We start from the raw sequence: 227,924 nt of genomic DNA, 5'->3' as shown, positions 1-227,924 counted from the left end.
TGACCGGCGCCGAGCTGGCGGCGGAGCTGGAGGTGTCGGAGCGTACGGTCACCCGGGACGCACAGGCGCTCTCCGAGGCCGGCGTCCCGGTGTGGGCGGAGCGCGGCCGGGCGGGCGGCTACCGGCTCGTCGGCGGCTACCGCACCCGGCTGACCGGCCTGGACCGGGGCGAGGCGGAGGCGCTGTTCCTCTCCGGGCTGCCCTCCGCGCTGCGCGAGATGGGGCTGGAGGACGCGGCGTCGGCGGCCCGCCTCAAGGTGTCGGCCGCGCTGCTGCCCTCCCTGCGTGACGCCTCGGCCTCGGCCGCCCGGCGCTTCCACCTGGACGCCCCTTCCTGGTACCACGAGCCGGAGCCCCCCGGGCTGCTGCCCGTCGTCGCCGACGCCGTCTGGGACGACCGCCTGCTGCGGGTCCGCTACCGCAAGGGCGGGGGCCGCGAGCACCGGCGTACGGAGGTGGCGCGGGAGCTCGCTCCGTACGGCCTCGTCCTCAAGGCCGGGGTCTGGTACCTGTGCGCCGAGGTCACGGACGACTTCCGGGTCTACCGGATCGACCGGTTCACCTCGGTGGAGCCGGCCGACGAGCGCTTCGAGCGGGACGAGACCTTCGACCTGCCCGCGTTCTGGGAGGCACGGGCCGCCGAGTTCGCCCGGTCACTCCTGCGTACCGAGGTGACCGTACGGGTGTCCGAGAGCGGTGCCCGGCAGCTCTCGTACACCGGGGACCGGGCGGCCGCCGCGGAGGCCCTCGCGAAGGCCCCTCCCGCCGGTCCGGACGGGTGGCGCACGGTCACCCTTCCCGTGGAGTCACTGGACGTCGCCTACGGCCAGCTCCTTTCGCTGGGTCCCGAGTTGGAGGTCGTGGCACCGGAGGAGCTGCGGAGCCGGTTCGCCGGGGCGGTCGAACGCCTGAGTGATCTGTATCGCTGAAAGGCTTCTTTTCGCCGTCTGGGCGTGCGGGGGGTCCCGGCAGGCTGGATGCTGGACCCGTGATGGACGAGACGGAATTCTGGGAGATCATCGACAGCACCCGCGAGGCCGCCGATGGCGACCCCGAGGAGCAGGCCGATCTGCTCGTGGAACGGCTGGTGCAGCTCGACCCCGATTCCGTGCTGGACTTCGCCCGGCACTTCGAGGCCCGCTACAACCGCGCCTACCGCTGGGACCTGTGGGGCGCGGCCGCCGTGCTGCTCGGCGGGGCGAGCGACGACGCCTTCGACTACTTCCGGTGCTGGCTGATCGGCCAGGGCCGGGAGGTCTTCGAGGGCGCGCTGCACGACCCGGACGGTCTGGCCGAGCTGCTGGACGACTTCGACGAGGAGATCGACGGGGACGGCGAGGAGCTGGGCTACGCGGCCGACGAGGCGTACGAGCAGCTCACGGGTGTGGTCGCGCCCGATCTGGGACTGCCGCCGCAGCCCACCGAGCCGCTGGGGACCCCGGTCGACTTCGAGGACGAGGGCGCACTGGCCGCCCGCTACCCGGACCTCTCGGACCGCTTCGCACCGCGCTGAGCCCCAGGCGGTCAGGGGCCACCCGCGGTCAGGGGCCACCGGCGGTCAGGAAGCCGACGGCAGTCAGGGGGCCAGCGAGCGCCCCATCAGCACGTCGTCGACATAGCGCCCGTGCAGGAAGAACTCCCCGCTCAGCACCCCTTCCACGGCGAACCCCTCGGAGGCGTAGAGCGCCCGGGCGGGGGTGTTGTGCCCGAGCACCCGCAGCGTGATCCGGTTGGCGCCCTGGCGCCTCGCCTCGGCGCACGCGGCCCGCAGCAGGGTCCGTCCGACACCGGCCCCGCGCGCCCAGGCCGCCACGGCGAGGCCCTGTATCTGGCGCACATGGGCGTTGCAGGCGAGCGGGGTGGGCGGGACCAGGCGTATGTACCCGGCGATACGCGTCCCGCCGGAACCGTCCGGGGCCCCGGCCTCCGTCACGGCTTCCGTCGCGGCCTCGGCCACCAGGAAGTCCTCGGGCCGGTGCCGCTCGTCGAAGAAGGGGTCGTACGGAGGCCGGGGCCGGGGCATCACCGCGTGGAGCGTCGACCAGGTGGCCCGGTCGAGCTCACCGAGCGCTTCCTCGTCGGCGGACAGGGCCGGGCGGACGGAGACGGAGTGGAGGGTGGTGGTTGCGGACATGCCGTCACTGTCCCATGCCGGGTTCTTCGCACTCCATGGTGTTTTCCCCCGTATCCACTGCCGTGTTTCCCCCAATCCTTGGGGCAGGATGGCACCATGCCGACCTCCCGTATCGCCGTCACTGGATCGTCCGGACTCATCGGAGCGGCGCTCGTGCGCTCGCTGCGCGCCGACGGGCACGAAGTGGCCCGCCTGGTGCGGCGGCCCGCCAGGTCCGGGGACGAGGTGGAATGGGACCCCAAGCGGGGTCATGTGGACGTGGCCGGTCTGGTGGGCTGCGACGCGGTCGTCCACCTCGCCGGGGCCGGGGTCGGCGACCACCGCTGGACCGACGACTACAAGCGGGAGATCCGCGAGAGCCGGGTGCTGGGCACCGCCGCGATCGCCGAGGCCGTCGCCTCCCTCGACACCCCGCCGAAGGTGCTGCTCTCCGGGTCGGCCATCGGCTTCTACGGCGATACGGGAGACCGCGCCGTGGACGAGACCGCGCCGCCCGGTGACGGCTTCCTGCCCTCCGTGTGCGAGGAGTGGGAGGCCGCGACGGCCGCCGCCGAGGAGCGGGGCATCCGTACGGTGCACGCCCGCACCGGACTGGTGGTGGCCCGCGAGGGTGGGGCGTGGGGGCGGATGTTCCCCCTGTTCAAGGCGGGGCTGGGCGGGCGGCTGGGCAACGGCCGCCAGTACTGGAGCTTCATCGCGCTGCACGACCATGTCTCGGCCCTGCGCCACATCCTGGACACCGAGTCGCTGACCGGCCCGGTGAACCTGACCGGGCCCGACCCGGTCACCAACGCCGAGGTGACGGCCGCGATGGGCCGCGTGCTGCGCCGCCCGACCCTGTTCACCGCTCCCGCGCCCGCCCTGCGGGTCGCGCTCGGGGAGTTCGCCGGCGATGTGCTGGGCAGCCAGCGGGTGATCCCCGGGCAACTGCTGGACTCCGGCTTCTCGTTCGCCTTCCCCGGCGTCGACGCGGCGATCCGCGCGGCGCTGCGCTGAGCCGCACCCGCACGCGGCGGCCACACGGCTGCCACGCGGCTGTGACGTGTGCGACCCCGTGCCCCGGTGCCCCCGGGCACGCGCGTCTGATGCAGTATCAGCCATCCTCCTAGCCTCGATGCGAACTCCGGCATTCCGGGGACCTGTTGGGGGCAAGAAGCCCCCACCAGTCGCACCGACTCGGGGAGGGGCTTGTGCGCAGCACGGCACACCACGCGGACGTGATCATCATCGGGGCCGGGATCGCCGGCCTCTCAGCGGCCCATCTGCTGACCGGCGCCGGAGTCGGCGTCAGTGTCCTGGAGGCGGCCTCCACCGTGGGCGGCCGGCTCACCACCCATGAGGTGGACGGCTTCCGTCTCGACCAGCTCGGCCCCCTGCTCTGCACCTCCTGGCCTGAGCTGACCACCACCCCGGGGCTCGGCACCCCGGAGCTGCGGGAGTTCGCGCCCGGGGTGCTGGTGCACAGTGACGGCCGCCGCCATCGCACCGGCGACATACGGAGCGCGAGGGGCGCACTCAGGGCCGTACGCACCCGGTCGAGCGCCCCCCAGCTCGCGCCGGGCGGGTACGGGGACCAACTGCGGACCGTGTCGCGGGCCGGCCTCGGCGCCAGGAACGCAGGACTCAAAGGCGCAAGCCTCAAGGGAGCGGGACTCAAAGGCACCGGGCTCATAGGCACAGGGCTCAGGACCACCGGCCTCAGGAGCAGCGGCACGGTCTCCGATGCGATCGACCGGGCCCGGCTCGGCGCCGCGCTCTCCCGGCTGGCCGCCACCCCGACGGCCCGGCTCCTGGCCCGCCCCGAGCGGACGGCGCTCGCGGCCCTGACGGCGGGCCAGATGCCCGCCCGTACGGTCGACGCCGTCCTGCGCCCACTGCTCTCCGCGCTGCTCGGAGACCCCGGCCTCACCACGTCGAGCCGGTGCGCGGATCTGGCGCTGCGGGACTACGCGCGGGGCGGGCTCTGCGTCCCGGCGGGGGGTTCGGGGACGCTGCCGGATCTGCTGGCGGCCTCGCTGCCGCCCGGCACGGTACGGACCGGGGTGCATGTCACGGCCGCCGACATCACCACCGTACGCACGAAGGAACATGGCGAACTGGGGTGCCGTTCGCTGCTCCTGGCGACCGGCGCCGGGGCTGCGGCCGAGCTGCTGCCGGGGCTGCGGGTGCCGGCCTTCCGCCCGGTGACGGTCCTTCACCACACGGCGCCCGCGCCGCCGCCGACCGGCAGGTCGCTGGTGCTGGACGGCGACCGGGCGGGTCCGGTGGCGTACACGGCGGTGATGAGCGAGGTGGATCCCTCGCGCGCGCCGGAGGGCCGGACGCTGATCACCTCGACGGTGCTCGGCACCCCGCCGCCGGACCTGGACCGTTCCGTACGCACGCATCTGGCGGCGCTGTACGGGACCCCGACGGACGACTGGGAGCTGCTGGCCGCCCACCACGACCCGGAGGCGGTGCCCGCGATGGAGGCCCCGCACGACCCGCGCCGGCCGGTGCGGGTGCTGGCCGGGCTGTACGTCTGCGGCGACCACCGGGACACCAGCAGCGTCCAGGGCGCGCTGCACTCGGGGCGCCGGGCGGCCGAGGCGATCCTGACGGACCTGGGAGTGGCACCGGCGCATCTGGGGGGCGTGGGGCTGCCGGAGGCGGCGTAGGGCGTGCGCGGGCTCCACGGTCTGTCGGCTATGGAGCCCGCGCGACAGTCAGCCGAGCGCGGCGACCCGTTCGCGGTAGCCGCGGACGGGGGCGGCGTCCCGGTACGGCTCCAGGCTGCGCTCGAAGGCGCGTACGTACTCGACGGCCCGGACCGAGCGCATCTCCGATGCCTGCTGGGCCGCCTCGGCCCCCAGTCGGCAGGCCTGTTCCAGCTCGCCGAGGCCCAGCCGGGCGGAGGCGAGCACCACCCGGCAGAACAGCCGGCTGCGGGCGTACGCCGGAGCGCGCAGCTGGAGCGAGCGCTCCGCGTGCTGGGCGGCGGCCCGGTACTGCTGGAGGTCGCGGTGGCAGTGGCCGAGCTCGTGCGCGAGCTCGGCCTCGTCGAAGGGGCGGGCCCACGCCGGCGCCTCGTCCCCGGGGCGCGCGATCTCCAGGGCGTGCTCGGCCCGGGTCAGCGCGGCGGTGCAGGCCCGCGCCTCGCCGAGGATCCCGTGGCCGCGCGCCTCGACCGAGTGCAGCAGGGCCTGGACGAGGGGCGGGGCGGCGGAGCCGATGCCCTGCTGGGCGACGCGGGCGAGCTGGACGGCCTCCCTGCCGTGCCCGAGGTAGACGGCCTGGCGGCTCATGGTGATCAGGACGTACGCCCCGTAGCCGCGGTCCCCGGCGGCCTGGGCGAGCCGCAGCGCCTGGACGAAGTACCGCTGGGCCAGGCCGTGGGCGGCGATGTCGAACGAGGTCCAGCCGGCCAGCCGGGTCAGGTCGGCGGCCGCGGCGAAGAGGCGGCGCCCGGTGGCTTCGCCGTAACTCCCGCGGAGCATCGGCTCGGCCTCGTGCTCCAGATACCGCACGAGGGCCTGGCGGGCGTGGCCGCCGCCGTAGGCGTGGTCGAGGGTGCGGAAGAGCTCGCCGACCGAGCGCAGCGCCGCGACATCCCCGCTGCCGACGCGCTGGCCGGGCCCGCGCTCGGTCTGCCGCTGGCGCGGGACCACGGGGAGCGCTTCCGTACCGGCTGAGGCTCCGGCGCCGGGCAGGGGCCCCGTCCCGGGGCGGACCGCGCCCACCGGGTCCGTCGCGGACGGCTGGGCGGCGGCCGGGACGGGGTGGCCGGCCGGCTGGGCGGGCCGTCCCGGCGGGCGCAGGGCTCCGCCGGGGCGGGGCATACCGCGGAGGTCGGTGCGCAGGGCCCCGTCCGTACGGCCGGATGTCTCCGGACCCCGGCCGGGTGTCTCCGTACGGCCGGGCATCTCCGCACGGCCGGGTGTATCCGTACGGCCAGGTGTATCCGTACGGCCGGGTGCCGGGGCCCCACCGGCGGCCCCGGCACCTCCCCTGCGGTGCGGGGCGGGCGGCTGGGCCGCCCCGCCGTCGCGGGCCACCCACTCGTCGGCGCGGCCGATCAGCCAGTCCCGGCTGGGGACGACGAGGCCTGCGGGCGTGAAGGCGATCTTGCGCAGCTCCGTGTGGGTGCCCGAGTCCTTCCGCCAGAGGCCGCTGACGATGTCGACGGCCTCGGTGGGGGTGGCCGCGAACTCCAGCCCCGCGTAGACCGGCGCGCAGGCGTCGAGCCCCAGGTCCTGGGCGGAGAGCCGCCGCCCGAGGCGCCGGGTGAAGACCTCGGCGATCAGGGCTGGGGTGGTGCCGCGCGGCTGCTGTCCCCGCAGCCAGCGGGTGACCGAGGTCTTGTCGTACCGCAGGTCCAGTCCGTGTTCGAGGCCGAGCTGATCGACCCTGCGGGCGAGACCCGCATGGGAGAACCCGGCTTCCGCGATGAGTGAGGCGAGGCGGCGGTTGGGCGTGCGCTGCGGGGGTCGTTCCGACATCAGCTGTACGGTCTCCTGCCTTCGGGGGCCCGGGCAGCCCCTGGGGAACGGCGCGAACTTAGCGTCCGCCGGGGCGGTCGGAGACACCCTTTGCTCCACGTTCATCCGATCGTGTGAGGATTGCGAACCGAGCTGACGGCGGCGACCGGGATACCCATGCGCTCTCGACCTGCCGGTGGGCCGGCCGGGTGGCGGTCGTACAGTGGTTGCGGGCGCGATCAGTGCAGGGTGCCGTCATCCCCGGGGACACCCCTTGGGGCACACGGCACCCGACATAGGGAGGCATCTGTCGTGAGCGAGCTGCGGTTCGTCCGTCTGGGCTTCGGCGCGGAGGCGGTCGAGTACCAGGAGGCCTGGCAGAAGCAGCGTGAGGTGCACGCGGCCCGGTTCGAGGACCTGGTGCCGGACACCTGCCTGCTGCTGGAGCACCCGCCCGTCTACACCGCGGGCCGCCGTACCGCCGACAGCGAACGCCCGCTGGACGGCACCCCGGTCATCGATGTGGACCGGGGCGGCAAGATCACCTGGCACGGCCCCGGGCAGCTCGTCGGCTACCCGATCCAGAAGCTGCCGCGTCCGGTCGACGTCGTCGCGCACGTGCGCCGCCTGGAGGACGCACTGATCCGTACGGCCGCCGACTTCGGGGTGGAGACCTCGCGGGTCGAGGGCCGCAGCGGGGTCTGGGTGCTCGGCGACCCGGTCGAGGAGCGCCGCGCGCTCGGCGGGCTCTCGCTGGACTTCGACCCCAGGCTCCAGGACGAGGAGTTCGACCCGCGGCTGAACGGCCCGGAGTACGCCCCGTCCAACGCCGGCCAGCGCCGCGAGGACCGCAAGCTGGCCGCGATCGGGATCCGGGTCGCCAAGGGCGTGACGATGCACGGCTTCGCACTCAACGTGAACCCGGACAACACCTGGTTCGACAAGATCGTGCCGTGCGGCATCCGCGACGCAGGGGTCACCTCGCTCTCCAACGAGCTGGGCCGGGAGATCACCATCGAGGAGGTGCTGCCGGTCGCCGAGAAGCACCTGCGGGACATCCTGGAGAACGCGGAACTCGCCCCGCGGGTGGTCGAGCAGCCGAAGGCCGCGGCCCCGGCGTAGTACCGGTCAGTAGCCTCCGGCCGCCACCACCGGCCGGGGAATAGGCCCTGTCGGCCGCAGGTTGGCCAGACGTAAGGGCGTTTGATTTACGGGCGTACCCTGGTGTTCGCCGAAGAATCCCATGCGAATCCCACGCAGCAGAAAGCAAAGGGGAGTGCCGGAGTGTCCGCTGTCGCACCCGACGGGCGCAAGATGCTGCGCCTGGAGGTCCGGAACAGCCAGACCCCCATCGAGCGCAAGCCCGAGTGGATCAAAACGCGGGCGAAGATGGGCCCCGAGTACAAGCAGCTGCAGCAGCTGGTGAAGGGGGAAGGGCTGCACACGGTCTGCCAGGAGGCGGGCTGCCCCAACATCTTCGAATGCTGGGAGGACCGCGAGGCCACCTTCCTCATCGGCGGTGACCAGTGCACGCGGCGCTGCGACTTCTGCCAGATCGACACGGGCAAGCCGCAGGCGCTGGACCGTGACGAGCCCCGCCGGGTCGGCGAGTCCGTCGTCAAGATGGACCTGAACTACGCCACCATCACCGGCGTCGCCCGCGACGACCTGGAGGACGGCGGTTCCTGGCTGTACGCGGAGACCGTCCGCCAGATCCACACGCTGACGGCGGAGCGGGAGGCGGGCGCGACCAAGGTCGAGCTGCTGATCCCCGACTTCAACGCCGAGCCCGAGCAGCTCGCCGAGGTCTTCTCCTCGCGCCCCGAGGTGCTCGCGCACAACGTGGAGACGGTGCCGCGCATCTTCAAGCGCATCCGCCCCGGTTTCCGCTACGAGCGGTCCCTGGAAGTCATCACGCGGGCCCGCGAGGCCGGTCTGGTGACCAAGTCGAACCTGATCCTCGGCATGGGCGAGACCCGCGAGGAAGTCAGCGAGGCGCTCCAGGACCTGTACGACGCGGGTTGCGAGCTCATCACGATTACGCAGTACCTGCGCCCGTCCCTGCGGCACCACCCGGTCGAGCGCTGGGTGAAGCCGATGGAGTTCGTCGAGCTGAAGGACGAGGCCGACGCGATCGGCTACTCCGGCGTGATGTCGGGGCCGCTGGTGCGTTCCTCGTACCGCGCGGGCCGTCTTTTCCAGCAGGCGATGGAGGCGCGCGGCGCGGCCGCCACCGCCGTGCCGACCGCCCAGGCCGTGTGAGTCCGCTCACCCGGTCCACCGAGCAGTAACCGCACGTCCGAGGCGGCCCGTACGCTCCCCGCAGGTGAGGGACGCGTATGGGCCGCCTCGGCGTGCGGGGCTCCGGAATGAAGGGTTCATTGGTGTTTGACCGACCGGTCACGCGCTGGTAACACCGAGCAGTGACCCTAGGTACACGTGCAGCGGCAGCTCTCGCCGCCGCCGTCACTGCTTCCCGTACTCAGTCCGCGCCCCGGGGGGCGCATCCACTCCGAGGGGGAACACCATGCAGGCCGCACCGGTCCGCGCCCACGCCATTCCGTCCGTCACCACGGCCCTGCGCGCCGTCGAGTCGCTCCTGCTGAGCAGCGGCCAGCGCACCGCCCGCCGCAACGCCTGGACGGCCGTCCTGGAGGACCGCCGCCGGGCCAAGGACCGGGTGGAGTACCCCTACGCGCTCGAAGCCGTGTCCGACCACCGTTCCTAGGTCGCTTCCACGCCACGTAAACTTCTGTACATGGCGAGGAAGGCAAAAACTGAAGGCGCGGACAGCGCCGAGAACGCAGGGCGGCTCAAGCAGATCGCCCTGACCTACAAGATGACCAGGCGGTCCGACAGCAAGATCGGGCTCATCGTCGCGGGCGTGGGAATCGCCACGTTCGGTGTCCTCCTCGGCATCGGCTTCGTGATCGGTCACCCGGTCTACCTGGGCATCCTGGGCTTCGTCCTGGCCATCCTCGCGATGGCGATCGTCTTCGGACGACGGGCCGAGCGAGCGGCCTTCGGGCAGATGGAGGGCCAGCCCGGCGCGGCGGCCGCCGTCCTGGACCGGATCGGACGCGGCTGGACCACGACCCCCGCTGTGGCGATGAACCGCAGCCAGGACGTCGTGCACCGGTCGGTCGGCAAGGCCGGCATCGTCCTGGTCGCCGAGGGCAACCCGAACCGGGTGAAGGGCCTGCTGGCGTCCGAGAAGAAGAAGATGGCCCGCATCGTGGTGGACGTCCCGGTCCACGACATCATCGTCGGCGACGGCGAGGGCCAGGTGCCCCTGAAGAAGGTCCGCACCAAGATGCTGAAGCTCCCCCGCGTCCTCACCGGCCAGCAGGTGACCACCACCAACGACCGGCTGCGCGCGATGGGCGACCTGATGAGCAACATGCCCTTGCCGAAGGGACCCATGCCCAAGGGCATGCGGATGCCGCGCGGCGGAAAGATGCGCTGACCGCGGAGGCGTGCACGTACGCGACGCAGACGGACGGCCCCGGACCGAGGAACGGTCCGGGGCCGCCGCGTTCTCCGGGCCTTGCGGCCCACCTCAGGCTCCGTGGCTACATCTCAGGCGGCTCTGTGGCTACATCTCAGGCTCTGTGGCTACATCCGGACCTGTACGGCACGGCCGAGGCGGTCGTGGAGGCCGCGCCCGTCGCGGTCCCAGACGAGGGCGGGGATGACGAGCAGGAGCAGGACGGTCCGTACGAGGACGCGCCCGAAGCCGAGGCGGCCGCCGTCCTCGGAGACCACACGGAGCCCCAGGAGACGCTTGCCGGGGGTGCAGCCGATGGTGCCGACGGTGAGGGCACTCATCAGGAGGAAGACGCCGAGCGCCCAGTTCCCCGCCGCCTGCTGGTCACCGCGAGCGAGCAGCCCGTATGCGATCACCATGCAGATCGACCAGTCGATGAAGATGGCCCCGAAACGACGGCCGAGCGGGGCGATCGCCCCCGGCCCCTCCTCGGGCAGCCCGAGCCTCTTGCCGCGGTAGCCGAAGTCGGCGCCCATCTCTTCGGCGGCCGCGCGGGGCCCCGAGAGCCACGATCCGATTGCTTGCCTGTTGTCCACCCGTCCACGGTACTGCGCCCAGGTTTGGGCCCGGCCGGGCGGGGCACGGAAACAGCTGCTGAGATGCCACCCACCCCCGCCCCGGTTAACTTGGGCGAAACAAATGGGTCATGCTTGAGAAATCCCGTCTGCCTATGGTCGGGTCCAGCGTGTGCCACCGCACTGGCCGCACCACGAGCTACAACCCCGTCCCTCCCGGGCCGGGAGTAGGAGGAGTTGGATGTTCCAGAACGCCGACGAAGTGCAGAAGTACGTAGCGGACAACGACGTCAAGTTCATCGATGTCCGGTTCTGCGACCTGCCCGGGGTGATGCAGCACTTCACGATCCCGGCAGCGACCTTCGACCCGGCCGAGGAACTCGCCTTCGACGGCTCGTCGATCCGCGGTTTCCAGGCGATCCACGAGTCCGACATGGCGCTGCGCGCCGACCTGTCGACGGCTCGGGTGGACCCCTTCCGCCGCGACAAGACCGTCAACATCAACTTCTTCATCCACGACCCGATCACGGGCGAGCAGTACAGCCGTGACCCGCGGAACATCGCCAAGAAGGCCGAGGCCTACCTGGCCTCGACCGGCTTCGCGGACACCGCGTACTTCGGCCCGGAGGCCGAGTTCTACGTCTTCGACAACGTCCGCTTCCAGACGTCGGCGAACGAGAGCTTCTACCACATCGACTCCGAGGCCGGCGCCTGGAACACCGGGTCGGAGGAGAACAACCGCGGCTACAAGGTCCGCTACAAGGGCGGCTACTTCCCGGTCCCGCCGGTGGACCACTTCGCCGACCTGCGTGCCGAGATCTCCCTGGAGCTGGACAAGAACGGCCTCCAGGTCGAGCGCCAGCACCACGAGGTCGGCACCGCCGGCCAGGCCGAGATCAACTACAAGTTCAACACGCTGCTCGCCGCGGCCGACGACCTGATGCTCTTCAAGTACATCGTGAAGAACGTCGCCTGGCGCAACGGCAAGACCGCGACCTTCATGCCGAAGCCGATCTTCGGCGACAACGGCTCGGGCATGCACGTCCACCAGTCGCTGTGGCAGGGCGGCACGCCGCTCTTCTACGACGAGCAGGGTTACGCGGGCCTGTCGGACATGGCGCGCTACTACATCGGCGGCATCCTGAAGCACGCCCCGTCGCTGCTGGCGTTCACCAACCCGACGGTGAACTCCTACCACCGCCTGGTCCCCGGCTTCGAGGCCCCGGTCAACATGGTGTACTCGCAGCGCAACCGCTCCGCCGCGATGCGCATCCCGATCACCGGCTCGAACCCGAAGGCCAAGCGCGTCGAGTTCCGCGCCCCGGACCCGTCCTCCAACCCGTACCTCGCCTTCTCCGCCCTGCTGATGGCGGGCCTGGACGGCGTGAAGAACAAGATCGAGCCGGCCGAGCCGATCGACAAGGACCTCTACGAGCTGGCTCCCGAGGAGCACGCCAACGTCCAGCAGGTCCCGACGTCCCTCCCTGCCGTGCTCGAAGCCCTGGAGGCGGACAACGAGTACCTCCAGGCGGGCGGCGTCTTCACGTCGGACCTGATCGAGACCTGGATCGACTACAAGCGCACGCACGAGATCGCCCCGATCCAGCTGCGTCCGCACCCGCACGAGTTTGAGCTTTACTTCGACATCTAGGCCGCGGGTCGTACTCACCTGCGCCTGATTCCTGAGGCACCGAGGGCCGCCACCTCCTTCCGGGGGTGGCGGCCCTCGCTCGTGCTGTCAGCCGCGTCGAGCCCCGCCCCAGAAGGACCGGGCCTTCTGAAGGATTTCCTCGGCTGCTTCGCCGTACAACGCCGCGTCGCTCAGCCGGCTGAAAGCCTTCCGGTAGAGGTCGAGTTCGGCGGGCTCGGTCACGTTCAGGCCGGAGGAGACCAGCTCTACGTGGACCTCGTCTCCGTGCAGATTGAAGGCATGGACAGGAAGCATGTCCACGGGCGCCGTGGCAGGGATGATGCCAAGGGTGATTGAGGGCAGGTCGATGTCACGGAGGATCCGGTCCATCTGCTCCCGCATGACCTCGGGCCCGCCGATGTTCGTGTAGAGCGCCTGCTCCCCGAGGACGACGTCGTAGTGGTGCTCGCCGTCGTACAGCACCTGCTGCCGCTGCATCCGCTTGGCCACGCCTGCGGGCACATCGTCCGGAACCCCGAGGAAGTCGACGACCTGCCCCAGGATCACGGTGGCGTACGCCTCCGTCTGGAACGTCCCCCAGATCATGGTCGGTACGTACGCCTGGCCCTCGGGCGTCTCCTGATACCAGCGGATCACTTCGTCCTGGACTGCTTCGGTGCCTGTGGACAGGCGCTCCTGCCAGGGCACAGAACTGGTCACTTGAATCTCCTCGTTTTATCCGGGTCGAACCTGTTCGTTCCCGGAGAGCACCCAAACGCATCAGCCTCTGCCCAGGGCGAAACCGGAGGTCACGAGCGTTCGTAGGCCCATGCCTGCCCGGTCTGCCGGTACTGCTCCACGGGAATGGGGGTGACTCCCACGTTCATACGCGCGGTGTAGAGCAGCCCGCCGAGGTGATCGATCTCGTGATGGATGAGGCGGGCGAGGCCGCGTTCATACACAGTGGTCACGGTCTCGCCGGACTGGGCCGTGGTCTCGACATTGATTGTCAGGGGGCGGGGCACCAGGCCCCTGACATCGAAGAAGCTCAGGCAGCCCTCGTAGTGCTCGTCCGTCTCCTTGCAGCTCTCAGTGATCCGGGGGTTGAGGAGGACGATGGAGGGCGCGTCGCCGGGCGGCTGGACGACGGCGGCGGCGCGGCTGATGCCGATTTGTGGGGCCGCTAGGCCCATGCCCTTGGCGAAGGGGTGCACTTGGCCGATGCGGTCCATGGCGGCGAACAACTCGTCTACGACCCTTTCTGCTTCGTCCCGTTCGGCAGGCAGGTCGAACGCGCGGGCCTGTTCGGTGAGGATGGCGGCACCCTGTTGGACAACTCCGAGGTCTCGCATCCGCTGGCTTGGCCGCATGTCCGTCACCTGAACTCTCCTTGGTCCGAATCGGGTTCGGGCTGTGCCCGGAACCGCCATTCCAGACGGTACCGAGCATGCAGCGCGGGTGTGGTCGTGATCCACGTGAACGTCCGCTGTTCACCGGCGTCACCGCGGATGGGCGGGGTACGCAACGGCGAGGCTTCGGCGGTCATGGATGTCTCGGTGCCCCAGACGACGGGGTCGAGAGCAGCCGGGAAGACCAGTTGGACTTCGAGTTGCTCGGTGGGCAGACGCACGGCCCGCTGGAACCAGTTGCCCCACTTCTCATGGCCCACGGTGTAGGCGTACTCGATCCAGACGGATTCGCCCGGGTAGAGAGGAAAGCGACCGTGTTCGTTGTCGAAGAGCAGCCAGACTTCCTTGAAGGCGTCGCGATCGTGCTTCGCCTGCCACCGCATCTCCTCGCCTCGGCAGGTGGCGGTGAGATCGAGTTCATCCCAGGTCAGAGGGTGCGCTCGGTAGTGGGCGTTGGATTGCTCGGGGTCGCCGGGGTCATCGGGGTATCGATCGACAGAGATGCGGATCAGGTAGCGGGCGACCGGCTCGGTGCCGGTGTTCCGCAGTAATCGGCGCATGGTGAGTCGGTAGGAGCGACCGTCGTAGTGGAGTGAGGCCGCGTCGTGTTCGACGACGAGGGCGGATTCGGTTGCGTATGGCTGTTCGGGTCGGCGGGGAGCTGGCGGGGTTGAAGACGTGGGGTCGGCATGTGCCCGTGCCTTCTCGTATCCACGCCATCGTCGCCAGATGGCCTTGCCCGCGTTCAGTGCTTCGTCGGCCAGCCGGGCAAAGTCCTCGCTGGACTTGTGGCGGCCCGACTCCACATGGCTGACATAGGACGGGTCGAACCCCATCGCCCTGGCCAAAGCCCGTTTGGACATGCTGCGCACCTCGCGCCAGCGGGCAACTTCTGCCGCGAAGTCCTCGGCCGCTTGGCCGACAGTGATCTCTTCGCCTTGCGAATCCATCGAACGACCCGTCCCCGCGTGATGTTCAGTGAGCATGAGCGAACCGTGAGTGACCAACGTGCCGTCCACGATGAGCACGGTGTCCTTGGCGAACCGCTTGCGGGGCTGGAGAGCGAGCAGGGGGCCCAAGTGGTTGATGACTCGGCCGGCCGTCGACTTCGAAACGCCGAACAGCGGAGCGAGTTGCCGCAACGTCAGATTGGTGCGCCAGTAAGCCGTGACCAGAAACACCCGGTCCTCCAACGACAGACTCCACGGCCGCCCTCTGTGGACCCCATCTGCTCCATCGCGCCGCAGCGTGGTCAGCAGTTTGCCGAATGCGGGCTCAGCCCCGCGAACGGGGATATCCAGACACCTCAGGGTCCCAACTCGTCAAGCTGCGGGCCTCAGGCCGTTGTGTAGCCTGTCGAACTGTTCGAACGGGGTGAGGGGCCGAGGGTGCACGTCGAACGACCGCATGCTGCGATCCAGCTCCCTGAAGGGTCCTGGTGGGACTGGGACGTCGTCGCCTGGGATGGCGGGCAACTCAGGCTTGCCGCCGGCCACGACCTGTCCTACTACCACAGCCTGGAGCTGGTCTTCGGCGATCCGTTCTTCGCCAGCTGCCCGTCCGCCTTTCACGATCCGGTCTTCCGCACACCGACGCTGGACGAGCTCCTGAAAGTCACTCGTCAGCTCGGCGAGGAGCCGGCCGTCGTGGTCGCCTTCGAGGCCGACGCTGGTGGGCAGGAGCCGGTCTCGTGCCTCATCGCCGCAGAGCGGCTCGACCTCGTCCAGGAAACCGTCCTGCGGTACTGGCGCGAGGATGCAGGCCCCGATCAGCGCTTCGCTCCCTGGGTGCGGTCCCCCGGCCAGTAGACGGTCTCGGGCCACGCCCTCGAACAACGGTGAGCTCGTGGATAGCCTTGCCGGATGACTGACTCGGCCCCCGCCCATCGCCCTTTGCCCACTTGGGACCAAGTGGTCGCGTTGCGGGACTTCATCCACGGACGGACATACGCTGCCGCGGTCCCCACCATCCGACTCAATGGAGAACCGCCTCACGCCCCGGGATCCGCTCTGGCGCGAGTGGCGGAGGTCAACGGGGCCCTCTACGAAGTCACCTCCCACCTGTGCAGTCGGCTGTATGCCGAGCTTGCGGCAGTTCGCCCTGGATCCGGAGCCGAAGCCTCGTGGGAAGCCCTCATCACGATCACTGCGTCCTGGCGCGAAGACCCTGAGCTGCCTGCCTGGGTGCACGAGGTGTTGCCAGTCAAGCCGCGCTGACCGCGACGTCAGGCGGTGCGGGGAACGCGGACTCCTCATCGAAGAGTTCTCGATTCTGGAGGCAGTGGTAGAGCTGCCCGATCATGCGGTTGAAGAGGTTGCGCTGGGCGGCGGCGTGCCAGTCTGCATGGTTGTCGCGTCGTCGCCGGTAGTGAGCCTTGGCGCCCGGCGAGGCGGTGATCGCGGAGAACGCCCAGAGGTAGCCGGCGGCATTGAGGCGGTCGTTCTTCACCCAGCGTCGGGTGATGCTGGACTTCTTGCCGGAGGCCCGCGTGATGGGCGAGGCACCGGCGTATGCCTTCAGGCCGCGGGCGTCGGCGAACCGTTTCCGGTCGTCGCCGAGCTCGGCGAGCACCCGGGCGCCGAGCTGTGTGCCGAGGCCGGGGAAGCTGAGGATGATCTCAGCGTCCGGGTGCTGAGGGAACGCCTCTTCGACCGCCTCAGCAAGGTTGTCGGCGGCCGTGCAGGCGGCCTCCAGCTGAATCAGGAGGGCGAGCATTTGCTTGCCGAGCGCGTCTTCGACCAGCTGCGGCTGGTGGGCCCACTCGGTTCGCAGGACCTCACGCAGCCGCTCGGCATCGGCGGCGATGCCCCGCTGACGACCGGCCCGCTTGAGCGCGGCCTGTAGCTGCGTGCGCGTGAGGCGAGCGGCCTTGGCCGGTGTCGGGGCCAGCTTGAGGAGCTGGTGGGCCTCAGGGCGGCAGAGCCCGTTCTTCCAGGATTCGACGGCCGCGAGAGCGGCTGGGTAGTACTCGCGCAGCAGGGAACGGAGCTGGTTGGCGATTTGCTGGCGGTTCCAGGTGGCGTCCTGCTGAGCGCGGGCGAGGACGGCGACGGCGCGGGCCAGGTCGCTGTCCTGGGGAAGCGGCCGGTGGGCGTGCATGTCGGTGCGGAGCACGTTAGCGAGGACGAGGGCGTCGCCGGGGTCGGACTTCTTGCGGGAGACGGAGTGCCGGTCGCGGTAGCGGGCGGCGGCCATCGGGTTGATCGCGAACACCTGCCGTTTGCCGCTCCGCAGCACCGCCACCAGCAGGCCCCGGGATGTCTCGATCGCGACCGGGATTGGGTGTTCCTCCGTGTCGCCGTACTCGGCGAGCAGATCCAGCAGGATCTTGTAGCCAGCGGCGTCATCGGTGATGTGCCGCTTGGCCAGTAACTGGCCGCTGTCGTCGACCAGGGCGACGTCGTGTGTCTTCTCCGCCCAGTCGATGCCGCAGTAGATCAAGATCTTTCCCCTTCCCGTGCTCGGGTGTTTGTACGGGTCACGAGCTCATGCGGAACCACGCAGCGACCTAATCCAAGGACTCGACACGAGGCCGGTCCGCCACCTCAGCAGCTGTTCGTGGCACCAGCTCACCGCACGGGCCCCGGTCTGCGTTGGAGCTGAAGCGGCTCGGGCATCACGAGGGGTCACCATGCAGCGGGCTCGCACCACAGACACCAACGAGTGATCAAGCGGGCAGTGTTGACGATGGTGGCGGTCACGAGAGCGTCGGGCATCACCGCTCTCGATATAGGGATCAAGTCCCCGGACGACTCAAGGCGTCAGCCCGACACTCACGTGACCGCCATCGCGGCCAACCTCTGCCGCTCGAACAGCCCGGGCGTACGTCTCTTGGGCTGTCGCTACTACCGGATTAGGACGGCTCCGATGCCGTGATCACACTCGCCACATCATGATCATCAGTCAGGCCGACCCGTGCCGAGGCAATCCCACAGATACGCTGATCGGGGCAGTCCACAGTGCGCAAGACCCGGGGGAAACCGTGAACCGACCACTGCTGTTCCTTGACGTGGACGGGCCGCTCAACCCTTACGCGGCCAAGGCAGAGAGGCGTCCCGACGGCTACACGACACTCAGAGTCCCCCAGGACGACGCGCATCAGGACGACAGAGGGCTCTCGTCCCGACGGCCCCTGCGGGTCTGGCTCAACCCGGAGCATGGACGATTCCTGCTCCAGCTCGGCTTCGAGCTGTGCTGGGCGACCACATGGATGGACGACGCCAACCGGTGGATCGCACCTGTCCTGGGCCTTCCAGAACTTCCCTTTGTGGACTTCGGCGACGCCCTACTCCGAGAGCGCCCTGATGGGGTCCACTGGAAGACCGGGCCGCTGGTGGATTACGCAGGCGGCCGTCCTTTCGCATGGGTGGACGACGAGCAGAGTGAGCTGGATCAGACCTTCGTGACCGCTCACCACCAAGGCGCGGGGCTCCTGCACCACGTCAACCCGCGGATCGGCCTACGGGAGAACGACTTCCACTCGCTCGCCGACTTCGCCCGGTTCCTGGACACCTCTCGAACCACCAGTTGAGCACCTCGCCAACTCTTCCGGCGACACCGTGCTCGGAGCCAAGATCTTTGCGGGACAACCCTTAAGACGAAAAGTGCAAGGTTGGGTTCACATACGCACTTCACTCGGTATGCTCGCTCCCCGGTTACGTCTGGCGCCATGGACGCCGAAGCTCAGGGGAGGAACTCAATGTCGAGCTACCCATACACTTCCAGCCCAGGCGCAATCGTTCAGGTGTTCGAGCAGTTGCGCAAGTCGGTCCCCTCGAATATCGACGCGGACTACCTACGTCGGTTTAATATCGCACCCGCCAATGAATCGTACGTCATAGCGGTGCTTCGATTCCTCGGCATCATCGACGAGGACGGCAACCGAATTGACGAGCAGAGTGATTATCTCTATACCAACGCGGACGGCTTCCAGTCCGGCCTAGAGAGAGCCATACGCACGGCCTACTCGCGACTCTTCGATGACATGAATGACGCACTGCAGGTCGAGCGGGAGAATTTGATTCACTGGTTCCGAGCCGCCGACAAAACCTCGGAGCTGGTAGGTAAACGTCAGGCGTCAACATTCCGGACCCTCGCCGTACTAGCTGGCAACGGCAGTCTTCCTGCCCGCGCTAACGCGATCAAGAAACCCACCGCCGCCTCAGACAACGCACGCAAGAAGACATCTAAGAGGTCGACACCGAAACGGAACGATACACCTCCGTTCCCTGCTCCTAATGAGGCAGGTGACACTGGCAGCCCAGAAAAGGCCCAAGGTGGGCATGAAGTGGGATTGACAGTGCGTATCGAGGTCAATTTGCCATCCGGTGGCGATGGGGCAACTTACGACGCTATCTTCGCGAGCATCAAGAAGCACTTGATGTCATGAGCGTGCCACTGGACCGGTTCGAACGCCTCGCACGGTCAAGCAACGCGGAGCTGGAACCTCATAGGCCCATTCCCCACAACCTTGCCGAGAACCTGAACCAGGAAGAACCACATCCATTCGAGACCCGGAACATTCACCCAGACCTACCGAGGAAAGTGCGCGCCCTCTTCGACGATGGGTATGGGGAGCAATCTGTATTCGAGGCGTTCAAGTTTATCGAGAAGGAGGTTAAGCGAATCTCCAGGCTACAGAACAAGACTGGCTACGCGTTGATGATGGAGGCCTTCAACGAAAATAATGCCAAAATTAAGCTTACAGACCTCGCGACCGAGTCCGAAATCGACGAACAGCGGGGATACAAATCTATCTTCGCAGGAGCGGCGACAGGAATCCGCAACCCACGCGGCCACGAAATAGACATCGGCGATACTCCGGATGAGGCGCTGGACTATCTGGCCCTGGCTTCGCTGTTGTTGCGTCGCCTCGATGCAGCTGGCGTGCGATAACTATGAGGGCTCTTAGAAGGTGTGTCACGTGGCAAGTTGTGCGAGCTTCTTGTAGCAGGTCAGGGCAGCGGCCATGGCCAGACCTCGCCTCTGCCAATCGTTGCGGACCGCGTACGGGATCTTGAGACCACGAGCAGCCTATGGCAGGCTCATTTCGGCTGACTCCGGCCCCCGGCGACTGGAAGCCGGCTCGACCTCACCGCAGCGAAGGCCGCGCCCTCCCCGCCCAGTACTCGTCCGCCGTGATGCCCAGCAGGACCACGTCGTGGTAGGCGCCCGCGAAGAACTCGTGCTGGCGCAGGCGGCCCTCCTCCACGAAGCCGAGGCTGCGGTAGAGGGCCAGGGAGGCGTCGTTGAAGGCGTAGACCTCCACCTCGCACTTGTGGCTGCGCTGTTCGGCGAACATGTAGGTGAGGACCAGTTCGGTGGCCTCGGCTGCGTAGCCCTGGCGGCGGTGTTCCCGGGTGACCTCGATGCCCGTGCGGAAGCGGCCCGCCCTGGGGTCCGTCTCGCCGACCGATACCGCGCCGACGAAGGCGTGCTCGAAGCGGGTCTCGATGACCAGGTGGTATGCGGCGGGGTTCGGGGAGCGGCCGGCGCGTTCGGTGGCCCAGGCGCGGAAGCTCGCGTCCGAGCGCGGGGGCTCGACCACGTCGGCGTTGCGGGCGTCCACGGTGTGCAGGGCCAGGGCCCGGAAGCCCTCCCAGTCCGCCGGTTCGATGCCCCGCAGGCGTACCCTCTCGCCGGTCCACAGGTCGCTCATCGTGCTCCCCCGGCATGGCGGCGCTGGGCAGGTCCGGGTCCGTTCTTCGGCGTGATCGCCTCGGTCGTCATCCGGTCACATTAGAGGCAACAGGCACCAACGCTCGGCGCCTTTTCCGACGCCTTCTTCCTCCGGCCCGCCAGGTGGCAGTCCCGGTGGCCTAGCCGGGCGGGGCGGTCCCGGACCCTCCAGGGCCGTTCGCTCTCGGGGCGGGGCGGGACCGCTCGGCTAGCCCCGCCCGCCAGGCGGGGCAGCCAGATCAGCAGTGCGGCGCCGAGGGATATGCCGTTGCCGTGTCCGCCCAGGCCGCGACGGTGTGGCCCATGTCGACTTGGTTCAGCCGCGCCACCGAGATCATGCGCACCTCACCGGACGAGGTACCCGGTGGCGGTGGCAGTCGTACGGAATACAGCCGAGTAGCCAGCGTTTGGCGGGCGGTCACCAGTCGACGTGCGCGGTGATCCATTCGGTCAACGCGTCCCCGTCGACTGCGGGAGGCAGTTCCGGCGCGCAGCCGAGGGGCGTGCAGGACAGCTGGAGGTGTGTGAGGTAGCCGTAGGGGCCGTTGTCAGCCGCCGGGCCGAGGATCAGGGCGTGGGTGGGGGTGCGCCAGATGCGGTGCGTCATCGCGGGGCCGGCGACCACCGCCGCGTCCGACAGCACGGTCCGCTCGGGTGGGGTGCCCAGGTGCTGGGTGACGGCTCGCGCGGCCCGGGTGAGGAGGGCTTCGCAGTCCTGGTCGGAGCACGCCTCGTAGCGCTCCCAGCCCGGAGTCCGGGTCCAGAGGTCCATGTTCTCGAGCAGCCAGGGCTCGCCGGTCATGTGCTCGTCACGCTCTTGGGCGGGGTACACCTCGCCGAACACGAGGAAGCTCCGGCCCTGGGGGTGTCCGAACGGGTTTCTGCCGTCGGAGCACAGCACGTGCCCGTAGCCGGTGATGAAGGAGCCGCTGACCCGTTCCTCCTCCCAGACCCATCCGCGTCGCGCCAGTTCCACGTCGACGGCCTCGAAGTCGTCCCCGACGGGCGGGCCGGTTGGGAGGGCGACGAACTCCGCGACCGCACCACGCGTCAACGGCCGGCAGGCGAGGATGTGTACGGAGGACGGCATGCCGATCACTCTACGGACGGGCCGGACGCTTCCATGCCTGTGCCCCGGGCCGTGTTCGGACCGGGGCACAGGGCTGTCAGCGGGTGGGCGGTCGAGTCAGCGGCCGTAGCGGATCAGGGCGCGGACCATGCGGCACGTGGTGTCGGACGGCGGGTGCATGCCCAGGCGCTCGGCGGTCGTCCGTATCTTGTGGTTTCCGGCGCTGGCCGGCTGGTAGACCCCGCTGTCGAGCAGGGCGATCGCCAGGCGCATGGCCTTGAGGCGGCGGTTGTGCGAGACGTACCACTCGCGGGGGCGGCCCGCGGGCAGTCGCTTCTTCGCCGGAGGGGCGGGAAGCGGCGGGTGGAAGGGCATCGGGAGCTGTCGGTCGAGCGGCTCGGTCGTGGCTGCGGCAACGGCCATCGGCATCCTCCTGGCAGGGTGGTGGAACCCTTACGAACTCCCTCTATTTTACTGCCCCCCACTGACAATCGCCCCTGGCCAGAGGCGTTTTCGGCAGTCCCTCGCGTAACCTTGGCCCCATGGAGATCTGGATCAATCCGGCCTGTTCCAAGTGCCGCAGCGCGGTGAGTCTGCTCGACGCCGAAGGGGCCGACTACACCGTGCGGCGCTACCTGGAGGACGTGCCCTCGCCCGAGGAGATCCGGGCCGTCCTGGACCGGCTGGGCCTTGAGCCGTGGGACATCACGCGGACGCAAGAAGCGGTGGCCAAGGAGCTCGGGCTCAAGGAGTGGCCGCGGGAAGCCTCTTCGCGGGAGCGGTGGATCGTCGCCCTGTCCCAGCATCCCAAGCTGATCCAGCGGCCCATCATCACCGCCGAGGACGGCACGGCCGTTGTGGCGCGGAGTGAGGAAGCCGTGCGGGACGCGTTGGGGCGCCGGTAGCCGGTGGGGGCCGGGGGCGTCAGCGTTCGTCCGTGCCCGCGCGCTTAGCCGTCGCGAGGGCGATGCGGTTCCAGGTGTTGATGGTGAGGATCAGGGCGAGGAGTTGGGCCAGCTCCTCGTCGTCGAAGTGGGCGGCCGCCTGGTTGTAGACCGCGTCAGGGACGCCCGCGTCCGCGATCCGGGTGACCGCGTCGGTCAGGGCCAGGGCGGCCTGTTCCTTCTCCGTGAAGAAGTGGGCCGCCTCCTGCCACACCGCGACCATGTGCAGCCGCTCCTCGCTCTCCCCGGCCTTCCGCGCGTCCGTCGTGTGCATGTGGAGGCAGTACGCGCAGTGGTTCAGGTGCGAGGAGCGGATCTGGACCAGCTCGACCAGCGTCGGGTCCAGCCCCTCGCGGGCCGCCGCGTCCAGGCCGATCACGGCCCGGAAGACCTTCGGGGCCGCCTTCGCGAAATTGAGCCGGGCGGTGGGGGCGGGGGTGGCGGTGCGGTTCTGCGGCTTGATCTCTGTCGTCTTCATGGGTACGAATCTATGGCGACGGGCGACCGGTAGTGGGGTGCATTTCGGTGATGGATTCATGGGTCAATTCAGCGGAGGTCCTCGGCAGTGATCTGCCGCTGGAGCTCGCCGGCACCGGCAACCGCCGGGCCGTCCTGATGGGTGCCCTCCGCGAGGCCGTCCGCAGCGGGCGGCTCGCCCCCGGGACCCGGCTGCCGCCCTACCGTTCCCTCGCCGCCGACCTCGGCCTCGCCCGCAACACCGTCGCCGACGCCTACGCGGAGCTGGTCGCGGAGGGGTGGCTCGCCGCCCGCCAGGGCTCGGGCACCCGGGTCGCCGAGCGGGCCGCGCCCGTGACGCCCGCCCACCGACCGCGCACCCCGGAGCGCCCCTCCCGCCCGGTCCACGACCTGGTCCAGGGGCAGCCGGACCCCTCGGCCTTCCCCCGGACCGCCTGGCTGGCCTCCGCACGGCGGGCACTCGCCGCGGCCCCCAACGACGCGTTCGGGCCCGGCGATCCGCACGGGCGGCCCGAGCTGCGGCGGGCGATGGCCGGCTATCTGGCCCGGGTCCGCGGGGTGCGGGCCTCGCCGGAGCGCATCGTGCTCTGCTCGGGCGCCGCGCACGGGCTGCGGCTGCTGGCGGAGGTGGTGGGCGGACCGTGGGCGGCGGAGGCGTACGGGCTGCCGTTCCACCGCGGGCTGCTCGCCTCGCACGGGGTCGGTACCCGGCCGGTGGGCGTGGACGGGGACGGTGCCCGGGTCGGTGAACTGACCCGCCGCGACCGGGCCGTACTCCTCACGCCCGCCCACCAGTTCCCGACCGGCGGGCCGCTGCATCCCGCACGGCGGGCGGCGGCGGCCGACTGGGCGCGGTCCACGGGCGGGCTCGTCGTGGAGGACGACTACGACGGGGAGTTCCGCTACGACCGGCAGCCCGTGGGAGCCGTCCAGGGGCTCGATCCCGAGCATGTGGTGCTGCTGGGGTCTGTGAGCAAGAGCCTCTCCCCCGCCCTGCGGCTCGGCTGGATGGTGCTGCCCGAGCGGCTGGTAACGCCGGTCGTCGCGGCGAAGGGCGAGCGTGAGCAGTTCTCCAGCGCCACCGATCAGCTGACGCTCGCGGACTTCGTCGACTCGGGCGCGTACGACCGTCATGTACGCCGGATGCGCCAGCGCCACCGGCGGCGCCGGGACCAGTTGGTGGCGGCCCTGGAGCGGCGGGCCCCGCACGTCCGGGTCACCGGGATCGCGGCGGGGCTGCACGCGGTGGTGGAGCTGCCGCCCGGCACCGAGCGTTCGGTGGTGCGGGCGGCGGCCTGGCAGGGGCTCGCGGTGGAGGGGCTCGCCGACTACCGGCACCCGGGGGCTGAGCGGGCGGCGGACGGGCGGGACGGGCTCGTCGTGGGGTACGCGACCCCCGCCGAACACGCCTACCCGGAGGCGCTGGAGGCCCTGTGCCGGGCCCTCCCGCCAGGGTGACCCCTACGTCCGGTCCGCCTGCGCCTCCGCCCGCGCCAGCAGCTCCGTGAGGTGGAGGCCGAAGCGGGCGTCGCAGGCGTGCGGCACGCCCGTACGTACCGCTTCGGACAGCGCGTCCACCGCTCCCCGGAACGCGGCCTCCGCGCCGTCCCACCCCGGGATCGTGGCCGTCCCGTGCTCGCCCCGCAGCTCGATGTCCATGCCCGCAGCGGCCGGTGGGGCGCTCAGGCCGAGGGTGACCGTGCTGGAGGCCCCGGAGGTGTGGCGCAGGATCAGGTGGGTGGTGTCGGCGGGGCCGCGGGCGGCGGTCAGCTCCGTGACCTCGCCGAGGACGGGGATGAGCACCGAGAGCGCGTGCGGGCCGACGTCCCACAGGCCGCCCTTCTCGCGCCGCCACGGGGAGTCCGCGTACTCGCTGTCCGAACCCTCGGCGTAGAGCGATCCGAGCCACAGGGCACGGGCGGTGAACCAGCCGCCCACCGAGGCCTGTTCGGCGATCCACGCGGCCGTCTCGGGTGCGAAGCGGAGCGTGCAGAACACGACCGAGGCGACCTCCGCCTTCGCGACGGCATCGGCGACCGCCCGGGCCCCCTCGACCGTCGTGGCGACCGGCTTGTCCATCAGGATGTGGCAGCCCGCCTCCGCCGCCCGGACCGCGAGCGGGGCCTGGATGTCGGGCGGCAGCGCGAAGGCCACCGCGTCGCTCGTCTCCAGGAGGGCATCGATCCCCGCCTCCCCGGTGTACGCCCGGGTTCCGTGAGCGGTCGCAAGGGTCTCCGCCGCCTCCGCCCGGCGGCCCCACACCCCGCTCAGCTCGACGCCGGGGTGGGCGGCGAGCGCGGGTGCCTGGGTGTTGCGCGCCCAGGGGCCGGTGCCGAGGAGGCCGATGCGCAGGGGGGCGGTGGGGGTGGAAGCGGTGGTGGAGGTGTCGGCGGGTGTCGTCATGGGAGCCAGTGTGCCCGGTGCCGGTCGCCGTTACGGCAGGTGGTGTGCCCGGCGCCGGACGTCATCACGGCAAGTGGTGTGCCCGGCGCCGGTCGCCGTCACGGCAAGTGGTGTGCCCGGTGCCGGACGTCATGGGCCGGGTGCCCGTGCGGAATGCGGTGGCGGCGGGTGGCCCTGGCCCGTTACGTTTCCCGGGCCGGCCGCGGGACTTCGGCTGCGACTACCGGGACTTGCCTGTGAAGCGATGATTTCGTTGTTCGCGCCTCCATTCCCCGGCCGGCGTCCGCAGTCTCTCCGGGGGAAGTTCATGAACACGTCCGAGACTCCTGCCGATCTCGTCGCCGCCGAAGACGTCCTGCTCTTCGTGAACGCCGCGATCACTGCCACCGGACAGCGCGAGTTCCGTTCGGACGCCGTCGGCCAGCAGCTTTCCCTGGACTTTCTCCACGCGTATGTACGGGTCAATTACCGTCGTGTGTACGCCTCTTCGCTGGCCCTGGACATCAACGACCACAACGCCCTCCGCATCGTGCTCGGTCTGCTGGAGACCTCGGGCGAGGCGAGCGCCGAGGAGCGGCGCACCGAGGGCCGGCTGATCGCCGCCCGGCTGGCGCTGCTGCCGCCGCAGCGGGTCTACCGGCTCTTCGGGGAGGTGCGCCGGGCCGGGATCAACAACCGGCGCACCCGGGCGATCATGCGGGACTGGCTGGCGGCCCGGCCGGATCTGGGGCACGACGCGGTGAAGTACCGCGGCGGGGTGAAGGCGGCCGCCCGGCACATCCATCTGCGCTGCCCCGAGGGGGCCGAGCCGCTGGCCGAGGTCGGGGCGTTCCTGTTCCGGCCCGGGCGGCTGCCGCGCTACGAGCACCGGCTGCTGGACGCCTGGCGGCGCGCCCACTACGAGCAGGGAGCCATGGCCGAGCTGCCGTTCACCGTCGCGGAGGGGTTCGCGGCCCGGCACGGGATGAAGCGCGAGGTGTTCCTGAAGCGGGCGGCGCCCCGGATGACGCGGCTGGAGCGGCTGCGCACCCACTCCGTGACTCAGCGGCCGGAGATCGATCTGACCGTGATGCCCCTGACCCGGCTGGCGCTGTACGTGCTCTCGCTCCCCTTCGAACAGCGCGCCGCCCGCCGCACCGAGCTGACCGGTGCCCTGCGCACGGCCGCACGCCGGGCCGCGGGCGGGCACGCCGGGAGCTGGGGGCGGGTGCACGCGGTGCTGGACGACAGCTTCTCCTCCTCCGGGTCGGGGCAGAAGCGGCGGCGGCCGCTTGCCGTGGCCCTGGCCTGCCATCACCTGCTGGAGGCGCTCGCCGCCCCGGGCGCGTACCGGGGGCTGTGGACCTCGGGCCGGGGCGATGCCCTTCTCGTACGTCCGTGGGGGCCGACCCCGCTGGGGATGCGGGTCCTGGACGCGCTGGAGCCCGGGCCGGGTGGCGCGGCCCCGGACCGGCTGGTGATCGTGTCGGACGGCTGGGACAACGCCCCGGCGGGTCTTGCGGGTGAGGTGCTGCGGGTGTGGCGGAAGCGGCTGGACCCGGGGCGGCGGACGGCTGTGGTGCATGTGAACCCCGTATACGACGCGGACGGTTTCGACGTGCGGCGGCTCGCGGCGGGGGTTCCGACGGCCGGGATCCGGGACGCGGAGGATCTGCCCGCGCTGGTGGAGATCGCCCGGTTCGCGGAGGGCCGGACCGGGGCGGCGGAGCTGCACGCGTATCTGGACCGGCGGGTGGCGCTGTTCCTGGGAGAGAAGGAGACCGTGTCGTGAACCGGCTGGACCTCACCGGGCTCACCACCCGGCCCGCGCAGGTGTGGGGCGGCGTCCGGCTGGTACCGCTGGTGCGTGAGGCACCGGTGGAGGGCCTCCGGCTGCACCGGGAGGTGTACGAGGGTCTCGGAGCGGGGCTCGTGGAGCTCGGGCCCCGTAACCACTACGTCTCGTACATCCCCCATGGGCTGGTCGCCGACTGGTCGTCGGGCGAGGAGAGCGGAGTGCCGGGCTCCGGCAGGCAGTCCGCCGCGTACGGGACGCATCTCGGCGGCGGGCAGGACGCGCCGCGTACCGTCCGGCTGCCCCGGCCCGCGCACCACCGGATGGCCAAGCGGCGCCCCGGCGACCGACTGCGGTTCCTGCCGCTGCACCTGGCCCTTGAGGGTTACCTCGCGCTGCACTTCGGCGGCCCTTCGACCGCCTGGGAGGAGTGGTCGCGCCGGGCGCTGCGCGACGGGCTCTCGCCGCGGGCGGAGGACGCGTACCTGGGGTGGTCGGTGCGCGGGCTCGGGGACGCGCTGCGGATCTTCGAGATCCACCCGGACCAGTGCGGGGTGATGGTGTACGTCTCCGACGCGCTCGCCGCCGCGTTCGTGGTGCCGCACCCGGAGGACTACCGGCTGCTGCACGCCTCGCTGGTGGAGGACCTGTACGGGGAGCTGGTGCACCAGTACGCGCTGTACGGGGCCCCGGTGGCGGAGTTCGGGGCGCACCTCGGGGACGGTTCGCACATCCGTACGCTCGCTGATCTGCGGGCGGCGGCGCGGGGGCAGGAGCGGGCGTGGGAGGAGGCGCACGAGGCCCTGTTCGCGCGGGAGCTGCTGGATTCCTCGTACGGCTTCGACCGGGTGTACCGGATGGGGTCGTTCACGCTGTGGCGGTTCCTGCCGCCGTTCGTCCGGGACGGGAGCGGGCAGCACATCGGGGAGACGATCACCGACCACAAGGGGCGGGTCGCCTACCTCAAGACGTTCCGGCTCTCCGACGCCCAGATCCGGCGCGGCTATCTGCTGCACGTCCTCGCGGGCGCCGACTGGGAGCTGTCCCGGGCGGCCGGGGTGCTGGGGTCGAGCCGGGAGGAGCTGGTGCGGCGGATCCGCGCCGCCGGGTTCTCGGAGCTCCTCAAGGGCAACGTATGAGGGCTCGCGTCGGCATATGAGGGCTCGCGCCGACGTATGAGCGGGTGAAACGCAAGTATGACGAGCCCCTACAAGGCGCCCTTTTAACGCAGGGAACCTCGGTAACACGGGGTTCACACTCGGGCAACGGACGGGAAATGGCGTCTTGCCAAGCTGCGCGGCATAGACCGCTGCACCCGCAAAGGATGGCGTCCGTGACGTTCAAGGCTGAGTACATCTGGATAGACGGCACCGAGCCGACCGCGAAGCTTCGTTCCAAGACGAAGATCATGGACGGCACGCCGTCGCAGGACGTCGCGGACCTGCCCATCTGGGGATTCGACGGCTCCAGCACCAACCAGGCCGAGGGCCACGCCTCCGACCGGGTGCTGAAGCCCGTCTTCACCTGCCCGGACCCAATCCGCGGCGGTGACGACATCCTCGTTCTGTGCGAGGTCTTCAACATCGACATGACGCCGCACGAGTCGAACACCCGGGCCACGCTCCGTCCGGTCGCCGAGCAGTTCGAGGGCCAGGCCCCGATCTTCGGCATCGAGCAGGAGTACACCTTCTTCGACGGCCACCGGCCGCTCGGCTTCCCCGAGGGCGGCTTCCCGGCCGCCCAGGGCGGCTACTACTGCGGTGTCGGCGCGGACGAGATCTTCGGCCGCGAGATCGTGGAGAAGCACCTCGACAACTGCCTGGCCGCCGGGCTCGGGATCTCCGGCATCAACGCCGAGGTCATGCCGGGCCAGTGGGAGTTCCAGGTGGGCCCGCTCTCCCCGCTGGAGGTCTCCGACCAGCTGTGGGTGGCCCGTTGGCTGCTCTACCGCACCGCCGAGGACTTCAACGTCTCCGCGACGCTGGACCCGAAGCCCGTCAAGGGCGACTGGAACGGCGCGGGCGCGCACACCAACTTCTCCACCAGGGCGATGCGCGAGGGCTACGAGGCGATCATCACCGCGTGCGAGTCGCTGGGTGAGGGTTCCAAGCCGCTGGACCACGTGAAGAACTACGGCGCGGGCATCGACGACCGGCTCACCGGTCTGCACGAGACCGCCCCGTGGAACGAGTACAGCTACGGCGTCTCCGACCGCGGCGCCTCGGTCCGTATCCCCTGGCAGGTCGAGCAGGACCAGAAGGGGTACATCGAGGACCGCCGTCCCAACGCCAACGTCGACCCGTACGTCGTCACGCGGCTCATCGTCGACACCTGCTGCACCGCGCTGGAGAAGGCCGACCAGGTCTGATCCCGACGCCGCACGCACGTAAGGGGCCCGCCGGCGAACCGGCGGGCCCCTTACGTGTGTTTTTCCCCGCTCGTTCGGGAGGCGGGGAATGAAAAGTGAGCGCGATAAAGCGCAGCGTGAGGAAGGTAACGCCAAGAGGCCGTATCGACGGGTGAGAGGAGTCTGATGCACAGCCGCAATGTCTGCTTCAATGGAGCCATGGCCAGCTTCCAGTACATCGCGTCGGGTCGCAGCGACCTTGAGCCGTTCTGGCCTTCCCGTCAGCACCATGATTTCGACCGGGTGTGTTGCCGCGCGTGGAACGCGCAGGCCCTCTAAAGCCGCTCACCCGGCCTTCGGTCCGCGCGCACGACGTAAGTCCGTCCTCGACGACTCCTCGCGCGAAAGAGCTGACCCTCCATGGCGAACACCCGTACTTTCTCCGCCGCTTCCGCTGCCACCGCAGCCTCCCCGGCGCCCGCTGCGGCCAACCCCACCGCCCGCTCCCTCTCCCCCAACCGGCACCGTCTGCGCGCCGTCGACCGTGACGAGGTCGCCCGGCTCTCCGATGTGGCCGACTTCCTGCCGCCGGGCGCGACCTGGCTGCCCGCGCCCCAGCACACGCTTCCCGCCCTGCCCGGCCAGCCGCCGATGATCGGTTACCTGGTGCTCGTGCCGGCCGACCAGCAGCCGGCGCTCGCCGGTGCGGTCGCCGCCTCCCAGCACCGGCAGCAGCCGGACCGGCAGGGCCGCACCCCCTTCAGCCAGCACCTGGTGGAGGAGCCGGTCGAGGCGGCGCCGTCGCCCGGCCCGGTCCGGATCGACTCGACCCGGCGTACGGCCTCCGTCGACGGGGTCGCCCTGGACCTCACGTACCTGGAGTTCGAGCTGCTGGCCCACCTGGTGGCGCACCCGCACCGGGTGCACACCCGCGACCAGCTGGTGACGACGGTGTGGGGGTACGGGCACGTGGGCGACGGGCGCACCGTCGACGTCCATGTCGCCCGGCTGCGCCGCAAGCTCGGTGCGGAGCACCGCCGTTCGATCCAGACGGTCCGCCGGGTGGGGTACAAGTACACGCCCTGATCCCTGCTCCTGCGCACGTCCGGCGGCCCCGGGCCACGGTCTCGTACCGTGGCCCGGGGCCGTCGCCGTGTGTCAGACCGTCTGCGTCACGGGGGTGGCGTCCGCCCTCAGGTCCGGCTCGTCGCCCTCCAGGCTCGGCAGCCGCGAAAGGCCCCTCGGTGTACGCCAGTTGCGCTCGCCCAGGAGCAGCATCACGGAGGGCAGGAGCACCATCCGTACGACGGTGGCGTCCAGCAGTACCGCCACGGCGAGGCCGACGCCCATCTGCTGCATGTCCTGCATGGAGAGCGTGCCGAACACGGCGAAGACCGCCACCATGATCGCGGCCGCCCCGGTGACCGCCCCGGCCGTGCGGCGGATGCCGGTCTCGATGGCTCCCCGGTTGTCCAGGCCGGCGCCGCGGGCCTCGCGGATCCGGGAGACGACGAACACGTGGTAGTCCATGGAGAGGCCGAACAGGACCACCAGGACGAAGAGCGGCATCCACGCCTCGATCGCGCCGACCCCCTCCGAACCGATCAGGGAGGCGCCCCAGCCGTGCTGGAAGACGGCGGTCATGACGCCGTAGGAGGCGGCCACGGAGAGCAGGTTGAGGGCGATGGACGTGACGGCGATGACGTAGGACCGGAAGCAGAACAGCATCAGCAGGAAGGTCACCGCGGTGATGAACGCGAAGACCGGGACGATGCCGCGCCGCAGCTGGTCGTTGAAGTCGACGGACCCGGCGGTCTCCCCCGTGACGTACGCCTCGGCTCCCGTCCCTTCGAAGGCGGCGGGGAGCCGCTTCTCGCGGAGTTCGGTGAGGCCGGCGGTGCCGTCGGGGAGGGGGACCTCGATCTCGGCGATGTTCCGGTCGCGGTGGACGGTGACGTTCTCGAAGCCCGCGAGGGCCCTGCCGATGTCCGGGGCGGTGATGTCCGCCGCCCTGACGACGACCAGGGCGGGGGCGGGGCCGCCGGGGAAGCTCCCGGTGATCGTGCGGTGGGCGACGGAGAGCTGCGAGTCGGAGCCGAACTGCTTCTCCAGGCCGAGGGTTTCGGTCTTCATGCCGAGCGCGGGCGCGGCCAGGCCGAGGAGCAGGACGGTGGCGGCGACGGCGAAGAGGCGGGGGCGGGCGAGCACGGGGCCGAGCACCCGGCCCACGATGCGGCCGCTGCCCTGGCCGGTGCGGCGCGCGCGCCGGTTCAGCAGAGGGACGCGCCCGGCGTCCACCCGGTCGCCGAGCCAGGAGAGCAGGGCGGGCAGGACGGTCACCGAGCCGAGCATGGCGATGAACACGACGATGATCGTGGCGAGGGCGAACCCCTTGAACAGCAGGAGCCCGGAGAGGAACATGCCGCCCATCGCGACCATCACGGTGAGGCCGGAGACGAGCACCGCCCGGCCGCTGGTGGCGGCGGCGATCCGCAGGGCGGTCTCGGCGTCCCGGCCCGCCGCCCGCTCGTCGCGTTCGCGACGCAGGTAGAAGAGGCAGTAGTCGACGCCGACGGCGAAGCCCATCAGGAACATCACCGAGTACGTCGTCTGGAACAGGTGCAGTTGGTGGCTGGCGAGGGAGAGCAGGCCGAAGGCGGCCAGGCACGCGGTGAGGGCGAGGCCGACCGGGAGCAGGGCGGCGACCGCGGCGCCGAAGGCGACGAGCAGGATGCCGAGGGCGAGCGGTACGGCGGTGAACTCGGCCCGCCGGAAGTCGTCGGCCAGCAGATCACCGAGCCATTTGCCCGCACTGGCCTCGCCGAACTGGTGGATCTCGACGTCCCTGTGGTCCTTCGCCACGGCGGCGACGGCGTCCAGCACCGGCTGGACCCGGTCCGGGGCGGTCCGTGCGTCGCCCCGCATCGCGAAGGTGATCAGGGCGTCCCTGCCGTCCTCGGAGGGGACGGGAGCGGCCAGGTCCCGTACTTCGCCGGTGTCGCGTACGGCGTCGGCCAGGGCTCCGGCGGCCGCCTTCCAGTCACCGGGGGCGGTGGCGGAGACCATGACCAGCTCGCCTGCGGGCTTGGCGAGGCCGGCGTCCTGGAGGATCTGTTCGGCGCGGGCGGAGTCGCCGGCGCCGTTCTCCGCGTCGGACATCTCGACCATGCCGGTCGCCCCGCCGATGCCCGCGGCGAGCACGACGAAGACCAACCAGCCGAGAACGGCCGTCTTGCGATGGTGTGTGCTCCACACACCGATGCGTGCCGCGAGGTTGTGCCTCGCGCGGCCTCGCCTCGTATTGTCGCGCTTCACGCGGATTCGCCCCCAGGGATGGATGAGTTGAGCGTCGGAAGGCTTCGAATCTAGGAACCGGGGCCGGTCCGCCCCAGCCGTCGGAACCCCCGTTCACCAGGGGCTGGGACCAGGTCCGGGGGTGGTGCTGGCTACACCCCCGGGTGGGTGGTGTACCGGCTGCCGCGACAGGGCCGGCGGGGGCGAGACTTGATCCGTGGCGGGGCCGGTCCGGGTCCTGCCAGGGAAGAGGGACGACGATGAACGCACTCGCTCCACGGATACGGCCGCCGATGCTGGCGGCGGGACGAGGACTCGTCCTGTCGGTCTACGGGCTGGCCGTCTCCATCGTCCTGTTCGTCCTCGCGGTGGTCTCGATCGCCTTCGTCCTGCTGGGCATCGGGGTGTTCACCACCCCGGTGGTGCTCCAGGCGGTGCGCCGCCATGCCAATCAGCGGCGGTTCTGGGCGGCCGACTGGTCCGGTGTGCGGATATCGGCCCCGTACCGCCCGTTCCCGCCGGACCTGCGCGGGGGTGTCACCGGGCAGGTGGAGCGGACCACGCTGCTGCTGAAGGATCCGGCGACCTGGCGGGACCTGCAGTGGCTGCTGGTGGACATGACGGTCGGGCCGGTCGTGGCGATGCTGGCCGCCGCCCTGCTGATCTACCCGGTGGAGGGGCTCGTCCTGGCGGCGGGGCTGTGGCACGTGTTCCGGAACGACCCCTACTGGTACGGGTTCGTGCCCGTGGACAGCCAGGGGACGGCCCTGGCCGCGCTGGCGCTGGGGGTCGTGATCCTCGCGATCGGGCTGAAGGCCGCGGAGCCGCTGCTGCGGCTGCATTTCCTGATCGCCCGCCCGCTGCTGGCGCCGACCCCGGAGCAGACGCTGGCGCAGCGCGTCGACCGGCTCACCGAGACGCGGCACGAGGCGGTGGACACCGCCGCATCCGAGCTGCGGCGCATCGAGCGGGATCTGCACGACGGGGCGCAGGCGCGGCTGGTCGCGATGGGGATGAACCTGGGCACGATCGAGGCGCTCATCGAGAAGGACCCCGCGCAGGCGAAGAAGATGCTGGCCATGGCCCGGGAGTCGTCGGCGGAGGCGCTCACCGAGCTGCGCGACCTGGTCCGGGGCATCCACCCGCCGGTCCTCGCCGAGCGGGGTCTCGGCGACGCGGTGAAGGCGCTGGCGCTGCGGCTGCCGGTCGCCACGGAGGTGACGGTGGAGCTGCCGGGGCGGGCGGAGGCGTCGGTGGAATCGGCGGCGTACTTCGCGGTGAGCGAGGCCCTGACCAATGCGGTGAAGCACGCCGGCGGCGACCGGATCTGGGTGGACCTGCACCACGGCGAGGGGATGCTCCGGATCTCCGTGACGGACAACGGCGGGGGCGGCGCGCGGATCGGATCGGGCTCCGGGCTGAGCGGAATCGAACGGCGGCTCGGTACATTCGACGGCGTCCTGGCCGTCAGCAGCCCTGCGGGCGGCCCCACCATGGTCACCATGGAGCTGCCTTGCGCGTTGTCCTAGCCGAAGACCTCTTCCTGCTGCGTGACGGGCTGGTGCGCATGCTGGAGGCGTACGGGTTCGAGATCGCCGCGGCGGTGGAGACCGGGCCCGAACTGAGCAAGGCCCTGGCCGAGCTGGAGCCGGATGTCGCGGTCGTCGACGTACGGCTCCCGCCGTCCCACACGGACGAGGGGCTGCAGTGCGCCCTGGCCGCCCGGCGGGCGCGGCCGGGGCTGCCGGTGCTGGTGCTCTCCCAGCATGTGGAGCAGCTGTACGCACGGGAGCTGCTGGCCGACGGCGACGGGGGCATCGGCTATCTGCTCAAGGACCGGGTCTTCGACGCCGACCAGTTCATCGACGCCGTACGGCGGGTGGCGGCGGGCGGCACGGCGATGGACCCGCAGGTGATCTCCCAGCTCCTGTCGCGGCGTTCGCAGGACAAGCCGATGGGGGGCCTCACCCCGCGCGAGCGGGAGGTGATGGAGCTGGTGGCCCAGGGCCGTTCCAACACCGCCATCGCCGCGCAGCTGGTGATCACGGAACGGGCGGTGGCCAAGCACACCTCGAACATCTTCGGGAAGCTCGGCCTGCCGCCCTCGGACGACGACAACCGCCGCGTCCTCGCGGTGCTCGCGTACCTGGACCACGGCTGATCACCCATTGATGCCGTATTGGTCTTGTTCGTACGGCAGTTGAGCATTCGGGCCACTTTCCTGCTGGAGCTTCCCACGAATCGGCCGGGGAGCTGAACGGGCTGCCGGGTCCACGCGTATGGGACGTCACGCTTCTCCCTCGAAGCAGAGGAGTCCCATGCGACACACAGCACGTACACCCCGTACGTCCCGCAAGAAACGCTCCAGCCTGGCCAATCGGGCCATAGCCGCCTCCGCCGCCCTGATCCTGGGCGGGGGCGGGCTGGTGGCGGTCAATGTCTACGCCTCCGCGGGGGAAGGGCCGTCCGGTTCGCCACCCACCCGCACCCAGAGCGTGGGTCGCCAGATGTCCACCATCGACTGTCCCGATGCCGGTAACGAACTGCCCGACGTGCCCGAACAGGCACGCCCCGAGGTCGACCGCGAACTCGCCGCGATGGATACCCAGATCACCGATGCCTACCAGCAGTTCGCCGACCGGAAGGAGCAGATATCCCAGGACCCCGGGCTCGCCGAGAACGCCGTGCTCGGCCCGTTGCGGAACAAGCGGACGGCGAGTCTCGACCGCATCGGCACCGCGATCGAGCGCGTCGGGCAGCGTCCGACGGGGATCGAAGGCCTCGCCGGGTGCAGTCTGCGCGCCGACGACAGCGCCCCCGGCAACGGCGGCGACACGGGTGACGGCGGCAACGGCGGTGGCAACGGCGGCCAGGACGACGGCCAGGGTCAGGACCAGGGCCAGAATCAGGGCCAGGGCGATGACCAGGGCCAGGGCGACAACCAAGGCCAAGGAGACGACCAAGGCCAGGGTGATGACCAGGGCAATGGTCAGGACCCGGGCGACGGCCAGGACCAGGGCCAGGGCGGCAACGGCCCCGAGGCGTCCGACTTTGTCGACATCCAGTCCGTCCAGCCCAACGTCGACCGCCCCCGTCAGCGGCGCGGCTCCTCGCGGGGCACCTTCACCACCGACTGCGGCCGTAACGAGAACGGGAAGTTCAACCCGGACAACGTCATCGTCGCGCCCGGCGTGAGCAACGGCGCGCACCACATGCACGACTACATCGGCAACCAGGCCAACGACGCCTTCGCCAGCGACGACGATCTGGCCAACGGCGCCACCACCTGCCGAAACCAGGGCGACCGGTCGACCTACTACTGGCCCGTGCTGCGCCTGCAGAACGGACAGGACGAGGACGACGTCAACGCCGACGGCGGCGGCAAGGACCAGAACACCGGCGAGATCCAGACCCCGTCCCAGGTGACCCTGAAGTTCGTCGGCTCCCCCGTCGGCAAGGTCACCGCGATGCCGCGCTTCCTGCGGATCATCACCGGGGACGCGAAGGCGTTCACCAACGGCGACGCCAACGCCAACGCCTCCTGGAGCTGCACCGGCTTCGAGAACCGGCAGCTGAAGGACAAGTACCCGATCTGCCCGGAGGGCAGCCAGGTGGTCCGTACGTTCGCCTTCCAGAACTGCTGGGACGGGCAGAACACCGACAGCGCCAACCACCGCACCCATGTGGCGTTCGCGCAGTCCGACGGCCGTTGCCCGAACGGGTTCCGGGCGGTTCCGCAGCTGGTCCAGCGGATCGTGTACGACGTGCCGCCGGGGCCCGGCTTCGCCGTCGACTCCTTCCCCGAGCAGCTGCACAAGCCGATCACCGACCACGGTGACTTCATCAACGTCTTCGACAAGCAGCTGATGAAGAAGGTGGTGCGGTGCATCAACGACGGGCGCCGGTGCCGCTGATCCGGCACTGGGACCGGACCATATGACGCCGAGGGGGCCGGTGCCGGTGATTCGGCACCGGCACCGGCCCCCGTAACGCCCGTCCCCCTCGACCTGCGCGGTCAGCTCCCGTGGTGACCGGAGTGCCCTTCCTCGCTCCCCCCATCACCGCTCTCCCCCGAGTGGTGCGGCGAGGCGGTCTCCACCGTCCCCCCGAGCCGGCCGCGCAGCGCCGCGACCACCTTCGCGTCACCGACGGCGACCCAGCGCCGGCCCACGAGGTACGAGCCGCCGTAATCGTTGGCCTCGTTGATCCACTCGCGCTGGCCGCGGTCGGTGGCGAAGGTGGTCAGCACGTAACGCCCGGTCGATGTCCTGCAGTTGGCCTGCCGGAGCTCCTGGGCATCGGTCTGTACGTTGGGGTCGCAGCCGGCCTTCTCGGCCAGCTGCTCCAGGGTTCCCGTCGCGGTCGGCGGCGCCGAGGGACGGTCGTTCCCGGCGCCGTCGGCCGTGTTCTGTTTGCCGTCCGCGCTGCACCCGGTCAGAAGCAGCAGCGCTGCCAGGAGGGTGCCCGCGGCCCGGGGGCCGGCTCCGAATCGCCATTCCGGTTCTGTCGCCATCGGCCCATCCTGCACCCAAAACCGGTCTCAGGTACGGGCGACGGCCAGGCTCGTGACATAGGCCTCGCGGACCGTGCCGCCGGGGAAGGCGTGGGCGAGCAGGGCCCGTTCCCGCTCCAGGACGTCCTCGGCCACCGCCCGGTCCGCGACCAGGAAGACGGAGTGGCTGGCGAGGTTGGCGAGGTGGACGTCGAGGGGCACCTCCCGGCTCCACTCGACCTGCCGGGTACGGAAGTCGACCCCGGCGGGGAGCTCGGCCCGGAGCCGGGCGTCGGCGTCGTAGGCCGCCACGTGGTGGTCCTCCTGGCCCTCGCCGAAGGTGTCCAGCACCCGGCGCCGCTGGTCGCCGATCCACTCCACGCGCGGGTCGGAGTCGTTCCACCACAGGGCGAGCGCCCCGCCGGGCCGCAGGACGCGGCGCGCCTCGGGGACCGAGCGGGCGGGGTCGGTCCAGTGCCATGACTGGGCGTACGTGATCAGGTCCAGCGAGCCGGTCCGCAGCGGCAGCCGGTTGCCGTCGCCCCGGACCACCGGCACGTGCGGCAGGCCCCGGCGGAGCTGCGCGGCCATCCCGTCGCCCGGCTCCACCGCCGCGACCCGGGCGCCCCGGCCGTCCAGCAGGGCGGTGGCGATGCCGGTGCCGGCGCCGACGTCCGCGACCCGCGCTCCGGCCAGGGGGCGGCCGGACAGCTCCTCGATCGCGTCGAGCAGGGCGGGCGGATAGGAGGGGCGGTTGGCGGCGTAGGAGGCGGCCACCGCGTCGAACGAGCGGGCCCGGTCGGAGTTCGTCGTCATCCCTCCATGATGGCCCGGCCCCCCTCCCGTACCGCCGGCGGGAAATCCGTGCACGCCTCTGGTCCCCCCGGGTACCCGTCAGTACATTGACACCATGTCTAACACGCAGCCAGCGGCGGTCGCGTCGGAGCGGACGCCGCTCAAGGCCCGCAAGGTCTCCTTCGCCTGGGAGAAGACCCCCCTGCACTGGGTGCCGGGCGACCCGTTCACCACGCACACCATCAACGTGCTCCATCTGCTGCTCCCGGCCGGGGAGCGCTGGTTCATCCATGTGTACCGGCAGGTCCTCCCGTACATCCACGACGAGCAGCTCCGCGAGGACGTCATCGGGTTCATCGGCCAGGAGGCCGTGCACTCGCAGGCCCATGACGATGTGCTGCCGCACCTGCGGGAGTTGGGCCTGGACCCGACCCCGTACACCGCGCAGGTCGACTGGTTCTTCGAGAAGCTGCTCGGTGACCGGACGCTGCCGCCGGGGCGGGCGTCGAAGTGGTGGCTGATGGAGCGGGTGGCGACGATCGCGGCGATCGAGCACTACACCGCCTTCCTCGGGGACTGGATCCTCAACGCCGAGGCGCTGGACCGCAAGGGCGCGGATCCGACCATGCTGGACCTGCTGCGCTGGCACGGCGCGGAGGAGGTGGAGCACCGGTCGGTGGCGTTCGAGGTGTTCATGCATGTCGACGGCGGCTACCGCAGGCGGGTGCGGACCTGGGCGGCGGCCTTCTCGGCGCTGGTCTTCCTCTGGCAGCGCGGGACCCGGTTCTTCATGGAGAACGATCCGAGCCTGCTGGACGGCAAGGCCTCGTTCAAGGCGTTCCACGCCAGCGGCAAGCAGGGGACGCTGCCGACCACGGGCGCGATCCTGCGGTCCATCCCCAGCTATCTCAGCCGGTCGTACCACCCCTCGCAGGAGGGCAGCACGGCCCAGGCCGTCGACTACCTCGCCCACTCGCCCGCGGCGCTCGCCGCCGAGGCCCGTACGACGGGAACGTCCTGACCCATGGCCCTGCCCCGTCTGCGTACCGTCGTGCTGGTCTCCGGTGCCGCCCTGCTCACCCGGCGGGCCCTTAAACGCCGTATCGCCCGGTCCCCGCTGTGGCCGATGCCCGCCCTGGCGGAGCCGGTGTCCGGGCACTCCCGGCGGCGGCCGACCACCATCCGGCGGCTGCTGATCACCGAGCGGGTTCCGATCGCCGACGGGGTCGTACAACTCCGCCTTGAGGGTGCGCAGTTGCCGCGCTGGCAGCCCGGGGCGCATCTGGATCTGGTGCTGCCGTCCGGCCTGGTGCGGCAGTACTCGCTCTGCGGCGATCCGGACGACCCCGGTACGTACACGGTCGCGACCCGGCTGGTGGAGGGCGGCCGGGGCGGCTCGCGGGAGGTGCACGAGCAGCTCCAGGAGGGCGAGGAGATCGAGGTGCGCGGGCCGCGCAACCGGTTCCCACTGGTGGAGGCGGAGGCGTACGTCTTCGTCGCGGGCGGGATCGGCATCACCCCGGTCCTGCCGATGCTCCGCTCGCTGGCCGCCCGGGGAGCGGACTGGCGGCTGCTGTACGGGGGCCGGTCCCGGAGGTCGATGCCGTTCCTGGACGAGATCGAGAAGCTCGGCGCCGAGGACGGCCGGGTCACCGTGGTCGCGCAGGACGAGGCGGGTCACCCGGACACCGCCGCCGTGCTGGCGGACATCGCCCCCGGCACGGCCGTCTACTGCTGCGGGCCCGAGCCCCTGATGGACGCCGTCACCGCCGCACTCCCCGAGGGCTGCACCCTGCACCTGGAGCGGTTCTCCGCCGCGAGCACCGATGTGGCGGACTCCGGGGCCTTCGAGGTGGAGCTGCACCGCAGCGGCCGGACCGTGCAGGTCGCTGCCGGGCAGTCGGTGCTGGCCGCCGTCCGCGCGGAGCTGCCCCATGTCGCGTACTCCTGCGAGCAGGGGTTCTGCGGGACCTGCCAACAGCGGGTCCTGGAGGGCGAGATCGACCACCGGGACGAGCTGCTGACCGACGACGAGCGCGGCGACTCCATGCTGATCTGCGTCTCGCGCTGCCGGGGCGGGCGTCTCGTGCTGGACCTTTAGGCGATGCCGACGCGTGCCCCGGTTAAGCTGTCCGGATGACGACCGGGGTACGGCGCAGGATGGGCGTCGACGAGCGCAGGCAGCAACTGATCGGCGTCGCGCTGGACTTGTTCAGCCGGCGCTCCCCCGAGGATGTGTCGATCGACGAGATCGCCGCCGCCGCGGGCATCTCACGGCCGCTGGTCTACCACTACTTCCCGGGGAAGCAGAGCCTGTACGAGGCCGCGCTGCGGCGAGCCGCCGACGAGCTGGCCGCCCGCTTCCTGGAACCACTCGAAGGGCCCCTGGGGGCACGGCTGTTGCGGGTCATGGGGCGGTTCTTCGACTTCGTCGACGAGCACGGCCCCGGCTTCTCGGCGCTGATGCGCGGCGGACCGGCCGTCGGCTCCTCGACGGCCAACGCCATGATCGACGGGGTGCGGCAGGCCGCGTACGAGCAGATCATCACGCATCTCGGGGTGGAAGTCCCGCCCGCGCGCCTTGAGTTGGTGGTCCGCTCCTGGGTCTCGCTCGCCGAGTCGACCGCGCTGATCTGGCTGGACGGGCGGCGCATCCCGCGCGCGGAGCTGGAGATGCAGCTGGTGCACGACTTCGCCGCGCTGGCCGCCGTCAGTGCCGCGTACGACCAGGAGATGGCGGGCATCGTGCTGCGGGCGCTCTCCCAGGAGCCGGCGGAGGGCCCGTTCGGGGACCTGCTGGCCCGGCTCGCCGCGCTGGCACCCGCCGCACCGGCCGTACCCGCGCAGCGGCTGCCGAGCGGCAACACCCCTTAGGCGGGAAGCCCGTTGCGGTGGGAGACGCGGCGGGCGGCGGCCAGGAGGGCGTGGATCTGCGGGCCCGCCTGGTCGATCTCGGTCACGGGCTTCGGGAACGGCAGCCGTACGTCGCGGTGGGTGCGCGGGTATTCGAGGCGCAGGGTCACCCCGTAGCGGTCCATGGCCAGGGGCACGGCCCGCACCATGCCCCGGTCCGGGTGGGGGCGGACGAGGCGCAGCAGCAGGGGCACGAGCTCGCTGTGGTCGTCGATCAGGTGCGTCAGCATGCCCGCCTCGCACGCGGCGACCGGGTCGGTCTCCGTCTGCTCCAGCTCTTCGAGCGTGATGAACGTGCGGCCCTCGGCGTCCTCCAGGACCGCCTGGCCGAACTCCATGCAGGTGGAGCTCTCGGTGTCCGTGCTGTACGGGGCCGCCAGCAGCCCGGTCACCGTGACCCGGGCGCGCAGCCGCTCCCGTACGGGGGTGGGGGCGATGTCCGTGAACTCCAGGCGGGCCGGGACCCGGTCGCCGGCCGGGGCGTGGCCGCCCTCGGTGGGGGCGTGCAGGTGGATGTGGCCCATCGCCCCCGTGCCGTCCAGGCGGCGGACTTCGGTCTGCACCCCGTCGCTCACCACCGTCATCGAGTGGGCGACGACGAGGATCGACCGGACGCGCTCGGCGCGGGTCGGCTGCGTGGCACGGGCGCTGAAAGGACGCATCCGAGTTCTCCAGAGGCGGTCAGGGAACCCAAGCGGATACTTAGGTATGCCTAACCTAACCCACGATCCGGTGGGAGGGGTAGTCCGCTGCGCGGATCGTTCCTGTCCGCCGCTCCCCCACGCCCCTCAGAGCTGGAGCCCGCTGTGGAGCGCCGCGGCGAGTCCGACCTCCGCGTTGTCCGCCTGGCCGCGTTCGAAGGCGCGCTGGTAGGCGGCGTCCCCCACGGCGGCCCGCGCCTGGAGCTCGCAGGTCTCGCGGACCGCGCCCAGCTCCGGGGTGCCGCGCTGGGGGTGGCCGACCATCCGCCAGTACGCGTGCCCGGTGCCGTAGACCCTGGCGGCCTGGGCGCCCGCGCCCTGGGCGGCGATGGCGGCGGCCAGGATGTCCAGGCCCAGCGCGATGCCGAAGCTGTCGCGGAGCCGGTGCTTGCCCGCGAGCATCGCCCGCGCGTGCGTGGCGGAGTCCTCCGGACGGCCCTGGAGCAGGGCGATCAGGGCGAGCTGGTAGTCGGCGTAGGAGCGGGTCCAGTACTCACCGCCCAGCTCGCAGGAGCGGCGCAGGGTGGCGGCGGCCCGGCCGGACTCGGTGAGCCGGCCGAGGGCGGTGAGCGCGAAGACGGTGATGAGGCGGCAGCGCAGCCGGTGGGCGGACTCCACGGGCGCCGGGTCGGAGTCGAAGTCGGCGTCGGACCCACCGGCCGCCTCGGAGGTGTCGGCGGCGGTGGTGCGCGGCTCCGGGGACGCCCCGTCGGAAGGGGCCGTCTCGGTCATCCGCAGCACCCGTTCGGCCGCCTCCAGGGCCGCGGCGGGCTCGCCGTTCATCAGCTGGGTGAGGCCGGAGAGGTAGGTGGCGCCGAGCATGCCCTCGTCGTCGTGGTCGTACAGCGCGATGGCCGTGCAGAGCGCCCCGTACTTCTCGGCGGTCGCGAAGTCGCCCTGGAGCAGGGCGGCGACGCCGAGCACCCACTGCAGCCTGGTCCGGTGCGGGCCCTCCACCGGGCCCGCGTCCAGGGCACGCTGGGCATAGCCGCGCGCCTCGGACAGATGGCCGCAGCAGGCCCAGAAGAAGCCGACCCGGCCCGCCATCTCCTGGGCGCCCGCCACATCGTGGGCGAGCAGGTGGTCCAGGGCGGCGCAGAGGTCCAGGTGGGTGTCGGCGATCGTGTGGTACCAGGAGACCTGGTCGGGGCCGGTCCAGCCGTCGTGGGCGCGGCGGGCGAGGCCGAGGAAGCTTCTCGCGTGCCGGTCGGCGGCCGCGCGCTCCTCGCCGAGCTCCCTGAGCCACATGCGGCCGTACTCACGCAGGGTGTCGAGCATCCGGTAGCGGGTGCCGTCACGCTGGACGACGGACTGGGCGACGAGCCCCTGCAGTGCCCGGTCCACCTCCTGGGGGGTGAGCGGCCCGCCGGTGCAGACCTCGCGGGCGACCTCCTCGTCGAAGTCCGTACGGAGCAGGGTGAGGCGGGCCCAGAGGAGGCGTTCCAGCGGGGTGCAGAGCTCGTGGCTCCACCCGATCGTGGTGCGCAGGGTGCGGTGGCGGCGGGGCCAGAGGGAGTCGTCGGCGAGGAGGTCGAGCCGGGAGGCGGTGAGGTCCTCGGCGTCGACCGGGGCGTCGAAGCGGGTCCCGATGCGGGTGGCGAGCTGGGCCACGGTGTGGCGGCCGATGCCCGCGGCGGCCAGTTCGATGGCGAGCGGGATGCCTTCGAGGCGGCGGCAGATGTCGGCGGCGGCCGCCCGGTCGCCGGGCGCGTCCAGGCCTGCCCGGGGGTCGCCGGCGCGGAGCCGGTCCTCGAAGAGCTGGAGCGCGTCGGGGGCGCCGTCGACCGGCAGCGGCTGGATCCGCACGACGTGCTCGCCCCGGGTGCCCAGCGGCTGCCTGCTGGTGACCAGGACGGTCAGACCGGGCGAGGTGGTGATGAGCTCGGCCAGCAGATGGGAGCAGGGGCCCCGCAGGTGTTCGGCGGAGTCGAGGACGAGCAGGAGGTTCTTGTCGCTGAGCCATTCGCAGAGCGCCTCGACGGGCATCCGCAGGGTGTGGTCGGCGAGCCCGACAGCGTCGGAGACGGTGGGGAGCAGCAGCGCGTCGTCGTAGAGCGGGGAGAGGTCGGCCCACCAGGCGCCGTCCGGGTAGCGGTCGGCGGCGGCGCGGGCGGCCCGGACGGCGAGCCGGGTCTTGCCGACACCGCCGGGCCCGATCAGTGTGGTCATCCGCCGCGTGGTCAACGCGGTGTCCAGCCGGGCCAGTTCGGCCCGCCTCCCGACGAAGCTGCTCGTCTCCTCGGGAAGGAATCCCACCTTGGTCATCATCACCGTCCGGCACGCTGGGGCTAAGGGCGCCGGTGAGCCGACCGCCCCGGGCGGAACTCCTGCCGCACGAACCGGGCCGGTCCCGCTCCCCCTCGCCGAGGAATCCTCGACGGGGGAAGCGGGACCGGCCGGGTGGACCAGGACGGCTTTCGCGGCTCCTTCGCCGACGTCTGCCGTCACCGTAGTGCCGCTCGGAGTCAGCGCAGGACGAAGACCGCCACCGTGCGTCCCGGTACGGTGAAACTGGCTGATTTCGCGTCGTACCTGGCTCGTTTGACCGTAAGATCCGCACCCTTGGCCTGGACCGGGTGCAGGGCGTACGTCTTCCCCGCCGGGGCGGTGAGCCGCTGGGTGGCGGTGTCGGGGCCGGCGTTGAGGACGACGGCGAGCTTGCCCAGGCGCATGGTGATCACGCCGGGGGTCTCGGCCGGTCCGGAGAGCGGGAAGGACAGGGCCGACTGGACCTGCCCGGCGGTGGAGAGGGAGAACTCCTTCTCGGTCGTACGGATGGTGAGCAGGTCGCGGTAGGCGGCCGAGGCCCCGTCGATCTGGGCGCACTGGGGGGCGATCGTGGCGGAGGCCGTCAGCAGCGGCTTCGCGTACGACCACTTGTCCTGGTTGTCGGCGGCGGGCGGCAGGCCCCGGCCGAAGCCGTTGCCGTCGCGGCAGTCCCAGTGCAGGGCGTTGAACCAGTCGCCGCTGTCGTAGGAGTTGCGGTCCAGGGACTTGGAGCGCAGCAGGTCGGTGCCCGCCTGGGAGAGCGAGGGCCCCTGGGAGAGGACGGAGGCGCCCATCGCGACCACCTGGGCCCTGGCCCGCTCGGCGGCACTCGTCCCCGCCGGGAGCTTGAAGGCGAGGGCGTCGAAGAGCGTCTCGTTGTCGTGGGCGTCGGAGTAGGCCAGCGCGTCGCCGGGGGCCGCCGCGTATCCGGCGGGCGCCCCGTTGTAGTCGACGTCCGAGCCCTTGACCGTACGCCCGGAGGTGTCGGTGAAGGTGTAGCCGGCGAGGTTGCCGGTGAGACCGACCTTGATCAGGTCCTGGTAGTGCAGCAGCCGGGCCTTCTGCTCGGCGCGGGTGCCGTTGGCCGGGGAGGAGTTGGGGTCGGTGTAGAGGCCGGTGGCGAAGCCCTGGACACCGGGGTCCTCGTCGAAGGGGCCGCCGCCGCGGACGGCGTCACGGGCCCGGTCGGAGAAGGTCGCGATGCCGGTGCCGGCCATGTTCTTCTGGGTGGCCTGGACGAAACGGGCGTCGTCGGCGATCTCGCCGAAGTTCCAGCCCTCGCCGTACAGGATGATCTTCTTCCCGTCGACGCCGTCCTTGGCGAGCGTGAGCCCGTCGAGCGCCTTGCGGACCGCGAGGACGTTCTCCTTGGGGTGGTGGCCCATCAGGTCGAAGCGGAAGCCGTCGACCTTGTACTCCTTCGCCCAGGTGACGATCGAGTCGACGACGAGCTTGCCCATCATGGTGTTCTCGGGCGCGGTGTTGGCGCAGCAGGTGGAGGTGGCGACGGTGCCGTCCTCCAGGAGCCGCTGGTAGTAGCCGGGCACGATCTTGTCGAGCACCGACTTGTCGTCCTGGCCGGAGGCGACGGTGTGGTTGTAGACGACGTCCATGACGGTCCTCAGCCCGGCCTGGTTGAGGCCCTGGACCATCTGCCGGAACTCGACCGTGCGCTTCGTGCCGTCCGGGTCGGAGGCGTACGAGCCCTCGGGGACGGTGTAGTGCAGCGGGTCGTAGCCCCAGTTGAAGCCGTCCTTGGCGGCGGCCTCGGAGACGCAGGCCTGCTGCTCCTCGGAGTCGGGGGCGTAGACGGAGAGGTCGCAGGCGGGCTTCTGCTGGTCCTTCTTCTTCTCCGGGATGGTCCCGATGTCGAAGACGGGCAGCAGGTGGACGTAGCTGGTGCCGGAGTCCGCGAGCTTCTTCAGGTGCCGCATGCCCTTGGACCGGGTGTCGGTGAAGGCCAGGTACTCACCCGGGTGGGCCGACGTGCGGTCCGTGATGGAGAAGTCCCGGACGTGCAGCTCCTGGATCTGGGCGTCCCGCAGCGGGGTCGCGGCGGGCTTCTTCAGGCCGGACCAGCCGCGCGGTGCCAGCTTCGGGTCGGTGAGGTCGACGACGAGGCTGCGGGCGGAGTCGGCGGTCAGGGCGGTGGAGTAGGGGTCGGTGACCTTGTTGGTGACCAGCTTCTGGACGGTGGGCGCCCAGACGGTGACGGCGTACCGGTAGGGCTTGCCCCGCCAGTCCTTCTTGCCGGTGACGGACCAGACGCCGGTGCGGTCGTCACGCTTCATCGGGTGCGTACGGCCGTCGAGTTCGAGGGCGACGGACGTGGCGGTCGGCGCCCACACGGAGAGCGTGGGGGTGCCGCCCCGGAAGACCGGGCCGAGGGACGCCGAGGCAGCCTTCTTCCCGTACAGGTCGTCCAGGATGCCCGCCGTCTGCACGCCGGTGGCGGCGAGCAGGGCGCCGTTGGCGGCGCGCTGGGTGGCGATGAGCTGGCCGCGCAGGGACTCCCGGACCCTGTCCCGGTCGCGGGTGTCGACGGTGAAGGCCGGATAGTCCTTCAGGTGCGGGTACTCGGCCTTCTGCGCCTCACTGAGCGCGGCCTGCGTGAGCCGCAGCCACTGGCCCTCCTCCGAGAGCGCCCCGCCGACGACGGAGATGCCGCCCTTCTTCGCGTACACGAGCTGCTGGCTGGTGGCGTCGGTCGTCTTCACCTTCCAGACGACGGTGTTCGCGTCGATCCACTGCGCCTCGGCCTTCGACAGGTCGGGGGCCGCGCCGCCGCCGGTCTGCGGGAGGAGATAGCCGGGCTTGCCCCCGAGCATCCAGACCTCGTGGCCGTACGTGGCGATGTCGAGGGACTGGTCGCTGGGGAGGTCCTTCTCGTCGCCCTTGTGCAGGATGTAGCTGAGCGAGGTGGCCCCGTCGACCAGCGGGACCTCGAAGGTGACCCCGTAGGCGTCCTTCTTCACCGGCATCAGCGGCTTGGCCCAGTCGGTGGGCTCCTTGGCGCCGGTCCAGGTGTGCAGCCCCCAGCCGTCGTAATTGCCGTCGGGGCGGTGGTAGTTGAGCACGGCCTTGCCCGTGTCCTGCGGCGGGGCCTCGGGGGCCTGGGTGGCCTGCTCGTCCTTGCCCTGCTCGATCCAGACCTGACCGGTCACCCCGAGATCGATGGTCCGCTGCGGCCCGTCCGCCGTGCCGTTCTTCTCGACGGTGTACGGGACCGAGCCCGTGCCCTCCTCCAGGTCGATCCAGGCGAACGCGCCGAACGCGTCCCGGCCGATGAACTCGGCCGTCTTCTCACCGGACTTGAGCTGCCAGCCGTCGTAGTCGCCGTCGGCACGCTTGTAGTGGACGACGGCCCGGTCGCGCTCGACGGCGACGGGCTTCTCGGACGGCGGGGCCTGGCCGGCGGTGGTCGCGGCGAGGGCACTGGAGGTGCGGCCCGCCCGGTCGACCACAACGGCCTTGTAGCGCAGGGGTGTTCCGGCCTTGACGGTCTCGTCAAGATACTGCGTGACCTTGTACGGGGCGTGGTCGGCCGAACCGAGCGTCTGCCACTTCCCGTTGCCCACCTGGGCGGCGAAGACGACCCGGTTGAGCTGACCACCGTCCACATCGGCGGTGATCTCGACGGTGCCGGTGGCTCCGGCGGCCGGGGCCTTCAGGGCGATCGTGGGCTTGGCGGCGGGCGCGCCGAGGGGCTTGTCCGCGCGCAGCACGATGCTGGAGAGGGCGGGCACGGTGACGGTGACCTTCTTGTCCGCACCGCTGCGGACCGCGCCGGAACCGCCGTAGACCGTACGGAAGTCGACCCCGGCCGACTCGGTGGTCAGCTCGACCTTCTTCGGGGTGGTGGCGTTGTTGGAGGCGACGAGGTACTCGTACGGCCGCCCGGCGTCGATGCGCGAGGTGGCGTACACCGATCCGGCCGCATCTTCGACGGCCAGCTCACTCTGGACCCCGTCCCGCAGCGCCGGGTGCTCCTTGGTGAGCTTGGCGAGGCCGGCGATGGAGCGGTAGATCGGGTGGGCGGTGTCGTACGCGTCCGAGGCGTGGGTGCGGTCGGTGCCGAGCTGGTCGTCGTCCAGGTAGTCGGCGGTCTTCGAGGCGAAGAGGGTCTGGCGGGAGTCCTTGTCGCCGCCCGCGCCGGTGAAGCCCTGCTCGTCGCCGTAGTAGATCACCGGGTTGCCCCGGCCCAGGAACATCAGCTCGTTGGCGAGCCGGGCCCGCTTCAGCAGCTCCGCGTCATCGGCCTGCGGGTTGTCCTGCTTGAGGAAGGTACCGATGCGGCCCATGTCGTGGTTGCCGAGGAAGGTGACCTGCTCGTAGGCGTTGGCCTTGTCCGTGGTGTAGCGGTAGTCGTTCCCGTACACGGAGGCGAGCCGGTCGGCCGGGGCGCCCTGGGAGGCGAACTGGCGGGCGGCCTCCTGGAAGGGGAAGTCGAGCGTCGAGTCCAGGCGGCCCCGGGTCACGTACGGCGAGGTGATCGCCGGGTCGGCGGAGTAGACCTCACCGAACATGAAGAAGTCGTCCCGGCCGCGCTTGGCGGCGTACGCGTCGAGCGCGGTGGCCCACTGGGTCCAGAAGTCCAGGTCGACGTGTTTGACGGTGTCGATGCGGAACCCGTCGATGTCGAAGTCGCGGACCCACTTCTCGTAGATCTTCTCCATGCCCTCCACGACCTCGGGACGCTCGGTCCACAGGTCGTCGAGGCCGGAGAAGTCGCCGTACTCGTTGGACTCGCCGGCCCACGTCGAGTCGCCCCGGTTGTGGTACATCGTCGGGTCGTTGAGCCAGGACGGGACCTTCTTGCCGGTGTTCGGCGTCTTCACCGGGGTGTACGGGAAGGAGTCCTCGTCCACCTTCTTGATGCCGTCCCGGTCGTCGAAGGGACGGCCGTCCTTGTCGAGGTAGGGGAAGGCGCCCTTGGGCTTGTAGCCGTAGGCCTTCTCCGCGTAGTCGACGGTGTCGGCGGTGTGGTTGGTGATGACGTCGAAGAAGACCTTCATGCCCTTGGCGTGGGCCTTGTCGATCAGCTTCTCCAGGTCGGCGTTGGTGCCGAAGTGCGGGTCGACCTGGGTGAAGTCGGTGATCCAGTAGCCGTGGTAGCCGGCCGAGGCGTCCTTGCCGGTGCCCTGGACGGGCCGGTTCTTGAAGATCGGGGCGAGCCAGATCGAGGTGGTGCCGAGGCCCTTGATGTAGTCGAGCTTCTGGGTCAGGCCCTTGAGGTCGCCGCCCTGGTAGAACCCCTTGTCGGTGGGGTCGAAGCCGGTCTCCAGGCGTGAACCGGTCAGCCCGCCGCGGTCGTTGGCGGTGGTGCCGTTGGCGAACCGGTCCGGCAGCACGAAGTAGAACTGCTCACGCGTGAGATCGTGCCGGGCCGCCTCCTTGACCAGCTTCGCGTCGGAGGGCGGGGCGGGCGGTCTGGGCGATGCGGCGGCGGTGGCCGCCGGGACGACGGGCAGCAGCGCCGCGCAGAGTGCGGCGACCACCCCTCGCCTGAGCGTGGTTCGGGACACGAGAGGGTTGCTCCTCGGCTGGTGTGGCAGGAGGGTTGGCTGTGGGCCGGAGGCAGCGCGCCTCCGGCCCACAGGGACATACGGGTCAGCTGCGCCAGACGTCGGCGGTCAGCGTGACCTTTCCGGAGGACGGGACGGTGGCGGTGCGGTTGGCGCCGCTCTCCCAGGTGACGTTGCCTTGTCCGTCCTTGCGGACGTACTTGTACGCGAACGAGGTCCCGGCGGGCAGGTTCACGTCCAGCTTCCAGACGGGGTACGTGGCCGGGTCGAGCTTCGGCGCGTTGGCCGGGTTCCAGTTGCCGAGCGCGGCCTGGTCACCGGTGACGTAGATGTTCTGGCCGGGCTGGGTGGTGGCGTTGACGCCGAAGGAGGCGCCGGACTGGCCGTTGCCCGGACCCGGGTCGGGGTTCGGGCCGCCGCCTCCGGAGCACGTACGGGCGTTCGCGTGCAGGGCCACCGCCGTACCTCCGCCGAGCGTGGCGGTGAACTGGCCGGAGCCGTTCACCGTGACGCCCCGCCCGCTCTGCACGTCGCAGTAGTCACCGGCGGGCAGCGAGGTCTGGAAGGTCCGGGTCAGCGAGGAGCCCTCGTGGTTGATGGCCACGTACGCCTTGTTTCCCCGGCCGAAGGCGATCTGGTCGCCGCCGTTGTCCCACCAGTTGGTGACGGACTGGCCGCGTGCCGCGTTGCGGAAGCCGACCATGGAGGAGACCTCGCGCCAGTCGTGCTGGCACTTCCAGCCGTCGGCGTAGCAGGCGTTCACCTGGCCGCCGCCCGGCGGTCCGGCGTCGTGGTTGCTGAACTCGTAGCCGGAGTGGACGTCCGGGGAGCCGTAGGGCCAGGCCAGCATGAAGACGTTGGCGAGGGTGTAGGCGGAGCCGTTCTTGTAGTTGAGGGTGTCGCCGCCGCGCTCGGTGTCGTGGTTGTCGACGAAGACGGCGGACTTCCCGGACTCCATGAAGCCCCAGCCCTCGCCGAAGTTCTTCAGGTTGGCGAGGTTCTCGTTGAGGAAGACCTGCTTGAGGCTGCGCCCGTACCGGAACTCCTGGACGTCACCGGAGCCGAGGTACTCGGAGGGCGAGACCGCCTCGCCCGCCCCGTAGATCGCCTCGTGCTTCCAGTAGACGTTCGGGTTGGTCAGCCGGGACTTGATGTTGGCGAGGTCGGCGGCCGGCATGTGCTTGGCCGCGTCGATCCGGAAGCCGTCGACCCCGAGGGAGAGCAGGTCGTTGAGGTAGCCGGCGATCTTGCCGCGTACGTACTCCTCGCCGGTGTCCAGGTCGGCGAGGCCGACCAGTTCACAGTTCTGGACGTTGCCGCGGTCGTTGTAGTTGGTGATCTGCGCCTGGCAGTCGTTCATGTCGTTCACGGAGTAGAGGCCCGGATAGTCGTACTTCGTGTACGACGAGCCGCCGGTGCCCGTGCCGTTGCCTGCCGACATGTGGTTGATGACGGAGTCGGCGACGACCTTGACCCCGGCCGAGTGACACGTGTTCACCATGGCGGAGAACGCGGCCCGGTCACCGAGGCGACCGGCGATCTTGTAGCTGACGGGCTGGTACGACGTCCACCACTGGCCGCCCTGGATGTGCTCCTGGGGCGGCGAGACCTGGACGTAGCCGTAGCCTGCCGGACCCAGGGTGTCCGTGCAGGCCTTGGCTATGGAGGCGAACTTCCACTCGAACAGCACGGCGGTGACGTCCTTGTCGCCCGGAGCGGCGGCCTGCGCGGGGGACGCGGTGCCGAATCCGGTGGGGATGACAAGGGCGGCAGCGGCGCCGGCCACGATGGCGAGCGCGGCAGACAGGGGTCTGCGTGCCATGTCTTTCCTCCTGCGGGTGGGGGAAACGCGGGTGACGGTGCAGCCTCAGCCGGCAACGCGCCATGCCCTCAAGGCTCCTGAAGGTTCTTGCTGCAAGAATGCAAACCTTGCTGCGGACCAGACCGTACGAGGCCGCCAGGGACTGGTCAACCCTTTGGACATCTCCCGCTCACATCGGTGAAACAGCGCCGTTTTCTTCACGATTTCTTGCTGCAAGGCCTTTCGCAAGATATTGCGGGCCTGTTACGTTTCATCCGACTCCGGTCCGGTCGGCCGAGGGTTCCGGTAGCCGCCTCGCGGTGCCCCGGACCCCACGCGCCCGGCCGGCCGGGCCGGTCACGACAAGAGAGGCACCCGGAGTCGCAGAACTCCCCGCCGGCCCTTCCTGGGCCGACTCCTGGTGCCTCTCTGTACGTGTCGCCCGGTTTCCCCCGGCCCCCCCGTTCCCGGTGTTCCCGGTCAGCCCTCCGTGCGTACCGCCGCCGTCGAGCCCCGTACCACCAGCTCCGGCTGGAAGACGTACTCGGTGCGCTGCACCGGACTCCCGCCGATCTCCTCCAGCAGCGCGCCCACCGCGGCCGCCGCCATCGCCTGCACGGGCTGGCGCACGGTGGTCAGCGGCGGGTCGGTGAACGCGATGAGCTGCGAGTCGTCGAACCCGACGACCGAGACGTCACGCGGTACGTCGAGCCCCCTCCCCCGGGCGGCGCGTACGACGCCCAGGGCCATCATGTCGCTGCCGCAGACGATGCCGGTGCACCCCGCGTCCAGCAGGGCGCCCGCCGCCACCTGGCCGCCCTCGACGCTGAACAGCGTGGAGCAGACGAGCCCTTCGGCCTCGGAGCGGTCCATGGAGAGCAGCGAGACCGCCGCCTCCACGAACCCGTCCCGCTTGCGCCGGGACGGCACGTACCGCTGGGGGCCGATGGCGAGGCCGATCCGGCGGTGGCCGAGGTCGGCGAGGTGCCCCACAGCCATCCGTACGGCAGCGTTGTCATCGGGCGAGACGAAGGCGGCGCTGATCCGCTCGTTGTAGCCGTTGATCAGGACGAACGGCACACCGCGCTCGGCGAGCGCGGCGTACCGTGCCGGGTCGGCCGAGGTGTCGGCGTGCAGCCCGGACAGGAAGACGATGCCGCCGACGCCCCGCTCCACGAGCTGTTCGACCAGCTCGTCCTCGGTGGCGCCGCCGGGGAGTTGGGTGCAGAGCACGGGGGTGTAGCCGTGCCCGGCCAGCACCTGTTCGACGGACTGCGCGAACGCCGGGAAGATCGGGTTGGTGAGTTCGGGCGTCACCAGGCCGATCAGTCCGGCGCTGCGCTGCGCTGCCGCAGCCGTACGGGCCGCTCGTAGCCCAGGATGTCGAGCGCCGCGAGCACCCGCTGACGCGTGGTGTCCGCGACGCCCTGCTTCCCGTTCAGGACCCGGCTGACCGTCGCCTCGCTGACCGCCGCCTGGCCGGCGATGTCGGAGAGCCGGGGCGCTGCCGTGGTCCTGGGTGCGGGCAGTGTCACACCGTCCACCACACCGTGGTGTCGGCGGGCAGCACGGCCTCGGCGCCGTCCACGGTGACCGGGGCGCTGGCGAGCAGCACCCGGCCGCGGGCGGCGATCCGGACCGGGGCGCCGGTGGTGTTGACCGTGCAGACGAAGCCGGGGCGGCCGAGGACGAGGACGCCTTCGGGGCCGTCCAGCCACTCGACGTCCGCGCCCGCACCGAGGCCCGGGTGCTCCCGGCGGGCGGCGATCGCGGCCCGGTACAGCTCCAGCGTGGAGCCCTCCACACCGGTCTGCGCCTCCACGGAGAGCTCGCCCCAGCCGGCGGGCTGCGGGAGCCAGCTGCCGCCCGCGCCGAAGCCGTACGACGTGCCCTCGCGGTTCCACGGGATCGGGACGCGGCAGCCGTCGCGGAAGCCGTCCTGGCCCTCGGCGCGGAAGAACGAGGGGTCCTGGCGGGCCTCGTCGGGCAGGTCGGTGACGTCGGGCAGGCCGAGCTCCTCGCCCTGGTAGACGTAGGCGGAGCCGGGCAGGGCGAGCATCAGGAGGGTGGCGGCGCGGGCCCGGCGCAGGCCGAGTTCGCGGTCGCCGGGGGTACGGATCTGGGTGCCCAGGCCCGCCGGGTTGGCGAACCGGGTGGCGTGCCGGGTGACGTCGTGGTTGGAGAGCACCCAGGTGGTGGGGGCGCCGACCGGGCGCATCGCGTCGAGCGAGATGTCGATGACCTTGCGGAGCTCGGCGGCGTCCCAGGCGGTCCCCAGGTACTGGAAGTTGAACGCCTGGTGCATCTCGTCGGGGCGCACGTAGTTGGCGGTCCGCTCGACGGTCGGGGTCCACGCCTCGGCGACGGCGATCCGCTCGCCCGGGTACTCGTCGAGGATGGTGCGCCAGCTGCGGTAGATCTCGTGCACGCCGTCCTGGTCGAAGAAGGGCATCACGTCGTTGCCGAGCAGCTTGAGCTGGTCGTGGGCGCCGAGGTCGGGCAGGCCCTCCGCCTTGACGAGGCCGTGGGCGACGTCGACCCGGAAGCCGTCGACGCCCATGTCGAGCCAGAAGCGCAGGATGGAGCGGAACTCGTCGGCGACGGCCGGGTGCTCCCAGTTGAAGTCGGGCTGCTCGGGGGCGAAGAGGTGGAGGTACCAGTCGCCGGGGGTGCCGTCCGGGTTCACCGTACGGGTCCAGGCGGGGCCGCCGAAGATGGACTCCCAGTCGTTGGGCGGGAGTTCGCCGTCGGTGCCCTTGCCGGGGCGGAAGTGGTAGCGCTCGCGCAGGGCGGAGCCGGGGCCCTCTGCCAGGGCGCGCTTGAACCACTCGTGCTGGTCGGAGGAGTGGTTGGGCACCAGGTCGACGATGATGCGCAGGCCCAGGCCGTGCGCCTCGCGGATCAGCGCGTCGGCGTCCAGCAGGGTGCCGAACATGGGGTCGATGGCCCGGTAGTCGGCGACGTCGTACCCGGCGTCGGCCTGCGGGGAGGCGTAGAAGGGGGAGAGCCACACCGCGTCGACACCGAGGTCCCGCAGGTAGGGCAGGCGGGCGGTGACGCCGGCGAGGTCGCCCATGCCGTCGCCGTTGCCGTCGGCGAAGCTCCGCGGATAGACCTGGTAGATCACCGCGTCCTGCCACCAGCCGGTGCGGTGGCCCGGGGCATCGTCGGACGTGCCGGTGGAGGGGGCAGCGAGGTGCTGGGTCATGTCGTCCCTGGGGTGTCTGGGTGGGGAGCGGCGCCGGTGACCGGGTCGGGGTTTCCGGCGCCGCCGTGACGGGTGCGGTGGTGCGTGCGGGTGCTGGGGTCCTGGCGGTGTCAGCCCTTGACGGCTCCGGCGGACATGCCGGTGACCAGGTGCTTCTGCGCGAACAGGAACACCAGGGCCGCCGGGATGGCGATGAGCACGGAGGCCGCCGTCATGGGGCCCCACTGGGCGCCGTACTGGTTGACGAACTTCTGCAGTCCGCCGGCCAGCGTCAGGTTCTCGTCACCGACCAGGAAGGCGGAGGCGTACGCCACTTCGCCCCAGGCGGTGATGAAGGAGTAGAACGCGGTGACTGCCAGGCCCGGCTTGGCCAGCGGCAGGATCAGGCGGAAGAAGGTGCCGAACGGGGTGAGGCCGTCGACCTCGCCCGACTCGTCGATCTCGCGCGGGATGGTGTCGAAGAAGCCCTTCATCATCCAGGCGCAGAACGGCACCGAGATGGTGAGGTAGGTGATGACGAGGCCGGCGGGCTGGTTGAGCAGCCCCAGGTTGGCCATGATGTTGTAGATCGGCACGATGAGGACGGCGACCGGGAACATCTGGGTGATCAGCAGCGTCCACATCAGCCCGCGCTTGCCGGGGAAGCGGAAGCGGCTGACGGCGTAGCCGGTGGTGGCGGCGACGAAGACACCGATGAGGGTGGAGAGCCCGGCGATGATCGCGGAGTTGGCGAACCAGTTGAGGAACTCGGTGTCGCGGATCAGGTTCGTGTAGTTGACGAACGTGGTCTCGCGGAAGAAGTCCGTCGTGGTCGCGAACTTGGCGGGCTTGAGCGAGGTCAGCAGGACCCACAGCACCGGGAAGACCGCGATCACCGAGGCGATGATCAGGGTGAGGTGCAGCCCGATCGAGGCCAGGGGCGAACGCTCGCCGCGGAGCCGGACCTTGGGCCCGGCGTGGCGTGCGGGTGCGGGTGCGTCGGTAACGGTGCTCACCAGTTGTCTCCCTGGGTGCGCAGGACTCGCCGGTAGATCACGGCGAAGAGCATCAGGAGTACGAGGATCAGCACGCCCCAGGTGGAGGACTGCGCGAAGTCGCGCGGGCTGATCTCGAAGGAGAACTTGTACGCCTGGGTGACGAGGATCTGGGTGGCCTCACCGGGTCCGCCGCGGGTGAGCAGGAAGATCACCGGGAACATGTTGAAGGTCCAGATGGTGGAGAGCAGGATCACCGTGGTGGAGACCGGGCGCAGTCCGGGCAGCGTGATGTGGCGGAACCGCTGCCAGGCGGTGGCCCCGTCCATCTCGGCGGCCTCGTACTGCTCCGAGGGGATGGACTGCAATCCGCCGAGCAGGGCGACCATCATGAAGGGGATGCCGAGCCAGACGTTGACGGCGATGACGGCGAACTTGGCCCAGGTCGGGTCGTTCAGCCACGGAATGCCGTCGATGCCGGCGCCGCCGAGGATCTTGTTGAGCAGGCCGCGCTCCTCGTTGTAGAGGAAGCGCCAGGCGAAGACCGAGACGAAGCCGGGGATGGCCCAGGGCAGGATGAGGGCCATGCGGTAGGCGGAGCGTCCGGCGATACGGCGGTTGAGGATGTTGGCGAGGCCCATGCCGAGCACGAAGGTGATGCTCACGCAGGAGACCGTCCACACCAGTGTCCAGCCGAGCGTGCCGAGGAACTGCGAGCCGGTCAGCGCGTCGATGTAGTTGTCCGCACCGACGAACTTGTAGGTGGCGGGCAGTTCGTTGACGCCGATGGAACGGGCGACGTTGCGCTCGTCGGCGTCGGTCATCGACAGGTAGATACCGCGCAGCAGCGGGTAGCCGATGATCACGCCGATCACGAGGACGACCGGGGCGACCATGGTCCAGGCGTACCAGTGGGTCGACAGACCGCGCCGGAACCGGCCGGGGGCCGGTGGTGGGGTGCCAGTACCGCGGCTCCGGCCGCGGGCGTCGTTCTCGCCCGCGGCCTTCACCACCGACTGGCTGGTGTGGACAGCCATCAGTCGGCCAACCTTCCTGTTACTTCCAGCCCTCGAGGAGCTTGCGGTAGGAGTCGCCGGTCGACTTGGCGGCCTTCTCCGGTGTGGTCTGGCCGGTGAGGACCTTGGTGTACTCGACGCCGAGCGGGGCGAAGAGGCTGCCGCCCTCGGGGATCCAGGGGCGCTCGACGGCGGTCTCGACGACCGGCTTGAAGAAGCCGACGATCTCGCTGTTGACGGCTTCCTTCTTGGCGTACGCGGAGGTGCGCGTCGGCAGCAGGTTCAGCTCACCGGCGGTGGTGGCCTGGGACTCCACGGACGTCATGTACTCGACGAAGGCGTAGGAGGCTTCCAGGTTCTTCGAACCGGCGTAGACGGCGAGGTTGTGACCGCCCTGCGGGGCACCGTGGGCGGTGGAGCCGGCCGGGACCGTGGCGATGCCCAGGTTGTCCTTGTCCGTGAACTCCTTGCCGGTCAGCGTGTCGGCGACGGCCCAGGGGCCGTTGATCATCATCGCGACGTCGCCGTTCTTGAACGACTGCATCATGTTCTCCCAGCCGTCCGAGGCATCCGTCTTCGCGGTGCCGTCGTCGACCAGGGCCTTGACCGCCTTGAACGCCTTGACGCCCTCGGGCTTGTCCACGGTGACGGTCTTGGACTCGGCGTCGACCAGGTCGCCGCCCTCGCCGTACAGGAAGGAGAGGAAGTAGTACGGGTCGTCGCCGCGCAGGTAGAGGCCGGTCTTGCCGGTCTTGTCCTTGATCTGCTTGGCGGCGGTCTTCAGCTCGACCAGGTTGGTGGGGGCCTCGACGCCCGCCTTCTCCAGCAGCTTCTTGTTGTAGAAGATGCCCATGGAGTCGATGACCTGCGGGACGGCGTAGGTCTTGTCCTCGAACTTGGTGGACGCGACGGCCTGCGGCAGGAAGTCGTCCTGGTTCTTCAGGGCGGCGGTGCCGTCCAGCGGGGCCAGGTAGCCGAGCGAGGCGAAGTCCGGCGTCCAGGCGACCTCGGAGCGGATCACGTCGGGGGCGGAGCTGCCGGCCTGGGCCGCGTTCTTGAACTTGTTCTGCGCGTCACCGAAGGGGACGCTGACGTACTTGACGTCGACCTTCGGGTGCTTCTTCTCGAAGCCTTCGGCCAGCTTCTTGAAGACCTTGTCCTCGCTGCCGACGTTCGAGGTGTCCCACCAGGTCACGGTGCCGGAGAGCTCGCCCGAGCTCGAACCGCCGCCGGACTTGTCGTCGCTGCCGCAGGCGGTCGCCGCGAGCGCCAGGGCCGCTACCAGGGCGGTGGCCGTTATGCCACGTCGCATCTGAACTCCTTCAACTGCCGTACCGCTCCGTCGCGGCGCCGGGTCGACGTGAACGTAACAAGGATGAAAGACCACCGAAAGACCTTGCGGAAGATTTCTGCAAGCCCTGTTGATCGTTACATTCGCGTGTCCTCAAGGTTGCCGTCAAGCCCCTTGACGAGAGCGGTGGAACCCTGGCAGGGGCAGGCCACACACGGCATATCCGCAGTGCGACGATCCGACCGCACCCCGCAAGGGAAGGCCGCAAGAGCTTGCAAGACCTTGCCGGGGCGCGGGGCTCAACCCCTGCCGGTACGGGGGCACGGGCGCCCGGGCGCCGCACAGTGGGCAATCCGACACCGGCCCGGTACAGTCCACTGACATGACCGCACGGCTTGCCGATATCGCAACTCAGGCGGGGGTCAGCGAAGCGACGGTCAGCCGAGTTCTGAACGGCAAGCCCGGGGTCGCGGCGACCACCCGCGAGTCCGTCCTCGCGGCGCTCGACGTCCTGGGCTACGAACGCCCCGTACGGCTGCGCCGGCGCAGCGCGGGCCTGGTCGGACTGATCACCCCCGAGCTGGAGAACCCGATCTTCCCGGCACTGGCCCAGGTCATCGGCCAGGCGCTGACCCGGCAGGGGTACACCCCGGTCCTGGCCACCCAGACCCCCGGCGGCTCCACCGAGGACGAACTCACCGAGATGCTGGTGGACCGGGGCGTCTCGGGCATCATCTTCGTCTCCGGGCTGCACGCCGACACCTCGGCCGACATGCAGCGCTACGAGCAACTGCGCGGCCAGGGCGTCCCCTTCGTCCTGGTGAACGGCTTCTCCGCCAAGGTGCAGGCCCCCTTCATCTCCCCCGACGACCGGGCGGCGATGCGGCTGGCGGTGACGCATCTGGTGGCGCTCGGCCACACCCGTATCGGCCTGGCGGTCGGCCCCAAGCGCTTCGTGCCGGTGCTCCGCAAGATCGAGGGCTTCCACGCCACGATGCAGGAGCAGCTGGGCCTGGGCCCGGACGAGGTCGAGGAGTTGATCCAGCACTCCCTGTACACGCTGGAGGGCGGCCAGGCCGCCGCCTCCGCCCTGATGGAGCGCGGCTGCACGGCGGTCGTGTGCGCGAGCGACATGATGGCGCTCGGGGCGATCCGGGCGGCCCGCAGGCTCTCCAGGGAGGTCCCCCGGGACCTCTCCGTGGTCGGCTACGACGACTCGCCCCTCATAGCGTTCACCGATCCCCCGCTGACCACCATCCGGCAGCCGGTGACGGCGATGGGCCAGGCCGCGGTGCGCACGCTGCTGGAGGAGATCGGCGGAACCCCGGCTCCGCACAGCGAGTTCGTCTTCATGCCTGAGCTGGTGGTTCGCGGGACGACGGCCTCCGGCCCCGGAACGGGATCCGGGGCGGGACCCGTAGGCGGATCAGGGTCCCACCCTCGTCCTTGAGGTGCAGGATGTGCGACCGGAACCCGACCGGAGGATGATCGGGGGCAGGGGAATCTCTATGGAAGACTCTCTGCCTATGGGTGAAACGGATGTGACAGCGCAGGAAGACGGGAAGACCCGCTGGTCTGACCGCTTCCGTTCCTTGCGATCGCCCGGTCGCCCCCGGCTCTGGTTCGAGATCCTGCTCATCGGGGTCAGTTACTGGCTGTACTCGCTCGTGCGCAACGCCGTACCGGAGCAGAAGGCCCAGGCCCTGAGCAACGCGGACTGGATCTGGTCGGCGGAGAAATCCCTCGGCCTCGCCTTCGAGGAAACGGTCAATCACGCGGTCAATTCCGTGACATGGCTGGTCGTGTCGATGAACTACTACTACGCGACGCTGCATTTCGTCGTGACCATCGGCGTCCTCGTCTGGCTCTTCCGCCGCCACCCCGGCCGCTACGCGGCGACCCGGCTCGTCCTCTTCGCGACGACGGCCGTGGCGCTGCTCGGCTACTACCTCTATCCGCTGGCGCCACCCCGTCTGATGAACGGCGCGAACTTCATCGACACCGTGCTCGTGCACGAGACCTGGGGCTCGATGGCCTCGGGCAACTTCAAGAACATGTCGAACCAGTACGCGGCGATGCCGTCGATGCACATCGGCTGGTCGCTGTGGTGCGGTCTGACGATCTTCGCCCTGGCCTCGGCGCCCTGGGCCCGGATCCTGGGCCTGCTCTACCCGACGCTCACCCTGGTCGTCATCGTGGCCACCGCCAACCACTTCTGGCTGGACGCGGTGGGCGGCATGGCCTGCCTCGCGTTCGGCTACGCGGTCTCCCGCGTCTGGTACGGCTCGCTGCCGCACCACCTGCCGAAGTGGGTCCCCTCGAAACGGGGCGGCCGGCTGAAGGGTGTGCGGGCGGCGGCACGGTTGCCACGGCCGGCTGCGGAGCCCGCTGCGGAGCCGGAGGCGGCCGGCGCACGCAGGTCATAGGTCACAGGTCGTGGGGAAGCGGGCGGACGCGATGTCCGCCCGCTTCCGCGTCTCTCAGCCGCGGTGCACGACCCGTCCCCCGGTGACCGTGAGGCGGACCGGCGCCTCCCCCAGTTCGTCCGCCGGGGCCTGAACCGGGTCCACCCCGAAGGCGGTCAGATCGGCCCGGAAACCCGGCGCGATCCGCCCCGCCACTCCCTGCTCCCCCGCCGCGACGGCCGCGTGCGAGGTGCAGCCCTCCAGGGCCATCAGCCCGGTCAGCGCCTGTTCCGGGGCGACGGGCTCGGTGTCGTACGCCCCGGGCAGCCGCCGCAGCCGTGCGGTGGCCAGCACCTGGCGTACGTCGTAGTGGGCGATCGGCCAGTCCGAGCCGAGCGCCAGGTAGGCCCCCGCGTCGCGCAGGTCGCGGCAGCGCCAGGCGCGGGCCGCGCGCTCGTCGCCGAGCCGCCGGGACCAGGCGTCGGTGTGGTCGGCGCGGGTGTACGCGGTGTGGGTGGGCTGCATGGAGGCGATCACCCCGAGCCGGACGAACCGCTCGGCCACCTCGTGCGGGACCGACTCGATGTGCTCGACGCGGTGGCGGAGCCGGCCGCTCCCGCCGAGCCCCTCCACGGTGTCCAGGACGTGCCGCACGGCCGCGTCCCCGATGGCGTGGGTGGCGGTGCGGACGCCGGCGCGGTGCAGGTGGGTGACGGCTTCGGTGTACGCGGCCGGGTCCGGCCAGAACGCCTCGGTGCCCTGGCCGTGGCAGTCGGCCTCCTCCAGCCAGGCGGTGCCGCCCTCGACGGTCCCGTCCATGAAGAACTTGACCCCGCCGACCCGCCAGAGCCGCCCGGCCTCGCTCTGGAGCCGTACCAGCTCCTCCAGCGCCTCCTTGTCCGCGCCCGGCATGCACCAGGGTGCGAGCCGGAGCCGTACGGGAAGGTCGGTGTCCTCCTCCACGGCGGCGAGGAACCCGGGTACGGAACCGTCCCCCAGGTCCATCACATGCGCCCCGGTCAGCCCGGTGGCCGCCATCGCGGAGAGCAGCTCCACCAGCCCGGCCCGCCGCTCGGCGAGCGAGGGCCGGGGCAGCAGCGGAGTGAGGAGGTCCATCGCGGCATGCTCGACCAGGTGCCCGGTGGGCCGCCCGTCCCGGTCGCAGACGACTTCGGACCGCTGGGCGAAGGTGCGGGGCCCGGTGATCCCGGCCCGCTCCAGGGCGGTGGCCGAGGCGAGGGCGGAGTGCCCGTCGTAGAGCCGGAGGAAGGCGGGCGCCCCGCCGAGGGCCTCCTCGATGTGCGTGTGGCTGACGGGCAGGTCCCCGAAGGCGTTGTGGTCCAGTCCCCACCCGATCACCCACCCCTCGGCGCGGGACGCGGCGGCGAGGGCGGCGCGGAGCTGTTCGAGGTCGCGGACGGCGGTGAGGTCGGTGCCGGTGGCCATCTCCAGCCCCCAGACGGGGTGGCTGTGGGCGTCGGTCAGGCCGGGGGTGAGGGTGGCGGACCCGCCGAGGTCGAGCTGCTCGGTCCCGGGTCCGCGCAGCTCACGCAGGTCGTCGGCGTCCCCGACACCGATGATCGTCCCGCCTCCGACGGCGACGGCGGTGGCTTCGGGCCGGTCCGGATCGAGGGTACGGACACGGGCTCCGGTGATCAGGAGGTCGGCTGCGGGCACGGTGGTGGCTCCTTGGGTGGTCGTCAGAGGGTTACGGAGGTGGAGACGGGTTTCGAGGACGGACCCGGGGAGTCCTCCGGCGGCTCGGCGGCGAAGTCGGCGTACACCTCGGGCCGGTGGCGCCGGAGGCGGCGGGCGAGGAGGAGCCCGAGCAGGAAGACGCCGGGCACGAGCGAGACGAGGAGGACGTTCACGCCGGTCGAGGCGCCGGTGAACAGGTCCACGTTGTACGAGACGAGCCCGATGGCCCCGGTCAGCAGCACGGCCGCGACCAGCGGGGCGACGACGGTCCGCAGGGCGCCCTCCTGGTGCGGGACGCGCCGGAAGAAGAGGAACACGGCCAGTGCGGCGAGCAGCTGGAGGACCATGAGCCCGATCATGCCCGGGGTGTTGACCCAGAGCAGGAGCTGCGCGTAGGGGTCGGCCCCGGCGGCGGCGAACCCGATGACGACGACCGCCCCGAGCACGGTCTGCGCGGCCCCGGCGACGTACGGGGAGCGGTGGCGCGGGTGGACGCGGCCGAGGACCGGGGGCAGGACGCCCTCCTCGGCGAGGGCGAGGCCGTACCGGTTGATGGCGTTGTGGAAGGCGAGCAGCGAGGCGAGCACGCTCGTGACGATGAGGATGTGCATCAGGTCGGCGGCCCAGGGCCCGACGTAGGTGGTGATGGCGGAGAAGAAGAGCCCGCCGGGATCGTCGGCGGCGGCCTGAACGACCTTGTCGTCTCCGAACGCCTGGATGACGGACCAGACGACGAAGGCGTAGAAGAGGCCGAGGAAGGCGACGGCGATGTAGGTGGCGCGGGGGACGGTCCGCTCCGGGTTCCGGGCCTCGCGCCGGTAGATCACGGTGGACTCGAACCCGGTGAAGGCGGCGAAGGCGCAGGCGAGGACGGCGGCCATCCCCGGGACGAAGACGTTGCCGGGCGAGAAGGAGGCGAACGAGATCCCGCCGTCCCCGCCCCCGTCCAGCAGCACACCGCCCGCGAGGAGCACCAGGATCCCCGTCTCGGCGAGGAGCAGGACGCCCAGGAGCTTGGCGCCGAAGTCGATGGAGCGGAATCCGCCGTACCAGATGAGCAGCAGCCCGAGAAGCGAGACGGGCAGCCAGGGCACGTCGACGCCCCACAGGGCGTGGGCGGTGTCGGCGGTCGCGGAGCCGAGGAGCCCGTAGACGCCGATCTCCATGCCGTTGTAGCCGAGCATGGCGATGAGCGCGGCGGCGATGCCGACGGGCTTGCCGAGCCCGCGCGTGATGTACGCGTAGAAGGCCCCGGCGCTGCGGACGTGGCGGCTCATCGTGGTGAACCCGACGGCGAAGATCGCGAGCGTGATCCCGGCGACCAGGTACCCGACCGGGGCGCCGATGCCGCCGAGCAGGAGGGCGATGGGGGCGACGCCTGCCATGACGGTCAGCGGGGCGGCGGCGGAGATGACGAAGAAGGCGATGTCGGCGGTGCCGAGTGTGCCTTTCCTGAGGGTGGGCGCAGACATGTCGAGGAGGAGCCCTTCTGCGGCAGGCGGGCGGGCGGCGGAGCCGGGGCGACCCGGACGGCACCGCTAAACCTAAAGGCTTTCGGTTTCGGGGAATGTAGCCTCACCACAGGTCATCGGGGAAGACCTTTCGCCGACGCAGATCAGGAGACGCACACATGGGACGGCCGCGCACGCCGCTGCTCGACCGGGAGCGCATCGGCGCCACGGCGCTCGAACTCATCGACGAGCAGGGCGAGTTCAGCGTCCCGCAGGTGGCCCGCAGGCTGGGGGTGCAGACGGGTTCGGTGTACCACCATGTGGACGGCCGGGCGGGGGTCGTGGAGCTGGTACGCGAACGTGTCAGCGCTTCGATCGACACGGACACACTGGGCCTGCGCCCCTGGGACACGGCCCTGACCGCATGGGCCCGCTCCTACCGCGCCGCCTTCGCCGCCCACCCGCACGCGATCCCGCTGCTCATGACGTCACCGGTACGGGCTCCGAAGGTGCTGCGGCAGTACGAGCAGGCGGTGCGCCTGCTCCTGGACACCGGCTTCCCGATGGCGGAGGTGATGACGGTGATCACGGCGCTGGAGAACCTGGTGCTGGGCTCGGCACTGGACCTGGCGGCCCCGGAGACGATGTGGGAGCTCCCACCGGACTCCCCGGGGACGGAGAAACTGGCCCAGGCGCTGGCGGCGACCGGCACGGGGAGGGCGGACGCGGCGTTCGAACTGGCACTGACCGCGTTCGTGAACCACTGCCGCGTCCGCTTGGGCCCGCCCGCACCACACTCCGGCCCGCCCGCACCACCGTCCAGGCCGTCCGCCAGATCCAGCCCGTCCGGCGATTGAGGACATCTTTCGCCCGCGCACCTGGCACGGGCATCGGCGGAGGCCCACACCCAGCCCCTCCGGCGCTTGAGGAGCGGGGCCCGGGGCGGAGCCCCGTGAGACGCGCCTAGGTCGCCGCCCCGTAGAACCGCTCCTCCACCACCGCCCGAGCCCTCCGAGTGATCCGCCGGTAGTCGTCCAACATGTCCCCGACATGCCCCGGCCCGTACCCCAGGTACCGCCCCACCGCGGTCATCTCCCGGGGGTCCGACGGGAACGTGTCCCCCGGCCGCCCCCGCACCAGCATCACCGCGTTCCGCACCCGCGTGGCCAGCACCCACGCCTCGTCCAGCATCTCCGCGTCCTCACCCGGAATCAGCCCCGCCGCACACGCCGCCGCCAGCGCCTCACGCGTACGCGTCGTCCGCAGCCCCGGCTCCGTCCTCCCGTGCTGCATCTGCATCAGCTGCACGGTCCACTCGACGTCGCTCAGCCCGCCCCGCCCCAGCTTCGCGTGGAGCGTGGGGTCCGCGCCGCGCGGCATCCGCTCGGACTCCATCCGTGCCTTGAGCCGGCGGATCTCGCGTACGGCGTCCTCACCGAGCCCTTCCGCCGGATACCGCAACGGGTCCACCAGCTCGATGAAGTCCCGCCCCAACTCCTCGTCGCCCGCCATGTGTTCGGCCCGGAGCAGCGCCTGGCTCTCCCAGACCAGCGACCAGCGCCGGTAGTACGCCTCGTACGACCTCAGCGTCCGCACCATCGGCCCGGTCTTGCCCTCGGGCCGCAGATCGGCATCGATCAGCAACGGCGGGTCGGCGGTGGGCAGTTGCAGAAGCCTCCGCATCTCCCCCACGACCGCGTTCGCCGCCCGGGCCGCCTCCTCGTCGCTCACGCCCTCGCGCGGCCGGTGCACGAAGAGGACGTCGGCGTCGGAGCCGTAACTCAGCTCGTGCCCGCCGAATCGGCCCATGCCGATGACGGCGAACCGGGTCGGCAGGGTGTCGCCCCACTGCTCGCGTACGGCGGCCCGCAGCGCGCCCGCGATGGTGGCGGCGTTGAGGTCGGTGACGGCGGAGCCGACCCGGTCGACGAGGGCCCCGTGGTCCTGCTCGGCCGGGCTGTCCTCGGTGCCGTACGAGCCGATGATGTCGGCGGCCGTCGTACGGAACAGCTCCCGCCGCCGCACCCCGCGCACCACCGCGACCGCCGGCTCCGCACCCGCCGCCCGCCCCACCGCGGCCAGCACCTCCTGCTCCAGGTGGGCCCGGGTGCGCGGCGTGAGCCCCTCCGGGTCGCCGAGGATCGCCACCGCCTCCGGGGCCCGCATGAGCAGGTCCGGGGCGAGGCGGCCCGCGGAGAGGACCCGGGCGAGGTTCTCCGCCGCCGCCCCCTCGTCGCGCAGGAGCCGCAGGTACCACGGGGTCTTGCCGAGCGCGTCGGACACCTTGCGGAAGCCGAGGAGCCCCGCGTCCGGGTCGGCGGAGTCCGCGAACCAGCCGAGCAGCACCGGCAGCAGCGTGCGCTGGATCGCCGCCTTGCGGGAGACCCCGGAGGAGAGGGCCTCCAGGTGGCGCAGGGCCGCGCCGGGATCGGCGTACCCGAGGGCCTCCAGCCGGATCGCGGCGGCCTTCGCGCTGAGCCGGGACTCGGCGGGGGCCAGCTGGGCGACGGCGTCCAGCAGCGGCCGGTAGAAGATCTTCTCGTGCAGCCGCCGTACGACGGAGGCGTGCCGCCGCCACGCCTTGTTGAGCTCGGCGACCGGGTCGGTCCGCATCCCGAGCGACCGCCCGAGCCGCCGCAGGTCCGCCTCGTCCTCGGGGACCAGGTGGGTGCGGCGCAGCCGGTAGAGCTGGATGCGGTGCTCCATGGAGCGCAGAAAGCGGTACGCCTCGTCCAGCTGGGCGGCGTCGGCGCGCCCCACGTACCCGCCCTCGGCGAGCGCCCGCAGGGCCTCCAGCGTGGTTCCGCTGTGGAGCGAGGCATCGCTGCGCCCGTGCACCAACTGCAGGAGCTGGACGGCGAACTCGACGTCCCGCAGCCCGCCGGGACCGAGCTTCAGCTCGCGCTCGATCCGGTCGGCGGGGATGTTGTCGACGACACGGCGGCGCATCTTCTGCACGTCGGGGACGAAGTTCTCCCGGTCGGCGGCCTGCCAGACGAGCGGCGAGACGGCGTCGACGTACTCCTGGCCGAGCTCCGGGTCGCCCGCGACCGCGCGCGCCTTCAGCAGCGCCTGGAACTCCCAGGTCTTCGCCCACCGCTGGTAGTAGGCGAGGTGCGAGGTGAGGGTGCGCACCAGGGGCCCGTTGCGGCCCTCGGGGCGGAGGTTGGCGTCGACCTCCCAGATGGTGCCCTCGGCGGTGTTCTCGGAGCAGATCCGCATCATGTGGGCGGCGAGCCGGGTGGCGGCCTGCATGGCCTTGTTCTCGTCGACCCCGTCCCGCGCCTCCCCCACGAAGATCACGTCGACGTCGGAGACGTAGTTCAGCTCGTGCCCGCCGCACTTGCCCATCGCGACGACGGCGAGCCGGCACTGCGCCGCGTCCTCGGGCGCCGCCGTACGGGCGATGGCGAGGGCGGCGCGCAGGGTGGCGGTGGCGAGGTCGGCCAGTTCGGCGGCGGCCTGCGCGAGGTCGGTGGTCCCGCAGACGTCCCGGGCGGCCAGGGTGAGCAGGCAGCGGCGGTAGGCGACGCGGAGCGAGTCCGGGTCGACGGCCTCGGCGAGCCCGCGCTCGAACTCGGCGACCCCCGGGTGCAGATCGGCCGCCTCGTACGTGACGAGCGCCTGCCAGTCCCGCGGGTGCCGGGCCAGGTGGTCCCCGAGCGCCTCGGACGCCCCGAGGACCCCGAGGAGCCGGTCGCGCAGGGGCTTGGCGGTGACGAGGGTGTCGAGCAGCACCTGCCTCTCGCCCACCGCCTCGGCCTCCACGAGCCGGACGAGGCCGCGCAGCGCCAGATCGGGGTCGGCGGTGGCGCCGAGCGCCTCCAGGAGGACGGGATCGGACCGTACGGAGGCGAGGTCGTCCAGGTCCAGGAGCCGTTCGGCGGCGGACGGGTCGGTGAATCCGTGCCGCAGCAGCCTGGTGAACGTACTGCTCCTGCGTCCCGGCACCGTCGTCATTGCACGCTCTCCTGCCGCCCGACCCGATCTGCGTCACCGCCGGCGCGCTGCCCCTTCGCCGCGCCCAGCCCTTCGAGCCTAGTCCTGTGCCGATGAATTCGGTGCGGGGGCGGAGTCCACCCACGGGGAAAGAAGCTGCCACACCCCTGACGCGACCTCGGAGGAACCATGTCCACGACCGACCGATCCGGACCGGGCCGCACCCCGGTGACCGAGCTGGACGCCCGCTACAGCAGTGAGGGCGCGACGGCCCGCCCGTGGCCGGAGACGGCCGCCCTGCTGGGCGCGGCCCCGCTGTACTGGCTCTCCACGGTCCGCCCCGACGGCCGACCCCATGTCACGCCGCTCATCGGCGTCTGGTCGGAGGGCGCCCTCCACTTCTGTACGGGCCCGGCGGAGCGCAAGGCCCGCAATCTGGCGGCCAACCCCGAGGTGGTCCTGACGACGGGGACCAACGACCTCGATTCCGGCGTCGACGTGGTGGTCGAGGGCCGGGCGGACCGCGTGACGGACCACGACAGGCTGACCGCGCTGGCCCGGGAGTGGGAGGCGAAGTACGGCAGCGACTGGCACTTCGACGTCGAGGACGGCAGCTTCACCCACGGGGAGGCGGCGCAGGCCCACGTGTTCGCGGTCCACCCCCGTACGGTGTTCGGCTTCGGCAAGGGCGACCCGTTCAGCCAGACGTGCTACCGCTTCGCGTGACCTGCTCGGCGGTCCCGGCGACGAAGCTTGACGTGTCCAGCCCGACCGCCCCGACGACAAGGCTTCACACGACCCGCCCGGCGGTCCCGATCACGACGGTGGCGTACAGCTCCTCGCAGACCACCACGCGCGGGGTCAGCCCGGCGCGGCCGAGGACCTCCACCGCCGCGTCCCGCTGCCGCTCGCTCGCCTCGACCAGCAGGCTGCCGCCGGGGGCCAGCCAGCCGGGGGCCTCGGCGGCGACCCGGCGCATGACGTCGAGGCCGTCGCCGCCCCCGTCGAGGGCGACGCGCGGTTCGTGGACGCGGGCCTCGGCGGGGAGCAGCTCGACATCGGCGGTCGGGACGTACGGAACGTTGGCCAGGAGCACGTCGACGCAGCCGCGCAGGGCGGCGGGGAGGGGGTCGAAGAGGTCGCCCTCGTAGACCTGCCCGAGGTCGCCGACGTTGCGCCGGGCGCAGCGTACGGCGGCGGGTTCGACGTCACAGGCGTGCAGTTCGACCCGGTCCAGGGCGGTGGCGAGGGCGACACCGAGCGCGCCCGAACCGCAGCAGAGGTCGACGACGACGGCCCGGCGGGGTGCGAGGGCGGCGGCCTGCGCCACGAGGAACTCCGTACGGCGGCGGGGGACGAAGACCCCGCTGTCCACGGTGAGGCGGCGGCCGCAGAACTCGGCCCAGCCCAGGACGTGTTCGAGCGGCAGCCCGGCGACGCGGTGCTCGACGAGGAGGGACAGCTCGTCCGGGGACGCGGCGGCCTCATGGAGGAGGGACGCCTCGTCCTCGGCGAAGACGCACCCGGCGCGGCGCAGGGTGGCGACGGTGGCGGAAAAAGAACTCACGGGGTGAACCGGCATGCGGGCGAAGCCTTTCGGGAAATCCGATGGGCGCTCCGCGATCGCCGGCCGCTGCTGTTCGTACCAGCCGCTATGAGAGTCGTGCGACGCGATCGTGCGAGGTGAGCACCCAGCCTGATCCAGCGGTAATGGGTCTCACCTCCTCGGTCCGTCCCCGTGCCGGTGCACAGGGGGTGGTAACACTACAACAGCCCGCGCCGCACGGGCGCGGGCTGTTGACCGGCCGTCTACAGATCCACGCTGTCCCGCAGCTTCGTCGGGGTCAGGAACAGCGAGGCGATGACACCGACCACCGCGATGCAGGCCGAGATGAGGAAGATGTGCCCGGTGGCGTCCCCGTAGGCGGCCCGGACGACTTCCTGGACCTGCGGCGGCATGGCGGCGACGTTCAGGGTGGACCCGCCGGAACCGGAGGCGGCCGGGTCGATGCCCAGCTCCGCCAGCCCGTGGGCGATCTTGTTCGCGACCTGGTGGGCGAGGACGGCGCCGAGGACGGAGACGCCCATGGTGCCGCCGAGGGAGCGGAAGAAGGTGATGGCCCCGCTGGCCGCGCCGATCTCGCTGAGGGGCACGGTGTTCTGGAGGACGAGCACCAGGTTCTGCATCGACATGCCGACCCCCACGCCGACTCCCAGCATCCCCAACGACACGGCGACGAGCGGCGTTTCGTGATCGATGAAGGAGAGCCCGAGGAAGCCGAGGGCGAGGACGACGACACCGGTGACGATGTACGGCTTGACCTTGCCGGTCTTGGAGACGAGGCGTCCGGCGACGGTGGAGGAGACGAGCACGCCCGCCATGAGCGGGATGGTGAGGAGCCCGGCCTCGGTCGGTGAGTAGCCGCGGCCGATCTGGAAGTACTGGCCGAGGAAGACCGCGCCGCCGAACATGGCCATGCCGACCGCGAGGCTGGCGACGATGGCGAGGGCGGGGTCCCGGCGCCGCACGACGTGGAGGGGAACGACGGGCTCCTTGACCCGGGCCTCGACAAGAACGGCCGCACCGAGAATCAGCACACTCCCGCCGACCATGACAGCGCTCTGCCAGGAGACCCAGTCGAAGTCGTCGCCGACGAAGGTGACCCAGAGGAGCAGGAGGCTGACCCCGGCGGCGATGAGCGAGGCGCCGAGGTAGTCGACCTTGGTGTCGGGGCGGCGGACCTCGGCGAGGTGCAGGGTGCGGGAGAGCATCACGGAGGCGAGCAGCGTGAAGGGCACGGCGATGAAGAAGCACCAGCGCCAGCCGAGCCAGGAGGCGTCGGTGATGAACCCGCCGAGCAGCGGCCCGCCGACGGTGGCGACGGCCATGACACCGCCGAGGTAACCGTTGTACCGGCCGCGCTCCTTGGGGCTGATCATCGCGGCGATGATCACCTGGACGAGGACCTGGAGCGCCCCCATGCCGAGTCCTTGGACGGCGCGGAAGGCGATGAGCTGCTCGGTGGACTGAGCAAACCCGCAGGCGATCGACGAAACGACGAAAAGCCCGATGGCTATCTGGAGCAGCAGCTTCTTGCTGAAGAGGTCGGCGAGCTTGCCCCAGATGGGAGTGGAGGCGGTGGAGGCCAGCAGGGTGGCGGTGACGACCCAGGTGTACTGCGACTGCGTGCCGTCGAGGGACCCGATGATCTGCGGGAGCGCGACCGAGACCACGGTGGTGCTGATCATGGCGACGAAGAGCACGATGAGCAGCCCGCTGAGGGCCCGCAGGACGTGCCGGTGGTCCATCGGTGCGGGAGCGGGGGCCCCGGCCGGGGCGGCGGTGGTGTGTGCTGCGCTCACGCGCAACCTCCGGGAGGTTCGTACGAGGGGGAGAAGGCTTCACCATACATGCACACTGAGCAATTTTGCCCACTGAGCAACAATTCCGCGCCCGGGGGATAATGCCCCCATGGACAGCAGCACCGCGGGACCAGGACTCCGGGAACGCAAAAAGGAAGCCACCCGGCAGGCCGTGCACGAGGCGACCCTGCGCCTGACCGTGGAGCACGGCTTCGACCACGTGACGGTCGAGGCGGTGGCGGACGCGGCCGGGATCTCCCGCCGGACGTTCTCGAACTACTTCACCAACAAGGAGGACGCCCTCCTCTACGGCGAGGAGCAGCAGATCAGGGCCCTGGTCCGCACGGTCCAGGGCCGCCCCGCCGACGAACCGGCCTGGCCCGCGCTGAGGGCGGCGGTGGCCCAGTTCGCGGAACGGGTCGCACCCCCGGAGCGCGACTGGGCGGTACGCACCCGCCTGGCGATGCGTCACCCCTCGCTCCTGGCCCGCCAGTTGGCCAACCACGCGGCCCTGGAACGCGACCTGGCCGAAGCGGTGGCCACCCGCCCTGGCCCGACCTCCGCCCCGGTACGCCCGATCGTGCTGGCGGCGGGGTTCCTCTCCTCGCTCCGGATCGCGATGCGGATGTGGATCGAGGAGGACCTGGCCCGGGAGCCGGCGGCGGTGATCGATGAGATTCTGGACGAGATGGGGCGGGGGTTCGGGTGAGGGGGAGGCCTTGAGCTCTTGAGGCTATGGCCTCAGCGGCTCGTCAAGGCATCGCGCAAGGTGCTCCCCGGACGCCCGGGAAGGGACCGGCACAACGACTCGACCCGTGAGCGGACCAGGCCATCGCGGTACGCGGCAGGGAGCTGGAGCCAGGCGCTGACGGCGAGGTCGGCAGCCGTGGCCGGGTCGCCGTCCGCCCGGACACAGACCGCACGGTCGACGGCGATCAACGCCCTGGTCATGACGGACGGAGACTTGGTCAGCGCGAGAGCGGACTCCTGCTCGACGTACGCCTCGCGGGTCCGCCCCATGAGGGTGAACGCTTGCGAGAGGTGAACGTGGTGCTTCTGCGGCGCATACCCGAACCAGGTATCGGCCCCTTGTACGGAGTCGAGGCGCGCAGCAGCAGCACGGGCATCGGCCACCGCGCGCAGCGCCCCTTCCCTGTCTCCGACGGAGGCGAGCGACCGCGCGGTGACGGCTGCGGCCAAGGCACCGGCCGCGCTCGGGGACCGGCCGGCTTCGGCCCGCGCGCGGACGGCCATCGCTGCGGCGGCGTGCGGAGCACCGTAGTTGAGCGGCACCATCGCATGTCGGCTCAGCACCCAGGCGAGCATGTGCCGGTCACCGGATTCGCGCGCCGCCTGCTCGGCCGTGGCGAACCAGCCGACCGCGTCCCGTTGGTCGCCTCGATCATGCTGAATGATGGCCACCAACCCGGTGATGCCTGCGGCCGTACGCGCCAAGTCCTTTCGCACAGCGGCAGGATGAGGCCGACCGAGCAGCTCCCGGAGCAGGTCGAGATCAGCCTTCATCTGCCCCAGCGCCTCGCTCGGCGGACGCCCTCGATATCCGCCGCGATGACGTTCGAACGCCCCGTCCAGGTACGCGAGATCACCGCCGTCCGATGTGGACAGGCCGGCATTGATACCGTGCCGCGCCTCCGCAATGTCGGGCAGCCCAGCCATTCCGGTGGCCGCCGCTGCCACACCGAGGAACTTACGTCGGTCCACTGCCGAGCCCTCCTCCCGCGCTTCCTCACCGATCAGCCGGTGAAGCCTTCGCCGGCGTCTGCTGACCACAATCGCGCGGACGATCTCCTCCGCCGGCCTTCCGTAGCACTCAGCAAGAAGCGCGTGCCACATCGGCGTGGGCAGGCGCTTCTCGGTCTCCCACCGCTTCAGGTTCTCCGGGTCGAACCACTTGCCGCCCTGAGCGGCCTGTAAGAGCGCAGCCTGCTCTTCGCGCGTCAGTCCAGCGGCTTCCCGGATTCCCCTGAGCAGCGCGCCGATGCCTTCCGATGCCATCATGCCCGTCCCCCAGACTTCTGAAAGTTCCCTGCCGGATTCTGGCCCCCCAAAGCGGCCCCTGCGGAAATGTGCACCACTGGATGGCCCAGGACCTCTTGTTGGTAACGGAGTTGACTAAAGCCAGCAGACGGGACGGCAGCGTGAAAGAAACCTTTCCCGTTGGCAAGTCGCTCATTCGTCCGCAGGTCATCTCGACTTCCGCCGAAGGGTTCACCCATGACGCACGTGAACAGCCAAAGCTTCTTCTTGGTACGCGCTCCCACCTCGGTTGCGATCAGCCGTCGGCGGCTGCGCGAGCTGATCAGCACGTGGCATGTGCGGCAGGACGACGACAGCGACATGGCTATGACCACCGTGGTCTCCGAGCTGGTGACCAACGCTGTCTCGCACGGGGCCGGCGACATGCTCAAGGTGGTCGTGAGAGCTGACATCGGACGGGGCAGGCTGACGATCGAAGTCCACGACGACTCCCCCGCCCTCCCCCAACGACGCACCCCATGCCCCGACGCCGAAAGTGGTCGAGGCATGGTGCTCGTCGAGCACTTGGCGATCGCCTACGGGGCCGAGAACACCGCACGGGGCAAGCGGGTCTGGGCTGAGCTGGCCCTGCCACCACGACGGACGACCGGTCGGCGCTCGCTCGATCCGCTTCGTAGCGCGGCGGCAGCGATCGCCCGCCGACTCCCGGCCTTCGCGTGGCTCCGGAGGCGGCTTACCGCGCTGTCACGCAGGAGCCGCCCCCTCGGACCCGGCTCTCACCGAGAACCGCCCACCGCTCAGAACCGGGAGTCGTCGACGTCGATCTCGTACGCGATCTCCCAGCGGATGTCCGGGACGATGATGTCGGCGGTCTCCACCGGACGGCCCTCGGCGTCGAAGTAGATGCGCTCCAGCTGGGTGACCAGGTCACCCACGGAGATGTTGAGGAAGTTGGCCTGCTCGCGCGTGGCGCGGGCCGGTCGTGGCATTTCGAGAGCGGTGGAGATGTTCACGTTGATGGAGCGCATACGGGCGACCACGCCGATCTTGCCCCGCGGCCCCATCTCCGGGAGCAGGACCTCCGTACCGCCGGTGATGGCCATCGGCTCCCAGCTCGTGGCGAGTTGCGCCGGCTGACCGTCCGCGAGGAACTCGTAGTGGGTCATGACGCAGAGGTCGCCGGGCTCGATCGCGAGCCGGGCGGCGATGTCCTCCGTGGCGGGAACCCGCGCCCGGCTGTTGCACTCCCAGGTGCCATCGCCGCCCTGGTCCTTCAGGCCGGCGCGGAACGGGGAGCCGCTCCGCTCCTGACGGAGGCGTGAGCGGACCATCCTGAGGCGCTGGCGGGCTTTGCGGACGTACGTACCGGAACCGGCGCGGCCTTCGAGGATGCCCTCGATGATCAGGCGTTCCATGGCCCGTTGGGCGACGGAGTGGCCGACTCCGTACTCCTCGGCGAACCGGGCGCGGGACGGCAGCTTGTCACCGACGGCCCATTCACCCGACAGCACCCGGGTACGGATCTTGTCGGCCACCTGCAAGTACGGGGTATCGCGAGGCATTTCGGCGGCTCCGTGAGGGTGCGGCGTTCAGGGCTCGATATTGACAAAGCTAACCCATCAGGTTGAAGCTGAGTATTCAGCATTACATGGAGTGACATCGACTTCACAGGGGAGAAGTGTGCGCTCAGCACAAGCGCGGGCAGCGGCACTGACAGGCATGCTCACCGCCGCCATCGGCGCAGAGCCGCGCGTGGCCGACACCGAGGCCGGCATCCGCGTCGAAGCGGACCTCCCCACCGAACTCACCGAGGCCGAGCACACGGCGGTCCTCGCCGCCCTGGCCACGGCCGACCACTTCGGGCACACCCTCACCCGCACCGCCGAATTCGTCTGGGCCGAGATCAGCAGAGAGGCGACCGTGACCACGACCGATTCCCCCGACGCGGCCTACCGCGACCTGCTGGCCCACACGACGACATGCGGGTCCTGCCGCACGGGCGCGATCTGCCCGACCGCGGCCAAGCTCGTCCGCACCTGGCGCGAGACCCGCGCCTAGGGGCCCGCCTGCTGAGCGGCACAGCTCGCCCACTCCCTCAGAGACGGAGGCACCTCATGCGTACGCCCACCCCTCACGCCTTACTGCCGGCCCGGCCCGGGAGGCTCCGATGATCGCCCTGTCCGCGACGGACGTCCGCACCTGCGAGGCCTGCTGGAACGCCCCGGTCACCGCTGCCCGGCACACGGAGACCGGCCGTGACCTGCTCTGTGAGGAGTGCGCGGAGGCGGACTACCCGCGCCGAGTCGACCTCTTCCCCCCGTTCGGCATCTACGGCCTGCCGGCCCGCAGGGTCCGGCCGGACAGCAAGCACCGAGGCAACCCCCCTCAGCCCCCACCCAACCCGGGCCCGCCCCTGCCCAAGCCACCACCGGCACCCTCCCCGCCGGGAACGCCGCCGGTGTAGAGGAAACCCTCCGGGCCCGCGCCCTCCGCAGCAGGAGGGGCGGGCCCGGAGCCCATCGACAGGGGAACTATCCCCGCGACACGGCCGACCCGACTCGGTAGTGTTGCGATCTTCGGCAGGCGGAAGCCTCCTGGAGTCACCCAAGGCTGTGCCGATCACGATGAACCCCGACGCCGCTCCCACCCGCATCCGGCTCGACTGCGCCCTGGAAGGCTTGACGGCCACCTTTCGCGGGATGGCCACACACCCCGAAGAGAACAACTGCGAGTGCCACTGGGGCAGTCAGGAAGACCTGGCGCTGCTGAAGCTCCCGGACGCGGAGCTCTCCCCGGACCTCCTACGTCGCACTTGGGACGCTCCTGACTGGCGCGACCACGGGGCGGTCCTGCGCCGCATCCTGCCCCAGTTCACCCGGGAGCTGGTCAGCGGCCGCGTGGAGCCCATGTTCGGGATGTACGAGGTCGGGCGCTCGTTCGCCCGCGGACACTGGCGCCAATGGCCCGCCCCTCAGAGCGCGGCGGTATGGGAGTTCCTGCACGCCTGGTGGGCGCACAGCCTCGTGGACCCCGCCCCCGCCGTCCCCGTACACGAGCTCCTGGCGCTGTGCACCGAGGCTTCCGGCACGCTCGACCCGTGGCTTGCGGTCTGGGAGACGCTCGACCATGACGTGTCCGACCGGCACTTGGCCGAAGCGGCTGCTCAGTGGGAGTACGACCTACTGGGAGACCAGCTCCCCTGGGACCCATGGGACAACGAGGCCGACGACCCACGCCCAGAACTCGCCTCCTGGCTGACCCGCCACGCACCGACGCGACTGCACGCCCCAGAGGTCCCCGAGGCCCTACTGCACCGCATACGCCTGATCGGACTGACCGGCCCGGCGAGGTGGGAGGACCCACACTGGCCGGGCCACCGCTACTGAACCGGCTTCAAGGCAACCCGAACGGGTGGCGTCCGCCGACCACCCGAACTCAGCCCTCGGGTGGCGCCACCCCTTCAAGGAGCCGTTCCGCAATGTCGTGAGCCCACTCCTGCGCCCACAACCGCAGTGTGGTGATCTCCTGCTCACCGAGCCCGTACGCGGCGAACTCGGTGTCATCGATCCAGTCGGCACCGCCCAGCCGCGCCTGAAGTTCGGTCAGATCTAAGGATTCGCGTGCGTGCCGCCGCCCGAGCTCTTCCAGCTCGACGTGGCTCCATCGGTCGACGGCCGCTCGTACGTCAATCAGGTCGCGTGCGAGGCCACGGTCAGCCAGTGCGCGGACCTTGGTGCCGACGACATCCTCAAGGGAGAGCACCAGCCCGTGCGCGGTCCGTACCGGCGGACGCCATAGCGTCTCCTTGAGGATGCCCACCTCGCACTCCTCACCGTCGGCCGGATCGGTGACGATCAAGCGAGCAGACAGCGGATCGGCCTCCAGTGCCCGAACCTCCCAGCCGCGCTGCTCAAGCCCCACCCGTACGGTGGACGCGATGTCCTCCATGGGCTCGGGATTCTCGGTGGCAACGTCGAGGTCTTGGCTGAGCCGGTCGACCAGCCCGTGCGCTTGTACGGCGTAGCCACCGGTGAGTGCGAGAGGATAGGCGCCGCCCACAGCCAGTACGTCGGTGAGCAGTCGGCGGTGCAGGTCGGTGAGGTTCACGCAGCAGTCCGGGCGCTGAGCGCGAGCTCGTCGAAGGCACCCTCCCAGACGTCACGGATATCGCGGCTGATCAGCGTCCGCAGGGTGGGCCACATGGGGACAAGCAGATCGCGGTTGAGGTACTCCACCAGGTCGTCGTGCATACCCTCACCCAGCACGATGCGGTAGTAGCTCATCCGCAGCCGTGGCTGATCGAGATCGAACTCCCTCAGCCCCGACCACGCCAGATGAAGTGGCAGCGACACAGTCCCGTGGCGCGGGCCGGCAAGCGCCGCCAGTGTGGCGGGCACCCGTCGGGCGAACCTGGCGCGACGGAGACCGGGGACGTCGAAAGCTGATGCCATGCCCCGATTATCGCGCACGGGTCGACAGGGGGTGTGCTGCTTCGGCCCCCTCTGCAGGGCCCGCGATGCGTGGCCACCTGAGAGGTCATGGATGACTGGGGCCAGTGGCCATGCTTCGTCGGACGCGGTTGCTCTGGCTGCGGTACTCCGCTGCTCTGCAGCAGCAAGGCACCCTCGCTCCCCCTGGGGCCGGACCGTTGTCAGTGCCACTTGCTAGATTGTCTGGTGGCTGGAGACCGGTCGGAGAACCTTCGAGGTCCGCGGTCAAGGGGGGTGGGCATAAAGGTCCCCGGGAGCCACCTCGGGACTATGTTGCAGGCCATAGATCCCCGCCCCCCTCATCCTCCATGAGCGCAGCGGGGTGCCTTGATGAGGTGGAGAAACCTGTAACAAGCCGTCAGGGCTTGACGGCCCCTGGACGGCCCAGAGCCGATCATGACTGCGGGTGGGTCGCTTCGGTTGAACCGGGCGACCCACCCGCGTTGCGCTTCCTGAGCTGCTGATCAGGCAGGCCCTACAGCACCGGCAGCAAGTTCTTCAGCTCGAAGGCCGTGACCTCGCTGCGGTACTCCTCCCACTCCTGCTTCTTGTTGCGGAGGAAGAAGTCGAAGACGTGCTCGCCCAGGGTTTCGGCGACCAGTTCGCTCTTCTCCATCAGGGAGATCGCCTCGCCCAGGTTCTGCGGGAGCGGTTCGATGCCCATCGCGCGGCGTTCCGCGTCGGAGAGGGCCCAGACGTCGTCGTCGGCGCCGGCCGGGAGTTCATAGCCCTCCTCGATGCCCTTGAGGCCTGCGGCGAGCAGGACCGCGTAGGTGAGGTACGGGTTGGCGCCGGAGTCGATGGAGCGGACCTCCACGCGGGCCGAACCCGTCTTGCCGGGCTTGTACATGGGGACGCGGATGAGGGCCGAGCGGTTGTTGTGGCCCCAGCAGATGTACGAGGGGGCCTCGCCGCCCGCGCCGGCCGCTCGGGACGAGCCGCCCCAGATGCGCTTGTAGGAGTTGACCCACTGGTTGGTGACGGCCGAGATCTCCGCCGCGTGCGTCAGCAGGCCCGCGATGAACGAGCGGCCGACCTTGGAGAGCTGGTACTCCGCGCCCGACTCGTAGAACGCGTTGCGGTCGCCCTCGAAGAGGGAGAGGTGGGTGTGCATGCCCGAACCCGGGTACTCCGAGAAGGGCTTCGGCATGAACGTCGCCTGCACGCCCTGCTCCAGCGCCACCTGCTTCATCACCAGACGGAACGTCATGATGTTGTCCGCCGTCGACAGCGCGTCCGCGTAGCGGAGGTCGATCTCCTGCTGGCCCGGCGCACCCTCGTGGTGGCTGAACTCGACCGAGATGCCCATCGATTCGAGCATCGTGATCGCCTGGCGGCGGAAGTCCATGCCCACGTTCTGCGGGGTGTGGTCGAAGTAGCCCGAGCTGTCCGCCGGGGTCGGGCGCGTGCCGTCGACCGGCTTGTTCTTCAGGAGGAAGAACTCGATCTCGGGGTGGGTGTAGAAGGTGAAGCCGAGGTCGGACGTCTTGGCGAGGATGCGCTTCAGTACGTACCGCGGGTCCGCGAAGGACGGGGAGCCGTCGGGCATCAGGATGTCGCAGAACATCCGCGCGGTGCCGGGGGCCTCCGCGCGCCAGGGCAGGATCTGGAAGGTGCCCGGGTCCGGCTTGGCGATCATGTCCGATTCGTACACCCGGGCGAAGCCCTCGATCGCCGAGCCGTCGAAGCCGATGCCCTCGTCGAAGGCCTGCTCCAGCTCGGCCGGGGCCACGGCGACGGACTTGAGGAACCCGAGGACGTCGGTGAACCACAGCCGCACGAAGCGGATGTCGCGCTCCTCAAGGGTCCTGAGGACGAATTCCTGCTGCTTGTCCATTGCCACATCCTTGCAGTTCAGACGGTCCGTGCACCACCGCCCGGGGTAGGGGGACACTTCAGTATCGCGACCCGGGATTTCCCCCAGATTACGCACACGGTGTGAGAGAGCACTCGGCCACCCACTACGATCGGCGACCGTGGCGTGCGGGGGCCGCGGCGGCTCTCCCGCCCGCCTGCGCGCGTCGGTCATCGGACCGGCTCCCACCCCTCCCGACTCTTCGCAGAAGGACTCGACGCCATGAGTTTCGGCCCCAGCGATCCCCGGTACGCCGTCCCGCCCCAGCAGCCCTCCGGCGGTGCCCGTTCCACCCGTAACCGGGCCATCGCCATAGGGCTCAGCGCCGCCGTCGTGGCCGGTCTGGCCGTCTTCGGTACGTACATGGTGCTGGAGACCTCCGAGGCCAAGGAGAACCGGGCCGGCAGCTCCTCCGCCCAGGACGGCAAGCAGCCCGGGGGAGACAAGGGCGATACCGGTGGGGCCATCGCGGGGCTCAAGTCCTGGGATGCCGCCGAGCTCGGGCGCAATCACTCGGCCGGGGATGTCGACTATCCGATGACGCCTCCCGTCGGGGGCGACCACAATCCCTCCTGGCTCGACTGCGACGGCGACGTATACGAAAAGGCCGTCCCGGACGTCAACGCCGTCCACTCCCTGGAGCACGGCGCTGTCTGGGTCACGTACAGCACCAAGGCCGCCGACGCGGATGTGGCCAAGCTCGCCGAGCGGGTCCGGAGCACCCCGTTCACCCTCATGAGCCCGTACGCGGATCAGGAAGGCGCCATCGTGCTCAGCGCCTGGGGCAAGCAGGTCACCGTGGACAGTGCCGACGACCGGCGCGTGGACCAGTTCCTCGCGCAGTACGTCCAGGGCCCCCAGACCCCCGAGCCCGGCGCCCCCTGCACCGGCGGGCTGGCCACGGTGCCTCAGTGACCGCCACCACCGTGCAGATCACCGAGAGCAAGGAGCGGCTCAGGACCCGTCGTGTGCGGTGGGTGGCCGGGGGTGCCGTCGTCCTCGCCCTGCTCTTCGCCGGGGCCGCCTCCCTCGCCTCCGCGCGGGGGGACGGGGAGCCCGGTGAACCGGCCGCCGATTCCGCCGATGCCGGGTTCGCCCGGGACATGGCCGTCCACCACCAACAAGCCGTGGAGATGTCCTTCATCGTCCGCGACCGTACGGACGACGAGGACGTACGCCGTCTCGCCTACGACATCGCCAACACCCAGGCCAACCAGCGCGGCATGCTGCTGGGCTGGCTCGATCTGTGGGAGCTGCCCAAGGTCGCTCCGGGCGGAGCCGGTCCCATGACGTGGATGGGGGGTGAGGTCGGGCACGGTGATCATGCGGCCGGGCATGGGGGCGGTGGTGGCGCCGGGCTCATGCCGGGGATGGCCACCAAGGACGACCTCAAGCGGCTCGGGGAGCTGAACGGTGAGCAGGCCGAGGTCTTCTACCTCCAGTTGATGACCGACCACCACAAGGGCGGCGTCTCCATGGCCGGGGCGTGCGTGTCGCGGTGTTCCGTCCCGGTGGAGAAGCGGCTCGCCGCGGGCATGGTCGAAGGGCAGCAGTCCGAGCTGGGGCTCATGCGCGACATGCTGGCCGCGCGTGGGGCGAAGCCCCGTACGTGAGGCATGTACGTGAGCCATGTACGTGAAGCTCGTACCTGAGGGCCGTACCTGAGGGCCGTAAGCGAAGGCCGTATCTGAAGGCCGTATCTGAAGGCCGGTTTCTCCCGTGCGTCAGCCCCCGCCCCCGTACCAGCGCACCCGAACGGGTGATTGCGGTCGCGCCTCCCCGGCCGGCCGATGACGATGGGTTGCGCTCGGGGCCGTACGGCAGTGCCATCGGCACGCAGGAGGAAATCCCCCATGACGACCGCCAAAGACATCATGCACAGCGGGGCCCGCTGGATCCCCGCCCACGAGACGCTCGACCGTGCGGCGCAGCTGATGCGTGAGCACAACGTGGGCGCGCTGCCCGTCTCCGCCAACGGTGACTCGGACCGCATGGTCGGCATCATCACCGACCGGGACATCGTCGTCGGCTGTGTGGCCAAGGGCCACGACCCGTCGAAGGTGACCGCGGGCGACCTCGCCCAGGGCACACCGCGCTGGATCGAGGCGGGGGCGGATGTGAACGCGGTCCTGGAGGAGATGCAGAACCACCGCATCCGCCGGCTCCCCGTCGTCGAGAACAAGAAGCTCGTCGGCATGATCAGTGAGGCCGATCTCGCGCAGCACCTCACCGAGGAGCAGATCGCGGCCTGGGCGGAGAAGGTCTACTCCCGCAGCTGAGCGTCGGCACGCTTGAGTGGCCCGGTGCCCCTCGGGGTGCCGGGCCACTGTCCGTGTGCATACCCACCGGGGGTAGGGTGGCCGGCATGGCGAGCACGGCCGGCGGAGTCCGGAGCGGAAGCGGGAGCGTGATCTTCGGGCAGCTCCTGCTGCTCACCGCGCTGCTCTTCGGCATCGTCACCATGCATACCGTCGGGCATCCGGCCGAGCATGCCCCCTCGTCCTCGGCGCCCGTGGCCGCGCCCGGCACCACGTCCGGCGCGATGCCCGTTTCCGCGCCCGACGCCATGCCCGCGCCCGAAACCGCCTCCGACCGCGCGCATCCCTCCCACGGCTCCCCCGACCACTCGCCCATGAGCGGTATGGACCCGCTCTCCGTCTGCCTCGCCGTCCTCGGCGCCTGGGGTCTCGCCCTTCTCGGTGCCTGGCTGTCCGGGCTGCGAGCTGACGGGCGGCCCCTCGGTACGGCGGTGGGTGCGGGGCTCCTGCGTGTGCTGCGGCCCAATCCGCCGCCCCCGATATCGGTGCTCGACAGCGTTTCGGTGCTGCGCATTTAGGAGTGGGCGTTTCACCTCCGCCCTTCTCCCTGAACCGACGTGAACAACCGTTCCTCAGAGGTGTATTCAGCATGCCCACGCAACCCACCCGACGCGCCGTGCTCGGCGCCGCTCTCGCCGTCGCCGGTACGGGAGCCCTCGCCGCCTGTTCCGACGGCGGCGGCCACGGCGGCGCCCACTCCCCCGGCGGTGCCCAGGATTCCGGTACGTACGTCTCCCCCGGCGGCAAGGAGGTCGCGGCGGCCGAGCAGGCGCGCGGCTCCGGTCCCGTACGCGAGGTCTCCCTCACCGCCACCCGTACCCGGCTCGATCTGGGCGGCGGTACCACCGTCACCTCCTGGGCCTACGGCGACCGGCTGCCGGGGCGCGAGGTGCGGGTGAACGCCGGTGACACGCTCGACCTGACCCTGGCCAACCACCTTCCGCAGCCCACCTCGATGCACTGGCACGGTCTCGCCCTGCGCAACGACATGGACGGGGTTCCCGGGCTCACCCAGCGGGACATCGCGCCGGGGGCCGACTTCCGGTACCGGTTCACGGTGCCGCATCCGGGGACGTACTGGTTCCACCCGCACTCCGGCGTCCAGCAGGACCGGGGGCTGTACGCGCCGCTCGTCGTCGAGGACCCGAAGGAGCCGTTGGCGTACGACAAGGAGTGGGTCGTCGTCCTCGACGACTGGGTGGACGGGGTCGAGGGGTCCACTCCGGATGCCGTCCTCAAGGAGCTGTCCGGGGGGATGGGTGGCGGGATGGACCATGGCGCGCACAGCATGTCGGGGGCCGGGGCGGAGGCCGAGGCGGCGGAAGCGGAGGATCCGGACGGCGGCTCGCCCTCCCGGATGATGATGGGTGCCCGCAGTGAGCTGCTCGGTGGAGACGCCGGGGATGTCGCCTATCCGTACTACCTCGTCAACGGGCGGGTGGCGGATGATCCGGAGACCTTCCGGGCGCGGCCCGGTGACCGTATCCGGCTGCGGATCATCAACGCCGGCGGCGACACCGCCTTCCGCGTCGCGCTCGGCGGGCACCGGCTGACCGTCACCCACACCGACGGCTTCCCCGTCCGGCACGCACAGGGGGACGCGGTGCTGCTGGGGATGGGTGAGCGGTACGACGTCCTCGTCACCGCCGGGGACGGGGTCTTCCCGCTTGTCGCCCTGGCCGAGGGGAAGAAGGCGTCCGCGCTCGCCGTGCTGCGGACCGGCAGCGGTGCGGCGCCCGGCGCCTCCGTACGGCCCGAGGAGCTGGACGGGAAGCTCATCGAGGCGGGGCGGCTGGTGCCGGATCCGTCGGTGGCGCTGGCCGGGCGTGCGCCGGACCGGACCATCCGGATGCGGCTCACCGGTGGGATGGCGGAGTACGACTGGGCCTTCGACGGGCAGCCGTACGACGCGAAGCAGCGGAGGCCGGTGGAGGCCGGGGAGCGGGTGCGGGTCGTCTTCGACAACGGGACGGCCATGTGGCACCCGCTGCATCTGCACGGGCACACGTTCGCACTGGGTGGGAACGCAGCCGGAGCCCGTAAGGACACTGCCATCGTGCTGCCGCACCGGTCGCTGACCGTGGAGTTCGACGCCGACAACCCGGGGCTGTGGATGGTCCACTGCCACAACGTCTACCACGCGGAGGCGGGGATGATGACGGTCCTCGGGTACCGGGGCTGAGCCTCAGGAGCTCAGCGGGTCGGCGCCAGTAGCTGCTCCGACCTGCGGTTTCGGTGAGCCCGGGCAGATTTTGCCCGGGCCACCGGGACATCGCGTCAGAAAGACGATTACACTGGGCTCCGTGCCTCAACTACGTCTCGCACTGAATCAGATCGACGCGACCGTCGGCGACCTCGCCGGCAACTCCGAGTCGATCGTCCACTGGACCCGGCACGCCGCCGAGCAGGGCGCCCACCTGGTGGCGTTCCCCGAGATGGTGCTGACCGGATATCCCGTCGAGGACCTGGCCCTGCGGTCGTCCTTCGTCGAGGCCTCACGGCAGGCGCTGCGCGCGCTGGCCGTCCGGCTCGACGAGGAGGGCTTCGGCGAGCTGCCGGTCGTCGTCGGCTACCTGGACCGCTCCGAGCACGCCGCCGCGCGGTACGGGCAGCCCTCGGGCTCTCCGCGCAACGCGGCGGCCGTGCTGCACCGCGGCGGGATCGCGCTCAACTTCGCCAAGCACCACCTGCCGAACTACGGGGTGTTCGACGAGTTCCGGTACTTCGTGCCGGGCGACTCGATGCCCGTCGTACGGGTGCACGGCATCGACGTGGCCCTCGCCATCTGCGAGGACCTCTGGCAGGACGGCGGGCGCGTCCCGGCCGCCCGGTCCGCCGGGGCCGGGCTGCTGCTGTCGATCAACGCCTCGCCGTACGAGCGGGACAAGGACGACACCCGGCTCGACCTGGTCCGCAAGCGGGCACAGGAGGCCGGCTGCACGACCGCGTACCTGGCGATGATCGGCGGTCAGGACGAGCTGGTCTTCGACGGTGACTCGATCGTCGTCGACAAGGAGGGCGAGGTCATCGCCCGTGCGCCGCAGTTCTCCGAGGGCAGCGTGATCCTCGATCTGGAGCTGCCCGCCGCCGACGCGGTGGCGCCCTCGGGTGTGGTGGACGACGGGCTGCGCATCGATCATGTGGTGCTGTCCGACCGGCCTTTGGACGCGTACGAGCCGGAGCTCGCGGGCGGGTATGCGGAGCGGCTGGACGACGACGAGGAGGTCTACTCGGCGCTGGTCGTGGGTCTGCGTGCGTACGCTGCGAAGAACGGTTTCAGCAGTGTGCTGCTCGGGCTCTCCGGCGGGATCGACTCGGCGCTCTGCGCGGCCATCGCGTGCGATGCGGTGGGGGCCCAGAACGTTTACGGCGTGTCCATGCCGTCGAAGTACTCCTCGGACCACTCCAAGGGCGACGCGGCGGAACTGGCCCGGCGGACCGGGCTCAACTTCCGTACGGTGCCGATCGCGCCGATGTTCGACGCGTACATGGGGTCGCTGGAGCTCACCGGGCTCGCGGAGGAGAACCTCCAGGCGCGGCTGCGCGGTACGACGCTGATGGCCATCTCCAACCAGGAGGGGCAGATCGTGCTGGCGCCGGGCAACAAGTCCGAGCTGGCTGTGGGTTACTCCACGCTGTACGGGGACGCGGTCGGGGCGTACGGGCCGATCAAGGACGTCTACAAGTCGTCGGTGTTCCGGCTGGCCAGGTGGCGCAACCGGGCCGCCGAGGAGCGCGGGCAGACCCCGCCCATCCCGGAGGCCTCGATCAGCAAGCCGCCGAGTGCGGAGCTGCGGCCGGGGCAGGTCGACACGGACTCGCTGCCGGACTACGACGTGCTCGACGGGATCCTGGAGCTGTACGTGGACCGGGATCAGGGGATGGACGCGATTGTGGCGGCCGGGTTCGATGCGGAGCTGGTGGCGAAGACGTTGCGGATGGTGGATACGGCCGAGTACAAGCGGCGCCAGTATCCGCCGGGGACGAAGATCTCGCCCAAGGGGTTCGGGAAGGACCGGCGGTTGCCGATCACGAATCGCTGGCGCGAGTCGTCGTAGCGGGGGGGTGGTCACCGGGGGCGTCCGGTGGCCGCCTCTGTCCTCAAGCGCCGGACGGGCTGGGGGTGGCCCGACGGGTCCGCGGTCGACTTGGCTGCGGGCCCGCCCGGCGCAAGGGTTCCGTCCTCAAACGCCGGACGGGCTGGAGAGGGGGGACCGGCCTCGGGCCTACGAGAGTGACCGGGCACCCCGTTCGACGGTTCCGTCCTCAAACGCCGGACGGGCTGTGAGGGGAGCCGGTCGGCTTGTGGGCTGGGGTCCGCGGGGCTCCTGCCACCACCCGGGACGGCTTCTCCGGGTCCCGGTCCAGGAAGCCCGCCGTCGCGGCTATCGCCAGGCCGATCACCGCCAGCACCGCGCCCACCAGGGCCGGGGACGTCCAGCCCCAGCCCGCTGCGATCGCCACGCCGCCCACCCAGGCGCCGCCCGCGTTGGCCAGGTTGAAGGCCGAGTGGTTGGAGGCGGAGGCCAGGGTCGGGGCGTCCTTCGCCTTGTTCATGACCAGCATCTGGAGCGGGGTCGTCGTCATGAACCCGACGCCGCCCAGCAGCACCACCATCACCAGCGCCGCCCACTGCACGTGCACCGTGAACGGGAACGCCACCAGGACCACCGCGAGCGCGCCGAGCGATCCGTACAGGGTCGGGCGCAGGGCCCGGTCCGTGAGGGGGCCCGCGGCCAGGGCGCCCAGGGTCATCCCGATGCCGAAGAGGGCAAGGACGAGGGTGACCGAGGATTCGCCGAAGCCCATCGCCTTCGTGGTCATCGCCGAGAGGTACGAGTACACCGCGAAGACCCCGGCGAAGCCGAAGACCGCCGTGAGCAGCCCGAGGAGCACCTGACGGTTGCCGAGGGCGCGGAGTTCGCGGCGTACGTCCTGGTGGGCCTCGACCGGGATACGCGGCACCAGGCGGGCCAGGGCCGCCATCGCGGCGAGGCCGATCACGGCGACGACGAGGAAGGTGGCCCGCCAGCCGAGGTGCTGGCCGAGCAGGGTGGCGGCGGGCACTCCGACGATGTTGGCGACCGTCAGGCCGAGGAACATCGTCGCCACCGCCCGCGCCTGGCGGCCCTCGGAGACCAGCCGGGCGGCGACGACCGCGCCGACGCCGAAGAACGCGCCGTGCGGGAGTCCGGCGAGGAAGCGGCCCGCGAGCAGCCAGCCGAAGTCAGGGGCGAGCGCCGAGGCCAGGTTGCCGACGGTGAACAGCGCCATCAGGAGCAGCAGCATCTTCTTGCGCGGGACGCGGGAGCCGAGGCCGGTGAGCAGGGGCGCGCCCAGGACGACGCCGATCGCGTACGCCGACACGAGGTAGCCGGCGGTCGGTACGGACGTGTCCAGGTCGTCCGCCACGTTGGGCAGCAGGCCCATCATGACGAACTCGGTCGTGCCTATGCCGAAGGCGCTCACGGCCAGGGCGAGCAGGGCCAGGGGCATGGGAAGAACCTTCACAATCTCGGGGCGGGGGCAGAACGAAGAACCGTCGCCTCGGCATCCACGCCGGGCGACGGCTGAGTCTTCTTTATGTATGCGACTGGAACAAATTGTCGCAGATGTTTTATGCCGGGAGGTGAACGGCCGGTTGCCTGATGCCTGTCACAGCTCCACGCGGGCCGCGATCGGCAGGTGGTCGCTGTCGGTCGCCGCCAGGGTCCACGAGGACTTCGGCTCGACGCCCTTGACCATGATCTGGTCGATCCGGGCCATCGGGAACGAGGCGGGCCAGCTGAAGCCGAAGCCGTCGCCCGCCGCGCCCTGGGTGGAGCGCATCTGGGAGGTGACCGCGTTCAGGGAGCGGTCGTTCATCGTGCCGTTGAGGTCGCCGAGGAGGACGACGCGCTCGACCTGCTCGTCGGCGATGGCCTCCCCGAGGGCGTCGGCGCTGTTGTCGCGCTGGTTGGCGGTGAACCCCGCGTGCAGCTTCACCCGGACCGACGGGAGGTGGGCCACGTACACCGCGATCTCGCCCTGCGGCGCCTTCACCGTGGAGCGCATGGCCCGGGTCCAGCCCATCTTGATGTCGACGGGCCTGGTGTTGCTGAGGGGGTACTTGCTCCACAGCCCGACGGTGCCCTGGACCGAGTGGTACGGGTAGCGGGCGGCGAGCGACTTCTCGTACGTGGACACCTGGCCGCCCGGCAGCTCCTGGAGGGCCACGACGTCGGCCCCGGAGCCCGCGACCTGCTGGGCGGTGCCGGCGGGGTCGGGGTTGCCGGCGTTGACGTTGTGGGTGGCGACGGTGAGGTCGCCGCCGGTGCCGGACTTGTCGGTGATCAGGCCGCCGAAGATGTTGAGCCAGACCACGGCCGGGAGCAGCAGGGCGATCAGCGCGGTGGCGGAGCGCCGCAGCAGCGCCAGGATCAGCAGCAACGGGATGAACAGCGCTATCCACGGCAGGAACGTCTCGACGAGGCTGCCGAGGTTGCCGACCCGGTTCGGGATCTGCGCGTGGACGACCATCACCAGGGTCAGCACCACCGAGCAGAGGGCGAGCACGATCCCGCGCCGCCAGATTCCCCGGTCCCGGGCCGCTCTGCCCAGAAGGCTCCGGAAGCGGGACCCGCCGGCCTGCGGCTGCTCCGCGCTGCCGTTGCCCGTGTCCGCCCCGTACGCCTGCACCATCGCGCTCGTCCTCACTGCCTTGCCGTACACATCGCCGCGCCCCTCGACCCTAGGTGATGGGCGGCGTCTTTCCCGCCGTCGACGACGGCTTCTTCGTGAGCAGGACGTGTGGAGCGGCACGAGAGGTTCCGGTCCGGGCCCGGCCGGTGGGGGCTTGTGACAGAACGAGCACACTCGTCCCGGCCCCGGCGCGTCAGGCGCGCGCCGGGGAGCCCGCCGGGGCCAGGCCCTGGACCAGCGCCGCGATGATGCGGTCGGCCAGGTCGTCGGGGAGGGGCGCGTCGGGGCGGTGGACGGTACGGACGAGCATCGGGCCGACGAAGAGGTCGTCGATCAGCTCCACGTCGAGGTCGTCACGGAGCTCCCCCGCGGCGACGGCCCGCCGTACCGCCGCCAGCATCAGCTCGCGGCGGGGGGCGATCACCGTGCCGGAGTACTCGTCCCACAGCTTCGGGTGGCTCTTCATCTGGGCGAAGATGTTGTGCAGGAGCACCGAGGAGCGCTGGGCGAGGCCCCGGGTGCGCAGGGATTCCAGCATGACCCGCAGATCGGCGAGGCCCTCGGTGCCGGAGACGGGCGGGTCGACGGGTTCCATGTCCCGTACGACGTCGACGAAGAGCTCTTCCTTTCCCGTCCACCGGCGGTAGATCGTGGCCTTGCCCACGCCCGCCGTACGCGCGATGCGCTCGATGGAGAGGCCGGCCAGGGGTTCGCCCGCCTCCAGGAGGGTGATGACGGCGTCCAGGATCGCCCGTTCGGCCGCGGCACTGCGGGGGCGGCCGCGGCGGGGCTCGGGGTCCTGAGCCCCGTCGCCCCGCGCGGCGCCGCCGTCGCCAGCGCCGGCGCACGCGTCGTGCCGGTCCTGCTCGCCGGACCGCGTGCCGTCGTGCTCGCCGCCGTCGTGCTCGCCGTCGTCCTGGTCCCGCACCTGAAGCCGCCTCTCTCCGTGCCGGCCGCCGTACGTGGACAGCCCTGCCCTCGTACGCGTACAGCCGTGCCTTCGTACATGTACGCCCCTGCCGCCGTACGCGTACGCCCTTCGCCCTGATTCTCGCCGACCGCGAGGGGGCGGTGGGCCACGGCCCTCCGGGTCGGTCAGCGGCTCACCGGCTCCTCCGCGGGCCGGGCCGCGGGCTCCGCCGGGGTGGCCGGGGTCCGCCCCGGCAGGTACAGGCCGACGACCACCGCGCCGACCAGGGCGACGGCCGCCGAGCCGAGCGCGGTCACGTGCATGGCGCTGATGAAGGCGTCGTTGGCGGCGGCGACCAGAGGCTTTCCGGCCACCGGGCCGAGCTTCTCGGCGACACCGAGCGTGGCCTCGATGGACTCGCCCGCCACGTCCCTGACCCCGGCCGGGACCGCGGAGAGGTGGCCCTCGATGTCACCCCGATAGACGGTGGAGAGCACCGAGCCGAGGACCGCGATCCCGAGCGCTCCGCCGACCTGGCGGAAGGTGTTGTTGATGGCGGAACCGGAACCGGCCTTCTCGCGGGGCAGCGCCTGCATCACGGCGACGGTGACGGGCGGCATGATGTGCGCCATTCCGGTGCCCTGGACGAAGAAGACGAGGCACATCACCCACACCGGCGTACCGGCGTCGAACAGGGCGAACGAGGCGAGTCCGGCGGCGACCAGGAGCATGCCCACCGTGCAGACCGCACGGGCGCCGAACCGGTCGACGACCAGCCGGGCCCGGGGCGCGAAGATCATCTGGGCGGCGGCGAGCGGAACGATGAGCAGGCCCGACTGCAGGGCGCTGTAGCCGCGCACGCTCTGGAGGTAGAAGGCCGAGAAGAAGGTCACGCCCATGAGCGCGAAGAAGACCAGCGCTATGGCGGCGACGGCGGCGGAGAACGCGGGCTTCCGGAAGTACGTGATGTCGATCGCCGGGTGGCTGCTGCGCTTCTCGTGCCAGACGAATCCGGCCAGCACCAGCAGTCCGCCGACGATGGAGAGCAGCACGGTGGTGTCGGTGAAGTCGGCGAGCTCGCCGCCCCGGATGATCCCGTACACCAGCAGGACCAGGCCGACGATGGAGAGCGCGACGCCCACCGGGTCGACCTTGCCGGGCTTCGGGTCGCGGGAGTCGGGGACCAGGATCGCCATGGCGACCAGGGCCAGCACGACCACGGGGACGTTCACCAGGAAGATCGAGCCCCACCAGAAGTGCTCCAGGAGCAGCCCGCCGGTGATCGGGCCGATCGCGATGCCGAGGCCGACGCTGCCGGCCCAGATGCCGATGGCCTTGGGCTGTTCGTCGCGCTCGAAGACGTTCATCAGGACGGCGAGGGTGGCGGGCATCACGAAGGCGGCGCCGAAGCCCATCAGGGCGCGCCAGGTGATGAGTTCGCCGGGCGACGCGGACATGGCGGCCAGGGCGGAGCCGATGCCGAAGACCAGGATGCCGAAGAGGAGGACCTTCTTGCGGCCGATGCGGTCGCCGAGGAGTCCGGCGGTGAAGAGGAGTCCGGCGAAGACGAGCGTGTAGGAGTTGATCGCCCACTCCAGCTCGCTCTGGGTGGCGCCGATGCCGGTGGGCGCGGGGCTGGCGATCGTCTTGACCGCGACGTTCAGGATCGAGTTGTCCAGCACCACGATGAGCAGGCTGAACATCAGGACGGTGAGGATCCACCAGCGGCGGCGGTGGATCGCCTCGGGTATGCGGGGCTCGGCGGCGGCGACCCCGGAGGAGGCCGCGGCGGAGGGAGACGGGTTGGACATGGGGACGAGCCTAACGCCGTTTCGATACGAGACCGTCTCGTATTGTTAAAGCTTTGCCCAACGGCCGTCGAACGGTCAGCGCGGACGGTTCGGACGGTCCCGTGCGGGCCCACTTCCCGTTTGCCCGGGCGGGATGCCACCATGGAAGGGATCCGGGGACGCCGTGAGGGCGCCTCGAGATGACGAAGGAGCTCATCAGCCATGTCGCTTTCGGCTGCACAGAACCAGTCCTCCCCCGCGGGAACCACCGCTTCCGCCCCCGACAGCAGCAAGGCGCTGTACGGAGGGAAGTCCACCCGCCGCATCACGATCCACGACATCGCCGCCGCCACCGAGCGCGGCGAGAAGTGGCCCATGCTCACCGCTTACGACGCGATGACCGCGTCCGTCTTCGACGAGGCGGGCATCCCGGTCATGCTCGTCGGGGACTCGATGGGCAACGTGCACCTCGGCTACGAGACCACCGTGCCGGTCACGATGGACGAGATCGCCATCCTCTCCGCCGCCGTCGTACGCGGCACCAAGCGCGCGCTCGTCGTCGCGGACCTGCCCTTCGGCTCGTATCAGGAGGGTCCCGTCCAGGCGCTGCGCAACGCGACCCGGCTGATCAAGGAGTCGGGTGTCGGCGCGGTCAAGCTGGAGGGCGGCGAGCGGTCCCTGGAGCAGATCCGGCTGCTGGTCGAGGCGGGCATCCCGGTCATGGCCCACATCGGCCTGACCCCGCAGTCCGTCAACGCCATGGGCTACCGGGTGCAGGGCCGCGGCGACGAGGCGGCCCACCGGCTGCTGCGCGACGCCAAGGCGGTCCAGGACGCGGGCGCGTTCGCCGTCGTGCTGGAGCTGGTGCCCGAGGAGCTGGCCACCCAGGTCACCCAGACGCTGCACATCCCGACCATCGGCATCGGCGCCGGTGCCGGGACCGATGCGCAGGTGCTCGTCTACACCGACATGGTCGGGCTGACCGGCGGCAAGGTGCCGCGCTTCACCAAGCAGTACGCGAACATGCGCAAGGTGCTCGGTGACGCGGCGAAGGAGTTCGCCGAGGAGGTCGTGGGCGGTACGTTCCCCGCGCCGGAGCACACCTTCCACTGATCCACCGGCCCTCCGGGGCCCGCGCCTTCCGTTGATCCACCGGCCCCTCCGGGGCCCGCATCAGCCATTTCCCGCACCACCGACAGCCCGCCGACATCCCCCATCGGCGGGCTGTCGCGCGTTCGGGAGCCGTATCGGGCCGTATCGGCCGGCTGTCGGTGAGCTGTCGGTGGGCGCTGGTCCCATGGTGGACATGGAACGAATCGACAGGAACCCCAGGAACGGCGGAAACGCCGTCGAGGTACGGGGGCTGGTCAAGCACTACGGCGAGACCAAGGCACTGGACGGCGTGGACCTCGACGTCCGCGAAGGCACCGTCCTCGGCGTGCTCGGCCCCAACGGCGCCGGCAAGACCACCCTCGTACGCTGCCTCTCCACCCTGATCACCCCCGACGCCGGACACGCGGTCGTCGCGGGCTTCGACGTGGTGAAGCAGCCCCGCGAGCTGCGCCGCCGGATAGGTCTGACCGGGCAGTACGCCTCGGTCGACGAGAAGCTCTCCGGCTGGGAGAACCTCTACATGATCGGGCGGCTGCTCGATCTGCCCCGCAAGCAGGCGCGGGCCCGGGCGGACGAGCTGCTGGAGCGGTTCTCGCTCACCGACGCGGCCAAGCGGGCCTGCATGGAGTACTCCGGCGGGATGCGCCGCCGGCTCGACCTGGCCGCCTCGATGATCGGCAGCCCGTCCGTGCTCTACCTGGACGAGCCGACGACCGGGCTCGACCCCCGGACCCGTAACGAGGTCTGGGACGAGGTGCAGCGGATGGTCGCGGAGGGCGCGACCGTACTGCTGACCACCCAGTACATGGAGGAGGCCGAACAGCTCGCCAAGGAGCTGACGGTGATCGACAAGGGGAAGATCATCGCCCGCGGCGGGGTCGACGAGCTCAAGGCCAAGGTCGGCGGCCGCACCCTGCACATCCGGCCCTCGGACCCGGCGGAGCTGGCCGCGATGGCCCAGGCGATCCGGGAGGCCGGTCTCGACGGGGTCGCCGGGGCGCAGGCCGTGCCGGACGAGGGGCTGCTGTACGTGCCCATCCTCAGCGACGAGCAGCTGACCGCCGTCATCGGGCTGCTGGGCGTCCGGGGCTTCTCCCTCGCCCATGTCGCCACCGCCCTGCCCAGCCTGGACGAGGTCTTCCTCGCGATCACCGGCGACAAGGCCTCCACCTTCTCCGACGCCGCTCCCCAGGAGGCCGCCGCATGAGCAGCACCACCACAACCCTGACCCCCACGCCCGCCGGATCCGCGGGCCCCGCACCGTCGAAGGCGGCGGTGGCCGAGGAGGGCCGGATCGGGCTGCGGGCCAACCTGCGCCACATCGGGGCCCTCGCCCGGCGCAATCTGCTCCAGATCAAGAAGGACCCGGAGTCGATGTTCGACGTCCTTCTGATGCCGATCGTCTTCATCGTGCTCTTCGTGTACGTCTTCGGCGGCTCGGTCGGCGCCAGCCTCGGCGGGAACCGGCACGACTATGTGAACTACCTGGTGCCGGGACTCATGGCGATGATGGGCATGAACATCGCCATGGCCGTCGGCACCGGCGTCAACGACGACTTCCGCAAGGGGGTCATGGACCGGTTCCGGACGATGCCGATCGCCCGCTCCTCGGTGCTCATCGCCAAGATCGTGGTCGAGCTGGGCCGGCTGATGATCGCCACGCTCATCCTGCTCACCATGGGGTTCGCCCTCGGCATGGAGCTGAACGGCTCGGTGTTCGGGCTCCTCGGAGCGGTCGCGCTGGCCGCCACGTTCGGCGCCGCCATCATGTGGATCTTCATCCTGCTCGGGCTGACCATGAAGACGGCCCAGGCCGTTCAGGGGACGGCGATGCTCGTGCTGATGCCGCTGCAGTTCGGTTCCTCGATCTTCGCGCCGACGCAGACCATGCCGGGGTGGCTCCAGGCGTTCACCGACTACAACCCGCTCTCCAACCTGGCGGACGCGGCGCGGGCCCTCATGCAGGGCAAGCCGGTCGGGGACTCCGTCTGGTGGACGCTCGCCTGGGCCGCCGGGATCACGGTGGTGATGGCGCCGCTGGCCGTCGCCAAGTTCCGCAAGAAGGCCTGAGCGCCCGGCACCGAAGGTGTCGCCAGGAAGGCCTGGGCGCCGCCGGGCACCGAAGGTGTCACCGGTACGCGCCCGCCAGGGCGGTGGCCTCCTCGATCGTGAGGCCGCCGCCCTCTTCGTACGCCGCCGTGTACGCCTCGTCGCCGATGCGGGCGCGCACCGCCTCCTCCGCCTCGGCGAGGGCCTGGCGCTCCAGGGCGGTCGGTACGTGTTCGGGGGGCAGGAGCGCCGCCTGGAGGCCGAGCAGCCGGGCCGCGGCCCCCGGGGCTCCTTCGCCGTCGAGTCCGGCGAGCGCCCGGGCCATGGTCATCAGCTGCATGGACGCCATGAACGGGGCCATCAGCGCCGAGAGCCGGTCCTGGGAGCGGCCCAGCGCGGTCAGGGCGGTGTCGAGCGCGGAGGCGTGGTCACCGTCGAGGTTGTCCAGCCAGGCCAGCATCCCGAGCACGAATCCGTCGAAGACGCCGACCGTACGGGAGCTGAACTCCTTGCGCAGCAGCACCAGTTGCTCGCGCGCCTCGACCAGGCGGCCCTGGCGTCCGAGCAGGAAGCCCAGGTGCAGCCGGGCGGTCGGCACCGCCTCGTGGCCCGCGGACCGGCCGCCGTCGACGATCTCGCGCAGGATGGCCTCGGCCTCCTCGAACCGGTCGAGTTCGCTGAGGACCCCGGCGTACCGCGCGCGCAACACCGCCACCTGGGCGCGGGCGCCGAGCGCACGCGCGTACTCGATCGCGGCCAGGTAGTCCTCGGTGGCGGCGGTGAGACGGCCCGCCCGCTCGTTCGCCTCGCCCCGGGAGGAGAGCGATTCGGCGGCTCCCCAGTCGTCGCCGAGCCGGGCGAAAATCTCCAGGCTCTCGTCGGCGTCGGCCAGCGCCTCGCCCGCCCAGTCGGGCCGGTTGGCGAGGATCTTGGCCCGCATCTCCAGCGCGGCGCCCAGCTCCCACTCGTAGCCGAACTCCCGGGAGGCCCGGACCGTCTCGTCCATCAGCGCCCGGAGTTCGTCGACCTCACCGGTGAGCAGGATGGAGAACATCCAGAGCGAACCGGGCGTACGGCAGGTCTGCGGCTGCCCGGCCCGGTAGGTGCGGCTGATGACCTGGAGCCGCTCCTGCCCCTCGGGGGCCAGCCACTCGTCCATCGCGTGGTCCATGCTGACCAGCTGGATCAGTCCCACCCCGCGCCGCGCCTCCGCCACCTGCTCCGGCTCCCACGGCGGCGGCCGGTCGGTGGTCCGCTCCAGCAGGGAGGGGGCCCGGACGCCGGGCGGGGCGAAGGGGTCGGGGCCGAGCGCGGCCACCGCCTCGGCCCACTGGCGGGCGTCGGCGTTCAGGTCGCGCATCATCCAGTACCAGGACAGCGAGAGCACCAGGCAGAGCCCCTCCTGCTCCTCCCCGGCGGCGACGGCGTGGCGGAGCGCGGTGCGCAGGTTCTCGTACTCGCGCCGGAACAGCTCGATGGCCTGCCGCTGGCCCGCCCCGCGCAGCTTGGGCCCGGTGGTGCGGGCGAACTCCCGGTAGTGGACCAGGTGGCGCCGCTCGACGGCGTCCCGCTCGCCCGCCTCGGCCAGCCGCTCGGCCGCGTACTCGCCGACGGTCTCCAGCAGCCGGTAGCGCATCTCGGCGTCCTCGCCGGGCGCGGCGACGACGAGCGACTTGTCGACCAGGGAGCCGAGCAGCGCGGCGACGTCGAGGGGGCCGACGGCGACCCCGTCGGCCGGGGCGGGCAGGGCGCAGACCTCCTCGGCCGCGGCGATCCCGCAGCCGCCCGCGAAGACGGAGAGGCGGCGCAGTACGGCCCGTTCGGCTCCGTCGAGCAGCTCCCAGGACCAGTCGACGACCGCGCGCAGCGTCTGCTGGCGGGGCAGCACGGTCCGGCTGCCGCTGGTGAGCAGGCGGAAGCGGTCGTCCAGCCGGTCGGCGATCTGGCGGGGGGTGAGCATCCGCAGCCGGGCGGCGGCCAGTTCGATGGCGAGCGGCAGCCCGTCCAGCCGGCGGCAGATCTCGGCGCAGGCGGCCGCGGTCTCCTCGTCGGTGTCGGTGCGGAACCCGGGGCGGGCGGCGGCCCCGCGCTCGGCGAGCAGCCGCAGGGCCATCGGGTCGGGCAGCGGTTCGACGGGGCGGACGAACTCGCCCGGTACGCCGAGGGGTTCGCGGCTGGTCGCGAGGACGGTGAGCTGCGGGCAGTGGGTGAGCAGATGGTCGGCGAGGGCGGCCGCCGCGTCGACCACATGCTCGCAGTTGTCCAGCAGGAGGAGCATGCGGCGCCGGGAGCAGTACTCGGTGAGCCGTACGAGGGGGTCGCCCGCGCCGTGTTCGGTGAAGGCCCGCAGCTCCTCGGCGCCGGCGCCGCGCAGCACGGTGTCCCGGGCGCCGACCGCGCTCAGGACGGCCTCGGGCACGGCGGCCGGGTCGTCCACGGGGGCCAGCTCCGCCAGCCAGACCCCGTCGGGCCAGGCGTCGGCGACGACCTCCGCGGTCTCCTGCGACAGCCGGGTCTTGCCCGCGCCGCCGGGGCCGAGGAGGGTGACGAGCCGGGTGCGGGTGAGGTCCTCGCGCAGGGCCGCGATGTCGGGGTCGCGGCCGACGAAGCTGGTGAGCCGGGCACGGAGGTTGCCGGACGCGGGCGGGGAGGGCGCGGGCGGGGAGGGCTGCGGCGAGGCGGACGGGGGCGCCTGCCGGGTGGGCTGCTTCCCGGGTACGGGGGACTCCTCGGGGGCCTGTCCGGGGTGCGGGGCGGGCGGCTGCGGGGCGGCGGGCGCGGCTTCCTGGTGGAGGAGCTCTCCGTACAGGCCGCGCAGTTCGGGCCCGGGGTCGGTGCCGAGGCGTTCGGAGAGTACGGTGCGGACCTCGTCGTACGCCGCCAGCGCCTCGGCCGTGCGTCCGGCGTCCCGCAGGGCCCTGATGCGCAGGGCCTGGAGCGGTTCGTCGAGCGGGTGGGCGGCGCAGAGCGCGGCCAGCTCCCACAGGGCCTCGTCCGCCCGCCCGAGGAGGCGCAGCGCGTCGAGCCTGGCCCGCCGGGCGCCGAGTCTGCGGGACTCCAGGCGGGAGGCGGGCGCCGCACGGTCGGGGAGGTCGGCGAGCGGCGCCCCGCCCCAGAGCGCCAGGGCCTCGTCGAGGACGGTGACGGCCTTGACCGCGTCCCCCTCCTCCAGGGCCCGGCTCCCCTCCCCCGCCAGCCGCTCGAACCGGTGCAGGTCCACGGCGTCCGGCGGGGCGGCGAGCCGGTAGCCGCTCTCCACCGACTCGACGGCACTCCGCCCCAGCGCCCGCCGCAGCCGCCCGACCAGCGCCTGGAGCGCCCCGGCCGCGTCGGCGGGCGGATCGCCGTCCCACACCTCGCCGACCAGCACTCCGGCCGGGACGGTCCGCCCGGGGTGCAGCGCGAGGACGGTGAGCAGGGCGCGCAGCCGCGCCCCGCCGATGGGGACGGCCGTACCGTCGTCGCGGAGTGCCCGGGTGGTGCCGAGGATGCAGTAGCGCACGGGCCCATTGTCCCTGGTGCCGAGCAACGCTCTGCCGACAGGTCTCTCAGTAAATTACGTAACTCTCAGACCTCTCAGGCATGCAGTAGATAGGCTCCCGATATGCCTCGGGAGCCCAGAGCACTCATCGTCGTCCGCCTGTCGTCGGAGACGGAAACGAGCACCAGCCTGGAGCGCCAGGCCAAGGAATGTGCGGCCTACTGCTCGCAACGCGGATGGCAGGTCGTCGGCATGGCGGAGGATTTCGGGTCAGCTTCCCGATCCACTCCGTGGCAGCGGCCTCAGCTCTCATCGTGGCTGGGAGACCGGGCGCCCGAGTTCGACATTATCGTCGTGTGGCGGCTGGATCGCCTGGTCCGCAAGGTGGGCGATCTTCACGACTTGATCGTCTGGGCGCGGGACCACGGCGGCAAGGCCATTGTCTCCGTCACCGAGCCTTTCGATCTCACTCACCCGTCCGGGGAAGCCATGGCTTCCATAATCGCGTCATTCGCCCAGATGGAATCCCACGCGGCTTCCGAGCGCGTCACGTCGATGCGGCAGCATCTGCTCGTCACGCCGCGCTGGGGCGGCGGATCACCGCCCTACGGCTATCGCACCTACGAGAAGGAGAAAGGGCGGTACCTGGAGGTCAATCCCGTCACGGCCCCGGTCGTGCGAGAAGCCGCCCGCAGGGTCATGGCGGGAGAGTCGATCAACGCCATCTGCAAGGACTTCGAAAACCGGGACGTGCCGTCGCCGGCCGACTCCTACGGAAGGAGAAGAGTTGAGCGGGACTTCGTCTGGCACCCTGTCACGCTGAAGAAGATCCTCTCCTCTCCCGCCCTCTGCGGTTTCAAGACCCGGAACGAGCCCGTCCCGGGGAAGAAGTACCAGAGGAAGGTTCTGGTCCGTGACGAACGAGGGCAGCCCGTTCGAATGGCCGACCCCATCATGGATGAGGAGATGTGGGGCAAGTTGCAGGGCGCTTTGGCCGCCGCTGCCGTCTCCACCAGCAAGCCCGCGTCTCCAAGGACCCCCTTCCTCGGCGTGATCAAGTGCGGCGGCTGCGGCAAGAATCTACAGCTCCACATAACGAAGAAGAAGCGCAAGGACGGCTCCGAACGCATCACGAGCAAGATTCGCTGCCTGTCACGCATAGACTCCCCAGCTTGCAAGGGCTACGTGTTCATTCCTGTCGAAGAGATCACCGGACCGGTTACCCGAATGATCCTTTCGGCAATCGGCGACAAGCCTGTCACCAAGCGCGTCTACATTCAGGGCAAGGAAACGACCGAGCGGCTCGCCGCGGTCGAAGCCTCGATCAACTACCACGTCGCCCAGCTTCTTCCCGGCGGCATCTACGACTCAGAGGCCCTTCGAGCCAAAGGCGAAAAGGCACTCGCCGGGCTGCGCAGTGAAGTCGAGCAACTACAAGCCCTCGGAGAGAACGGACAGGACCGCTGGGAATACGTCGAAACCGGAATGACTTTCGCCGAACAGTGGCAGGGAAAGGACCCAGGCAGCGTCACGAACGACCTGGTACAGGCAGGCATCACCGTGGAGTGCCACCCCGAGGAAAGAGGCGGACACGTTCTCCGTCTACCCGAGGACCTGAGGCGGAGAATCGCTGGAGCGCCGGGCCGTCCGCAGCACCGAGTCGCAACGGTCCCACCCACGAGGCCTTCAACGACCGCCACTACTCTCAGCACATGAACACCGGCACCAAGGCGACAGAGTGGCGCGTCAGTCCCGTCTTCCTCAGCATCGTCGCAATCACCGCAGTCGCGGGCTGGGCCGTATGGACGGGAATCGCGGGTGCCACCGGCTTCGCGGTCTTCCTCTTCGTCACCGGCGCGTGGATCGTCTCGCTCTGTCTCCACGAGTACGCCCACGCCCGCACCGCACTGCACAGTGGCGATACATCAGTCGGCTCAAAAGGGTATTTGACACTCAATCCACTCGCCTACACGCATGCCCTCCTCAGCATCGTGCTGCCGGTCCTCTTCGTGGTCATGGGCGGGATCGGCCTGCCCGGCGGCGCGGTCTACATCGAGCGGGCCCGGATCCACGGCCGGTGGAAGCACAGCCTCATCTCGGCGGCGGGCCCGCTGACGAACGTGGCGTTCGCGGTCGTGTGCACGGCCCCGTTCTGGCTGGACGCGCTCGACGGGGTCCCGCCCGCCTTCCAGTACGCGCTGGCGTTCCTGGCGATGCTCCAGGTGACGGCGGCGATCCTGAACTCCCTGCCGATCCCGGGGCTGGACGGCTACGGGGTGATCGAGCCCTGGCTGTCGTACAGGATCAGGCGCCAGGTGGAGCCGATCGCGCCGTTCGGGCTCATCGCGGTGTTCGCGATCCTGTGGATCCCCGCGGTGAACATCGCCTTCTTCGACGGGATCGACGCACTGCTGGGCGTCCTGGGCGTCGACGACCTCCAGCGGTACTGCGGTTACGACCTCTACCGCTTCTGGAAGGCGTTCTTCGGCGAGCAGAACTCGGGATGCGCGGTGTAGCGGGCAGGCCGTCCTCACACGGCGGCGGCCGCGGCCGTGTCCGTACGGGGGCCCCGGCGCCTCCGGCCTTCGCGCAGGGCGGCTGCGAGGATCGCCACGACGACCCCGCCGAACGCCCACGCGCCGAGGATCCACAGGGCGCCGGTGGTGGCGTTGCCGTCGAAGTAGACGGTGTTGCGGACCACGGTCGTACCGGCCCCCGGAGGCAGGGCCTGTCCGATAGCGCTCCAGAACGGTGGCAGCAGCGAGGACGGGTACACCCCTCCGGAGCTGGGGTTGCCCAGGATCGTGAAGATCAGGATGGTGAGGCCCAGGCCGACCGTGCCCGCCACCGACTGGAGGGCGACGCCCACGGCCCCGGAGGCGAACACCACCAGGGTGCCGATGCCGACCAGCTCCCAGAACGCGCCCGGCAGGCAGTCCAGCACCGGGCCCACGATGATCGCGCCGCCGATGCCCGAGACGAAGCCGTACGGGAGCATCGCCGTCAGCCGGACCAGGGTGCGGCGCAGAGTGGGCTTCTTCGAGCCGGCCGCCATGTTCAGGGCCGACGCGGCGAGGTAGCCGCCGATCGTCCAGCTGAGGACGAGGTAGAAGGACGACAGGCCCCGCGAGTCGCCTGCCGAGGGCGCGCGGAGGTCGCGTACGAGGATCGTGCGGTTCTGCGCCCGGGCGACCTCCTGGAGGATCTCCGTGGCCGCCGTGGTGGCCGAAGGTCCGCCCGCCGAGGCGACGAGCAGGGTGTCGGTGCGTCGGGCGGGGTCCACGACGAGGGCGGCGTCGGTGCGCCGGTCCAGCAGCCGCTCGCGGGCCTCGGCGCGGTCCGCGACCGGGGTGACCTGGAGGGGCTCGCCGGGGAGCGCTTCGAGCCGCGCCACCATCTCCCGCTCGACGGCGGGCGGCGCGACGAGGGTGATGGGCACCTTGTGCGGCTCGGGGGCGTGGAAGGCGCCCATGTAGGAGAGGGCGAAGCCCAGTTGGAGCAGGAGCACCCCGAGCATGACGAGCGCGGACCGGGTGGTGACGGCGTCGCGCACCTCCCCCAGGAAGCCCTGGGGCCCCTCACCCGTCCGTGCGGTCGATCCGGATCCGTACCCGTCGTCCCTCGCGTCTGCCACGCGGTCCTCCCTCGTCGGCCGCGCCACGGCCGTGGCGAGGCCGTCACATGGTCGGCCGCGGGCGGCGTCCGGGCTCCGGGGCGCGCCCACGAGGGAGGGCCCTCGACCCGAACGGCTCAGGGCCCACGAGGGGGGTGCGGGGAGGGTTCAGTTGGCCTCGGCGGCCGCCTCCATGCGCTGCTTGCGCACGTAGAACCAGACCATGTTCGACGAGAGCCCCGCGATCAGCACCCAGATGATCCCGAGCAGGCTGCCCTGGACGAAGGAGACCACGGCCGCCGCGACGGCGAGGACGCAGACGACGAGGGCGTAGAGAGCGAGGCGGGGCATGGGGGGCGGCTCCTGTCGGGGAACGGTCGCGGTCCCGTCCAGTGTCCCCCATGCCCCGTTGTGCCCCGCCTCTGGCCCGGGCCGGGTCCGTGGCTGGACCGGAAAAACCTCTGGCCCGGACCCGGTCCGTGCCTGGACCTGAAGGATCAGACGTCGGTGGTGCGCAGTCCGGCGTGGGCCTTGTAGCGGCGGTTGACCGAGATCAGGTTGGCGACCAGCGACTCGACCTGGTGGGCGTTGCGGAGCCGGCCCGCGAAGATGCCGCGCATCCCGGGGATGCGGCCCGCCAGCGCCTGCACGATGTCCGTGTCGGCCCGCGCCTCGCCCAGGACCAGTACGTCGGTGTCGATCTCCTCGATGGACTCGTCCTGGAGCAGCACCGCCGAGAGGTGGTGGAAGGCCGCGGTGACCCGGGAGTCCGGCAGCAGGGCGGCGGCCTGCTCGGCGGCGCTGCCCTCCTCAGGCTTGAGGGCGTAGGCGCCCTTCTTGTCGAAGCCGAGCGGGTTGACGCAGTCGATGACGAGCTTGCCGGCGAGCTCCTCGCGCAGGGACTCCAGGGTCTTGGCGTGGCCGTCCCACGGCACGGCGACGATCACGATGTCGCTGCGCCGGGCGCACTCCGCGTTGTCCGCGCCCTCGACCCCGTGGCCGAGCTCGGCGGCCGCCTCGGCGGCCCGTCCGGCGTCCCGGGAGCCGAGGGTGACCCGCTGCCCGGCGCGGGCGAGCCGGTAGGCGAGGCCGCGGCCCTGCGGGCCGGTGCCGCCGAGTACGCCGACGCTCAGGGCGGAGACGTCGGGGAGGTCCCAGGGGTCCTTGGCGGGGGGCTTGGGCGCGCTGCCGCTGTCCTGTGTAGTCATGGGCCGACCCTACTGCCAGGTAGTGCCCGGAATCCCGCCCCGGGGGCCTGCGATCTCGCTGACCGTACGACCTCCGCGCGGCCGGCCGGCAACCGCGCCACGAGCTTCCGCACGGTCCTCCGTTCGGGTGATCCGGAGGCCGGGGGCCACCGCCGGGCGGGGTGCGGGGGCAGGATGCCGGGCCATGGATGCCGTACGTGTCGCCCTGCTCCGTGACGTACTGGCCGGGACCCGGTGGCCGGACTCCGCCCGCCGGTTCGCGCTGGCGCTCCGCTCGTCCGTCGTACCGCAGGGGGGCGGGCTCCTGCTGGTGGGGACCGAGGCGTACGAGCCGTGGCATCTGGCGGCCCACCTGGCCGACGAGTCCACCTGGTCCGGGCTGCCTGAGCTGACGCCCACGCTGGTGCGGCACCGGGTGGCGGCGGGCGATCCGGCGCATCTGGCGGTCGGGCTCGGCCGGATCGAGGCGGCGGGGCGGGGCCGGACCGTGCTCCTGGTCGCGCCGGAGCGGCCGGACGGCGGGCTGCTGGAGCGGGTGCACGACGCCCGGCGGGCCGGGGCGCGGGTGCTCGCCCTGGACGGCGGTGACCCGGAGGTCGGCGGGCTGGCGCACGAGTCGCTGGTGGTGGCGGAGGACGACGAGGTGGACCTGGACATCGTGCAGCACCTGGTGAGCGCGGCGGCCGGGGAGAACAGCAGGCCGGTGGCGCGCGGCGGCCGCACCTTCCGGGACCGGCTCTCCCGTCTCGCGGACCGGCTGACCGAGCCGCCGCCGGGGCGGTGGTGAGGGCGGGTGGAGGCGGCCTGCGGAAAATCGGTTTGCCTGGAGCGTCCCGTAGTACCGATCATGGCCCTTCGTGACCGAAGCTCCTCCTGCCTCCCCGGCCTCCCCGCCCCCGTCCCGGCTCCGCGCCCTGCTGCCGGACCTCTCCCCGTGGCGGTCCTCGCCGGACTTCCGGCTGCTGTGGGTCCAGGGGCTGATCACGTACTTCGGCAGCTTCATGGCCCTCATCGCGCTGCCGCTCCAGATCAAGCACCTCACCGGCTCGCCGCTCGCGGTCGGGGCGATGGGGGCGGTGGAGCTGGTGCCGCTGGTGGTCTTCGGGCTGTACGGCGGGGCGCTCGCCGACTCCGTGGACCGGCGGCGGGTCATCCTGCTCACCGAGGCGGGGCTGGGGGTACTCGCCGCGATCCTGCTGGTGAACGCGCTGCTGCCGGAGCCGCTGCTGTGGCCGCTGTACGTGGTGGCCGGCGGGGTCGCCGCGCTGGCTGGGCTCCAGCGGCCCGCGCTGGACTCCCTGATGGCCCGGATCGTGCCGCACGAGCAGCAGACGGCGGCGGCCGCGCTGAACTCGCTGCGCTGGCAGATCGGGGCGATCGCGGGCCCGGCGCTGGCCGGTGTGGTGGTGGCGTACGCCGGTCACGGCACGGCGTACGCGGTGACGGTGTGCACGTTCGCCGCCTCCGTCGTGCTCTGTCTGCGGCTGGCCCCGGCGCCGCCCGCCCGGGACGCGCAGAAGCCGTCGCTGCGCGGGATCGTGGAGGGGGCCCGGTACGCCTGGAGCCGGCCGGTGCTGCTGGGGACGTACGCGATCGACCTGGCGGCGATGTTCTTCGCCTTCCCGAACACGATCTTCCCGTTCCTGGCGGACGAGCTGGACGCGGAGTGGTCGCTGGGGCTGATGTACGCGGCGGGCTCGGTCGGCTCGCTGGCGCTGGGGCTGACCAGTGGCTGGACGTCCCGGGTGCGCAGGCACGGGCTGTTCGTGGTGTTCGGGGCGGCGGTGTGGGGGCTGGCGATCGCGGCGGCGGGCTGGTTCTCCAGCGTGTGGGTGGTGCTGCTCTGCCTGGGGGTGGCCGGGGCGGGCGACATGCTGAGCGGACTGGGGCGCTCGACCATCTGGAACCAGACCATTCCGGAGGAGCTGCGGGGCCGGCTGGCGGGCATCGAGGTGCTCTCGTACAGCGTGGGGCCGCAGCTGGGGCAGGTGCGGGCCGGGGCGATGGCGGGCTGGACCGGGACCCGGTCGGCGATCTGGACGGGCGGGGTGGCGTGTGTGGCCTCGGTGGCGCTGCTGACGGCGGCGCTGCCGAAGCTGGTGCGGTACGACTCGGAGACGGATGAGGACGCGGTGCGGAGGCGGGAGGCCCGGGTGGAGGGGTGACCCGGGCCCGGCCTGGCGGCCGGGCTCCCGGGGCTCCGCCCCGTACCCCGCTCCTCAAACGCCGGAGGGGCTGAAAGATGTCCTCAATCGCCGGACGGGCTGGGGTTCCCCCCGGACGGGCCGGATTTGCCTTTGTCCTCGTCGTGCCACTTCGGGTCCGTGTCCCACTCCAGGTTCCGGTCGCGGGCCGTGTCCATCGCGTGCTGGGCCGCCTCGCGGGAGGTGTAGGGGCCGAAGCGGTTCTGGGCAGGGCACTCGGGGCCCTCCTCGACCTTCTTGTGCTCCAGGCAGTAGTACCATTCGCCCGGTTTGCCGACCGTGCGCTTCTTGAACAGGGCCATCGACGGCTCCTTTCCTCCCTGCCATGGTGCCCCGGGGGCGCTGGTTAGACTCGCTGGCATGTCTGGCCAGTCGCTTCTCGTACCAGGGGAGATCACTCCCGTCCGTTCCGTACCCGGAAACATCCGGCGCCCCGAGTACGTGGGGAAACCGGCTCCGACGCCGTACACCGGCCCGGAGATCCAGGACTCCGACACCGTGGAGCGGATGCGCATCGCAGGCCGCATCGCCGCGCAGGCGATGGAGGAGGCCGCCAAGCACATCGCCCCGGGCGTCACCACGGACGAACTCGACCGGGTCGCGCACGAGTTCATGATCGACCACGGCGCGTACCCCTCCACGCTCGGCTACCGGGGCTTCCCGAAGTCGCTGTGCAGCTCGCTCAACGAGGTCATCTGCCACGGCATCCCCGACTCCACCGTGCTGCGCGACGGGGACATCGTGAACCTGGATGTCACCGCGTACATCAACGGGGTGCACGGCGACAACAACGCCACCTACCTCTGCGGTGACGTGGACGAGGAGTCGCGGCTGCTCGTCGAGCGCACCCGGGAGTCGCTGAACCGGGCCATCAAGGCGGTCCGGCCGGGGCGGCAGATCAACGTCATCGGCCGGGTCATCGAGTCGTACGCGAAGCGGTTCGGGTACGGGGTGGTGCGCGACTTCACCGGGCACGGGATCAACTCCTCGTTCCACTCCGGTCTGATCGTCCCGCACTACGACAGCCCGCAGGCGACCACCGTGATGCAGCCGGGCATGACGTTCACCATCGAGCCGATGCTGACGCTGGGCACCCACGAGTACGACCTGTGGGAGGACGGCTGGACCGTGGTGACGAAGGACCGCAGGCGGACGGCGCAGTTCGAGCACACGCTGGTGGTCACGGAGACCGGCGCGGAGATCCTCACCTTGCCGTAATCACCCCAAAATTCCCTTTACCACCCACCGCGGGCCCTCCGGGCGTATTTTTTTACCGACAAGCAGTCGGGAACCAGTTGACTTAGGTAAACCTAAGTAGGAGGATCGGGCATACCGGCATGCGCCGCCGCAGCGTCGCGGCGGCCGCCTGCCGATATTTCCGTCTGTTTCTGGACTTCCCGTCCCCCTCGGTCCCCGGAGGCCCGCCTTGGACGCAACCGCCACCGTCACTCCCTTCTCGACGCTCATCCGCACCGCGTCGCACGAGCAGCACACCGAGGCCGAGACCTCGACCTTCATGGGTGACCTGCTCGGCGGGCGGCTGGGTGTCGACGCGTACACGCGCTACACCGAGCAGCTGTGGTTCGTCTACCGGGCGCTGGAGGAGGGCGCGGAGGCCCTGCGGAACGACCCGGTCGCCGGGCCCTTCATACAGCCCGAGCTGATGCGCTCCACCGAGCTGGAGCGCGACCTGGCGCATCTGCGCGGGGAGAACTGGCGCGAGGGTCTGGAGCCGCTGCCGGCCACCGCCGCGTACGCCGCCCGGGTCACCGAGTGCGCGCGCACCTGGCCCGCCGGATACATCGCGCACCACTACACCCGATACCTCGGTGACCTCTCGGGCGGCCAGATCATCCGCGACAAGGCGGAGAAGACCTGGGGCTTCGAGCGCAAGGGCGACGGCGTGCGGTTCTACGTCTTCGAGGAGATCGGCAACCCCGCCGCCTTCAAGCGGGGCTACCGCGAGCTGCTGGACGCGGTGAACGCGGACGACCTGGAGAAGCAGCGGATCGTCGAGGAATGCAAGCGCGCCTTCGCGCTGAACACCGCGGTCTTCCGGGAGCTGGGCGAGGTCTTCCCGCTCAGCGCGTAGTACCGGTCATCTCTCTTACGGCCGTCCGGGGTTCAGCCCCGGGCGGCCATCAGGACGCGGCCCCCCACCTCCACCGTGCCGTCCGGCGCGGGTGCTGTGAGGATCTGGGAGCCGCGTCCTTGCGCGATGTTCAGGGCCCTGCCGAGCCGCGCGCTCAGCAGCATGGCCGCCGCGCCCGTCGCCTCGTCCTCGACGATGCCCTCGCCGCGCCTCGGGAAGGCCCGCGCGCGGACCCGCCCCGCGGCCTCGTCCTCCCAGGCCCAGGCGTAGAGCCGGCCCTCCCCGGGCGGCGGTCCCGGCAGCGCCTCCACCTCGGCGGCCGTCGCGTACTGCTGGAGCATGCGCGGCGGGGCCCACTCGGGGCGGGCGGTGATCCAGGTGAACTCCCCGTCCTGGCGGGCGAACACGTCCCCCACGGGCAGTTCCAGGATCTCCAGGTCCAGCAGCCAGGCGGCGCCGACCAGCGGGTGCCCGGCGAACGGCAGCCGGAGGCCGGGGGTGTGGATGTCCACCCGGCCGCGCTCCGGGTCGTCGACGAACACGGTCTCGCTGAAGCCCAGTTGCCGGGCCAGCCGTCGGCGGGAGGCCTCGTCGGGGTGGCTGCTACCGTCGCGTACGACGCCGAGGGTGTTGCCGTGGCGTCCGTCGGGGCCGCAGAAGACCCGCAGGACGTCGATGCCCCGGGGTACGTCGTAGTGGTTCACGTGCGCATTCAAGCACCACGCGGGAACGGCCGCAGGGCCGTACCTGCCGGTACGGCCCTGCGGGTGGTGCGGAGTTGATCAGGCGGTGGCGTTACGGCGACGGCGCGCCGCGATGACGATGCCGGCACCGGCCGCCACGACGACGCCCGAGGCGCCGATCAGGGCACCGGTCGGAACGTCGGAGCCGGTGGCCGCCAGGGCGCCGGAGCCGCCGACCGAACCGCCGGCGTTCGAACCACCGGTGGTCGAACCGCCGACCGTGCCGCCGCCGGTGGTGGAACCGCCCGTGGTGGAGCCGCCCGTGGAGCCCGAGCCGCCGGTGGACTCACCGGACTCGCAGGCGATGCCGTCACCGTCGCCGTCGAGGTGGGCCGCGTAGCCCGGCTCGCCCTTCTTGATGGGCGTCACGCCGGCCGCCTCGGCCGCGGCGCAGTTCTCGTAATCCGTCGAACCGCCCGGAGGCAGCGTGGCGTCCTTGTCGAGCGAGACCGCGGTGGTCAGGGCGTCGAGCTCCTCGCCCTTCTTGTACATGCCGCTGAACGCCTTGGAGCCGTCCTCGGTGAGCGTCGCCGGGATGCCCTTGAGGTTCACGACGCCTTCCTTGGCGGCGAGCGCACCGGCGGGCACCTTCAGGTCGGCGAAGGTCAGGCCGGTGTAGGTGTTGACCTTGCCGGAGGCGCGGTCCTTGGTGGAGACGTCGGCGACGAGCTTGCCGGCGGTGCCCTGGACGTCGACCTTCAGGTTGCTGAGGGAGAGGTCGAGCTCGTACGCGCCGTTCGTCTCGTGGCCCAGGAAGCGCACCTTGCCCTTGAACTGGGCGTTGAGCGTGTTCTTTTCGGCATCGAGGCGGCCGGTGGCCTTGGTGAAGCGGTAGCCGTCGGCGTTGGCCGTGGCGCCGTCGCTCGTCTCGACCTTGCCGTGCGCGATCGGGCCGACGACGTACGAGCGGAAGGACTTCTTGAGGCCCCAGTCGAGGGTGCCGTCGACGACCGGGCCGCTGACCGGCTTGGCGGTCTCGGTGGGGGTCGGCTTGACGGGGGGCTTGACCGGCGGCTTGACCGGGGGCTTCACGGGCGGGTCGACCGGGGGGTCGACGGGCGGGTCGACGGGGGGCGCGGCCTGCTTGACCGTCAGCGTGGCCGGGTCGACCGGGTCGCCCTCCTTGTAGGCCGAGCCGAAGACCGCCGCGCCCTCCTTGGTGAAGGTGGCGGGGATGGCCGCGAACTTCATGCCCTCGGCGCCGTTCGACGCGGTGACGTCGGTGAGGTCGAGGTTGGCCATCGCCAGGTCGTCGGTGACGACGGCGTCCTTGCCCGGGGACTTGGTGGTCACGTCGACGGTGATCTTGCCGGCCTTGCCGACCGTGAGGACCTTGACGTCGGAGAGCTTGATGTCCAGGACGCCGCCGTGGGCCTCGTAGTGGACGCTGCCCTTGAAGGAGGACGTCACGGCGTGGGTGCCCATCGCGTACTCACCCTTGTCGAGGGGGAACTTGTACGTTCCGTCCTCGTTCTTGGTGGCGCCGTCAGCGAGGGTGGCGGTGCCGCCCATGCGGTCGATCATCGAGCGGAAGGACGCCCGGACGCCCCAGTCCAGGGTGCCCGACTCCAGCTGGTAGGTCTCCGAAGGGGCTCCGGCCGCGGCCGGAGCGTCGGCTGCCGGCTTGGCGGCCGGACCGTCGGCCGCGAAGGCCGGGAGGGCGAAGGTCGCGCCCAGGGCGGCGGCCGTGGCGACGGCTGCGGCAAGGGCTATGGGGCGGCGAGTTGCTGCCATGTCGGTGGGTCTCCTAGGGAAACGGGGGGAGGGAGGGAGGCGTGGGGGGAGGGGGTGAGGAACCATAAAGCGCGCATGGGGGCGTCAGGAGGTCTGGGGGGCGTCGGAGCCCGCGGAGGTGGCGTCGGCGTCGGGACCCTGCCCGGCCCCGCGGCGGCGGAGGGCGAAGAACGCTCCGGCCGCGGCGAGCAGCAGCACACCGCCGCCGATCGCGGCGTACGTGCCGGCGCCCGGGCCGGAGTCCGATGCGGCGGCGACCGGTGCGGCGGAGGGCTCGGCCGAGGCCTTCGCCGTGGGCTCGGCGGCGGCCGTCGGCTCACTGCCGAGGTCGGGCAGCGCGGGCAGCTGGGCCTTGTCGTCGACGGCGACGGCGAGCGAGACCGGGTCCATCTCGGTGCCCGCCCTGTACATGGAGCCGAACGCCTTGGAGCCGTCCTCGGTGAGGGTGGCGGGCGCCTCGGTCAGGACGGCGAGGCCCTCCTTGGGCGCGAAGTCCTTGGCGGCGAAGGTGATCAGGGGGACGTCCTTGCGGGTGGTGCCCGCGCTCGTGACGTCCGCCGACAGGGTGCCCTCGCCCTTGGCCACGGCGACCGTGACGCCGGCGAACTTCAGGTCGAGGTCGTGGGCGCCGGTGAAGTGGATGCTGCCGTCGAAGCCGGCGTCCAGCGTCTGCTTCTTCGCGTCGTACGTGCCCTTGCCCTGGGCGAAGCGGAAGAGCGCCCCGCCGTCCTCGGCACCGTCGGCGAGCGTCCACTTGCCCTGGCCGATGGAGCCGGTGACGTACTCGCGGAAGGTGCGGCGGACACCCCAGTCGACGGCGGCGTCCTCGAAGCGGCCCGCCTTCTCCTTCTCGGCCTTCTTCTTGGCCTTGTCCTTCTCCGCGTCCTTCTTGGCGTCCTCGTCCTTCTTCTCGGACGGGGCCGGCTTCGGCTCGGCGGCGCCCTTCGTGTCCACGGAGAGGCTGATCGGGTCGAGCGGCGTACCGGCGGTGTAGTAGCCGGCGAAGGCGGAGGCGCCCTGCGAGGTCAGCGTCGTGGGGACGTTGCTGAGGGCGATGGGGGTGGAGCCGCCCTTCATGTTGATCCCGCCGAGGGAGAGTGTGGCGAGCGGCACCTGGGAGCGGTTGGTGACCTTGCCGGTGCCCCGCTCCTTGCTGACCATGTCGGCGAAGAGCGTGCCGCTGCCGCCAGTGATCCTGATGGTGGGACGGCCGATGGTGAGGTCAAGCTCGTTGGTTCCGTCGGCCTTCTTGTGGCCGGTGAAGTGCACCCCGCCGGAGAAGCCGGAGCTGAAGGCGCCGGTCGCCGGGTCGTAGGAACCGTTGGCGGAGTGGAAGCGGAACTGGCTGCCGCCGACCGTGGCGGCGCCGCCGGTCAGGCTCCAACTGCCCTGGGCGATGGGGCCGGTGACGTAGCTCTGGAAGGAGGACTTGATGCCCCAGTCCAGCCGTCCGCCCTGCACCGTGCGGCTGGCCGCTTGCGCGGTGGTGGCGGGGAGCATCGCTCCCAGCAGCACCGCGAGGAGCGCGACGGCGAGCGCGCGGGCGGATCTGGACGGCAGCATGATGGACCCCTCCGAGGGCTGGATGTGCAGGTAAGGCTAACCTAAGGTATTCCCAGCCTGTGCCGGAACCCCTCCGGCACCTCCACACCATCGACACATACGTCACACCTGAACCACCCGCCGAACCGCCCGACCAGCCACCGGCGAACCACCCGCCGAACCACCCCTCGCACACCGCAGAACGACAGGACGGTGCCCAGTGCGCATCTCGCAGGACTTCGCCCCCACGAGCCCGGACACCGGACGGGCGGCCTCCGGCCGTCGGCCGGTCCGCGGCCGGGCGGGCGCCGCCCTCACTGCCGCGGTGGCCCTCGCCCTGCTCCTGACGGGGTGCGGCGGAGGTGACGGTTCCGCGCCGAAGGCCGCCAAGAGCTCCGCCGATGCGGACCGGGTCGAGCCGCTGGCCGCCGCGCCCGCGCCGAAGCTGCCGGTGACGGTGGACTCGGCGGACGGCAAGAAGGTCACGATCGGCTCCACCGACCGGATCGTGCCGCTGACCGGATCGCTGAGCGAGATCGTCTTCACCCTCGGCTTCGGCAAGCAGGTCGTCGCCCGGGACATCACCGCCACCTTCGAACAGGCCGAGAAGCTCCCGGTGGTGACCCGCGCCCACGACGTCTCGGCGGAGAGCGTGCTCTCTCTGAAGCCGACCGTCGTCCTCGCGGACACCACGACCGGACCGGCCGAGGCGATCGACCAGATCCGCGACGCGGGCATCCCGCTGGTCGTCGTCGAACCCGCCAAGGGGCTGGACGACGTCGGGCGCCGTATCGACACGGTCGCCGAGGTGCTCGGCGTACCGGCCGCGGGCACGGAGCTGAAGGAGCGCACCGAGTCCCGGATCGCCGCCGTGCAGAAGACCATCCCGGACCACGCCGACGGCAAGAAGCCCCGGGTGGCCTTCCTCTATCTGCGTGGTTCGGCCTCCGTCTATCTGCTGGGCGGCGCGGAGTCGGGGGCGAGTTCGCTGCTGGAGGCGGCGGGCGCGGTCGACGCCGGCAAGACGTCCGGGCTGGACAAGGACTTCACCGCCATCACCAGCGAGGCGCTCGCCAAGGCCGCGCCCGACGCGATCCTCCTGATGAGCAAGGGGCTCGACTCGGTGGGCGGCATGGACGGTCTGGTGAAGATCCCCGGCATCGCGGAGACGCCCGCCGGGATGGACCGCCGGGTCGTCTCCATCGACGACGGTGTGCTGCTGAACTACGGCCCGCGCACCGACCGGGTGCTCGCCGACATCGTCGAGCAGCTCTACCCGAAGGGCGGCAAGGGCCAGTGACCACCTCGTACGAGGAACGCACCGGGGAGCCGGAGTCCACGGGCACGGGGGCCGAGGCGGCCCTGTCCAAGGCCCCGGCAGCCGGGGAGCCGCTCGCCAAGGAGGCCCCCGACGGCGCCGCCGGAGCGAAGGCCGCCCCCAAGTCCCCGCGCAGCAAGGCGTTCGTGCTCACCGTTGGGCTCTCCCTCGCCCTGCTCGCCGGCTGTCTGCTCTCGGCCGCCATCGGCGCGTACTCCATCCCCATCGGGGACGTCCTGGCCTCCGTCCAGCACCGGATCGGGATCGGCGGCCAGCCGCTGGACCGGGTCGGCGAGAGCGTCCTGTGGAACGTCCGGCTCCCCCGCGTCGTCCTCGCGCTGCTCGTCGGCGCCTCCCTCGGCTGCGCGGGCGCTCTGATGCAGGGCGTGTTCGGCAACCCGCTGGCCGAGCCCGGCGTGATCGGGATCTCGGCGGGTGCGGCGGTCGGCGCGGTCGCCTCGATCGCGCTGGGGCTGACCTTCTTCGGCAACTGGACGATCACCGTCTTCGCGTTCATCGCCGGACTCGCCACCGTGCTGCTCGTCTATACGCTCTCGCGCTCCGGCGGCCGGACCGAAGTGGTGACGCTGATCCTCACCGGTATCGCCGTCAACGCCTTCGCGGGCGCGCTGATCGGGCTGTTCATCTTCTTCGCGGACAACGCGCAGATCACCCAGATCACCTTCTGGCAGCTCGGTTCGCTCTCCCAGGCCACCTGGCCCAAGGTGCTGGCCGTACTCCCCTGCGCCCTGGCCGGCCTGCTCATCGCCCCGTTCTACGCCCGCAAGCTGGACCTGCTGGCCCTCGGTGAACGGCCCGCCCGCCACCTGGGCGTGGACGTCGAGCGGCTGCGCATCCTGCTGGTCCTGGTCGTGGCGCTGCTGACGGCCGCCGCGGTCGCCGTCGCCGGGATCATCTCGTTCGTCGGACTGCTCGTCCCGCACCTGCTGCGGATGGCGAACGGCCCCGGCCACCGCTTCCTCATCCCCGGGAGCGCGCTCGGCGGTGCCCTGGTGCTGGTGGCCGGCGACCTCGCGGCCCGGACCGTGGCCGCCCCCGCCGAACTGCCGCTCGGGGTGCTCACCGCGCTCTTCGGCAGCCCGTTCTTCTTCTGGCTGCTGCGCAGGACCCGTCGTAAGCAAGGTGGTTGGGCATGAGGACGCTGAGAGACCTGTTCGCGGTACGCACCCGGGAGCTGCCCTCGCCCGTCGCCCCCGGCTCCCCCGCCGTCGAGGCCGTGGGGCTCTCGGTCCGGCTGGGGCAGCGGCAGGTGCTGGACTCCATCGACCTGACCGCGCACGCGGGCGAGGTGGTGGCGCTGGTCGGGCCCAACGGGGCCGGCAAGTCGACGCTCCTGGCCGCGCTCGCCGCCGATCTGGCCCCGGGGAGCGGCGAGGTGCTGATCGGCGGCCGCCCGGCCGCCGCCTGGACCGCGCCCGAACTGGCCCTGCGCCGCTCGGTGCTGCCGCAGTCCGCCGTGCTCTCCTTCCCGTTCCCGGTGGAGGACGTCGTACGGATGGGGCGGGCGCCCTGGGCCGGTACGGAGCTGGAGGACGAGGACGACACGGCGGTGGCGGCGGCGATGGCGGCCACCGAGGTGACCCGGTTCGCCGGCCGCCCGTTCTCCGAACTGTCGGGCGGCGAGCGGGCCCGGGTGGCGCTGGCCCGGGTGCTGGCGCAGCGGGCCCCGCTGATGCTGCTGGACGAGCCGACGGCCGCCCTGGACCTGCGCCACCAGGAGCTGGTGCTGCGGATCTGCCGGGAGCGGGCCGCCGCCGGGGACGCCGTGGTGGTGGTCCTGCACGATCTGGGGCTGGCCGCTGCGTACGCGGACCGGGTCGCCGTGCTGCACGAGGGGCGGATCGCGGTGGTGGGCCCGCCGCAGGAGATCTTCGACGGGGAGCTGCTCGGCGAGGTGTACCGGCAGCCGGTGGAGGTGTTCCCGCATCCGCGTACGGGGACGCCGCTGGTCGTCCCCGTACGCCCCTGAGCCCGAAGTCCCGGGGCCAGGTCACGTTGTGGGCGCTGTATCCGGTCCGCGCCCGCACGCCGTTCGCCGCCCGGTAGGGTTTCGACGGTCAGTGCGGGCGACGGATCAGAAGGCGCAGAGCAACGGATGACGAGAGGCCTCAGGGTGAGTCGGCTGACGGCGGGGCTCGCGGCGGCGACAGTGCTGTGCCTGACGGCGAGCGGCTGTGTGACGGTCCACGGTGAGCTGGAAGTGCTGCCCGGGGCGACGGAGTCCGAGGCCGCCCAGGCCCTCAAGGACTTCACCGCCGCCTACAACGCGGCGGACAAGGCGTACGATCCGGCGCTGGACGCGGACCGGGTGACGGGGTCGCTCGGGGCGATCAACCAGGCCGGGCTGAAGGCACGGCAGACGTACAGCCCGGGCGGCAACAAGACCCACGAGCCGCTGAAGTTGACGGACGCCACCTACATCATCCCGAAGAAGGCGGGCTGGCCGCGCTGGTTCCTGGCGGACACCGACTCCAACCGGGACGAGGACGGCGGGAAGCTCGACAACCGCTGGCTGGTGGTGTTCGTACGGAGCGGGCCCGACGCGCTGTGGAAGGCGTCCTATCTCGGGGTCGTCGCGCCGTCCCAGATACCGGAGTTCACCCTGGACGAGGACGGGCTCGCCACGCCGGTGGAGCCGCAGAACGGTGAACTGACCGTGTCTCCGGCCGACTTGAGCATCGCGTACACCGAGTATCTGCAGAAGGGCACCCCGGATGTGTTCGCCCCGGGCACGTCGACCTCGGTGTGGCGCGAGACGCGCCGCACGACCCGGCGGGCCGGGTTCTCCTACCAGTACATCGACCAGCCGCTGACCGGCGGCGGGTTCGGGCCGCTCGGGCTGCGCACCGAGGACGGCGGCGCGCTGGTCTTCTTCAGCAGCAAGCACTTCGAGCGGCAGGTCACGGCGAAGGGGCTGAAGCCGGAGGTCAACGCGGATGTGAAGGCGCTGATGACCGGCGAGGTGACCAACAGCCTGACCAAGGAGCGGGTCTCCAGCCAGCTGGCCCATGTGCCCGCGCGCGGGCAGGCGTCCGAATCCGGCGGCAGGGTGCGGGTGCTGAACCGGCTGCCGGGTCTGATCGCGGCCAAGGGCGAGTAGGAGAGAGTGGGAGACAGGAGGGGGAGGGGCCCGGAACCCGGGCCCCTCCCCCCTTCTCGTAACAGCTCAGCGGCTCAAGGGCCAGGCGATCGAGTCGTGGTCCAGCTCGCTCTGCTCGGCGCTGCCCGCGTACCGCGCGCAGGCCTCGGTGAGCGTCTCCAGCAGGGTCAGCGGGTCGGGCAGCTCGTGCTCGGGGCCCCGCACCCAGTGGACGTCGAGTTCACCGGGGAGCCGGGCGGGCGGCAGGAGTACGTAGCTGCCGCGGCAGTGCCAGCGCAGACCCGGATGGGCGTCCATGGTCTCGGGGTGGCAGTCCAGCTCGCAGGGCCACCACTCGTCCTCGTCCTCGGGGGTGCCCCGGGTCGCGGTGAAGAAGAGCATCCGGTCCTCGCCGGACTGGGCGACCGGGCCGACGTCGATACCCGCCGCGAGAAGACGCTCCAGGGCGCTGCGGCCGGCGGTGAGCGGGACGTCCAGCACATCGTGGATCATGCCGGTCGCGGTGATGAAGTTGGCCAGCGGCTGGCTGGCGGCCCAGCGCTCGATCTGGGGGCGGTCGGTGGTCGACTGCGTCTGCCAGGCGAAGGAGATGGGGTGCCGGGCGGGGGTGGGACAGCCGATGCGCTCGCACGAACATCGGTATCCGAGGGGGTGGGCGGCGGGGGCGATGGGCATGCCCGCGTCGGCGACCGCCAGGAGCAGCTCCACCCGGGCCGTGCCGTCGGCTTCGGCCCCCGGTGATTTGGGACGTCGCCGCAGCCACTGGGAGATCCTGCTCTCTGTGCCGCGGAAACGGCCGGAATCGGCGCCCATCTATCCCCTCACCTCAGCATTTCACCTCAGCGTTGCCTGTCCATCGTCGCACCATCCTGCGGTTGTGGTGGCCAGAGTTCACCAGCGGGGCCGTGTACCACTGCACCGAGTGAGCACCATCACGCCCGATGTCACCACATAACGGATAAGGATCAAGGTCGTGGGGCCAGCCCGCCGAGGGCGTAGTCCACGATCGTGTCGGCGTACGCATGGGTGAGCGGGAGGGTCCTGAGCAGCCAGCGGTGGGTGAGTGGCGCGATCAGGAGCTCCAGGGCGATCCGGGGATCGGCGTCGGGGCGGAGCTGCCCGGCCTCCTGGGCGGCCCGCAGCCGTGTGACATACAACGCGAGCTGCGGGTCGAGCAGCTTCTCGACGAACTCGGCGCCCAGTTTCGCGTCGACGACGCCCTCGGCGGTCAGCGCCCGGGTGGGGGCCTCCATCAGCGGGTCGTTCAGCTCGTCCACCGTGGCGCGGAGGACGAGCTTGAGGTCGGCGGCCAGGTCACCGGTGTCGGGGATGCCGTACTCGGCGCCGCCCGCCTGCGGGCCCGCCTCCTCGGCGGCCCGGGTGGCCAGGTCCAGGAAGGCCTCCATCAGGACGGCCGCCTTCGAGGGCCACCAGCGGTAGATCGTCTGCTTGCCGACCCCGGCGCGGGCGGCGATACCCTCGATCGTCGTGCGCCGGTAGCCGGCCTCGCCGACGAGGGCGAGGGCGGCGTCGTAGATGGCCCGGCGGGAGCGGTCGCTGCGGCGGCTGGAGTCGGGTTCCTTGTGGGGTGCCATGCGGCCAATCTAGCGCCGGGCGAGCCGATACGTATCGTCTTGCCCGGACCGCCCGGGATTCGGCCGGAAAGCGGCCGCCGGGCGGCCGCGGTAGGACGATCCGGTGAACCACCCGATCGGTCCACTGCGGATCTCGCCCGCACGGCGCACCATGGGCTCACGCACAGACCGTGCGCATCCCACCGTTCCGCGGTCCTGCCGCCGTTCGCGAGGAGCCCCAGTTGAACCGTGACGCCACCCCTCGTCGCTACCTGATGTGCGCCCCGACGCACTTCCGGGTCACCTACTCCATCAACCCGTGGATGGACCCGTCCAAGCCCGTCGACCTGCCGCTGGCCCAGACCCAGTGGGAGGACCTGCGGGACCGCTACCGCTCCCTCGGCCACACCGTCGAGCTGCTCACCCCCCGCCCGGACCTGCCGGACATGGTCTTCGCGGCCAACGGCGCCACGGTGATCGACGGGCGGGTGCTCGGCGCCCTGTTCGCCTACCGCGAGCGGTTCGAGGAGGCCGAGGCCCACCGGGACTGGTTCCGGGAGCACGGCTTCACCGACATCCGGGAGCCGGACCACGTCAACGAGGGCGAGGGGGACTTCGCGGTCACCGCCTCCTACCTGCTGGCCGGGCGCGGCTTCCGCTCCAGCCCGCTCTCGCACGACGAGGCGCAGGAGTTCTTCGGGCTGCCGGTCATCGGGCTCGATCTGGTGGACCCGCGCTACTACCACCTGGACACGGCGCTGTGCGTGCTGGACGCGGCGGCCGACGAGATCATGTACTACCCGGACGCCTTCTCCCCCGGCAGCCGGGCCGTGCTGCGCCGGCTCTTCCCGGACGCGCTGCTCGCCCGGGAGGCGGACGCGGCGGCGTTCGGCCTCAACTCGGTGAGCGACGGCCGCCATGTGCTGCTTCCCCAGGCGGCGACCGGGCTGCTCGACCCGCTGCGGGACCGGGGCTTCGAGCCGGTCCCGATGGACCTGGGTGAACTGCTCAAGGGCGGCGGCAGCGTGAAGTGCTGCACCCAGGAGCTGCGGGGCTGATCCGGTCAGCCGGTGCCCTCCGGCGGCCAGGGGTCGCCCCAGGCGATGTCCCTGGCCGCCCGGTACAGCTCGCCGTGGCGCTTGGTGACCGTGGAGCGGGCCAGGCCCTCGTCGCGGGTGCAGAGCTCCAGCAGCACCTGGCCCTTGCGGATCTGCGGCCTGCGGGTGATCCGGGCGGGGGCCGGGGTGGCGGGGAAGCGGGTGGCGACGACGTAACTGAACTTCTCGTCCTCGTGGCTGAGCGAGCCGCCCTTGACCTGGCGGTGCAGCGAGGAGCGGCTGACCCGGGCCGAGAAGTGGCACCAGTCGGTGCCGGGCTCGATCGGGCAGGCCTCGCTGTGCGGGCAGGGGGCCGCGATCCGCATACCGGCGGCGATCAGCCGGTCCCGGGCGTCGATGATCCGCGCGTACCCGTCGGGGGTGCCGGGCTCCACGATCACCACGGCCTGCCCGGCCCCGGCGGCCGCGTCGACCAGCTCGGTCCTGGCCTGCGCGGTCAGCTCCTTGAGTACGTAGCTGACGGTGACCAGGTCCGCCGGTGCCAGCTCCAGCGCCGCACCGATCCGGGCCCGCTCCCAGCGGGCCTCCCGCAGCCCCGGCACCCCGGACGCCTCGGCCAGTTCCCGGCCGAGGGCGAGCGCGGGCTCGGCCCAGTCCAGGACGGTCGTCGCCGGGCCCTCCCAGGCCCCGGCCACCGCCCAGCTCGCCGCCCCCGTGCCGCCGCCGACGTCGGTGTGGGTGGCGGGCGCCCAGTCGGGCGCGGCCTCGACGAGGGCGTCGAGGGCGGACCGTACGGCCTCGAAGGTGGCGGGCATCCGGTACGCGGCGTACGCGACGACGTCGGAGCGGTCCCGCAGGATCGGGGCGCCGGTCGGGGTCTCCCCGCGGTAGCTGGCGATCAGCCGGTCGACGGCCTGCGTGGCCTGCTTCGGCGGCAGCCCGTCGAGCAGCCCGGCCAGGGCCGCGCGCAGGGACTGGGCGGTGGGGAGGGTGACGTTCACCGCCGAATTGTAGGCGGAGGGGAACCCGCGGGCGCATTCCGCTTGGCCCGGGCGGGAAGGGGTACGGGGTCCCTGCGGCAGGGACCCCGTAACCGGTCCGGAACGGGATCTCCGCGAACTCCACGCGGCCGGAGGGCGGTTGCTACGCTGGCCCGCGCGAGATTGAGCACCAGATCAGGTTCGGTCCACCGGGGGATCCATGAGGCAGAAGGTCGTGCGGCTGGTCCTGGTCGGCGGGGTGGTCTTCCTCGCCCTGCTCCTTCTCCTGGCGACCTGCGGCGGCAGCCCGGACGGCGGCGGGGGCGGCAAGGGCGGCGGTGCGGCCCCGGTCCCGGTGAAGCGGGTGATGCCGAGCGCCGGTCCGGTGACCCGGCTCACCGTTCCGCCGCAGTACACCACCGACCGGGGCTGGGAGATCATCGGCTCATCCCCCGAGGTCGCCGTATCCCACGCCACGGGCCGCCTCGCCTACCTGGAGCGGCTGAACGACAACCGCTACCGGCTGCGCACCGTCGACACCGCCACCGGGAAGCTCGGCTGGCGCGGGCAGGCCTGGCGGCCGCCGGACCCGCTGCACTACCCGAAGCTCGCCACGGTCACCTCCAAGGACCGGCAGTACTTCGTGACCTGGTCGTACGGGAAGGTCGGCGACGGGTTGACCCCGGCGTCCACCTTCGTATCGCTCGACATGTACGACGTGACGGACGGGGCCCGGCAGCGCGTCGAGGTCCCGTGGTCCGGCGCCCCGAACGTCAGCACCAGCGGCCCCGAGATCGTGATCAGCGACGGCAAGGCCAACAGCACGCTGGTCGACCCGGTCACGGGCACGGTCTCCGAGCTGAGCGCGGACGAGCTGAAGTACCCGAAGGGCTGCCCGGCCTGCAAGCAGCTCACCGAGGTGTACGGGCAGACCGCAGCGGGGCTCCTCGTCGGCGGGGCACGGGAGTTCTGGGTGCGCGGCGGCTGGTTCAGCCGGAACGTGGCGCCCAAGGGCACCGACAAGGGCAGCGGTGTGGTGACGTCGGTGGCCGCTGACCGGGTGCTGGCGAAGTGGGCGCTGGCGAAGAAGGCGAAGCGGGCGGCGACCCACGAACTGTGGACGGTGCACGACGCGGCGACCGGCAGGCCGCTGGTCTCGGTGGAGTGCCACCGCCCCGCCATAAAGCCGGGGCGGTACCCGCAGGCGGTCCTCTCCCCCTCGGGCGACCGTCTGATCGCCGGGAACCTGGCGTTCGACCTGACGGCCGGGGAGGGCCACTGCTTCGAGGCGGAGGACGGCTCCAGCCATCTGACGCTGGCCACGGTGACGGACGACGGCATCGCGTACGGGGCCGAGAACGCGCGCGACGCCGCGGAGGCGCTGGCCGGGGGCGGGCTGCCGGTCGCGATGGACTTCGGGACCTGGACCACCGACCAGCTGTCGCGCAACGCGCGGCTGCCGGGGACGGAGTCGACCGGGGTCGGGGTGTTCCGCTGGACGGACCGGCAGGAGCGGACGCATCTGATCGGCTACCCCCGTACCGACTGAGCCCCGGGAGGGGGCCGGAGGAGCCCTTACAGTCCCCCGGCCTCGCGTCCCACGCGCTGCCAGGGGCGGCACAGCCCCAGGAAGCAGCCGACTGCGGCCACCGCGCACACCACCTGCACGACCGCCATCGGGACGGCCGTGTCCTCCCCCGCGATCCCGACCAGCGGCGAGGCGATCGCCCCGATCAGGAACGAGGACGTGCCGAGCAGCGCGGAGGCCGAGCCCGCCGCGTGCTTGGTGCGCATCAGGGCCTGGGCGTTGGTGTTGGGCATCGCCACACCCATCGCCGACATCAGCACGAAGAGTCCGGACGCCACGGGGACGAGGCCCACCTCGCCGAAGACGCCCGTGGTCATGAGCAGCAGCGCGACGGCCGCGAGCACGATGACGGCGAGGCCGAAGCCGAGCACCTTGTCGAGGCTGATCCGGCCCACCAGCAGCTTGCCGTTGATCTGCCCGACGGCGATCAGGCCGATCGAGTTGAGGCCGAACAGCAGGCTGAAGGTCTGCGGGGAGGCCCCGTAGATCTCCTGGACGACGAAGGGGGAGGCGGAGATGTAGGCGAAGAGGACGGCGAAGGCGAGCCCGCCGGTGACCATGTAGCCGGTGAAGACCCGGTCCGCGAGGAGTCCGCGCATCGTGCGCAGGGCCTCGCCGACCCCGCCGGTGTGGCGGCTGCCGGGCTCCAGGGTCTCGTGCAGCCACTTCCAGACGACGAGGGTGAGCACGATGCCGACGCCGGTCAGGACGACGAAGATGCCGCGCCAGTCGGTGAAGCGCATCACCTGCCCGCCGATCAGCGGGGCGATGATCGGGGCGACGCCGGAGATCAGCATCAGGGTGGAGAAGAACCGGGCCATCTCCACGCCGTCGTACAGGTCGCGGACCACCGCCCGGGCGATCACGATGCCCGCGGCGCCGGCGAGCCCCTGGAGGAGGCGGAAGCCGATGAGGAGTTCGGCGCTGGGGGCCAGCGCGCAGATCGCGGTGGCGATGACGTAGACGACCATGCCGAGGAGCAGCGGCCTGCGGCGGCCCCAGCGGTCGCTCATCGGTCCGACGACGAGCTGGCCGAGCGCCATTCCGGCCAGGCACGCGGTGAGCGTGAGCTGGATGGTGGCGGCGGGGGCGCTCAGGGAGTCGGTGACCGCGGGGAGCGCCGGGAGGTACATGTCCATGGAGAGCGGCGGCAGGGCCGTGAGCCCGCCGAGGACCATGGTGACCAGGAACCCGGTGCGCCGGGCCGCCTTGAGCCCGCCTGCCTCCGGGGCCGCCGGAAGCCCGGCGGGGGCGGTGACCTGCGGGGCGCCCGGGTCGACGGAGAGGGCGCCGGCGTCCCCGTGCGGGGTGAGTGGCGCGCTGTCGGCTCCGGGACCGGTCCCGGAGGTGGGTATGTGTTCTCGCTGGGCCCGGCTGCCGCCGCTGTCCGGCATTCTCGTCTCCACATCGTTGAATCCGCATCTATGCTCTCAGCTCGGCCGGAGTGGTCGATACCTCTTTTGTTACGGCGGTGGCACGGGCATGGGCGAGACGGTGCGCTGGGGTGTTCTGGCGACGGGCGGCATTGCCGCGACCTTCACGGCGGATGTACAGGCGCTGCCCGGCGCCGAGGTGGTGGCCGTCGCCTCGCGCACGGAGGCCTCGGCGCGGGCCTTCGCCGAGCGCCACGGCATCGACCGGGCCTACGGGAGCTGGGCGGAGCTGGTCGCCGACGACGCGGTGGACGTGGTGTACGTGGCCACCCCGCACTCGGCGCACCACGCGGCGGCCGAGCTGGCGCTGAGGGCCGGGAAGCACGTGCTGTGCGAGAAGGCGTTCACGCTCAACAGCCGGGAGGCGAAGGAGCTGGTGGCGCTCGCCCGGGACCGCGGTCTCTTCCTGATGGAGGCCATGTGGACCTACCTCAACCCGGTGGTCCGCCGGCTGACCGAGCTGGTGCGGGACGGGGCGATCGGCGAGATCCGTACCGTACAGGCGGACTTCGGCTTCGCGGGCGACTTCGCCCCCGGTCACCGGCTGCGCGACCCGGACCTCGGCGGCGGGGCGCTGCTGGACCTCGGGGTCTACCCGGTCTCCTTCGCCCACCTGCTGCTGGGCGAGCCGGACCGGATCCAGGCCGACGCACTGCTCTCCCCCGAGGGCGTCGACCTGAACACGGGGATGCTGCTGGGCTGGGAGTCGGGCGCCACCGCGCTGCTCTCCTGCTCGATCGTCGGCCACCACCCGACGGCGGCCACCGTCATCGGCACCGCCGGGCGGATCGACCTGCCGCGCGACTTCTTCCACCCGGACCACTTCGTGCTGCACCGCCCCGGCAAGGAGCCGGAGACGGTCACCTCGGGGCCGGGGCCGCAGGGTCTGTCGGGCATGCAGTACGAGGCGGCCGAGGTGATGCGCGCGGTCCTGGCGGGTGAGACGGAGTCCCCGCTCGTACCGCTGGAGGGGTCGCTCGCGGTGATGCGGACGCTCGACGCGGTACGGGACCGCATCGGCGTCCGCTACCCGGCGGACCGCTGAAGCCGCCTATGCAGGCGTGAGCCCCGGGTTCCCCGCCTCGGTGACGAAGGAGGCCGCCGTGGAGACCGGCGCTCCGGGTGTGGTGACGGCCGGCACCGTACGGAAGTCGGCGCGGGCCTGCTTCTCGGTGAGGGTGACCACCGTGTAGCCGCGCCGCCCGTCGTAGTGCTTCATGTGCGGGTTGGCGCGGGTCTGGTTCTGCCAGTTGGCGGGCCGCTCCGCGCCGTCCTTGCCGCTGGAGACGGAGGTGGTGACGATCTCCGTGCCGACGGTCCGCGAGGCGGGGTCGTCGAAGTCCTTCTTCAGGTCGAAGGCGTACGCGACATGGACGTCACCGGTGAGGACCATCAGGTTCTCGACGCCGGCGGACTCGGCCCCGGCCAGTACCCGCTGCCGGGAGGCCGGGTAGCCGTCCCAGGCGTCCATGGAGAACTTGTACGCGGCGGTGGGCACATCGCGCCGCTGGGCGAAGGTGACCTGCTGCGGCACGACGTTCCAGGTGGCGTCCGAGGCCCGCCAGCCGTCGGTCAGCCAGCGTTCCTGGGCGGCCCCGGTGATGGTGCGCGCGGGGTCCTCGGACTCCGGGCCGGGGGTGCGCCAGCCGTCCCCGTACGCCTGGTCGCTGCGGTACTGGCGGGTGTCGAGGATGTCGAACTGGGCGAGCCTGCCGAAGGTGAGGCGGCGGTACAGCCGCATGTCGGGGCCGGTGGGGCGCTGCGGGGTGCGCAGGGGCTGGTTCTCCCAGTACGCGCGGTACGCGGCGGCCCGGCGCAGCAGGAACTCCTCCGGGGTGACGTCGTTCTCGGGGATGTCGCCCGCGTAGTTGTTCTCGGCCTCGTGGTCGTCCCAGGTGACGACGAAGGGGTGGGCGGCATGGGCGGCGCGCAGGTCGGGGTCGGACTTGTAGAGGCCGTAGCGCAGCCGGTAGTCCTCCAGCGTGAGCGTCTCGCGGTTGTAGTGGGCGGGGAGGCGGCGGTCGGTGTAGGCGCGGGCGCCGCCGGTGGCGGTGACGGCGTACTCGTAGAGGTAGTCCCCGAGGTGGAGGACCACGTCGACGTCCTCGGCGGCCAGGTGGCGGAGGGCGGTGAAGTACCCGTCGTGGTACGCCTGGCAGGAGACGGCGGCCAGGGTGAGGGAGCTGTTACGGGTCCCGGCGGCGGGCGCGGTGCGGGTGCGGCCGGTCGGGCTGGTCCAGCTGCCGGTGCGGAATCGGTAGTAGTACGCACGGCCGGGGTCCAGGCCCTGGACGTCGGCGCGGACGCTGTGGGCGAACTCGGCGTGGGCGGTGACCGATCCGCGCCGCGCGACGCGGCGGAAGCCCTCGTCGTGGGCGAGCTCCCAGGCCACCTGGACGCGGTCCGCGGGGAGGCCGCCGCCGGGCTCGTAGGGGCGGGGCGCCAGCCGGGTCCAGATGAGTACGGAGCCGGGGAGCGGGTCGCCGGAGGCAACGCCGAGGGTGAAGGGGTCATCGGCGATCCGCCGGGCGTCGAGCTCGGCGGCGCTCGCCGTTCCCGCGGCGGGCAGGTTCATCGTGAAGGCGAGCGCGGCGGCGGCTCCCGCCCCGGTGAGCAGACGGCGGCGGTCCAGGCCGGTCCGGGATAACCGGGCGGCGGCGGTGGCGAGTTCGGCGGATCGGACGTTCTGGGTGGGTCGGACACCATGGCCGGGCGTCATGGAGGTCTGTGCGGATGTCATATGCCCCTCGCTTGCCGGATGCTGCCGGATGCTGTCGGAATCCAGCGCACCGCCCGCGCGCGACGCGCCGTGGTCGCGTGCACCACATCCGCATGGCGGCTCGATGAGCACCGCGTGCCCTGTGCACCGACCTCTCCCGTACGCTCCCGGGCCATGAACACTGATCGAAAAGTCGCCGTCGTCACGGGTGCGGGTTCGGGGATCGGGCGGGCCGTCGCGCTCGCCCTCGCGAGCGCGGGGTGGTCGCTCGCACTCGCGGGGCGGCGGGCCGAGCCGCTGGCGGAGACGGCCGCGGCGGCCGGGGCCCGGGACGCGCTGTGCGTCACCACGGACGTGACCGACGAGGACGAGGTGGGCGCGCTCTTCACCGCCGTACGGGAGCGGTTCGGCCGGCTGGACCTGCTGTTCAACAACGCGGGCACGTTCGGGCCGGGCGGCGTACCGGTGGAGGAGCTGGCCGCGGCGGACTGGCGGGCGGTGGTGGAGGTGAACCTGACGGGGGCGTTCCTCTGCGCGCAGGCGGCGTACCGGCTGATGAAGGAGCAGGACCCGCAGGGCGGCCGGATCATCAACAACGGCTCGATCTCCGCCCACGCCCCGCGCCCGCACTCGGTCGCGTACACCGCGACCAAGCACGCGATCACCGGGCTGACGAAGTCGCTGTCGCTGGACGGGCGCCCGTACCGGATCGCCTGCGGTCAGATCGACATCGGCAACGCGGCGACCGAGATGACCGAGCGGATGCGGACCGGCATCCTCCAGGCGAACGGGGAGCTGGCGGTGGAGCCGGTGATGGCGGCGGCCGATGTGGCGCGGACCGTGGTGCACATGGCGGAGCTGCCGCTGGAGGCGAACATCCCGTTCCTGACGGTCATGGCGACGGACATGCCGTACGTGGGACGGGGCTGAGGGAGCCGCCGGGGGCTTCGGGTGTGACCGTTTCTGTCCGAACGTGCCGTCAGGTGACCGACTTTGCGGATTCGTTCACTCCGGGGTGAGCAAGCGCGTACTGACCGTATGATCGCATCTCGTTACGCCTTCACCAGAACCGCACAGAAGGAACACCGCATGCGCATACGCACCGCTGCGCCGATCGCCCTGGCCGCCGCCACCGCAATGGCCGGCTCGCTCCTCGCCACGGCAGCACCGGCCTCGGCGGCCGCCCACCAGGGCGGGCTGCACTTCGGCACCATCCAGTACGACGGTCCCGGCAAGGACGACCGGTCGAAGAAGTCCCTGAACGCCGAGTGGGTGAACATCCACAACAACGGCAAGAAGAAGGTCCAGCTCAAGGGCTTCACGGTGAAGGACAACACCGGTTACACCTACACCTTCGGCAGCTACACCATCGGCGCGGGCAAGACCGTGAAGGTGCGCACCGGCAAGGGCAAGAACGTCTCGGGCACCGTGCACTGGAACCGGGGCTCGTACGTCTGGAACAACACCGGGGACAAGGCCCGGCTCATCAAGCCGAACGGGAAGCTCCAGGACTCCTGCTCCTGGAAGAAGTCGACCTCGGCGAACAAGGGCATCAAGAACTGCCACTGACGCCTGACAGTGCCGGCTCTTCACGGTGCCGGGCTGCCGCGGTCCGGGGGGACTGCGGCAGCCGTACGTCGGGGAGCCGGACGGCCGGGGGCTGCGGGAGCCGTACGACCGGGGAGCCGGGCCGGGAATGCCGGGAGCTGCGACCGGGTTGGACTGCTCCATGACACGTGATCACGGCCACGGCCACAGCCCCGAGGTCCTGCGCTACACCGCCTTCTCCGCCGACCCCGCAGGCGGAAACCCCGCAGGGGTCGTCCTGGACGCGTCGGGTCTGGACGAGGAGCGGATGCTCGCCGTCGCGGCGGAGCTGGGGTACAGCGAGTCGGCGTTCCTCACCGGGCGGACCGGCGAAGGCGCTTACACCATCCGCTACTTCAGCCCCAGGGCCGAGGTGCCGTTCTGCGGCCACGCCACGGTCGCCACCGCCGTCGCGCTGGCCGAGCGGGACGGGCCGGGCGCGCTGGAGTTCGCCACGGCGGCGGGCCGGGTGCCGGTCACCGTGGTCCGGGAGGGCGAGGAGCTCCGGGCCACCCTGACCAGCGTGGTCCCGCACATCACGGAGATCGGCGCGGCGGACCTCGCGGAGGCGCTGGCGGCACTGGACTGGGCGGCCAGCGATCTCGACCCCGCCCTGCCGCCCCGGATCGCCTACGCGGGCGCCCGCCACCTGGTGCTCGCCGCCGCGACCCGTGAGCGGCTCGCGGACCTGGCGTACGACTTCGCCCGGCTCGAAACGCTGATGCTGCGACTCGACCTGACGACCCTGCAACTGGTGTGGCGCGAGGCGCCGGAGGTCTTCCACGTCCGGGACCCGTTCCCGGTGGGCGGGGTGGTCGAGGACCCGGCGACCGGCGCCGCGGCGGCCGCCTTCGGCGCGTACGTACGCGAGCAGTGGCTCGTCCCGGAGACGGCCGTGCTGACCCTGCACCAGGGCGCGGACATGGGCCGCCCCGGCACCCTCACGGTCGAGCTGCGCGCCGGGGACGACCGGGTCCGGGTCAGCGGGACGGGCACCCGGATCGGCTGAGGCCGCAGGCCGGAGCGGGGCGGGGCCGGTCAGGCCGGGGCGTCCTTCACCGGGGAGACCAGGGCGAACCAGCGCTCGGTCTCCTCCTGTTCGAGGGCGCGTTCCAGGATGACGTCACCGCGCATGCCGGGGAAGAAGCGGCCCGCGGGCCAGGACCGCCGGTAGGACGGCTCGTCCAGCACCAACAGGCGTACGCCGTCGACGACGGGGATGTCCGCCGGGGTCCCCTCGTTCCAGAGCCGGCCGCCGTCCGGGGCGGTCAGTTCGAAGGAGCCCACGGTGTCCACCTGCCCCGGGGTCTCCCGGCAGACGGCGGCCTCCTGCGACGAGGGGGCGTACCCCTCGACATGGCCACCGCCTATGAGCGCGTCGGCGAGGAGGGTGTGCAGCTGGAAGTTGTCGCCGACGCCGAAGAACCGCAGGGCGTAGCCGGTGCCGCTCGTCCGGTGGAGGGCGACCAACGGTTCGTCGTCCAGCACCTGGAGGGCGTAGCCGAGGGACCTGAACTGCCGGCCGGAGCTCTCCTCCACGGTGGTGAGCAGCCGCAGCAGCTCGCGCCGGCCGTCGCCGGCCCGGCCGCGTACCGCCCGGTGGTTCAGCAGGGCGACGGCCGCCATCTCCCACTGGCGCAGCGTCCACCAGCCGACCGCCGCGTCGAACCCCGCCCGCCCGACGATCTCCTCGCCGGGCTCACCGGCGTCCGGGACGGGGAACTCGCCGCCGCCGGTCGCCCGCCACGCCCCGGCGAACGCCACGGCCCCCTCAAGTGCCGTCCGCAGCCCGGCCAGTACGCCGGGGGCGCACCGCTCGGCGTCCGCGCCACGCTCGACGCAGGCCCCGACGAGAACGGCGACGACGGCACGGGGGCCGGGCGGAACCTCCTCCAGTACGGCGGCGAGGCGCGGCCCGCCGTCCAGCAGTTCCGCCTCCCTGGCCTGGCCGAAGGTCTCCTGCAACCGGACGAACGCCTTACCGGACCGTTTCGCGTCCTGGGCCACCACCGCGGCCTCGAAGTCCGCGACCGCTCCCCCGAACCCGGTCTTACCGAATATCATTCCAGCACTTTATCGACGTGCTGTCGGGCCCCGTGAGGCCGGTCCACGACAAGGGCTCCGCGCGCCCCGTCACCGCACGAAGACTCCGGCCCGGGCGGCGGCGACCGCCGCTGCGGCCGCGCGGTCGGCGGCCGCCTCGTCCAGCGGGGCGCCACTGGCGAGCAGCCGGTAGTACAGGGGCGCCGACACCGCCGCGACCACCTCCCCCGGGTCCGTGCCCACGGGCACTTCGCCGCGTGCGACGGCCGCCTCCACACAGCCGGACCACTCCCCGATGCGTACCGCGTAGAAGCCGTGGAGGGCCTCGGCGGTCCTCGGGTCACCGGCGGCGGCGGCGATGACGGCCGCGAAGAGGGCCCTCTGTCGGGGGTCCGTCAGCGTCCGGACGACGAGGCGGGCGTTGGCCCGGAGGTCCTCGGCCAGCGATCCGGTGTCCGTGCGCGGCAGCGACTGCTCCGCCATGTCCGTGAGCAGATCGGCCACCAGCCCGGCGGGGGTGGACCAGCGCCGGTAGACGGTCGTCTTGCCGACCTCCGCGCGGCGGGCGACGTCGGCCAGGTCGAGCCCGCCGAAGCCGTGCTCGGCCAGCGCGTCCCCGGCCGCGCGCAGCACCGCTTCCCGCACCCGGGCGGTTCGGCCGCCGGGGCGGACGGTGCCCGGCTCCCCACAGTCGGCGTCGGCGGAGCCGTCGGCGCCCCCGGATGCGGGCACAGGCGCAGACTCAGACGTCATAACGGGTCTCCAGTTCCATTAGCCCCCCTCTTACTGTTACGGTGACGCCACCTTAACGGAACCACGGAACCGTTAGCGCATCGCTGCTCGGCTTCCGTGCTCCGCGCCCGTGCTCAGGAAGGCACCCCTGCCATGTCCGCACCCGATATCTCTCCGGCACCCGGTCCCCTCTCTCCGACGGCCTCCGGCCCGCGCATGACGCGTCGCCAGCGACTCGTGCTGGCACTGCTGCTCGGCTCCCAGTTCATGATCGCGGTGGACTTCTCCATCCTGAACGTGGCGCTGCCGGTCGTCGGGGAGGGGCTCGGCTTCTCCCTCGCCCACCTCCAGTGGATCGCCACGTCCTTCGCGCTCGCCGCCGCCGGGTTCACCCTGCTCTTCGGCCGCGTCGCCGACCTCGTCGGCCGTAAGAACCTCTTCATCGGCGGCATGGCCGTCCTCGGCCTCTCCTCCGCGCTCGGCGGCCTCGCCACCTCGCCCGAGGTACTGCTCACCGCGCGGGTCCTCCAGGGCCTGGCCACCGCGGCGGTCACCCCGGCCGGGCTCGCACTGCTCACCACCGCGTTCCGGGAGGGGCCGCTGCGGGAACGGGCGCTGGGGCTCAACGGGGCTCTGATGTCGGCCGGGTTCACCGCCGGGGCGATCCTCGGGGGCCTCCTGACGGACCTGCTCTCCTGGCGCTGGGCCTTCTTCATCAACGTACCGGTCGCGGCCCTGGTCGTGATCCTGGCCCCGTCCGTGATCACCGACTCCCGGCCGGCGCGGCGCCCGAAGCTGGACGTGCCCGGCGCGGTCACCGTCACCGGCGGGCTGCTGCTGCTCGTCCTCGGACTCACCCGGGCCGGCGAGACCGGCTGGACCACCCCCACCACGCTGGCCTCCCTGGCCGCCGGCGCCGCGCTCCTGGCCGCCTTCGTCCGCATCGAGCGACGGGCGGCGGCCCCGCTCGTCCCGGTCCACATCCTGAAGCGGCGCAGCGTGGTCTGGGGCAACGCGGCCGGGCTGATCGCCTTCGTCACGGAGACCTCGCTGGTCTTCCTGCTCACCCTCTACCTCCAGGAAGTCCTCGGCTACTCCCCGCTGGCCACCGGCCTCGCCTTCGGCGTCCTCGGCATCGGCACGGTCGTCGGCGGGGTGCTCGGCGGACGGGCGGTGGGCCGGTTCGGCAACCGGCGCGCGATCGTGCTCGGCGGGGCCGTGCAGGCCGCCGCCACCCTCTCCCTGGTGGCGCTCGGCACCTCCGGTGCCTGGATCTGGCTGCTGCTGGCGGCCACCTTCGTCGGGGGCGTGGGCAACATGCTGGTGATCGTCGGCTTCATGGTCACGGCCACGTCGGGGCTGCCGGACGAGGAGCAGGGCCGGGCGACCGGGCTGGCGACGATGACCCAGCAGGTCGGTATCGCCCTCGGCATCCCGGTGATGAGCACGGTCGCCACCGCCCGGATGAGCGGCCCGGCCGGGCCGGACGCGGTCCTGGCCGGCGTCTCCACGGCGATCCTCGTGAACGCGGCGCTGGTCCTGGTGGGCGCGCTGCTCGCGGGACGCTTCCTGGCGGGGCCACAGGGGGGCCGGGACCGGGCGCCGAGCGATGTGTGAGGTTCCGCCGTCCGGGGACCGAAGGCGGGTCGGAAAGCGGAACGGGTCCGATAGCGAGAGGATACGGACATGGCTGCCCCCGAGCCTGATCCCCGGCCCGGCCCCACCTCAGGCCCCACCTCAGGCCCCACCTCCGACAGCGAGCCCGACACGGGCCCCGGTACCGGCCCGGGCACACCCCCCGGTACCGCCCCCGGCCCGGCCCCCGCTGCCCGCTCCGGCCCTGGCCCTGGCCTTGGCTCCGGCCCTCGCCTTCGCCCTGGCCCCGACACGGACGCCGACTCCGACGCGGACGCCGACTCCGACTCCGACGCCCCGCCAGGCCCCGAGCCGCTGACCGTCCCGAGCATGTCCGCGGGCCCGGACTTCGGCCTGCGCCCCTGGGAGATGAGCGACCTGCCCCTGGTCCGCGAGGCCGCGCAGGACCCGTACATCCCGCTCATCACGACGATCCCGCCCCGCTACTCGGACAAGGCCGCCGAGGCGTTCGTCCGCAGGCAGTGGGACCGGGCGGCCACCGGCACCGGGTACCCGTTCGCCATCGTCCGCTCCCGGGACCGGCGCCCGGTGGGCGGCGCCATCGGGCTCTGGCTGCGGGACCTGCCGCAGGGCCGGGCCTCGATCGGCTACTGGATGGTCGCCTCGGGCCGCGGCCAGGGGGTCACCCGCGCCGCCCTGCGTACGGTGACGCACTGGGCCCTGCACGACCTGCGGGTCCCCCGCCTCCAGCTCTTCATCGAGCCCTGGAACACCGCGTCCGCCCACATCGCCGAGGACGTCGGCTACCGGCGCGAGGGGCTGCTGCGCGGCTGGCAGCAGGTGGGCGGCGAGCGCCGCGACATGGCCGTGTACGGGCTGCTGAACAGCGACGGGCCGGTGGATGGCCGGGCGGTAGCCGAGGACTGAACACCGAGGCGTTACGATCGCGGGCACCGCTGCCGACCAGCAGCCGCACGGCAGCCGAGCTCCAGGAGTACCGAACTTGTCCGCACCACGCATCGGCGTATCCATCGTGACCATGGGAGACCGCCCGCAGGCGGTCGAGGCGCTGCTGGCGTCCGTGGCGATGCAGGACGTCCGGCCCACCCGGCTCGTGATCATCGGCAACGGGACCGCGCTCCCCGACTTCACCGCGTTCCCCGGCCTGGAGGACCTCGACGGCGGGGTGACCACCATCGAGCTGCCGGAGAACCTGGGCTGCCCGGGCGGCCGGAACGAGGGGCTGCGCAGGCTCACCGAGATCGGTGACGTGGACGTGGTGGTCGAGCTGGACGACGACGGACTCCTGGTCGACAAGGACGTCTTCCGCCGGGTCCGGGACCACTTCGCCGCCGACGACCGGCTCGGCATCGTCGGCTTCCGGATCGCCGACGAGCTCGGCGAGACCCAGCGCCGCCATGTGCCGCGCCTGCGCGCCGGCGACCCGATGCGGGGCGGTCCGGTGACGGCCTTCCTCGGCGGCGGCCACGCCTTCTCCATGAAGATGCTGGCGGAGACGGGCCTGTGGCCCGCGGAGTTCTTCTTCACCCACGAGGAGACGGACCTGGCCTGGCGGGCGCTGGACGCCGGCTGGAGGGTGGAGTACGACCCCGAGCTGCTGCTCCAGCACCCGAGGACGAGCCCGGCCCGGCACGCGGTCTACTACCGGATGACGGCCCGCAACCGCGTCTGGCTCGCCCGCCGCAACCTGCCCCTCCCCCTGGTCCCGGCGTACCTCTCCACCTGGACCCTGCTCACCCTGGCCCGCACCCGCGACGCGAAGGGGCTGCGCGCCTGGGCGGGCGGCTTCGCGGAGGGCGTCCGCACGCCGTGCGGCGAGCGGCGCCCGATGCGCTGGTCCACGGTGTGGCGGATGACGAGACTGGGCCGCCCGCCGATCATCTGACCGGCCACTCAGGGCTCACGGAGCTCACGGGGCCCAGTGGTAGAGCACGTCCGGCTCGTTCTCCTCGTTGCGGCCGCCGTCGTCGAACGCGACGGCGGTGAAGCCGTGCCGCTCGTAGAAGGCGCGGGCGGCGGTGTTGCGCTGGAACACGTACAGGTTCAGCGGCCCGCGCGCGGCCTCCCGCACCTCGGCCAGCAACCGGCTCCCGATCCCGCGCCGCAGTGCGTCGGGCCGCAGGTAGAGGTGGTCGAGCTCGTCGTCCCCGGCGAGCACGGCGAACCCCAGCAGCTCACCCTCCGCTCCCTCGGCCACCCGGACGGCGGTGCTGGTGGGCAGCACGACATGGGTGATCCACGCGAGAGTGTCCTCGTCGCTGTGGACCCGGGGCAGATACGGCATGGCGGCGGCGCGGGAGGCCAGGAAGACGCCGGTGACGGCCTCGGCGTCCTGGGCCGTGGCCGGGCGTATCCGTACGTCGTACGCGTTTTCCGTCACTCGCATCACTCCCGGTCTCAGGGCCGCTCTGTCCTCCCCCGTACAGGTGGGGAACAATGACCTCGCGCAGCAGATCATGCGAAGGGGCCGGTGCGCAGGTGAAATACCGTGCGCCAGGAGCCCGGGGGCACAGGGGGAGGTAGATCGCGATGCACTGGATCTGGTGGATTCTGATCCTTTTCTGGACCGGTGGCTTCGCCTGGGCGGCCGACACCGCCCGCACCGCCCTGCGCAACCGGCACGAACGAAAACTGGAACTGCTGGAGGCGGCGAAGCAGGAGCGCCTCGCGCTGGAGGCCGCGCACAAGTCGCCGGAGCCGGTCTGCGGCTGCACCCACCACCTCGCCAAGCACGACAAGCGGGGCCGCTGCCACGAGCAGGTCGAGGTGCCGACGGCGTGGGACGAGAACAAGAAGCCGCTGCGCTACGAGGCCGGGCAGTGCAACTGCCAGCAGTACGTGGGCCCGCAGCCGCTCTCGCAGGTGTACGCGGAAGAGCTGACGGACCGCTGGCCGACGGACCCGCCGAACGAGAAGGAGCCTCCGACCAGGTGAAACACCTGGTCGGAGGCTCCCTTCAAGCTCACCGGCAGACGAGTCGTGCTGTACGCCGGGTTCTGTCTCCCGGTCGCCTCACGGCGGCCGGGGAGACGGCCATCCATCTAGGACCGGCATTGCTGCCGGCCTCGTGCGGTCTACCCGTGAACTCGGGCGAGCAGCCCTCGAACGTTCACGCAGGGCCGTCCCATTGCTGGAACGACCCCTCTTGACCTTGCTCCGGGTGGGGTTTACCTAGCCGCCTGAGTCACCTCAGGCGCTGGTGGTCTCTTACACCACCGTTTCACCCTTACCCGGGACCGAGGTCCCGGGCGGTCTGTTTTCTGTGGCACTGTCCCGCGGGTCACCCCGGGTGGCCGTTAGCCACCACCCTGCCCTGTGGAGCCCGGACGTTCCTCGGGAGGGTCCCGAAGGATCCTCACGCGGCCGTCCGCACGGCTCGTCTGCCGTATCCGCCATCCTACCGGGCCGTATCGGCAGCTCAGCCGAAGTCCCCTGTCTCCAGGTCGAAGGCGAAGGGCTCGGGGAGCGGGAGCGGCTTTCCGTACGGGATCGTGAGGTGCTGACGGTAATCGGCGCCCTCCGGGTCGCTGAAGAGCGTCACCGAGCCCGCGTCACGGTCGATGAGGAGGTAGAGCGGAATGCCACCGCGCGCGTAGCAGCGGCGCTTGGCCTCGCGGTCCGCCTGCGGCTTGGTGGAGGTCACCTCCACCACGAGGGCGACGCCTTCGCAGGGCATCCAAGGGTCGGCGCCGCGGAAGAGCCTCAGGTCAAGAGGGGCGAAGGTGCCGTCGGGGATGGCGTGGTTCTTCGGGCAGCCGCCACCGCTGCGGAGCTTGAGTCCCTTGTTCCCGGAGAACTGCATGCGCGTACGGGCACGCCTGGCCACCTGGTCGACGATCAGCCCGATGTAGTCCTCGTGGTCCCCGTCCGGCGGCGGCGTCACGACAATCTCCCCCTCGATCAGTTCCGCCCGGAAGCCTTCCGGCGTGTCCAGGGCCAGGAAGCCCTCCAGAAGGACTTCCGCCTGCGTGAGCGGCTCGTGCGCCATGGCAGTCATGTCACGCCCCTTCCTCGGTCGCTCGCCAGACTGGGACATCGGGGGACCAGCCGTCCGTGAGATGGGAGTTCTTCCCCCGATCGTGGCACAGGACCGCGTAGTACGGACGGAAGCAGGGGAGGTGGGCAGGCCAACCACGCCTTGACCTTGTCGCAGCGTCAGGGTTTCTACTGGCCGTATGCGTATCGGAGAGATCGCCGCACTCGTGGCGGTGGGGAGCCAGACCACGGTGACCCTGGAGCTGGCCGGGCCGGTGGAGTTCGTACGGCCGCTGGGGCGGCGCGGGAGCGCCCGGGTACTCCGGTTCCACGCGGACGATCCGCGGGCGGCGGTCGCCGCGCTCCAGCGGGGGCCGGTGCCTCCCCCGCTCACGCCGGAGCGAACAGCACCGTCTTCGACGCCGGACCTGCCTGCGTGAGCCGGACCCGCAGCCGCTCCCCCAGCGGGAGCGCGGCCGTGCCGCCCTCGATCCGGCCGACGATCGCCGGGTCCCGGAGGTGGACCGTGCCGATGGCGGGGTTCCGGTCCTGGATGTCCACCACGTACGCGTCGAAGAGCTCGCCCACCCGCCCCTCCAGCAGCGCCGCCTCGACCAGGTCGACGCAGGCCCGCTCCACGGTGTTGGCGCGGCGCGTCCCCTCGGCCATCTCCTTCGGGAGGGCGGGGAGCGCCTCCCGTACCCACTCCGGGGGTTCCTTCCCGGCGGTGGCCGCCAGGCAGAGTTCGGACGCGTACCGGTCGACGAGGCGGCGCAGCGGTGCCGTGCAGTGCGTGTAGAGGTCGGCCACGGCCGCGTGCACGGCGGGATCGGGGAGGTCGCCGTGGTCGAAGGCCGTGTATCCGGCGCCGCGCAGCAGGGTGGTGCACTCCTGGAGGAACGCCGCGTGGTTGCCCTGCCTCGGGTCGAGGGAGCGGACGACCTCGGCGTACGGGACGTGGTGCGGCCAGTCGATGCGCAGGGCGTGGGCGGAGCGCCGCAGCCGGGCGACGGCGCCGTCCGGGGCGATCGGCAGGGTGCGCAGGATGCCGGTGCCCGTCTCGGCCATGAGGTGGGCGGCGGCCATGCCGGTGAGCAGGGAGAGCTGGGCGTTCCAGCCCTCGGCGGGGAGCGGGGCGCGGTAGGCAAGGCCGTAGGAGCCGTCCCGTACGACGATCTCCTGTTCGGGGACGTTCAGCGAGATGCCGCCGCGCGCCAGTTCCTGTTCCTCGCGCAGCCGCCCGATCTCCCGGAGCAGGGCGAGGGGTTCCTCGGCCGTGCCCGCGTCGATCTGCCGCTGGACGCCCGCGTAGTCGAGCTTCGCGCGGCTGCGGACCAGGGCCCGGGTCACGTCGGTGGCGACGGCCCGCCCGTCGCCGTCCAGGTCGATGCGCCAGAGCGCGGCCGGGCGCGTCTCGCCGGGGAGGAGGCTGGCGGCGCCCTCGGAGAGGGCGGTGGGGTGGAGGGGGATGCGGTCGTCGGGGAAGTAGAGGGTGGTGACCCGGCGGTGGGCCTCGGCGTCGAGCGCGCCGCCCGGCCGGACGAAGGCGGCGACGTCCGCGATGGCGTAGTGCACCCGGTAGCCGTGCCCATGGCGCTCCAGGTGCATCGCCTGGTCCAGGTCCGTGGAGGCGGGCGGGTCGATGGTGAGGAACGGCAGGTCCGTGGCGTCCTCGTGGGCCGACAGGTCCGGGGCCCGCACCGCCTCCTCCGCCTCGGCCATCGCCCGGGCCGGGAAGCCGGTGGGGAGGTCGAGCTCGGTGCGCAGGGCGCGCAGGGCGGCCCCGAGGGAGCAGTCGGCCGCTCCGGTCATACGCAGATGGCGGCGGGGCATGGACCGAGCGTAGGCCGGGACGGGGGTTGCGGCATCCGGGGCCCGGGGCCGTGCCGGGGCCCGAGCCCGTGCCGGGGCCCGGATGCCGTGCGGCCGACGCCGGCCCAGCACCGTACGGCCGGCGCGGGCCCAACACCGTACGGCCGGCGCGTGCCCGCCACCGTACGGGGGCGGGGCAGCCCCGCCCCGCCCCCGTACCCTTGCCGAGGACCCGGAGAGCCCGCACGCCCACCGGGGCCGCGCTTGCGCCGTACGTACGAAGGAGAACCGCCGTGCTCGTGCTGTTGCCGCCCTCCGAAGGAAAGGCCGCCTCGGGGCGCGGGGCTCCCCTGAAGCCGGAGTCGCTGTCGCTGCCGGGGCTCTCCGAGGCCCGGGCGGCGGTTCTGGACGAGCTGGTCGAGCTGTGCCAGGCGGACGAGGAGAAGGCCCGAGACGTGCTCGGGCTGAGTGTCGGGCTGCGGGGCGAGGTCGGGAAGAACGCCGAGCTGCGGACCGCCGGGACCCGCCCGGCCGGGGAGCTCTACACGGGCGTGCTGTACGACGCCCTCGACCTGGCCTCCCTGGACGCGGACGCCCGGCGGCACGCGGCGAAGTCGCTGCTGGTCTTCTCCGGGCTCTGGGGCGCGGTCCGGATCGGCGACCGGATTCCGCCGTACCGCTGCTCGATGGGCGTGAAGCTCCCCGGCCTCGGCGCGCTCGGCGCGTACTGGCGCAAGCCCATGGAGGCCGTCATGCCCGAGGCCGCCGGGGACGGGCTCGTCCTGGATCTGCGGTCCTCCGCGTACACCGCGGCGTGGAAGCCGAAGGGCGAAGTGGCCGCGCGGACAGCGAGCGTGCGGGTGCTCCAGTCGCAGATCGTGGACGGGGTGGAGAAGCGGTCCGTCGTCAGCCACTTCAACAAGGCGACCAAGGGGCGGATGGTGCGCGACCTGCTGCTGGCGGGGGCACGGCCGAAGGACCCCGCGCGGCTGGTGGACGCGCTGCGGGACCTCGGGTACGTGGTGGAGGCCGAGGCCCCCGCGCGGGCCGGGCGGCCGTGGTCGCTCGATGTGGTGGTGACGGAGATCCACTGAGTCACATTGCATCCTCTGCAACGGTCGTTGCAGATATCGCTGTCGACGCGGCAGGATGGGGCCCATGACCTCCTCCTCGCCGGCGCCCTCCGCGCCCTCCAGCACCTCCGTACTGGATCTCGCCCCCGTCGTCCCCGTCGTCGTCCTGCACGACGTGGCCGACGCGGCGCCGCTGGCGCGGGCGCTGGTGGCGGGCGGGCTCCCGGCGATCGAGGTGACCCTGCGGACGCCCGCCGCGCTGGAGTCGATCCGGGCCATCGCCGCCGAGGTGCCGGGCGCGGTCGTCGGCGCGGGCACGGTCATCTCGCCGCAGCAAGTGCGGGACACCGTGGACGCGGGGGCCGGGTTCCTGGTCAGCCCGGGGTGGACGGAGGCCCTGCTGGAGGCGATGCGGGAGTCCGGGGTGCCGTTCCTGCCCGGCGTCTCGACCACCTCCGAGGTGGTGGCCCTGCTGGAGCGCGGAGTCAGCGACATGAAGTTCTTCCCGGCCGAGGCCGCCGGCGGCACCGCCTATCTCAAGGCCCTCTCCGCCCCGCTCCCCCAGGCCCGTTTCTGCCCGACCGGCGGTATCTCGCTCGCCTCCGCGCCGTCCTACCTGGCCCTGCCGAACGTCGCCTGTGTGGGCGGCAGTTGGATGGTGCCGGGCGACGCGATCGCGGCGAAGGACTGGGACCGGGTGGCCCGGCTGGCGGCGGAGGCAGCGGCGCTCGGGGCGTAGAACCCGGGCCCTTTCGACGCGCCAGCCCCCCTCAGCGCAGAATCTGCACCGCGTACAGCCCGCCGATGCCCAGCGCCAGCACCCCCAGCAGGAGCTTCAGCGCTGTCTCCGGCAGGCGGGGCTGGAGTCGGGCGCCCAGGTATCCGCCGCAGAGGCCGCCGAGGCCGCAGGCCAGGCCGAGCGACCAGTACGGGGCGATGTCCCCGGTCGTGGTCAGGGAGAGCAGGGCGTACGTCCCCGCGCCCACGACCGAGGTCACGAAGGTGGCGGCGAGCGCGGCCGGGGCCACCTTCGCGACCGGCATCCCGCGCCCGACCAGGATCGGGCCGAGCAGCGAGCCGCCGCCGATCCCGTAGATCCCCCCGGCGACGCCGACGGCCATGGCGAGGCGGGTGATGGCGCGGGGAGACATCCCCGGGGAGTCCCGGGCGGGGGCGGTGCGCCCGGCGCGGTGCAGCGTACGCAGGCAGAGCCAGCCGCCGAGCGGGAGCAGCAGCACCGCGATCAGGAGCCGGAAGACCGAGGGGCCCGGCACCGCGAAGACCCGGATCACCGCGCCGACGACGACGCCGGGGACGGTGCCGAGGACCAGCAGCCGGGTCAGCGGCCCCCGGAGCCCGCCGCTCCTGTGGTGCCGCAGCAGGGCCCCGGGCCCGGCCACCACGTTGTAGAGCAGGTTGGTGGGGGTGACCGCCGGGCTGGGCACCCCGAGCACGCTGACCTGGACCGGCAGCAGGAACACCGCGCCCGACACCCCGACCGGGGCGGTCACCACCGAGATCAGCAGCCCGGCGGCGAACCCGAGCAGCCCGGTCGACCAGGTCATCGTGGCCTTTGTTCCCGCTAGCGCAGGTGCGAGGTGTCGTTGAGGAGGCGTACGGAGGCGTTGCCGTCCCCGTAGTACGCGACCGTCGAGATCGAGGCCGCCGACAGCTCCATCCGGAACATCGACTGCGCCGGAGCCTCCAGCGCCAGCCGCACCAGGGTCTTGATCGGGGTCACATGGGTGACGACCAGGACCGTGCGGCCCGCGTACCGGGCGGTCAGGCGGTCCCGGGCGGCCGCGACCCGGTCGGCGACCTCCGTGAAGCTCTCGCCGCCACCCGTCGGCGCGGTCTCCGGGTCGGCGAGCCAGGCGGTCAGGTCGTCGCCGTACCGCTCGCGCACCTCGCCGAAGGTCAGCCCCTCCCAGGCGCCGAAGTCCGTCTCGCGGAGGCCGTCCTCGATACGGACGTCCAGGCCGAGGCGGTCGGCGACGGCCGCGGCGGTCTCGCGGCAGCGGCGCAGCGGCGAGCAGACGATGTCCTGGACGGTGCCGAGCGCGGCGAAGTGCAGGGCGGCCCGGGCGGCCTGGTCGCGGCCGACCGCGGAGAGTTCGGGGTCGGTGCCGCCACTGCCGGAGAACCGCTTCTCGGGGGTGAGCAGCGTCTCGCCGTGCCGCAGCAGGACGAAGGTGGCGGGTGCGCCGAGGTCGGGGGCGGCGGCCCAGCCGACCTGCGGGGAGGCGGCCTCGGGCGCGGGAACGGCGGTGACGTCGGTGGGCTCGGGCTCTTCCGAAGCACCGGCGTCGACCTCGAACAGCGTTCCGGCGTCCGCCGTTCCACCCCGCGCGGCCGCCAGTGCGGCCCGGGCCTTCGCCGCTCCCGCCACCGCGTCACCGGGCGGGCCACGGTCGGGCAGCGGGGTGCGTGCGGGTGCGTCCAGTTCGGCCGTGGAGGCGGACGCCTCCCACTGCCGGCCGTCGCGGCCCGCGTCCATCGCCTCGTTGGCGAGCCGGTCCGCGTGCTTGTTCTGCGCGCGCGGGATCCACTCGTACGTGACGGAGGACGGCGGCAGGATCGCGGCGGCCCGGGCCGCCAGCGGCTTCATGTCGGGGTGCTTGATCTTCCAGCGCCCCGACATCTGCTCGACCACCAGCTTGGAGTCCATCCGGACGTGGACCCGCAGCGCGTCCCCGGCGTCCGGGAACAGCGCCTTCGCGGCCGTGAGACCGGCGATCAGGCCCCGGTACTCGGCGACGTTGTTGGTCGCGACCCCGATGTACTCGGCGGCCTCGGCGAGGGTCTCGCCAGTGGCCGCGTCGATGACGACGGCCCCGTAACCGGCGGGTCCCGGGTTGCCCCGGGAGCCGCCGTCGGCCTCCACCACCAGCCGGCGGGCGATGCTCATTACAGGCCCGACTCCGCCGTGCGGACCAGGATGCGGTGGCAGTTCTCGCAGCGCAGCACCGTGTCGGGGGACGCGGCCTTCACGTCGTTGACCTCGGTGATGTTCAGCTCCAGCCGGCAGCCCTCGCAGCGGCGCTGGTAGAGCCGGGCGGCGCCGACCCCGCCCTGCTGGGCGCGGAGCTTGTCGTAGAGCTTCAGGAGGTCGGCGGGGATGACCTCGGCGACGACCTGGCGGTCCTTGGTCACCGTCGCGATCTCGGCGTCCAGCTCGGTGATGGCGGCGTCCCGGCGGGCGGTGGCGTCGTCGACCTTGGCCTGGACGGCGGAGACCCGCTCGGTCAGCTCGGTGACCCGCTCCTGGGCGGCCTCGCGGCGCTCCATGATTTCGAGGACGACGTCCTCCAGGTCGCCCTGCCGCTTGGCGAGCGAGGTGAGCTCGCGCTGGAGGCTCTCCAGGTCCTTGGGCGAGGAGACCGCGCCGGAGTCCAGGCGCTGCTGGTCGCGCACGGCGCGCTGGCGCACCTGGTCGACGTCCTGCTCGGCCTTGGTCTGCTCGCGGGTGGTGTCGCTCTCCTCGGTGGTGGAGGCGACCAGCAGGTCACGCAGCTGGGCGAGGTCGTTGCTGAGCTGCTCGATCTCGGCGTGCTCCGGCAGCGAGTTGCTCTTGTGGGAGAGCTGCGAGAGGCGTACGTCGAGGGCCTGGACGTCGAGGAGTCGGATCTGGTCGGCGGGCGCGGCGTTCAGTTGGGGGCTCCAGAGGAATGGTGGGTGGTCCAGGGGTCGGTGACCTGCTTCGAGACATGGACCCGCAGGTCCCATCCGTGGCGGTCGGAAAGCGCGTCGAGCTGCGCCGCCGCCTGCTCGCACCAGGGCCACTCGGTGGCCCAGTGCGCGGCGTCGACCAGGCCGAGCGGCGATTGCTGCACGGCCTCGGACACCGGGTGGTGGCGCAGATCGGCGGTGAGGAAGGCGTCGACGCCCGCGGCGCGCACGGCGTCGAAGAGGCTGTCGCCGGAGCCGCCGCTGACGGCGACGGTGCGCACCAGGGCCTCCGGGTCTCCGGCCGTCCGGATGCCCTGCGCGGTGGCGGGGAGCCGGGCGGCGGCCCGGGCGGCGAAGGCGGCCAGGGTCTCGGGGTGGTCCAGCTCGCAGATCCGGCCGAGTCCGCGCCGGCCGTGGGGGTCGGTGGGGTCGGGTACGAGGGGTCCGGTGACGCGCAGGTCCAGGGCGCCGGCGAGGGCGTCGGAGACGCCGGGGTCGGCGGTGTCGGCGTTGGTGTGCGCGACGTGGAGCGCGATGCCGTGCTTGATGAGGGCGTGGACGACCCGGCCCTTGAAGGTGTCGGCGGCGACCGTCGTCGTCCCGCGCAGATAGAGCGGGTGGTGGGTGACGATCAGCTGGGCGCCGAGTTCCAGGGCCTCGTCGGCGATCTCGTGCACGGGGTCGACGGCGAACAGCACCCGGTCGACCTCGGTGTCCGGGTCGCCGCAGACCGTCCCGACCGCGTCCCATCCCTCGGCCCGCTCGGGGGGCCAGAGGGCGTCGAGGGCGGCGATGAGTTCAGACAGACGGGGCACGGGGGAAAGGCTACCTGTCCGGCGTGGTCCGCCGCCCCTGGCCGCCGGACCTGTGGGCCAGGACCGGCGGCCGGACACGAATCGTTACTTCACATGCCCATTTCGTCACTTCACCAGGTCCGCGCGGAGGTCGTCGAGGACCAGCCCGGCGGAGGTGACGCCGAGGCCCAGGTACCAGGTCTCGTCGGAGACGTCCTTGGCCCGGCCCTCCTTGACCGCGTCGAGCTTCTTCCACAGCGGGTTGGACCGGGCGGTGTCGCGCTGGGTCGCCTTCGCGTCGCCGTAGACACCGGTGAAGATCCAGTCGGCGTCCGCCTCGTCGATCCGCTCCGGGCTGATCTCGGTGGCGAGGTCGTCGATCTGCTGGTTCTTCGGGCGGGGCAGGCCGACGTCCTCAAGGATCGTGCCGATGAACGAGGCCTTGGCGTAGAGGCGGAGGCGGTCGGGCATGTAGCGGACCATGGAGACGGTCGGCTTGTCGGCGCCGATGTCCGCGCCGAGCTTCTGCGCCTTCGCCCGGTACGCGGCCAGTGCCGTTGCGGCCTGCTCGGTGCGGTCCAGGGCGGCCGCGTTGAGGAGGTAGTTCTCCTTCCAGGTGAAGCCCGGGCGGATGGAGAAGACGGTCGGGGCGATCTTGGACAGCTCGTCGTACTTGTCGGCCGCGCGCAGCTGGCTGCCGAGGATCAGGTCGGGCTTCAGGCCCGCGATCGCTTCGAGGTTGAGGCTGTTGATCGTGCCGACGCTCTTCGGGTTCCCCGCGCCCTTCTTCAGGTACGAGGGGATGGCCGCGTCGCCCTCGCTGGGCGCGTAGCCGACCGGCTTCAGACCGAGCGAAACAACGTTGTCGAACTCGCCGACGTCGAGGACGACCACGCGCTTGGGGGCGGCCTTGATCTCGCTCTTCCCCATGGCGTGGGTGACGGTACGGGGGAACTCGCCCGGCTTCGCCCCGGTGCCGTACGCCGCCGTCTTCTTCGCCGCGTCCGCGAAGTCCTTGCCGCCGGTGGCGACGGCCGCCTTCTTGTCACCGCCCGCGTCCGCCTTGGCCGCGCTGCCGTCCCCGCCGTCGCCGCCGCAGGCCGAGAGGGACAGGGCGGCGGCAACCGCCAGGGCTACTGCGGCGGTACCGCGGGGCCGGAGGGACATCGCTTGCTCCTGCTGGTGCGCGTACGTGCACGGGGCACGCCTGTTTGATTAGGGCTGCCTAACCATAGGCGCGGCGGCCCCTGCCAGCACACCCGCCCCCATCACCTCAGGAGAATCCGGGCATCACCACCCTTATGTGTGAAGTGAGGTGGGGCGCGTTGTCCGGCTGGGCGTGCGAAAACTAGCTTTCGTAGCCGGAGGTGACGAGTCCATGACTGCCTGTGCCATCGAGGGCGGAACCGCCGGGGCCGCCACGACGGCGGACCCCGGCCCGGAAGAGTCCGGCGAGCCCGAGGAACCCGCCGGAGCGGTACCGGCCGGCCCCGCCGCGCCCCGGAGCGGTGCGCCCCGCGCCCCCGGGGCCTTCACGCTGACCGCGGACGGTGCGTACGGGGCCAGGCTGACGGCCGCGCCCGGCCCCCCGGACGCGCAGCGGGCCTGGTACCCGGAGCGCTGGACGCTGGACGGGCCCGAGCCCTACGCCGTACCGCTGCCGCTCAACCAGCCCGAGGAGCCGGACTCCCAGGTGGTGCCGCTCGCCGACGGGCGGGTGCTGATCCGGCGGCAGGTGGCGGACCGCCAGATGTTCTCGCTGCTCTACCCGACCGGGCCCGCCACCGGTGAACTGCCCCTCGGTGCGGTCGAGTGCGACGGGATGACGCTGCTGCCGCCCTCGCCGGACGGGTGCAGCGTGTACGCCCTGTCGGCGGGCGACCACTCCTCACTGCTGTGGCTGGTGGCCGGCGGCGCCTTCGGGCCGGAGCTGGTCGCCGAGATCCCCGGGCACTGCTCCGGCGGGGTCTGGCTGGACCGGGCGGGCCGGATACTGGCCCTGGACCGGCAGCCTCCGGGCGGCGGCCCGGTCAAGGCGGTCGCCGTGGACCTGGAGCGGAACGGCGAGGTGACACCGCTGCTCCAGATCGCGCCGGAGAGCAACGACCGGCTGCTGCTGGCCGACGCGGACAGCGGGCTGCTGCTGCTCCGCTCGGACGCGCCGGGCCACGACCGGCTCGGCTGGGGCGTCCTCGGCAGCTGTCTGCCGGTCCGCTTCCCGGAGTGCCTGCGGCCGGCGGATGTGGCGGTGACGCCGTTCGCGGTGCAGCCCGGCCAGATGCTGATGCCGGAGAGCTGCGCGGTGGCGCTGCGGATCGACGGGGCGGCCGGGAGCTGGGTGGGGACCTGGCGTCCGCAGGGGCGCCGGCTGCACCAGTTCGCGGCGCCGGAGGGCTGGTCGGCGGGGGCCGGTTACTGGAGCCGGGACGGGGTGCTGCACCTCCCGTACGCGAACGCGGCGACGCCCTGTGCCGTGGCCCTGCTCGACGCACCGACGGACGAGGACCCGCTTCCGGGGGCCGACGGAACGTGCGGAACGGACGGCGATGCGAGCGGAACGGAACCATCCGCCGCCGTCACCCCTCCTGCCGTGTGCAAGCCCGTCCCGTTGGGGCAGGCACCTCTGCACCGAGCGGCTTCACCTGGCTAAACTCGGTTCCGGGGCTACGCAGCCGTACCGCGCGGGCGCCGACGGTGACCGCGTCGGACGGCGGTGGCGGGGCCCCGGAACACGTACGTGCGACACAGGTAAGCGATCACAACGGGGTGACTTCCCACATGTCTGAAGCCCGAACCGACACCACCGCACCGCGTACGCCGGGGGGCGACGCGGAGGGGGCCGGGACCGGCGGTTCCGGAAAGCACCGAGGGGGTGCGTCGATGGAGAACACCTCGGTGCAGCCGCACGGCCGCCACCGCAGGCCCGCCGAGGAGGAATCCAGGGCGGCCTGAGCCGGCGAACAGCGCGACGAGGTGGGCCCGGTACGGCTGAACAGCCGTACCGGGCCCACCTTTTTCCGCCCCCGCTCCCCTACTCCCTCTTCAGCCCGAGCACTTCGGCGGCGGCGAAGGTCTCGCCCCGTGGCCGGTCCGCGTAGTACGGGGTGATCAGCTCGTCCAGTTCGGCGAAGGTGAAGGTCTCCTTCGCCGCGTCGAACTTGGCCGCCACCCTGGGCCGTTCGACGATCGCGACCATGCCCCCGTGGACGACGAGCAGCTGCCCGTTGACCCCGGCGGCTGCGGGCGAGGCGAGATAGCCCACGAGCGGGGAGACATGCTCGGGGGCCAACGCGTCGAGTGTGCCGTCGGCCGGTTCCTGGAAGCCCGCGAACACGTCCTCGGTCATCCGGGTCCGGGCCCGCGGGCAGATGGCGTTGGAGGTGACGCCGTACTTGGCGAGTGCCAGGGCCGTGGACGTGGTGAGCCCGACGATGCCGCCCTTGGCCGCCGCGTAGTTCGGCTGCCCCGCCGAGCCCGCGAGGAACGCCTCCGACGAGGTGTTGACGATCCGCCCGTACACCGGGCCGCCGGTCTCCTTGGAGCGGGCGCGCCAGTGGGCGGCGGCGAAGCGGGTGGTGTTGAAGTGGCCCTTGAGGTGGACGCGGATGACCGCGTCCCACTCGTCCTCGCTCATCGAGAAGACCATCCGGTCCCGCAGGATGCCCGCGTTGTTGACCAGGATGTCGAGCTTTCCGTAGGTGGAGACCGCCAGCTCCACGAGGGCTCGGGCCTGTTCGTGGTCGGATACGTCTCCGAGGTGGGCGGTGGCCCGGCCGCCCGCCGCGCGGATCTCGGCGGCGACCTCCTCGGCGGGCGCGGCCGAGGCCTCGCCCGATCCGTCGCGGCCGGGCTGCCCGTAGTCGTTGACGACGACGGCGGCGCCGAGCCGGGCCAGTTCGAGGGCCTCGGCGCGGCCGAGCCCCCGGCCGGCGCCGGTGACGATCGCGGACAGCCCGTCCAGCGGGAGGGGAAGTGACATGGCATTCCTCAACGTCGTCGGTCCGGGGCCGGTTTCAGAGCTCGATGCAGGTACGCAGCGACTCGCCGGTCCGCATCTGGTCCAGGGCGTCGTTGACCTCCTCCAGCCGGACCCGGTGGGTGATCATCGACTCCAGGTCGATCCGGCCGGCCCGCCAGAGCGCGATGGCCCGTTCGTAGGAGCGCAGCACGTCCCCGCCGCCGTACATCGAGGGCAGGATGCGCTTCTCGTCGAAGAACAGCTCGAACATGTTGACCTGGAAGTTGTCGTCCATCGCCCCGGCGCCGACGACGCAGAGGGTGCCGCCGCGGCGGGTGTGGTCGTAGGCGGTGCGGGCGGTGGCGGACTTGCCGACGACCTCGAAGACGTAGTCGAAGCCCTCGCCGCCGGTGATGCGCTGCTTGGCGTCGGCCAGTTCGTCGGGGGCGACGGCCTCGGTGGCGCCGAAGCGGAGGGCGGCCTCGCGGCGGGAGGCGACCGGGTCGACGGCGACGATCTGGGCGGCGCCCTGGACGCGGGCGCCCTGGATGGTGGAGATGCCGACGCCGCCGCAGCCGATGACGGCGACCGACGAACCGGCCTCCACCTTCGCCGTGTTGATGGCGGCGCCGAGGCCGGTGGTGACCCCGCAGCCGATCAGGGCGGCGATCTCGAAGGGGACGTCGTCGGGGATCGGCACCGCGCAGCCCGCGCCGACGACGACCTCCTCGGTGAAGGTGCCGGTGCCCGCGAAGCCGAAGACATCGCCGCCGGGGCGCTTGAAGTTGGGGGTGCCCGCGTTCATGAAGCCCGCGAGGCAGAGCTGGGTCTGGCCGCGCTTGCAGGACGGACAGGCCCCGCAGGCGGGCAGCCAGCAGACGAGGACCCGGTCCCCGGCGCTCAGGCCGCTCACCCCGTCACCGACGTCGACGACCTCGCCGGCGCCCTCGTGGCCGGGGATGAAGGGGGCGGGCTGCGGGAGGATCCCGCTCATCGCGGAGACGTCGGAGTGGCAGAGTCCGGTGGCCCGGATGCGGAGCTTGACCTTCCCCGGGCCGAACCCCACCGCCTCGACGTCGTCGAGTACTTCCAGCTTCTCCTGGCCTATCTCGTGCAGTACGGCTGCGCGCATGGGTCGGGCTCCCCTCGAATCGGCTGCCAAGAATGAGTGCTGCTGGGTTCAGGAGTGTTCGACGAGCGTGTCGGCGAGGACCGGTGCGTCGTCGCGTTCGGCGGCGGTGACGGTCACCTGGACGCGGCCGTCCCCGGCCCACATCCGGATGCGGAGGGTCTCGCCGGGGAAGACCACTCCGGCGAAGCGGGTGCGGTAGGCGGCGATACGGGACACATCACCGTCCAGCAGGGTGTCGGTGACGGCCTTCAGGGTCATGCCGTACGTGCACAGCCCGTGCAGGATCGGCCGCTCGAAGCCGGCCAGCTTGGCGAAGGCCGGGTCCGCGTGGAGCGGGTTCCAGTCCCCGGAGAGCCGGTAGAGCAACGCCTGGTCCTCGCGGATCGGGCGCTCGACCGTGCGGTCGGGGTCCCGGTCGGGCACGGCGAGCCGGTCGGAGGGCCCGCGCTCACCGCCGAAGCCGCCCTCTCCCCGTACGAAGATCTGGGCGTCGTTGGTCCAGAGCGGCCCTTCGTCGTCGGACGCCTCGGTACGCAGCACGATGACGGCGGCCTTGCCCTTGTCGTACACCGCCGCGACCTTCGAGGTCTGCACGGCCCGGCCGGTCACGGGGATCGGCCGGTGGACGCGTACGGTCTGCCCGCCGTGCAGGACGGCGGCGAGGTCCACGTCGATGCCGGGCGCGCCCATCCCGCCGAACGCGGCCGTTCCCGCGCCCGCCACGGTGGCGAAGGCCGGCAGCACCTGGAGCCGGGACTCCAGGGTGTAGCGCAGCTCGTCGGGGTCGGTGGCGGGGGTGCCCGCGCCGAGGCCCAGGTGGTAGAGCTGGACGTCCTTGTGGTTCCAGGCGATCTCGGCTCGGCGGGGTTCGGCGGCGAGGGCCGCTCGGGCATCGATGGGCATGGCGAAGCCGCTCCTTGACGGGGGAGACCGACGGTGGAGACCTCGGTGCGGCTGTCCGCACCGCCGACCGCACCGAGGCCGTGCGGGACCGGCAGGGCGCGCCGTTCTAGAACGCGTTCTAGCCGATGGCCCATGTATAACGCAGCCCCCGGAAGTTGGGAAGACTGCTGACGCCATGTCAGGTCCGGGTGGACCGCACGCTCAGACCCGCTCCTGCGCCTTCACCTTCGCCGCCTGCTCCTCCCGTACGCGGGGCGTCCGGTGGTTTGGCAGCCACGCCAGCATCACCACCACCCCGAGCAGCAGCACCCCGCACGCCGTACGGAAGGCCGTCGCATACCCGGCGGTGACCTCGGCCGGGTCGACCGAGCCCGCCGTACGGGCCGCGGCGACGGTGGAGAGCACCGCGAGGCCGAGCGCGCCGCCCATGGTGCGGGAGGTGTTGACCAGGCCGGAGACGAGTCCGGCGTCCCCGGCGGCCGCGCCGGAGGTGGCGAGGGTGGCCAGCGGGGTGGAGGCGAGCCCGGCACCGGCCATCATCAGGACGCCGGGCAGGCAGATCGCGGTGAGGTAGGAGCCGTCGACGCCCATGGTGGACTGCCAGCCGAAGCCCGCGGCGGTGATCAGCACCCCGGCGACGGCGAGGGTCTTGGCCCCCGTACGCGCCATGATCCGGGGTGCGGCCTTGGAGCCGATGATGACGGCGGCCGAGGTCGGCATCAGGGCGAGACCGGCCTCCAACGGCGAGTAGCCCAGCACGTTCTGCGCGTAGACGGTCATGAAGTACCACATGGAGAAGGTCGCCGACCCCATGAGGAACATCGACACGTTGGCCGAGGAGACGGCCCGTACGCCGAACACCCGCAGCGGGATCAGCGGGACCGCCGTCCGCGCCTCGACCAGGACGAACGCGGCCAGCAGCACCGCCCCGGAGAGCAGCGGTACGAGGGTGGCGGCGGCCGTCCAGCCCTCGGCCTCGGTCTGGACGATGCCGTACGCGACGGTGGCGAGGCCGGCCGTGACGAGGACGGCCCCCAGCAGGTCGATGCGGCGGCGGTCGCCCGCCCGGCCCTCGGTGATCCACAGGGCGGCGGCGACCAGGACGAGGGCGCCGATCGGCACGTTGATCAGGAGGACCCAGCGCCAGGAGAGGGCGTCGGTGAGGACCCCGCCGATGAGCCCGCCGGCCGCGCCGCCGCCCGCGCCGACCGCCATCCAGGTCGCTATCGCCTTGGTCCGGGCGGGCCCCTCGGGGACGGCGGCCGTCAGGATGGTCAGGGTGGCGGGGGCCAGGACGGCGGCCCCGAGGCCTTGCGCGGCGCGGGCGGCGAGGAGCTGCCAGCCCTCCTGGGCGAAGCCGCCCGCGAGGGAGGCGGCGGTGAAGACGCCGAGCCCGACGAGGAACATCCGCTTGCGCCCGTAGATGTCGGCGGCCCGCCCGCCCAGCAGCATGAACCCGGCGAACGCGATCGAGTAGGCGTTGACGACCCACTGGAGCGCGCCGTGGCTCAGCCCCAGGTCGGCCCGCATGGAGGGCAGCGCCACGTTGACCACGGACACATCGAGGACGACGAGGAACTGCCCCGTACAGGCGGCGAGCACGACGGCCCAGGCGCCGGTGGGTATGCGGGAGCGGGAGGTGCGGGTGGGCGCGGGTGCGGGGTCGTCTGCCATGACGGTCATGGTCGCAGGTAGTGGATGCCCCGTACATCGGGTATCGGTCGGAGATCCTGGGTCCGGGGCGTCCTAGGTCCGAAGTCCTGGACCAGCCCCCCGTCGGCGGGCCCGCCGGGCCCTCACCGCCGCAGCAGCGTCACCACCGCCGCCCCGCCCAGTCCGATGTTGTGCGCGAGGCCGGTGCGGGCGCCCGGGACCTGGCGTGGGCCCGCCTCGCCGCGCAGCTGCCAGGTCAGCTCGGCGGCCTGGGCGATCCCGGTCGCGCCCAGGGGGTGTCCCTTGGAGATCAGCCCGCCCGACGGGTTCACCACCCACCGCCCGCCGTACGTCGTCGCCCCGGACTCCACGAGCTTGCCGGACTCCCCCTCGCCGCAGAGGCCGAGGGCCTCGTAGGTGAGGAGTTCGTTGATGGAGAAGCAGTCGTGCAGCTCGATCACGTCGAGGTCCCCGGGCCCGAGGCCGGAGCTCTCGTAGACCTGCCGGGCGGCGGCCCGGGACATCGGGGCGCCGACCGCGTCGATGCAGGTGCCGGAGGCGAAGGAGGCACCGGTGTCGGTGGTCATGGCCTGGGCGGCGATCTCCACGGCCCGCTCCCCCAGGCCGTGGCGCTCCACGAACCGCTCGGAGACGACCACGGCCGCCGCCGCCCCGTCGGAGGTGGGTGAGCACTGGAGCTTGGTGAGGGGGTCGTGGACGGTACGGGCGGCGAGGACCTCCTCCACCGTGTACGGGTCCTGGAACTGGGCGTACGGGTTGTCCACCGAGTGCCGGTGGTTCTTGGCCCCGACCGCCGCGAGCTGCGCGGGCGTGGTCCCGTACCGCTGCATGTGCTCGCGGGCCGCGTTGCCGAAGATCTGCGCGGTGGGCGGGGACATCTCGAAGCCGTGGGCGGCCGCCATGATCCCGTAGTGCCGGGCGACGGGCGAGGAGGCGAAGCCCCCGCCGCCTTCCGTACCACCGCCCAGCGAGCCCCGCGCCATCTTCTCGAAGCCGACGGCGAGGACGCAGTCGCTGGAGCCGCCCTCGACGAACTGCCGGGCCAGCATCAGGGCGGTGGAGCCGGTGGCGCAGTTGTTGTTGACGTTGTAGACGGGGACGCCGGTCAGCCCCAGTTCGTAGACGGCCCGCTGTCCGGCGGTGGAGGCCTCGAAGCAGTAGCCGACGGGGACCTGCTCGACCTGGTCGTACCGGACCCCGGCATCCTCCAGCGCGGCGGTGCCCGCCTCACGGACCATGTCCCAGTACTGCCAGTCGCGGGTCTCGGGCTTCTCGAACTTCGTCATGCCGACGCCGACGATGTAGGCCTTCATCTTCCGACTCCTCTTCATGTCGTGTGCGGTCGGTCCCGGGGGAGGCCGAGGATCCGTTCGGCGACGACGTTGAGCTGGATCTGGGTGGTGCCGCCCGCGATGGTCAGGCAGCGGGACATCAGGAATCCGTGGAGGGCCCGCTCACCGGCCGCCGGTTCGTCCACCGCGCCGTCCGGGCCGAGGAGTTCGAGGGTGAGTTCGGCGACCTTCTGCTGGTGGACGGTCTGGACGAGCTTGCGTACGGAGGCCCCGGCGCCCGGTTCGAGGCCGGAGACCTGCTGGAGGGTGGTGCGCAGCCCGATGCAGGCGAGGGCGTGGGCCTCGGCGGCGAGCGCGCCGATCCGGGCACGGGTGGTGTCGTCGAGCCCTGCGGAGCGCGCGATCAGAGCCTCAAGACCGCTGTCGAAGGTCATCTGGTCGGCCATGTGGACGCGTTCGTTGCCGAGCGTGTTGCGGGCGACCCGCCAGCCGCCGCCGACCTCGCCTACGACGGCGTCGGCGGGGAGCAGCACGTCGTCGAAGTACACCTCGTTGAAGAGGGCCTCGCCGGTGATCTCCTTCAGCGGCCGGATGTCGATGCCCCGGGCCCTCTTCATGTCGACCAGGAAGTAGGTGAGCCCCCGGTGCTTGGGGGCGTCCGGGTCGGTGCGGGCGAGCAGGATGCCGTGGTCGGCGGTGCGGGCGGCGCTCGTCCAGACCTTCTGCCCGGTGATCCGCCACCCCTCGTCGGTCCGTACGGCACGGGTGCGCAGGGCGGCCAGGTCGGATCCGGCGTCGGGTTCGGAGAAGAGCTGGCACCACTGGAGGTCGCCGCGCAGGGTGGCCGGCAGATAGCGCTCGCGCTGCGCCTCGGTCCCGTACGCGATGAGCGACGGCACGACCCAGGTGGCGATGGAGAGGTCGCTGAGCCGGATGCCGTGCTCGCTCGACTCCTGCTGGATGGCGAGCTGTTGTACGGGGCCCGCGCCCAGGCCGTACGGGGCGGGGAGGTGCGGGGCGGCGTAGCCGGTGGCGGCGAGGGCGCGGCGGGCCTCGCGGGGCGCCAGGCCACGGGCGGCGGCGAGGTGGGGGCGGGCCTCGGCGCGGTGGCGGGCGGCCTCGGCGGGGAGTTCGAGGGAGAGTTCGCGGCGGGCCCCGGCCTCGGCGAGGCGGGCGGCGCGCAGCCGGTGGGTGTCGGCGGTGCCGAGGAGCTGGCGGGCGAGTACGGCCCGGCGCAGTTGGAGGTGGGCGTCGTGCTCCCAGGTGAAACCGATGCCGCCGAGGATCTGGATGGCGTCCTTGGCGCAGCTGTACGCGGCCTCCGGCGCGGTGGCGGCGGCGAGCGCGGCGGTGAGCCCGCGCACCTCGGGCTTCTCGTCGGCGGCGCGGGCCGCGTCCCAGGTCAGGGCGCGGGCCTGCTCCAGGCGGACGAGCATGTCGGCGCAGAGGTGCTTGACGGCCTGGAACGCCCCGATGGGCCGCCCGAACTGTTCGCGTACGGCGGCGTGTGCGACGGCCGTGTCCAGGCTCCGGGCGGCGGTGCCGCAGGCGTCGGCGGCGAGGAGGACGGCGGCCAGGTCCCGGACGAGGTCGGGATCGAGGGCGGGGTCGAGGGGCAGAACCCGCTGCTCCGGTACGTGGACGGCTTCGGCCCGCACCTCCGCTGTGGGCCGGGTCGGGTCGACGCTGCGGTGCGGGCGCACGGTGAGCCCCTCGGCCCCGGCGTCCACGAGGAACCAGCGCTCGCCGTCGGGTGTAACGGCGGGCAGGAGCAGCAGGTCGGCCGCCTCGGCGGAGAGGACGGGCGGGGCGGTCCCGTCGAGACGGTGGCCGCCCGGGGCCGGGGTGGCGGTGAGGGTGCCGGAGGTGAGGGCGAGGGCGGCGGTACGGTCCCCCGAGGCGAGGCCCCGGATCAGGTCACCGGTCCCGGGGCCCACCGCCCGCCGCACCACCTCACCCACAAGAGCGGTGGCGAGGCAGGGCCCCGGCAGCGAGGCGTGGGCGGCCTCCTCCAGGACCACGGCGAGGTCCAGGAGACCGCCGCCCCCGCCCCCGTACTCCTCGGGCAGATGGATCCCGGTCAGCCCCTGCCCGGCGAGCGCCTCCCAGTGGGCGGGGCGCACCCCGGGGGCGGCCGGGCCCCCCGCGTCGAGGAGCTTGCGCACCTCGCCGGGCGGGGCGGCCCGGGCCAGCCACCCCCGTACGGAGTGCGCCAGCGCGCGATGCTCTTCGGTGATGCCGATGCCCGTGCCGATGCCCATGCGGATCCTCGCCGGTCGCAGCCACTGGAACGGCGGCAAGAGTAGAACACGTTCCATTATGACGGAAGGTCAGATGTCTTACGTGTTCAGAGAGTTGCCCCACCGGCCAGCAGGAGTTCGGCCGGGGCGGTGAGTTCGTGGCCGAGCAGGGTGCGGAGCACCGCGTAGCCGGCGGTGTCGCCCGCGAGGACTCCGCCGAGCAGGGTCCGCCCGTCCGGGGCGAGGACCAGCTTTCCGTACGTCCCGGCCGCCCGGTCCTCCCGGACGAACTCCACGGCCCCCTCGGTCCGGGCGTGTACGTCACCGAAACCGGCCACCTCCACGCCCAGGACCTTGAGCTTCGCCGACATGTCCGCCCCGGGGAAGACGGCAGACGGGGAGCCCAGCAGCTGGAGCGCGACCGCCTCCGCCATCCGGTAGCCGGGTGCGGCCAGGCCGTAGCAGCGGCCGAGCACCGCCGCGCACTCCCCCACGGCCCACACGCGCTCGTCGGCCGTACGGCACCGCTCGTCCACGAGGAATCCACCGCGCCCGCCGCGTTCGAGCCCGGCGGACCCGGCCAGTTCGTCGCGCGGTCGCACCCCGGCGGAGAACACGACCGTTGAGGCGGGCAGTTCGGTCCCGTCCGACAGGGTCACCGCCCGCACCCGTCCTTCGGGGTCCCCGTGGAGCGAGGCGAGGCCGCGGCCGCAGTGCACGCCGACCCCCAGCGCGCCCACGAGCCGGGCGAGGACCCTGCCGCCGCCCTCGTCGACCTGGAGGGGCATCAGGTGCGGGGCCATCTCCACCACGTGCGGCCGCGCCCCGAGCAGGCGCAGCGCCCGCGCGGCCTCCAGCCCCAGCAGTCCGCCGCCGACGACGACACCGGGCTCCCCGGGGCGCACAGCGGCACGGAGCGCGTCGAGGTCCTCGATCGTGCGGTAGGTGAAGCAGCCGGCGAGGTCCCGGCCCGGCACGGGCGGTACGAACGGGCGTGAGCCGGTGGCCAGGACGAGCGCGTCGTACTCCAGGGCCGTGGAGTCGGCACAGGTCACGGTGCGGGATCCGCGGTCCAGGTGGACCGCTCTCGTGTTCAGCCGCAGGTCCACCAGGGGGTCGGTGCGCATCCGGGGCGTGGTGAGGTCGAGGTCGGCGGCGGTCCTCCCGTCGAGGTAGGAGGAGAGGGAGACGCGGTCGTAGGCGGGCCGGGGTTCCTCCGCCACGACCACGATCCGCCAGCGGCCCGACCGGTCGCCGGCCCGGACCTCCTCGACCAGCCGGTGTCCGGCCGGGCCGTGGCCGACGACGACCAGGGTGCGGGTCATGTCCGGGGTCCCTTCACGGCGGGGCGTAGGCCTTTCACGACGGGGCGGTGGCCGTCGGGCGCGTACCCGGCCCCCCTCACGACGCGGCAGCCGTCCCGCAGATGCGGCGGACGGCGTCCGCGCAGGTGCCGCAGCCGGTGGTGGCGCGGGTGGCGGCGGCGATGGCGGGAAGGTCGTGCGCGCCCTGCCGCCACGCCTGCCGGAGGTCCTTCCTGGTGACGTTGTTGCAGTGGCACACCACCGCCGTGTCCGGGAGCGCCGACCCTCCCGTGTACTCCTTGTCGGTGCCCAGCAGCAGGGCGAGCCGGTCCGGGGGTAGCGGACGGTCCTCGGTGTACAGGCGGCCGACGGTGGCGACGGCCCGGTCCAGGCCCACCAGGACGCCGGCCCGCACCCGGCCCTCGCGCAGCACGAGGCGCCCGTAGCGCCCTCGGGCAGGGTCGGACAGCACGACGTGTTCGTCCCTGTCCCCGGGTGCGTGCAGCGCGTCCGGCGGGCCCAGCACGGCGAGTGCGGGCAGCCGGGGCCGGACGACGTACCGGGCGGCGACGGGGCTGCCATCGGCGCCGCAGAGCGTCCGGGCCAGGGCGTCCGCCTCGTCCCAGGCGGACTCCAGGGTGCCGTGGTGGCGGCCGACGGGCCGGGCGCAGTCGCCCAGGGCGTAGATGTACGGGTCGCTGGTGCGCAGCCGGTCGTCCACGACGATGCCGTGGCGGACGGCCAGCCGGGCGGTGCGGGCGAGTGCGGTGTCGGGCGCGGTGCCGGTGCACAGCAGCAGGGTCCCGGCGGCCAGCAGCCGTCCGTCGTCCAGGAGGGCCTTGCCGGGTTCCACGGCGACGACACGACGGCCGGTCTCCGCCACCGCGCCGGCCTCCCGGAGTGCGGCCGTCACGAGGGCCCCGGCCCGTCCGTCGAGCAGCCGGTGCATCGGGTGGGCGCCGGGGTGGACGAGGGTGACGTCGTGTCCGGCGCGGCCGAGCGCGTACGCGGTCTCGGTGCCGCGCAGCCCGCCGCCGACCACGACGACGGGCCCCTTGGTGACCGGCCGGGCGCCCCGGAGCGTGTGCGGGACCCGGAGGCCGGGGGCGTGCCGGCCGGCACCGGCCAGCTGCGGCAGGACCGGCCGGGAGCCGGTGGCCAGCACCAGGATGCCGTAGGGGTGTTCGGTGCCGTCTTCGGCGCGGACGAGGCGGCGGCGCGGGTCCACCGCGGTGATCCGGGTTCCGGTACGGACCTCCACGCCCGCCGGGAGCGGGGCGAGCGTCAGTGCCCCGGCGGGCAGGGTGCCGTCGAGGACGGAGGTCAACTGGGCCCGTTGGTAGGCGGGTTGCGGCTCGGCACCGAACACGGTGACGGGACCCCGGTGGCCGTGGTGGCGCAGCCGCTGGACCAGGCGGTGGGCGGCGGGTCCGTAGCCGATGACGGTGACGGCGCTCGTGCCGTCGGCGGCGGTCGCGGTGTCGGAAGCGGTCGCGGAGTCGGAAGCGGTCGCGGTCGCGGTGGTGGCGGTCGTCGCCCTCATGCCTGCGGCTCCTGCCAGGGTGCGACGCGTACCGCGCACACCTTGAACTCGGGCATGCCGCTGACCGGGTCGAGGGCCGGTCCGGTCAGCAGGTTGGCCCGGCCCGCGCCCGGGAAGTGGAAGGGCAGGAAGACGGTGTCGGTACGCAGGGTGGGGACGAGGCGGACCCGGGCGACCGTGGAACCGCGCGCCGAGGTGACCTCGGCCAGGGCGCCCTCGGTCAGTCCGAAGCGGGCCGCGGTGCCGGGGTGGATCTCGACGTGCACCCCGGGCGCGGCGGCCAGGAGTTCGGGGACGCGGCGGGTCTGGGCCCCGGACTGGTAATGGGCGAGCACCCGGCCGGTGGTGGCGTGGAGCGGGTAGTGGGTGTCGGGTGTCTCGGCGGCGTCCCGGTGCTCCACGGGGGCCAGGCGCGCCCGGCCGTCGGCGTGGGCGAACCGGTCCAGGAAGAGCCGGGGCGTGCCCGGGTGGTTCCCGTCGGGGGCGTCCGGGCAGGGCCAGTACAGCGCCTCCCCGGCGTCGAGCCGTTCGTAGCTGATGCCCGCGTAGTCGGCCCGGCCGCCGCTGGAGGCCCGGCGCAGCTCGTCGAAGACGGTGCGGGGCGAGACGGGGAAGCGGTGGGCGGGCTGTCCCATCCGCACCGCGAGGCCGTGCAGGACCTCCAGGTCGGTGCGGACGCCGGCGGGCGGGGTGAGGGCGGCCCGGCGGCGCAGGACGCGTCCTTCGAGGCTGGTCGTCGTGCCGTCCTCCTCGGCCCATTGGGCCACGGGCAGGACCACGTCCGCGAGTTCGGTGGTCTCGGACGGCACCAGGTCGGCCACCACCAGCAGGTCGAGCGCGGCCAGGCGCCGCGCTATGTGGGCGGCGTTGGGGGCCGAGACGACCGGGTTCGAGCCGAAGACCAGCAGGGCTCGCGGTCCGCCGGGGGTGCCAAGGGCGTCCAGGAGCTTGTACGCGCTGCGGCCGGGGCCGGGCAGGGACGCCGGATCGACCCCCCAGACCCCGGCGACGTGGGCCCGCGCCGCCGGATCGGTGATCATGCGGTAGCCGGGCAACTGGTCGGCCTTCTGCCCGTGTTCGCGGCCGCCCTGGCCGTTGCCCTGGCCGGTGAGGCAGCCGTATCCGCTGCCGGTCCGGCCGGGCAGGCCCAGGGCGAGGGCCAGGTTGATGAAGGCCGCGGTGGTGTCGGTCCCCTTGCTGTGCTGCTCCACTCCGCGCCCGGTGAGGAGGTAGCGGCGGCCGGCTTCGGCGAGCATGCGTACGGCGGTCCGCTGGTCCTCGACGGGGACACCGGTGACCTGCTCGACGCGCTCGGGCCACCAGGGCAGGGCGTACTGCCAGGCGGCGTCGATTCCGGTGGTGCGGGTGTCGAGGTACTCCTTGTCCAGCAGGTTCTCGGTCACCGCGAGGTGCAACAGGCCGAGCGCGAGGGCGAGATCGGTGCCGGGGGCGGGCTGGAGGTGCAGTGCCGCCTGCTCGGCGGTGCGGGTGCGGCGGGGGTCGATGACGATCAGCCGGGGGTGGACCAGATGCCGCATCAGCGGGGGCATGGTCTCCGCCGGGTTGGCTCCGGCCAGCAGGACGACGTCGGCGTCGCCGAGGTCGGTGACGGGGAACGGCAGGCCCCGGTCGAGTCCGAAGGCGGCGTTGCCGGCGGCCGCGGCGGAGGACATGCAGAAGCGGCCGTTGTAGTCGATCTGGCTGGTGCCGAGCGCGACCCGGGCGAACTTGCCCAGGGCGTAGGCCTTTTCGTTGGTCAGGCCGCCACCGCCGAACACCCCCACGCCATCGGGTCCGTACGTCTCACGCACCCGGTCCAGGCCCGCGACGATCAGGTCCAGGGCCTCGTCCCAGCCGGCCGGGGCGAGTTCACCGCCGGGCCCCCTCACCAGGGGGCTGCGCAGCCGGTCGGGGGTGGTGAGCAGCGCGGGGGCCGTCCAGCCCTTCTGGCACAGTCCGCCCCGGTTCACCGGGAAGTCCGGGGACGGTTCCAGCTCGACGCCCGGCCCGCTCGGGCGCAGCAGGGTGCCGCACTGCAGGGCGCAGTAGGCGCAGTGGGTGGCGACCTCCGCCCCGGGACCCCGCGTCCCGTCAGCGGACACGGGACGTCCGGGGGCGGGCCGGGCCGGGAGCCGGGGGCGCGGTGCGCTCGGGGCGCAGGTAGACCCGCAGGAGGATCAGGACGCAGAGGGCGTAGAAGGCGAGGAAGCAGAGGAAGGCGGTGTCGCCGCTGCCTGCGTCCTGGTACGAGGCCCGGAAGACCAGGTTGACGGCGACGCCGCCGAGTGCGCCGACGGCCCCGGCGATGCCGATGACCGCGCCCGAGACCCGGCGTGCGCGGGCGAAGGCCTGCGGAGCGCCGGCACCGGAGGTGATGGCTTCCTCCGCCTCCCGGGCGAACACGGCGGGGATCATCTTGTACGTCGAGCCGTTGCCGAGGCCGCTGAGGACGAACAGGACGGTGAAGGCGGCGACGAACAGGGCGAAGGAACCGGCCCGGGACGCCATCAGCAGCAGGCCGGTGCCCCCGGCCAGCCCGGCGAAGGTCACCACGGTGACGCGTGCGCCGCCCCACCGGTCGGCCATCCTGCCGCCGAACGGCCGGGCGAGGGATCCGAGCAGGGGGCCGAGGAAGGTGACGGAGGCGGCTTCCAGCGGGGTGGACCCGAACTCGCTCTGGAGGACGAGGCCGAAGGCGAAGCCGTAACCGATGAAGGAGCCGAAGGTGCCGATGTAGAGGACGGATATCCACCAGGTGTGACGGCTGCCGGCCGCCTCGCGCAGAGCGCCCGGTTCCGCGCGCACGGCATCGACGTTGTCCATCCGCAGGGCCGACAGCACGGAGACGATCACGATGAGCGGCAGGTAGAGGGCGATCACGTACGAGGGGTGGGTGTTCCCGGCGGTGGCGATGACCAGGAGGCCCAGTATCTGGATCACGGCGACGCCGAGGTTGCCGCCGCCCGCGTTCACGCCGAGCGCCCAGCCCTGGTGCCGCTGCGGGTAGAAGATCGTGATGTTGGTCATGGAGGAGGCGAAGTTGGCGCCTCCCACCCCCGCCGTGGCGCCGATCAGCAGGAACACCCACAGCGGGGTTCCGGGCCGCTGGACGAAGACGAGGGCGAGGACGGTCGGCACGAGGAGCACGGCGGAGGCGAACACCGTCCAGTTGCGGCCGCCGAAGCGGGTCACCGCGTAGCTGTACGGCAGCCGCAGCACGGCCCCGACCAGGGTGGGGACGACCACCAGCAGGAACTTCTCCTCCGGGGCGAAGCCCAGGCCGATCTCGGGCGACATGAACAGCACGAGCACCGACCACAGGCTCCATACGGAGAAGCCGATGTGCTCGGAGAGGACGGATATCACCAGGTTGCGGCGGGCGATCCTCCGTCCCGCGCGTTCCCAGAACTCCTCGTTCTCCGGCTCCCAGTCCTGGATCCACCGTCCGGAAGCGGACCGTCGGGTCTTCATGTCCGTGGGGTCTCCTGTGTCGGAGGGGCGTGGTTCACCGTTCCGGAGATCCTGGCGATCACGGCGTACAGGGGTCAATCACGCACCGGCTTGTTCGTCACGTCGCCGCATCACCGGCATACCGGCCGCCGGCACGACGGACAGGAGTGGGGAGCCTTCGTCCTTCCGTCTCCCGGCGACGGAAATACTCCGCGCCCGCGAAGCGTTCACCATGCACACACTTGGGGGGAGCCCGGGTGATCGACTCTGCCCGGAGGCCCCACGTATGCGACGGACGAAACAGATACGGCACGCAGGGGAACTCCCCGAGCCGCCGAAGGAGCGCTCCGGCCCCATCGTGCCCGTCCTCGCCTTCGCGGGGATCACCGTCGCGGTCATGCAGACCCTGCTCGTCCCCGTCATCAAGGACCTGCCGGTCCTGCTGAGCACCGACCCGGCCAACGCCACCTGGGTCATGACCGCGACCCTGCTGGCGGGTGCCGTCTCGACCCCGATCATGGGCCGGCTCGGCGATCTCTACGGCAAGCGCCGGATGCTGCTCGCCTCGCTCGCCGTCATGGTGGTCGGCTCGCTGATCTGCGCCTCCACCGACGACCTGGTCGTGATGATCACCGGCCGCGCGCTCCAGGGCTTCGCCATGGGCGCCATCCCGCTGGGCATCGGCATCATGCGTGACGAGCTGCCGCGCGAGAAGCTCGGCTCGGCGATGGCCCTGATGAGCTCCTCGATCGGGGTGGGCGGCGGCCTCGCCCTGCCCGCCGCCGCACTGGTCGCCCAGCACGCCGACTGGCACGCGCTCTTCCTCGGCTCGGCCGGCCTCGGCGTGCTCGCGATGGTGCTCACGTACGCGCTGGTCCCCGAGCCGCCGCTGCGCGCCCCCGGCACCTTCGACTTCATCGGCGCCTTCGGGCTCTCGCTCGGCCTGGTCCTCCTTCTCCTGCCGGTCACCAAGGGCGGCGACTGGGGCTGGACCTCGGCGCCCACCCTCGGACTGCTCGCCGCGTCCGTCGCCACTCTGCTGCTGTGGGGCCTGTTCGAACTGCGCACCCCGGCGCCCCTGGTGGATCTGCGCACCACCGCCCGCCGCGAGGTGCTGCTCACCAACCTGGCCTCGATCATGGTCGGGGTCGCCTTCTACGCGGTCTCCCTGGTCCTGCCGCAGCTGCTCCAGCTCCCCACCTCCACCGGTTACGGCCTCGGGCAGTCGATGGTGGTCGCCGGGCTCTGCGTGGCCCCGCTGGGCGTGACGATGATGTTCGTCGCCCCGCTCTACGCCCGGATCTCGGCCCGCCGGGGCCCCAAGACCACGCTGATGCTCGGCATGGTGATCATCGCGATCGGTTACGGGGCCGGGCTCGGGCTGCTCAGCGCCCCCTGGCAGACCGTGCTCATCGCGGTCGTCCTCGGCGCCGGGATCGGCCTCGCCTACTCCTCGCTGCCCGCCCTGATCATCGGTGCCGTCGACCCGTCGGAGACCGGCGCGGCCAACGGCCTCAACACCCTCATGCGCTCCATCGGTACGTCGGTGTCGAGCGCCGTCATCGGCATGGTCCTGGCCAACACCTCCGTGACGATGGGCTCGGTGCAGGTGCCGTCCATGGAGGGGTTCCGGATCTCGTTCCTGATCGCCACGGGGGCGGTGCTGGCCGGCCTGGTGCTGGCGGCGTTCCTGCCCTCGCAGCGGCCCTCCGCGCACCCGGTGCTCCTGGCGAGCAGCGCGGACTCCGGGCCCGCTCCGGCCGTCGCCCCGGTGGGGGCGGCCCCCGCCGGGAGCACGGGCCGGACCGTACGGCACGATGGAGCGCTGTCGTAGGCAGACCCGCTGCCGTATGCCCTGTGCAGACCCGCCCCACCTGGAGGAACCCCGTGACCGCCGCCGCTCCCTCCCCGGAAGTGCTCGCCGCGTTCGAGGCCGCCAAGGGCTTCATGCCGGTCCACGAGGGGCTCGCCCTCCATGCGGCCGCCGCCGGGGCCGGGGCGCTGGGGCTGCCTCTGCTGGAGGTGGGCACGTACTGCGGGCGCTCCACGATCCTGCTGGCCGACGCGGCCCGGGCGGCCGGGGTGGGGGCCCTGACCGTGGACCACCACCGGGGCAGCGAGGAGCAGCAGCCGGGCTGGGAGTACCACGACCCGAGCGTGGTGGACCCCGAGGTCGGGCTGATGGACACCCTGCCGACGTTCCGCCGCACCCTGCACCGGGCCGGTCTGGAGGAGCACGTGGTGGCGCTCGTCGGCCGCTCCCCGCAGGTCGCCGCGGTATGGGCCGGGCCGCTCGGCCTGGTCTTCATCGACGGCGGGCACACCGACGAGCATGCGAACGGCGATTACGAGGGCTGGGCCCCGCATGTCGCCGAGGGCGGGTTCCTGGTGATCCACGACGTGTTCCCCGACCCGGCCGACGGCGGGCAGGCCCCGTACCGGGTGTACCGGCGGGCGCTGGCCTCGGGGGCGTTCACCGAGGTGTCCGTGACGGACTCGCTGCGCGTGCTGCGGCGCACGGGCCCGGGGATCTGAGGTTCCGGTGCTCTCCTGCCCGTACGGACAGCTGGGGCGCACGGCCCGGGAATCCGAGGTTCCGCTGCCCCCGTGCCCGTACGGATAGCATCGCCGCGTGCCGTACGACGACAGCGTTCCCCCCACCCGCCGCGCCCGGCCCCTTCTCCTGGCCGCCGCGCTGGCCGCGCTCTGCCTGACGACCGTCGCCGGGTGCGGCGGCTCCCCGGACACGACGGACGGGGCGGGCGCCGACGCCTCCCCCTCGGCGACGCCCACCGCCCCGGCCTCGCCGTCCCCCTCGCCCACCGAGCCACTGCCCCGGGGGCCGCTGACCGGCCGGACCGTGGTGATCGACCCGGGCCACAACCCCCGTAACCGCGAGCACACCAAGGAGATCAACGAGAAGGTCGACATCGGCACCGGGCGCAAGGAGTGCGACACGACCGGTACGTCGACGGACGCCGGTTACCCGGAGGCCCGGTTCACCCTCGATGTGTCGCACCGGCTGCGGGAGTTGCTCCAGGCGCAGGGGGCGCGGGTCCTGCTGACGCACGACGAGGACCGGCCGTTCGGGCCCTGCATCGACGAGCGGGCCCGGATCGGCAACGAGGCGAAGGCCGACGCGGTGGTCTCGGTGCACGCGGACGGATCGGCGGTGGGCAACCGGGGCTTCCATGTGATCCTGCCCGCGGCGGTGAAGGGCGGCGGGGCGGACACCTCGAAGATCGTGAAGAGTTCGGCCGATCTCGGGGCCCGGATCGCCGGGCACTTCGTCCGCACGACCGGAAGCGCCCCCTCCAACTACATCGGTGGCGGTACCGGACTGGACACCCGTAATGACCTCGGCGGACTGAATCTGTCAACCGTGCCCAAAGTCTTCGTGGAATGCGGCAATATGCGTGACCCGAAGGACGCGGCCCTGCTCACCAGCGCGAGTTGGCGGCAGAAGGCGGCCCAGGGAATGGCGGACGGCATCGCCGACCACCTGAAGGGATAGGCCCTACCGTCCGAAGGGGCGGGTCTGCGGGGATATTGGGGGGATAACGGTCCAAGAACCGGGCACGGGGGCGACCCGACCGGGCAGACGATAGATTCATCCGTACGATGGGGAGCCACCCCCGAGCTTCGTGCCGTACCCGCCGCACAGGCGGCAGCGACGACCGCCCCGACGAGACGACCGACTAAGGACCTTCACGTGAATATCCGCTCCCTCACTCGAGGCGACGGCGTGGTGATCGGAGCAGCGGTCGTGCTGTTCATCGCCTCTTTCCTCGACCTCTCCGGTTACGACTGCCCCTCCGGCGTGGACTGCTCCCGATTCAGCAGCCCCAACGCCTGGGACTCGCTCGGGCTCCTGATGAGCGTCTTCCTCGCCGGCATCATCGGTGCGGCGCTGGTGATCGTCGGCCGGCTGGCGCCCCGCAAGGTCGTGGGGCTCGACCTCGGCCAGTTCGGTGTCGCGTTCACCGTCTTCGCGCTGTGGACCGCCTTCTGGACGACCATCGACGCCGGTGACGCCGGTGCCGGTCTGATCCTCGGCCTGCTGGCGACCATCGTGCTCGCCGCGGGTACGGTCGCCGGCCCGCTGGTCCCCGCGCTCAAGGCCCCGCTCACCGGCGCCCCGAAGCCGCCGCAGGCCGTGCAGCCGCCGTACGGTGGCCAGCCCGGCCAGGGCTACGGCTACCCGGGCGCCCAGCAGCAGCCCTACGGCGCCCAGCCGAGCCAGGGGTACGGCTACCCCGGCGCGCAGACCGGTGGCCAGCCGGGCCAGCCCGGTCAGGGCGACCCCGCGCAGGCGCAGGCCGCCCAGGCCCAGCAGGCCGCCCCGCAGGGTGGCGCGGCTCCGGCGGGCGACTTCACCCCGTTCTGGTTCGCCGTGCCGGTGGCCCGTCCGCTGTACGGCGAGGACGGCGCACCGAACCCGATCGCCGAGCTGGCGCCGGGCACCTGGTACCTCGCGGTCGAGCAGCGCGGTCAGGGCCTCATCGCCCAGACCCAGGACGGCCGTCGCGGCGTGCTCCAGGACACCACGGGCATCCAGCGCGGCTGATGCCGTAGGCACCGCACCGCGGCCCCTCGCCCTTCCGGGCGGGGGGCCGTTGTCGTACAGTCCGTCCCGCACCGCCATCATCTGACGGATCGTCACCTACGGCCGGAGGCAACGGAATGCGGCTCGGACTCGCACTCGGATACTGGGGCCGCGGCCCGGACCCCGGCCACCTCGCCCTCGCCCAGGAGGCGGAGCGGCTCGGCTACGACTCGGTGTGGACGGCGGAGGCGTGGGGCTCGGACGCCTTCACGCCGCTGACCTGGATCGCCGCCCACACCTCCCGGATCCGGCTGGGCACCGGCATCGCGCAGATGGCGGCCCGTACGCCGACCGCGACGGCCATGCACGCGCTGACCCTGGACCACCTCTCGGGCGGCCGGCTGCTGCTCGGCCTCGGCCTGTCCGGGCCGCAGGTGGTGGAGGGGTGGTACGGCCGCCCGTTCCCGAAGAGCCCCCTCACGGCGACCCGCGAATACGTCGAGGTGATCCGCCAGGTGCTGGCCCGGCAGGCTCCGGTGGAGGTGGCGGGGAGCTTCCACTCCCACCCGTACACCGGCCCGGACGCCACCGGCCTCGGCAAGCCGCTGAAGCCGATCACGCACCCGCTGCGGTCCTCGCTCCCCGTCCTGCTGGGCGCGGAGGGCCCGAAGAACATCGCGCAGACGGTCCGGATCGCGGACGGCTGGCTCCCCCTCTACTGGTCCCCGCGCCGCACGGATGTGTACGAGGCCTCCCTCACGGGACTCCGCGAGGGCTTCATGATCGCCCCGATGGCCCGCGCGCACGTCTGCGACGACGTGGCGGAGGGGCTGCTGCCGGTGAAGGCGATGCTCGGCTTCTACATCGGCGGGATGGGGCACGCGGCCCGCAACTTCCACGCGGACCTGATGGCGCGGATGGGGTTCGAGGAGGAGGCCCGGCGGATCCAGGAGCTGTTCCTCCAGGGCCGCAAGGAGGAGGCGGTGCACGCGGTGCCGGACGTGTTCGCCGACGAGATCTCCCTGATCGGCCCGCGCGCCCGGATCGCGGAGAAGCTGGCGGAGTGGCGCAAGGGCCCGGTGACCGACCTCCTGGTCACCGCCCCGGACCCGCGCACGCTGCGGGTCCTGGCGGAGCTCAACAACTGAACGACCGTTTGCCACTCAGCCGAACGACGACCGGTCCAGCCAGAAGTCCAGCAGCTCCGCGTCGCCGAGCACCTCGACCCGCTCACTCGTCGGCTCCAGGCGGCGGTTGAAGACGAGCATCAGATCGGTCAGCGGGCCGCGCAGGGCGACCGTTGCCTTCTCATGCGCGTGCCGCCAGGTGAAGCGGTCCTCGCCGAACTCGATCAGCCACTCCGCAGCGGGTACGTCGGTGGCGTGCAGGTGCAACGAGCGCCCGCCGCCGCGCAGTTCGTCCGCCTCCGGGTCGCCGCCCTCCTGGGCGAAGGAGACGATCCGCAGCCATTCGTCGATGGTGTCGGCGGCCACCTCGGGGTCGACCGTGTACGGGACCTGCGCGGCGAGCGCCGCGTCGGCCCGGTGCACCACCGTCTCGTGCGCCATGCGCCGCGCCCAGAAGGTGGTGCGCCGCTCCCACGCCCAGGTCCACACCTCGGCGTCCGGCCCCGCCTCCCGCAACGCCTCGACGGTGGCGGCCGCTCCCTCGGCGAGCCAGGCGTCCAGGGCGGCCGGGTCGTCGCTCCCGGGCCCCTCGAACCCCGGCACCTTCTCCTCGGGGATGTCCTCGGTGGCCCGGGAGCGGACGATCTCCCCGACCCAGCGGTGGGCGCCGCCGACATGCACGGCGAGCTGCCGCAGGTTCCAGTCGGGGCAGGAGGGGACGGTCGCGGTGAGATCCGCGCCCTCGATCGTCGCGCGCAGGGCGTCGGTCTGGGCCAGGATCTCGTCGCAGTAACGGTCGTAAGGAAGAAGGGTCATGCCGGGGACCCTAGCCGCGCCGCGGAACTTGATCACATCAATATCGGGCCGCGCACGGAGAGCTGCCGGGCGGCCGCTATCCGGTGAGCTGCGAGGTGGAGGGAACCTTGTCCTGCACCTCGGCGCCCGCGCTCTTCCCGGCGCTCTTGATGCTGTCGATGACGCTCTCGAACGCCCCGATGTCCCCCTCGCCCGCCTGACCGTTGCGGAGCTTGGTGGCCATCCCCTTGAGGGACTCGATCCCGGCCGTGAGCGGGGCGACGGCCTTGGAGAGCAGCGGGTCGCCCTTGGCGTTCTCCGTTGCCGCCTTGAGCCGGTTGTACGCGAACCCGCCCGCGAGCCCCGCCTTGACGAGGGCGAAGGTGCGCCCCTCGGCCCCCTTCTTGAAGGTGCCGGCGCGGTACGGCTTCACGATCCACTGGTACGTCGCCCCGGCCGCGAGCCCGGCGTTGGCCACGAAGCGGGTCTTGGCGAGCCGCTGCTTCTCGGTGGAGGCGGAGGGACTGGCGGCCGAGGCGGAGGCGCTGACGCCCGTGCCGGTCGCGCTGCCCGAGTCGCCGGAGTCGCCGCAGGCGGTGGCGGAGACCAGCACGGTGCAGGACAGCAGGAGCGCCACCAGCAGCCGGCGGAGCGGTACGGAACGGGTCACGGCGGCCTCCCGGCAGGGCGCGTCACGGGGAGTGACGAACCTCGGCACTCCCGGCCAGACTCGCCCGGCCCCGCAGGGCCCGCCACCCGGTACCGCCATTCGGGTTTCACTCTGGGTAAAGCGGTAACCAGGACCGCATGTCCTACAGAACCCGTTCTTCAGGCAGCAGTTCAGCGGCGAGGATCATCGCCGTCGTGGCCGACATCCTGGCCTTCATCATCATTCTCTGGATCCTGATGTACCTGCTGGACGCCAACCGGGGCAACGACTTCGTGCAGTGGGTGCACGACGCGGCCACCTGGCTGGCGGGCTGGTCGTACGACCTGTTCACGTTCGACGCGGCATGGGCGCGGGTCGTGGCCGGTTACGGTCTCGCGGCCGTGGTCTACCTGTTCATCGGACACGCCATAGCGGGCCGGATCCGCCGCTGACGGCGGACCGGCCGCACCGGGACCGCTCTCAGCGGCAGCAGTCCGGTTCCAGCCCGACCGGCAGCCGCTCCCCGGAGAAGACCGCGGTGGTCGCCTCGTCCCCCCCGAGTGCGGCCACCGCGAGCAGCAGGGAGCCCGCTGTCCAGGTGGTGAGCTCCTCGGGCCAGAAGGCCTTGTTGCCCTCGAAGACGTACCCCGTCCAGTACAGCCCGCCCTCGGCGCGCAGGTGCTGGACGGACTGGAGGATCTCCAGGGCCCGGTCCGACTCCCCCGTCACCCAGAGGGCGAGGGCGAGTTCGCAGCTCTCGCCGCCGGTGACCCAGGGGTTGGGCAGCACGCAGCGCACCCCGAGGCCGGGGACGACGAAGCGGTCCCAGCCCTCCTGGATGCGGGCGGTGGCCTCGGACCCGGTGACGGCGCCGCCGAGGACCGGGTAGTACCAGTCCATCGAGTAGCGGTTCTTGTCGAGGAAGCGCTCGGGGTGGTTGCGGATCGCGTGGGCCAGTGCCCCGGTCGCCAACTCCCAGTCGGGCTGGGGCTCTTCGCGCCGCTCCGCGATGGCGAGCGCGCAGCGCAGCGCCTGGTGCACGGAGGACGAACCGGTCAGCAGCGCATCGTTCACCGCCGTCCCGTCGGCCTCCCGCTTCCAGCCGATCTGCCCGCCGGGCTGCTGGAGTCGGAGCACGAACTCGATCGCGGCGAAGACCGTGGGCCACATCCGGTCGACGAACGCGTCGTCGCCGGTGGCGAGGTAGTGGTGCCAGACGCCGACGGCCACGTACGCGCAGAAGTTGGTCTCACGGCTGAGGTCGGTCGGCTGCTGCGGGTCGCCGTCGTGGTAGGCGGCGTACCAGGAGCCGTCGCCGTTCTGATGGCGGGCCAGCCAGTCGTAGGCACGCTCCGCCGCCTTGTGCTCGCCGGCCGCGTCCAGCGCCATCGCGGCCTCGGTGTGGTCCCACGGGTCGAGGTGGTGGCCCCGGAACCAGGGCAGCGCCCCGTCCTCGCGCTGTACGGCGGCGAGTGCGGCGACCGTCTCGGCGGCCTCGGCGGCGGTCAGGACCCCGGGAAGGACAAGGTGTTCGGTCTGTTCGGGAGTGCTCACGCCTCGGCCTTCGGAAGATGCGGCTTGGTGGCGTACGCGACGAAGCTCTTGCCGACGACCGGGTTGAGCAGCTGCTCGGCGACCCGGGTGGCGAGCGGCTTCTTCATGATGTCCCAGACGAGCAGCTTGTGGTACGCCCGCACCGGCAGCGCACGGTCGTTGTCGACGCCGAAGGCGCACTTCAGCCACCAGTACGGCGAGTGCAGGGCGTGGGCGTGGTGGGTGCCGTACGGCTTGAGTCCGGCCTCGCGGATGCGGGCGAGGAGCTGGTCGGCCTTGTAGATCCGGATGTGGCCGCCCTCGACCTCGTGGTAGGCGTCGGAGAGGGTCCAGCAGATCTTCTCGGGGCCGTAGCGCGGGACGGTGATGGCGATCCGGCCGCCCGGCTTGAGGACCCGGACCATCTCGGCGAGGACGCCCTTGTCGTCCGGGATGTGCTCCATGACCTCGGAGATGATCACGACGTCGAAGGAGTCGTCGGGGAAGGGCAGGTTGAGGGCGTCGCCCTCCATCGCGGTGGCGGTGGCGCCCTCGGGGGCCTCCCCGGCCTCCTTCATCGCGGCGAACCACTTGGCGACCTCGCGGATCTCCTCGCCGTTCTGGTCGAGGGCGACGACCTGCGCACCGCGCCGGTAACACTCGAAGGCATGCCGGCCGGCACCGCAGCCCAGGTCGAGCACTCGGTCGCCGGCGGCGAGCGGGAAGCGGGTGAAGTCGACGGTCAGCACGAGGGCCTGCCTTCGAGGTCGGAGGTACGGGTTCAGAGAAGCGGGTTACGGGTGCCGGTGAACGGGATCGCCGTCACCTGCGGGTAGAACGCGGCCACCTGCGGATACGGCGCAGTCACCTGCGGGCTCCGCGGACGGCGATCGCCTGACGGTACAGCTCGGCCGTTCCGGCGGCCGCCCGGGCCCAGGTGAAGTTGGCCAGCACCCGCTCACGGCCCGCCGCGCCGAGGCGGGCGCGCAGCTCGGGGTCGGCCAGCAGCCGGGCGAGGGCCCCCGCCAGCGCGTCCGGGTCGCCGGGGGCGACGGCCAGGCAGGTCTCCCCGTCGCGGCCGGAGACCTCGGGGATCGCGCCGCCGGTGGTGGCGACCAGGGGCGTGCCGGTGGCCATGGCCTCGGCGGCGGGCAGCGAGAACCCCTCGTACAGCGACGGCACACAGGAGACCTGGGCGCTGCGCACGAGGTCGACCAGCTCGGCGTCGCTGATGCCCTTGACGAACTCGACGGCGTCGGTGAGCCCGTGCCGCTCTATGGCCCGGGCGACGGGCCCGTCCTCGGCGCGCTTGCCGACGACGACGAGGTGGGCGGCGGGGTTCTCCGTACGGAGCTTGGCGAGCGCGTCGACGAGGTGGACGAGGCCCTTGAGCGGGACGTCGGCGCTGGAGGTGGTGACGATGCGGCCCGGCACCTCGGCGACGGAGGGGTCGGGCGACCACAGGTCGGTGTCGGCGCCGATGTGGACGACGCTGATCCGGTCCGGGCGTACGCCGAGGTCCTCGACGATCTCGTCACGGGAGGAGCCGGAGACGGTGAGGACGGTGGGTAGCTTGCGGGCGACCCGCTTCTGCATCCGGGTGAAGGCGTACCAGCGGCGTACGGAGGCGCGCCGGCGGCGGCTGGTCGCGGCCTCCAGGTCGAGCCTGCGGTCCACGGTGATGGGGTGGTGGATCGTCGTCACGAGCGGGGCCCCGAGGTCGCCGAGGAGCCCGTAACCGAGGGTCTGGTTGTCGTGGACGACGTCGAACTCGCCGCGCCGGGCCAGGAGATGGCGGCGGGCGCGGAGGCTGAAGGTGAGGGGCTCGGGGAAGCCGCCGGTCCACATGGTGGCGACCTCGGCGAGGTCGACCCAGTCCCGGTACTCGCCCCGCTTCGGGGTGCGGAAGGGGTCGGGCTGCCGGTACAGGTCCAGGCTGGGCAGCTCGGTGAGCGGGACGCCCTCGTCGAGCACGGGGTAGGGCTGCGCGCCGATGACCTCGACGCTGTGACCCAGCCGCGCGAGCTCGCGCCCGAGGTGGCGGACGTACACACCCTGCCCGCCGCAGAACGGGTTGCCCTTGTACGTGAGGAGCGCGATGCGCAGCGGCCGGTCGCCGGCCCCGGCGGAGAAGCTGCTGTCGCCCGTGCGGGGGCCCGTTTCTATGGCCTCAGCGGTCACACTCGGCCCCCTTCTGACTGCGTGTTCGCCGGAGCGTAACCGGTAGCGCTAATCTAGAACAAGTTTCAGACTTGATCGTTCGACGTGCATCGAATCTACCGGCAGGTAGCGTCTGTGTGAGGTCCGGATCAGGTGATTCGCGCCACGACGGACGCCCTGGCATGCTGTGCGCGCCCGGTGCGCAACTCAGGGAACGAACCGGGGATCACGGATCGTGAACGGGGACGGCATGACCACGTACGGATCGCGGATGGGGACAGCATGACCGCGGACGCCAGACCGGCAGCGCCTCCGCTGACCGAGCGGCAGGAGGCCCGTCGCCGCCGCATCCTGCACGCCAGCGCACAGCTCGCGAGCCGGGGCGGTTTCGAGGCGGTGCAGATGCGCGAGGTGGCGGAGGCGGCCGGGGTCGCCCTCGGCACGCTCTACCGCTACTTCCCCTCCAAGATCCACCTGCTGGTCGCCACCATGCAGGACCAGCTCCAGCACATGCACTCCACCCTCCGCAAACGCCCGCCGGCTGGTGACGACGCGGCCCAGCGGGTCGCCGAGACCCTGATGCGCGCCTTCCGCGCCCTCCAGCGCGAACCGCACCTCGCGGACGCCATGGTCCGCGCCCTCACCTTCGCGGACCGCAGCGTGAGCCCGGAGGTGGACACGGTCTCCCGCCTCACGACGGCGATCATCCTGGACGCGATGGGCCTGGAGCACCCGACCCCGGAGCAGCTCTCGGCGGTCCGGGTCATCGAGCACACCTGGCACTCGGCGCTGATCACATGGCTGTCGGGCCGGGCGTCGATCGCCCAGGTCAAGATCGACATCGAGACGGTCTGCCGCCTGATCGACCTGACGGCGGAGCCGGGGGCGGGGCGGGGCTGAGGTCGGCGCGGAGCCCGGTCACCGCGCGGCGTGCCGGTGGCGACCTGGCCGCTTTCCACATTGCTGTCGTGAAGAACGCCATGACACCATCCCGTACGTGACTGACCACGGGGACGACATACCTGAGCCCGGCCGCCGGTCCAGGCTCGCTGATCTGGCCGACTGGACCGTATCCGGGGACCGGGGAGAAGACACCGCGCCGGAATCCGAACCGAACCCTTCCGAGAAACCGGTGGATCCGCTGGCGATCGCTCGGCGCGAATTCACCATGCTGCTCGGCGAGTTCCGGCGTGCGGCGGTACTGGTGCCGTTCGACGAGCACGGGAGTCTGTGGACGGCGGACCAGAACGGGGTGCGATGGATCTGCGCGTTCTCGGACGAAGAGGCGCTGGCCCGGTTCGCGCTCGCACAGGGGGACGGCGCGCGGGAGTGGACGTACCGCACGGTCCTCGGGGCGCGCCTGTTGGACGTGATGGTGCCGATGCTGCCCGGTCCGGCAGGAGTTGCCCTGGATGCGGGGAGCGCCGACGGCGTGCTGTTTCCGCCGGTCGCGGGCATCGTGCCTGACCATGTTGCGGTCGATCTGGGGGAGACGGGATGAGCGGGGACAGCGCGGACCTGAACGTGTCGGCGGCGACTCTGGCGCAGATAGCGAAGGGCATCGACCTGGCACACACCGAGTTGAAGGACCTCACCTCCCTCGGCAAGGCGTCGGCGGGCCGAGGGTTCTCCGATCTTGCCCTGTCGGGGCTGGAGTTGGGGCACGGCGGCCTGACGTCGGAGTTCGAGACGTTCTGCAAGCGGTGGGAGTGGGGCGTGCGGACGCTGTCCCAGCGGGGCAACAACCTCGCTGCGGGGCTGGGGTTGTCGGCGGGCTCGTTCGCCGAGCAGGAGCGGTACGTCAAGGACTCGCTGAAGGTCGTGGTGAACTCCGCCAACGGCAACCCCTATCTGTCCGAGGACGAGGTCAAGGACATGAGCTGGGACACGATCAGCACCCAGCGTGCCTTCGACAACCCGGACTGGAGCGTGGACTCCTTCAAGGAGGCGCACGGCGAGGTGAAGCAGCAGTGGAAGGACACCGGGTACGACGTGGGGGACGCACTGCTGGACGCCTCGGGGGTCGACGCTGCGCAGCGTGAAGAGATCGACGCGTGGGGCAAGGAGCACCTCGATCCCTCATCGGAGACCGTGAAGCAGGCCGAGGAGCCTCGCTGGGGGGAGACCCGCTGATGGTGGATCTGGGCGGGGCGTTCGACAAGGTCGTCGACGGAACCGTACGGGGTCTGGACAAGGGCAAGGAGCTCCTGGGCGAGGGCGTCGACGCGGCAACGGACAAGGTCGGGGCGGGGCTGGACAAGGTCGGCGCGCACGGCTGGGCCGACAAGGTCGAGGACTGGGGCGACGAGACCGCGTCGTCGCTCGGCGCGGAGGTCGGGGAGAAGCAGCTCGGGCAGAGCGAGGAGGCCGACGAGCTGATCCATGGGAAGCCGGAGAAGATCACCGCGGCGGTGAAGAACCTGCGGGACTTCCAGAAGGCCTTCGACCTCGTCGGCGGCGGGCTGAAGAAGCTGGACTCCGGTCACTGGCGCGGGGAGGCCGCCGACACCTTCCGGACGAAGTTCCAGGCCCTGCCCACCGACTGGCTGCGCGCGGCCGACGCGTTCGAGGACGCGGCGAAGGCGCTGGAGACGTACGCGTCGGCCGTCACGAGCGCTCAGGGCAAGGCACGTGCGGCGATCGCGCTGTACAAGGAGGGCACACAGGACTCCGAGAAGGCGGTCTCGGCGTTCAACAAGAAGGTCGACGCCTACAACGCGGCTCGCACCGGCGACGATCCCCTCCCCCACCCCGGTACGTTCTCGGACCCGGGTGTGTCGAAGCGGAAGCGGGCCCAGGACGATCTGGAGGACGCCCGGCGGTCACGGAACGAGGCCGGCGAGCGGGCCCAGGGCGCGGTCACCGCGGCGATGGCCCACGCACCGAAGGAGCCGACGGGCCGGGACCGGTTCACGGACGAGCTGTACGACCACGCCCTGTCCCAGGGGGTCGAGATAGCGCACCTCGGCGGAGGCATCCTGAAGGGCACGGGTGGCCTGGTGGGCTTCCTGCGCCAGACGAACCCGATCGACCCGTACAACCTGACCCACCCGGCGGAGATGTACAAGGGCGTCAACATGACGCTCTCCGGCATCGCCAGGACCGCAGCCAACCCCGATCGGGCCCTGGAGAACGCGTGGGACGCGGCGAAGAGCGACCCGTCCGAATTCGTCGGGCGCCTGCTCCCGGAGGCGGCCGGGACGAAGGGGGCCGGCCTGCTGAAGGGCGGCCTGCGGGCGGGGCTGCGTAAGGGGGCGGGGCACGAAGAGCCGCTGAAGCCGCCGGGTCCTGCGCGGGAAGGAGTCAACGACCCGGCTGAGCCCTCCCGTACGGAACGAGCGCCCGAGGACGATCCGTCCGACCCGGTGGACATGGCGACCGGCGCGATGTATCTGCCGCAGACGGACATCGTGCTGCCCGGCACGCTCCCCCTCGTGTTCCGCCGCCGTGTCGCCTCCGACTACCGGGCGGGACGCTGGTTCGGCCCGTCCTGGGCGTCCACGGCGGACCAGCGCCTGGAAATCGACTCGGAAGGAATCGTCTTCCTCTCGGAGGATGGCTTGCTGCTGTCCTACCCGCACCCAGCGCCCGGCGTTCCGGTCCTGCCCAGCCACGGTCCCCGCTGGCCACTCGACATGGACACCAGCGGCGATTACACGATCACCGATCCCGACTCGGGCCACGTCAGACACTTCACGACGCACAACGACGGCACCGAGGCCCTGCTCTCCCAACTGGACGACCGCAACGGCAACTGGATCACCTTCGACTACGACGCTTCCGGGGCCCCGACGTCGATCGTGCACCACGGCGGCTACCACCTGAAGCTCACTGCGGAGGGCGGGAGGATCACCGCTCTGCACCTGGTGGGCGGCGCCGAGGACGGAACCGATCAGCAGGTTCTCCGCTACAGCTACACCGACGGCCACCTGACCGGCATCATCAACTCGTCCGGCCTGCCCCTGCGCTTCACCTATGACGAGCGCGGCCGGATATCTTCCTGGACCGACACCAACAACAGCAGTTACGAGTACGCGTACGACGACCGGGACCGGTGCGTCGCCGAAGGCGGCTCAGCAGGCCACATGGCGCTGAACCTGGAATACGGCGAACCCGACCCGGCCACGGGCCATCGCGTCACGACCGCGACGACACCCGCCGGAGCCGTCCACCGCTACCTGATCAACGAAGCACACCAGATCATCGCGGCGACCGACCCGCTCGGATCGACCACCCGCTTTGAGCGTGACCGCTACAACCGGCTGCTGTCCCGCACCGATCCGCTGGGCCGCATCACCCGCTTCACGTACGACGCGTCCGGTCAGCTGACCACGGCGGTCCGCGCGGACGGCCGTGAAGTGACAGCCGAGTACAACGATCTCCGCCTCCCGGTCCGCATCACCAACCCGGACCGGACAGTGGTGCGCCAGGGGTACGACGATCGCGGCAACCGGATCTCGGCCATCGATCCGTCGGGCGCGGTCACCCGCACGACGTACAACGTGTCCGGACACCCGACTTCCGTCACGGACGCGTTGGGCAACACGACCCGCATACGCAGCAATGCGGCCGGCCTGCCCGTCGAAATCATCGACCCTCTCGGCGCGACCACGCGCATCGAGCGGGACTCCTTCGGTCGCCCGGTCGCCCTCACCGACCCGCTCGGTGCGGTCACCCGGCTCGACTGGACTCCGGAGGGCAAGCCGGCTCGGCGCACAGACGCCGATGGCTCCACCCAGTCGTGGACGTATGACGGCGAAGGCAACTGCCTCACCCACACCGACGCCATGGGATCCATATCCCGCTTCGAGTACACACACTTCGACGTCATGACAGCCCGTACCGGTCCTGACGGAGTGCGCTACGAGTTCGCCCACGACCATGAACTCCGCCTCACCCAGGTACTCAACCCCCAGGGTCTGACCTGGAACTACGCCTACGACCCTGCTGGTCGCCTCATATCCGAGACGGACTTCGATGACCGGACACTCGCCTACGAACGCGACCCGGTCGGCAGACTCACAGCCCGCACGGACGCCCTGGGCCAGACCACCCATTACGAGCGGGACGCCCTCGACCGCATCGTCCGCAAGGACGCGGCCGGCTCCGTCACCACCTTCGCGTACGACCTGACCGACCAGCTGGCCGAAGCGGTCAACGCTGACGCGACCATCACCTGGCTCCGCGACCAGTACGGCCGCCTCAAGTCGGAGACCGTCAACGGTCGGACCGTGTCCTACGCCCACGACGCCCTCGGTCGCCGCACCGGCCGCACCACCCCCAGCAAGGCAGCCAGCACGTGGGCCTATGACGCAGCCGGCCGCCGCACCTCGCTCACCACCTCCGGCCGCACGCTCACGTTCGAGCACAACGCGGCGGGAAGAGAAGTGGCCCGCCACCTGGGCGACCACCTCACCATCGCATCGCAGTTCGACACGATGGGGCGCCTCACCACCCAGCAGGTCACCGGCGCGGGCCGCAGCATCCAACGCCGCGACTACACCTACCGCCCGGACGGGAGCCTGACCGCCCTCACCGACCAGCTCGCCGGCACCAGGAGCTTCGACCTGGACGCAGCAGGCCGCGTCACCGCTGTCCACGCGACGAATTGGACGGAGCGCTATGCCTACGACGCCGCAGGCAACCAGGCAGAAGCCTCCTGGCCCGCTTCCCACCCCCGCCAGGAAGCCGTTGGCAGCCGCTCCTACATCGGCACGACAATCACCCGCGCAGGCAACGTCCGCTACGAACACGACACGCTTGGCCGCATAACCCTCCGCCAGCGGGCCCGCCTCTCACGGAAGCCGGACACCTGGCGGTACCAATGGGATGCAGAGAGTCGGCTCACCGCGATAATAACACCGGACGGTGCTCGATGGAGCTATGCCTATGACCCGCTCGGCCGCCGCATAACCAAAAAGTGCGTGAATCTCGATGGTGTTGATCTCGGGGACCATACCGACTTTACGTGGGATGGGAACACACTCTGCGAGCAAACGACGAGATCAGCTCAGCTACCTGCCCCAGTGTCACTGACCTGGGACCATGACGGTTTTCATCCGATCATTCAGACCGAACGCATTTCGGCGACATCCAGCACCTGTCAATCCGAAATCGACAGCCGCATTTTCGCCATTACCACCGATCTCGTCGGCACGCCCACTGGGCTGATCGACGAAAGTGGCAACATTGCCTGGCACACTCGCTCGACACTTTGGGGCACCACCGCCTGGGGCGCCGACAGCACCAGCTACACTCCCCTCCGTTTCCCTGGCCAGTATTTCGACCCGGAATCCGGCCTTCATCATAACTATTTTCGGACCTACGACCCCGAAACTGCCCGCTATCTCACTCCTGACCCTCTAGGCCTTACCCCTGCACCAAATCCGACCACCTATGTATTCAACCCCACATTCCTGACAGATCGCCTTGGTCTCGCGCCGGATGGATGCCAGGATCCGATTCCGATTTACCGGACCCCGAAGGGGGCAGACGCACAACGCGAGCTCGACTACGGACCCAACCCCGCGAATCATCAGCCGGGGGTCGACATAGGCGGAGGTATCATTTCAGACGGGAAGATATATTTCGGCGAGTACGCGGTGGCAGCCGAGTACGTGGGACCCAGCGGCGTGAATTTCGCCAAGGGCATGGTTAGGTATGATATGAATCAATCATTCCTCTCGGAATTTGCTGAACATGTAAAGGTTCACGACAGAAACGGCCCCAACGGTGCCGTAAGACTGGAGTTTGCAATCCCAGTAGAAAAACTGGAAAGATTTAACGAACTGACCCAAAGGAGATCTTGGGTGTCGATCTTTGGAGGTCCGTAATGGCATGGAAAAATGAACAAGAAGTCGATGTAGTGATCACCGCTGTCGCGTCGGTCGGGTGCCAAGTTTACGCTGACGGCATCACGGGCTTCATCGACCAGGTCAAACATCCGTCCTGGCGATCCAAGGATGTAGCCCCTCCGCAGGTCGGCGATCGACTGCACGCAGTGGTGTTGGACGACACGAGAAATCCACCTCGGCTGAGTGCGCTTCAACGTGACATCGATATCGCACGGATGTTGCGTGAACGGGAATGATTTCCCTCAGAAAAGCCACTGAAATTCTCATCACCGCATTGCAGAGCCTCCGGCCAGAGGCCAGGCGTCGAGCGCTCCACCGGTGACAGGTGGACAATCGATCGCTCTACTGACAAGAAGATCGCATGTGCGGCGTGCACCTTCGGAGTTGGCGTTCGAGCTGAAGGAGATCATCACCCTGCTGGAGACATCACTTTCCCGGGAGGCGAGGGAAGTGACAGCGGAAAGGATCTGCGATTGGTGTCATTCATTCGACCGGAGAGAGGTCCGGGTGGTAGCAGCACTCCTGTCATCGGCAGTAGCAGTGGAACCCGAGAGGGGCTGCCGAGAGAGCGAGCTCAATGCCCTCAGTGAACTCACCGCGTCCGGCCTGGTGGAAGCCGAGGATCTCGCGTCACTCCGTGAGCTACGACGCGACCTCCTGACGGAGCCTGACGCTGAACACTACGACTACCTTGTGGGCGAATAGTTCTGACATCACGTCTGCCAGGTCTCACGGCGGAGCCGACATAGCCCAACCGGCCCCCAGCCACTTGCGTGACGCCCAACCCCGAAACGGTCACTCCTCCGGCGGAAAAACCACCTCCCCCGACCCCACCAGCGTCAGCATGATCGCCTCCACCGGGCAGCCCTCCGCCGCCGCAAGGACCTGCTCCCCGGCGTCGCGGTCCTCCGTCAGGGGGTGGGACTGGCGGGCCGTGTCCAGGTGGAAGGCGTCCGGGGCGTGGTTCACGCACATGCCGGAGCCGATGCAGACGGAGCGGTCGACCTCCACGTGCCAGCGGTCGCCCATCATGCCTCCCGGTAGCCGGCGGGGAGGTGGATCATCTTGTGCTCGAAGAACTCGCCGTAGCCCTCGGGGCCGAACTCGCGGCCCAGGCCGGAGTTCTTGTAGCCGCCGAACGGGCCGAGCATGTCGAGGCTGAAGGTGTTCACGCTGTACGTGCCGGTGCGGACGCGGCGGGCGATGTCGATGCCGCGTTCGGTGTCGGCCGTCCAGACGCTGCCGCTGAGGCCGTACGGGGAGTCGTCGGCGATGCGGACCGCCTCGTCCTCGTCGCCGTACGGGATCAGGCAGATCACCGGGCCGAAGATCTCCTCGCGGGCGATGCGCATCGAGTTGTCGACCGAGCCGAAGAGGGTCGGCTCCACGTACCAGCCTCGCTCCTGGGAGGACGGGCGGTTGCCGCCGGTGAGGATCTTGGCGCCTTCCTCCTGGCCCAGGCGGATGTAGTCCAGGGAGCGTTGCTGTTGGCGTTGGGCTACCAAAGGGCCCAGTTCGGTGGTCGGGTCCAGGGGGTCGCCCACGCGGAGGGCTCCGGCCGCTGCGGCGAACACCTCCGCCATCTCGTCGTAGCGGGAGCGCGGGGCCAGGATGCGCGTCTGGGCCACGCACGCCTGGCCGTTGATCATCCAGGCGAAGGGGACGATGCCCGCGACCGCCGCCTCCAGGTCCGCGTCCGGCAGGATCACCGCCGCCGACTTGCCGCCCAGTTCGAGGGTGACGCGGGTGAGGTTGCGGGAGGCGACCTCCATGACGCGGCGGCCCGCCGCGACCGAGCCCGTGAAGGAGACCTTGTCGATGTCCCGGTGCGCCACCAGGTACTCGCTGACCTCCCGGTCGGCCGGGAGGATGGAGAGGACCCCGGGCGGCAGGCCCGCCTCCGCCACGATCTCCGCCAACAGGTAGGCGTCCAGGGGGGTTTCCGGGGAGACCTTCAGGACCGCCGTGCAACCGGCCAGGAGCGCCGGGGCCAGTTTGGCCGCGGCCGTGAACTGGGGGACGTTCCACGGGACGACCGCCGCCACCACGCCGACCGGTTCGCGGCGGACCAGGAGGGGGCCGAGGACTCCGTCGCGCCGCCCCTCGTAGGGGAACGTGCGCGCCACCGTGATCGCCGAGTCCCAGACCATCATCGCGGCGAGCGCCTGCACCATCACGCTCGCGCTGTACGGGGTGCCGTTCTGGGCGCTGATCAGGCGCGCGAACTCCTCGTACCGTACGGCGAAGGCGTCCTTGATCCGGGTGATCACCGCGATCCGCTCGTCCAGCGTCATCCGGGGCCAGGGGCCCTCGTCGAAGGCGCGGCGGGCCGCGGCGACGGCCCGGTCCACGTCGGCCTCGGAGGCGTGCGGTACGCGGCCGATGACCTGTTCGGTGTGCGGGGAGATCACCTCGATGACGTCGGTGCCCAGCGGGTCGGTGAACTCCCCGCCGATGAACAGCTTTCCGTGTTCCACCAGCTCCGTAAGTTCCGTCATGGTCGTTGCCTCCCGCGAAGCGAACCCGTCTGCACCGTAACTGACTGCTCGTCAGAACTGATACCAGTTCCTGTTCCAGGAGTCCACGGCTCGGACCGTACCCACGAACCGAGAAAGTGGTAGACCCGGGCTACCACTGGAACAAGTTCTCGTTACAGTGGGATCAGCGCACGCCGCCGAGCAGAGATGGGAAGCCCATGACGCAGGTGACGCAGGTGACCGACCACGGCGGGGGCGTCCACAGCATCAAGGTCCCCATCCCGGACAATCCCCTCGGTCACACCCTGGTCCACCTCGTCGACACCGACCGGGGGCCCGTCCTCATCGATACGGGGTGGGACGACCCGGCGTCCTGGGACACCCTGGTCGCCGGGCTCGCCACCCTCGGTACCTCCGTCGCCGACGTCCACGGCGTCGTCATCACCCACCACCACCCCGACCACCACGGGCTCTCCGGCCAGGTCCGCGAGGCGTCCGGGGCCTGGATCGCGATGCACGAGGCGGACACCGCGATCGTCCGGCGCACCCGGGAGGCCGAGCCCGGCACCTGGCTCGGCTACCTCGCCCGGAAGCTCGCCGCCGTCGGCGCCCCCGACGACCACCTCGCCCCCCTGCTCGCCGCCCGCGGCCGAGGCCGGCTGCGGACCCTGCCCGGACTGCGCGCCGCCCTGCCGGACCGCGAGATCGTGCCCGGCGAGCTGCTCGACCTCGCCGGGCGGCGGCTGCGTGCCGTCTGGACCCCCGGCCACACCCCGGGCCATGTCTGCCTCCACCTGGAGGAGCGGCACCCGGCGGGGCTCGCGGGGAACGGGCGGCTGTTCTCCGGTGACCATCTGCTGCCGGGCATCAGTCCGCACATCGGGCTGTACGAGGACCCCGACGACACCGCGGTCACCGATCCGCTCGGGGACTACCTCGCCTCGCTGGAGCGGATCGGGCGGCTCGGGGTGGCCGAGGTGCTGCCCGCCCACCAGCACGCGTTCACCGATGCGGGCGGGCGCGTACAGGAGCTGCTGGACCACCACGAGGAACGGCTGACCGGGCTGCTCGCCCTGCTCGCCACGCCGCTGACCCCGTGGCAGCTGGCCGAGCGGATGGAGTGGAACCGGCCCTGGGAGCAGATCCCGCACGGTTCGCGGTCGATCGCCGTCTCGGAGGCCGAGTCCCATCTGCGCCGGCTGGTGAAGCTCGGGCGCGCGGAGGCGGTCGCCGGCAGCGACCCGGTCACGTACATCTCGGTGTGAGCCGTCCCGTCCCCCACGGCACGCAGTCACGTACGGCACGCAGTCATGACGCGAGCGGTCTGCCGCCCCGGGGAGGGACGCTACGGCCCGGTAGAGTGGGCAGGTCGTCATCATGCCCGTACAGGGGGAAGCCGGTGCGAATCCGGCGCCGGCCCCAGCCGTGAACCGTCCGTGGAACCGTCCGCCCGACGGCCGCCGGAACGCCCTGTCCGCGGAGCGTGAGCGGCAGGGGCCGTGGGGGCAGTGCGACCACGGGCCCCAGGGCCACCGGGACCCCGGTGGCCGGCACCGTCGAGGTATACGGGGCCGGAGCCCGGTGCCCTCGTGCGCCCGGGAGAGCCGGCCCCCGCAGGAGAGGCACAGCCCGCCATGACCGTACGCCGCAGCGCAGCCGCGCTCGCGACCACCGCCGTTCTTCTGGGCGCGGCCGCACCCTTCGCGGCCGCACCCGTCGCGGTCGCCGCACCGAGCCCCTCCCCGTCGGCCGAACTGCCGCCGGGGCTCTACGGCACCACGGACCCCACGTACGACGGGGTGTGGCGGCAGTCGCTGGCCTTCCTCGCCCAGAAGATCGAGTACGTCACACCGTCGACGCAGGCGGTGGACTGGCTGGTGGGGCAGCAGTGCGACAGCGGCGCGTTCACCTCCTACCGGGACCCCGCGAAGCCGTGCGACGCGTCGACCGTGATGGACACCAACGCCACGGCCGCCGCCGTGCAGGCGCTCGTCGAGGTGAACCAGCACCGTGACGCCGCCGACAACGGGGCCGACTGGCTGAAGTCCGTCCAGAACGAGGACGGCGGCTGGGGGTACAACCCGGGCAGCCCCAGCGACGCCAACTCCACCGCCGTCGTGATCGGCGCCCTCGCCCGTACGAGCGTCCCGATCGGCGAGGTGACCACCGCCGACGGCAGGACCCCCTACACCGCGCTCCAGGCCCTGGCCATCCCGTGCGGCAAGGAGGACGGCGGCGCCTTCGCCTACCAGCCCGGCAAGAAGGGCGAGCTCGTCGCCAACAACGACGCGTCGGCCGCCGCCGTGCTCGGGCTGCTGGGCAAGGGCATGGCCGTCGGGGACGCCAACGCGGTGAAGGACCCCGTCTGCACCAAGGGCGACGACCTCACCGCCGAGCAGAGCGCGCAGAACGGCGCCCACTACCTCGCCGCGACCCTGGCCGCCTCCCCCTACCTGGAGCAGCCCCCGATGCCGGGCGCCGAGGACGCCGAGCCGCAGCCCGACTTCGGCAACACGGCGGACGCGGTCGTCTCCCTCGCCGCCTCGGGGCACAAGGACAAGGCCGCCGCCTCGGTGAAGTGGCTGGAGAAGAACGCCGGGACCTGGGCGAAGCAGGGCGGGCCCGCCGCCTCCGCGCAGCTGATCTTCGCCGCGCACGCCACCGGCGCCGACGCCCGCAACTTCGGCGGGACCGACCTGGTCAAGCAGCTCAACGCGACCGGCCCCTCCCCCGCCGCGACCGCGCTCCCCTCGCCGACCCCGAGCGGTCCGCAGCCCTCCAGCGGCACCGAGAGCGACGACGGCGGGCTCGGCCTGTGGTGGCTGGTCGGCATCGGTCTGCTCTTCGGCGCGGGCATCGGTTTCCTGCTCTCCATGCGCCGGAAGAAGCAGCAGCCGTGACGGATCGTGCCGGGTGCGCCGGTGAGCGGCGCACACCGTCCGGAGCAGTGCTCCGGGCTCCGATCGCCGCTCTCCTCACCACCCTGCTCGCCGCCTCGGCGGTCCTGTTCGGGGCGGGCGGTGCCGAGGCCGCCGGGTACCGCTACTGGTCCTTCTGGGAGGCGAACGGCAAGGACTGGGCGTACGCCACCCAGGGCCCCTCCCTCCTGCGCCCCGACGACGGTACGGTCCAGGGCTTCCGGTTCTCCGTCAGCGAGGACTCCGCCGACGCCGACCAGCCGCGCCGCGCCCCCGACTTCGGGGCGATCTGTGCGGACACCCCGGCGAAGGACGGTTCCAAGCGGGTCGCCCTGGTGATCGACCCCGGTACGGCGGCGGACGCCCCGGACGGGGAGGAGCCGCCCGCGCTGCGCACCGCCTGCGCCCAGGTCGCGCCGGACGCCAGCAGCGCGGAGGCGCTCGCCTCGGTGGCGAAGCCGCTGCGGTACGACAGCAGCGCGATGATCTGCGCGATCTCGGGTTATCCGAGGTCCGGGTGCGGCGAGCAGGTGTCGGGTGACGGCAGCAAGAAGGACGGCAGCGGGGAGCCCTCCGCGCCTGCCGCCTCCTCGGCACCGGCAGCGGATGACGGGGACGGCGTGGATGACGGGGACGGCGTGGATGACGGGGACGGCGGCGGTGGCCCCTCCGCCGGGCTCCTCGTCGGCATCGGGGCCGTCCTGCTGCTGGGCGTAGCCGCCGTGTTCCAGGCCCGCCGGCGCCGATGACGCGCTCCCCGGGGGCGGCCCGGCTGCTCCGGCGTGCCCTGCACGCGCCCGAGGCGGGCCGCTCCAACGCGCTGCCGGCCGGGGCGTGGTGGCTGTGGGCGCTGGGGCTGGCCACGGCCGCCTCCCGGACGACCAACCCGCTGCTGCTCGGCCTGCTGGTCGGGGTGGCGGGGTATGTGGTGGCGGCCCGGCGCACGGACGCGCCGTGGGCCCGTTCGTACGGGGCGTTCATCAAGCTCGGGCTCTTCGTCGTGGCGCTGCGCCTGCTCTTCTCCGTCTTCCTCGGCTCGCAGATCCCGGGCTCGCACACCGTGCTGACGCTCCCCGAAGTGCCGCTGCCCGACTGGGCACAGGGGGTGCGGATCGGCGGCCGGGTCACGGCCGAGCAGCTGGTCTTCTCCCTCTACGACGGGATGAAGCTGGCCGCCCTGCTGATCTGCGTCGGCGCGGCGAACTCGCTCGCCAACCCGGCCCGGCTGCTGAAGTCGCTGCCCGGCGCGCTGTACGAGGTCGGGGTCGCCGTCGTCGTCGCCATGACGTTCGCCCCGAACATGGTCGCCGATGTGGTCCGGCTGCGTACCGCGCGGCGGCTGCGGGGGCGGCCGACCGGTGGGGTGAAGGCCGTCGCGCAGATCGGACTGCCGGTGCTGGAGGGGGCGTTGGAGCGCTCGGTGGCGGTGGCCGCGTCGATGGACGCCCGGGGGTACGGGCGTACCGCCCAGGTCCCGCCCGCCGTCCGGCACACCACCAATGTCCTCACCCTCGGCGGGCTGCTCGGGGTGTGCGCGGGCACGTACGGGCTGCTGGCCGCGCAGGGGGCCGTGTACGGGCTGCCCGTTCTGCTGGCGGGGCTCGTCGCGGCGATGGCGGGGCTGCGGCTCGGCGGCCGTCGTTCGGTGCGCACCCGCTACCGCCCGGACCGGTGGGGCGTACGGGCCTGGCTGGTGGCGGGGTCGGGTGCGGTGGTGGCGGCCGCGATGATCCGGGCGGGCTCGGTCGATCCGGAGGCGCTGCACCCCGGGGTCGTACCGCTGACCGCGCCGGTGCTGCCGCTCTGGCCGGCGGCGGCCGTGCTGGTCGGGCTGCTGCCCGCGCTGGTCGCCCCCGTACCCCCTTCGGCCCGGCGCTTCGAAGAACACGACCGTCGCAGCGACGACCACCGCGGCAAGGAGCAGGCGTGATCAGGTTCGAGCAGGTCTCCGTGCGGTACGACGGGACGGACCGGCCCACGCTCTCCGGCGTCGATCTCGCGGTCCCGGAAGGGGAGTTGGTGCTGCTCGTCGGACCGTCGGGGGTCGGCAAGTCGACGTTGCTCGGTACGGTCTCGGGGCTCGTCCCGCACTTCACGGGCGGGGTGCTGAGCGGCCGGGTCACGGTGGGCGGGCGGGACACCCGCACCCACAAGCCGCGTGAACTGGCCGATCTGGTCGGCACGGTGGGGCAGGACCCGTTGGCCCACTTCGTCACGGACACGGTCGAGGACGAACTCGCGTACGGCATGGAGTCGTTGGGCCTGGCGCCGGACGTCATGCGCCGGCGTGTGGAGGAGACCCTCGATCTGCTGGGGCTGGCCGAGCTGCGGGACCGGCCGATCGCGACCCTGTCGGGCGGCCAGCAGCAGCGGGTGGCGATCGGTTCGGTGCTGACCCCGCACCCCAAGGTGCTGGTGCTCGACGAGCCGACGTCCGCGCTGGACCCGGCGGCGGCCGAGGAGGTTCTCGCCGTACTGCAACGGCTGGTCCACGACCTGGGGACGACCGTGCTGATGGCCGAGCACCGGCTGGAGCGGGTGGTGCAGTACGCGGACCAGGTCGTCCTGCTGCCCGCGCCGGGCGCCGCGCCCGTGATGGGGGCGCCCGCCGAGATCATGGCCATCTCACCGGTCCGGCCGCCGGTCGCGGAGCTGGGGCTGCTGGCGGGCTGGGACCCGCTGCCGCTGTCGGTACGCGATGCCCGGCGCGGGGCGGGCGAGCTGCGGGCCCGGCTGGCGACGGCCGAACCGCCCGCACCGCCGGGGGCTCCCGCGAATGTGTCCGTCGCGCCGCCGGAGACTTCCGTGGACGTGGACGTGAACGTGGACGTGAACCCGTCCGTCGCGCCCGCGCCCGTATCGACCGGCCCCCGCCCCGGGCGGATCGCCCGGCTGCTGGGACGTAAGGGATCTGCCGAAGCCGCCCCCGCCCCGGCCACCGACCCCGTCACCCGGGTCGAGTCGCTGAGCGTGCGGCGCGGGCGGATCGAGGCGCTGCGGCGGGTCACGCTCACCGTGGCGCCCGGCGAGACCGTGGCGCTGATGGGCCGTAACGGGGCCGGGAAGTCCACGCTGCTCGGCGCGCTGGTCGGCATGGTCGAGCCCACCTCCGGCTCCGTACGCGTCGGCGGCCTGGCCCCGGCCCGTACCGATCCGCGCACCATGATCCGCCGGGTCGGCCTGGTCCCGCAGGAGCCGCGCGATCTGCTGTACGCGGACACGGTGGCCGCCGAGTGCGCGGCCGCCGACCGGGACGCGGGCGCGGCGGAGGGCACCTGCCGGGCGCTGGTCTCCGAACTGCTCCCGGGCGTCGAGGACGCCACGCATCCCCGCGACCTCTCCGAGGGCCAGCGGCTCGCCCTCGCGCTCGCCCTGGTCCTGACGGCCCGCCCGCCGCTGTTGCTGCTGGACGAGCCGACCCGGGGCCTGGACTACGCGGCGAAGGGCCGGCTCGTCGGCGTACTGCGGTCGCTGGCGGCCGAGGGCCACGCGATCGTCCTGGCGACGCACGATGTGGAGCTGGCGGCGGAGCTGGCCCACCGGGTGGTGATCCTCGCCGACGGCGAGGTCGTCGCGGACGGCCTGACCGGGCGCGTGGTGGTCTCCTCCCCCGCCTTCGCCCCGCAGACGGCGAAGATCCTGGCCCCGCAGGAGTGGCTGACCGTCTCCCAGGTGCGCGGCGCGCTGGAGGCGGGCGCGTGAGTGTTACGGAGAGGGCGCGGGCCCCCCGGCCCGTGCGGCTCGGGCCGAAGTCGGTGGCCGCGCTGGTGCTGGTCAGCGCGGTCGGCGTGGTCGCCTTCGGGTGGCCGCTGCTGGCCGGTTCGGGGTCCGGGCTCGCGCACGCGCAGGACGCGCCGTGGCTGTTCGCGGCGCTGCTTCCGCTGCTGGTCGCGGTGGTGGTGGCGACGATCTCGGAGTCCGGCATGGACGCCAAGGCCGTCGCGATGCTCGGGGTGCTGGCGGCGGTCGGGGCGGCGCTGCGCCCGCTGGGGGCGGGCACGGCGGGCCTGGAGCCGATGTTCTTCCTGATGGTGCTGAGCGGGCGGGTGCTGGGCCCCGGCTTCGGGTTCGTGCTCGGCTCGGTGACGATGTTCGCCTCCGCGCTGCTCACGGGCGGGGTCGGGCCGTGGATGCCGTTCCAGATGCTGTCGATGGGCTGGTTCACGATGGGCGCGGGGCTGCTGCCGGGCGCGGACCGGCTGCGCGGCCGGGCGGAGCTGGCGATGCTCGCGGTGTACGGGTCCGTGGCGGCGTTCGCGTACGGCACGATCATGAATCTGTACGGCTGGACGATCGTCCCCGGTCTGGGCTCGGGCATCTCGTTCGTCGCGGGCGACCCGCTCCACGAGAACCTGGTGCGCTTCCTCGCCTACTGCGCGGCGACCTCGCTGGGCTGGGACCTGGGGCGGGCGGTGCTCACCGTCGTACTGACGCTCACGGTCGGGCCGACCCTGCTGAAGGCACTGCGCCGGGCGACCCGGCGGGCGGCGTTCGACGCACGGGTGGGGTTCGAGGAATTCTAGAGGTGGACGGCCCCCTCGGCTGCTGAAGGCCCGGGCCGCTACAGCCGCTGGATGATCGTCCCCGTGGCCAGCGCCCCGCCCGCGCACATCGTGATGAGCGCGAACTCCTTGTCGCGGCGTTCCAGTTCGTGCAGGGCGGTGGTGATCAGGCGCGCGCCCGTCGCACCGACCGGGTGGCCCAGCGCGATCGCGCCGCCGTTGACGTTGACCTTCTCCAGGCCGTCGAGGTCGGCCTCGAACTCCTGGGACCAGCTGAGCACCACCGAGGCGAACGCCTCGTTGATCTCGACCAGGTCGATGTCCTTCAGCGACATGCCCGCCTTCCCGAGCACCGCCCGGGTGGCGTCGATCGGGCCGTCCAGGTGGAAGTGCGGGTCGGAGCCGACCAGGGCCTGGGCGACGATCCGGGCCCTGGGCCTGAGCTTCAGGGCGCGGGCCATCCGCTTCGAGGCCCACATGAGGGCGCAGGCGCCGTCGGATATCTGCGAGGAGTTGCCCGCGGTGTGGATGGCGCTCGGCATGACGGCCTTCAGCCCGGCGAGCGCCTCCATCGAGGTGTCCCGGAGCCCTTCGTCCCGGTCGACGAGCCGCCACATGCCCTCGCCGGCCGCCTGCTCCTCCTCGGTGGTGGGGACCTGGACGGCGTACGTCTCACGCTTGAACCGCTCCTCGGCCCACGCCTCGGCGGCCCGCCGCTGCGAGAGGAGGCCGAGCGCGTCGACCTTCTCGCGGGTCAGGCCGCGCTTGCGGGCGATGCGCTCGGCGGCCTCGAACTGGTTGGGCAGGTCGACGTTCCACTCGTCGGGCCAGGGCTTCCCCGGCCCGTGCTTGGAGCCGCTGCCCAGCGGCACCCGCGACATCGCCTCGACGCCGCAGCTGATGCCCACGTCGATGACTCCGGCGGCGATCATGTTGGCGACCATGTGCGAGGCCTGCTGCGATGAGCCGCACTGACAGTCCACCGTCGTGGCGGCGGTCTCGTACGGCAGGCCCACGGCCAGCCAGGCGTTGCGGGCCGGGTTCATGGACTGCTCCCCGGCGTGGGTGACGGTGCCGCCGACGATCTGCTCGACGCAGTCGGCCTGGATGCCGGTGCGGCCGAGGAGTTCACGGTAGGTCTCGCCCAGCAGGTAGGCGGGGTGCAGATTGGCGAGCGCGCCTCCACGCTTGCCGATCGGGGTGCGTACGGCTTCGACGATGACGGGTTCCGCGGCCATGAGCTCGTCCTCTCCTCGCGCTTCCGCTGGGGGCGTCCCGGCGCCCACGGAAGGAACTAGTACGCGTTCTAGTTCTGCAAGCAGTCTCGTGACGCGGGACCGGCTGCGCAAGGGGCGTGCACGGACCGCGTACACCCCTTGCGCGCGCCCCCGCTTCGGGGTTGTCGACTGTGCGGGACTCCGGCGGGGAACAGATCCGGCCAGGACCCTTGCGACTTGTAGAACTCGTTACTACCTTGCGGGCAGATTCTGATGGACCGTCAGAATCAGGCTCGGAGTGGAGAGGTGCCCATGCGCTGCCCCCATCTGCCCGACGGGTTCGACTTCACCGACCCCGACCTCCTGCAAGCCCGGGTCCCGCACCCGGAGTTCGCCCTGATGCGGCAGACCGCGCCGGTCTGGTGGTGCACCCAGCCCACCAACATCTCCGGCTTCGGCGACTCGGGGTACTGGGCCGTCACCCGCCACGCGGACGTCAAGTACGTTTCCACGCATCCCGAGTTGTTCTCCTCGAACACCAACACCGCGGTCATCCGCTTCAACGAGACGATCAGCCGCGACCAGATCGAGGTCCAGAAGCTCATCATGCTCAACATGGACCCACCGGAACACACCCGGGTCCGCCAGATCGTCCAGCGCGGCTTCACCCCGCGCGCGGTGCGCTCGCTGGAGGCGGCGCTGCGCTCCAGGGCCCGCTCCATCGTCGAGACGGCCCTTGCCTCCGCCGACGCCGACGGCTCCTTCGACTTCGTGACCAACATCGCGGTGGAGCTGCCGCTCCAGGCGATCGCCGAACTCATCGGCGTACCGCAGCAGGACCGTTCGAAGATCTTCGACTGGTCCAACAAGATGGCCGCGTACGACGATCCCGAGTACGCGATCACCGAGGAGGTCGGCGCCGAGGCGGCCATGGAGATCGTCGCGTACTCGATGAACCTGGCGGCGGCCCGGAAGGAGTGCCCGGCCCAGGACATCGTGAGCCGGCTGGTCGCGGCGGAGGGTGAGGGGAACCTGTCCTCCGACGAGTTCGGGTTCTTCGTGATCCTGCTCGCGGTGGCCGGTAACGAGACCACCCGTAACGCGATCAGCCACGGCATGCACGCCTTCCTCACCCACCCCGAGCAGTGGGAGCTCTACAAGCGGGAGCGCCCGAAGACCACGGCCGAGGAAATCGTGCGCTGGGCGACCCCGGTCGTCTCCTTCCAGCGGACCGCCACCCAGGATCTGGAGCTGGGCGGTCAGCGGATCAGGAAGGGCGAGCGCGTCGGGCTGTTCTACTCCTCGGCCAACAACGACCCCGAGGTCTTCGACGCCCCGGAGGCCTTCGACATCACCCGCGACCCCAACCCGCACCTCGGCTTCGGGGGCGGCGGCCCGCACTTCTGCCTCGGCAAGTCGCTGGCTGTGATGGAGATCGACCTGATCTTCAACGCCATCGCGGACGTGCTGCCGGATCTGCGGCTGCTGGAGGACCCCCGGCGGCTCCGCTCGGCCTGGCTGAACGGCATCAAGCAGCTTCAGGTGAGTGCGTCCCCGGACTCCTGAAGCGGGGCCGGCTTCAGGTGAGTGCGTCCTCGGACTCCTGACGCCGGGCCGCCCGGGTGGCTCCTGGCTCCGGCCGCCCGGGTTCCGCCGGCTGCTTCTCCTCCGTCACCAGCTTCCGCGGTCCGGACAGCAAGTACGTCAGCCCGAAGCCCAGCGAGACGACCAGCGCGCCGCCGGCCGCGTCCAGCACCCAGTGGTTGGCGGTCGCCACGATCGCCGCGATGGTGAAGAGCGGGTGGAGCAGGCCGAGCGCCTTCATCCACATCCTCGGGGCGAGCATCACGATCACCACCCCGCACCAGAGCGACCAGCCGAAGTGCAGCGACGGCATCGCCGCGTACTGGTTGGTGACGGTGGTCAGCGTGCCGTAGTCGGGCTTCGCGAAGTCCTGCACCCCGTGGACGGTGTCGATGAAGCCGAGGCCCGGCATGAGCCGGGGCGGGGCCAGCGGGTAGAGCCAGAAGCCGACGAGCGCCAGCAGGGTGGCGAAGCCGATGGAGGAGCGGACCCAGCGGTAGTCGGCGGGGCGGCGCGCGTACAGCACACCGAGGATCGTCAGCGGGACGATGAAGTGGAAGGTCAGGTAGTAGTAGTCGAAGAACTCCCGCAGCCAGGTGATCTGCACGACCGTGTGGTTGACCCACAGCTCGATGTCGATGTGCAGCCACTGCTCGATGGCGTGGATCTGCCGGCCGTGCTCCTCGGCGAGCGGGCGGCCCGCGGTGGCGGCGAGGCGGACCTGTGCGTACGCGGAGTAGACGACCCGGATGAGCAGGAGTTCCAGCAGCAGGTTGGGGCGGTGGAGCACCCGGCGCCAGAACGGCAGGAGCGGCACGCGGGCGAAGCGGGCGGCGACCGGTCTCGCGTGGTCGGTGGGGATGGGCCGCTGCCAGTACGGGGAGGTGCGCAGCAGGAACGGGGCGAAGCAGGCCGCGCCGAGCGCCGCGAGGAGCAGCACGTTGTCCCGTACGGGGATGACCAGGCCGACGTTCGGGAGCAGCATCTTGGCGGGGAGCGTGATGACGAGCACCACGACGGCGGGCCAGACCAGTCGGTCGGAGGCGCGTTTGCCGACTTTGCCGACGACGGCCAGGAGCACCCACAGCAGCTGGTGCTGCCAGGCGGTCGGCGAGACGGCCACGACGACGCATCCGGTCACGGCCACCGCGAGGAGCAGCTGCCCGTCCTGGGCGTAGCGGACCGCGCGGCGCACGCCGACGACGGTGACCGCGGCGGCGAGGACGAGGAACAGGGCGATCTCGGCCGGGCCCTCGAAACCGAGCCGGAGCAGGGCGCCGTGGAGGGACTGGTTGGCCAGGCTGTCCGGCCGCTCACCGAGCCCGGCGCCCGCGACATGGTGCACCCAGTACGTCCATGAGTCCTTCGGCACCGCGGCCCAGGCGGCGGCCGTACAGAGGGCGAAGGCGGCACCGGCGGTCACCGAAGCCCGCCGCTTCCCGGTCAGCCAGAGCAGCGCCGCGAAGAGCAGGAGCGTCGGCTGCAGGGCGGCCGCGAGGCCGACGAGGACGCCCTGCAGCCGGTGGTCCCGGACGACGAAGCAGGCCAGCAGCACCAGCAGGACCGGCAGGATGCTGGTCTGGCCGAGGTGGAGGGTGTTGCGGACCGGCAGCGACAGCATGAGCAGGGTGATGGCGACGGGCACCGCGAGCAGCGCCGTACGCCGGCCGACCGGCGCGGGCAGGGCGCGCGCGGCGACGACGCCGAGGGCGGCCACCAGGAGCAGGGACCCGAAGGTCCACGCGATACCGAGGGAGGCCTCGGCCGAGGCGGTCAGGGGCTTCAGCACCAGACCGGCGAAGGGCGTCCCGGTGAACCGGCCGCTGTCGTACAGCGAGCCCGTCACGTGCAGGACGCCGTTCTCCCCGATCCAGGTCTCCAGATCGGTGAGCCGTTCGCCGGGCGGCTGCCGCAGCACCACCGCCATCTGCCGTACCGCCAGCACGGCCACGACCAGCCAGAGCAGGGCCCGGGTCAGCCCGGTCCTCGTCTCCGTGTTCGTCATCGCGTCCGCCACCGCGCCACCGCGCACACTGTGATCCGCATTTGTCACGCTGCGCCGACCCTCCCACCGTTCCATGCCCCGCCCCTTCGACTCGGGGCAGTGCCGGATGAAGCCTCGCATTGCCCTACGAGGTAGACACAATCAACCCCCTCTTTGCCTGACTGTCATCACGCTTTTGTCCGGAAGAATGTTTGCCCGGCGTCGGCGCGGGGCGGGCCCCCTGGACGATCGGGGGGCTGCGGCCGCCTCGGGGAGGCTTCAGGCCGGGTCGGCGGGGGTGTCCGCCTGCCAGGCGGTGAAGAGCGGGACATCGCTGTCGGCGGGCAGCACGACGATGCCGAACGGGCGGTCGAAGGCGAGGTGCAGGAGCCTCTGCGGCGGCGGGGCCGCGCTCCCGGCCCGCATGGCGACCACCGTCACCGCCGCGGCCTCCACCCCCTCCTCGGCGACCTTCAGCACGGCCTCCTGGACCACGTCGGAGATGGCGAGCGGCTCGGGCGAGAGGCCGGAGAAGTCCGCCGCGTCGGAGGTGGCCAGCCGGATCCCGAGCGCGGGCAGCTGCCCGGTGACGGCCACGCGCGTACGCAGGGTGAGGCGCGGCAGCGCGATGGTCACCCGGTCCGCGGCCGGCGGGGCACCCGCCGCCCGGCCCGCCCACCCGGCGGGCAGCACCCGGCCGGCGCCCGCGCCCGGCTCCCCCAGGACGAACCTGACCCGGGCTCCGCCGCCACCCGGGCCACCGGCACTGCCCGGCTCTGCGGTACCGCCCGGCCCTCCGGCACTGCCCGGCCCACCGGTACCGCCCGGCCCTCCGGTACCGCCCGGCCCTCCGGTGCAGCGCAGTTCGACGACGTACGTGCCGTCCACGGCCCAGACATCGGCGAGCGGGACGTCCTTGGCCATGGTCGGCACCGGTCGGGTCGCCCCGGAGGCGTCGGTGAACGGGAGGTCCCGGGTCCGCCAGGCATCGAACGGCTTCTCCCAGCGGGCCTTCAGCGCCAGGACGTTGACCAGGGCGAGCAGGGTCCCGTCGGTGATCTCCAGGGGCAGCCGCCCGATCAGCCCGCCGGTGGCCTCCCGTACCCAGGCGTCGGCCGCCGCCGGGTCCATCGCGTCGAAGCGGACGTCCGGCAGGGCCTCGCGGTACGCGTCGGCCACCGGCACCCGGCTCCACACCCGGGTCGCCACCCCCAGCGCCCCGGTCAGCGCCAGCTCACGGGCCGCCGCCGTCACGACGGACGCCGCCTCCCGGTCCGCCGTACCGAGCAGGGCCCGCAACTCCCGGGCGGTCCCGCCGCGCGCCCCGGCGGCCACGGCGGCGAGCGCCAGCCACAGCCCGGCGGGCGAGCAGACGAAGCTGCCGCCCTCCGCCGGCTTCCCGGTGGCCAGGGCATCCCGTATCCACCGGCCGGCGAGGTGCTGGACGGCCCGGGCCCGCGCGGCGGAGGAATCGGTGTCGTTGGTCGGTCGGTTCACTGGTGCCCCCTGCACATAATCACGTCGTCCTTCGGCCGTGAAGGAGCAAGAATGCCCCACGTGAACTGGACCGTGACCCCCGAACGATTCGACTCCCCCGACGCCACGGCCCTGCGCCGCGACTACTACGACGAGGTGGCGAGCCGCTACTGGCAGCGGCCCGCCACCGCCGCGGAGCTGGCCGAGGGACTCGCCGACGACGGCGCAGACCTGCTGCTGCCGCCGACCGGCCAGTTCGTCGTCGGCCGCCACGAGGGCAGGGCCGCGAGCTGCGCCGGGCTGGTGCTGACGGAGGAGACCGTGGCGGGTTCGGCGGAGCTGACGCGGGTGTACGTACGGCCGGAGTTCCGGGGGACGGGCGGAGGCGGGCTGCTGCTGGCCGCGATCGAGGAGGAGGCGCGGGCGCTCGGGGTGCGGCTGCTCCGGCTGGACACCCGCAACGACCTGGTCGAGGCGCGCGGGCTGTACGCGAAGCACGGTTACGGGGAGGTGCCGGCCTTCCACCGGCGCAACCCGTACGCGGAGGTCTGGTTCGCGAAGGAGCTGTGAGGAGCTCCCGGGGCTCCCCGGCGCGGGGGCTCCGTCGGGCCGCGCGGTCCGGGCGTGCGGTGCCGTGTACTCCCGTCAGTCCGTGCGGTCCGTGCGGTCCGGGCGGCCGTGGTCCGGGTGGTCGATGTCGTGGTGCCGGTCCGCCGCGTGGTCGCGGGGCGGAGCCGGCTCGTGCGGGCGCTCCTTGCTCGACCCGCTGACCTCCGCGGTCAGCTCGGCGACGAGCTTGACCAGGTCGGTGGGGCGCTCGGGCCCCCACCAGTCGCCCAGCAGCTCCGCGAGGGAGTCCTCCCGGGCCTGGGAGAGCTTCACGACGGCTTCGGCGCCCTCATCGGTCAGGATCATCTGGAGCCCCTCGCGGCGGGCCAGCCCACGCCCTTCCACCTGCCGGGCCGCGTCGGTGATCACCCGCAGCGGTACGGGGGTGACCTCGGCGAGCCGGGCGGGCTCGACGGTGCCGTGCCGCTTGATCCGCAGCAGCAGCCAGCTGGCCGCGGGCAGCAGGTCGTACCCGGCGCGCGCGGTGATCTTCTCGTAGATCTCCCGGCGCCCCTCCCGGGTCGCGAGCACCGACAGGGCGCGGGCGCACTCGTCGTACGAGGAGCGCTCCACCGGGTTCGAGGCGAGCGTCTGGCTGGTGTCGGGGGCGGTGACCGAGCCCCGGAGCTTGTCCTCCCTGAGGAACCAGGCCAGCACGAAGGCGACGAGGACGACGGGGGCCGCGTACAGGAACACGTCCGTGATGGAGGTGGAGTACGCGCTGAGGATCGAGGGGCGCAGGTCGGCCGGGAGCATCTGGATGGCCCGGGGGTCGGCCGCCAGCCGTTCGGCGTCGGCACCCGGCGGCACGGACCGGCCCGCGAGGGCACTTTCGAGCTGTCCGGTGAGCCGGTTGGTGAAGACGGTGCCGAAGATGGCCACGCCGAACGAGGCGCCGATGGAGCGGAAGAACGTCGCGCCGGAGGTGGCGACGCCCAGGTCCTGGTACGAGACGGCGTTCTGCACGACGAGGACGAGGACCTGCATGACCAGGCCCAGCCCGGCGCCGAAGACGAAGAAGTAGAGGCTCATCTCCCAGGTCGAACTGTCCGGGGTGAGGCGGTGGAGGAGCAGGAGGCCGGCGGCGGTGAGAGCGGTGCCCGCGAGGGGGAAGACCTTCCAGCGGCCGGTGCGGCTGACGATCTGGCCGGAGGCGGTCGAGGTGAGCAGCAGGCCCAGGACCATCGGCAGCATGTGCACACCGGACATGGTGGGTGTGATGCCGTGGACCACCTGGAGGAAGGTGGGCAGATAGGTCATCGCGCCGAACATCGCGAACCCGATGACGAAGCTGATGACGGCGACGAGGCTGAAGGTCCTGATCCGGAAGAGCTTCAGCGGCAGCACCGGTTCCGCCGCCCGCCGCTCCACGGCGACGAACGCGATCAGCAGCACCACGGCGAGCACGGCCAGTCCGATGATCTGGGCAGATCCCCAGTCCCAGGTGGTACCGCCGAGGGATGCCACGAGGATCAGACAGGTGGCGACGGAGGCGATGAGGAAGGTGCCGAGGTAGTCGATGGTGTGCTTCTCGCGGCGGACCGGGATGTGCAGCACGGCCGCGATGACGAGCAGCGCGACCACGCCGATCGGCAGGTTGATGTAGAAGACCCAGCGCCAGCTGAGGTGCTGGGTGAAGAACCCGCCGAGCAGCGGTCCGAGCACGCTCGTCGCCCCGAAGACGGCACCGAACAGACCCTGGTACTTGCCGCGTTCGCGCGGTGTGACGAGGTCGCCGACGATCGCCATCGAGAGCACCATGAGCCCGCCGCCGCCGAGCCCCTGGAGGGCACGGAAGCCGATGAGCTGGGGCATGTTCTGGGCGACACCGCAGAGGGCCGAGCCGATCAGGAAGATGATGATCGCGGCCTGGAACAGCTTCTTGCGGCCGTACTGGTCGCCGAGCTTTCCCCAGAGCGGTGTCGCCGCCGTCGCCGCCAGCAGGTAGGCGGTGACCACCCAGGACAGGTGGTCCAGGCCGCCGAGCTCGCTGACGATCGTCGGCAGCGCCGTCGAGACGATGGTCTGATCGAGTGCCGCGAGCAGCATGCCGAGGAGCAGCGCGCCGATCGCCACCAGGACGGTCCGGTGGGACTGCCCTTCGCCGGGGGCCATGGGCTGCGGGCTCAGCTGCTGGGCCATGGGCATCTCCTCGATCCGCTGATCCACTACACCCCCATCCTGGACGTTCTGCCCCCTTATGGCCTGCCGAGCACTGTTTGAGGGTCTGCCGGGCGCCGGTGGGGCGTTGGGCTTCGCCGGAGCGAGCTGCATAATCGCAGGCAGTTCAAGGGGAGGGGACCCACGATGACCGGACACGCATGCCCGGAGTGCGGTAGACGGACGGCAGGCGAGCCCGGCACGGAGCACCGGGTGCCCTGCCGGTGCGGTACGGATACGGGCGCGAACCGGCTCATGGGGGATGAGCTGCGGGCTGCCCGGTCGGCGGAGATGGCCGCGGCGGAGGACTTCGACCCGCTGCGGATCAGGCCGTACGTGACGCTGGGGGACGGTGCGGCGGCTGAGGGCGGGGATGCTGCTAGCGCTTCGGGGTCCGGTGCGGCGGGGTTCGGTGGGCCGGGTTCGGCTGGGACGGGCTCCGGTGGGCCGGGTTCGGCTGGGACGGGCTCCGGTGGGCCGGTGCAGGACGCTTCGGGTGACGCGGCCACCACCATGCCGCTGCACCTGGGCGGCGGCCCGGGGCCTGGCACGGGATCGGGCACGGATTCCCGTACGGGCATGGGTACGGGTACCGGCCCGGGCGCGGGCGCGTACCCCGCGGCGGACGAGAGCAGGCGGCGCACCGCCGCGATGGGCGCGGGCCCCGGCTTCGGCGCGGGGCCGGCCTTCGGGACGGCCCCCGGCGCCCCCGACCCCGTGCAGCCGCGCCGCAGGCGCCCCTTCGCCGCCCTGGCCGTAGGGGCGGCGGTGGCCGCGGTGGTCGGCACGGCGGCCTTCGCCGGAGGGCTCTTCGACCGGGACGGGAGCCAGGACGAGGCCCTGCCGGAGGCGACCACGAGCGTCCCGGACGTCGAGGAAGGGACGGCGGCCTCCGTCGCACCGTCCCCCTCCCCCTCGGCCGCTCCGTCCCGTACGAGGTCGGCCTCGCCCACCCCCTCGGCATCCGCCTCGCCGTCCGCCTCCGCCTCGCCGTCGCAGAGCGCCACCCCGAGCCCGACCGCCTCCGCCTCGGCACCACCGGCACCCGGCACCCCGTCCGTAACGGCGAGCGGGAGCCCGGCCCCGCCGTCCGACGGCCCGCCCGCGGAGCTGGCCCCCTCCTCGCTGCGGCGCGGCAACCAGGGCCCGCAGGTGGCCGTGTTGCAGAACCGGCTCCAGGAGGTGTGGCTCTACCACGGCAACGCGGACGGGAACTTCAACGACCGGGTGGAGAACGCCGTGCGGATCTACCAGTCGTACAAGGCGATCCAGGGCGACCCGGTCGGGGTGTACGGGCCGAACACCCGGCGTGCGCTGGAGGCGGAGACGACCGGTCGGGGGCGCGACTGACCGGGCGTGCAGGGCCGCCGGGCCGGGCCGCCGGGCAGGGGCGGACCTGCGGGATTGGCTTTCCGCCCCAGGTTTTTGTATCTTCGTGGAACAAAGTGGCTCCCGCCCGCACTCCCTGACCGGCGGGCGGGCGCTGCTCTGTACCGCACCACCATCCCCCGCGCTCTGGAGCCAGCCGATGTCGGCCACCGTCCTCACCGCAAGTGCCCTCCTTCTGGATATGGACGGCACCCTCGTGAACTCCGACGCGGTCGTCGAGCGCTGCTGGCGCCGGTGGGCCCTCAGGCACGGACTGGACCCCGAGGCCGCACTCAAGGTGGTCCACGGACGCCAGGGGTACGCCACGATGGCCGTCCTGCTTCCGGACCGCCCGGTCGAGGAGAACTACGCGGACAACCGCGTGATGCTCGCCGAGGAGACCGCCGATGTCGACGGCGTGGTGCCGGTCGGCGGCGCTCCCGCGTTCATGGCCGCGATCGCCGATCTCCCGCACGCACTGGTGACCTCGGCCGACAGCGCTCTCGCGACGGCCCGGATGACGGCAGCCGCGCTGCCGATGCCCGCCGTCCGCGTCACCGCCGAACAGGTCGGCGCCAGCAAGCCGGACCCGGAGGGCTTCCTCAAGGGCGCGGCGGAGCTGGGCTTCGGACCGGCGGACTGCATCGTGTTCGAAGACTCCGAGGCGGGCATCGCCGCGGGCCGGGCGGCCGGGATGCGGGTGGTGGGCGTCGGCCCGCGCGCCGCGGCCCTGTCGCCGGACGCCCATGTCGAGGACCTGACGCAGATCCGGGTGGAGACGGCCGAGGACGGCACGATCCGCCTGCACATCAGCGCGGCCTGACTTCTCCTCATATCGGCTGCCTGCACATCAGCGCGGCCTGAAACCCCTGACGCGCCCCGCCCTACCCCCGGACAGGGTCACTCCCGGTGCAGCCGCCCCCGCGCGACCAGCTCCAGGACCGTCGCGACGGCCACCACCTGCACCGCCATCAACGCCACCAGGACGAAGAGCTGCACGGCGCCCGCCTCCACCGGTGAGGCGCCGCCCAGCAGCATGCCCACGAACGCCCCCGGCAACGTGACGAGCCCCACCGTCCTGGTCTGGTCGAGCCCCGGCAGCAGCGCGTCCGACGCGGCGGGCCGTACGATCTCCAGCCGGGCGTCCCGGTCGAGCATCCCGAGCGCCATTCCCGCCTCCACCTCCCCGTAACGGGTGGTGAGTTCGTCCAGGGCGCGCCGCCCGCCCAGGACGGTCGCGGTGAGCGCGCCTCCGATGAGGATGCCCGCCACCGGAATGAGCGCCAGGCCACGGACCGGCACGAGCCCGGTGACGAGCAGCAGCCCGACCACCGGGAGCGCCCCGGCCGCGATCGGCACGGCCGCCCACCACCAGGTGCTGTTGCGGGTGATGCGCCGCCCCGCCGTCCAGGCCGCCACGGCGAACATCAGCGCCACGAAGCCGAGCAGCGGGGCCAGATACCGGGCCACCCAGCCGATCAGCAGGGATACCGCGGCGAGTTGGACCGCGGCCCGCACCCCGGCCGCCAGGATCTCGCGCGAGCGGCCGAGCCCGGCGCGCGCGGCGACGGCGGCCGCGAAGACCAGCAGGACGGCGAGGACGACCCCGAGGGCCGGTGAGACGGGAAGCAGCACGCGGCAACGATAGGACCGGCCGGCACGGCATCCGCGCTCCGGCGGCGCCGCGCCCCTTCCGCACATCCTTCGACTCCCGCCGCCCGCCCGGCGGTTGATTCACTCCCCGCGCACCTGTCACACCCCTTGATGTGACGTGCACATGTCGTCACGCTGTTACCTGGTGCCCATCCCCAAGAAACCTGGCGCCGCCACGCTGGCCGGGCTCCACATGCCGCCCGCCCACGCACCCCCCACCTCAAGGGAGTTCGCATGCTCGGTGTCTACGCGCGTCGCTCAGCCGTCGTCGCTGCATCCGCCGCCCTCGCCGCCACCTCCGTACTGCTCACCGCCCCGACCGCGCAGGCCGCCCTCCCCACCCCGGTCAGCGCGGCGACCGCACGCACCTACCTCGGCCAGCTCACCGTCGGCGCCGAGGGCTCGTCCAGCGGGTACAGCCGCGACAAGTTCCCGCACTGGATCACCCAGTCGGGCGCCTGCAACACCCGTGAGGTGGTCCTCAAGCGCGACGGTACGAACGTCCAGCAGGACGCCTCCTGCGCCGCCGTCAGCGGCAGCTGGTACTCGCAGTACGACGGCGCCACCTGGAGCGCCGCGTCCGATGTCGACATCGACCACATGGTCCCGCTGGCCGAGGCCTGGCGCTCCGGTGCCAGCAGCTGGACCAACGCCCAACGGCAGTCCTTCGCCAACGACCTGACCCGCCCCCAGCTCATCGCGGTCACCGACAACGTCAACCAGGCCAAGGGCGACAAGGACCCGGCCAAGTGGATGCCGCCGCGCGCGGCGTACAAGTGCACCTACGTCCGCGCGTGGGTGCATGTGAAGCACCAGTACAACCTGAGCGTGGACTCGGCCGAGAAGAGCGCCCTGCAGTCGGCGCTGAGCGGCTGCTGACCGCCGGAACCTGTGCACCCTCCCCCGTCGTTATGTACGTTACGGAGCCTCATCCGCGACGTCCGACGCGAGGAGGCAACACATGGCCGGGCTGCGTCTGGGACCACTGCTGCGGTACGTGGACTGGGAGAGCGGGTCCACCGCGACCGTCTGGGCAGAGGCGAGCCGTCCGTGCACCGTGGAGGTCCGGTGCGCGGACGGCGCCTCTGGGGCCTCGCCGACCTTCGCGGTGGCCGGGCATCATTACGCGCTGGTGGTGGTGGAGGGGCTGACGCCCGGCACCACCACGGCGTACGAGGTGCTGATCGGGGACCGGCGCGTCTGGCCGCCCGAGGACTCCCGCCTCCCACCGAGCACCATCACCACGCCCCCGGTGGCGGGGGCGGGGGCGGACGGGGCGGCGGCCGCGACGGACGGGCCGGGCGTCAGGATCTCGTTCGGCTCGTGCCGCTGGGCCGCGTCCCCCGGCGGCGGGCACGACCCCGTGGGCCCGGACGCCCTGGTCACCCTGGCCGCCCGCCTCGCCGCCGACCCGGCCGCCGAACGCCCCGACGTACTCCTCCTGCTCGGCGACCAGGTCTACGCGGACGAGACGTCGGAGGCGACGCGGCGGAGGCTGGCGGCCCGGCGCGATCTGCGCGAGGCGCCGGGCGCGGAGGTGGCGGACTTCGAGGAGTACACCTGCCTGTACGACGAATCCTGGCGCGACCCCGAGGTGCGCTGGCTGCTCTCCACCGTGCCGAGCTGCATGATCTTCGACGACCATGACGTGATCGACGACTGGAACACCAGCGCCGCCTGGCAGCGTGACATCCGGGCCACACCCTGGTGGCACGAGCGGATCGTCAGCGGGCTGATGTCGTACTGGGTCTACCAGCACCTGGGCAACCTCTCCCCCGCCGAGCTGGCGGCCGATCCCCTGTACGCCACCGTCACGGCCTCCCCCGACGGCACCGAGGCGCTGCGCCGCTTCGCCGCCGAGACCGACGCGGATCCCGCCCGGACCCGCTGGAGCTACCAGCGCATTTTCGGCCGAGTGCAATTGCTGATGGTGGACACCCGGGCGGCCCGCGTCCTGGACGAGGAGCGGCGGGCGATGCTGGACGACGACGAGGCCCGCTGGCTGCGGGAGCGGGTGCTGGAGAACCCCGCCGCGTACGACCACCTCCTGATCGGCAGCTCGCTGCCGTGGCTGCTGCCCCCGCTCGTCCACGACGCCGAGACCTGGAACGCGGCCCTGTGCGCGGGTGCCCGCGGCGGCCGCTGGGCCCGCTTCGGGGAGAAGCTGCGCCGGGCGGCCGACCTGGAGCACTGGGCCGCGTTCCCCGATTCCTTCGGCCGGTTCACGGAGCTGCTCCGCCAGGCGGGGAGCGGGCCGGACGCCCCGGCGACGGTATGTGTGCTGTCCGGGGACGTGCACCACGCCTACATCGCCGAGCCGCACTGGCCCGCCGCCACCCCCGGCGGCGCCCCGGACGCCCACGTCCTCCAGCTGACGTGCTCGCCCGTGCACAACTCGGTCCCCCGGTCGATCCGGCTGGGGTTCCGGTTCGGCTGGAGCGGGGTCGGCCGGCGCATCGGCCGGCTGCTGACCCGCCACGGCCGTACGGAGCCGTCGCCGGTCACCTGGAGCAGGGCGGGCGGCCCCTGGTTCGGCAACCAGCTCATGACGCTGACCTTGCGTGGCCGGAACTCTGCGCTGACATTGGTCCAGGCCAAGTCCGGCGCTGGAGGCAACCAGCTGGTGAGCGTTCTTGAGCGTTCACTCACCAGGGAGCCGTAGTCGATTTTCAGCCAGCCGACAGAATGTTGAACTTGCAAGCACTAGTGAGGTTTCCCTAACCTGAGGCGCTCAGTCGGTTCACGTCCCCACCCAGACCGAAGGAGCCCACCCCCCATGCTCAACCGCCTCAACGGGGCCCAGCCCTATGCGCTCGGCCTCTTCCGCTTCATCATCGGCCTGATCTTCGCCATCCACGGCGCCTCCACCCTCTTCGGCCTCTTCGGCGGCCGCGAGGCGGAGGCCGGAGCCTGGCCGGGCTGGTACGCCGCCCTGATCCAGCTGGTCTGCGGCACCCTGGTCGCCCTCGGCCTCGGCACCCGGGTCGCCGCCTTCCTCGCCTCCGGCTCGATGGCCTACGCGTACTTCAAGGTCCACCAGCCTGAGGCGCTCATGCCGGTGGGCAACGGCGGCGAGGCCTCGGCCCTCTTCTGCTGGGCCTTCCTGCTGCTGGTCTTCACCGGCCCCGGCGCCGTGGCCCTGGACCGGCTCTTCGGGGCGCGGACCACGCGGGTCACCGCCGAGGAGCCCCGGCGCGAGCCGGCCACGCCCGTCTCGGTCTGACGCCCCGGTACTCCGGGGACCCGGCACACCCCCACCGGCGCCGACCCGGTGGCCGGGCCCCCCGGACGGTACGGTGCCCCGCCCCCGCGCGACTGTCGCGTGGGGGCGGGGCACCGCCGTACTCCCGACCTCACGCCCAGGGCGCGGAGTGCGGGTCGAGCGCCTAAGGCGCGAACGGCACCGTGAAGCAGGCCACCCGCTTCCCCGCGCCGCCCTGCGCGTCGTGAACGATCACCGACCGGGCGCCGCCCTCCCGGAACCCCCAGTCGTGCCGGGCCTCCGCCTCGCCGTCCCCGTTCCCGTCGGTGCGGAAGTCCAGCCACACCTCGTTGACCGGGTCCGCGGTGGCCGAGGTGCGGTGCTGGTAGTGCGGCCCCGCCGACACGGGGTCGGCCCCACAGGGCGCGGTGTGGACGTGCATCCCGTACCCGCGGTTCGGGACGAGGCCGCGCAGCCGGGTGGTGACGCGGTGGCTGGTCCGGTCCGCGTACTGCGTGACCTCGATCCGCGCGGCGGCCGGGACCAGGCCGGTGTCGTACGTGAGGGCGTCGGACGGAACGAAGGAGCCGGGCGGGGAGAACACCCCGTCGGCCCGCATCCAGAGCCCGCCGCTCCGGGAGGCACCACCGACCAGCGGGGCCTCCCGGGTCCCGGCGGCCTTTCCGTCGCCGCTCACCTTCCCGGTCCCGCCGGCCTTCCCTGCGTCATGGGCGGCGTGCCCTCCACTGTCCGGAGCGGGCGCCCCATCCGTGCCGTCAGCAGCACCATGGGCGATGGAGACACCGCCGGCGAGCATCACCAGGGCCACCGCGCCGACCAGCACCCGCCTCCGTACCGTCCCCGGCACCCGTGACTCCCGCCCCGACTCCGCCCCTGCGGCCTCTGCCACCCCTGCTGCCCCTGCTGCTGACCCGTCCACCTGTGCCGTCATGTGCTGCTCCTCGCTCGTGCCGGTCGCTTCGCCTCCCTAACGCGCGTACCGCCCACGAGGTGTACGTGACCCGCACAACATCACCCGACCCTGAGCGATCTGCGCGGAGCTCTCACGCGTACGCTGTACAGCTGAACCTGCCGCCCATGCCGCTCCCCTGCGACGTCGCGGCGTTGACACGACCGGGGAGTAGACGGGTGCTTGAGAGTCTGGGCGCACTGACCAGCAGCCCATGGATCTACGTGGTGGTCGCCGCTTCGGTGCTCCTGGACGTCTTCCTCCCCCTGCTGCCCAGCGGGGTCCTCGTGATCACCGCCGCCACCGCGGCCGCCGCGGGCTCGACCGGCGTCAACGGTTCGGGGGACGCGACCGGTGAGGTGCCCTCGCTCGTCGTCCTCATCCTCTGCGCGGCCACCGCCTCGGTGCTCGGTGACCTCGTCGCGTACCGCCTCGCCTGGCGCGGGGGCGACCGGCTGGACCGGGCGATCGCGCGCTCACGCCGTCTCACCAGGGCGCAGGAACGTCTCGGCGCGGCGCTCAGCCGGGGCGGCGGGGCGCTCGTCGTCATCGCCCGCTTCGCGCCCGCAGGCCGCTCGGTGGTCTCCCTCGGTGCGGGCGCCGCCCACCGCAGGGTGCGGGACTTCCTGCCGTGGTCGGCCCTGGCGGGCCTGGCCTGGGCGGGCTACAGCGTGGGGCTCGGCTACTTCGGCGGCCGGTGGCTCGGTTCGACCTGGTTCGGGACGGCCGTCTCGGTGCTGGCCCTGTTCGTGGCGGGCGCGCTGGCCGCGTTCGTCGTGAAGCGCCCGGCCGCAGCGCGGGCCGGGACGGCGGAGGCGCACCAGGACTCCTCCGGACCGGCGGCAGCCGTATCCGCCGGGGCCACCGCGGCCCAGGCCGTCCAAGCCGTCCAGGGCCTCGTCCCCGGCACCCTGCCCGGCCAGGCGGGCGGCCCCGCCCCGGCCGCCTCACCGGCTCCGGTCTCCCCCTGAGCGTCCCCCCGCCGCGGGCTCAGCCCCCGGCGGTGCTCCGCGCGCCGGAGCCCCGTATCTCCAGGCCGTCCAGGAGCGTCATCGTGGCTGCGGTGATCTCCTCGACGGCACGGTCGAACACCTCCCGGTTGTGTGCGGCGGGCGCACGGAAGCCGGACACCTTGCGTACGTACTGAAGGGCTGCGGCCCGCATGTCCTCCTCGGTGGCCTCTTCGGGGAGGGCGGGCGGTCGAAGGGTCTTGATGCTGCGGCACATGACTCCAGTGTGGACCGCACCACTGACAACGGCCCGGCGCCGGACCACGGACGTTCACTCGTCCCGCCCCGCGCGCATCCCGCTCCGCGCGACCGGCGCTCAATCCCCGACCCGCTCGACGGCGGGGATCTCGTAACTCCCGTCGAGGACGGCGGCCCCCGGTGTGTACAGCCGCAGCATGGGCCGGAAGTCCCCGGCGGGCGCGGGAAGCCAGTTCGCCGCCCGCGCGGGGTCGGCGGGCCGCTCCCGGGAGAGGTACAGGGTGAGCGAGCCGTCGTCCGCGTGGACGAGGCCGGGCGTACGGTCCCCGATCGAGTACCGGCCGGCCGGGTTGTCGACGAGGTAGTAGTCCGGGGTGTTGTACATGGTCACCGACCAGAACGACTCGACGGGCGGCGGCTCCGGGAAGCGCAGCACATAGGAGTGCGCCCCGTTCAGCTGCCGGCCCTCACTGTCCTGGAAGGTCTGGGCGTACACCGCCTCGTAGCCGTGGTTCCCCCACAGCCCGATGCGGGCAGCCACGGCGCGGGCCAGGTAGGAGGCCTCGCGGTCGGCGATCCGCCACTCCGGCGAGTCGATCGTGCCCACGCCGAAGTGGTCCAGGTTGTAGTCGAAGAGGTGCGGGTTCGTGTTCCAGCTCCCCGGCCTGGCGCCCCCGCCCGTCCCGGCGCGGCTGACCCCCTCGACCCGGGCCCGCCCCCGCTCCAGCCCCTGCGTCAGCGCGCCGACGAGAGCCGGGTCCGCGGCGGCGTACGGCGAGGGCCCCTCCTCCAGCAGCCCCAGCGGCTGGAACCGGTCCTGGTACGCCTGGTCGGCCGGGGACGGTGGGAAGTCGGCCATCCACACCCGCAGCTCCTCGAAGAAGCGCAGCTCCTCCGGTGCGCCGGGCTCGGGCGTGGGCAGCCCGGTGCGGTGGGGTCGGCCGTCGAGCGGGGTGAGGGTGAGCTGCTCCTGGAGCGCCCGGACGCGCGGCAGGTCGCCGGGGCCGTCGCAGGCGTTGCGCCCGGCGACGGTGACCACGGCGGTGGGTGCGTCGATCACCCCGCGTACGCCGTCGGGGACGCTGCCGGACCAGCCGGGCGGCACGATCAGCCACTCGCCCTCGCCGGTACCGGTGGCGCGCCGGCCGACGTACGCGAAGTTGTTCGTCCAGGCGTCGACGAACTGGAGCACGTAGTACGCGCCGCCGGTGTCGGGGACGTGGAGGCGCAGCGGCCCGCCGGACAGGTCGAGCTGGGCGATCGAGTAGACGGTGTCGTTGTTGACGGAGACGAACTCCGTCCGGTGGTCGGCGAGGTGCTCGGAGTGGGCGAACCGGTTGAACGGGGCGGCCGCCAGCGCCCCGAACCCGTCGCGGAGGGAGGTCCCCACCATGGAGAGGTCGTAGACCAGGGGGTATCCGTAGATGTACGCCTCGGCGGCGAGGTCCACGAGGTCCGCGTCCTTGCTTTCCGCCACGTCAGAACGCCGGCTTGGAGCGGTCGGTGCACAGGGCCCAGATGATGAAGACGTCGATGGCGATGGTGACGACGGCCCAGATCGGCGTGTACGGGAGCCACATGAAGTTGGCGATCAGGTTCAGGGAGACGAGGGCGATGCCCACGGCCCGGGCCCAGGTCGCGCCCTTGAGGATGCCCCAGCCGACGAAGATCAGGACCACGCCGAGGATGAGGTGGATCCAGCCCCACGTGGTGACGTTGAACTTGAAGACGTAGTCGTTGACCGCCGCGTACACGTCGTTGGTGGCGATCCCCGCGATGCCCTTGATCACTCCGAGGACACCGTCGACGAGGAGCAGGAACCCGGCGAACAGCGTTCCGCCGCCGGCCCAGGCGCTGCCGGAGTCGTTGCCTGAGGAGGATGCGGCGGGGCGGGAGGTGCCGGGCGTCGGTGAGGTGGGCTGGGACATGGGGACTCCTTGGCCGGGACAGGCGCGGGCGCCTGCTGTCCTGACCTGCGCTGATGGTGCGTGCAGATCAGCTTCGACGTTCCTCGCGGCCGCCCCGGCCAGCCACCTGGACGCACCCGTTCGGGTGACGGCTCACGGAGCGCTGACGGAGACGATGTGCCCCTGGGCGTCCACGGTGAGGGCCACCCGCTCGACCCGGCTGACTGACCAGCGCCACGCCCGCCCGCACGGTCCGGCACGAGCCCACGACCGGGCCCTCTTCGGGCGCATCACGTGCTCACGCCCAGGTGTCGAGGTCGCCGCCGCGCCATTCGATCAGCCCCGGCCGGTCCAGTTCGACGACCTGGTCGGGCCCGGGCGCGAACCCGGCGGCCCGCAACAACGCGGCCACTTCGCCCCGCCCGTGCGCCAGCCCCACGATCTGCCCGTGCACGGTGACCCGCCGCCCTCCGGTCGCGGAGGGCGGATAGACGATCACAGGCGGATGTGCGGCCATGTCTCCACGGTGCCTTGGGGGGTCGCGGAGCGCATCCCGGGAGAAGGCGTGTCGGTAGGCGGCGGCACACAGCGCCCCAGCCCTCGGGCACACTCAACGCCGACGCTCCGCACCCCCGCCGGCACAGCCGACGCAAGTGGTAGCCGCCGGACGCACTTCGAGCCGGGCTGCCGGAATGGACTCGCCACACTCCTCGCAGCGCCCGTAGTCGTCGGCCTCCAGCCGCTCGACGGCCAGGTCCAGCTCGGCCAGGTGCTCCCGTGCCTGGGCCAGGAGGGCGGCGACATGTGCCCGCTCGAAGGCGGTGCTCGCCCCCTCGGGGTCGTGCTCGTCGTCGACGGCCACCAGGGCGTTCGCCTCGACGATGGCGTCGAAGTCACGGCTCAGGGCCGCCATCCGCTCGCTCGTGTCGGCATGTTCCGCCACGAGCCGCTTCCGTACCGCTTCGCGCTCGGGCGGAACGTACGGGTCACCACGGATGTCATCGGTCACTCACTGCACAACGCGGGGCCGGGAGCCCCCATTCCACCCGTGGATCCGCTACGAACCCTCGCTGAAGCGGACGGACCAGGCGTAACCGCTCAGGGTGTCGTGCGGGACCTGCCGGACCTCTCTGACCTGGCAACCGTCGTGGGCGTACTTGAGCGCGAACCGGTCGAGACGCTGCGCGTCGGTCAGTTCCTCCATGGACAGCGGCGCCCCGACCACGAGGTCCTCGTGGAGGACGTCGCCGGTTGCGGAGCCGTCCGAGCAGGCCGAGCAGTGATGCGTTCTGGGTAGGGGCATACCGCCAGTGTGCGCCTCACCCGCCGCTTTGTTGACCACAGCGGCCAGGGAACAGGGGATTCGCGCACCGCGTCAGGTGCCGAGCGGCTCGGCCTCGCCCTCGTCGTGCCGCTGCCCGTCCCGAGGGGCCCCGCCCTGCCTCCGGGCCGCGAACCACTGCCGCACCACGAAGACCGCCGCAACGGCCGAGATCAGCAGGAAGAGCAGAGAGGCCCCGCCCGACAGCACCGCCAGCACGACAGCCCCGCCGCCCCCGACATCCTCTTCGCGGGCGACGACCTCGGGGTCGTCCGCCTGGTACCGGACGGTCATGCGGGCGCCGACGGAGCTCCTGCCGCCCCCGCTGCCCACCGGCAGATCCGCCACCACGGTCCGCCCGCCGGCCTCGAACTCGACCTCGCACTGGCCCGCCATGCACGCGCCGCTCGCATACAGCGTCGCCTCTGCCCGCTCGCCGTCCTTGAGAGAGCGCAGGTGCTGCGCCGCCGGAAACATCACCAGCGCCGACAGCGCGCCCAGGAGCAGCCCCAGGACCAACGACATCAGCAGGGCCGCACGAGGGTTGGAGCGGTCCGCACCCGCGTCCCGCTGATGCGCGGAGGAGGAGCCTGCGTGCGCTGTGCCGTCCAGGTCGCTCGCCATCCCTTCCAGCTCGTGCGGCACACCCCACAGGTGGGCCGCACCTCGTATCCATGATGCTGAACAGGCTAAATCGTGAGCCGAGTTGGCTTCATGTGCTGATGTCGGCAGACCGGACACGACACGGCTGCCCGCTGTCGGCAACGAAGGCCGACGGGGTCCCGATGCCCTCGCGTCGGAGCACTCGCCGCAGGTGGTCGGCAACGGTCGACGCCCCCGCAGCGGCTCGCTGCGGGGGCGTTCTGACTGGTGGGCGCGGACGGTTTCGAACCGCCGACATCTGCTTTGTAAGAGCAGCGCTCTACCCCTGAGCTACGCACCCGTGGATGAGGCAACAGCGTACATGGACCGGGCCCCCTGCTCCTAAACCGATAGGGGCCCCGAGCTGCGGGGGCTGGGCGCGGGTGGGGGGATAACCCCACCCCCGAGACGGTAGCCGCCCGGATGCCGCCGAAGGGGCCTCGGTACATACGGTTTGCAGTACACCGGCAGCGACGACCGGTGGCACCGTCCGGCTGTACCTCCTGGGGGACCGATCACCGTGGACATCGTTACCAGCGCACCGACCCGCAAGCGCAGCGGGGTCCCCGGACGCGTATTCGCCGTGGGGGGCGGGGTCGCGCTGCTCGCGCTGGCTCTCACCGGGTGCGGGGGCGCCGACATCGAGGACGCGCCTGTGGAGCGCAAGGCCTTCGCGTTGGAGGGGAAGACGCTCACCATCGACGCCGAGGACTCGACCGTGACCCTCGTGCCGGCCGATGTGGAGGAGGTCGAGGTGGAGCGGCAGGTCGACGGGTGGGTCGTGCTGGGCAGCGGGCCCGATCCTGTCTGGACGATGAAGAACGACACCCTGACGCTCCGCGTGAAGTGCGACGCCATGATCAACAACTGTGCCGCACGCCACGAGGTGAAGGTGCCGCGCGGGGTGACCGTGAAGGCCGACGCGGACAACGGGGAGATCACCGCGGTCGGGTTCGACACCCCGCTGCGGCTCTCCGCCGACAACGGCGACATCGTCGTACGGGATTCCGGCGGGCCGCTCGACCTCAAGAGCGACAACGGGTCCGTCCTCGCCGAGCGGATAGGCACCAAGTCCGTGGTCGCCCGCGCGGACAACGGGGAGATCCGGCTGGGGTTCAGCGGCGTGCCCGATCTGGTGGACACGGTCAGCGACAACGGGAGCATCGTCATCGATCTCCCGCAGGGCGGACAGAAGTACACCGTGAACGCGAGCGCCGACAACGGGGAGGTCTCCATCGGGGTGCCGCGCAGCGACAGCAGCGCCCATGTGGTGAAGGCCCGTAGCGACAACGGGGAAGTGAAGGTTCGAAGCGCGAACTAGAACCGCGAACTAACCGACCCGTGTGTTCGTCCTTACCTGGTGGGAGAATGTACCGGCAGGGGCGGAACAGCACGGGAGAGGGATGTGACGGCGACACACACGCGGCCAGAGGCAGGAGCGGGTGGGAGTTCCGCCGTCGGGAGCGTTTCGGGTGCCCGGGGCGGGAGCCACGAGCGGCGAGCGCCCGGAAGGCAGACGGGCCCGGCGGGCCAGGGGCTCCGGGATGTTCTGGCCCTCGTGCTGCTGCCCGTGCCCCTTCTCGTCGCCGCCCTGCCCGCCGCCTTCGCCGGGGGCGGTACACGGCGGTGGTTCGGTGGGCGTGGGGAGAGCCAGCGTGCCGAGGCCCAGGCGGCCAGGGACGCGGCCGCCGAGGCGTTCTACGAGCTGGACACCGCCCAGCGGGATCTCAAGATCTCCATCGAGACGATCAACGCCGTGGACAACTCCTCCCGCGGCCGCAAGGCGGCGGAGGACTTCGCCGCGCTGGGGCGGCGGATCGACGACGTCAGCCACGCCTACATCACCGCCGTCGACGCCCACGACCTGGACCGGGACGATCTGGAGCCCTCCGTGGCCTCCAGCGCCCGCACCCAGCTGACCCGGGCCAAGGACGATCTCGTACGGGTCAAGGGCGAGCTGGACCGGTTCGGGCAGGGGCTCGGGGCGCTGCTGGGCAGTGCGGAGACCCAGCTCGCACGGCTCGCCCCCGCCGTGGAGCGGGCCCGGCAGGCGCTGCTCGGCGCGAGCAACGCGCTCGATGCGGTACGGGCGGCGGGGCTGCGCGCCGATGAGCTGGCGGCCAGGCTCGCCGCCCTCGCCCCGGAGCTGACCAAGCTGAACCAGGGCGCCGGAAAGCACGGGGTCGCCGAGACGCTCCAGCGGGCCGATGTGGTCCTGCGCGATGCGGAGGCCCTGCGGGCCGAGGCGGAGCGGCTGCCGGAGCGGGCTGCCGAGATCGACCGGCGGCTGGTTTCGCTGCGGACCCGTGCGCAGGCGCTCACAACGCGCGCCGGTTCGGTGGAGCCGGTCCTGAGCGAGCTGCGGCGGCGTTTCTCGGCCGCCTGCTGGCAGGACCTCCAGCAGGTGCCGGAGCAGGCCGCCGTCAACGTGCGCCAGGCCGAGGAGAAGCTCGCGGAGGCGGCGAAGGCCCGGGACGAGCAGCGCTGGGCGGATGCCACGTCCCGGCTGTCCACGGTCCGTGCCCTGCTCAACGCGACGGACGAGGCGGTCTCCGCCGCCGGGGACCGGCTGCAGCGGCTGGACGCCGTGGCGAAGGACCCGCAGCAGGAGATCGAGCGGACCAGGTTCGCCGTACGGGACGCGCAGCGCCTCGCCATGGCCGGCCGGCACACGCCCGATCCCCGGCACGCCCGGCCGCTGGACGACTCCGTGACCCGGCTGGACCGGGCCATCGCCGGTCTGGAGGGCCGTCACCCCGACTACTGGCACTTCCTGACCGAGACCGAGGCCGTGCGGCAGACCGCCGCCCGGGTCGTCTCCGACATCCGCGAGGAGCGCGGCGGCGGCGCCTGAGTCCGCGCCGTCCCGGGAGGCCGTAGCCGTGGGGCCCCGATGGCTCTAGCCTGAGGCCATGCCTCGCTATGAATTCCGCTGCCGCACCTGCGGCGACACGTTCGAACTCAGCCGTCCCATGGCCCAGTCCTCGGACCCGGCCTCCTGCCCCGCGGGCCACGACGACACCGTGAAGCTGCTCTCCGCGGTGGCCGTGGGCGGCGCCGCCGCGTCCGCGCCCGCACCGTCCGGGGGCGGCGGGGGCGGAGGGTGCTGCGGCGGCGGTTGCTGCGGCTGACCCCACCACCCCGTAGCCGGCCGGACCCGGCGGCCCTGGCGCGCTACCGCTTGCGGGAGAGCGTCAGGCCGTCCGAGACCGTCAGCAGCACGCTGTCCATCCGGGCATCGGCGCTCACATGCTCGTTGAACTCCTTGATCGCCGCCGCCGGCCCGGCCGCCTCCGGGTCCGTGACACCGCCGTGGAAGAGCACGTTGTCCACGGCGATGACACCGCCCTGCCGCATCCGGGGCACCAGCTCCTCCCAGTACGCGATGTAGCCGCCCTTGTCCGCGTCCAGGTAGGCGAAGTCGATGTGCGGCTCGGCGGGCATCGCGCGCAGGGTGTCCAGGGCCGGGGCGATGCGCAGGTCGATCCGGTCCGCGACGCCCGCCTTCTCCCAGGCCTCACGCCCGTACGCCGTCCACTCCTCCGAGATGTCGCAGGCGATCAGCGTGCCGTCGGCGGGCAGGGCCTGGGCCATCGCCAGGGCGCTGAACCCGGTGAACGTGCCGACCTCCACCACGTGCCGGGCGCCCACCAGCCGGACGAGGAAGGCGAGCAGCGGGGCCTGCTCCTCGGCCGACTGCATGCCCGCGTGGTCGGGGAAGCGGGCGTACGTGGTCTCCACCAGCTCCCGCTGGACCGGGTCCAGCGGCGGGTTGTGCGCCAGCGTGTACGCGTACAGCTCGTCCGTGATCGTGGTCTCGTTGCCCTTGGTCATGCCCCCAGCCTTCCCCAACCCGCGCCCTCGCGCAGCCGAAACCCCGCAGCCCGGCTCACGCGGCGGCAGCCGCCAGGAACCGGCGCAGGATCTCCTCCCCGGCCGCTCCGCCCCGCTCCTCCAGCGCGACGACGTGCGGGGCGCGCCAGTCGTTCTCGGCCAGTTCGCCGTGGCCGGGGCGCCAGCCGAGGTCGGCGGCGAGCAGCAGGTCGGCGTCGAGGAGGGAGTCCCCGGCGGCGAGGGTGCGGGTGGCGCCGGAGCGGCGGGCGACCTCGTTCATGGCGGCGCTCTTGGTGAGCGGCACCGGCACCGCGTAGATCTTGCGGCCCTGGAGGGAGACGGTCCACCCCCGCTCCTGCGCCCACACCGCGAGCTCCTTCACCCACTCCTCGGGCAGCAGCGAGCGCTCGACGACCAGGTACGCGAAGAGGTTCTCGGCCACCCGCTCCTTGAGGAGCCAGGCCGGGTCGGCGGTGGTGGCGAGGTGGGCGCGGATCTCGGTGCGAGGGGCGCACTCGTCGGTGATGCGCGCCTCCACCTGCTGCTGCCAGTCCCGGTCGGAGACCCCGTCGACCAGGATGTGCCCGCCGTTGGCGCAGATCGCGTACTGCGGGGCGGGGCCGGGGAGATGGATGCGGTGGTACTGCTCGCGGGTCCGGGTGGTGGTGGGCACGAAGACCGTGGAGCCGGCCACCTCGGTGAGGAGGGCGGCAGCCGTCTCCGTCATGTACGAGAGGGGCTTGTGGCCGTACACCTCGACGCAGAGCAGCCGGGGGGCCTCCGCGTCCGGCATCGACAGGTCGAGCGCGGCCGCCGAGTAGATGAGCGTGCGGTCGAGGTCGCTCGCCACCAGCGTGACCGGTGAAGTCGTGCTCATGCGCCCTGCACCGCCTTGCCGTCCGCACCCGTCGCGCCCCGGGTGAACCGGGGGTGGATCAGGCCGACACAGCTGTACGGGAGGTCGTCGACCTCCTCGACCGGTACGCCGCGCTGTTCGGCGAGCAGCCGGATGTGCTGGAGGTCCGCGCCCGCGCCGCGCTTCGCGAGAATCTTCCAGGGGACCCGGCGCAGCAGCACCCGGGTGGTCTCGCCGACGCCCGGCTTGACCAGGTTGACGTCGTGGATGCCGTACTCCTCGCTGATCCGCTCGACGGCCGCCCAGCCCTCCCAGGTCGGGGCCCGGTCGGCGGCGAGCAGCTCCTTGGTCTCGGCGTCGACCTGGTCCGCCACCTCGTCGAACCGTGCGGTCACCGCAGTCAGGAAGTCGCCGGAGACGTCGGAATCCGCCAGCTCGCGGTAGAACTTCGCACCGTGGAAGTCGTCGGGGCCGACCAGGTCGGCGCGGAGCACCGTACGGGAAATGAGGCCGGAGACCGTCGAGTTGAGGCAGGCCGAGGGGATGAGGAAGTCCTCGCGGGTGCCGTACGTGCGGACGCAGCCGCCCGGGTCGGCGAGCACCGCGATCTCCGGGTTGAACCCGACCGGGCCCGCGGAGCCGGCGGGTCCGCCCGACGCCTCGAACTCCTCGATCGCCGCGGCCAGTTCGCGGGTGATCGCACCCTTCCCCGTCCAGCCGTCGACGAACACCACGTCGGCCGGGTCGTGGTGGGCGGCGAGCCAGCGCAGGGCGGTGGCGTCGATGCCCCGGCCGCGGACGATGGAGATGGCGTAGTGCGGCAGGTCCAGGCCGTGCCGGTGCCGGGCCCAGTGGCGCATCAGAACCCCGACGGGCGTCCCGGCGCGGGCGAGCGAGACGAGGACCGGGCGCGGGCCGCGTTCGGCGAGGACCGTCTCGGTGACGGTGCCCACCGCGCGGGCGATGCGCGCGGCGGAGGCGTCCAGGGCGGCCGTGAAGAGGGCCTGGTACTCGGCGCTCGGCTGGTACTCGACGGGGAGCGACTCGGCGTAGTGCGCGCCGCCGCTCTGGATCGCCTCCTCGCGCTCCTCGGTGGGCGCTTCCAGCTCGGTGTCCGAGAGGTCCTGGAGCAGCCAGCCGACGTCCTCGGGCGCGTAACTGGAGAAGTCGGGGCCTCGGAGGGGCTCGGGCAGCACGGCGGGCTCCAGCTTGTGGTGGGGGGTGTACGAGGGGACGACCGCGAGGAGGACCTGGCCGGTGTGGTCCGCCAGGCGGGCCAGCAGGCCGTCGGGGGCGTGCAGTTCGGGGGTGTCGGCGGTGGAGTCGACAACGGCGACCACCGCGTCGAAGCCCGCGCCCGCCACGTTGTAGGCGTACCGGTCGCCGGGGCCGTCCGCCGGGTCGTCGTGGGCCGGGAAGACGAGGCGGGTGCGTATCGCGTAGCCGGGGTCGTCGACGGCGAGGACGGGTGAGCGGGTGGTGGTGGAGTAGCGGACCTCGGTGTCCGCCCCCAGCGCGGCTTCCAGGGCGGTGCCCAGGCGAAGCGGCGCGTACATCAGCTCCTCGAAGCCGAGTACGAGCACGCGGCGGGGGCTGCCGTCATGGCCCTGGCGGGGATCGTCGCCCAGCTCGGCGGCGATCCGCTCCGCCATGCCCGGGAGCGCCGCTTCGAGCACCGCCCGGTGGGCCGGGGTGAAGCCGTGCCGGCCGCCGTCGGGGACGCCTTCGGGCCAGCCCAGGCCGACCCGGGTGACGGGGGCAGCACGTTCGACGGGCTCCCCGGCCGGTGTCGTCTGCTCCGCCTCCTGGGCCGCGACCAGGGCCTGGCCCCGTTCCAGTACGCCTTCGGGGAGCGTGACCGTGCCCGAGGAGCGGGTCACCAGGTCGACGCGGGCGCCGATCTCGGCGGCGAAGGCGGTCAGCCGGTCGCGGTCCCCCGCCGAGCGCATGTCGACCAGCGCGACGATGACGTACCGCTCGCGCGGGTGCGACGCGTGCAGTGCGCGGATGGTGTTGAGCACGGTGTTGCCGGTGGAGAACTCGTCATCCACCAGCACCAGCACGGAGGCGTCGGATCCGGTCCCGCCGCCCGCCAGCAGCTCGGGATTCTCCGGCAGCAGCAGGTGCGAGGTGGCGTGCGAGTGGGCCTCCTCGAAGCCGCCCGCCTGCGCGACCCCCGTGACGGGCCGCCGGGTGGAGTGGAGGTACGGGGCGTCCCGCAGGCCGTCCGCGACGGCGTGGCCGAGGCCGGTGGCCGTCTCCGCGTACCCGAGGACGACGGCGCGGCCGGCCCGGTCCTCGCCGAGGAGCGCCCGTACGCGCTCGCCGAGCTCGTACCCCGCTCCGTACACGACGGAAGGCTTCTGGGGCACATGCTTGCCCAGCACGTTGGAGACGAGCAGGTGGGCCCGCTTGGGGTTACGCCGCAGGGCCAGGCCCAGCAGCTCCGGGAGGTCCCCGTCGCCCTCCAGGGCCACTCCCAGCCGCTCGGCCACCCAGTCGCCCGACCACACCACGTCCACGGCCTCTTCTCTCCTCGCGCGCTCGCTCGTCGATACGCGCTCACCTCGCCCGCTCATCGATACGCGCCCACTCGGCCCGCTCATCGACGCGCGCTCACTTCGTCAGGCCGGCGGCCAGCAGGTCCACGAAGCCGACGTCCTCGCTCGCCACCCCGAAGACCTCGGCCCGCCGGAGCGTGCGCTCGGCCCAGGCCCGGTGGGGCTTCACTTCATTCATCTTGTTCGTATACGCCGAGCGCAGCACGCCGCCGCCCTCACGCTCGGGCCGCAGGATGTCCTGCGCGTCGGTGAACTCCTCGTGGCTGACCACGGACAGTGCGTGGACGGGTGCCACGTGCGACGGGTGGATGCAGGTCTTGCCGAGCAGGCCGTTGGCCCGGTCCAGCTCGATCTCCCGCAGCAGGCCGTCCAGGTCGTGCTCGATCAGTGCCGTACGCAGCTCCTCGGCGCTGCCCTCCAGGAAGGGGCTGCGGCGCAGCTGGGGCTTGAACATGCGCTCCTGGCGGCGGAAGTACTCCCAGACCGGGCCGGTGATCGTGAAGCCGGTGCCGTCGGCCCGGCCCAGCACGTTGACCACGTCGGCGATGACGGAGCCGACGATCTGGACGTCGTACGCCGTCATGTCGGGCGCGCGGCGCAGTCCGTAGGCCGAGCAGAAGTCGGTGACGCCGAGCCGCAGGGCGAGGACCCGGTCCCGGTACTTGTCGACGGAGCGCGCGATTCCCTGGAGGACTTCGCCGCGTGTCTCCAGGTGGAGCAGCTCGGGCGACTCCAGGACGGGCATGGCGAAGAGCCGCTGTCCACAGGAGGCCTCGGCTTCCGCCAGGGCCTCCAGGAAGCGGGCTCCACGCTCTTCGGTGAATTTGGGAAGTACAAAACCGGACAATGTCCGGACCGAGGCTCCGAGCCGGTGCACCAGGTCGGTGATCTGGCCCGGTTCGCGCACCCGGACGAAGAGCAGCGGCAGCCCGGCTCCTGTGGCGTCCCGGTCCGCGAGCTCAGCGAACTGCCTGACCAGGTTGGCCTCGGCATCGACCACCTCGGCGTCGTCGATCGAATCCTCCAGGCACAGCACCATGGAGACGACGCCACGCCCGGCCTGCTTCAGCACATCGTCGGCCAGCGTGGGGCGGGTGGCCGGGGAGTAGAGCGTGGCGCCCAGGGCGACGGAGAGCAGGCTCGCGGGCGAGGACGCGCTGAACTCGCACGGCTCCCGGAAGAACAGGCCCTCTCGGGCAGCGGGCGATATATACCCGAAGTGACGCATGAGTTTCCCCCGAACTGCCTGACCGGCCGGACAACGTATGGCCGGTAATAGTACGTACGGACGCATGTCAACAGTTCCCCATGTACATGAATTTCCGGTTACCCACCCTTCACCCGGTCTCTCCTCGCGGTACCGTTCGGCCCTCCTTCTTCCCCCTCTCCGGCCCGGCAGCAGGGGAACAGGGCAGGTCTTTGCCGCCCCCCGCGTTGTCCGCACGTGCTGCCAGCAGGCAGGATGACGCCCATGACGCACACGATGCTGAAGGGCTCGAACGTCCCGGTCGACGCCGTGGCCGTACGGGCCGTGCTGCGCTGGACCCCTGGGGCGGGTGTTCCCGATGTGGACGCCTCCGCCCTGCTGCTCGGCGCGCTGGGCCGTGTGCGGTCCGACGAGGACTTCGTCTTCTACAACCAGCCGCGCCACCCCTCCGGGCTGGTCCGGCGGCTGCCGAAGCGCAGTGTCGCCGAGGGGCTCACCGACACGATCGAGGCGGATCTCGGGGCGCTCGACGCGTCGGTGGACCAGGTGGTCATCGCCGCCTCGTCCGACGGAGACGCCTTCCAGCAGGTCCCGGACCTGCGGATACTTCTCTTCGATGCCGCGCTCGCCGACGGGGAGCCGCTGGCGGTCTTCGATGTGCGGCCGGAGACCGGGGAGGAGACCGCGATCATCTGCGGGGAGCTCTACCGGCGCGGTGAGGGGTGGAAGTTCCGGGCGGTCGGCCAGGGCTATCCGACCGGGCTGATCGGGCTGGCCACCGCTTTCGGGATCTCGGTCGACGATTCGGAGGCCGGGGGCGGGCCGGAGGATCCCGCCGCGGCCGCTCAGGCACCTGCCGCCCCCACACAGGCCGCCGCCGAGCCCGCGGCCCCCACGCACGCGGGTTCCGCGCCGGGGCCCGACTCCCAGGCCACGGTGCTGCACCCGCAGCCCGCCTACGGCTATCCGCCCGTCGCACCCCCCGCCATGCCCCCGGTGCCCGCGCCGCAGCCCGCCGCGAGCTCCCAGCCGGCGTACGGCTACCCGCAGGGGGCCGGTGCACCGCCCGCGTACGGCTATCCGCAGCCGGCGGCGGCCGCCGCCCACGCACCCGACCCGCATTTCGTCCTGCCTCCGCAAGGTCCGCAGTTCATCCGGTCCTGAGTCCGGTGCCGGGTCCGGTCCTGAGCCCGGTGCCGGGTCCGGTCCTGAGTCCGGTTCTGAGACCGGCCCAGGGGCAGCACGGCTCAGCTCATCGAGCGGCGGTACGGGCGCGGGGCGGTCAGGCCCGTGACTTGTAGCCCCGCCCCCACTGCATGCCGTAGCCGTAGAGCCGGTCCAGCTCCGACTGGAATCCGTAGACGAACTTCACCTCGCGCCGCACGATCAGTTCGTCCTTGATGTTCTCCACGGTGAACACCGCGCAGGAACGGGCCTGCGGCGCGCGTTCGTCCAGTTCGATCTCGATCCGGGGGCCGTTGCCCGGGTAGAGCGTGATCTTGGCGTGCGTGCGGTCGAACGCGGGCGTCCGGTCGTAGATGTAGACGAAGAACAGCAGCCGCTTGAACTGGTCGCGCTGGTCGAGGTTGACGTAGACCGTCTCCCCGGAGGGGGCGCCGAAGCGGTCGTCCCCGCTGAGCCGGATGTAGGGCGGGCTGTTCAGATCGCCGATCAGGTTGCCGAGCGGCTGTACGACCCCCTTGGTGCCGTCCGTCAGCTCGTACATGCAGCCGAGGTCCAGGTCGACGTTGACGACGCCCTGGGTGTGCGCCTGGACCACCTCGGGCTGGAAGAGCTTGAGGGGGCGCCGCAGCCGGCCGCTCTGGCGCGAGCGGCCCTCGATGTCCGAGGTGCGCATCCGCCAGGAAAGGTTGACGCGGAGGTTGCCCGAGAGAGCGCCCTGTTTGGTGAGCGAGACCGTGGCATTGCGTTTCGAGAGCACGATGGCGCTCGATGTGCCGTTGCCCGAGTCGAACTGTGCCGCGCGCGCCGGCCACAGGCCGTCGAAGAATCCCATCCCAACCCCCACCTGTCGACCTGCCGACTGCTGTCCGTCGCCTGCTGTCCGTCGCCTGCTGTCGCGGTCCCCGCACACCGCTGCGGGGCGGCCGACGGGCCGGATCCGGGAGATCCCGGAGAGCCGTCACCGTGTGGCCGCCCCGCAGAGAGCGTTCCTCAATCCCTACCGGGTCACACCCCGGAGTGGACTTCGGCCTTGGAACCCGAGCTTCCTCCGGCGCCCCCGTCGCCTCCGCCCGCCGCGGCGATGGCCCTGTTGCGGCGGAGCGAGGACCAGAAGGAGAGGCCGATGAGGACGACGCCGATCAGGCCGGTGATGATCTCGTTGATCTCGTACCGGATGGTGACCAGCAGGATGACGGAGAGCGCGCCGATCGCGTAGTGGGCGCCGTGCTCCAGGTAGACGTAGTCGTCCAGCGTGCCCTGGCGGACCAGGTAGACGGTGAGCGAACGGACGTACATGGCGCCGATACCGAGGCCCAGGGCCATCAGCACGATCTCGTTGGTGATGGCGAAGGCGCCGATGACGCCGTCGAAGGAGAAGGAGGCGTCCAGGACTTCCAGGTAGAGGAAGAGGAAGAACGCGGCCTTTCCGGCCAGGGCGACCCCGGTGACGGGCTTGCCCTTCTTCTTGGCCTCTTCCTCGGCCTCGTGTTCGCGCTCCTCCTCCTCTTCGAGCTTGCCCTCGAAGAATCCGGAGAGCCCGCCGACGACGAGGTAGGTGATCAGACCCGCGATACCCGAGAGCATGACGGTCGACGCCTTGTCGACGTGACCGCCACCGTGCTGGTGGGCCTGGGTCGCGAAGGTCATGGCGGTGATCATCAGCACGATCAGCGCGACGCAGACCGACAGCATGTCGACCTTGCCGAGCTTGGCGAGCGGGCGCTCGATCCAGCGGAGCCACTGGATGTCACGGTCCTCGAAGATGAAGTCGAGGAAGATCATCAACAGGAACATGCCACCGAAGGCGGCGATCGACGGATGGGCGTCCGTGACCAGTTCCTTGTACCTCTCGGGGTCGTTGAAGGAGAGGTCGATGGCCTCGATGGGCCCGAGCTGGGCGCTCACGGCCACGATCACGACGGGGAAGACCAGCCGCATACCGAAGACGGCGATCAGGATGCCGATGGTAAGGAAGATTTTCTGCCAGAAGGCATTCATCTTCTTCAGGATTCCGGCGTTGATCACCGCGTTGTCGAAGGACAGCGAGATCTCCAGGATCGTCAGAATCGCGACGATACCGAAGGCCTGCCACCCCCCGTAGAAGAAGGCTGCGACCAGGCCGAGCGCGGTGACCGCGAACGACCAGCCGAAGGTTTTCAGAACCACTGGCTACCCCATCGTGTTTATGTAAGGGTCTCCCCCGGTGTGTACGGGGCTCCCCCGCGCCGTGCGCGGCGTTACGAAACGTTGACGCCGAAGTCTAGAGCGATGCCCCGCAAGCCCGACGCGTACCCCTGACCGACTGCACGGAATTTCCACTCGCCCTGGTAGCGGTAGAGCTCACCGAAGATCATCGCGGTCTCCGTGGAGGCGTCCTCGCTGAGGTCGTAGCGCGCCAGCTCCTGGCCGTCGGCCTGGTTCACCACGCGGATGAAGGCGTTGCTGACCTGCCCGAACGCCTGGCCCCGGTTGTCCGCGTCATGGATGGAGACCGGGAAGACGATCTTGTCGCAGTGGGCGGGGACCTGGTCGAGCCGGACGATGACCGACTCGTCGTCGCCGTCGCCCTCACCGGTCAGATTGTCACCGGTGTGCTCGACGGAGCCGTCGGGGCTGGTGAGGTTGTTGTAGAAGACGAACCACTCGTCACCGAGCACCCGGCCCGACTGGCACAGCAGTGCGCTGGCGTCGAGGTCGAAATCTGCTCCGGTGGTGGAGCGTGCGTCCCAGCCGAGCCCGACCAGCACCTGGGTGAGGTTGGGTGCGACCTTGGAGAGGGAGACATTGCCTCCCTTGGCGAGCGTGACGCCCATGTGTGTCCTCCCCTAGTCGTGGAAACGCTGCCGGGCCTCCTCGACGCCTGGGATCAGGTGTCGAAGGCCCCCCTGAGCGCGTCCGGCGCCGCACAGGATGCGGCGCCGGACGGGGTGGTACGTGAGCGCTGCGCGCTCGGTGGTGCCGGGGTCCTCCGCCCGGGAGCGGAAGACCGGAGGCGTGACGTCCTCAGACGTTGACGCCGAAGTCCTGCGCGATGCCGCGCAGGCCCGAGGCGTAGCCCTGGCCGATGGCACGGAACTTCCACTCGGCACCGTTGCGGTAGAGCTCGCCGAAGACCATCGCGGTCTCCGTCGAGGCGTCCTCGCTCAGGTCGTAGCGGGCGAGCTCGGTGTTGTCGGCCTGGTTCACCACGCGGATGTACGCGTTGCGGACCTGGCCGAAGCTCTGCTGGCGGCTCTCGGCCTCGTAGATCGAGACCGGGAAGACGATCTTGTCGACATCGGCCGGGACACCGGCGAGGTTCACCTTGATGACCTCGTCGTCGCCCTCGCCCTCACCGGTGAGGTTGTCACCGGTGTGCTCGACGGAGCCGTCGGGGCTCTTCAGGTTGTTGAAGAAGACGAAATTGCCGTCCGCCGCGACCTTGCCCTCGGCGTTCGCCAGCAGCGCGCTGGCGTCGAGGTCGAAGTCGCCGCCGGTGGTGGTGCGGGCGTCCCAGCCCAGACCGACGATGACCGCGGTCAGGTTGGGCGCGGCCTTGGTCAGCGAGACGTTGCCGCCCTTGCTGAGGCTGACTCCCACGAGTCCTCCAGTAGTTTTCTCAGGGGCCGGCAGACACCAGCGTCCCCGTCGTTCGTTGGCATCGGATCAACGATTGGATCCTAGTGACCGGTTCCCGGCCAAAACAGGCTTTTGGCCGGGCGTCGCCAGGAGATCGTCTCAGAGCGCTTCCAGCGCCTTCACGTAGTCGTTCAGGTCCCGCGCGTCCGGCAGGCCGTTGACGACGCTCCAGCGGACGGTGCCCGCCTTGTCGATGATGAAGGTGCCGCGCACCGCGCAGCCCTTGTCCTCGTCGAAGACGCCGTAGGCCCGCGAGGTCTCGCCGTGCGGCCAGAAGTCGGAGAGCAGCGGGTATTCGAGGCCCTCCTGCTCGGCGAAGACGCGCAGGGTGTGGATGGAGTCGTTGGAGACCGCGAGCAGCTGGGTGTCGGCGTTCTCGAAGCGGGGCAGCTCGTCGCGGAGGGCGCACAGCTCACCCGTGCAGACCCCGGTGAAGGCGAACGGGTAGAAGAGCAGCACCACGTTCTTCTCGCCCCGGAAGTCCGCGAGCCGCACGGTCCGGCCGTGGTTGTCCCTGAGTTCGAAATCCGGGGCCTCGGTGCCGACCTCGATCGCCATGGAACAGGTTTCCCTTCGCCGCTTCTCGCTTCCCCGGTTCCGTACGTACGTGTCCGTCCGTCCGGGTGACTCCACCCTACGCACGGCCGGAAGGGGACGTACGAAGGCCCCCGGCAGCGTGTGATGCGCCATCGGGGGCCCCGGGTGGTGTAGCGAGTGGTTCAGCGCTTGGCCTTGGCCCCCTTGGGGGTGACCAGACGGCTGCCCGTCCAGTCCTTGCCCGCGCTGATGCTCTTGGTCTGGGCGAGACCGGCCGTCTGGGCAGCCTCATTGATGTCGCTCGGTTCGACGTATCCGTCACGGCCGGTCTTCGGCGTCATCAGCCAGACCGTACCGCCGTCCTCGAGCAGACCAATGGCATCCACCAGCGCGTCCGTAAGGTCGCCGTCCTCGTCGCGGAACCAGAGCAGGACGACGTCAGCGACGTCGTCGTACTCCTCGTCGACGAGTTCCTGGCCGGTAGTGGCCTCAATGCCCTCACGGAGCTCCAGCTCGACGTCTTCGTCGTAGCCGATCTCCTGGACCACTTGTCCGGGCTCGAACCCCAGGCGTGCTGCCGGGTTGGTCCGCTCCTCCGCGTGGTCCGCGGTCGCGCTCACGGGTTGCCTCCTGATCATGTCTTCGGAAAATGCTGCAGCCACGCGCGTGCGCGGGGCGTAGGCCGTAGTCCACACGGGCCCGGCGAATCGCGCAAGTACCCGGCGTCCGAGACCGCCTAAACGGTGACGTTCCCTGCCACGTCACCGCAAGCTCCGGCCTGTCTCTGCCGGGGCTCGGGCCTGTCCCTCCGGGGCTTCCGCAAGGTCACCCCATCCGTTTACGTCCTTCCTCAGCTTATGCCGTTTCGCTCCGCCAATCGGAGTCGAACAGCCTTTGGGAACGCTTGGACGGCTTGGGCGTAAGGTTGCGGTTTGCCCGTACCCCGCCGCGTACTGCCCATACTCGTGCCCCGCCGAGGAAATTTCGGAACCTCGGGGTTACCCCACGGTAGAGATGACGTCCGGGCCCCCGCGGTAGCACGATGGAGACGGCGCACACACAGTTGTCCCGGGGGTACGTTCCCCGTAACAGACCCCGCAGAGCACCACCGAACAGCGAAGGAACAGTGTGGCTTCCGGATCCGATCGCAACCCGATCATCATTGGCGGCCTTCCGAGCCAGGTCCCGGATTTTGATCCCGAAGAGACCCAGGAATGGCTCGACTCCCTCGACGCCGCCGTCGACGAGCGAGGCCGTGAGCGGGCCCGCTACCTCATGCTCCGGCTCATCGAGCGCGCGCGCGAGAAGCGCGTCGCCGTGCCGGAGATGCGCAGCACGGACTACGTGAACACGATCGCCACGAAGGACGAGCCGTTCTTCCCCGGCGACGAGGAGATCGAGCGCAAGGTTCTCAACGCGACCCGCTGGAACGCGGCCGTGATGGTCTCCCGGGCGCAGCGTCCCGGAATCGGCGTCGGCGGCCACATCGCCACCTTCGCCTCCTCCGCCTCGCTGTACGACGTGGGCTTCAACCACTTCTTCCGCGGCAAGGACCAGGGCGACGGCGGCGACCAGATCTTCTTCCAGGGGCACGCGTCCCCGGGGATCTACGCCCGCGCGTTCCTGCTCGACCGGCTGAGCGAGGCGCAGCTCGACGCGTTCCGCCAGGAGAAGTCGAAGGCCCCGAACGGTCTTTCCAGCTACCCGCACCCGCGGCTGATGCCGGACTTCTGGGAGTTCCCGACCGTCTCGATGGGTCTCGGCCCGCTCGGCGCGATCTACCAGGCGCGGATGAACCGCTACATGGAGGCGCGCGGTATCGCCGACACCTCCAAGTCGCACGTCTGGGCCTATCTGGGCGACGGCGAGATGGACGAGCCCGAGTCGCTGGGCCAGCTCTCCATCGCCGCGCGTGAGGGTCTGGACAACCTGACCTTCGTCGTCAACTGCAACCTGCAGCGCCTCGACGGTCCTGTGCGCGGCAACGGCAAGATCATCCAGGAGCTGGAGTCGCAGTTCCGGGGCGCCGGCTGGAACGTCATCAAGCTGGTCTGGGACCGTTCCTGGGACCCGCTGCTGGCGCAGGACCGCACGGGCATCCTGGTCAACAAGCTGAACACCACGCCGGACGGGCAGTTCCAGACGTACGCCACCGAGACCGGCTCGTACATCCGCGAGCACTTCTTCGGTGACGACCCGCGGCTGCGCGACATGGTCAAGGACATGACCGACCAGCAGATCCTGCACCTGGGACGCGGCGGGCACGACCACAAGAAGGTGTACGCGGCCTACGCGGCGGCCAAGGCGCACAAGGGCCAGCCGACCGTGATCCTCGCGCAGACGGTCAAGGGCTGGACGCTGGGGCCGAACTTCGAGGGCCGCAACGCGACCCACCAGATGAAGAAGCTCACGGTCGAGGACCTCAAGCGGTTCCGCGACCGGCTGCACATCCCGATCACCGACAAGCAGCTGGACGAGGGCTACCCGCCCTACTACCACCCGGGCCGCGACTCGGAGGAGATCCAGTACATGCACGACCGCCGCAACGGTCTGGGCGGCTATGTGCCGACCCGGGTGGTGCGTGCGAAGCCCCTGCCGCAGCCCGTGGAGAAGACATACGCGGCTGCGAAGAAGGGTTCGGGTCAGCAGTCGATCGCCACGACCATGGCGTTCGTCCGCATCCTCAAGGACCTCATGCGGGACAAGGAGATCGGCAAGCGGTTCGTGCTGATCGCGCCCGATGAGTACCGCACGTTCGGCATGGACGCGTTCTTCCCGAGCGCGAAGATCTACAACCCGCTGGGCCAGCAGTACGAGGCGGTCGACCGCGATCTGCTGCTCGCGTACAAGGAGTCGCCGACGGGTCAGATGCTGCACGACGGCATCTCCGAGGCGGGCTGTACGGCCTCGCTGATCGCCGCCGGTTCGGCGTACGCGACGCACGGCGAGCCGCTGATCCCGGTGTACGTCTTCTACTCGATGTTCGGGTTCCAGCGCACCGGTGACCAGTTCTGGCAGATGGCCGACCAGCTCGCGCGCGGTTTCGTGCTGGGTGCGACCGCCGGGCGTACGACGCTGACCGGTGAGGGCCTCCAGCACGCGGACGGCCACTCGCAGCTGCTCGCCTCGACCAACCCGGGCTGCGTCGCCTACGACCCGGCCTTCGGGTACGAGATCGCGCACATCATGCAGGACGGGCTGCGCCGGATGTACGGCGAGGCGAACGAGGACGTCTTCTACTACCTCACCGTCTACAACGAGCCGATCCAGCACCCGGCCGAGCCCGAGAACGTCGACGTGGACGGCATCCTCAAGGGTGTCTACCGCTTCAAGCAGGGCGAGGCGGGCGAGATCCCGGCGCAGATCCTTGCGTCCGGTGTGGCGGTCCCGTGGGCCGTCGAGGCGCAGCGGATCCTCGCCGAGGAGTGGAACGTCAAGGCGGACGTCTGGTCGGCGACCTCCTGGAACGAGCTGCGGCGCGAGGCCGTGGACGTGGAGCGGTACAACCTGCTCCACCCGGAGGAGGAGCAGCGCGTCCCGTACGTGACGCGGAAGCTGGAAGGGGCCGGGGGCCCGTTCGTGGCGGTCTCGGACTGGATGCGCTCGGTGCCGGACCAGATCGCGCGCTGGGTGCCCGGTGCGTACCAGTCGCTGGGTGCGGACGGCTTCGGCTTCGCCGACACCCGTGGTGCGGCCCGCCGGTTCTTCCACATCGACGCGCAGTCGATCGTCCTCGCGGTGCTCACCGAGCTCGCGAAGGAGGGGAAGATCGACCGGTCCTCCCTGAAGACGGCGCTGGACCGTTACGACCTCCTGGATGTGGCCGCGGCCGATCCGGGCGCGGCGGGCGGCGACGCGTAAACAGAGTGGTTCCGAAGGGCGGTGGCGCGAGTGCGTCGCCGCCCTTCGGCGTGTCAGGACGCCCCGGCTAGTTCTCCCAGATCTTGAACGCCCGTACCTGGTACGGGGAACGGGGCAGCCAGGTCCCGCCGCCCGGGTACGTCTCGAACTCGCCCGTCTCCGCGCACTCGGCCGACTGGTAGGTGGTGACGGGCCGTCCGGTGCGGTTGGCGAGGGACTGGGCGTCGCCGCCCTTCGGCAGCGGGGTGCAGCTCTCGATGTCGACGGTGGAGAGTTCGTACGTCTGCCGGGCGCCCGTGAAGTCGGGCTTCTTCCAGAGGCAGAGCCGGCCCGCCTCGCAGGTGCCGAGCCGGACGTCCGAGGTCGCCTCCGGGGCGGCGGCGAGCCGGTCCTGGGCGAGCGCCTGCGGGATCAGTGCGGTGAGTGCGGTGACGGCCAGGCCTGCGGCGAGAGCGGTCGTGCGGTTCGTACGCGTGGTTGTGCGCATGGTGGATCAACCCCCGTGGTCGTGCGCCGCGCCGGATGGTGGCGCGTTGCGCTGTCCTGCCCACCCTGACCAGCGCGGCAGCTCCCGGGGAAGAGGTGGGCGGTCCACGCCACCCTGATAGGCGACAGCCCCGCCGAAAGGGTTCGGCGGGGCTGTGACGTGCGCTGTGTTGACGCGTTTCCCCCGGGCGGGGGAGACATCAACCCTCGTGAGGGGGTGTCAGATGTGACCGACTCCGGCACCCGCCTCGGCGTTCGCGCCGCGCTTGGTGAGGGTGGCGACCAGGGCCGCGACGACGGCGACACAGCCCGCGACGGTGAAGGCCAGGCCCATGCCGGACATGAACGTGTCGTGGATGACGCCGCCGATGGTGTCGATGACGTCCGGCGTCATGCCGGGGGCCTTGGCGAGCGCGTCGGCGGGGACCATGCCGAACTCGGCGGCCTCCTCCAGCTTCGGATCGGGCGTGCCGGGCAGGCCCGCGTCCGTCCAGTTGCCCGCGAACTCCGAGCTGACCTTGGAGGACATGACCGCGCCGAGGACGGCGGTGCCGAGCGCCCCGCCGACCTGCATGGCGGCCTGCTGGAGGCCGCCGGCCACGCCGGACAGCTCCAGGGGCGCGTTGCCGACGATGACCTCGGTGGCGCCGACCATGACCGGGGCGAGCCCGCAGCCGAGCAGGGCGAACCAGAGGGACATCGCGAAGGTGCCGGTGGACTCGCTGAGCGTCGTCATGCCGAACATGGCGGTGGCCGTGCAGACCATGCCGCCGACCAGCGGGACGCGGGGGCCGAACTTGGTGATCAGCAGACCGGCGACCGGCGAGGAGACGATCATCATGGCCGTCAGCGGCAGCAGGTGCAGGCCGCTGTCGACCGGGCTCAGACCGTGGACGCCCTGGAGGAAGAACGTCACGAAGAAGAGGCCGCCCATGAAGGCGAACGCCATCAGCACCATGAGGATGGTGCCGGCCGTCAACGGGATGGAGCGGAACATCGCGAGCGGAACGAGCGGCTCCCGTACCCGTGTCTGCCAGAGGCCGAAGGCGAGGAAGAGCGCGATGGCGAGGCCAAGGAAGAACCAGGTCCAGCCGCCGCCCCAGCCCCAGGACTCACCGGCCTTGATGATGCCCCAGATGAGGGAGAACATCGCGCCCGAGAGCAGCACGATGCCGAGGATGTCGAAGGAGCGCGGCGCGTTGGCGGCTCGGTGGTCCTTGAGGATCACCAGGCCGAAGATGAGCGCGACGATGCCGACCGGCACGTTGATGAAGAACACCGACTGCCAGGAGACGTGCTCGACGAGCAGACCGCCGACGATGGGGCCGCCCGCGGTGGACGCGCCGATGACCATGCCCCAGATGCCGATCGCCATGTTCAGCTTCTCGGCGGGGAAGGTGGCCCGCAGCAGGCCGAGCGCGGCCGGCATCAGCAGCGCGCCGAAGAGTCCCTGGAGCACCCGGAAGAGGACGACCAGGCCGATCTCCTTGGAGAAGCCGATCGCGGCGGAGGAGACCGCGAAGCCCGCGATGCCGATCAGGAAGGTCTGCCGGTGGCCGAAGCGGTCACCGAGCTTGCCCGCGGTGATCAGGGCGACCGCGAGGGCGAGCAGATAGCCGTTGGTGATCCACTGGACGTCGGCGAGTGTGGCGCCGAGGTCCTTCTGGATGGCGGGGTTCGCGATGGCGACGATCGTGCCGTCGAGCGCGACCATCATCACGCCGATGGCGACGGCGAACAGGGTCAGCCAGGGGTGGCCGCGAAGCCCCTTGGCCGCGGCGGGTACGGGGCCGTCTTCCGGTTCCCGAGGCGCCTTCTCGACGGTGGTCTGACTAGTCATACGGGGAGACTAGTGACAGCCGCTGACAGTTGACAAACGCATTCACAAGACAGTAACTGTCGCGTAGCTCACAGGTAAGCTGACCTGGACAAACAAGCAGAAATGAGGCTGGTACGTGACCCACGGGCAGAGAGCCGTCACCCGGCCCG

The 227,924-nt window shown here is 71.5% G+C and carries 199 protein-coding genes, 1 tRNA gene, 1 other RNA gene and 5 pseudogenes (2 of these 206 running past the window's edge); 100 read left to right on the top strand and 106 right to left on the bottom strand.

What is annotated here, in order from left to right; genetic code table 11:
* Both IE264_RS04350 and IE264_RS04345 read left to right on the top strand, forming a co-directional pair.
* On the top strand, positions 1-929 hold the 3' portion of the coding sequence (locus IE264_RS04350) for a helix-turn-helix transcriptional regulator (protein ID WP_032752919.1). 55 nt of this gene lie to the left of the window's left edge; only the last 929 of its 984 coding nucleotides appear in the window; its start codon lies off the left edge, out of view; it ends in the stop codon at positions 927-929.
* A gap of 62 nt (positions 930-991) precedes the next feature.
* The gene (locus IE264_RS04345; RefSeq protein WP_032752922.1) at positions 992-1,513 is read left to right on the top strand and encodes a DUF4240 domain-containing protein; all 522 of its coding nucleotides are present in this window, start codon (positions 992-994) and stop codon (positions 1,511-1,513) included.
* Positions 1,514-1,576: 63 nt separating this feature from the next.
* Here IE264_RS04345 and IE264_RS04340 read toward each other — a convergent pair whose 3' ends face one another.
* Complete coding sequence (locus tag IE264_RS04340) at positions 1,577-2,134, bottom strand: GNAT family N-acetyltransferase (RefSeq protein ID WP_032752924.1); 558 nt, start codon at positions 2,132-2,134, stop codon at positions 1,577-1,579.
* 96 nt (positions 2,135-2,230) lie between these two features.
* Between IE264_RS04340 and IE264_RS04335 the strand changes: the two genes are divergently transcribed.
* Both IE264_RS04335 and IE264_RS04330 read left to right on the top strand, forming a co-directional pair.
* The gene (locus IE264_RS04335; protein ID WP_032752926.1) at positions 2,231-3,130 is read left to right on the top strand and encodes a TIGR01777 family oxidoreductase; all 900 of its coding nucleotides are present in this window, start codon (positions 2,231-2,233) and stop codon (positions 3,128-3,130) included.
* A 194-nt stretch (positions 3,131-3,324) separates the two neighbouring features.
* Positions 3,325-4,791 (top strand): FAD-dependent oxidoreductase, encoded by a 1,467-nt coding sequence (locus IE264_RS04330; protein WP_032752928.1) that lies wholly within the window; start codon positions 3,325-3,327, stop codon positions 4,789-4,791.
* A gap of 48 nt (positions 4,792-4,839) precedes the next feature.
* On the opposite strand, the gene IE264_RS04325 is transcribed toward IE264_RS04330, so the two are convergent.
* Positions 4,840-6,612, bottom strand: coding sequence for an NsdA family TPR-like regulatory protein (locus tag IE264_RS04325; RefSeq protein ID WP_032752929.1), 1,773 nt, complete (start codon positions 6,610-6,612; stop codon positions 4,840-4,842).
* A 291-nt stretch (positions 6,613-6,903) separates the two neighbouring features.
* On the opposite strand from IE264_RS04325, the gene lipB reads away from it, so the two are divergent.
* The 4 genes from lipB to IE264_RS04305 all read left to right on the top strand — a co-directional run bounded on the left by lipB (position 6,904) and on the right by IE264_RS04305 (position 10,057).
* Positions 6,904-7,713, top strand: coding sequence for a lipoyl(octanoyl) transferase LipB (lipB, locus tag IE264_RS04320; protein ID WP_032752930.1), 810 nt, complete (start codon positions 6,904-6,906; stop codon positions 7,711-7,713).
* 162 nt (positions 7,714-7,875) lie between these two features.
* Positions 7,876-8,853 carry a lipoyl synthase gene (gene lipA, locus IE264_RS04315; protein WP_032752931.1) on the top strand — a complete coding sequence of 326 codons (978 nt, stop codon included), beginning with the start codon at positions 7,876-7,878 and terminating at the stop codon, positions 8,851-8,853.
* Positions 8,854-9,118: 265 nt separating this feature from the next.
* Positions 9,119-9,319: an SCO2195 family GlnR-regulated protein gene (locus IE264_RS04310; RefSeq protein WP_015608099.1), complete on the top strand. Its 201-nt coding sequence runs from the start codon at positions 9,119-9,121 to the stop codon at positions 9,317-9,319.
* Between the two features lie 30 nt (positions 9,320-9,349).
* Complete coding sequence (locus IE264_RS04305; RefSeq protein WP_015608100.1) at positions 9,350-10,057, top strand: DUF4191 domain-containing protein; 708 nt, start codon at positions 9,350-9,352, stop codon at positions 10,055-10,057.
* 149 nt (positions 10,058-10,206) lie between these two features.
* Here IE264_RS04305 and IE264_RS04300 read toward each other — a convergent pair whose 3' ends face one another.
* Positions 10,207-10,614 (bottom strand): RDD family protein, encoded by a 408-nt coding sequence (locus IE264_RS04300; RefSeq protein ID WP_015608101.1) that lies wholly within the window; start codon positions 10,612-10,614, stop codon positions 10,207-10,209.
* A 280-nt stretch (positions 10,615-10,894) separates the two neighbouring features.
* On the opposite strand from IE264_RS04300, the gene glnA reads away from it, so the two are divergent.
* The gene (gene glnA / locus IE264_RS04295) at positions 10,895-12,304 is read left to right on the top strand and encodes a type I glutamate--ammonia ligase (protein WP_015608102.1); all 1,410 of its coding nucleotides are present in this window, start codon (positions 10,895-10,897) and stop codon (positions 12,302-12,304) included.
* Between the two features lie 87 nt (positions 12,305-12,391).
* Here the strand turns inward: glnA and IE264_RS04290 are convergent, their stop codons facing one another.
* The 4 genes and pseudogenes from IE264_RS04290 to IE264_RS04275 form a co-directional block, all read right to left on the bottom strand.
* The gene (locus tag IE264_RS04290; protein WP_032752932.1) at positions 12,392-13,003 is read right to left on the bottom strand and encodes a DUF5753 domain-containing protein; all 612 of its coding nucleotides are present in this window, start codon (positions 13,001-13,003) and stop codon (positions 12,392-12,394) included.
* An 89-nt stretch (positions 13,004-13,092) separates the two neighbouring features.
* Entirely contained in the window at positions 13,093-13,653 is a 561-nt protein-coding gene (locus IE264_RS04285) for a peptide deformylase (protein WP_229887390.1), read from the bottom strand.
* Positions 13,654-13,658: 5 nt separating this feature from the next.
* Positions 13,659-14,537 (bottom strand): annotated as a pseudogene (locus IE264_RS04280) (helix-turn-helix domain-containing protein); the annotation flags it as partial.
* 156 nt (positions 14,538-14,693) lie between these two features.
* Positions 14,694-14,989 (bottom strand): annotated as a pseudogene (locus IE264_RS04275) (helix-turn-helix domain-containing protein); the annotation flags it as partial.
* Between the two features lie 91 nt (positions 14,990-15,080).
* On the opposite strand from IE264_RS04275, the gene IE264_RS04270 reads away from it, so the two are divergent.
* Positions 15,081-15,500, top strand: coding sequence for a hypothetical protein (locus IE264_RS04270; protein ID WP_051821628.1), 420 nt, complete (start codon positions 15,081-15,083; stop codon positions 15,498-15,500).
* A gap of 394 nt (positions 15,501-15,894) precedes the next feature.
* On the opposite strand, the gene IE264_RS04265 is transcribed toward IE264_RS04270, so the two are convergent.
* The gene (locus IE264_RS04265; protein ID WP_032752934.1) at positions 15,895-17,133 is read right to left on the bottom strand and encodes an IS110 family RNA-guided transposase; all 1,239 of its coding nucleotides are present in this window, start codon (positions 17,131-17,133) and stop codon (positions 15,895-15,897) included.
* Positions 17,134-17,674: 541 nt separating this feature from the next.
* Here IE264_RS04265 and IE264_RS04260 point away from each other — a divergent pair.
* From IE264_RS04260 to IE264_RS04250, 3 genes are all read left to right on the top strand, one after another.
* Positions 17,675-18,223, top strand: a complete 549-nt coding sequence (locus IE264_RS04260; RefSeq protein ID WP_032752936.1) for a hypothetical protein — start codon at positions 17,675-17,677, stop codon at positions 18,221-18,223.
* 138 nt (positions 18,224-18,361) lie between these two features.
* On the top strand, positions 18,362-19,081 hold the full coding sequence (locus IE264_RS04255; protein WP_158706479.1) for a DUF5343 domain-containing protein: 720 nt from the start codon (positions 18,362-18,364) through the stop codon (positions 19,079-19,081).
* Positions 19,078-19,587: a TIGR02391 family protein gene (locus IE264_RS04250; RefSeq protein WP_032752937.1), complete on the top strand. Its 510-nt coding sequence runs from the start codon at positions 19,078-19,080 to the stop codon at positions 19,585-19,587. Before IE264_RS04255 ends, IE264_RS04250 begins: the two co-directional genes overlap by 4 nt.
* A gap of 196 nt (positions 19,588-19,783) precedes the next feature.
* Here IE264_RS04250 and IE264_RS04245 read toward each other — a convergent pair whose 3' ends face one another.
* The 3 genes from IE264_RS04245 to IE264_RS04235 all read right to left on the bottom strand — a co-directional run bounded on the left by IE264_RS04245 (position 19,784) and on the right by IE264_RS04235 (position 21,862).
* Positions 19,784-20,350 (bottom strand): GNAT family N-acetyltransferase, encoded by a 567-nt coding sequence (locus tag IE264_RS04245; protein ID WP_032752938.1) that lies wholly within the window; start codon positions 20,348-20,350, stop codon positions 19,784-19,786.
* 438 nt (positions 20,351-20,788) lie between these two features.
* Positions 20,789-21,460, bottom strand: coding sequence for a hypothetical protein (locus tag IE264_RS04240; protein WP_229887378.1), 672 nt, complete (start codon positions 21,458-21,460; stop codon positions 20,789-20,791).
* A 96-nt stretch (positions 21,461-21,556) separates the two neighbouring features.
* Entirely contained in the window at positions 21,557-21,862 is a 306-nt protein-coding gene (locus IE264_RS04235) for a hypothetical protein (RefSeq protein ID WP_015608107.1), read from the bottom strand.
* Between the two features lie 119 nt (positions 21,863-21,981).
* Here IE264_RS04235 and IE264_RS04230 point away from each other — a divergent pair, with 119 nt between their 5' ends.
* Positions 21,982-22,344 carry an ArsC/Spx/MgsR family protein gene (locus IE264_RS04230; RefSeq protein ID WP_032752939.1) on the top strand — a complete coding sequence of 121 codons (363 nt, stop codon included), beginning with the start codon at positions 21,982-21,984 and terminating at the stop codon, positions 22,342-22,344.
* Positions 22,345-22,363: 19 nt separating this feature from the next.
* On the opposite strand, the gene IE264_RS04225 is transcribed toward IE264_RS04230, so the two are convergent.
* Positions 22,364-22,861 carry a carboxymuconolactone decarboxylase family protein gene (locus IE264_RS04225; protein WP_032752940.1) on the bottom strand — a complete coding sequence of 166 codons (498 nt, stop codon included), beginning with the start codon at positions 22,859-22,861 and terminating at the stop codon, positions 22,364-22,366.
* A gap of 50 nt (positions 22,862-22,911) precedes the next feature.
* Between IE264_RS04225 and pdxR the strand changes: the two genes are divergently transcribed.
* Entirely contained in the window at positions 22,912-24,318 is a 1,407-nt protein-coding gene (pdxR, locus tag IE264_RS04220) for a MocR-like pyridoxine biosynthesis transcription factor PdxR (RefSeq protein WP_032752941.1), read from the top strand.
* A gap of 3 nt (positions 24,319-24,321) precedes the next feature.
* On the opposite strand, the gene IE264_RS04215 is transcribed toward pdxR, so the two are convergent.
* Entirely contained in the window at positions 24,322-25,263 is a 942-nt protein-coding gene (locus IE264_RS04215) for a Gfo/Idh/MocA family protein (RefSeq protein ID WP_032752942.1), read from the bottom strand.
* Between the two features lie 307 nt (positions 25,264-25,570).
* Between IE264_RS04215 and IE264_RS04210 the strand changes: the two genes are divergently transcribed.
* The 4 genes from IE264_RS04210 to IE264_RS04195 all read left to right on the top strand — a co-directional run bounded on the left by IE264_RS04210 (position 25,571) and on the right by IE264_RS04195 (position 30,470).
* Entirely contained in the window at positions 25,571-27,034 is a 1,464-nt protein-coding gene (locus tag IE264_RS04210; RefSeq protein ID WP_032752943.1) for a hypothetical protein, read from the top strand.
* Positions 27,031-28,176 carry an ARPP-2 domain-containing protein gene (locus tag IE264_RS04205; RefSeq protein WP_032752944.1) on the top strand — a complete coding sequence of 382 codons (1,146 nt, stop codon included), beginning with the start codon at positions 27,031-27,033 and terminating at the stop codon, positions 28,174-28,176. Before IE264_RS04210 ends, IE264_RS04205 begins: the two co-directional genes overlap by 4 nt.
* 194 nt (positions 28,177-28,370) lie before the next feature.
* Positions 28,371-29,405, top strand: a complete 1,035-nt coding sequence (gene glnII / locus IE264_RS04200) for a glutamine synthetase (RefSeq protein WP_032752946.1) — start codon at positions 28,371-28,373, stop codon at positions 29,403-29,405.
* Positions 29,406-29,804: 399 nt separating this feature from the next.
* A complete protein-coding gene (locus IE264_RS04195; protein WP_015608116.1) occupies positions 29,805-30,470 on the top strand; it encodes a winged helix-turn-helix domain-containing protein in 666 nt (221 codons plus the stop codon).
* Between the two features lie 72 nt (positions 30,471-30,542).
* On the opposite strand, the gene IE264_RS04190 is transcribed toward IE264_RS04195, so the two are convergent.
* Entirely contained in the window at positions 30,543-32,639 is a 2,097-nt protein-coding gene (locus IE264_RS04190) for an MMPL family transporter (RefSeq protein WP_032752947.1), read from the bottom strand.
* A 299-nt stretch (positions 32,640-32,938) separates the two neighbouring features.
* Here IE264_RS04190 and IE264_RS04185 point away from each other — a divergent pair, with 299 nt between their 5' ends.
* The 3 genes from IE264_RS04185 (at position 32,939) to IE264_RS04175 (ending at position 36,592) form a co-directional block, all read left to right on the top strand.
* A complete protein-coding gene (locus IE264_RS04185; RefSeq protein WP_032752948.1) occupies positions 32,939-34,207 on the top strand; it encodes a sensor histidine kinase in 1,269 nt (422 codons plus the stop codon).
* On the top strand, positions 34,192-34,839 hold the full coding sequence (locus IE264_RS04180) for a LuxR C-terminal-related transcriptional regulator (protein ID WP_015608119.1): 648 nt from the start codon (positions 34,192-34,194) through the stop codon (positions 34,837-34,839). Before IE264_RS04185 ends, IE264_RS04180 begins: the two co-directional genes overlap by 16 nt.
* Before the next feature lie 157 nt (positions 34,840-34,996).
* On the top strand, positions 34,997-36,592 hold the full coding sequence (locus tag IE264_RS04175) for a DUF1996 domain-containing protein (RefSeq protein WP_032752949.1): 1,596 nt from the start codon (positions 34,997-34,999) through the stop codon (positions 36,590-36,592).
* Positions 36,593-36,693: 101 nt separating this feature from the next.
* Here IE264_RS04175 and IE264_RS04170 read toward each other — a convergent pair whose 3' ends face one another.
* On the bottom strand, positions 36,694-37,191 hold the full coding sequence (locus IE264_RS04170; protein ID WP_032752951.1) for a hypothetical protein: 498 nt from the start codon (positions 37,189-37,191) through the stop codon (positions 36,694-36,696).
* A gap of 27 nt (positions 37,192-37,218) precedes the next feature.
* A complete protein-coding gene (locus IE264_RS04165) occupies positions 37,219-37,986 on the bottom strand; it encodes a class I SAM-dependent methyltransferase (RefSeq protein ID WP_032752952.1) in 768 nt (255 codons plus the stop codon).
* A 94-nt stretch (positions 37,987-38,080) separates the two neighbouring features.
* Between IE264_RS04165 and IE264_RS04160 the strand changes: the two genes are divergently transcribed.
* From IE264_RS04160 to IE264_RS04150, 3 genes are read left to right on the top strand one after another with little or no spacing between them, the layout of a single operon-like run.
* On the top strand, positions 38,081-38,986 hold the full coding sequence (locus IE264_RS04160) for a metal-dependent hydrolase (RefSeq protein ID WP_031122174.1): 906 nt from the start codon (positions 38,081-38,083) through the stop codon (positions 38,984-38,986).
* A 3-nt stretch (positions 38,987-38,989) separates the two neighbouring features.
* Entirely contained in the window at positions 38,990-40,066 is a 1,077-nt protein-coding gene (locus IE264_RS04155; protein WP_032752953.1) for a PDR/VanB family oxidoreductase, read from the top strand.
* A 35-nt stretch (positions 40,067-40,101) separates the two neighbouring features.
* A complete protein-coding gene (locus IE264_RS04150) occupies positions 40,102-40,839 on the top strand; it encodes a TetR/AcrR family transcriptional regulator (protein WP_032752954.1) in 738 nt (245 codons plus the stop codon).
* On the opposite strand, the gene IE264_RS04145 is transcribed toward IE264_RS04150, so the two are convergent.
* The 9 genes and pseudogenes from IE264_RS04145 to IE264_RS04105 form a co-directional block, all read right to left on the bottom strand.
* Positions 40,836-41,540: a DUF2470 domain-containing protein gene (locus IE264_RS04145; protein WP_031122177.1), complete on the bottom strand. Its 705-nt coding sequence runs from the start codon at positions 41,538-41,540 to the stop codon at positions 40,836-40,838. The two genes, IE264_RS04150 and IE264_RS04145, sit on opposite strands and share 4 nt — an antisense overlap.
* Positions 41,541-41,666: 126 nt before the next feature.
* Positions 41,667-43,847: an ATP-binding protein gene (locus tag IE264_RS04140; RefSeq protein ID WP_032752955.1), complete on the bottom strand. Its 2,181-nt coding sequence runs from the start codon at positions 43,845-43,847 to the stop codon at positions 41,667-41,669.
* 197 nt (positions 43,848-44,044) lie between these two features.
* Entirely contained in the window at positions 44,045-49,372 is a 5,328-nt protein-coding gene (pulA, locus tag IE264_RS04135; RefSeq protein WP_032752956.1) for a pullulanase-type alpha-1,6-glucosidase, read from the bottom strand.
* A gap of 85 nt (positions 49,373-49,457) precedes the next feature.
* Positions 49,458-51,194, bottom strand: a complete 1,737-nt coding sequence (locus IE264_RS04130) for a carbohydrate-binding module family 20 domain-containing protein (RefSeq protein ID WP_032752957.1) — start codon at positions 51,192-51,194, stop codon at positions 49,458-49,460.
* Between the two features lie 459 nt (positions 51,195-51,653).
* Positions 51,654-52,720 (bottom strand): annotated as a pseudogene (locus IE264_RS04125) (LacI family DNA-binding transcriptional regulator).
* Positions 52,705-54,381 (bottom strand): glycoside hydrolase family 13 protein, encoded by a 1,677-nt coding sequence (locus tag IE264_RS04120; RefSeq protein WP_015608131.1) that lies wholly within the window; start codon positions 54,379-54,381, stop codon positions 52,705-52,707. The pseudogene IE264_RS04125 and the gene IE264_RS04120 overlap by 16 nt, the downstream one beginning before the upstream one ends.
* A 110-nt stretch (positions 54,382-54,491) precedes the next feature.
* Positions 54,492-55,376, bottom strand: coding sequence for a sugar ABC transporter permease (locus IE264_RS04115; RefSeq protein ID WP_032752958.1), 885 nt, complete (start codon positions 55,374-55,376; stop codon positions 54,492-54,494).
* Positions 55,373-56,392, bottom strand: a complete 1,020-nt coding sequence (locus IE264_RS04110; protein WP_015608133.1) for a carbohydrate ABC transporter permease — start codon at positions 56,390-56,392, stop codon at positions 55,373-55,375. Before IE264_RS04110 ends, IE264_RS04115 begins: the two co-directional genes overlap by 4 nt.
* A 19-nt stretch (positions 56,393-56,411) precedes the next feature.
* A complete protein-coding gene (locus IE264_RS04105) occupies positions 56,412-57,683 on the bottom strand; it encodes an extracellular solute-binding protein (RefSeq protein ID WP_015608134.1) in 1,272 nt (423 codons plus the stop codon).
* Positions 57,684-58,044: 361 nt separating this feature from the next.
* Between IE264_RS04105 and IE264_RS04100 the strand changes: the two genes are divergently transcribed.
* Together IE264_RS04100 and IE264_RS04095 are read left to right on the top strand one after the other, a co-directional pair.
* Positions 58,045-59,112, top strand: a complete 1,068-nt coding sequence (locus IE264_RS04100) for a LacI family DNA-binding transcriptional regulator (protein ID WP_015608135.1) — start codon at positions 58,045-58,047, stop codon at positions 59,110-59,112.
* Positions 59,113-59,188: 76 nt separating this feature from the next.
* On the top strand, positions 59,189-60,088 hold the full coding sequence (locus tag IE264_RS04095) for a phosphatase PAP2 family protein (protein WP_099127865.1): 900 nt from the start codon (positions 59,189-59,191) through the stop codon (positions 60,086-60,088).
* Positions 60,089-60,142: 54 nt separating this feature from the next.
* On the opposite strand, the gene IE264_RS04090 is transcribed toward IE264_RS04095, so the two are convergent.
* Entirely contained in the window at positions 60,143-61,744 is a 1,602-nt protein-coding gene (locus tag IE264_RS04090) for an amidohydrolase (RefSeq protein WP_032752960.1), read from the bottom strand.
* 23 nt (positions 61,745-61,767) lie between these two features.
* A complete protein-coding gene (locus tag IE264_RS04085; RefSeq protein ID WP_190167573.1) occupies positions 61,768-63,237 on the bottom strand; it encodes an APC family permease in 1,470 nt (489 codons plus the stop codon).
* A 158-nt stretch (positions 63,238-63,395) separates the two neighbouring features.
* Here IE264_RS04085 and IE264_RS04080 point away from each other — a divergent pair, with 158 nt between their 5' ends.
* Positions 63,396-64,073: a TetR/AcrR family transcriptional regulator gene (locus IE264_RS04080; protein WP_032752964.1), complete on the top strand. Its 678-nt coding sequence runs from the start codon at positions 63,396-63,398 to the stop codon at positions 64,071-64,073.
* Positions 64,074-64,179: 106 nt separating this feature from the next.
* On the opposite strand, the gene IE264_RS04075 is transcribed toward IE264_RS04080, so the two are convergent.
* Positions 64,180-67,176: a bifunctional [glutamine synthetase] adenylyltransferase/[glutamine synthetase]-adenylyl-L-tyrosine phosphorylase gene (locus IE264_RS04075; RefSeq protein ID WP_032752966.1), complete on the bottom strand. Its 2,997-nt coding sequence runs from the start codon at positions 67,174-67,176 to the stop codon at positions 64,180-64,182.
* Between the two features lie 168 nt (positions 67,177-67,344).
* Here IE264_RS04075 and IE264_RS04070 point away from each other — a divergent pair, with 168 nt between their 5' ends.
* A complete protein-coding gene (locus tag IE264_RS04070) occupies positions 67,345-67,881 on the top strand; it encodes a pyridoxamine 5'-phosphate oxidase family protein (RefSeq protein WP_032752968.1) in 537 nt (178 codons plus the stop codon).
* Between the two features lie 64 nt (positions 67,882-67,945).
* Here the strand turns inward: IE264_RS04070 and IE264_RS04065 are convergent, their stop codons facing one another.
* Together IE264_RS04065 and IE264_RS04060 are read right to left on the bottom strand one after the other, a co-directional pair.
* Positions 67,946-68,737: a putative protein N(5)-glutamine methyltransferase gene (locus IE264_RS04065; protein WP_032752970.1), complete on the bottom strand. Its 792-nt coding sequence runs from the start codon at positions 68,735-68,737 to the stop codon at positions 67,946-67,948.
* Between the two features lie 227 nt (positions 68,738-68,964).
* Positions 68,965-70,464 carry an MFS transporter gene (locus tag IE264_RS04060; protein WP_043974289.1) on the bottom strand — a complete coding sequence of 500 codons (1,500 nt, stop codon included), beginning with the start codon at positions 70,462-70,464 and terminating at the stop codon, positions 68,965-68,967.
* Positions 70,465-70,627: 163 nt separating this feature from the next.
* Here IE264_RS04060 and IE264_RS04055 point away from each other — a divergent pair, with 163 nt between their 5' ends.
* Positions 70,628-71,227, top strand: a complete 600-nt coding sequence (locus IE264_RS04055) for an acyl-CoA-like ligand-binding transcription factor (protein ID WP_032752972.1) — start codon at positions 70,628-70,630, stop codon at positions 71,225-71,227.
* Positions 71,228-71,259: 32 nt separating this feature from the next.
* Here the strand turns inward: IE264_RS04055 and IE264_RS04050 are convergent, their stop codons facing one another.
* On the bottom strand, positions 71,260-72,537 hold the full coding sequence (locus IE264_RS04050; protein WP_229887376.1) for an NsdA family TPR-like regulatory protein: 1,278 nt from the start codon (positions 72,535-72,537) through the stop codon (positions 71,260-71,262).
* Positions 72,538-72,753: 216 nt separating this feature from the next.
* Here IE264_RS04050 and IE264_RS04045 point away from each other — a divergent pair, with 216 nt between their 5' ends.
* Complete coding sequence (locus IE264_RS04045) at positions 72,754-73,419, top strand: ATP-binding protein (protein ID WP_078657303.1); 666 nt, start codon at positions 72,754-72,756, stop codon at positions 73,417-73,419.
* Here the strand turns inward: IE264_RS04045 and IE264_RS04040 are convergent.
* Positions 73,314-74,078 carry a GntR family transcriptional regulator gene (locus IE264_RS04040; protein ID WP_015608146.1) on the bottom strand — a complete coding sequence of 255 codons (765 nt, stop codon included), beginning with the start codon at positions 74,076-74,078 and terminating at the stop codon, positions 73,314-73,316. The two genes, IE264_RS04045 and IE264_RS04040, sit on opposite strands and share 106 nt — an antisense overlap.
* Before the next feature lie 157 nt (positions 74,079-74,235).
* Here IE264_RS04040 and IE264_RS04035 point away from each other — a divergent pair, with 157 nt between their 5' ends.
* The 3 genes from IE264_RS04035 (at position 74,236) to IE264_RS04025 (ending at position 75,902) form a co-directional block, all read left to right on the top strand.
* Positions 74,236-74,574 (top strand): hypothetical protein, encoded by a 339-nt coding sequence (locus IE264_RS04035; RefSeq protein ID WP_032752975.1) that lies wholly within the window; start codon positions 74,236-74,238, stop codon positions 74,572-74,574.
* A 109-nt stretch (positions 74,575-74,683) separates the two neighbouring features.
* Complete coding sequence (locus IE264_RS04030; RefSeq protein WP_032752977.1) at positions 74,684-74,980, top strand: hypothetical protein; 297 nt, start codon at positions 74,684-74,686, stop codon at positions 74,978-74,980.
* A gap of 235 nt (positions 74,981-75,215) precedes the next feature.
* Positions 75,216-75,902 carry a hypothetical protein gene (locus IE264_RS04025; RefSeq protein WP_229887374.1) on the top strand — a complete coding sequence of 229 codons (687 nt, stop codon included), beginning with the start codon at positions 75,216-75,218 and terminating at the stop codon, positions 75,900-75,902.
* Positions 75,903-75,951: 49 nt separating this feature from the next.
* Here the strand turns inward: IE264_RS04025 and IE264_RS04020 are convergent, their stop codons facing one another.
* From IE264_RS04020 to glnA2, 3 genes are all read right to left on the bottom strand, one after another.
* Positions 75,952-76,623, bottom strand: a complete 672-nt coding sequence (locus tag IE264_RS04020; RefSeq protein WP_032752979.1) for a nucleotidyl transferase AbiEii/AbiGii toxin family protein — start codon at positions 76,621-76,623, stop codon at positions 75,952-75,954.
* Positions 76,620-76,967, bottom strand: a complete 348-nt coding sequence (locus tag IE264_RS04015) for a hypothetical protein (RefSeq protein WP_032752981.1) — start codon at positions 76,965-76,967, stop codon at positions 76,620-76,622. Before IE264_RS04015 ends, IE264_RS04020 begins: the two co-directional genes overlap by 4 nt.
* A 514-nt stretch (positions 76,968-77,481) precedes the next feature.
* The gene (gene glnA2 / locus IE264_RS04010; protein WP_003969536.1) at positions 77,482-78,843 is read right to left on the bottom strand and encodes a gamma-glutamylpolyamine synthetase GlnA2; all 1,362 of its coding nucleotides are present in this window, start codon (positions 78,841-78,843) and stop codon (positions 77,482-77,484) included.
* A 240-nt stretch (positions 78,844-79,083) separates the two neighbouring features.
* Between glnA2 and IE264_RS04005 the strand changes: the two genes are divergently transcribed.
* The 6 genes from IE264_RS04005 to IE264_RS03980 all read left to right on the top strand — a co-directional run bounded on the left by IE264_RS04005 (position 79,084) and on the right by IE264_RS03980 (position 85,237).
* Entirely contained in the window at positions 79,084-79,776 is a 693-nt protein-coding gene (locus IE264_RS04005; RefSeq protein ID WP_015608158.1) for a thioredoxin-like domain-containing protein, read from the top strand.
* Positions 79,773-80,474 carry a DUF305 domain-containing protein gene (locus IE264_RS04000; RefSeq protein ID WP_051821631.1) on the top strand — a complete coding sequence of 234 codons (702 nt, stop codon included), beginning with the start codon at positions 79,773-79,775 and terminating at the stop codon, positions 80,472-80,474. The genes IE264_RS04005 and IE264_RS04000 overlap by 4 nt, the downstream gene beginning before the upstream one ends.
* A gap of 240 nt (positions 80,475-80,714) precedes the next feature.
* Positions 80,715-81,140, top strand: a complete 426-nt coding sequence (locus IE264_RS03995) for a CBS domain-containing protein (protein ID WP_015608160.1) — start codon at positions 80,715-80,717, stop codon at positions 81,138-81,140.
* Between the two features lie 86 nt (positions 81,141-81,226).
* Entirely contained in the window at positions 81,227-81,697 is a 471-nt protein-coding gene (locus tag IE264_RS03990; protein ID WP_051821633.1) for a hypothetical protein, read from the top strand.
* Positions 81,698-81,768: 71 nt separating this feature from the next.
* The gene (locus IE264_RS03985) at positions 81,769-83,361 is read left to right on the top strand and encodes a multicopper oxidase family protein (protein ID WP_032752985.1); all 1,593 of its coding nucleotides are present in this window, start codon (positions 81,769-81,771) and stop codon (positions 83,359-83,361) included.
* Between the two features lie 121 nt (positions 83,362-83,482).
* A complete protein-coding gene (locus IE264_RS03980; protein ID WP_015608163.1) occupies positions 83,483-85,237 on the top strand; it encodes an NAD+ synthase in 1,755 nt (584 codons plus the stop codon).
* A 208-nt stretch (positions 85,238-85,445) separates the two neighbouring features.
* Here the strand turns inward: IE264_RS03980 and IE264_RS03975 are convergent, their stop codons facing one another.
* The 4 genes from IE264_RS03975 to IE264_RS03960 all read right to left on the bottom strand — a co-directional run bounded on the left by IE264_RS03975 (position 85,446) and on the right by IE264_RS03960 (position 90,581).
* The gene (locus IE264_RS03975; RefSeq protein ID WP_032752987.1) at positions 85,446-86,675 is read right to left on the bottom strand and encodes an MFS transporter; all 1,230 of its coding nucleotides are present in this window, start codon (positions 86,673-86,675) and stop codon (positions 85,446-85,448) included.
* 159 nt (positions 86,676-86,834) lie between these two features.
* Positions 86,835-87,860 carry an endonuclease/exonuclease/phosphatase family protein gene (locus IE264_RS03970; RefSeq protein WP_032752989.1) on the bottom strand — a complete coding sequence of 342 codons (1,026 nt, stop codon included), beginning with the start codon at positions 87,858-87,860 and terminating at the stop codon, positions 86,835-86,837.
* Between the two features lie 193 nt (positions 87,861-88,053).
* Positions 88,054-88,788 carry a TetR/AcrR family transcriptional regulator gene (locus IE264_RS03965; protein WP_032752990.1) on the bottom strand — a complete coding sequence of 245 codons (735 nt, stop codon included), beginning with the start codon at positions 88,786-88,788 and terminating at the stop codon, positions 88,054-88,056.
* Between the two features lie 167 nt (positions 88,789-88,955).
* Positions 88,956-90,581 (bottom strand): MFS transporter, encoded by a 1,626-nt coding sequence (locus IE264_RS03960; RefSeq protein WP_032752991.1) that lies wholly within the window; start codon positions 90,579-90,581, stop codon positions 88,956-88,958.
* A gap of 201 nt (positions 90,582-90,782) precedes the next feature.
* Here IE264_RS03960 and panB point away from each other — a divergent pair, with 201 nt between their 5' ends.
* The 3 genes from panB (at position 90,783) to IE264_RS03945 (ending at position 93,743) form a co-directional block, all read left to right on the top strand.
* Positions 90,783-91,673 carry a 3-methyl-2-oxobutanoate hydroxymethyltransferase gene (gene panB / locus IE264_RS03955; protein WP_015608168.1) on the top strand — a complete coding sequence of 297 codons (891 nt, stop codon included), beginning with the start codon at positions 90,783-90,785 and terminating at the stop codon, positions 91,671-91,673.
* A gap of 184 nt (positions 91,674-91,857) precedes the next feature.
* Complete coding sequence (locus tag IE264_RS03950; RefSeq protein WP_032752992.1) at positions 91,858-92,880, top strand: ATP-binding cassette domain-containing protein; 1,023 nt, start codon at positions 91,858-91,860, stop codon at positions 92,878-92,880.
* Entirely contained in the window at positions 92,877-93,743 is an 867-nt protein-coding gene (locus IE264_RS03945) for an ABC transporter permease (protein WP_032752993.1), read from the top strand. Before IE264_RS03950 ends, IE264_RS03945 begins: the two co-directional genes overlap by 4 nt.
* Positions 93,744-93,801: 58 nt before the next feature.
* Here the strand turns inward: IE264_RS03945 and IE264_RS03940 are convergent, their stop codons facing one another.
* Positions 93,802-97,224: an AfsR/SARP family transcriptional regulator gene (locus tag IE264_RS03940; RefSeq protein ID WP_032752994.1), complete on the bottom strand. Its 3,423-nt coding sequence runs from the start codon at positions 97,222-97,224 to the stop codon at positions 93,802-93,804.
* A gap of 102 nt (positions 97,225-97,326) precedes the next feature.
* Between IE264_RS03940 and IE264_RS03935 the strand changes: the two genes are divergently transcribed.
* Together IE264_RS03935 and IE264_RS03930 are read left to right on the top strand one after the other, a co-directional pair.
* On the top strand, positions 97,327-98,919 hold the full coding sequence (locus IE264_RS03935) for a recombinase family protein (protein ID WP_063605703.1): 1,593 nt from the start codon (positions 97,327-97,329) through the stop codon (positions 98,917-98,919).
* Positions 98,916-99,719 carry a site-2 protease family protein gene (locus IE264_RS03930; RefSeq protein ID WP_032752995.1) on the top strand — a complete coding sequence of 268 codons (804 nt, stop codon included), beginning with the start codon at positions 98,916-98,918 and terminating at the stop codon, positions 99,717-99,719. The genes IE264_RS03935 and IE264_RS03930 overlap by 4 nt, the downstream gene beginning before the upstream one ends.
* 14 nt (positions 99,720-99,733) lie before the next feature.
* Here IE264_RS03930 and IE264_RS03925 read toward each other — a convergent pair whose 3' ends face one another.
* The 3 genes from IE264_RS03925 to npdG all read right to left on the bottom strand — a co-directional run bounded on the left by IE264_RS03925 (position 99,734) and on the right by npdG (position 102,024).
* Positions 99,734-100,837 (bottom strand): ABC transporter permease, encoded by a 1,104-nt coding sequence (locus IE264_RS03925; protein ID WP_190167572.1) that lies wholly within the window; start codon positions 100,835-100,837, stop codon positions 99,734-99,736.
* 147 nt (positions 100,838-100,984) lie between these two features.
* Positions 100,985-101,167, bottom strand: a complete 183-nt coding sequence (locus IE264_RS03920; RefSeq protein ID WP_015608174.1) for a hypothetical protein — start codon at positions 101,165-101,167, stop codon at positions 100,985-100,987.
* 146 nt (positions 101,168-101,313) lie between these two features.
* The gene (npdG, locus tag IE264_RS03915) at positions 101,314-102,024 is read right to left on the bottom strand and encodes an NADPH-dependent F420 reductase (protein WP_015608175.1); all 711 of its coding nucleotides are present in this window, start codon (positions 102,022-102,024) and stop codon (positions 101,314-101,316) included.
* Positions 102,025-102,208: 184 nt separating this feature from the next.
* Between npdG and IE264_RS03910 the strand changes: the two genes are divergently transcribed.
* Both IE264_RS03910 and IE264_RS03905 read left to right on the top strand, forming a co-directional pair.
* Entirely contained in the window at positions 102,209-102,811 is a 603-nt protein-coding gene (locus IE264_RS03910; RefSeq protein WP_032752996.1) for a hypothetical protein, read from the top strand.
* 70 nt (positions 102,812-102,881) lie between these two features.
* Positions 102,882-104,189, top strand: coding sequence for an MFS transporter (locus tag IE264_RS03905; protein ID WP_015608177.1), 1,308 nt, complete (start codon positions 102,882-102,884; stop codon positions 104,187-104,189).
* An 83-nt stretch (positions 104,190-104,272) separates the two neighbouring features.
* On the opposite strand, the gene IE264_RS03900 is transcribed toward IE264_RS03905, so the two are convergent.
* Positions 104,273-104,530: a hypothetical protein gene (locus tag IE264_RS03900; RefSeq protein ID WP_015608178.1), complete on the bottom strand. Its 258-nt coding sequence runs from the start codon at positions 104,528-104,530 to the stop codon at positions 104,273-104,275.
* 58 nt (positions 104,531-104,588) lie between these two features.
* Here IE264_RS03900 and map point away from each other — a divergent pair, with 58 nt between their 5' ends.
* Positions 104,589-105,446, top strand: a complete 858-nt coding sequence (gene map / locus IE264_RS03895) for a type I methionyl aminopeptidase (protein ID WP_032752997.1) — start codon at positions 104,589-104,591, stop codon at positions 105,444-105,446.
* A gap of 208 nt (positions 105,447-105,654) precedes the next feature.
* Positions 105,655-106,320 (top strand): biliverdin-producing heme oxygenase, encoded by a 666-nt coding sequence (locus IE264_RS03890; RefSeq protein WP_015608180.1) that lies wholly within the window; start codon positions 105,655-105,657, stop codon positions 106,318-106,320.
* 32 nt (positions 106,321-106,352) lie between these two features.
* Here IE264_RS03890 and IE264_RS03885 read toward each other — a convergent pair whose 3' ends face one another.
* From IE264_RS03885 to IE264_RS03875, 3 genes are all read right to left on the bottom strand, one after another.
* Positions 106,353-107,024: a PhzF family phenazine biosynthesis protein gene (locus tag IE264_RS03885; RefSeq protein ID WP_032752998.1), complete on the bottom strand. Its 672-nt coding sequence runs from the start codon at positions 107,022-107,024 to the stop codon at positions 106,353-106,355.
* A 78-nt stretch (positions 107,025-107,102) separates the two neighbouring features.
* A complete protein-coding gene (locus tag IE264_RS03880) occupies positions 107,103-108,797 on the bottom strand; it encodes an HtaA domain-containing protein (RefSeq protein ID WP_032752999.1) in 1,695 nt (564 codons plus the stop codon).
* 84 nt (positions 108,798-108,881) lie between these two features.
* The gene (locus IE264_RS03875; protein ID WP_032753000.1) at positions 108,882-110,360 is read right to left on the bottom strand and encodes an HtaA domain-containing protein; all 1,479 of its coding nucleotides are present in this window, start codon (positions 110,358-110,360) and stop codon (positions 108,882-108,884) included.
* Positions 110,361-110,559: 199 nt separating this feature from the next.
* On the opposite strand from IE264_RS03875, the gene IE264_RS03870 reads away from it, so the two are divergent.
* From IE264_RS03870 to IE264_RS03855, 4 genes are all read left to right on the top strand, one after another.
* Positions 110,560-111,639: a heme/hemin ABC transporter substrate-binding protein gene (locus IE264_RS03870; protein WP_032753001.1), complete on the top strand. Its 1,080-nt coding sequence runs from the start codon at positions 110,560-110,562 to the stop codon at positions 111,637-111,639.
* On the top strand, positions 111,636-112,814 hold the full coding sequence (locus IE264_RS03865) for a FecCD family ABC transporter permease (protein ID WP_032753002.1): 1,179 nt from the start codon (positions 111,636-111,638) through the stop codon (positions 112,812-112,814). Before IE264_RS03870 ends, IE264_RS03865 begins: the two co-directional genes overlap by 4 nt.
* Complete coding sequence (locus tag IE264_RS03860; protein ID WP_032753004.1) at positions 112,811-113,647, top strand: heme ABC transporter ATP-binding protein; 837 nt, start codon at positions 112,811-112,813, stop codon at positions 113,645-113,647. Before IE264_RS03865 ends, IE264_RS03860 begins: the two co-directional genes overlap by 4 nt.
* A gap of 126 nt (positions 113,648-113,773) precedes the next feature.
* The gene (locus IE264_RS03855; RefSeq protein WP_032753006.1) at positions 113,774-114,778 is read left to right on the top strand and encodes an SCO2278 family lipoprotein; all 1,005 of its coding nucleotides are present in this window, start codon (positions 113,774-113,776) and stop codon (positions 114,776-114,778) included.
* 66 nt (positions 114,779-114,844) lie between these two features.
* On the opposite strand, the gene IE264_RS03850 is transcribed toward IE264_RS03855, so the two are convergent.
* Both IE264_RS03850 and IE264_RS03845 read right to left on the bottom strand, forming a co-directional pair.
* Complete coding sequence (locus IE264_RS03850) at positions 114,845-115,591, bottom strand: bifunctional DNA primase/polymerase (RefSeq protein ID WP_032753008.1); 747 nt, start codon at positions 115,589-115,591, stop codon at positions 114,845-114,847.
* A 152-nt stretch (positions 115,592-115,743) separates the two neighbouring features.
* Positions 115,744-116,373, bottom strand: coding sequence for a TetR/AcrR family transcriptional regulator (locus IE264_RS03845; protein ID WP_032753009.1), 630 nt, complete (start codon positions 116,371-116,373; stop codon positions 115,744-115,746).
* A 176-nt stretch (positions 116,374-116,549) separates the two neighbouring features.
* Between IE264_RS03845 and ddaH the strand changes: the two genes are divergently transcribed.
* Complete coding sequence (ddaH, locus tag IE264_RS03840) at positions 116,550-117,410, top strand: dimethylargininase (protein WP_336654486.1); 861 nt, start codon at positions 116,550-116,552, stop codon at positions 117,408-117,410.
* 5 nt (positions 117,411-117,415) lie between these two features.
* Here ddaH and IE264_RS03835 read toward each other — a convergent pair whose 3' ends face one another.
* Positions 117,416-118,411 carry a small ribosomal subunit Rsm22 family protein gene (locus IE264_RS03835; protein WP_032753011.1) on the bottom strand — a complete coding sequence of 332 codons (996 nt, stop codon included), beginning with the start codon at positions 118,409-118,411 and terminating at the stop codon, positions 117,416-117,418.
* Positions 118,412-118,610: 199 nt separating this feature from the next.
* Between IE264_RS03835 and IE264_RS03830 the strand changes: the two genes are divergently transcribed.
* Positions 118,611-119,939: a hypothetical protein gene (locus IE264_RS03830; RefSeq protein ID WP_032753012.1), complete on the top strand. Its 1,329-nt coding sequence runs from the start codon at positions 118,611-118,613 to the stop codon at positions 119,937-119,939.
* A 26-nt stretch (positions 119,940-119,965) separates the two neighbouring features.
* Here the strand turns inward: IE264_RS03830 and IE264_RS03825 are convergent, their stop codons facing one another.
* Positions 119,966-121,372, bottom strand: coding sequence for a multidrug effflux MFS transporter (locus IE264_RS03825; protein WP_032753013.1), 1,407 nt, complete (start codon positions 121,370-121,372; stop codon positions 119,966-119,968).
* A gap of 88 nt (positions 121,373-121,460) precedes the next feature.
* Between IE264_RS03825 and IE264_RS03820 the strand changes: the two genes are divergently transcribed.
* Positions 121,461-122,456, top strand: coding sequence for a Gfo/Idh/MocA family protein (locus IE264_RS03820; RefSeq protein ID WP_032753015.1), 996 nt, complete (start codon positions 121,461-121,463; stop codon positions 122,454-122,456).
* 6 nt (positions 122,457-122,462) lie between these two features.
* On the opposite strand, the gene IE264_RS03815 is transcribed toward IE264_RS03820, so the two are convergent.
* On the bottom strand, positions 122,463-124,151 hold the full coding sequence (locus IE264_RS03815; RefSeq protein WP_032753016.1) for an alkaline phosphatase D family protein: 1,689 nt from the start codon (positions 124,149-124,151) through the stop codon (positions 122,463-122,465).
* Between the two features lie 153 nt (positions 124,152-124,304).
* Here IE264_RS03815 and IE264_RS03810 point away from each other — a divergent pair, with 153 nt between their 5' ends.
* From IE264_RS03810 to IE264_RS03800, 3 genes are all read left to right on the top strand, one after another.
* Positions 124,305-125,060 carry an SDR family oxidoreductase gene (locus tag IE264_RS03810; protein ID WP_032753017.1) on the top strand — a complete coding sequence of 252 codons (756 nt, stop codon included), beginning with the start codon at positions 124,305-124,307 and terminating at the stop codon, positions 125,058-125,060.
* 159 nt (positions 125,061-125,219) lie between these two features.
* Positions 125,220-125,699 carry a lamin tail domain-containing protein gene (locus IE264_RS03805; protein WP_032753019.1) on the top strand — a complete coding sequence of 160 codons (480 nt, stop codon included), beginning with the start codon at positions 125,220-125,222 and terminating at the stop codon, positions 125,697-125,699.
* 160 nt (positions 125,700-125,859) lie between these two features.
* Positions 125,860-126,726: a PhzF family phenazine biosynthesis protein gene (locus IE264_RS03800; protein WP_032753020.1), complete on the top strand. Its 867-nt coding sequence runs from the start codon at positions 125,860-125,862 to the stop codon at positions 126,724-126,726.
* Between the two features lie 29 nt (positions 126,727-126,755).
* Here the strand turns inward: IE264_RS03800 and IE264_RS03795 are convergent, their stop codons facing one another.
* Both IE264_RS03795 and IE264_RS03790 read right to left on the bottom strand, forming a co-directional pair.
* Positions 126,756-127,781: a hypothetical protein gene (locus IE264_RS03795; RefSeq protein ID WP_032753021.1), complete on the bottom strand. Its 1,026-nt coding sequence runs from the start codon at positions 127,779-127,781 to the stop codon at positions 126,756-126,758.
* A 69-nt stretch (positions 127,782-127,850) separates the two neighbouring features.
* Entirely contained in the window at positions 127,851-128,513 is a 663-nt protein-coding gene (locus IE264_RS03790; RefSeq protein ID WP_190167571.1) for a TetR/AcrR family transcriptional regulator, read from the bottom strand.
* A gap of 195 nt (positions 128,514-128,708) precedes the next feature.
* Here IE264_RS03790 and IE264_RS03785 point away from each other — a divergent pair, with 195 nt between their 5' ends.
* From IE264_RS03785 to IE264_RS03775, 3 genes are all read left to right on the top strand, one after another.
* On the top strand, positions 128,709-130,109 hold the full coding sequence (locus tag IE264_RS03785; protein ID WP_373301903.1) for an MFS transporter: 1,401 nt from the start codon (positions 128,709-128,711) through the stop codon (positions 130,107-130,109).
* A gap of 348 nt (positions 130,110-130,457) precedes the next feature.
* A complete protein-coding gene (locus IE264_RS03780) occupies positions 130,458-131,015 on the top strand; it encodes a GNAT family N-acetyltransferase (protein ID WP_032753024.1) in 558 nt (185 codons plus the stop codon).
* A 76-nt stretch (positions 131,016-131,091) separates the two neighbouring features.
* Positions 131,092-131,994, top strand: coding sequence for a glycosyltransferase family 2 protein (locus IE264_RS03775; RefSeq protein ID WP_032753025.1), 903 nt, complete (start codon positions 131,092-131,094; stop codon positions 131,992-131,994).
* A gap of 24 nt (positions 131,995-132,018) precedes the next feature.
* On the opposite strand, the gene IE264_RS03770 is transcribed toward IE264_RS03775, so the two are convergent.
* Entirely contained in the window at positions 132,019-132,495 is a 477-nt protein-coding gene (locus IE264_RS03770; RefSeq protein ID WP_015608204.1) for a GNAT family N-acetyltransferase, read from the bottom strand.
* Positions 132,496-132,638: 143 nt separating this feature from the next.
* Between IE264_RS03770 and IE264_RS03765 the strand changes: the two genes are divergently transcribed.
* Positions 132,639-133,043 (top strand): hypothetical protein, encoded by a 405-nt coding sequence (locus IE264_RS03765; RefSeq protein ID WP_015608205.1) that lies wholly within the window; start codon positions 132,639-132,641, stop codon positions 133,041-133,043.
* Between the two features lie 35 nt (positions 133,044-133,078).
* Here the strand turns inward: IE264_RS03765 and rnpB are convergent.
* An RNA gene (rnpB, locus tag IE264_RS03760) (RNase P RNA component class A) lies at positions 133,079-133,488 on the bottom strand.
* A 39-nt stretch (positions 133,489-133,527) separates the two neighbouring features.
* Entirely contained in the window at positions 133,528-134,097 is a 570-nt protein-coding gene (locus IE264_RS03755; RefSeq protein WP_032753027.1) for a Uma2 family endonuclease, read from the bottom strand.
* A gap of 181 nt (positions 134,098-134,278) precedes the next feature.
* Here IE264_RS03755 and IE264_RS03750 point away from each other — a divergent pair.
* A pseudogene (locus IE264_RS03750) lies at positions 134,279-134,524 on the top strand (hypothetical protein); the annotation flags it as partial.
* On the opposite strand, the gene IE264_RS03745 reads toward IE264_RS03750, so the two are convergent.
* Entirely contained in the window at positions 134,475-135,917 is a 1,443-nt protein-coding gene (locus tag IE264_RS03745) for an RNB domain-containing ribonuclease (protein ID WP_032753028.1), read from the bottom strand. The pseudogene IE264_RS03750 and the gene IE264_RS03745 sit on opposite strands and share 50 nt — an antisense overlap.
* 272 nt (positions 135,918-136,189) lie before the next feature.
* On the opposite strand from IE264_RS03745, the gene yaaA reads away from it, so the two are divergent.
* The gene (gene yaaA / locus IE264_RS03740) at positions 136,190-136,990 is read left to right on the top strand and encodes a peroxide stress protein YaaA (RefSeq protein ID WP_032753029.1); all 801 of its coding nucleotides are present in this window, start codon (positions 136,190-136,192) and stop codon (positions 136,988-136,990) included.
* Between the two features lie 64 nt (positions 136,991-137,054).
* Positions 137,055-137,708 carry a bifunctional 4-hydroxy-2-oxoglutarate aldolase/2-dehydro-3-deoxy-phosphogluconate aldolase gene (eda, locus tag IE264_RS03735; protein ID WP_032753031.1) on the top strand — a complete coding sequence of 218 codons (654 nt, stop codon included), beginning with the start codon at positions 137,055-137,057 and terminating at the stop codon, positions 137,706-137,708.
* A gap of 31 nt (positions 137,709-137,739) precedes the next feature.
* Here the strand turns inward: eda and IE264_RS03730 are convergent, their stop codons facing one another.
* The 5 genes from IE264_RS03730 to IE264_RS03710 form a co-directional block, all read right to left on the bottom strand.
* Positions 137,740-138,534 (bottom strand): TSUP family transporter, encoded by a 795-nt coding sequence (locus IE264_RS03730; protein ID WP_032753033.1) that lies wholly within the window; start codon positions 138,532-138,534, stop codon positions 137,740-137,742.
* A 17-nt stretch (positions 138,535-138,551) separates the two neighbouring features.
* Positions 138,552-139,877: a bifunctional RNase H/acid phosphatase gene (locus IE264_RS03725; protein WP_032753035.1), complete on the bottom strand. Its 1,326-nt coding sequence runs from the start codon at positions 139,875-139,877 to the stop codon at positions 138,552-138,554.
* The gene (locus IE264_RS03720; protein ID WP_180288904.1) at positions 139,877-140,620 is read right to left on the bottom strand and encodes a zinc ribbon domain-containing protein; all 744 of its coding nucleotides are present in this window, start codon (positions 140,618-140,620) and stop codon (positions 139,877-139,879) included. The genes IE264_RS03725 and IE264_RS03720 overlap by 1 nt, the downstream gene beginning before the upstream one ends.
* Entirely contained in the window at positions 140,617-141,453 is an 837-nt protein-coding gene (locus IE264_RS03715; protein WP_032753038.1) for a Nif3-like dinuclear metal center hexameric protein, read from the bottom strand. The genes IE264_RS03720 and IE264_RS03715 overlap by 4 nt, the downstream gene beginning before the upstream one ends.
* A 105-nt stretch (positions 141,454-141,558) precedes the next feature.
* Positions 141,559-142,599 (bottom strand): ABC transporter substrate-binding protein, encoded by a 1,041-nt coding sequence (locus IE264_RS03710; protein ID WP_032753040.1) that lies wholly within the window; start codon positions 142,597-142,599, stop codon positions 141,559-141,561.
* A 211-nt stretch (positions 142,600-142,810) separates the two neighbouring features.
* On the opposite strand from IE264_RS03710, the gene IE264_RS03705 reads away from it, so the two are divergent.
* Both IE264_RS03705 and IE264_RS03700 read left to right on the top strand, forming a co-directional pair.
* Positions 142,811-144,082: a hypothetical protein gene (locus tag IE264_RS03705; protein ID WP_032753042.1), complete on the top strand. Its 1,272-nt coding sequence runs from the start codon at positions 142,811-142,813 to the stop codon at positions 144,080-144,082.
* Between the two features lie 128 nt (positions 144,083-144,210).
* Positions 144,211-144,384, top strand: a complete 174-nt coding sequence (locus tag IE264_RS03700) for a hypothetical protein (RefSeq protein ID WP_164711276.1) — start codon at positions 144,211-144,213, stop codon at positions 144,382-144,384.
* Between the two features lie 79 nt (positions 144,385-144,463).
* Here the strand turns inward: IE264_RS03700 and IE264_RS03695 are convergent, their stop codons facing one another.
* From IE264_RS03695 to IE264_RS03650, 10 genes are all read right to left on the bottom strand, one after another.
* The gene (locus IE264_RS03695) at positions 144,464-145,411 is read right to left on the bottom strand and encodes a 3-oxoacyl-ACP reductase (RefSeq protein WP_032753045.1); all 948 of its coding nucleotides are present in this window, start codon (positions 145,409-145,411) and stop codon (positions 144,464-144,466) included.
* 34 nt (positions 145,412-145,445) lie between these two features.
* Complete coding sequence (locus tag IE264_RS03690; protein WP_015608217.1) at positions 145,446-146,522, bottom strand: Zn-dependent alcohol dehydrogenase; 1,077 nt, start codon at positions 146,520-146,522, stop codon at positions 145,446-145,448.
* 48 nt (positions 146,523-146,570) lie between these two features.
* On the bottom strand, positions 146,571-147,425 hold the full coding sequence (gene chsH3, locus IE264_RS03685) for an enoyl-CoA hydratase ChsH3 (RefSeq protein WP_032753047.1): 855 nt from the start codon (positions 147,423-147,425) through the stop codon (positions 146,571-146,573).
* Between the two features lie 201 nt (positions 147,426-147,626).
* Positions 147,627-149,108: an MFS transporter gene (locus IE264_RS03680; RefSeq protein WP_031122259.1), complete on the bottom strand. Its 1,482-nt coding sequence runs from the start codon at positions 149,106-149,108 to the stop codon at positions 147,627-147,629.
* Between the two features lie 113 nt (positions 149,109-149,221).
* The gene (locus IE264_RS03675) at positions 149,222-150,412 is read right to left on the bottom strand and encodes a lipid-transfer protein (protein ID WP_032753050.1); all 1,191 of its coding nucleotides are present in this window, start codon (positions 150,410-150,412) and stop codon (positions 149,222-149,224) included.
* 14 nt (positions 150,413-150,426) lie between these two features.
* Positions 150,427-152,652 (bottom strand): acyl-CoA dehydrogenase family protein, encoded by a 2,226-nt coding sequence (locus IE264_RS03670; protein WP_032753052.1) that lies wholly within the window; start codon positions 152,650-152,652, stop codon positions 150,427-150,429.
* Between the two features lie 86 nt (positions 152,653-152,738).
* Positions 152,739-153,956: an NAD(P)/FAD-dependent oxidoreductase gene (locus tag IE264_RS03665; RefSeq protein ID WP_032753054.1), complete on the bottom strand. Its 1,218-nt coding sequence runs from the start codon at positions 153,954-153,956 to the stop codon at positions 152,739-152,741.
* Between the two features lie 76 nt (positions 153,957-154,032).
* Entirely contained in the window at positions 154,033-155,478 is a 1,446-nt protein-coding gene (locus tag IE264_RS03660; protein ID WP_051821636.1) for an FAD-dependent oxidoreductase, read from the bottom strand.
* Positions 155,475-157,580 carry a molybdopterin oxidoreductase family protein gene (locus IE264_RS03655; protein WP_032753056.1) on the bottom strand — a complete coding sequence of 702 codons (2,106 nt, stop codon included), beginning with the start codon at positions 157,578-157,580 and terminating at the stop codon, positions 155,475-155,477. Before IE264_RS03655 ends, IE264_RS03660 begins: the two co-directional genes overlap by 4 nt.
* Positions 157,570-158,949 (bottom strand): MFS transporter, encoded by a 1,380-nt coding sequence (locus IE264_RS03650; RefSeq protein ID WP_032753058.1) that lies wholly within the window; start codon positions 158,947-158,949, stop codon positions 157,570-157,572. Before IE264_RS03650 ends, IE264_RS03655 begins: the two co-directional genes overlap by 11 nt.
* A gap of 265 nt (positions 158,950-159,214) precedes the next feature.
* Between IE264_RS03650 and IE264_RS03645 the strand changes: the two genes are divergently transcribed.
* The 5 genes from IE264_RS03645 (at position 159,215) to IE264_RS03625 (ending at position 164,622) form a co-directional block, all read left to right on the top strand.
* Positions 159,215-160,762, top strand: a complete 1,548-nt coding sequence (locus tag IE264_RS03645) for an MFS transporter (protein WP_032753060.1) — start codon at positions 159,215-159,217, stop codon at positions 160,760-160,762.
* Positions 160,763-160,815: 53 nt separating this feature from the next.
* Positions 160,816-161,463, top strand: coding sequence for a class I SAM-dependent methyltransferase (locus tag IE264_RS03640; RefSeq protein ID WP_032753062.1), 648 nt, complete (start codon positions 160,816-160,818; stop codon positions 161,461-161,463).
* A 97-nt stretch (positions 161,464-161,560) separates the two neighbouring features.
* Positions 161,561-162,442 carry an N-acetylmuramoyl-L-alanine amidase gene (locus IE264_RS03635; RefSeq protein WP_032753064.1) on the top strand — a complete coding sequence of 294 codons (882 nt, stop codon included), beginning with the start codon at positions 161,561-161,563 and terminating at the stop codon, positions 162,440-162,442.
* A 198-nt stretch (positions 162,443-162,640) separates the two neighbouring features.
* The gene (locus tag IE264_RS03630) at positions 162,641-163,495 is read left to right on the top strand and encodes a hypothetical protein (RefSeq protein ID WP_032753066.1); all 855 of its coding nucleotides are present in this window, start codon (positions 162,641-162,643) and stop codon (positions 163,493-163,495) included.
* Positions 163,496-163,611: 116 nt separating this feature from the next.
* Complete coding sequence (locus tag IE264_RS03625; RefSeq protein WP_032753068.1) at positions 163,612-164,622, top strand: LLM class F420-dependent oxidoreductase; 1,011 nt, start codon at positions 163,612-163,614, stop codon at positions 164,620-164,622.
* Positions 164,623-164,637: 15 nt separating this feature from the next.
* Here the strand turns inward: IE264_RS03625 and IE264_RS03620 are convergent, their stop codons facing one another.
* Together IE264_RS03620 and IE264_RS03615 are read right to left on the bottom strand one after the other, a co-directional pair.
* On the bottom strand, positions 164,638-165,417 hold the full coding sequence (locus IE264_RS03620) for a maleylpyruvate isomerase family mycothiol-dependent enzyme (protein WP_032753070.1): 780 nt from the start codon (positions 165,415-165,417) through the stop codon (positions 164,638-164,640).
* A gap of 76 nt (positions 165,418-165,493) precedes the next feature.
* Positions 165,494-166,066, bottom strand: a complete 573-nt coding sequence (locus IE264_RS03615) for a hypothetical protein (protein WP_015608232.1) — start codon at positions 166,064-166,066, stop codon at positions 165,494-165,496.
* A gap of 137 nt (positions 166,067-166,203) precedes the next feature.
* Between IE264_RS03615 and IE264_RS03610 the strand changes: the two genes are divergently transcribed.
* Positions 166,204-166,497, top strand: a complete 294-nt coding sequence (locus IE264_RS03610; protein ID WP_015608233.1) for a hypothetical protein — start codon at positions 166,204-166,206, stop codon at positions 166,495-166,497.
* A gap of 28 nt (positions 166,498-166,525) precedes the next feature.
* On the opposite strand, the gene IE264_RS03605 is transcribed toward IE264_RS03610, so the two are convergent.
* From IE264_RS03605 to IE264_RS03595, 3 genes are all read right to left on the bottom strand, one after another.
* Positions 166,526-167,599, bottom strand: a complete 1,074-nt coding sequence (locus IE264_RS03605; protein WP_032753071.1) for a prenyltransferase/squalene oxidase repeat-containing protein — start codon at positions 167,597-167,599, stop codon at positions 166,526-166,528.
* Positions 167,596-168,327, bottom strand: a complete 732-nt coding sequence (locus IE264_RS03600; protein ID WP_015608235.1) for a class I SAM-dependent methyltransferase — start codon at positions 168,325-168,327, stop codon at positions 167,596-167,598. The genes IE264_RS03605 and IE264_RS03600 overlap by 4 nt, the downstream gene beginning before the upstream one ends.
* A 115-nt stretch (positions 168,328-168,442) precedes the next feature.
* Positions 168,443-169,759: a glycosyltransferase family 4 protein gene (locus IE264_RS03595; protein WP_032753072.1), complete on the bottom strand. Its 1,317-nt coding sequence runs from the start codon at positions 169,757-169,759 to the stop codon at positions 168,443-168,445.
* A 261-nt stretch (positions 169,760-170,020) separates the two neighbouring features.
* Between IE264_RS03595 and IE264_RS03590 the strand changes: the two genes are divergently transcribed.
* The 6 genes from IE264_RS03590 (at position 170,021) to IE264_RS03565 (ending at position 177,297) form a co-directional block, all read left to right on the top strand.
* A complete protein-coding gene (locus IE264_RS03590; protein ID WP_032753073.1) occupies positions 170,021-170,638 on the top strand; it encodes a TetR family transcriptional regulator in 618 nt (205 codons plus the stop codon).
* Positions 170,639-170,735: 97 nt separating this feature from the next.
* A complete protein-coding gene (locus tag IE264_RS03585; RefSeq protein ID WP_190167570.1) occupies positions 170,736-171,239 on the top strand; it encodes an SseB family protein in 504 nt (167 codons plus the stop codon).
* Positions 171,236-171,871, top strand: coding sequence for a hypothetical protein (locus tag IE264_RS03580; protein ID WP_015608239.1), 636 nt, complete (start codon positions 171,236-171,238; stop codon positions 171,869-171,871). The genes IE264_RS03585 and IE264_RS03580 overlap by 4 nt, the downstream gene beginning before the upstream one ends.
* Complete coding sequence (locus IE264_RS03575; protein ID WP_229887370.1) at positions 171,871-176,571, top strand: putative T7SS-secreted protein; 4,701 nt, start codon at positions 171,871-171,873, stop codon at positions 176,569-176,571. The genes IE264_RS03580 and IE264_RS03575 overlap by 1 nt, the downstream gene beginning before the upstream one ends.
* Positions 176,571-176,828 carry a hypothetical protein gene (locus tag IE264_RS03570; protein WP_078657305.1) on the top strand — a complete coding sequence of 86 codons (258 nt, stop codon included), beginning with the start codon at positions 176,571-176,573 and terminating at the stop codon, positions 176,826-176,828. The genes IE264_RS03575 and IE264_RS03570 overlap by 1 nt, the downstream gene beginning before the upstream one ends.
* A 148-nt stretch (positions 176,829-176,976) precedes the next feature.
* A complete protein-coding gene (locus tag IE264_RS03565) occupies positions 176,977-177,297 on the top strand; it encodes a hypothetical protein (protein ID WP_032753074.1) in 321 nt (106 codons plus the stop codon).
* Between the two features lie 90 nt (positions 177,298-177,387).
* Here the strand turns inward: IE264_RS03565 and IE264_RS03560 are convergent, their stop codons facing one another.
* Both IE264_RS03560 and IE264_RS03555 read right to left on the bottom strand, forming a co-directional pair.
* The gene (locus tag IE264_RS03560) at positions 177,388-177,621 is read right to left on the bottom strand and encodes a ferredoxin (RefSeq protein ID WP_063605706.1); all 234 of its coding nucleotides are present in this window, start codon (positions 177,619-177,621) and stop codon (positions 177,388-177,390) included.
* Positions 177,621-179,090 (bottom strand): aldehyde dehydrogenase, encoded by a 1,470-nt coding sequence (locus tag IE264_RS03555; protein WP_032753075.1) that lies wholly within the window; start codon positions 179,088-179,090, stop codon positions 177,621-177,623. Before IE264_RS03555 ends, IE264_RS03560 begins: the two co-directional genes overlap by 1 nt.
* 197 nt (positions 179,091-179,287) lie before the next feature.
* Between IE264_RS03555 and IE264_RS03550 the strand changes: the two genes are divergently transcribed.
* The 6 genes from IE264_RS03550 to IE264_RS03525 all read left to right on the top strand — a co-directional run bounded on the left by IE264_RS03550 (position 179,288) and on the right by IE264_RS03525 (position 186,510).
* Entirely contained in the window at positions 179,288-180,334 is a 1,047-nt protein-coding gene (locus tag IE264_RS03550) for a Strvi_7410 family MBL fold metallo-hydrolase (RefSeq protein ID WP_032753076.1), read from the top strand.
* 369 nt (positions 180,335-180,703) lie between these two features.
* Positions 180,704-181,969 carry an SCO2321 family membrane protein gene (locus IE264_RS03545; RefSeq protein WP_015608244.1) on the top strand — a complete coding sequence of 422 codons (1,266 nt, stop codon included), beginning with the start codon at positions 180,704-180,706 and terminating at the stop codon, positions 181,967-181,969.
* Positions 181,966-182,736: an SCO2322 family protein gene (locus tag IE264_RS38375; RefSeq protein WP_078657306.1), complete on the top strand. Its 771-nt coding sequence runs from the start codon at positions 181,966-181,968 to the stop codon at positions 182,734-182,736. Before IE264_RS03545 ends, IE264_RS38375 begins: the two co-directional genes overlap by 4 nt.
* Positions 182,733-183,917: an energy-coupling factor transporter transmembrane component T gene (locus IE264_RS03535; protein WP_032753078.1), complete on the top strand. Its 1,185-nt coding sequence runs from the start codon at positions 182,733-182,735 to the stop codon at positions 183,915-183,917. The genes IE264_RS38375 and IE264_RS03535 overlap by 4 nt, the downstream gene beginning before the upstream one ends.
* On the top strand, positions 183,914-185,689 hold the full coding sequence (locus IE264_RS03530) for an ABC transporter ATP-binding protein (RefSeq protein ID WP_032753079.1): 1,776 nt from the start codon (positions 183,914-183,916) through the stop codon (positions 185,687-185,689). Before IE264_RS03535 ends, IE264_RS03530 begins: the two co-directional genes overlap by 4 nt.
* Complete coding sequence (locus IE264_RS03525; RefSeq protein ID WP_032753080.1) at positions 185,686-186,510, top strand: ECF transporter S component; 825 nt, start codon at positions 185,686-185,688, stop codon at positions 186,508-186,510. The genes IE264_RS03530 and IE264_RS03525 overlap by 4 nt, the downstream gene beginning before the upstream one ends.
* A 38-nt stretch (positions 186,511-186,548) precedes the next feature.
* On the opposite strand, the gene IE264_RS03520 is transcribed toward IE264_RS03525, so the two are convergent.
* On the bottom strand, positions 186,549-187,727 hold the full coding sequence (locus IE264_RS03520; protein WP_015608249.1) for a steroid 3-ketoacyl-CoA thiolase: 1,179 nt from the start codon (positions 187,725-187,727) through the stop codon (positions 186,549-186,551).
* Between the two features lie 291 nt (positions 187,728-188,018).
* Between IE264_RS03520 and IE264_RS03515 the strand changes: the two genes are divergently transcribed.
* Complete coding sequence (locus IE264_RS03515) at positions 188,019-189,272, top strand: cytochrome P450 (protein WP_032753082.1); 1,254 nt, start codon at positions 188,019-188,021, stop codon at positions 189,270-189,272.
* Positions 189,273-189,285: 13 nt separating this feature from the next.
* Here IE264_RS03515 and IE264_RS03510 read toward each other — a convergent pair whose 3' ends face one another.
* Together IE264_RS03510 and IE264_RS03505 are read right to left on the bottom strand one after the other, a co-directional pair.
* Positions 189,286-191,370 carry a bifunctional glycosyltransferase 87/phosphatase PAP2 family protein gene (locus tag IE264_RS03510; RefSeq protein ID WP_032753369.1) on the bottom strand — a complete coding sequence of 695 codons (2,085 nt, stop codon included), beginning with the start codon at positions 191,368-191,370 and terminating at the stop codon, positions 189,286-189,288.
* A gap of 183 nt (positions 191,371-191,553) precedes the next feature.
* Positions 191,554-192,771 carry a serpin family protein gene (locus IE264_RS03505; protein ID WP_032753083.1) on the bottom strand — a complete coding sequence of 406 codons (1,218 nt, stop codon included), beginning with the start codon at positions 192,769-192,771 and terminating at the stop codon, positions 191,554-191,556.
* Between the two features lie 51 nt (positions 192,772-192,822).
* Between IE264_RS03505 and IE264_RS03500 the strand changes: the two genes are divergently transcribed.
* Positions 192,823-193,320, top strand: a complete 498-nt coding sequence (locus IE264_RS03500) for a GNAT family N-acetyltransferase (RefSeq protein WP_015608253.1) — start codon at positions 192,823-192,825, stop codon at positions 193,318-193,320.
* Between the two features lie 75 nt (positions 193,321-193,395).
* On the opposite strand, the gene IE264_RS03495 is transcribed toward IE264_RS03500, so the two are convergent.
* Complete coding sequence (locus IE264_RS03495) at positions 193,396-195,501, bottom strand: MDR family MFS transporter (protein WP_032753370.1); 2,106 nt, start codon at positions 195,499-195,501, stop codon at positions 193,396-193,398.
* A gap of 231 nt (positions 195,502-195,732) precedes the next feature.
* Here IE264_RS03495 and IE264_RS03490 point away from each other — a divergent pair, with 231 nt between their 5' ends.
* Entirely contained in the window at positions 195,733-196,869 is a 1,137-nt protein-coding gene (locus IE264_RS03490; protein ID WP_190167582.1) for a peptidoglycan-binding domain-containing protein, read from the top strand.
* Between the two features lie 178 nt (positions 196,870-197,047).
* Positions 197,048-197,710 (top strand): HAD-IA family hydrolase, encoded by a 663-nt coding sequence (locus IE264_RS03485; protein ID WP_032753084.1) that lies wholly within the window; start codon positions 197,048-197,050, stop codon positions 197,708-197,710.
* A 77-nt stretch (positions 197,711-197,787) separates the two neighbouring features.
* Here the strand turns inward: IE264_RS03485 and IE264_RS03480 are convergent, their stop codons facing one another.
* Positions 197,788-198,522 (bottom strand): ABC transporter permease, encoded by a 735-nt coding sequence (locus IE264_RS03480; RefSeq protein ID WP_032753085.1) that lies wholly within the window; start codon positions 198,520-198,522, stop codon positions 197,788-197,790.
* Positions 198,523-198,774: 252 nt separating this feature from the next.
* Here IE264_RS03480 and IE264_RS03475 point away from each other — a divergent pair, with 252 nt between their 5' ends.
* From IE264_RS03475 to IE264_RS03465, 3 genes are all read left to right on the top strand, one after another.
* Positions 198,775-199,419, top strand: coding sequence for an HNH endonuclease family protein (locus IE264_RS03475; protein WP_032753086.1), 645 nt, complete (start codon positions 198,775-198,777; stop codon positions 199,417-199,419).
* Positions 199,420-199,501: 82 nt separating this feature from the next.
* On the top strand, positions 199,502-201,202 hold the full coding sequence (locus IE264_RS03470; protein ID WP_032753087.1) for an alkaline phosphatase D family protein: 1,701 nt from the start codon (positions 199,502-199,504) through the stop codon (positions 201,200-201,202).
* A gap of 114 nt (positions 201,203-201,316) precedes the next feature.
* Positions 201,317-201,763: a DoxX family protein gene (locus IE264_RS03465; protein WP_032753088.1), complete on the top strand. Its 447-nt coding sequence runs from the start codon at positions 201,317-201,319 to the stop codon at positions 201,761-201,763.
* Positions 201,764-201,926: 163 nt separating this feature from the next.
* On the opposite strand, the gene IE264_RS03460 is transcribed toward IE264_RS03465, so the two are convergent.
* Positions 201,927-202,694, bottom strand: coding sequence for a superoxide dismutase family protein (locus IE264_RS03460; RefSeq protein WP_051821638.1), 768 nt, complete (start codon positions 202,692-202,694; stop codon positions 201,927-201,929).
* A gap of 197 nt (positions 202,695-202,891) precedes the next feature.
* Between IE264_RS03460 and IE264_RS03455 the strand changes: the two genes are divergently transcribed.
* The gene (locus tag IE264_RS03455) at positions 202,892-203,683 is read left to right on the top strand and encodes a DedA family protein (protein ID WP_032753091.1); all 792 of its coding nucleotides are present in this window, start codon (positions 202,892-202,894) and stop codon (positions 203,681-203,683) included.
* Positions 203,684-203,702: 19 nt separating this feature from the next.
* Here the strand turns inward: IE264_RS03455 and IE264_RS03450 are convergent, their stop codons facing one another.
* The 8 genes from IE264_RS03450 to IE264_RS03415 form a co-directional block, all read right to left on the bottom strand.
* Positions 203,703-203,939 carry a DUF2277 domain-containing protein gene (locus tag IE264_RS03450; protein WP_031122304.1) on the bottom strand — a complete coding sequence of 79 codons (237 nt, stop codon included), beginning with the start codon at positions 203,937-203,939 and terminating at the stop codon, positions 203,703-203,705.
* Positions 203,940-204,038: 99 nt separating this feature from the next.
* Positions 204,039-205,397 (bottom strand): DUF1254 domain-containing protein, encoded by a 1,359-nt coding sequence (locus IE264_RS03445; protein WP_032753092.1) that lies wholly within the window; start codon positions 205,395-205,397, stop codon positions 204,039-204,041.
* Position 205,398: 1 nt separating this feature from the next.
* The gene (locus IE264_RS03440; protein WP_032753093.1) at positions 205,399-205,848 is read right to left on the bottom strand and encodes a DUF7144 family membrane protein; all 450 of its coding nucleotides are present in this window, start codon (positions 205,846-205,848) and stop codon (positions 205,399-205,401) included.
* A 277-nt stretch (positions 205,849-206,125) separates the two neighbouring features.
* Positions 206,126-206,344 carry a hypothetical protein gene (locus IE264_RS03435; protein WP_015608266.1) on the bottom strand — a complete coding sequence of 73 codons (219 nt, stop codon included), beginning with the start codon at positions 206,342-206,344 and terminating at the stop codon, positions 206,126-206,128.
* A gap of 93 nt (positions 206,345-206,437) precedes the next feature.
* Positions 206,438-206,836, bottom strand: coding sequence for a TraR/DksA family transcriptional regulator (locus IE264_RS03430; protein WP_015608267.1), 399 nt, complete (start codon positions 206,834-206,836; stop codon positions 206,438-206,440).
* Between the two features lie 48 nt (positions 206,837-206,884).
* The gene (locus IE264_RS03425) at positions 206,885-207,130 is read right to left on the bottom strand and encodes a hypothetical protein (protein ID WP_043972032.1); all 246 of its coding nucleotides are present in this window, start codon (positions 207,128-207,130) and stop codon (positions 206,885-206,887) included.
* 72 nt (positions 207,131-207,202) lie between these two features.
* On the bottom strand, positions 207,203-207,793 hold the full coding sequence (locus IE264_RS03420; RefSeq protein ID WP_063605708.1) for a DUF3592 domain-containing protein: 591 nt from the start codon (positions 207,791-207,793) through the stop codon (positions 207,203-207,205).
* 223 nt (positions 207,794-208,016) lie between these two features.
* Positions 208,017-208,091, bottom strand: a tRNA-Val gene (locus tag IE264_RS03415).
* 219 nt (positions 208,092-208,310) lie between these two features.
* Here IE264_RS03415 and IE264_RS03410 point away from each other — a divergent pair.
* The 3 genes from IE264_RS03410 (at position 208,311) to IE264_RS03400 (ending at position 210,921) form a co-directional block, all read left to right on the top strand.
* Positions 208,311-209,111, top strand: coding sequence for a DUF4097 family beta strand repeat-containing protein (locus IE264_RS03410; RefSeq protein WP_032753094.1), 801 nt, complete (start codon positions 208,311-208,313; stop codon positions 209,109-209,111).
* Positions 209,112-209,195: 84 nt separating this feature from the next.
* Positions 209,196-210,644 (top strand): coiled-coil domain-containing protein, encoded by a 1,449-nt coding sequence (locus tag IE264_RS03405; RefSeq protein ID WP_078657308.1) that lies wholly within the window; start codon positions 209,196-209,198, stop codon positions 210,642-210,644.
* A gap of 58 nt (positions 210,645-210,702) precedes the next feature.
* On the top strand, positions 210,703-210,921 hold the full coding sequence (locus IE264_RS03400) for an FmdB family zinc ribbon protein (protein WP_032753096.1): 219 nt from the start codon (positions 210,703-210,705) through the stop codon (positions 210,919-210,921).
* Between the two features lie 43 nt (positions 210,922-210,964).
* On the opposite strand, the gene IE264_RS03395 is transcribed toward IE264_RS03400, so the two are convergent.
* Genes IE264_RS03395 through IE264_RS03380 form a run of 4 tightly spaced genes read right to left on the bottom strand, consistent with a single transcriptional unit; the run spans position 210,965 to position 216,269 of the window.
* The gene (locus IE264_RS03395; RefSeq protein WP_032753099.1) at positions 210,965-211,624 is read right to left on the bottom strand and encodes an O-methyltransferase; all 660 of its coding nucleotides are present in this window, start codon (positions 211,622-211,624) and stop codon (positions 210,965-210,967) included.
* Positions 211,625-211,679: 55 nt separating this feature from the next.
* Positions 211,680-212,501, bottom strand: coding sequence for an HAD family hydrolase (locus IE264_RS03390; protein ID WP_190167569.1), 822 nt, complete (start codon positions 212,499-212,501; stop codon positions 211,680-211,682).
* On the bottom strand, positions 212,498-215,059 hold the full coding sequence (locus tag IE264_RS03385) for a phosphoribosyltransferase (protein ID WP_078657309.1): 2,562 nt from the start codon (positions 215,057-215,059) through the stop codon (positions 212,498-212,500). The genes IE264_RS03390 and IE264_RS03385 overlap by 4 nt, the downstream gene beginning before the upstream one ends.
* Positions 215,060-215,096: 37 nt before the next feature.
* Positions 215,097-216,269, bottom strand: a complete 1,173-nt coding sequence (locus IE264_RS03380) for an HpcH/HpaI aldolase/citrate lyase family protein (RefSeq protein WP_032753101.1) — start codon at positions 216,267-216,269, stop codon at positions 215,097-215,099.
* Positions 216,270-216,503: 234 nt separating this feature from the next.
* Between IE264_RS03380 and IE264_RS03375 the strand changes: the two genes are divergently transcribed.
* A complete protein-coding gene (locus tag IE264_RS03375) occupies positions 216,504-217,412 on the top strand; it encodes a TerD family protein (RefSeq protein ID WP_032753102.1) in 909 nt (302 codons plus the stop codon).
* Positions 217,413-217,530: 118 nt separating this feature from the next.
* Here IE264_RS03375 and IE264_RS03370 read toward each other — a convergent pair whose 3' ends face one another.
* From IE264_RS03370 to IE264_RS03345, 6 genes are all read right to left on the bottom strand, one after another.
* Complete coding sequence (locus tag IE264_RS03370) at positions 217,531-218,265, bottom strand: TerD family protein (RefSeq protein WP_015608278.1); 735 nt, start codon at positions 218,263-218,265, stop codon at positions 217,531-217,533.
* 173 nt (positions 218,266-218,438) lie between these two features.
* Positions 218,439-219,599, bottom strand: coding sequence for a DUF475 domain-containing protein (locus IE264_RS03365; protein WP_015608279.1), 1,161 nt, complete (start codon positions 219,597-219,599; stop codon positions 218,439-218,441).
* 71 nt (positions 219,600-219,670) lie between these two features.
* Positions 219,671-220,246, bottom strand: a complete 576-nt coding sequence (locus tag IE264_RS03360; RefSeq protein WP_015608280.1) for a TerD family protein — start codon at positions 220,244-220,246, stop codon at positions 219,671-219,673.
* A 190-nt stretch (positions 220,247-220,436) separates the two neighbouring features.
* A complete protein-coding gene (locus IE264_RS03355) occupies positions 220,437-221,012 on the bottom strand; it encodes a TerD family protein (RefSeq protein ID WP_003969402.1) in 576 nt (191 codons plus the stop codon).
* A 138-nt stretch (positions 221,013-221,150) separates the two neighbouring features.
* On the bottom strand, positions 221,151-221,609 hold the full coding sequence (locus IE264_RS03350) for a peroxiredoxin (protein WP_032753105.1): 459 nt from the start codon (positions 221,607-221,609) through the stop codon (positions 221,151-221,153).
* Between the two features lie 161 nt (positions 221,610-221,770).
* On the bottom strand, positions 221,771-222,208 hold the full coding sequence (locus tag IE264_RS03345) for a DUF3052 domain-containing protein (protein WP_031122320.1): 438 nt from the start codon (positions 222,206-222,208) through the stop codon (positions 221,771-221,773).
* Positions 222,209-222,716: 508 nt separating this feature from the next.
* Here IE264_RS03345 and aceE point away from each other — a divergent pair.
* Positions 222,717-225,449 carry a pyruvate dehydrogenase (acetyl-transferring), homodimeric type gene (gene aceE, locus IE264_RS03340; RefSeq protein WP_015608283.1) on the top strand — a complete coding sequence of 911 codons (2,733 nt, stop codon included), beginning with the start codon at positions 222,717-222,719 and terminating at the stop codon, positions 225,447-225,449.
* Positions 225,450-225,516: 67 nt separating this feature from the next.
* On the opposite strand, the gene IE264_RS03335 is transcribed toward aceE, so the two are convergent.
* The gene (locus tag IE264_RS03335) at positions 225,517-225,936 is read right to left on the bottom strand and encodes a peptidase inhibitor family I36 protein (RefSeq protein ID WP_032753107.1); all 420 of its coding nucleotides are present in this window, start codon (positions 225,934-225,936) and stop codon (positions 225,517-225,519) included.
* 203 nt (positions 225,937-226,139) lie between these two features.
* Positions 226,140-227,775: pseudogene (locus IE264_RS03330) on the bottom strand (MFS transporter); the annotation flags it as partial.
* 115 nt (positions 227,776-227,890) lie between these two features.
* Between IE264_RS03330 and IE264_RS03325 the strand changes: the two are divergent.
* Positions 227,891-227,924, top strand: partial view of a TetR family transcriptional regulator gene (locus tag IE264_RS03325; protein WP_015608286.1) — the start only. 638 nt of this gene lie beyond the right edge of the window; only the first 34 of its 672 coding nucleotides appear in the window; it begins with the start codon at positions 227,891-227,893; its stop codon lies off the right edge, out of view.

Source organism: Streptomyces microflavus, assembly GCF_014650075.1.
Classification (GTDB): Bacteria; Actinomycetota; Actinomycetes; order Streptomycetales; family Streptomycetaceae; genus Streptomyces; species Streptomyces microflavus.
This window is presented reverse-complemented; position numbering and strand designations above follow the sequence as displayed.

Bases quoted from the DNA above. Each gene is read 5' to 3' on its own strand.
- IE264_RS04345 (WP_032752922.1), top strand. From the start codon at position 992: ATGGACGAGACGGAATTCTGGGAGATCATCGACAGCACCCGCGAGGCC.
- IE264_RS04340 (WP_032752924.1), bottom strand. From the start codon at position 2,134: ATGTCCGCAACCACCACCCTCCACTCCGTCTCCGTCCGCCCGGCCCTG.
- IE264_RS04335 (WP_032752926.1), top strand. From the start codon at position 2,231: ATGCCGACCTCCCGTATCGCCGTCACTGGATCGTCCGGACTCATCGGA.
- IE264_RS04325 (WP_032752929.1), bottom strand. From the start codon at position 6,612: ATGTCGGAACGACCCCCGCAGCGCACGCCCAACCGCCGCCTCGCCTCA.
- IE264_RS04310 (WP_015608099.1), top strand. From the start codon at position 9,119: ATGCAGGCCGCACCGGTCCGCGCCCACGCCATTCCGTCCGTCACCACG.
- IE264_RS04305 (WP_015608100.1), top strand. From the start codon at position 9,350: ATGGCGAGGAAGGCAAAAACTGAAGGCGCGGACAGCGCCGAGAACGCA.
- IE264_RS04300 (WP_015608101.1), bottom strand. From the start codon at position 10,614: ATGGGCGCCGACTTCGGCTACCGCGGCAAGAGGCTCGGGCTGCCCGAG.
- glnA (WP_015608102.1), top strand. From the start codon at position 10,895: ATGTTCCAGAACGCCGACGAAGTGCAGAAGTACGTAGCGGACAACGAC.
- IE264_RS04285 (WP_229887390.1), bottom strand. From the start codon at position 13,653: ATGCGGCCAAGCCAGCGGATGCGAGACCTCGGAGTTGTCCAACAGGGT.
- IE264_RS04255 (WP_158706479.1), top strand. From the start codon at position 18,362: ATGGACGCCGAAGCTCAGGGGAGGAACTCAATGTCGAGCTACCCATAC.
- IE264_RS04250 (WP_032752937.1), top strand. From the start codon at position 19,078: ATGAGCGTGCCACTGGACCGGTTCGAACGCCTCGCACGGTCAAGCAAC.
- IE264_RS04245 (WP_032752938.1), bottom strand. From the start codon at position 20,350: ATGAGCGACCTGTGGACCGGCGAGAGGGTACGCCTGCGGGGCATCGAA.
- IE264_RS04240 (WP_229887378.1), bottom strand. From the start codon at position 21,460: ATGCCGTCCTCCGTACACATCCTCGCCTGCCGGCCGTTGACGCGTGGT.
- IE264_RS04235 (WP_015608107.1), bottom strand. From the start codon at position 21,862: ATGGCCGTTGCCGCAGCCACGACCGAGCCGCTCGACCGACAGCTCCCG.
- IE264_RS04230 (WP_032752939.1), top strand. From the start codon at position 21,982: ATGGAGATCTGGATCAATCCGGCCTGTTCCAAGTGCCGCAGCGCGGTG.
- IE264_RS04225 (WP_032752940.1), bottom strand. From the start codon at position 22,861: ATGAAGACGACAGAGATCAAGCCGCAGAACCGCACCGCCACCCCCGCC.
- pdxR (WP_032752941.1), top strand. From the start codon at position 22,912: ATGGATTCATGGGTCAATTCAGCGGAGGTCCTCGGCAGTGATCTGCCG.
- IE264_RS04215 (WP_032752942.1), bottom strand. From the start codon at position 25,263: ATGACGACACCCGCCGACACCTCCACCACCGCTTCCACCCCCACCGCC.
- IE264_RS04210 (WP_032752943.1), top strand. From the start codon at position 25,571: ATGAACACGTCCGAGACTCCTGCCGATCTCGTCGCCGCCGAAGACGTC.
- IE264_RS04195 (WP_015608116.1), top strand. From the start codon at position 29,805: ATGGCGAACACCCGTACTTTCTCCGCCGCTTCCGCTGCCACCGCAGCC.
- IE264_RS04185 (WP_032752948.1), top strand. From the start codon at position 32,939: ATGAACGCACTCGCTCCACGGATACGGCCGCCGATGCTGGCGGCGGGA.
- IE264_RS04175 (WP_032752949.1), top strand. From the start codon at position 34,997: ATGCGACACACAGCACGTACACCCCGTACGTCCCGCAAGAAACGCTCC.
- IE264_RS04170 (WP_032752951.1), bottom strand. From the start codon at position 37,191: ATGGCGACAGAACCGGAATGGCGATTCGGAGCCGGCCCCCGGGCCGCG.
- IE264_RS04165 (WP_032752952.1), bottom strand. From the start codon at position 37,986: ATGACGACGAACTCCGACCGGGCCCGCTCGTTCGACGCGGTGGCCGCC.
- IE264_RS04160 (WP_031122174.1), top strand. From the start codon at position 38,081: ATGTCTAACACGCAGCCAGCGGCGGTCGCGTCGGAGCGGACGCCGCTC.
- IE264_RS04155 (WP_032752953.1), top strand. From the start codon at position 38,990: ATGGCCCTGCCCCGTCTGCGTACCGTCGTGCTGGTCTCCGGTGCCGCC.
- IE264_RS04150 (WP_032752954.1), top strand. From the start codon at position 40,102: ATGACGACCGGGGTACGGCGCAGGATGGGCGTCGACGAGCGCAGGCAG.
- IE264_RS04145 (WP_031122177.1), bottom strand. From the start codon at position 41,540: ATGCGTCCTTTCAGCGCCCGTGCCACGCAGCCGACCCGCGCCGAGCGC.
- IE264_RS04140 (WP_032752955.1), bottom strand. From the start codon at position 43,847: ATGATGACCAAGGTGGGATTCCTTCCCGAGGAGACGAGCAGCTTCGTC.
- IE264_RS04130 (WP_032752957.1), bottom strand. From the start codon at position 51,194: ATGGCACGCAGACCCCTGTCTGCCGCGCTCGCCATCGTGGCCGGCGCC.
- IE264_RS04120 (WP_015608131.1), bottom strand. From the start codon at position 54,381: ATGACCCAGCACCTCGCTGCCCCCTCCACCGGCACGTCCGACGATGCC.
- IE264_RS04110 (WP_015608133.1), bottom strand. From the start codon at position 56,392: ATGGCTGTCCACACCAGCCAGTCGGTGGTGAAGGCCGCGGGCGAGAAC.
- IE264_RS04105 (WP_015608134.1), bottom strand. From the start codon at position 57,683: ATGCGACGTGGCATAACGGCCACCGCCCTGGTAGCGGCCCTGGCGCTC.
- IE264_RS04100 (WP_015608135.1), top strand. From the start codon at position 58,045: ATGACCGCACGGCTTGCCGATATCGCAACTCAGGCGGGGGTCAGCGAA.
- IE264_RS04095 (WP_099127865.1), top strand. From the start codon at position 59,189: ATGGGTGAAACGGATGTGACAGCGCAGGAAGACGGGAAGACCCGCTGG.
- IE264_RS04085 (WP_190167573.1), bottom strand. From the start codon at position 63,237: ATGTCTGCGCCCACCCTCAGGAAAGGCACACTCGGCACCGCCGACATC.
- IE264_RS04080 (WP_032752964.1), top strand. From the start codon at position 63,396: ATGGGACGGCCGCGCACGCCGCTGCTCGACCGGGAGCGCATCGGCGCC.
- IE264_RS04075 (WP_032752966.1), bottom strand. From the start codon at position 67,176: ATGACGACGGTGCCGGGACGCAGGAGCAGTACGTTCACCAGGCTGCTG.
- IE264_RS04070 (WP_032752968.1), top strand. From the start codon at position 67,345: ATGTCCACGACCGACCGATCCGGACCGGGCCGCACCCCGGTGACCGAG.
- IE264_RS04065 (WP_032752970.1), bottom strand. From the start codon at position 68,737: ATGCCGGTTCACCCCGTGAGTTCTTTTTCCGCCACCGTCGCCACCCTG.
- IE264_RS04060 (WP_043974289.1), bottom strand. From the start codon at position 70,464: ATGGACCACCGGCACGTCCTGCGGGCCCTCAGCGGGCTGCTCATCGTG.
- IE264_RS04055 (WP_032752972.1), top strand. From the start codon at position 70,628: ATGGACAGCAGCACCGCGGGACCAGGACTCCGGGAACGCAAAAAGGAA.
- IE264_RS04050 (WP_229887376.1), bottom strand. From the start codon at position 72,537: ATGATGGCATCGGAAGGCATCGGCGCGCTGCTCAGGGGAATCCGGGAA.
- IE264_RS04045 (WP_078657303.1), top strand. From the start codon at position 72,754: ATGACGCACGTGAACAGCCAAAGCTTCTTCTTGGTACGCGCTCCCACC.
- IE264_RS04040 (WP_015608146.1), bottom strand. From the start codon at position 74,078: ATGCCTCGCGATACCCCGTACTTGCAGGTGGCCGACAAGATCCGTACC.
- IE264_RS04035 (WP_032752975.1), top strand. From the start codon at position 74,236: ATGCTCACCGCCGCCATCGGCGCAGAGCCGCGCGTGGCCGACACCGAG.
- IE264_RS04030 (WP_032752977.1), top strand. From the start codon at position 74,684: ATGATCGCCCTGTCCGCGACGGACGTCCGCACCTGCGAGGCCTGCTGG.
- IE264_RS04025 (WP_229887374.1), top strand. From the start codon at position 75,216: ATGGCCACACACCCCGAAGAGAACAACTGCGAGTGCCACTGGGGCAGT.
- IE264_RS04015 (WP_032752981.1), bottom strand. From the start codon at position 76,967: ATGGCATCAGCTTTCGACGTCCCCGGTCTCCGTCGCGCCAGGTTCGCC.
- glnA2 (WP_003969536.1), bottom strand. From the start codon at position 78,843: ATGGACAAGCAGCAGGAATTCGTCCTCAGGACCCTTGAGGAGCGCGAC.
- IE264_RS04005 (WP_015608158.1), top strand. From the start codon at position 79,084: ATGAGTTTCGGCCCCAGCGATCCCCGGTACGCCGTCCCGCCCCAGCAG.
- IE264_RS03995 (WP_015608160.1), top strand. From the start codon at position 80,715: ATGACGACCGCCAAAGACATCATGCACAGCGGGGCCCGCTGGATCCCC.
- IE264_RS03990 (WP_051821633.1), top strand. From the start codon at position 81,227: ATGGCGAGCACGGCCGGCGGAGTCCGGAGCGGAAGCGGGAGCGTGATC.
- IE264_RS03985 (WP_032752985.1), top strand. From the start codon at position 81,769: ATGCCCACGCAACCCACCCGACGCGCCGTGCTCGGCGCCGCTCTCGCC.
- IE264_RS03975 (WP_032752987.1), bottom strand. From the start codon at position 86,675: ATGCCCCTGGCCCTGCTCGCCCTGGCCGTGAGCGCCTTCGGCATAGGC.
- IE264_RS03970 (WP_032752989.1), bottom strand. From the start codon at position 87,860: ATGGTGCAGGCGTACGGGGCGGACACGGGCAACGGCAGCGCGGAGCAG.
- IE264_RS03960 (WP_032752991.1), bottom strand. From the start codon at position 90,581: ATGTCCAACCCGTCTCCCTCCGCCGCGGCCTCCTCCGGGGTCGCCGCC.
- panB (WP_015608168.1), top strand. From the start codon at position 90,783: ATGTCGCTTTCGGCTGCACAGAACCAGTCCTCCCCCGCGGGAACCACC.
- IE264_RS03950 (WP_032752992.1), top strand. From the start codon at position 91,858: ATGGTGGACATGGAACGAATCGACAGGAACCCCAGGAACGGCGGAAAC.
- IE264_RS03945 (WP_032752993.1), top strand. From the start codon at position 92,877: ATGAGCAGCACCACCACAACCCTGACCCCCACGCCCGCCGGATCCGCG.
- IE264_RS03935 (WP_063605703.1), top strand. From the start codon at position 97,327: ATGCCTCGGGAGCCCAGAGCACTCATCGTCGTCCGCCTGTCGTCGGAG.
- IE264_RS03930 (WP_032752995.1), top strand. From the start codon at position 98,916: ATGAACACCGGCACCAAGGCGACAGAGTGGCGCGTCAGTCCCGTCTTC.
- IE264_RS03920 (WP_015608174.1), bottom strand. From the start codon at position 101,167: ATGCCCCGCCTCGCTCTCTACGCCCTCGTCGTCTGCGTCCTCGCCGTC.
- npdG (WP_015608175.1), bottom strand. From the start codon at position 102,024: ATGACTACACAGGACAGCGGCAGCGCGCCCAAGCCCCCCGCCAAGGAC.
- IE264_RS03910 (WP_032752996.1), top strand. From the start codon at position 102,209: ATGGATGCCGTACGTGTCGCCCTGCTCCGTGACGTACTGGCCGGGACC.
- IE264_RS03900 (WP_015608178.1), bottom strand. From the start codon at position 104,530: ATGGCCCTGTTCAAGAAGCGCACGGTCGGCAAACCGGGCGAATGGTAC.
- map (WP_032752997.1), top strand. From the start codon at position 104,589: ATGTCTGGCCAGTCGCTTCTCGTACCAGGGGAGATCACTCCCGTCCGT.
- IE264_RS03880 (WP_032752999.1), bottom strand. From the start codon at position 108,797: ATGGCAGCAACTCGCCGCCCCATAGCCCTTGCCGCAGCCGTCGCCACG.
- IE264_RS03875 (WP_032753000.1), bottom strand. From the start codon at position 110,360: ATGCTGCCGTCCAGATCCGCCCGCGCGCTCGCCGTCGCGCTCCTCGCG.
- IE264_RS03860 (WP_032753004.1), top strand. From the start codon at position 112,811: ATGAGGACGCTGAGAGACCTGTTCGCGGTACGCACCCGGGAGCTGCCC.
- IE264_RS03855 (WP_032753006.1), top strand. From the start codon at position 113,774: ATGACGAGAGGCCTCAGGGTGAGTCGGCTGACGGCGGGGCTCGCGGCG.
- IE264_RS03850 (WP_032753008.1), bottom strand. From the start codon at position 115,591: ATGGGCGCCGATTCCGGCCGTTTCCGCGGCACAGAGAGCAGGATCTCC.
- IE264_RS03845 (WP_032753009.1), bottom strand. From the start codon at position 116,373: ATGGCACCCCACAAGGAACCCGACTCCAGCCGCCGCAGCGACCGCTCC.
- IE264_RS03830 (WP_032753012.1), top strand. From the start codon at position 118,611: ATGAGGCAGAAGGTCGTGCGGCTGGTCCTGGTCGGCGGGGTGGTCTTC.
- IE264_RS03825 (WP_032753013.1), bottom strand. From the start codon at position 121,372: ATGCCGGACAGCGGCGGCAGCCGGGCCCAGCGAGAACACATACCCACC.
- IE264_RS03820 (WP_032753015.1), top strand. From the start codon at position 121,461: ATGGGCGAGACGGTGCGCTGGGGTGTTCTGGCGACGGGCGGCATTGCC.
- IE264_RS03815 (WP_032753016.1), bottom strand. From the start codon at position 124,151: ATGACATCCGCACAGACCTCCATGACGCCCGGCCATGGTGTCCGACCC.
- IE264_RS03810 (WP_032753017.1), top strand. From the start codon at position 124,305: ATGAACACTGATCGAAAAGTCGCCGTCGTCACGGGTGCGGGTTCGGGG.
- IE264_RS03805 (WP_032753019.1), top strand. From the start codon at position 125,220: ATGCGCATACGCACCGCTGCGCCGATCGCCCTGGCCGCCGCCACCGCA.
- IE264_RS03800 (WP_032753020.1), top strand. From the start codon at position 125,860: ATGACACGTGATCACGGCCACGGCCACAGCCCCGAGGTCCTGCGCTAC.
- IE264_RS03795 (WP_032753021.1), bottom strand. From the start codon at position 127,781: ATGATATTCGGTAAGACCGGGTTCGGGGGAGCGGTCGCGGACTTCGAG.
- IE264_RS03790 (WP_190167571.1), bottom strand. From the start codon at position 128,513: ATGACGTCTGAGTCTGCGCCTGTGCCCGCATCCGGGGGCGCCGACGGC.
- IE264_RS03785 (WP_373301903.1), top strand. From the start codon at position 128,709: ATGACGCGTCGCCAGCGACTCGTGCTGGCACTGCTGCTCGGCTCCCAG.
- IE264_RS03780 (WP_032753024.1), top strand. From the start codon at position 130,458: ATGTCCGCGGGCCCGGACTTCGGCCTGCGCCCCTGGGAGATGAGCGAC.
- IE264_RS03770 (WP_015608204.1), bottom strand. From the start codon at position 132,495: ATGCGAGTGACGGAAAACGCGTACGACGTACGGATACGCCCGGCCACG.
- IE264_RS03765 (WP_015608205.1), top strand. From the start codon at position 132,639: ATGCACTGGATCTGGTGGATTCTGATCCTTTTCTGGACCGGTGGCTTC.
- IE264_RS03755 (WP_032753027.1), bottom strand. From the start codon at position 134,097: ATGGCGCACGAGCCGCTCACGCAGGCGGAAGTCCTTCTGGAGGGCTTC.
- IE264_RS03745 (WP_032753028.1), bottom strand. From the start codon at position 135,917: ATGCCCCGCCGCCATCTGCGTATGACCGGAGCGGCCGACTGCTCCCTC.
- eda (WP_032753031.1), top strand. From the start codon at position 137,055: ATGACCTCCTCCTCGCCGGCGCCCTCCGCGCCCTCCAGCACCTCCGTA.
- IE264_RS03730 (WP_032753033.1), bottom strand. From the start codon at position 138,534: ATGACCTGGTCGACCGGGCTGCTCGGGTTCGCCGCCGGGCTGCTGATC.
- IE264_RS03725 (WP_032753035.1), bottom strand. From the start codon at position 139,877: ATGAGCATCGCCCGCCGGCTGGTGGTGGAGGCCGACGGCGGCTCCCGG.
- IE264_RS03710 (WP_032753040.1), bottom strand. From the start codon at position 142,599: ATGTCCCTCCGGCCCCGCGGTACCGCCGCAGTAGCCCTGGCGGTTGCC.
- IE264_RS03705 (WP_032753042.1), top strand. From the start codon at position 142,811: ATGACTGCCTGTGCCATCGAGGGCGGAACCGCCGGGGCCGCCACGACG.
- IE264_RS03700 (WP_164711276.1), top strand. From the start codon at position 144,211: ATGTCTGAAGCCCGAACCGACACCACCGCACCGCGTACGCCGGGGGGC.
- IE264_RS03695 (WP_032753045.1), bottom strand. From the start codon at position 145,411: ATGTCACTTCCCCTCCCGCTGGACGGGCTGTCCGCGATCGTCACCGGC.
- IE264_RS03690 (WP_015608217.1), bottom strand. From the start codon at position 146,522: ATGCGCGCAGCCGTACTGCACGAGATAGGCCAGGAGAAGCTGGAAGTA.
- chsH3 (WP_032753047.1), bottom strand. From the start codon at position 147,425: ATGCCCATCGATGCCCGAGCGGCCCTCGCCGCCGAACCCCGCCGAGCC.
- IE264_RS03680 (WP_031122259.1), bottom strand. From the start codon at position 149,108: ATGACCGTCATGGCAGACGACCCCGCACCCGCGCCCACCCGCACCTCC.
- IE264_RS03675 (WP_032753050.1), bottom strand. From the start codon at position 150,412: ATGAAGGCCTACATCGTCGGCGTCGGCATGACGAAGTTCGAGAAGCCC.
- IE264_RS03670 (WP_032753052.1), bottom strand. From the start codon at position 152,652: ATGGGCATCGGCACGGGCATCGGCATCACCGAAGAGCATCGCGCGCTG.
- IE264_RS03665 (WP_032753054.1), bottom strand. From the start codon at position 153,956: ATGACCCGCACCCTGGTCGTCGTCGGCCACGGCCCGGCCGGACACCGG.
- IE264_RS03660 (WP_051821636.1), bottom strand. From the start codon at position 155,478: ATGAGGGCGACGACCGCCACCACCGCGACCGCGACCGCTTCCGACTCC.
- IE264_RS03650 (WP_032753058.1), bottom strand. From the start codon at position 158,949: ATGAAGACCCGACGGTCCGCTTCCGGACGGTGGATCCAGGACTGGGAG.
- IE264_RS03645 (WP_032753060.1), top strand. From the start codon at position 159,215: ATGCGACGGACGAAACAGATACGGCACGCAGGGGAACTCCCCGAGCCG.
- IE264_RS03625 (WP_032753068.1), top strand. From the start codon at position 163,612: ATGCGGCTCGGACTCGCACTCGGATACTGGGGCCGCGGCCCGGACCCC.
- IE264_RS03620 (WP_032753070.1), bottom strand. From the start codon at position 165,417: ATGACCCTTCTTCCTTACGACCGTTACTGCGACGAGATCCTGGCCCAG.
- IE264_RS03610 (WP_015608233.1), top strand. From the start codon at position 166,204: ATGTCCTACAGAACCCGTTCTTCAGGCAGCAGTTCAGCGGCGAGGATC.
- IE264_RS03590 (WP_032753073.1), top strand. From the start codon at position 170,021: ATGACCGCGGACGCCAGACCGGCAGCGCCTCCGCTGACCGAGCGGCAG.
- IE264_RS03580 (WP_015608239.1), top strand. From the start codon at position 171,236: ATGAGCGGGGACAGCGCGGACCTGAACGTGTCGGCGGCGACTCTGGCG.
- IE264_RS03575 (WP_229887370.1), top strand. From the start codon at position 171,871: ATGGTGGATCTGGGCGGGGCGTTCGACAAGGTCGTCGACGGAACCGTA.
- IE264_RS03570 (WP_078657305.1), top strand. From the start codon at position 176,571: ATGGCATGGAAAAATGAACAAGAAGTCGATGTAGTGATCACCGCTGTC.
- IE264_RS03560 (WP_063605706.1), bottom strand. From the start codon at position 177,621: ATGGGCGACCGCTGGCACGTGGAGGTCGACCGCTCCGTCTGCATCGGC.
- IE264_RS03555 (WP_032753075.1), bottom strand. From the start codon at position 179,090: ATGACGGAACTTACGGAGCTGGTGGAACACGGAAAGCTGTTCATCGGC.
- IE264_RS03550 (WP_032753076.1), top strand. From the start codon at position 179,288: ATGACGCAGGTGACGCAGGTGACCGACCACGGCGGGGGCGTCCACAGC.
- IE264_RS03545 (WP_015608244.1), top strand. From the start codon at position 180,704: ATGACCGTACGCCGCAGCGCAGCCGCGCTCGCGACCACCGCCGTTCTT.
- IE264_RS03535 (WP_032753078.1), top strand. From the start codon at position 182,733: ATGACGCGCTCCCCGGGGGCGGCCCGGCTGCTCCGGCGTGCCCTGCAC.
- IE264_RS03520 (WP_015608249.1), bottom strand. From the start codon at position 187,727: ATGGCCGCGGAACCCGTCATCGTCGAAGCCGTACGCACCCCGATCGGC.
- IE264_RS03515 (WP_032753082.1), top strand. From the start codon at position 188,019: ATGCGCTGCCCCCATCTGCCCGACGGGTTCGACTTCACCGACCCCGAC.
- IE264_RS03510 (WP_032753369.1), bottom strand. From the start codon at position 191,370: ATGGAACGGTGGGAGGGTCGGCGCAGCGTGACAAATGCGGATCACAGT.
- IE264_RS03500 (WP_015608253.1), top strand. From the start codon at position 192,823: ATGCCCCACGTGAACTGGACCGTGACCCCCGAACGATTCGACTCCCCC.
- IE264_RS03495 (WP_032753370.1), bottom strand. From the start codon at position 195,501: ATGGCCCAGCAGCTGAGCCCGCAGCCCATGGCCCCCGGCGAAGGGCAG.
- IE264_RS03485 (WP_032753084.1), top strand. From the start codon at position 197,048: ATGTCGGCCACCGTCCTCACCGCAAGTGCCCTCCTTCTGGATATGGAC.
- IE264_RS03475 (WP_032753086.1), top strand. From the start codon at position 198,775: ATGCTCGGTGTCTACGCGCGTCGCTCAGCCGTCGTCGCTGCATCCGCC.
- IE264_RS03470 (WP_032753087.1), top strand. From the start codon at position 199,502: ATGGCCGGGCTGCGTCTGGGACCACTGCTGCGGTACGTGGACTGGGAG.
- IE264_RS03465 (WP_032753088.1), top strand. From the start codon at position 201,317: ATGCTCAACCGCCTCAACGGGGCCCAGCCCTATGCGCTCGGCCTCTTC.
- IE264_RS03460 (WP_051821638.1), bottom strand. From the start codon at position 202,694: ATGACGGCACAGGTGGACGGGTCAGCAGCAGGGGCAGCAGGGGTGGCA.
- IE264_RS03450 (WP_031122304.1), bottom strand. From the start codon at position 203,939: ATGTGCCGCAGCATCAAGACCCTTCGACCGCCCGCCCTCCCCGAAGAG.
- IE264_RS03440 (WP_032753093.1), bottom strand. From the start codon at position 205,848: ATGTCCCAGCCCACCTCACCGACGCCCGGCACCTCCCGCCCCGCCGCA.
- IE264_RS03435 (WP_015608266.1), bottom strand. From the start codon at position 206,344: ATGGCCGCACATCCGCCTGTGATCGTCTATCCGCCCTCCGCGACCGGA.
- IE264_RS03425 (WP_043972032.1), bottom strand. From the start codon at position 207,130: ATGCCCCTACCCAGAACGCATCACTGCTCGGCCTGCTCGGACGGCTCC.
- IE264_RS03400 (WP_032753096.1), top strand. From the start codon at position 210,703: ATGCCTCGCTATGAATTCCGCTGCCGCACCTGCGGCGACACGTTCGAA.
- IE264_RS03395 (WP_032753099.1), bottom strand. From the start codon at position 211,624: ATGACCAAGGGCAACGAGACCACGATCACGGACGAGCTGTACGCGTAC.
- IE264_RS03390 (WP_190167569.1), bottom strand. From the start codon at position 212,501: ATGAGCACGACTTCACCGGTCACGCTGGTGGCGAGCGACCTCGACCGC.
- IE264_RS03385 (WP_078657309.1), bottom strand. From the start codon at position 215,059: ATGAGCGGGCGAGGTGAGCGCGTATCGACGAGCGAGCGCGCGAGGAGA.
- IE264_RS03380 (WP_032753101.1), bottom strand. From the start codon at position 216,269: ATGCGTCACTTCGGGTATATATCGCCCGCTGCCCGAGAGGGCCTGTTC.
- IE264_RS03375 (WP_032753102.1), top strand. From the start codon at position 216,504: ATGACGCCCATGACGCACACGATGCTGAAGGGCTCGAACGTCCCGGTC.
- IE264_RS03370 (WP_015608278.1), bottom strand. From the start codon at position 218,265: ATGGGATTCTTCGACGGCCTGTGGCCGGCGCGCGCGGCACAGTTCGAC.
- IE264_RS03360 (WP_015608280.1), bottom strand. From the start codon at position 220,246: ATGGGCGTCACGCTCGCCAAGGGAGGCAATGTCTCCCTCTCCAAGGTC.
- IE264_RS03350 (WP_032753105.1), bottom strand. From the start codon at position 221,609: ATGGCGATCGAGGTCGGCACCGAGGCCCCGGATTTCGAACTCAGGGAC.
- IE264_RS03335 (WP_032753107.1), bottom strand. From the start codon at position 225,936: ATGCGCACAACCACGCGTACGAACCGCACGACCGCTCTCGCCGCAGGC.